The sequence below is a fragment of the Superficieibacter sp. 1612_C1 genome (genome assembly GCF_015234305.1).
In the GTDB taxonomy this organism is placed as follows: Bacteria; Pseudomonadota; Gammaproteobacteria; order Enterobacterales; family Enterobacteriaceae; genus Superficieibacter.
The window spans coordinates 57,547-286,905 of sequence record NZ_JADGMI010000003.1 but is presented as its reverse complement, the minus strand read 5'-3'; the positions used below and the strand labels follow the sequence as shown (position 1 = coordinate 286,905).

General features: G+C 53.5%; 223 protein-coding genes, 1 tRNA gene, 1 other RNA gene, 8 pseudogenes and 1 riboswitch (2 of these 234 cut by a window edge). Of the genes and pseudogenes, 112 read left to right on the top strand and 121 right to left on the bottom strand.

Annotated elements, in window-relative coordinates; translation table 11 throughout:
- Positions 1-726, bottom strand: partial view of a tagatose bisphosphate family class II aldolase gene (locus INT84_RS12505; protein ID WP_194207055.1) — the 5' portion only. It extends 129 nt beyond the left edge of the window; only the first 726 of its 855 coding nucleotides appear in the window; its start codon is at positions 724-726; its stop codon lies off the left edge, out of view.
- Between the two features lie 390 nt (positions 727-1,116).
- Between INT84_RS12505 and INT84_RS12500 the strand changes: the two genes are divergently transcribed.
- Both INT84_RS12500 and INT84_RS12495 read left to right on the top strand, forming a co-directional pair.
- Positions 1,117-1,692 (top strand): DUF4142 domain-containing protein, encoded by a 576-nt coding sequence (locus INT84_RS12500; protein WP_194207054.1) that lies wholly within the window; start codon positions 1,117-1,119, stop codon positions 1,690-1,692.
- Positions 1,693-1,963: 271 nt separating this feature from the next.
- A complete protein-coding gene (locus tag INT84_RS12495; RefSeq protein ID WP_194207053.1) occupies positions 1,964-2,299 on the top strand; it encodes a hypothetical protein in 336 nt (111 codons plus the stop codon).
- On the opposite strand, the gene INT84_RS12490 is transcribed toward INT84_RS12495, so the two are convergent.
- Positions 2,265-2,759 (bottom strand): tetratricopeptide repeat protein, encoded by a 495-nt coding sequence (locus tag INT84_RS12490; RefSeq protein WP_194207052.1) that lies wholly within the window; start codon positions 2,757-2,759, stop codon positions 2,265-2,267. The genes INT84_RS12495 and INT84_RS12490 overlap by 35 nt on opposite strands.
- A 246-nt stretch (positions 2,760-3,005) precedes the next feature.
- On the opposite strand from INT84_RS12490, the gene INT84_RS12485 reads away from it, so the two are divergent.
- The gene (locus INT84_RS12485; RefSeq protein WP_194207051.1) at positions 3,006-3,353 is read left to right on the top strand and encodes a DUF6404 family protein; all 348 of its coding nucleotides are present in this window, start codon (positions 3,006-3,008) and stop codon (positions 3,351-3,353) included.
- A 1,098-nt stretch (positions 3,354-4,451) separates the two neighbouring features.
- Positions 4,452-5,432, top strand: a complete 981-nt coding sequence (locus INT84_RS12480; protein ID WP_194207050.1) for a hypothetical protein — start codon at positions 4,452-4,454, stop codon at positions 5,430-5,432.
- A gap of 268 nt (positions 5,433-5,700) precedes the next feature.
- Here INT84_RS12480 and INT84_RS12475 read toward each other — a convergent pair.
- Positions 5,701-6,402, bottom strand: a pseudogene (locus INT84_RS12475) (LysR substrate-binding domain-containing protein); the annotation flags it as partial.
- Between INT84_RS12475 and INT84_RS24210 the strand changes: the two are divergent.
- The 4 genes and pseudogenes from INT84_RS24210 to INT84_RS12460 all read left to right on the top strand — a co-directional run.
- Positions 6,399-6,725: pseudogene (locus tag INT84_RS24210) on the top strand (MBL fold metallo-hydrolase); the annotation flags it as partial. The pseudogenes INT84_RS12475 and INT84_RS24210 overlap by 4 nt on opposite strands.
- Before the next feature lie 232 nt (positions 6,726-6,957).
- Positions 6,958-8,766, top strand: a complete 1,809-nt coding sequence (locus INT84_RS12470; RefSeq protein WP_194207049.1) for a toxin-antitoxin system YwqK family antitoxin — start codon at positions 6,958-6,960, stop codon at positions 8,764-8,766.
- A 28-nt stretch (positions 8,767-8,794) separates the two neighbouring features.
- On the top strand, positions 8,795-9,280 hold the full coding sequence (locus INT84_RS12465) for a DMT family transporter (protein WP_194207048.1): 486 nt from the start codon (positions 8,795-8,797) through the stop codon (positions 9,278-9,280).
- Between the two features lie 215 nt (positions 9,281-9,495).
- On the top strand, positions 9,496-10,404 hold the full coding sequence (locus INT84_RS12460) for an NAD(P)/FAD-dependent oxidoreductase (RefSeq protein WP_194207047.1): 909 nt from the start codon (positions 9,496-9,498) through the stop codon (positions 10,402-10,404).
- 157 nt (positions 10,405-10,561) lie between these two features.
- On the opposite strand, the gene INT84_RS12455 is transcribed toward INT84_RS12460, so the two are convergent.
- Entirely contained in the window at positions 10,562-11,110 is a 549-nt protein-coding gene (locus tag INT84_RS12455; RefSeq protein ID WP_194207046.1) for a winged helix DNA-binding protein, read from the bottom strand.
- A gap of 265 nt (positions 11,111-11,375) precedes the next feature.
- Between INT84_RS12455 and INT84_RS12450 the strand changes: the two genes are divergently transcribed.
- Genes INT84_RS12450 through INT84_RS12440 form a run of 3 tightly spaced genes read left to right on the top strand, consistent with a single transcriptional unit; the run spans position 11,376 to position 14,108 of the window.
- Positions 11,376-12,098 (top strand): DUF969 domain-containing protein, encoded by a 723-nt coding sequence (locus tag INT84_RS12450; RefSeq protein WP_176919844.1) that lies wholly within the window; start codon positions 11,376-11,378, stop codon positions 12,096-12,098.
- Entirely contained in the window at positions 12,095-13,081 is a 987-nt protein-coding gene (locus INT84_RS12445; protein ID WP_176919845.1) for a DUF979 domain-containing protein, read from the top strand. Before INT84_RS12450 ends, INT84_RS12445 begins: the two co-directional genes overlap by 4 nt.
- Positions 13,082-13,112: 31 nt before the next feature.
- Entirely contained in the window at positions 13,113-14,108 is a 996-nt protein-coding gene (locus INT84_RS12440; RefSeq protein WP_194207045.1) for a DUF2891 domain-containing protein, read from the top strand.
- Positions 14,109-14,212: 104 nt separating this feature from the next.
- On the opposite strand, the gene INT84_RS12435 is transcribed toward INT84_RS12440, so the two are convergent.
- A complete protein-coding gene (locus INT84_RS12435; protein WP_194207044.1) occupies positions 14,213-14,860 on the bottom strand; it encodes a glutathione S-transferase N-terminal domain-containing protein in 648 nt (215 codons plus the stop codon).
- A gap of 320 nt (positions 14,861-15,180) precedes the next feature.
- On the opposite strand from INT84_RS12435, the gene INT84_RS12430 reads away from it, so the two are divergent.
- The 3 genes from INT84_RS12430 (at position 15,181) to INT84_RS12420 (ending at position 18,247) form a co-directional block, all read left to right on the top strand.
- A complete protein-coding gene (locus tag INT84_RS12430) occupies positions 15,181-16,158 on the top strand; it encodes a DUF1852 domain-containing protein (RefSeq protein WP_194207043.1) in 978 nt (325 codons plus the stop codon).
- Between the two features lie 27 nt (positions 16,159-16,185).
- Positions 16,186-17,217, top strand: a complete 1,032-nt coding sequence (locus tag INT84_RS12425) for a methionine synthase (RefSeq protein WP_194207042.1) — start codon at positions 16,186-16,188, stop codon at positions 17,215-17,217.
- Positions 17,218-17,317: 100 nt separating this feature from the next.
- On the top strand, positions 17,318-18,247 hold the full coding sequence (locus tag INT84_RS12420; RefSeq protein ID WP_194207292.1) for an alpha/beta hydrolase: 930 nt from the start codon (positions 17,318-17,320) through the stop codon (positions 18,245-18,247).
- 57 nt (positions 18,248-18,304) lie between these two features.
- Here the strand turns inward: INT84_RS12420 and INT84_RS12415 are convergent, their stop codons facing one another.
- A complete protein-coding gene (locus INT84_RS12415; protein ID WP_370529667.1) occupies positions 18,305-20,563 on the bottom strand; it encodes a TonB-dependent siderophore receptor in 2,259 nt (752 codons plus the stop codon).
- A gap of 423 nt (positions 20,564-20,986) precedes the next feature.
- Between INT84_RS12415 and INT84_RS12410 the strand changes: the two genes are divergently transcribed.
- Entirely contained in the window at positions 20,987-21,778 is a 792-nt protein-coding gene (locus INT84_RS12410; protein ID WP_194207041.1) for an MBL fold metallo-hydrolase, read from the top strand.
- Between the two features lie 63 nt (positions 21,779-21,841).
- Here INT84_RS12410 and INT84_RS12405 read toward each other — a convergent pair whose 3' ends face one another.
- From INT84_RS12405 to INT84_RS12395, 3 genes are all read right to left on the bottom strand, one after another.
- A complete protein-coding gene (locus INT84_RS12405) occupies positions 21,842-22,498 on the bottom strand; it encodes a TetR/AcrR family transcriptional regulator (RefSeq protein ID WP_194207040.1) in 657 nt (218 codons plus the stop codon).
- Between the two features lie 120 nt (positions 22,499-22,618).
- Positions 22,619-22,864: a YmjA family protein gene (locus INT84_RS12400; RefSeq protein WP_176919852.1), complete on the bottom strand. Its 246-nt coding sequence runs from the start codon at positions 22,862-22,864 to the stop codon at positions 22,619-22,621.
- 94 nt (positions 22,865-22,958) lie between these two features.
- Positions 22,959-23,243 carry a SelT/SelW/SelH family protein gene (locus tag INT84_RS12395; RefSeq protein WP_194207039.1) on the bottom strand — a complete coding sequence of 95 codons (285 nt, stop codon included), beginning with the start codon at positions 23,241-23,243 and terminating at the stop codon, positions 22,959-22,961.
- A 221-nt stretch (positions 23,244-23,464) separates the two neighbouring features.
- On the opposite strand from INT84_RS12395, the gene INT84_RS12390 reads away from it, so the two are divergent.
- The 5 genes from INT84_RS12390 to INT84_RS12370 all read left to right on the top strand — a co-directional run bounded on the left by INT84_RS12390 (position 23,465) and on the right by INT84_RS12370 (position 29,545).
- A complete protein-coding gene (locus INT84_RS12390) occupies positions 23,465-25,837 on the top strand; it encodes a TonB-dependent receptor domain-containing protein (RefSeq protein WP_194207038.1) in 2,373 nt (790 codons plus the stop codon).
- Between the two features lie 76 nt (positions 25,838-25,913).
- Entirely contained in the window at positions 25,914-26,963 is a 1,050-nt protein-coding gene (locus INT84_RS12385; RefSeq protein WP_194207037.1) for a hemin-degrading factor, read from the top strand.
- On the top strand, positions 26,960-27,778 hold the full coding sequence (locus tag INT84_RS12380; protein ID WP_194207036.1) for a hemin ABC transporter substrate-binding protein: 819 nt from the start codon (positions 26,960-26,962) through the stop codon (positions 27,776-27,778). Before INT84_RS12385 ends, INT84_RS12380 begins: the two co-directional genes overlap by 4 nt.
- A complete protein-coding gene (locus tag INT84_RS12375) occupies positions 27,778-28,773 on the top strand; it encodes an iron ABC transporter permease (protein WP_194207035.1) in 996 nt (331 codons plus the stop codon). The genes INT84_RS12380 and INT84_RS12375 overlap by 1 nt, the downstream gene beginning before the upstream one ends.
- The gene (locus tag INT84_RS12370; RefSeq protein ID WP_194207034.1) at positions 28,766-29,545 is read left to right on the top strand and encodes a heme ABC transporter ATP-binding protein; all 780 of its coding nucleotides are present in this window, start codon (positions 28,766-28,768) and stop codon (positions 29,543-29,545) included. The genes INT84_RS12375 and INT84_RS12370 overlap by 8 nt, the downstream gene beginning before the upstream one ends.
- Positions 29,546-29,653: 108 nt before the next feature.
- Here the strand turns inward: INT84_RS12370 and garD are convergent, their stop codons facing one another.
- The gene (gene garD, locus INT84_RS12365; RefSeq protein ID WP_194207033.1) at positions 29,654-31,225 is read right to left on the bottom strand and encodes a galactarate dehydratase; all 1,572 of its coding nucleotides are present in this window, start codon (positions 31,223-31,225) and stop codon (positions 29,654-29,656) included.
- A gap of 408 nt (positions 31,226-31,633) precedes the next feature.
- On the opposite strand from garD, the gene INT84_RS12360 reads away from it, so the two are divergent.
- The 12 genes from INT84_RS12360 (at position 31,634) to tdcG (ending at position 45,744) form a co-directional block, all read left to right on the top strand.
- Positions 31,634-32,965 (top strand): MFS transporter, encoded by a 1,332-nt coding sequence (locus INT84_RS12360; protein WP_194207032.1) that lies wholly within the window; start codon positions 31,634-31,636, stop codon positions 32,963-32,965.
- A 28-nt stretch (positions 32,966-32,993) separates the two neighbouring features.
- Positions 32,994-33,764, top strand: coding sequence for a 2-dehydro-3-deoxyglucarate aldolase (gene garL / locus INT84_RS12355; protein ID WP_103676624.1), 771 nt, complete (start codon positions 32,994-32,996; stop codon positions 33,762-33,764).
- A gap of 27 nt (positions 33,765-33,791) precedes the next feature.
- Positions 33,792-34,682 (top strand): 2-hydroxy-3-oxopropionate reductase, encoded by an 891-nt coding sequence (garR, locus tag INT84_RS12350; RefSeq protein ID WP_194207031.1) that lies wholly within the window; start codon positions 33,792-33,794, stop codon positions 34,680-34,682.
- A 104-nt stretch (positions 34,683-34,786) separates the two neighbouring features.
- Positions 34,787-35,932: a glycerate 2-kinase gene (gene garK / locus INT84_RS12345; protein WP_194207030.1), complete on the top strand. Its 1,146-nt coding sequence runs from the start codon at positions 34,787-34,789 to the stop codon at positions 35,930-35,932.
- Between the two features lie 32 nt (positions 35,933-35,964).
- Positions 35,965-36,342: RNase P RNA component class A (gene rnpB / locus INT84_RS12340), an RNA gene on the top strand.
- A gap of 617 nt (positions 36,343-36,959) precedes the next feature.
- Positions 36,960-37,895 (top strand): transcriptional regulator TdcA, encoded by a 936-nt coding sequence (tdcA, locus tag INT84_RS12335; protein WP_194207029.1) that lies wholly within the window; start codon positions 36,960-36,962, stop codon positions 37,893-37,895.
- Between the two features lie 96 nt (positions 37,896-37,991).
- Positions 37,992-38,981, top strand: coding sequence for a bifunctional threonine ammonia-lyase/L-serine ammonia-lyase TdcB (tdcB, locus tag INT84_RS12330; RefSeq protein WP_194207028.1), 990 nt, complete (start codon positions 37,992-37,994; stop codon positions 38,979-38,981).
- A 22-nt stretch (positions 38,982-39,003) separates the two neighbouring features.
- Positions 39,004-40,335, top strand: coding sequence for a threonine/serine transporter TdcC (tdcC, locus tag INT84_RS12325; protein WP_194207027.1), 1,332 nt, complete (start codon positions 39,004-39,006; stop codon positions 40,333-40,335).
- Between the two features lie 30 nt (positions 40,336-40,365).
- Positions 40,366-41,574, top strand: coding sequence for a propionate kinase (gene tdcD / locus INT84_RS12320; protein ID WP_194207026.1), 1,209 nt, complete (start codon positions 40,366-40,368; stop codon positions 41,572-41,574).
- 25 nt (positions 41,575-41,599) lie between these two features.
- Positions 41,600-43,894, top strand: a complete 2,295-nt coding sequence (gene pflB, locus INT84_RS12315) for a formate C-acetyltransferase (RefSeq protein WP_194207025.1) — start codon at positions 41,600-41,602, stop codon at positions 43,892-43,894.
- Position 43,895: 1 nt separating this feature from the next.
- The gene (locus INT84_RS12310; RefSeq protein WP_194207024.1) at positions 43,896-44,291 is read left to right on the top strand and encodes an enamine/imine deaminase; all 396 of its coding nucleotides are present in this window, start codon (positions 43,896-43,898) and stop codon (positions 44,289-44,291) included.
- A gap of 88 nt (positions 44,292-44,379) precedes the next feature.
- Positions 44,380-45,744, top strand: coding sequence for an L-serine ammonia-lyase (tdcG, locus tag INT84_RS12305; protein WP_194207023.1), 1,365 nt, complete (start codon positions 44,380-44,382; stop codon positions 45,742-45,744).
- Positions 45,745-45,791: 47 nt separating this feature from the next.
- Here tdcG and INT84_RS12300 read toward each other — a convergent pair whose 3' ends face one another.
- Both INT84_RS12300 and INT84_RS12295 read right to left on the bottom strand, forming a co-directional pair.
- On the bottom strand, positions 45,792-45,989 hold the full coding sequence (locus tag INT84_RS12300) for a hypothetical protein (RefSeq protein WP_194207022.1): 198 nt from the start codon (positions 45,987-45,989) through the stop codon (positions 45,792-45,794).
- A 25-nt stretch (positions 45,990-46,014) separates the two neighbouring features.
- Positions 46,015-46,716: a pirin family protein gene (locus INT84_RS12295; RefSeq protein WP_194207021.1), complete on the bottom strand. Its 702-nt coding sequence runs from the start codon at positions 46,714-46,716 to the stop codon at positions 46,015-46,017.
- A 105-nt stretch (positions 46,717-46,821) separates the two neighbouring features.
- Here INT84_RS12295 and INT84_RS12290 point away from each other — a divergent pair, with 105 nt between their 5' ends.
- On the top strand, positions 46,822-47,718 hold the full coding sequence (locus INT84_RS12290; RefSeq protein ID WP_194207020.1) for a LysR family transcriptional regulator: 897 nt from the start codon (positions 46,822-46,824) through the stop codon (positions 47,716-47,718).
- Here INT84_RS12290 and INT84_RS12285 read toward each other — a convergent pair.
- The 4 genes from INT84_RS12285 to INT84_RS12270 all read right to left on the bottom strand — a co-directional run bounded on the left by INT84_RS12285 (position 47,715) and on the right by INT84_RS12270 (position 49,777).
- Positions 47,715-48,149: a DUF805 domain-containing protein gene (locus INT84_RS12285; protein WP_194207019.1), complete on the bottom strand. Its 435-nt coding sequence runs from the start codon at positions 48,147-48,149 to the stop codon at positions 47,715-47,717. The genes INT84_RS12290 and INT84_RS12285 overlap by 4 nt on opposite strands.
- Positions 48,150-48,185: 36 nt before the next feature.
- The gene (locus INT84_RS12280) at positions 48,186-48,545 is read right to left on the bottom strand and encodes a DUF805 domain-containing protein (RefSeq protein WP_194207018.1); all 360 of its coding nucleotides are present in this window, start codon (positions 48,543-48,545) and stop codon (positions 48,186-48,188) included.
- A gap of 388 nt (positions 48,546-48,933) precedes the next feature.
- The gene (locus tag INT84_RS12275; protein ID WP_194207017.1) at positions 48,934-49,305 is read right to left on the bottom strand and encodes a DUF805 domain-containing protein; all 372 of its coding nucleotides are present in this window, start codon (positions 49,303-49,305) and stop codon (positions 48,934-48,936) included.
- Between the two features lie 112 nt (positions 49,306-49,417).
- Entirely contained in the window at positions 49,418-49,777 is a 360-nt protein-coding gene (locus tag INT84_RS12270) for a DUF805 domain-containing protein (protein ID WP_194207016.1), read from the bottom strand.
- Positions 49,778-50,100: 323 nt separating this feature from the next.
- On the opposite strand from INT84_RS12270, the gene yiaK reads away from it, so the two are divergent.
- On the top strand, positions 50,101-51,117 hold the full coding sequence (yiaK, locus tag INT84_RS12265) for a 3-dehydro-L-gulonate 2-dehydrogenase (protein WP_194207015.1): 1,017 nt from the start codon (positions 50,101-50,103) through the stop codon (positions 51,115-51,117).
- Positions 51,118-51,160: 43 nt separating this feature from the next.
- Here yiaK and INT84_RS12260 read toward each other — a convergent pair whose 3' ends face one another.
- From INT84_RS12260 to INT84_RS12215, 10 genes are all read right to left on the bottom strand, one after another.
- Positions 51,161-52,147, bottom strand: coding sequence for a glutathione S-transferase family protein (locus INT84_RS12260; protein ID WP_176919882.1), 987 nt, complete (start codon positions 52,145-52,147; stop codon positions 51,161-51,163).
- 220 nt (positions 52,148-52,367) lie between these two features.
- Entirely contained in the window at positions 52,368-52,760 is a 393-nt protein-coding gene (locus INT84_RS12255; RefSeq protein ID WP_176919883.1) for a DoxX family protein, read from the bottom strand.
- 221 nt (positions 52,761-52,981) lie between these two features.
- A complete protein-coding gene (locus INT84_RS12250) occupies positions 52,982-53,278 on the bottom strand; it encodes a YqjK-like family protein (RefSeq protein WP_194207014.1) in 297 nt (98 codons plus the stop codon).
- Positions 53,275-53,673, bottom strand: a complete 399-nt coding sequence (locus INT84_RS12245) for a phage holin family protein (RefSeq protein ID WP_194207013.1) — start codon at positions 53,671-53,673, stop codon at positions 53,275-53,277. Before INT84_RS12245 ends, INT84_RS12250 begins: the two co-directional genes overlap by 4 nt.
- A 2-nt stretch (positions 53,674-53,675) precedes the next feature.
- Entirely contained in the window at positions 53,676-53,981 is a 306-nt protein-coding gene (locus tag INT84_RS12240; RefSeq protein WP_176919886.1) for a YqjD family protein, read from the bottom strand.
- Positions 53,982-54,021: 40 nt separating this feature from the next.
- Positions 54,022-54,390 (bottom strand): DUF1090 domain-containing protein, encoded by a 369-nt coding sequence (locus tag INT84_RS12235; protein ID WP_176919887.1) that lies wholly within the window; start codon positions 54,388-54,390, stop codon positions 54,022-54,024.
- A gap of 150 nt (positions 54,391-54,540) precedes the next feature.
- The gene (gene mzrA, locus INT84_RS12230; protein WP_176919888.1) at positions 54,541-54,924 is read right to left on the bottom strand and encodes an EnvZ/OmpR regulon moderator MzrA; all 384 of its coding nucleotides are present in this window, start codon (positions 54,922-54,924) and stop codon (positions 54,541-54,543) included.
- The gene (gene yqjA / locus INT84_RS12225; RefSeq protein WP_194207012.1) at positions 54,924-55,592 is read right to left on the bottom strand and encodes a DedA family general envelope maintenance protein YqjA; all 669 of its coding nucleotides are present in this window, start codon (positions 55,590-55,592) and stop codon (positions 54,924-54,926) included. Before yqjA ends, mzrA begins: the two co-directional genes overlap by 1 nt.
- A 335-nt stretch (positions 55,593-55,927) precedes the next feature.
- Complete coding sequence (gene exuR / locus INT84_RS12220; protein WP_176919890.1) at positions 55,928-56,704, bottom strand: transcriptional regulator ExuR; 777 nt, start codon at positions 56,702-56,704, stop codon at positions 55,928-55,930.
- Positions 56,705-56,967: 263 nt separating this feature from the next.
- A complete protein-coding gene (locus INT84_RS12215) occupies positions 56,968-58,269 on the bottom strand; it encodes an MFS transporter (RefSeq protein ID WP_194207011.1) in 1,302 nt (433 codons plus the stop codon).
- A gap of 474 nt (positions 58,270-58,743) precedes the next feature.
- On the opposite strand from INT84_RS12215, the gene uxaC reads away from it, so the two are divergent.
- From uxaC to INT84_RS12200, 3 genes are all read left to right on the top strand, one after another.
- Complete coding sequence (gene uxaC, locus INT84_RS12210; RefSeq protein WP_194207010.1) at positions 58,744-60,156, top strand: glucuronate isomerase; 1,413 nt, start codon at positions 58,744-58,746, stop codon at positions 60,154-60,156.
- A gap of 18 nt (positions 60,157-60,174) precedes the next feature.
- The gene (locus INT84_RS12205) at positions 60,175-61,662 is read left to right on the top strand and encodes a UxaA family hydrolase (RefSeq protein ID WP_194207009.1); all 1,488 of its coding nucleotides are present in this window, start codon (positions 60,175-60,177) and stop codon (positions 61,660-61,662) included.
- Between the two features lie 81 nt (positions 61,663-61,743).
- A complete protein-coding gene (locus INT84_RS12200) occupies positions 61,744-62,298 on the top strand; it encodes a YgjV family protein (protein WP_194207008.1) in 555 nt (184 codons plus the stop codon).
- Positions 62,299-62,314: 16 nt separating this feature from the next.
- On the opposite strand, the gene sstT is transcribed toward INT84_RS12200, so the two are convergent.
- The 5 genes from sstT to INT84_RS12175 form a co-directional block, all read right to left on the bottom strand.
- The gene (gene sstT, locus INT84_RS12195; RefSeq protein ID WP_194207007.1) at positions 62,315-63,559 is read right to left on the bottom strand and encodes a serine/threonine transporter SstT; all 1,245 of its coding nucleotides are present in this window, start codon (positions 63,557-63,559) and stop codon (positions 62,315-62,317) included.
- Positions 63,560-63,819: 260 nt separating this feature from the next.
- Positions 63,820-64,785, bottom strand: a complete 966-nt coding sequence (locus tag INT84_RS12190; RefSeq protein WP_194207006.1) for a TerC family protein — start codon at positions 64,783-64,785, stop codon at positions 63,820-63,822.
- Positions 64,786-65,212: 427 nt separating this feature from the next.
- Positions 65,213-66,211 carry a Gfo/Idh/MocA family protein gene (locus INT84_RS12185; protein WP_194207005.1) on the bottom strand — a complete coding sequence of 333 codons (999 nt, stop codon included), beginning with the start codon at positions 66,209-66,211 and terminating at the stop codon, positions 65,213-65,215.
- Positions 66,212-66,311: 100 nt separating this feature from the next.
- Positions 66,312-67,004 (bottom strand): vancomycin high temperature exclusion protein, encoded by a 693-nt coding sequence (locus INT84_RS12180; RefSeq protein WP_370529666.1) that lies wholly within the window; start codon positions 67,002-67,004, stop codon positions 66,312-66,314.
- 89 nt (positions 67,005-67,093) lie between these two features.
- Positions 67,094-67,585: a M48 family metallopeptidase gene (locus tag INT84_RS12175; protein WP_194207004.1), complete on the bottom strand. Its 492-nt coding sequence runs from the start codon at positions 67,583-67,585 to the stop codon at positions 67,094-67,096.
- A gap of 85 nt (positions 67,586-67,670) precedes the next feature.
- On the opposite strand from INT84_RS12175, the gene rlmG reads away from it, so the two are divergent.
- Entirely contained in the window at positions 67,671-68,807 is a 1,137-nt protein-coding gene (gene rlmG / locus INT84_RS12170; RefSeq protein ID WP_194207003.1) for a 23S rRNA (guanine(1835)-N(2))-methyltransferase RlmG, read from the top strand.
- Here rlmG and INT84_RS12165 read toward each other — a convergent pair.
- The 4 genes from INT84_RS12165 to INT84_RS12150 form a co-directional block, all read right to left on the bottom strand.
- Positions 68,804-70,822 carry an FAD-dependent oxidoreductase gene (locus INT84_RS12165; RefSeq protein WP_194207002.1) on the bottom strand — a complete coding sequence of 673 codons (2,019 nt, stop codon included), beginning with the start codon at positions 70,820-70,822 and terminating at the stop codon, positions 68,804-68,806. The genes rlmG and INT84_RS12165 overlap by 4 nt on opposite strands.
- A 300-nt stretch (positions 70,823-71,122) precedes the next feature.
- Positions 71,123-72,187: an ABC transporter ATP-binding protein gene (locus INT84_RS12160; protein WP_194207001.1), complete on the bottom strand. Its 1,065-nt coding sequence runs from the start codon at positions 72,185-72,187 to the stop codon at positions 71,123-71,125.
- 13 nt (positions 72,188-72,200) lie between these two features.
- Positions 72,201-73,574, bottom strand: a complete 1,374-nt coding sequence (locus tag INT84_RS12155) for a phosphomannomutase CpsG (RefSeq protein ID WP_194207000.1) — start codon at positions 73,572-73,574, stop codon at positions 72,201-72,203.
- Between the two features lie 27 nt (positions 73,575-73,601).
- On the bottom strand, positions 73,602-74,657 hold the full coding sequence (locus INT84_RS12150; RefSeq protein WP_194206999.1) for a LacI family DNA-binding transcriptional regulator: 1,056 nt from the start codon (positions 74,655-74,657) through the stop codon (positions 73,602-73,604).
- Between the two features lie 173 nt (positions 74,658-74,830).
- On the opposite strand from INT84_RS12150, the gene INT84_RS12145 reads away from it, so the two are divergent.
- The 6 genes from INT84_RS12145 to INT84_RS12120 are packed head-to-tail and all read left to right on the top strand — an operon-like array spanning position 74,831 to position 81,372.
- On the top strand, positions 74,831-76,120 hold the full coding sequence (locus INT84_RS12145; RefSeq protein ID WP_194206998.1) for an ABC transporter substrate-binding protein: 1,290 nt from the start codon (positions 74,831-74,833) through the stop codon (positions 76,118-76,120).
- Positions 76,121-76,129: 9 nt separating this feature from the next.
- Positions 76,130-76,996, top strand: coding sequence for a carbohydrate ABC transporter permease (locus INT84_RS12140; RefSeq protein WP_194206997.1), 867 nt, complete (start codon positions 76,130-76,132; stop codon positions 76,994-76,996).
- Positions 76,997-77,824, top strand: a complete 828-nt coding sequence (locus INT84_RS12135) for a carbohydrate ABC transporter permease (RefSeq protein ID WP_176919916.1) — start codon at positions 76,997-76,999, stop codon at positions 77,822-77,824.
- 10 nt (positions 77,825-77,834) lie between these two features.
- Complete coding sequence (locus INT84_RS12130) at positions 77,835-79,421, top strand: alpha-amylase family glycosyl hydrolase (RefSeq protein WP_194206996.1); 1,587 nt, start codon at positions 77,835-77,837, stop codon at positions 79,419-79,421.
- Positions 79,402-80,460 (top strand): glycoside hydrolase family 130 protein, encoded by a 1,059-nt coding sequence (locus INT84_RS12125; protein WP_194206995.1) that lies wholly within the window; start codon positions 79,402-79,404, stop codon positions 80,458-80,460. The genes INT84_RS12130 and INT84_RS12125 overlap by 20 nt, the downstream gene beginning before the upstream one ends.
- Positions 80,461-81,372, top strand: a complete 912-nt coding sequence (locus tag INT84_RS12120) for a DUF1861 family protein (RefSeq protein WP_194206994.1) — start codon at positions 80,461-80,463, stop codon at positions 81,370-81,372.
- A gap of 203 nt (positions 81,373-81,575) precedes the next feature.
- On the opposite strand, the gene ygjG is transcribed toward INT84_RS12120, so the two are convergent.
- A complete protein-coding gene (ygjG, locus tag INT84_RS12115; protein ID WP_194206993.1) occupies positions 81,576-82,967 on the bottom strand; it encodes a putrescine aminotransferase in 1,392 nt (463 codons plus the stop codon).
- A 419-nt stretch (positions 82,968-83,386) separates the two neighbouring features.
- Between ygjG and INT84_RS12110 the strand changes: the two genes are divergently transcribed.
- Positions 83,387-84,907 (top strand): PAS domain-containing methyl-accepting chemotaxis protein, encoded by a 1,521-nt coding sequence (locus INT84_RS12110; RefSeq protein ID WP_194206992.1) that lies wholly within the window; start codon positions 83,387-83,389, stop codon positions 84,905-84,907.
- Here INT84_RS12110 and INT84_RS12105 read toward each other — a convergent pair.
- Positions 84,904-85,425: a PadR family transcriptional regulator gene (locus INT84_RS12105; RefSeq protein ID WP_194206991.1), complete on the bottom strand. Its 522-nt coding sequence runs from the start codon at positions 85,423-85,425 to the stop codon at positions 84,904-84,906. The two genes, INT84_RS12110 and INT84_RS12105, sit on opposite strands and share 4 nt — an antisense overlap.
- 216 nt (positions 85,426-85,641) lie before the next feature.
- On the opposite strand from INT84_RS12105, the gene INT84_RS12100 reads away from it, so the two are divergent.
- A complete protein-coding gene (locus INT84_RS12100) occupies positions 85,642-86,415 on the top strand; it encodes a siderophore-interacting protein (RefSeq protein ID WP_194206990.1) in 774 nt (257 codons plus the stop codon).
- Positions 86,416-86,448: 33 nt separating this feature from the next.
- Here the strand turns inward: INT84_RS12100 and INT84_RS12095 are convergent, their stop codons facing one another.
- From INT84_RS12095 to INT84_RS12055, 9 genes are all read right to left on the bottom strand, one after another.
- The gene (locus INT84_RS12095; protein WP_194206989.1) at positions 86,449-87,204 is read right to left on the bottom strand and encodes an IclR family transcriptional regulator; all 756 of its coding nucleotides are present in this window, start codon (positions 87,202-87,204) and stop codon (positions 86,449-86,451) included.
- Positions 87,205-87,345: 141 nt separating this feature from the next.
- Positions 87,346-88,368, bottom strand: a complete 1,023-nt coding sequence (locus tag INT84_RS12090) for a HoxN/HupN/NixA family nickel/cobalt transporter (RefSeq protein ID WP_370529675.1) — start codon at positions 88,366-88,368, stop codon at positions 87,346-87,348.
- Entirely contained in the window at positions 88,365-89,024 is a 660-nt protein-coding gene (larB, locus tag INT84_RS12085; protein ID WP_194206987.1) for a nickel pincer cofactor biosynthesis protein LarB, read from the bottom strand. Before larB ends, INT84_RS12090 begins: the two co-directional genes overlap by 4 nt.
- Complete coding sequence (locus tag INT84_RS12080) at positions 89,021-89,857, bottom strand: adenine nucleotide alpha hydrolase (protein WP_194206986.1); 837 nt, start codon at positions 89,855-89,857, stop codon at positions 89,021-89,023. The genes larB and INT84_RS12080 overlap by 4 nt, the downstream gene beginning before the upstream one ends.
- Before the next feature lie 9 nt (positions 89,858-89,866).
- Positions 89,867-91,129 (bottom strand): LarC family nickel insertion protein, encoded by a 1,263-nt coding sequence (locus tag INT84_RS12075; RefSeq protein ID WP_194206985.1) that lies wholly within the window; start codon positions 91,127-91,129, stop codon positions 89,867-89,869.
- Between the two features lie 21 nt (positions 91,130-91,150).
- Positions 91,151-92,443 carry an MFS transporter gene (locus INT84_RS12070; protein WP_194206984.1) on the bottom strand — a complete coding sequence of 431 codons (1,293 nt, stop codon included), beginning with the start codon at positions 92,441-92,443 and terminating at the stop codon, positions 91,151-91,153.
- 51 nt (positions 92,444-92,494) lie between these two features.
- A complete protein-coding gene (locus INT84_RS12065) occupies positions 92,495-93,811 on the bottom strand; it encodes a lactate racemase domain-containing protein (protein ID WP_194206983.1) in 1,317 nt (438 codons plus the stop codon).
- 173 nt (positions 93,812-93,984) lie between these two features.
- Positions 93,985-95,505: a UxaA family hydrolase gene (locus INT84_RS12060; RefSeq protein ID WP_194206982.1), complete on the bottom strand. Its 1,521-nt coding sequence runs from the start codon at positions 95,503-95,505 to the stop codon at positions 93,985-93,987.
- An 84-nt stretch (positions 95,506-95,589) separates the two neighbouring features.
- Complete coding sequence (locus INT84_RS12055; RefSeq protein ID WP_194206981.1) at positions 95,590-96,498, bottom strand: dihydrodipicolinate synthase family protein; 909 nt, start codon at positions 96,496-96,498, stop codon at positions 95,590-95,592.
- 342 nt (positions 96,499-96,840) lie between these two features.
- Between INT84_RS12055 and INT84_RS12050 the strand changes: the two genes are divergently transcribed.
- The gene (locus INT84_RS12050) at positions 96,841-97,941 is read left to right on the top strand and encodes a glycerol dehydrogenase (RefSeq protein ID WP_194206980.1); all 1,101 of its coding nucleotides are present in this window, start codon (positions 96,841-96,843) and stop codon (positions 97,939-97,941) included.
- A 225-nt stretch (positions 97,942-98,166) separates the two neighbouring features.
- Positions 98,167-99,477, top strand: coding sequence for a diguanylate cyclase (locus tag INT84_RS12045; protein ID WP_194206979.1), 1,311 nt, complete (start codon positions 98,167-98,169; stop codon positions 99,475-99,477).
- A 91-nt stretch (positions 99,478-99,568) separates the two neighbouring features.
- Here the strand turns inward: INT84_RS12045 and tnpA are convergent, their stop codons facing one another.
- The gene (gene tnpA / locus INT84_RS12040) at positions 99,569-99,976 is read right to left on the bottom strand and encodes an IS200/IS605 family transposase (protein WP_194206978.1); all 408 of its coding nucleotides are present in this window, start codon (positions 99,974-99,976) and stop codon (positions 99,569-99,571) included.
- A 75-nt stretch (positions 99,977-100,051) separates the two neighbouring features.
- Between tnpA and INT84_RS12035 the strand changes: the two genes are divergently transcribed.
- On the top strand, positions 100,052-101,212 hold the full coding sequence (locus tag INT84_RS12035; RefSeq protein WP_194206977.1) for an RNA-guided endonuclease TnpB family protein: 1,161 nt from the start codon (positions 100,052-100,054) through the stop codon (positions 101,210-101,212).
- A gap of 36 nt (positions 101,213-101,248) precedes the next feature.
- Here the strand turns inward: INT84_RS12035 and INT84_RS12030 are convergent, their stop codons facing one another.
- On the bottom strand, positions 101,249-101,458 hold the full coding sequence (locus INT84_RS12030) for a 4-oxalocrotonate tautomerase family protein (protein ID WP_194206976.1): 210 nt from the start codon (positions 101,456-101,458) through the stop codon (positions 101,249-101,251).
- Positions 101,459-101,477: 19 nt separating this feature from the next.
- Positions 101,478-102,212 carry an SDR family oxidoreductase gene (locus INT84_RS12025; RefSeq protein ID WP_194206975.1) on the bottom strand — a complete coding sequence of 245 codons (735 nt, stop codon included), beginning with the start codon at positions 102,210-102,212 and terminating at the stop codon, positions 101,478-101,480.
- Positions 102,213-102,342: 130 nt separating this feature from the next.
- Here INT84_RS12025 and INT84_RS12020 point away from each other — a divergent pair, with 130 nt between their 5' ends.
- On the top strand, positions 102,343-103,233 hold the full coding sequence (locus INT84_RS12020; RefSeq protein ID WP_194206974.1) for a LysR family transcriptional regulator: 891 nt from the start codon (positions 102,343-102,345) through the stop codon (positions 103,231-103,233).
- A 6-nt stretch (positions 103,234-103,239) separates the two neighbouring features.
- On the opposite strand, the gene INT84_RS12015 is transcribed toward INT84_RS12020, so the two are convergent.
- The 3 genes from INT84_RS12015 to INT84_RS12005 form a co-directional block, all read right to left on the bottom strand.
- Positions 103,240-103,683: a GFA family protein gene (locus tag INT84_RS12015; protein WP_194206973.1), complete on the bottom strand. Its 444-nt coding sequence runs from the start codon at positions 103,681-103,683 to the stop codon at positions 103,240-103,242.
- A 211-nt stretch (positions 103,684-103,894) separates the two neighbouring features.
- The gene (locus tag INT84_RS12010) at positions 103,895-106,363 is read right to left on the bottom strand and encodes a membrane-bound PQQ-dependent dehydrogenase, glucose/quinate/shikimate family (protein ID WP_228066205.1); all 2,469 of its coding nucleotides are present in this window, start codon (positions 106,361-106,363) and stop codon (positions 103,895-103,897) included.
- A gap of 219 nt (positions 106,364-106,582) precedes the next feature.
- Entirely contained in the window at positions 106,583-107,326 is a 744-nt protein-coding gene (locus INT84_RS12005; RefSeq protein ID WP_194206972.1) for a sulfite exporter TauE/SafE family protein, read from the bottom strand.
- A gap of 114 nt (positions 107,327-107,440) precedes the next feature.
- Here INT84_RS12005 and INT84_RS12000 point away from each other — a divergent pair, with 114 nt between their 5' ends.
- Positions 107,441-108,325: a LysR family transcriptional regulator gene (locus INT84_RS12000; RefSeq protein WP_194206971.1), complete on the top strand. Its 885-nt coding sequence runs from the start codon at positions 107,441-107,443 to the stop codon at positions 108,323-108,325.
- A gap of 30 nt (positions 108,326-108,355) precedes the next feature.
- On the opposite strand, the gene INT84_RS11995 is transcribed toward INT84_RS12000, so the two are convergent.
- Complete coding sequence (locus INT84_RS11995) at positions 108,356-109,192, bottom strand: oxidoreductase (RefSeq protein WP_194206970.1); 837 nt, start codon at positions 109,190-109,192, stop codon at positions 108,356-108,358.
- A 183-nt stretch (positions 109,193-109,375) separates the two neighbouring features.
- Here INT84_RS11995 and INT84_RS11990 point away from each other — a divergent pair, with 183 nt between their 5' ends.
- Together INT84_RS11990 and INT84_RS11985 are read left to right on the top strand one after the other, a co-directional pair.
- Complete coding sequence (locus INT84_RS11990; RefSeq protein ID WP_228066203.1) at positions 109,376-110,266, top strand: AraC family transcriptional regulator; 891 nt, start codon at positions 109,376-109,378, stop codon at positions 110,264-110,266.
- A 129-nt stretch (positions 110,267-110,395) separates the two neighbouring features.
- Positions 110,396-110,797, top strand: a complete 402-nt coding sequence (locus INT84_RS11985) for a RidA family protein (protein WP_194206969.1) — start codon at positions 110,396-110,398, stop codon at positions 110,795-110,797.
- On the opposite strand, the gene INT84_RS11980 is transcribed toward INT84_RS11985, so the two are convergent.
- Positions 110,769-111,698: a LysR family transcriptional regulator gene (locus INT84_RS11980; RefSeq protein WP_228066199.1), complete on the bottom strand. Its 930-nt coding sequence runs from the start codon at positions 111,696-111,698 to the stop codon at positions 110,769-110,771. The two genes, INT84_RS11985 and INT84_RS11980, sit on opposite strands and share 29 nt — an antisense overlap.
- A gap of 92 nt (positions 111,699-111,790) precedes the next feature.
- On the opposite strand from INT84_RS11980, the gene INT84_RS11975 reads away from it, so the two are divergent.
- The gene (locus INT84_RS11975) at positions 111,791-112,624 is read left to right on the top strand and encodes an SDR family oxidoreductase (protein WP_194206968.1); all 834 of its coding nucleotides are present in this window, start codon (positions 111,791-111,793) and stop codon (positions 112,622-112,624) included.
- Positions 112,625-112,629: 5 nt separating this feature from the next.
- Here the strand turns inward: INT84_RS11975 and INT84_RS11970 are convergent, their stop codons facing one another.
- From INT84_RS11970 to INT84_RS11955, 4 genes are read right to left on the bottom strand one after another with little or no spacing between them, the layout of a single operon-like run.
- On the bottom strand, positions 112,630-112,953 hold the full coding sequence (locus tag INT84_RS11970) for a helix-turn-helix domain-containing protein (RefSeq protein ID WP_176919940.1): 324 nt from the start codon (positions 112,951-112,953) through the stop codon (positions 112,630-112,632).
- A 51-nt stretch (positions 112,954-113,004) separates the two neighbouring features.
- The gene (locus tag INT84_RS11965; protein ID WP_194206967.1) at positions 113,005-113,460 is read right to left on the bottom strand and encodes a PTS sugar transporter subunit IIA; all 456 of its coding nucleotides are present in this window, start codon (positions 113,458-113,460) and stop codon (positions 113,005-113,007) included.
- Positions 113,460-114,824: a PTS galactitol transporter subunit IIC gene (locus INT84_RS11960; protein WP_194206966.1), complete on the bottom strand. Its 1,365-nt coding sequence runs from the start codon at positions 114,822-114,824 to the stop codon at positions 113,460-113,462. Before INT84_RS11960 ends, INT84_RS11965 begins: the two co-directional genes overlap by 1 nt.
- A 3-nt stretch (positions 114,825-114,827) precedes the next feature.
- Positions 114,828-115,109, bottom strand: a complete 282-nt coding sequence (locus INT84_RS11955; RefSeq protein WP_176919943.1) for a PTS sugar transporter subunit IIB — start codon at positions 115,107-115,109, stop codon at positions 114,828-114,830.
- Positions 115,110-115,460: 351 nt separating this feature from the next.
- Between INT84_RS11955 and INT84_RS11950 the strand changes: the two genes are divergently transcribed.
- Together INT84_RS11950 and INT84_RS11945 are read left to right on the top strand one after the other, a co-directional pair.
- Positions 115,461-116,327, top strand: coding sequence for an SDR family oxidoreductase (locus INT84_RS11950; protein ID WP_194206965.1), 867 nt, complete (start codon positions 115,461-115,463; stop codon positions 116,325-116,327).
- 137 nt (positions 116,328-116,464) lie between these two features.
- On the top strand, positions 116,465-117,070 hold the full coding sequence (locus INT84_RS11945; RefSeq protein WP_194206964.1) for a methylthioribulose 1-phosphate dehydratase: 606 nt from the start codon (positions 116,465-116,467) through the stop codon (positions 117,068-117,070).
- 39 nt (positions 117,071-117,109) lie between these two features.
- On the opposite strand, the gene INT84_RS11940 is transcribed toward INT84_RS11945, so the two are convergent.
- On the bottom strand, positions 117,110-117,652 hold the full coding sequence (locus INT84_RS11940) for an acireductone dioxygenase (RefSeq protein WP_194206963.1): 543 nt from the start codon (positions 117,650-117,652) through the stop codon (positions 117,110-117,112).
- The gene (mtnC, locus tag INT84_RS11935; protein ID WP_194206962.1) at positions 117,649-118,338 is read right to left on the bottom strand and encodes an acireductone synthase; all 690 of its coding nucleotides are present in this window, start codon (positions 118,336-118,338) and stop codon (positions 117,649-117,651) included. The genes INT84_RS11940 and mtnC overlap by 4 nt, the downstream gene beginning before the upstream one ends.
- A gap of 382 nt (positions 118,339-118,720) precedes the next feature.
- On the opposite strand from mtnC, the gene INT84_RS11930 reads away from it, so the two are divergent.
- Positions 118,721-119,086 carry a hypothetical protein gene (locus tag INT84_RS11930; protein WP_370529665.1) on the top strand — a complete coding sequence of 122 codons (366 nt, stop codon included), beginning with the start codon at positions 118,721-118,723 and terminating at the stop codon, positions 119,084-119,086.
- Between the two features lie 130 nt (positions 119,087-119,216).
- Here the strand turns inward: INT84_RS11930 and INT84_RS11925 are convergent, their stop codons facing one another.
- Entirely contained in the window at positions 119,217-119,720 is a 504-nt protein-coding gene (locus INT84_RS11925; RefSeq protein ID WP_194206960.1) for a YbjP/YqhG family protein, read from the bottom strand.
- 45 nt (positions 119,721-119,765) lie between these two features.
- Here INT84_RS11925 and INT84_RS11920 point away from each other — a divergent pair, with 45 nt between their 5' ends.
- Positions 119,766-119,906: a hypothetical protein gene (locus INT84_RS11920; protein ID WP_194206959.1), complete on the top strand. Its 141-nt coding sequence runs from the start codon at positions 119,766-119,768 to the stop codon at positions 119,904-119,906.
- A gap of 180 nt (positions 119,907-120,086) precedes the next feature.
- Here INT84_RS11920 and INT84_RS11915 read toward each other — a convergent pair whose 3' ends face one another.
- Genes INT84_RS11915 through INT84_RS11905 form a run of 3 tightly spaced genes read right to left on the bottom strand, consistent with a single transcriptional unit; the run spans position 120,087 to position 120,914 of the window.
- Positions 120,087-120,398 (bottom strand): BrnA antitoxin family protein, encoded by a 312-nt coding sequence (locus INT84_RS11915; protein WP_194206958.1) that lies wholly within the window; start codon positions 120,396-120,398, stop codon positions 120,087-120,089.
- Positions 120,385-120,669, bottom strand: coding sequence for a BrnT family toxin (locus tag INT84_RS11910; RefSeq protein WP_194206957.1), 285 nt, complete (start codon positions 120,667-120,669; stop codon positions 120,385-120,387). Before INT84_RS11910 ends, INT84_RS11915 begins: the two co-directional genes overlap by 14 nt.
- A gap of 59 nt (positions 120,670-120,728) precedes the next feature.
- A complete protein-coding gene (locus tag INT84_RS11905; protein WP_194206956.1) occupies positions 120,729-120,914 on the bottom strand; it encodes a YlcI/YnfO family protein in 186 nt (61 codons plus the stop codon).
- Between the two features lie 189 nt (positions 120,915-121,103).
- Here INT84_RS11905 and INT84_RS11900 point away from each other — a divergent pair, with 189 nt between their 5' ends.
- The 3 genes from INT84_RS11900 to INT84_RS11890 are packed head-to-tail and all read left to right on the top strand — an operon-like array spanning position 121,104 to position 122,075.
- A complete protein-coding gene (locus INT84_RS11900; protein ID WP_194206955.1) occupies positions 121,104-121,310 on the top strand; it encodes a host cell division inhibitor Icd-like protein in 207 nt (68 codons plus the stop codon).
- A complete protein-coding gene (locus tag INT84_RS11895) occupies positions 121,303-121,719 on the top strand; it encodes a hypothetical protein (protein WP_194206954.1) in 417 nt (138 codons plus the stop codon). Before INT84_RS11900 ends, INT84_RS11895 begins: the two co-directional genes overlap by 8 nt.
- Entirely contained in the window at positions 121,716-122,075 is a 360-nt protein-coding gene (locus INT84_RS11890) for a hypothetical protein (protein WP_194206953.1), read from the top strand. The genes INT84_RS11895 and INT84_RS11890 overlap by 4 nt, the downstream gene beginning before the upstream one ends.
- Positions 122,076-122,292: 217 nt before the next feature.
- On the opposite strand, the gene INT84_RS11885 is transcribed toward INT84_RS11890, so the two are convergent.
- On the bottom strand, positions 122,293-122,622 hold the full coding sequence (locus INT84_RS11885) for a DUF6388 family protein (protein ID WP_194206952.1): 330 nt from the start codon (positions 122,620-122,622) through the stop codon (positions 122,293-122,295).
- Between the two features lie 406 nt (positions 122,623-123,028).
- Here INT84_RS11885 and INT84_RS11880 point away from each other — a divergent pair, with 406 nt between their 5' ends.
- The 3 genes from INT84_RS11880 (at position 123,029) to INT84_RS11870 (ending at position 125,457) form a co-directional block, all read left to right on the top strand.
- Positions 123,029-124,459, top strand: coding sequence for an integrase family protein (locus INT84_RS11880; protein ID WP_194206951.1), 1,431 nt, complete (start codon positions 123,029-123,031; stop codon positions 124,457-124,459).
- Positions 124,443-125,105, top strand: coding sequence for a hypothetical protein (locus tag INT84_RS24205; protein WP_228066195.1), 663 nt, complete (start codon positions 124,443-124,445; stop codon positions 125,103-125,105). Before INT84_RS11880 ends, INT84_RS24205 begins: the two co-directional genes overlap by 17 nt.
- A 142-nt stretch (positions 125,106-125,247) precedes the next feature.
- A complete protein-coding gene (locus INT84_RS11870) occupies positions 125,248-125,457 on the top strand; it encodes a helix-turn-helix domain-containing protein (RefSeq protein WP_194206950.1) in 210 nt (69 codons plus the stop codon).
- A gap of 476 nt (positions 125,458-125,933) precedes the next feature.
- Here INT84_RS11870 and INT84_RS11865 read toward each other — a convergent pair whose 3' ends face one another.
- Positions 125,934-126,119 (bottom strand): YlcI/YnfO family protein, encoded by a 186-nt coding sequence (locus INT84_RS11865; protein WP_194206949.1) that lies wholly within the window; start codon positions 126,117-126,119, stop codon positions 125,934-125,936.
- Here INT84_RS11865 and INT84_RS24430 point away from each other — a divergent pair.
- The 9 genes from INT84_RS24430 (at position 126,046) to INT84_RS11820 (ending at position 132,481) form a co-directional block, all read left to right on the top strand.
- Positions 126,046-126,501 carry a host cell division inhibitor Icd-like protein gene (locus tag INT84_RS24430; RefSeq protein ID WP_370529664.1) on the top strand — a complete coding sequence of 152 codons (456 nt, stop codon included), beginning with the start codon at positions 126,046-126,048 and terminating at the stop codon, positions 126,499-126,501. The two genes, INT84_RS11865 and INT84_RS24430, sit on opposite strands and share 74 nt — an antisense overlap.
- Entirely contained in the window at positions 126,494-126,802 is a 309-nt protein-coding gene (locus INT84_RS11855) for a hypothetical protein (protein WP_194206947.1), read from the top strand. The genes INT84_RS24430 and INT84_RS11855 overlap by 8 nt, the downstream gene beginning before the upstream one ends.
- A complete protein-coding gene (locus tag INT84_RS11850) occupies positions 126,799-127,167 on the top strand; it encodes a hypothetical protein (RefSeq protein ID WP_194206946.1) in 369 nt (122 codons plus the stop codon). Before INT84_RS11855 ends, INT84_RS11850 begins: the two co-directional genes overlap by 4 nt.
- Positions 127,164-128,534 carry a helicase RepA family protein gene (locus tag INT84_RS11845; protein WP_194206945.1) on the top strand — a complete coding sequence of 457 codons (1,371 nt, stop codon included), beginning with the start codon at positions 127,164-127,166 and terminating at the stop codon, positions 128,532-128,534. Before INT84_RS11850 ends, INT84_RS11845 begins: the two co-directional genes overlap by 4 nt.
- Before the next feature lie 72 nt (positions 128,535-128,606).
- Positions 128,607-129,725 carry a hypothetical protein gene (locus INT84_RS11840; protein WP_194206944.1) on the top strand — a complete coding sequence of 373 codons (1,119 nt, stop codon included), beginning with the start codon at positions 128,607-128,609 and terminating at the stop codon, positions 129,723-129,725.
- Between the two features lie 244 nt (positions 129,726-129,969).
- Positions 129,970-131,010, top strand: a complete 1,041-nt coding sequence (locus INT84_RS11835) for a major capsid protein (RefSeq protein WP_194206943.1) — start codon at positions 129,970-129,972, stop codon at positions 131,008-131,010.
- Positions 131,011-131,020: 10 nt separating this feature from the next.
- Complete coding sequence (locus INT84_RS11830; protein ID WP_194206942.1) at positions 131,021-131,362, top strand: head decoration protein; 342 nt, start codon at positions 131,021-131,023, stop codon at positions 131,360-131,362.
- 10 nt (positions 131,363-131,372) lie between these two features.
- A complete protein-coding gene (locus tag INT84_RS11825; protein ID WP_194207285.1) occupies positions 131,373-131,756 on the top strand; it encodes an AlpA family transcriptional regulator in 384 nt (127 codons plus the stop codon).
- A 221-nt stretch (positions 131,757-131,977) separates the two neighbouring features.
- Positions 131,978-132,481, top strand: a complete 504-nt coding sequence (locus tag INT84_RS11820) for a terminase small subunit (RefSeq protein ID WP_194206941.1) — start codon at positions 131,978-131,980, stop codon at positions 132,479-132,481.
- 464 nt (positions 132,482-132,945) lie between these two features.
- On the opposite strand, the gene INT84_RS11815 is transcribed toward INT84_RS11820, so the two are convergent.
- The 3 genes from INT84_RS11815 to INT84_RS11805 all read right to left on the bottom strand — a co-directional run bounded on the left by INT84_RS11815 (position 132,946) and on the right by INT84_RS11805 (position 134,207).
- Positions 132,946-133,722 (bottom strand): hypothetical protein, encoded by a 777-nt coding sequence (locus INT84_RS11815; RefSeq protein ID WP_194206940.1) that lies wholly within the window; start codon positions 133,720-133,722, stop codon positions 132,946-132,948.
- 72 nt (positions 133,723-133,794) lie between these two features.
- Positions 133,795-133,941, bottom strand: coding sequence for a hypothetical protein (locus INT84_RS11810; protein WP_194206939.1), 147 nt, complete (start codon positions 133,939-133,941; stop codon positions 133,795-133,797).
- Positions 133,942-134,131: 190 nt separating this feature from the next.
- Positions 134,132-134,207: transfer RNA gene (locus INT84_RS11805), tRNA-Ile, on the bottom strand.
- Positions 134,208-134,332: 125 nt separating this feature from the next.
- Between INT84_RS11805 and mug the strand changes: the two genes are divergently transcribed.
- On the top strand, positions 134,333-134,839 hold the full coding sequence (mug, locus tag INT84_RS11800) for a G/U mismatch-specific DNA glycosylase (protein WP_194206938.1): 507 nt from the start codon (positions 134,333-134,335) through the stop codon (positions 134,837-134,839).
- A gap of 49 nt (positions 134,840-134,888) precedes the next feature.
- Here the strand turns inward: mug and INT84_RS11795 are convergent, their stop codons facing one another.
- From INT84_RS11795 to rpsU, 4 genes are all read right to left on the bottom strand, one after another.
- The gene (locus INT84_RS11795) at positions 134,889-135,452 is read right to left on the bottom strand and encodes an NADAR family protein (RefSeq protein WP_194206937.1); all 564 of its coding nucleotides are present in this window, start codon (positions 135,450-135,452) and stop codon (positions 134,889-134,891) included.
- Positions 135,453-135,512: 60 nt separating this feature from the next.
- A complete protein-coding gene (gene rpoD, locus INT84_RS11790) occupies positions 135,513-137,354 on the bottom strand; it encodes an RNA polymerase sigma factor RpoD (RefSeq protein WP_194206936.1) in 1,842 nt (613 codons plus the stop codon).
- 208 nt (positions 137,355-137,562) lie between these two features.
- Positions 137,563-139,308, bottom strand: coding sequence for a DNA primase (gene dnaG, locus INT84_RS11785; RefSeq protein WP_194206935.1), 1,746 nt, complete (start codon positions 139,306-139,308; stop codon positions 137,563-137,565).
- Positions 139,309-139,425: 117 nt separating this feature from the next.
- A complete protein-coding gene (gene rpsU, locus INT84_RS11780) occupies positions 139,426-139,641 on the bottom strand; it encodes a 30S ribosomal protein S21 (protein ID WP_001144069.1) in 216 nt (71 codons plus the stop codon).
- A 236-nt stretch (positions 139,642-139,877) separates the two neighbouring features.
- Here rpsU and tsaD point away from each other — a divergent pair, with 236 nt between their 5' ends.
- Entirely contained in the window at positions 139,878-140,891 is a 1,014-nt protein-coding gene (gene tsaD, locus INT84_RS11775) for a tRNA (adenosine(37)-N6)-threonylcarbamoyltransferase complex transferase subunit TsaD (RefSeq protein ID WP_194206934.1), read from the top strand.
- A gap of 131 nt (positions 140,892-141,022) precedes the next feature.
- On the opposite strand, the gene ureG is transcribed toward tsaD, so the two are convergent.
- The 9 genes from ureG to plsY form a co-directional block, all read right to left on the bottom strand.
- Positions 141,023-141,640, bottom strand: a complete 618-nt coding sequence (ureG, locus tag INT84_RS11770; protein ID WP_194206933.1) for an urease accessory protein UreG — start codon at positions 141,638-141,640, stop codon at positions 141,023-141,025.
- 9 nt (positions 141,641-141,649) lie between these two features.
- Positions 141,650-142,324 (bottom strand): urease accessory protein UreF, encoded by a 675-nt coding sequence (locus INT84_RS11765; protein WP_194206932.1) that lies wholly within the window; start codon positions 142,322-142,324, stop codon positions 141,650-141,652.
- On the bottom strand, positions 142,325-142,777 hold the full coding sequence (ureE, locus tag INT84_RS11760; RefSeq protein WP_194206931.1) for an urease accessory protein UreE: 453 nt from the start codon (positions 142,775-142,777) through the stop codon (positions 142,325-142,327).
- 9 nt (positions 142,778-142,786) lie between these two features.
- On the bottom strand, positions 142,787-144,490 hold the full coding sequence (ureC, locus tag INT84_RS11755; protein ID WP_194206930.1) for an urease subunit alpha: 1,704 nt from the start codon (positions 144,488-144,490) through the stop codon (positions 142,787-142,789).
- Positions 144,483-144,803: an urease subunit beta gene (locus INT84_RS11750; RefSeq protein WP_194206929.1), complete on the bottom strand. Its 321-nt coding sequence runs from the start codon at positions 144,801-144,803 to the stop codon at positions 144,483-144,485. Before INT84_RS11750 ends, ureC begins: the two co-directional genes overlap by 8 nt.
- Before the next feature lie 9 nt (positions 144,804-144,812).
- Positions 144,813-145,115, bottom strand: coding sequence for an urease subunit gamma (locus INT84_RS11745; RefSeq protein ID WP_194206928.1), 303 nt, complete (start codon positions 145,113-145,115; stop codon positions 144,813-144,815).
- Between the two features lie 9 nt (positions 145,116-145,124).
- Positions 145,125-145,952 (bottom strand): urease accessory protein UreD, encoded by an 828-nt coding sequence (locus INT84_RS11740; RefSeq protein WP_194206927.1) that lies wholly within the window; start codon positions 145,950-145,952, stop codon positions 145,125-145,127.
- Positions 145,953-146,206: 254 nt separating this feature from the next.
- Positions 146,207-147,673 (bottom strand): MFS transporter, encoded by a 1,467-nt coding sequence (locus tag INT84_RS11735; RefSeq protein ID WP_194206926.1) that lies wholly within the window; start codon positions 147,671-147,673, stop codon positions 146,207-146,209.
- Between the two features lie 238 nt (positions 147,674-147,911).
- Positions 147,912-148,550, bottom strand: a complete 639-nt coding sequence (plsY, locus tag INT84_RS11730; protein ID WP_194206925.1) for a glycerol-3-phosphate 1-O-acyltransferase PlsY — start codon at positions 148,548-148,550, stop codon at positions 147,912-147,914.
- Positions 148,551-148,657: 107 nt separating this feature from the next.
- On the opposite strand from plsY, the gene folB reads away from it, so the two are divergent.
- Complete coding sequence (folB, locus tag INT84_RS11725; RefSeq protein WP_194206924.1) at positions 148,658-149,026, top strand: bifunctional dihydroneopterin aldolase/7,8-dihydroneopterin epimerase; 369 nt, start codon at positions 148,658-148,660, stop codon at positions 149,024-149,026.
- A gap of 90 nt (positions 149,027-149,116) precedes the next feature.
- Positions 149,117-149,938, top strand: coding sequence for an undecaprenyl-diphosphate phosphatase (gene bacA / locus INT84_RS11720; RefSeq protein ID WP_194206923.1), 822 nt, complete (start codon positions 149,117-149,119; stop codon positions 149,936-149,938).
- A gap of 10 nt (positions 149,939-149,948) precedes the next feature.
- On the opposite strand, the gene INT84_RS11715 is transcribed toward bacA, so the two are convergent.
- Positions 149,949-151,190 (bottom strand): multifunctional CCA addition/repair protein, encoded by a 1,242-nt coding sequence (locus INT84_RS11715; RefSeq protein ID WP_194206922.1) that lies wholly within the window; start codon positions 151,188-151,190, stop codon positions 149,949-149,951.
- Between the two features lie 68 nt (positions 151,191-151,258).
- A complete protein-coding gene (locus tag INT84_RS11710) occupies positions 151,259-151,879 on the bottom strand; it encodes a TIGR04211 family SH3 domain-containing protein (RefSeq protein WP_176918596.1) in 621 nt (206 codons plus the stop codon).
- Positions 151,880-152,108: 229 nt separating this feature from the next.
- Here INT84_RS11710 and INT84_RS11705 point away from each other — a divergent pair, with 229 nt between their 5' ends.
- From INT84_RS11705 to glgS, 4 genes are all read left to right on the top strand, one after another.
- Positions 152,109-153,410, top strand: a complete 1,302-nt coding sequence (locus tag INT84_RS11705) for an inorganic triphosphatase (RefSeq protein WP_194206921.1) — start codon at positions 152,109-152,111, stop codon at positions 153,408-153,410.
- 21 nt (positions 153,411-153,431) lie between these two features.
- Positions 153,432-156,290: a bifunctional [glutamate--ammonia ligase]-adenylyl-L-tyrosine phosphorylase/[glutamate--ammonia-ligase] adenylyltransferase gene (glnE, locus tag INT84_RS11700; RefSeq protein WP_194206920.1), complete on the top strand. Its 2,859-nt coding sequence runs from the start codon at positions 153,432-153,434 to the stop codon at positions 156,288-156,290.
- Positions 156,291-156,342: 52 nt separating this feature from the next.
- The gene (gene hldE / locus INT84_RS11695) at positions 156,343-157,776 is read left to right on the top strand and encodes a bifunctional D-glycero-beta-D-manno-heptose-7-phosphate kinase/D-glycero-beta-D-manno-heptose 1-phosphate adenylyltransferase HldE (RefSeq protein ID WP_194206919.1); all 1,434 of its coding nucleotides are present in this window, start codon (positions 156,343-156,345) and stop codon (positions 157,774-157,776) included.
- 208 nt (positions 157,777-157,984) lie between these two features.
- Positions 157,985-158,167, top strand: a complete 183-nt coding sequence (gene glgS, locus INT84_RS11690; protein ID WP_176918600.1) for a cell surface composition regulator GlgS — start codon at positions 157,985-157,987, stop codon at positions 158,165-158,167.
- Between the two features lie 39 nt (positions 158,168-158,206).
- Here glgS and ubiK read toward each other — a convergent pair whose 3' ends face one another.
- Positions 158,207-158,509: a ubiquinone biosynthesis accessory factor UbiK gene (ubiK, locus tag INT84_RS11685; protein WP_194206918.1), complete on the bottom strand. Its 303-nt coding sequence runs from the start codon at positions 158,507-158,509 to the stop codon at positions 158,207-158,209.
- Positions 158,510-158,626: 117 nt separating this feature from the next.
- Positions 158,627-158,775, top strand: a riboswitch (FMN riboswitch).
- Between the two features lie 92 nt (positions 158,776-158,867).
- On the opposite strand from ubiK, the gene ribB reads away from it, so the two are divergent.
- Complete coding sequence (gene ribB / locus INT84_RS11680) at positions 158,868-159,521, top strand: 3,4-dihydroxy-2-butanone-4-phosphate synthase (protein ID WP_194206917.1); 654 nt, start codon at positions 158,868-158,870, stop codon at positions 159,519-159,521.
- Positions 159,522-159,647: 126 nt separating this feature from the next.
- On the opposite strand, the gene zupT is transcribed toward ribB, so the two are convergent.
- A complete protein-coding gene (gene zupT / locus INT84_RS11675; RefSeq protein ID WP_194206916.1) occupies positions 159,648-160,421 on the bottom strand; it encodes a zinc transporter ZupT in 774 nt (257 codons plus the stop codon).
- A gap of 195 nt (positions 160,422-160,616) precedes the next feature.
- On the opposite strand from zupT, the gene ygiD reads away from it, so the two are divergent.
- Positions 160,617-161,408: a 4,5-DOPA dioxygenase extradiol gene (ygiD, locus tag INT84_RS11670; RefSeq protein ID WP_194206915.1), complete on the top strand. Its 792-nt coding sequence runs from the start codon at positions 160,617-160,619 to the stop codon at positions 161,406-161,408.
- A 424-nt stretch (positions 161,409-161,832) separates the two neighbouring features.
- On the opposite strand, the gene INT84_RS11665 is transcribed toward ygiD, so the two are convergent.
- The 3 genes from INT84_RS11665 to tolC form a co-directional block, all read right to left on the bottom strand.
- Positions 161,833-162,993 carry a glutathionylspermidine synthase family protein gene (locus INT84_RS11665; RefSeq protein WP_194206914.1) on the bottom strand — a complete coding sequence of 387 codons (1,161 nt, stop codon included), beginning with the start codon at positions 162,991-162,993 and terminating at the stop codon, positions 161,833-161,835.
- Positions 162,994-162,998: 5 nt separating this feature from the next.
- Positions 162,999-163,670: a DUF1190 family protein gene (locus tag INT84_RS11660; protein ID WP_194206913.1), complete on the bottom strand. Its 672-nt coding sequence runs from the start codon at positions 163,668-163,670 to the stop codon at positions 162,999-163,001.
- Between the two features lie 140 nt (positions 163,671-163,810).
- The gene (gene tolC, locus INT84_RS11655; RefSeq protein WP_370529663.1) at positions 163,811-165,253 is read right to left on the bottom strand and encodes an outer membrane channel protein TolC; all 1,443 of its coding nucleotides are present in this window, start codon (positions 165,251-165,253) and stop codon (positions 163,811-163,813) included.
- Between the two features lie 201 nt (positions 165,254-165,454).
- Here tolC and nudF point away from each other — a divergent pair, with 201 nt between their 5' ends.
- Genes nudF through parE form a run of 5 tightly spaced genes read left to right on the top strand, consistent with a single transcriptional unit; the run spans position 165,455 to position 169,853 of the window.
- Entirely contained in the window at positions 165,455-166,087 is a 633-nt protein-coding gene (gene nudF / locus INT84_RS11650) for an ADP-ribose diphosphatase (RefSeq protein ID WP_194206911.1), read from the top strand.
- A complete protein-coding gene (locus INT84_RS11645; protein WP_176918438.1) occupies positions 166,084-166,506 on the top strand; it encodes a DUF1249 family protein in 423 nt (140 codons plus the stop codon). Before nudF ends, INT84_RS11645 begins: the two co-directional genes overlap by 4 nt.
- A 24-nt stretch (positions 166,507-166,530) precedes the next feature.
- Complete coding sequence (cpdA, locus tag INT84_RS11640; RefSeq protein ID WP_176918439.1) at positions 166,531-167,358, top strand: 3',5'-cyclic-AMP phosphodiesterase; 828 nt, start codon at positions 166,531-166,533, stop codon at positions 167,356-167,358.
- Positions 167,358-167,933, top strand: coding sequence for an esterase YqiA (gene yqiA / locus INT84_RS11635; RefSeq protein ID WP_176918440.1), 576 nt, complete (start codon positions 167,358-167,360; stop codon positions 167,931-167,933). Before cpdA ends, yqiA begins: the two co-directional genes overlap by 1 nt.
- 27 nt (positions 167,934-167,960) lie before the next feature.
- On the top strand, positions 167,961-169,853 hold the full coding sequence (gene parE / locus INT84_RS11630; RefSeq protein WP_194206910.1) for a DNA topoisomerase IV subunit B: 1,893 nt from the start codon (positions 167,961-167,963) through the stop codon (positions 169,851-169,853).
- 743 nt (positions 169,854-170,596) lie between these two features.
- On the opposite strand, the pseudogene tatB reads toward parE, so the two are convergent.
- From tatB to INT84_RS11555, 15 genes and pseudogenes are all read right to left on the bottom strand, one after another.
- A pseudogene (tatB, locus tag INT84_RS11625) lies at positions 170,597-170,878 on the bottom strand (Sec-independent protein translocase protein TatB); the annotation flags it as partial.
- Positions 170,879-170,880: 2 nt separating this feature from the next.
- Entirely contained in the window at positions 170,881-171,099 is a 219-nt protein-coding gene (gene tatA, locus INT84_RS11620) for a twin-arginine translocase TatA/TatE family subunit (RefSeq protein ID WP_194206908.1), read from the bottom strand.
- Positions 171,100-171,159: 60 nt separating this feature from the next.
- Positions 171,160-171,408: a hydrogenase maturation factor HybG gene (hybG, locus tag INT84_RS11615; protein ID WP_194206907.1), complete on the bottom strand. Its 249-nt coding sequence runs from the start codon at positions 171,406-171,408 to the stop codon at positions 171,160-171,162.
- Positions 171,409-171,410: 2 nt separating this feature from the next.
- Entirely contained in the window at positions 171,411-171,902 is a 492-nt protein-coding gene (hybE, locus tag INT84_RS11610; RefSeq protein ID WP_194206906.1) for a hydrogenase-2 assembly chaperone, read from the bottom strand.
- Complete coding sequence (locus tag INT84_RS11605; protein ID WP_194206905.1) at positions 171,899-172,387, bottom strand: HyaD/HybD family hydrogenase maturation endopeptidase; 489 nt, start codon at positions 172,385-172,387, stop codon at positions 171,899-171,901. Before INT84_RS11605 ends, hybE begins: the two co-directional genes overlap by 4 nt.
- A complete protein-coding gene (gene hybC, locus INT84_RS11600) occupies positions 172,387-174,087 on the bottom strand; it encodes a hydrogenase 2 large subunit (RefSeq protein WP_194206904.1) in 1,701 nt (566 codons plus the stop codon). The genes INT84_RS11605 and hybC overlap by 1 nt, the downstream gene beginning before the upstream one ends.
- The gene (gene hybB / locus INT84_RS11595) at positions 174,084-175,253 is read right to left on the bottom strand and encodes a Ni/Fe-hydrogenase cytochrome b subunit (RefSeq protein ID WP_194206903.1); all 1,170 of its coding nucleotides are present in this window, start codon (positions 175,251-175,253) and stop codon (positions 174,084-174,086) included. Before hybB ends, hybC begins: the two co-directional genes overlap by 4 nt.
- Positions 175,246-176,256: a hydrogenase 2 operon protein HybA gene (hybA, locus tag INT84_RS11590; protein ID WP_194206902.1), complete on the bottom strand. Its 1,011-nt coding sequence runs from the start codon at positions 176,254-176,256 to the stop codon at positions 175,246-175,248. Before hybA ends, hybB begins: the two co-directional genes overlap by 8 nt.
- Positions 176,253-177,383, bottom strand: coding sequence for a hydrogenase 2 small subunit (gene hybO / locus INT84_RS11585; RefSeq protein ID WP_194206901.1), 1,131 nt, complete (start codon positions 177,381-177,383; stop codon positions 176,253-176,255). The genes hybA and hybO overlap by 4 nt, the downstream gene beginning before the upstream one ends.
- Positions 177,384-177,461: 78 nt before the next feature.
- Entirely contained in the window at positions 177,462-177,803 is a 342-nt protein-coding gene (gene hypA / locus INT84_RS11580) for a hydrogenase maturation nickel metallochaperone HypA (RefSeq protein ID WP_194206900.1), read from the bottom strand.
- Between the two features lie 81 nt (positions 177,804-177,884).
- Positions 177,885-178,652: a DmsC/YnfH family molybdoenzyme membrane anchor subunit gene (locus tag INT84_RS11575; protein ID WP_194206899.1), complete on the bottom strand. Its 768-nt coding sequence runs from the start codon at positions 178,650-178,652 to the stop codon at positions 177,885-177,887.
- The gene (locus INT84_RS11570; protein ID WP_194206898.1) at positions 178,652-179,209 is read right to left on the bottom strand and encodes a 4Fe-4S dicluster domain-containing protein; all 558 of its coding nucleotides are present in this window, start codon (positions 179,207-179,209) and stop codon (positions 178,652-178,654) included. Before INT84_RS11570 ends, INT84_RS11575 begins: the two co-directional genes overlap by 1 nt.
- Positions 179,206-181,488, bottom strand: coding sequence for a molybdopterin-dependent oxidoreductase (locus tag INT84_RS11565; RefSeq protein WP_194206897.1), 2,283 nt, complete (start codon positions 181,486-181,488; stop codon positions 179,206-179,208). Before INT84_RS11565 ends, INT84_RS11570 begins: the two co-directional genes overlap by 4 nt.
- Complete coding sequence (locus tag INT84_RS11560; RefSeq protein WP_194206896.1) at positions 181,485-182,078, bottom strand: molecular chaperone; 594 nt, start codon at positions 182,076-182,078, stop codon at positions 181,485-181,487. The genes INT84_RS11565 and INT84_RS11560 overlap by 4 nt, the downstream gene beginning before the upstream one ends.
- Positions 182,079-182,286: 208 nt before the next feature.
- Positions 182,287-183,135: an AraC family transcriptional regulator gene (locus tag INT84_RS11555; RefSeq protein WP_194206895.1), complete on the bottom strand. Its 849-nt coding sequence runs from the start codon at positions 183,133-183,135 to the stop codon at positions 182,287-182,289.
- A 163-nt stretch (positions 183,136-183,298) separates the two neighbouring features.
- Here INT84_RS11555 and INT84_RS11550 point away from each other — a divergent pair, with 163 nt between their 5' ends.
- The 3 genes from INT84_RS11550 (at position 183,299) to INT84_RS11540 (ending at position 187,817) form a co-directional block, all read left to right on the top strand.
- A complete protein-coding gene (locus INT84_RS11550; RefSeq protein WP_194206894.1) occupies positions 183,299-185,125 on the top strand; it encodes a DUF2264 domain-containing protein in 1,827 nt (608 codons plus the stop codon).
- A gap of 227 nt (positions 185,126-185,352) precedes the next feature.
- Positions 185,353-186,615, top strand: coding sequence for an oligosaccharide MFS transporter (locus INT84_RS11545; protein WP_194206893.1), 1,263 nt, complete (start codon positions 185,353-185,355; stop codon positions 186,613-186,615).
- 11 nt (positions 186,616-186,626) lie between these two features.
- Complete coding sequence (locus INT84_RS11540; RefSeq protein WP_194206892.1) at positions 186,627-187,817, top strand: glycoside hydrolase family 88 protein; 1,191 nt, start codon at positions 186,627-186,629, stop codon at positions 187,815-187,817.
- A 153-nt stretch (positions 187,818-187,970) separates the two neighbouring features.
- On the opposite strand, the gene INT84_RS11535 is transcribed toward INT84_RS11540, so the two are convergent.
- The 4 genes from INT84_RS11535 to qseB all read right to left on the bottom strand — a co-directional run bounded on the left by INT84_RS11535 (position 187,971) and on the right by qseB (position 191,015).
- Positions 187,971-188,285, bottom strand: a complete 315-nt coding sequence (locus INT84_RS11535) for a putative quinol monooxygenase (protein ID WP_176918446.1) — start codon at positions 188,283-188,285, stop codon at positions 187,971-187,973.
- Between the two features lie 36 nt (positions 188,286-188,321).
- Positions 188,322-188,903: an NAD(P)H-dependent oxidoreductase gene (locus tag INT84_RS11530; protein WP_194206891.1), complete on the bottom strand. Its 582-nt coding sequence runs from the start codon at positions 188,901-188,903 to the stop codon at positions 188,322-188,324.
- Positions 188,904-189,009: 106 nt separating this feature from the next.
- On the bottom strand, positions 189,010-190,359 hold the full coding sequence (qseC, locus tag INT84_RS11525) for a quorum sensing histidine kinase QseC (RefSeq protein WP_194206890.1): 1,350 nt from the start codon (positions 190,357-190,359) through the stop codon (positions 189,010-189,012).
- Positions 190,356-191,015 (bottom strand): quorum sensing response regulator transcription factor QseB, encoded by a 660-nt coding sequence (gene qseB / locus INT84_RS11520; RefSeq protein ID WP_194206889.1) that lies wholly within the window; start codon positions 191,013-191,015, stop codon positions 190,356-190,358. The genes qseC and qseB overlap by 4 nt, the downstream gene beginning before the upstream one ends.
- A gap of 143 nt (positions 191,016-191,158) precedes the next feature.
- On the opposite strand from qseB, the gene INT84_RS11515 reads away from it, so the two are divergent.
- The 5 genes and pseudogenes from INT84_RS11515 to INT84_RS11495 all read left to right on the top strand — a co-directional run.
- Positions 191,159-191,557, top strand: coding sequence for a YgiW/YdeI family stress tolerance OB fold protein (locus INT84_RS11515; protein WP_194206888.1), 399 nt, complete (start codon positions 191,159-191,161; stop codon positions 191,555-191,557).
- A 118-nt stretch (positions 191,558-191,675) separates the two neighbouring features.
- The gene (gene parC, locus INT84_RS11510) at positions 191,676-193,934 is read left to right on the top strand and encodes a DNA topoisomerase IV subunit A (RefSeq protein ID WP_194206887.1); all 2,259 of its coding nucleotides are present in this window, start codon (positions 191,676-191,678) and stop codon (positions 193,932-193,934) included.
- A 176-nt stretch (positions 193,935-194,110) separates the two neighbouring features.
- Positions 194,111-194,848: a 1-acylglycerol-3-phosphate O-acyltransferase gene (plsC, locus tag INT84_RS11505; RefSeq protein ID WP_194206886.1), complete on the top strand. Its 738-nt coding sequence runs from the start codon at positions 194,111-194,113 to the stop codon at positions 194,846-194,848.
- Positions 194,849-194,908: 60 nt separating this feature from the next.
- Complete coding sequence (gene ftsP / locus INT84_RS11500; RefSeq protein ID WP_194206885.1) at positions 194,909-196,321, top strand: cell division protein FtsP; 1,413 nt, start codon at positions 194,909-194,911, stop codon at positions 196,319-196,321.
- 139 nt (positions 196,322-196,460) lie between these two features.
- Positions 196,461-197,636, top strand: a pseudogene (locus tag INT84_RS11495) (YgiQ family radical SAM protein); the annotation flags it as partial.
- A 135-nt stretch (positions 197,637-197,771) separates the two neighbouring features.
- Here INT84_RS11495 and INT84_RS11490 read toward each other — a convergent pair.
- The gene (locus INT84_RS11490) at positions 197,772-198,431 is read right to left on the bottom strand and encodes a hypothetical protein (protein WP_223861955.1); all 660 of its coding nucleotides are present in this window, start codon (positions 198,429-198,431) and stop codon (positions 197,772-197,774) included.
- A 589-nt stretch (positions 198,432-199,020) separates the two neighbouring features.
- Between INT84_RS11490 and INT84_RS11485 the strand changes: the two genes are divergently transcribed.
- The 5 genes and pseudogenes from INT84_RS11485 to INT84_RS11465 all read left to right on the top strand — a co-directional run.
- On the top strand, positions 199,021-200,268 hold the full coding sequence (locus INT84_RS11485) for a site-specific integrase (protein ID WP_007897923.1): 1,248 nt from the start codon (positions 199,021-199,023) through the stop codon (positions 200,266-200,268).
- Positions 200,255-202,021 (top strand): hypothetical protein, encoded by a 1,767-nt coding sequence (locus tag INT84_RS11480; RefSeq protein WP_007897920.1) that lies wholly within the window; start codon positions 200,255-200,257, stop codon positions 202,019-202,021. Before INT84_RS11485 ends, INT84_RS11480 begins: the two co-directional genes overlap by 14 nt.
- Positions 202,009-204,126, top strand: a complete 2,118-nt coding sequence (locus INT84_RS11475) for a hypothetical protein (protein WP_017384059.1) — start codon at positions 202,009-202,011, stop codon at positions 204,124-204,126. The genes INT84_RS11480 and INT84_RS11475 overlap by 13 nt, the downstream gene beginning before the upstream one ends.
- Positions 204,127-204,129: 3 nt before the next feature.
- A complete protein-coding gene (locus INT84_RS11470; protein WP_017384060.1) occupies positions 204,130-204,558 on the top strand; it encodes a hypothetical protein in 429 nt (142 codons plus the stop codon).
- 90 nt (positions 204,559-204,648) lie between these two features.
- A pseudogene (locus INT84_RS11465) lies at positions 204,649-205,337 on the top strand (IS3 family transposase); the annotation flags it as partial.
- A gap of 546 nt (positions 205,338-205,883) precedes the next feature.
- Here the strand turns inward: INT84_RS11465 and INT84_RS11460 are convergent.
- Entirely contained in the window at positions 205,884-206,192 is a 309-nt protein-coding gene (locus INT84_RS11460) for a helix-turn-helix transcriptional regulator (protein WP_032415288.1), read from the bottom strand.
- Between the two features lie 95 nt (positions 206,193-206,287).
- On the bottom strand, positions 206,288-207,412 hold the full coding sequence (locus tag INT84_RS11455; RefSeq protein ID WP_023279877.1) for an alkene reductase: 1,125 nt from the start codon (positions 207,410-207,412) through the stop codon (positions 206,288-206,290).
- Positions 207,413-207,672: 260 nt separating this feature from the next.
- On the opposite strand from INT84_RS11455, the gene INT84_RS11450 reads away from it, so the two are divergent.
- The 5 genes from INT84_RS11450 to INT84_RS11430 all read left to right on the top strand — a co-directional run bounded on the left by INT84_RS11450 (position 207,673) and on the right by INT84_RS11430 (position 212,387).
- The gene (locus INT84_RS11450) at positions 207,673-208,605 is read left to right on the top strand and encodes a LysR family transcriptional regulator (protein ID WP_158287950.1); all 933 of its coding nucleotides are present in this window, start codon (positions 207,673-207,675) and stop codon (positions 208,603-208,605) included.
- An 82-nt stretch (positions 208,606-208,687) separates the two neighbouring features.
- On the top strand, positions 208,688-209,563 hold the full coding sequence (locus INT84_RS11445; RefSeq protein WP_017384065.1) for an MBL fold metallo-hydrolase: 876 nt from the start codon (positions 208,688-208,690) through the stop codon (positions 209,561-209,563).
- Between the two features lie 106 nt (positions 209,564-209,669).
- Positions 209,670-210,521, top strand: coding sequence for a DMT family transporter (locus INT84_RS11440; protein WP_023279882.1), 852 nt, complete (start codon positions 209,670-209,672; stop codon positions 210,519-210,521).
- 75 nt (positions 210,522-210,596) lie between these two features.
- Positions 210,597-211,433 (top strand): helix-turn-helix transcriptional regulator, encoded by an 837-nt coding sequence (locus tag INT84_RS11435; RefSeq protein ID WP_023279881.1) that lies wholly within the window; start codon positions 210,597-210,599, stop codon positions 211,431-211,433.
- Between the two features lie 294 nt (positions 211,434-211,727).
- The gene (locus INT84_RS11430; protein WP_007897903.1) at positions 211,728-212,387 is read left to right on the top strand and encodes an SDR family oxidoreductase; all 660 of its coding nucleotides are present in this window, start codon (positions 211,728-211,730) and stop codon (positions 212,385-212,387) included.
- 41 nt (positions 212,388-212,428) lie between these two features.
- On the opposite strand, the pseudogene INT84_RS11425 reads toward INT84_RS11430, so the two are convergent.
- A pseudogene (locus INT84_RS11425) lies at positions 212,429-213,025 on the bottom strand (LysR substrate-binding domain-containing protein); the annotation flags it as partial.
- 447 nt (positions 213,026-213,472) lie between these two features.
- Positions 213,473-213,799: a four-helix bundle copper-binding protein gene (locus INT84_RS11420; RefSeq protein WP_022649401.1), complete on the bottom strand. Its 327-nt coding sequence runs from the start codon at positions 213,797-213,799 to the stop codon at positions 213,473-213,475.
- Positions 213,800-214,230: 431 nt separating this feature from the next.
- On the opposite strand from INT84_RS11420, the gene INT84_RS11415 reads away from it, so the two are divergent.
- Positions 214,231-215,364, top strand: a complete 1,134-nt coding sequence (locus tag INT84_RS11415) for a glutathione-independent formaldehyde dehydrogenase (protein WP_022651297.1) — start codon at positions 214,231-214,233, stop codon at positions 215,362-215,364.
- A 569-nt stretch (positions 215,365-215,933) separates the two neighbouring features.
- Positions 215,934-216,233: pseudogene (locus INT84_RS11410) on the top strand (transposase); the annotation flags it as partial.
- Positions 216,234-216,304: 71 nt separating this feature from the next.
- Here INT84_RS11410 and INT84_RS11405 read toward each other — a convergent pair.
- On the bottom strand, positions 216,305-218,956 hold the full coding sequence (locus INT84_RS11405; RefSeq protein WP_012561117.1) for an excinuclease ABC subunit UvrA: 2,652 nt from the start codon (positions 218,954-218,956) through the stop codon (positions 216,305-216,307).
- A 616-nt stretch (positions 218,957-219,572) separates the two neighbouring features.
- On the opposite strand from INT84_RS11405, the pseudogene INT84_RS11400 reads away from it, so the two are divergent.
- A pseudogene (locus tag INT84_RS11400) lies at positions 219,573-220,706 on the top strand (IS3 family transposase).
- Positions 220,707-220,905: 199 nt separating this feature from the next.
- On the opposite strand, the gene fghA reads toward INT84_RS11400, so the two are convergent.
- From fghA to INT84_RS11375, 5 genes are all read right to left on the bottom strand, one after another.
- Positions 220,906-221,742, bottom strand: coding sequence for an S-formylglutathione hydrolase (gene fghA, locus INT84_RS11395; RefSeq protein WP_012561110.1), 837 nt, complete (start codon positions 221,740-221,742; stop codon positions 220,906-220,908).
- 64 nt (positions 221,743-221,806) lie between these two features.
- Complete coding sequence (locus tag INT84_RS11390) at positions 221,807-222,205, bottom strand: VOC family protein (RefSeq protein WP_012561111.1); 399 nt, start codon at positions 222,203-222,205, stop codon at positions 221,807-221,809.
- 43 nt (positions 222,206-222,248) lie between these two features.
- Positions 222,249-223,358, bottom strand: coding sequence for an S-(hydroxymethyl)glutathione dehydrogenase (frmA, locus tag INT84_RS11385; protein WP_017384070.1), 1,110 nt, complete (start codon positions 223,356-223,358; stop codon positions 222,249-222,251).
- Between the two features lie 34 nt (positions 223,359-223,392).
- Positions 223,393-223,668, bottom strand: coding sequence for a formaldehyde-responsive transcriptional repressor FrmR (gene frmR / locus INT84_RS11380; protein ID WP_017384071.1), 276 nt, complete (start codon positions 223,666-223,668; stop codon positions 223,393-223,395).
- Positions 223,669-223,781: 113 nt separating this feature from the next.
- A protein-coding gene (locus INT84_RS11375) for an IS1 family transposase (RefSeq protein WP_223195083.1) occupies positions 223,782-224,479 on the bottom strand; the annotation gives its coding sequence in 2 pieces (ribosomal slippage) (positions 223,782-224,230 and positions 224,230-224,479; 699 coding nt in all).
- A 400-nt stretch (positions 224,480-224,879) separates the two neighbouring features.
- Between INT84_RS11375 and INT84_RS11370 the strand changes: the two genes are divergently transcribed.
- Positions 224,880-225,863 (top strand): MDR family oxidoreductase, encoded by a 984-nt coding sequence (locus INT84_RS11370; RefSeq protein WP_023280857.1) that lies wholly within the window; start codon positions 224,880-224,882, stop codon positions 225,861-225,863.
- A 62-nt stretch (positions 225,864-225,925) separates the two neighbouring features.
- Here INT84_RS11370 and INT84_RS11365 read toward each other — a convergent pair whose 3' ends face one another.
- Together INT84_RS11365 and INT84_RS11360 are read right to left on the bottom strand one after the other, a co-directional pair.
- Complete coding sequence (locus tag INT84_RS11365; protein ID WP_023280966.1) at positions 225,926-226,582, bottom strand: TetR/AcrR family transcriptional regulator; 657 nt, start codon at positions 226,580-226,582, stop codon at positions 225,926-225,928.
- A 423-nt stretch (positions 226,583-227,005) separates the two neighbouring features.
- Positions 227,006-227,302: a helix-turn-helix transcriptional regulator gene (locus INT84_RS11360; RefSeq protein ID WP_017384073.1), complete on the bottom strand. Its 297-nt coding sequence runs from the start codon at positions 227,300-227,302 to the stop codon at positions 227,006-227,008.
- An 858-nt stretch (positions 227,303-228,160) separates the two neighbouring features.
- Between INT84_RS11360 and INT84_RS11355 the strand changes: the two genes are divergently transcribed.
- Positions 228,161-228,649, top strand: coding sequence for a P-loop NTPase fold protein (locus INT84_RS11355; protein WP_023280967.1), 489 nt, complete (start codon positions 228,161-228,163; stop codon positions 228,647-228,649).
- Between the two features lie 44 nt (positions 228,650-228,693).
- A protein-coding gene (locus INT84_RS11350) for an IS3 family transposase (RefSeq protein ID WP_087855188.1) occupies positions 228,694-229,359 on the top strand; the annotation gives its coding sequence in 2 pieces (ribosomal slippage) (positions 228,694-228,952 and positions 228,952-229,359; 1,152 coding nt in all) (it continues 485 nt past the right edge of the window).

The window sequence follows — 229,359 nt, the reverse complement described above, 5'->3', positions numbered from 1 at the left end:
CGCGTCTGAAAAAGCGATTTTGAGTTCAGTGGCGACGTTCACTTTGCAGACGCCGCGGGAGATGGCCTGGCGAATATCATGAGTGGGAAGCCCGGACGCACCATGCAGCACCAGCGGCACCTCAACGATGCTGCGGATTTCCGTTAGCCGTTCGAAGTCGAGTTTCGGTTCTGCGGTGTACAGGCCGTGAGCGGTGCCAATCGCGACCGCCAGTGAATCAATACCGGTCCTTTCGACAAACTCGCGCGCCTGCTGCGGGTTGGTGTAAAGCGCATCCTTACCCTCCACCACCAGATCGTCTTCCTGCCCGCCCAGACGGCCCAGCTCGGCTTCTACGCTGACGTCATAGCGGTGGCAGTAATCCACGACGCTTTTCACCAGCGCCACGTTCTCTTCGAACGGCAGATGGGAACCATCAATCATTACTGAACGCACGCCAGCGAGAACCTTCGTTTCGATATCCGTCGTTTTTTCGTGATGATCCAGATGGATCGCCAGCGGCTGATTGAACTGGCTGGCTAACGCACCCGCGATAGCCACAATATTTCGGCTTCCCGCGTAGCTGAATGTGCCGGGCGTACCCGCGACAATCAGCGGCGAGCGCAGCTCAGCAGCGGTTTCCACCACCACCTGCAACGTTTCAAGATTGTGGATATTGAATGCGGGCACCGCATAGCCTTCGCGCTGTGCTTTTTGCAGCATTGCTTTGGTTGATATGACGTACATCCTGCCTCCGAAACCTTTCGTTTGTTTTCTTCGAAAGAAAATATAGGGTTTTGGAGATCGTTTTTGTGACGAATGTCTAATAAAGAAAATTATCGAAAGTAAAAGTAAGTGTTCGAAGGGTTAGCGGGGGGGTGATACTTGTTACGCCGTTCACAGGAGCAGTTGCACGCGTTCGTGAGCGGAGTGCCTACAGTCCGATCTCCACCCTGGACGCTGCGCTGTGCAATTTCTGCTTGTTTACTTCCGTCATTTCCTGCCGTCCTCCGTTGAGGACATAACGTAAACTGCCGTCTAAAACCGTTGTTCCACTATACTGACCATTGCAGCTGTCATTTTCATACGAAGCTGCGCGCAGTTAATTACCCTACCCATGACCATCAGGAGAACAAAATGCAGAAGAGTAAAACCCTGAAAGCGCTGCTAGCCGTATCAGCAGTAGCCGCTATGTTCAGCACTGTTGGCGTGCAAGCCCAGACGCCGACGAGCGCCGCGCAGAATAGCACCGCAGGTCAGACCGCATCCAGCGCCAGGTTAAGCTCCGGCGACGAAAAAGCGTTGAAGGACATGGCGCAGGCCAATATCAATGAAATCGCCGCCGCTAAGATCGCGCTGAACAAGGCCCAAAACAGCGACGTTAAAGCGTTCGCTCAGCAGATGGTCGACGACCACGGCGATGCCCTGACCAAAGTACAGACGGTCGCCCAGCAAAAGGGCGTGGCACTGCCGACTGAGCCGGATGCAAAGCACAAGGCCATGGCCGCCGAACTGGAAGAGCAGAGCGGCGACGCATTTGACAAGATGTATATGGAAAACGCCGGCACCAGGGACCACAAGATGGTGCTATCGACACTGCAAAGTGACTCCAGCAAGATCAAGGATCCGGATGTGAAGGCCCTGGCCGACGCACACACGCCGGTCGTTGAGAAGCATCTGAAGGCTGCCGAGCAGATGTCATCAGGTAAGTAAACCGGTTGTTCGGTAGGCCCATGCTCCTGTGACCTGGACTATCCTGGTTCAACGTGTTGAAGGGTGTGGGACGTCCTGTACTGTAAATGTGCCGATCGAGGCTCGCCCATTTGCAGTCGCAGGCTGACACTCGTTCTACGCGTTGACGACTGGAATTGACCCGAAGCAGCCATTCGCCAGGCTGCATGGTGCAAATATCGCGAGGGACCGCTTTTGGCTCGAAGCGGACTTTGGTATGGTTACCCTTCCGTAACCAGAAAAGGAATAGCGAATGATTGTACGCACATGGCATGGCTGCGTTCCACTGAAGCATGCTGAGGGTTTTGCGAAACATCTTGAAAAAACGGGCATGGAGCATTCAAAAAATGTGCAGGGAAACAAGGGCGCATTTGTGCGCAGAGAAACTCAGGGAAACTGGGAACATTTTTTCCTCGCCACGTACTGGCAGGACCTGGAAGCAGTTAAGTTATTCGCAGGTGAAAACTATCATGTGGCTGTAACCTACCCGGATGACGAGTTGTTTGAGTTGCTTTCAGATCCATATGTTTTTCAGCACAAGGTCGACACCGTTTCTACACCAGGTCTGGCTCCGGATATTCAGCATTAACATATTCTAATAGAGTTTTAAAATAGGGGCGAACTGCCTCTATAGATGGGCTCTCGAGTATAAGTACAAACAGGAGCTTAATTGCATCATCCTTTCTGCCAAGAGAGGACAAGCATAAAGCATAGAAAGGAATTACTTCTAATGCCTCAGGATATTTCCTATATAACTGACTAAAAATGTTTTCTGCTTTCTGTAAATCACCAAGACATCTATAAGTACAGGCCAAACCAAAAGTAGCGTCAAAGTTTTGATTATCAGAAAGTTTTTCGTTCAAAGACAAAGTGTAATAGTTAAGCGCATCCTTCTCCATTCCCTGATTGTCATATGACCAGGCTATATTCAGATAAATCGATCCTTTATCTTCAAATGAATCAACTAGCGAGAATAAAAGATTTCTGCTTTCTTCAAATTTCCCCTGTTTCCTCAATTCAATTGCATGGTTTACCAAATCAGAATTCATGATTATCTCCATAAATGTTCACTACAAGTAAACTACGCTAAAAAATCATGTTTGCAACGCGCACTTCTGGCATGAAGCGGCCAGTTCCGAGGAATATGATGTCTGCTTTGAGCGAGTAGCGGACTTAAGCGGTCTCTTTTGAGTTATGATACCAAGTGAAGTCTGCACGATTCAGTTCAGATGTGAATGCAAGCAATCATAACAGAGGTCCCACAAACAGACTAAGTGTCATGCAGGGAGAAAAAGATGAGTTTTGAGCGAAAAAAGAAACGTGCATTTGCCATTATGGAAAGTAAAAACATGTGGCGCAGCAACTATGCTCCTCCTCTGTTGCGTGCATTATGGAAGTTAGGACTAAAAATCCCGCCATTACCTTTCGCTTCATTCTGGCAAGTAACGTTTATGATGGGATTCGGATTTGGTCTTGTATGGGGACTCGTTATGTGGTTTTTCATATGGCAAGGTATGGGCGTTCAACCTTCCTGGGTGATATTCAGAAGTCTCTCCGGTGGGATTCTGTTTGGCGTAATGATGGCAGCGTTTCACTGGTGGCGTAAAAAGGCCAATAATCTGCCTGACTGGAAAAACCTCTAAATGACTTACAAGCGACTCAGCATCGCTTAAAATCCGCTTCTGGCACAGAGCAGACATGCGTACATTGCACGGTCTGCTTTGAGCGAAAAGGAGGCAGTTATAATCACTTTCAGTTTTTGTGGAGCATGAATTAACGTTTACTGTATCTCCCCGCAGAAATTGGCAGACAAAATCCATGATTCTTAATAGCTGAAAGGATAAAGTATCGGGTAAAGGAGAAATCAATGTCGCATTCGTCATCAAGAAGACGAGTTTTGGATACAGCAAGGCCTTTGGCGCACAGAGCTTCTCACGCGCGAAGTTGTGCTAACCATGTGGCGAACAGGTTAGGAATCACCCGCAAAGAGCTTTTGACAAACATAGAGAAAAATTCCGGCTCAAGTTTGGTGTCACCGCTAACTGAAGAAGAACTGATGAAAGCATTTCGTTATATGGAAAACCTTTAGTTTTAAGGCCGCCTGAGCGAAAAGCGGAAGTTCGTTATTGCTTGCGCATTAGTCGACGCATATTGAACATCAGAGAGAAGATCACAGTTTTATATTTTACTGGATGGAAGTATTTTCCCCTGCCCGAGCGAATACCAGCAGATCACTACCTTGCGTGGGATAAGCAGTATCTCCGCCCCTTGATCACGCAGCGGCTGGCTTTGGAGTCAACCAGCAGGCAAGCTAGCGGTGCAACAGTTTTGTGATGATTCTGCATGGGGAAGAGCGGATTAGCCCGTGGAAATTGCGTCCCTGAATGTTCTTTCGTATGTCTCCGGTCAGGTCTGGTGCTACCGACATAGCGTAATTCTGTTGCCATTAACTCTGGCGTGCGGGTAAATCTAAGGCTCACTATAAAACCCGCCATCTTGAATGGTAACGGATTTTTAAAGTTCAAAATCCCTTTAGTAAAAAATCATCTACTATCCTTAGTACGTGGAATAAATTTCCATTGTGATATTTAGTTTTTAATTTTTTAAGCTTTACCGCTTTCCTTTTTATAAATGGCATCATCCGGCTCCTGAAGGGCCTTAGTGTTGAAGGTGATTATGTTTCCTGTTTCTTCAGTCAGTTCCTGGTTCCGAACGCAAAGTTTAATCAAAGGACAACAGCTATGACTCATATCCACGAGCACGCCACAATGAATAACACGTACCCCGATACTCGTCTGCCCCTGCCCGCCACAAGCAGCAGCGCTGTATCATGGGGTGCCATCTTTGCCGGCGCGGCAGCAGCGGCATCCCTCTCTTTAATTTTGCTTATGCTGGGTGCCGGTTTAGGTCTTACGTCCGTTTCGCCATGGGAAAGTCGCGGGCTTGACGCAGGTACGGTGGGTATCGCTGCCATAGCCTGGTTGACGTTTACTCAAATTGTTGCGTCGGGTATGGGAGGCTATTTATCCGGACGACTGCGCACGAAATGGGTCGATACACAGCGCGACGAAGTTTACTTCCGCGATACCGCGCACGGTTTTTTGACCTGGGCTGTGGCGGCGCTGATATCTGCTGCGCTGTTAACGAGCACGGTGGGTTCCATCGTTGGAGGGAGCGCTAAAATCGCGGGTACCGTTGCCGGGGGGGCAGCGGCGACCACGGCGGCTGGTGCAGCGAGTATGGCGAACGGGTCGTCTGGAGCACAAGGTTCGTCGATGGACTATTTTGTTAATTCGATGTTCAGGGCGAACAATCCTGCCACACCTGCAAACAACGCTGCCGATCCCGCGTCGCCCACTGCTCCTGCAACGCCTTCTGCATCTCAGCAACCCGTTTCTCCTGCACAGTTAAGCGAAGTGACCGGTATATTTGTTAACAGCATTACCACCGGCGCTTTACCCCAGGAAGATCGTCAGTATGTCGCTCAGCTGATTGCTCAAAATACGGGTATCAGTCAGCAAGAGGCTGAACAGCGGGTACAGAGCACCTATGACAAAGCCCAGGCTAAATTAAAAGAAACGAAGGAGAAAGCGCAGCAAGCTGCCGATACCGCACGCAAAGCCACGAGCTATTTAATGCTCTGGACATTCATTTCTCTACTGGCAGGTGCCTTCGTAGCCAGCCTGTGTGCGACCTTCGGTGGCCGTCAACGTGATTTATAATCTTTAATTATGCGAGAGGTTTAAAATGCGCTCATTATTACTATTCTTTTTAGGTGTACCTATTCCAATCATTATCCTGATTGCACTGTTTTTCCATTAATGCCTGTGTAACAACATGGCATTTTAACCAGTCATATCAGGATAGTTGCAAGCAAAACATAAATGCCCGAAAGGGCATTTATGTTTTTCCTCTGGCACGAAGCGGCCAGGTCCAAGGAACATGACGTCTGCTAAGAGCCAGGAGCGGGCGTAACGTCATACTTCGGCATTAAGAAGATCTTGCCAGCGTATTCATTTCAGCAAGCAACCAGCGTTCAAAATTCTCTGGCGCCACTTCGTTTATTCCAGTTTCCGTCGGTTTTACTAAACAGAATTTTTTGCTCAGGCTTTCTGATGCTGGCCAGGGCGAAACAAGCATGCCGCGACTCAATTCATTCTCGATATACATATGCGGTACCAGTGCCACGCCTTGTCCCGCCATTACGGCAGCTATTGCCATTTCATGAAGATCGTAGCGAACACCCTGACCCGGATTATCGAGGGTTATCCCACTTTCCCGGGCATAGTGATGCCATGCATCTGGATTCTGTCGACGGTGAATTCGCGGAAGTTCGTTTAACTGTTCATTGACGTCATTATTTGTTAACAGTGCAGGATGGCACACGGGCATCAGATTTTCCTGAAACAGAAATTGCATACGCATGCCTGCCCAGGCGGAATGTTCAAAATGAATCACAGCGTCAAAGCCACTTCCGGGCAAAATGAAAGGATCGGTTCTGGCAGCAATATTTAACATTATGTCAGGGTACAAAGATTTAAAGCCGTTCAGGCGGGGAATAAGCCATCGGCTGGAAAACGTCGGCAGGACGGCAATATCCAGACTCTTACTGCCTTCAGGCATTCCCATTATGTACTGAGTATCCCTTTCGAGCCGATCGAGGGTTTCACGAACGTGATGTGCATAGCGTGCGCTTTTTTAACGGGGACAAAATAGCAGATGGCATTCTCCCGGTATGGTTACCGGGACATACGGGGTTTCGCATTGATTCGGATAATCAATGCTTATTAATATGGGGGGACATTGTCCATTACCCTCATATTCAGTCAGCACAACCGGCTGTTTCCATTTTGTTTGACAACGCTCCCGCTCTGGCCCAAGAAACACGAAAGAAAATTCTGGAAAAAGCGGTCCGGGAAAAACTGCTAATCGCAGGCATGCACTTAGGCCAGGCCGGGTTTGCAAACGTTCTCAGTGCTGGTAGTGGATACCGAATTTCATACTCTGATAAATGAACAGGTATCCGTGGCTGGCTCGTTATTGATTAACACATTTCAACGTTATCATGGTCCGCTTCTGGCACAGGGAGACCCACATTCTCCAGACACTCCCGAATTCTAAAAAAATCAAAGCCGTCAATGAAAATTCAGGTAGTTGTCCGATCCTGAATCTAACGGTGATAATACAAAAAATGCAATAAAGTTTGACATCCGCTTCAGGTGTTAAATATGAATTTCAGGAGCAGGAATGAAACGAGCGATATATTTACTGTCTGTCATTACTCTGGCGCATTCAGCCTGGGCTGAAACGCGCAATGTAACCAGTGAATGGCAACTTGCTAAAGAAGGGCAGAAGACTGCCTGGCTACTCGACTGGCCAGCAAAACCCGGAGATAAATTCACACTGCGCTACCCTGATGGTAAGCCCTATCTTCAGGCCACCTTACAAGATAATAACCATGAAGATTTGCTCGCAAGCGAAAATATGACTGGAAAATACCGCTTCTATTATCCTGATGGGAAAATAAAGAAAGAGGGCGTGTGGGATAAAGAGGGAACCCCTGTTGGTTTAGAAACGACCTATAATGAGAATGGCTCTCCCAAAGAAGTAAAACGATATCTCGACGGCGGATGGTCCATCAATGAGCGAACGTATTATGATAACGGTCAGCTTAGTTATGAGGGCCTTAATTATGACGGTGAGAAATATAAAGAATCGAAGTATTACTATGCTGATGGCAAGCTTAAACAAAAAAATTACACGAAAACCGTAAAGAACATCGAAAAAGAAATAGACGATTACTTCGATGAGAATGGGAAGTTAATAAAACGTATTGAAAAATATGGCAAGGATCCCTTGATAACGATCACCCGTGGCGCAGATGGAAAAATTGTAGAACGAAAAACCCTGATGACTGGCGTGGCCCGTAGCAAAACTGAAACTTTTAACAGTGATGGGCAACTGACTGATTTAGTACAATATATTGCCAATGGCCGCTTACAGAGAGATGGGGAGCAAATCAGTAGCCATGAGGGACAAACTACCTTTTCTACCTATAAAAATGGGGTAAAAGAAGGGGAAGAAAAAACGGTAAAAGATGGCAAGGTCGTTCGTTACTCTCAATTTAAGGCGGGTAAGGAAACGGGAGACAGTTTCGCACTTGACGACGTTGCGAATGTTATTTTTTTCGAGAAGCACGCTTCGGACAAGCAAAAAACCGCTAGTTATAGCGTAGGGCTTGATTACATTACGTATAATGACAAGGGAATGCCGCACGTTAAGATCCCCTTTAATATCGATTCACGGGTTCTGCCGAAACCTGGTAACGTGTGGGAATATAGCTCAGATGGCAAACACAGCAGCGCACTGAAATTAATTACATCGGATGATAAGACGGCAACCTGGCGGACAGACCACGGTGAAATAAAAGAAAATCTCGATAGCTACACCTGGATCATGCCGAATCAGCCACAGCAGGATCGACAAATTCTCTCATTTCCGTTGACGCCGGGTAAGGAGTGGAAGAATAGCTACCAGACCCGGGTAACCGTGCCGTGGGATAAGGGGCAGGAGTGGGGATATAGCTATAAAGCGACGTCTTTATCAAAAATTGCAGGCATTGAGAAAATCACGGTTGCAGGCGGGACCTTTGATACGCTGCTGATTACCCGTACTATCCACTGGACTAAATCCAGTCCACATCATACTGGCACGCTGGCGTCGGAAATGACCTGTGATACAAAAGCGTGTGAGGTCTCGGGCTATACCGTTGAGACGATATGGTATGCGCCTGAAATTGGTCGTGCGGTGATGAAAGCTGTTGAAATTAGCGGCTCGCCTCAGGTGCTTATGAACAATGCAAGCAGCATGCTGAAAAGCGGTAACGTGCTCATTTCTGAACTGACCTCGTTTGGTCCCGCGTCAGTTAAAGATAAGCCAGCCCCAGAAATCCACTATGCGCATCAGGTTTCAGGGAATGCATTCAGCCAGGGGTTCCCGCTGATGCAGAATAACACCTGGGAGTTCTTAATGATCCATAGTCCGATGATTGAATAGGCTGAGATGCTGCTTTCCGGGACGGCTGATGGCAGGGGTTATTGTTAAATATGTATCTTCTGAAATGGATATTTTGTCATTAGTCTTCTGGCGTAATATGTTCAGCTTTATATTCGTCGTGTTGGTAGGTTTTTTCTCGGGTCAGTTCAGTTTGAAATCTGAAAGAAAAAGTTTGCATGCGCTGAGAGCACTTTTTACATTCTTTGCACTCCTGACCTACTTCTATGCTGTAAAAAATACCGAGCTGAGCACAGCAGTGTTGCTTCAGCGGATATCGCCTGTATTTGTTCCCATTATTGCATTTCTGGTCCTCAGGAGATTGTCAGATCGCTATGTTTGGACAGGCACCATGATTGGTGTTCTTGGCGTAGCGTTTACGAGCGGCGTGGGTACCCATAATCTCAATAAGGGTGATCTGTCAGGCATCATTTCGGGAATAATGGGCGGCGCTGCAACGATAACTATCTGGCTTATGTCAGATACAGAATCGCCATCTGTAGGGGTTGCGGTTTAATCTCATTCGTAATATCGTAAGTTACATGAAAGGCATCACTCCGACCGTGTTGTATTGTCTGTTGCTCCTGTAAACCTGTGGCTTCAGGTCGCGGTGACGATTTGTAACAGGTGCCGCAGCCGATTACCTGCTCTGAAGAGGCTGAAAATGCTTGCTGGCCTGCTTCTGGCGCATCTCCCGGATCACGTAAAACAGCGCATTTACGGAGGTTAAGAATGAAATATGATGTAATTATTATTGGCGGCAGCTACGCCGGCATGGCGGCTGCGCTTCAACTGGTGCGCGCCCGACGTCAGGTCCTTATCATTGATGCCGGGGAGCGACGGAACCGGTTTGCCAGCCACTCGCACGGCTTCATCGGGCAGGATGGCGTTGACCCGTCGGTGATTTTTGAAAATGCACGTGCACAAATCATGCGTTATCCCACTTTACGCTGGCAGCAGGGACGCGCAGAAAAGGTAACGGGTGAAAAAGAGTCGTTTCAGGTACAGACGCTGACAGGGGAAAGCTTTGCATCCCGTCGTGTACTGTTTGCTACCGGGGTGAAAGATCGCCTTCCTGAGATTGATGGCTTACCGCAGCGCTGGGGGCAATATGTATTTCACTGCCCTTACTGTCATGGTTACGAACTCAATCAGGGACACATCGCGGTTATTGCCGCGGGCGATATGGCTGCGCATCAGGCGCAGATGGTGGCGGAATGGGGGAGTGTGACGCTGTTCACCAACGATGCTGTTGAGCTGAGTGCAGAAGTCCATGCGGATTTACATCAGCGTGGCATCGCTGTTGAAGCCACGCGGATTGCGCGTCTGGTCAATGATGCTGATATTGAGCTTGTTGACGGCCGCCTGTTACGCTTTGCCGGAATCTTCACCGCTCCCCGGAATCAGCCAGCCACGAGCATTGCACAAACATTGGGCTGTGAACTGGAAGAGACCCCGTTTGGTACGCAGATCCGCAGTGATGCCACGAAGGAGACCTCCGTCCCCGGTGCGTTTGCCTGCGGCGACGTGGCACGCGTGCCGCATTCGGTTTCGCTGGCAGTTGGCGACGGTGCATGGGCAGGCGCAGCCGTGCACCGGTCACTGATATTTGATCTCCCGACGCAAATCGAGCCGGCATGATTATCACCCGCCAGCGTTGAGCCGATTACAGACCTTTCCCGAAAGGCGGCTATTTTACTCCACCAGTCGTCATCATAAACTGCGTAAGCCTGGCAGATTAACCTCACCCTGACATGGCCGGACTACTTACCGGCCGCAGGGGCTGTCTCACGGGAGGCTATAACGAGGCTGCGGCACGTGCGGCCGTTTCATAGATTGACGAGATGCTGCGCAGCAATTGCGCGGTATCGCCGATCGAAGGGCCGGAAATGCCGCTTTCCATCTGGATGGCAATCAGGCAGGCTTCACGCACTTCCCGGTATCTCATACACAGCGCCTTTCCCTCTTCGCTGGTCGAGTAATAGAGCTCTTTTCCTACTTTCTCACTGATGACATAACCTGCTTTCGCCAGCTTTTTCAGCGCATAGTTGACGACATGGGTATCCTCGACATTCAGTACGAAACAGATATCTGCCAGCTTCTTCTTGCGATTACGGTGGTTCACGTGATGGAGAAGAGAAACGTCAAATGCTCCCATATCTGACTCGCCCGCAGCGGTCATGCAGCGCACCATCCATTTGTTGAACGCATTACTGGTCATGATCAGCGCGTACTCCAGTTCCGATAATTCCGCGCAACGTTCGGAAACCAGGTGGCGTGAGGAAACGATACGGCTGTCGCTCATGTCTTCGCTATTGCCTGATGTAGAAACACTTTTTGAGGTCATAACTGTCCTTATCCTCCTGGAATCATCTGCATTAAAAATAACTATTAATCGGCAAAATAAACACATTTTATTTATAAATTATTTACATATCTTAGTCATTACGATATAGCTTTTAACGCAAGCTGTTGTTGGTGCGGCGTTCACGCCGCCTTGCACAAAGACATCACTTCGTTTGTCGCCATGTGCCAGTCTTCGCCCTCCGGTGCGGAGCAGGAGAAAAATCGCCTACAGCGTGCAACGTTCATTTCAGACAGGGTAAATATCTATGGACAGTTCTACGCTATTGCCGCTTATCGGGATACCGGTTGTGGTTATTGGTTTTGCACTGCGCTTCAATCCGCTGCTGGTAGTCGTTGTCGCCGGGCTTGCCACAGGGTTGTTAGTTGGCATGGATTTGGGAATGCTGCTTGAGACCTTTGGTGAAAAGTTCGTCAATAGTCGTTCGCTGGCAACGTTCATTTTGATTCTTCCGGTGATTGGGCTGCTGGAGTATTACGGGCTGAAAGAGCGTGCCCAGGCCTGGATCGCGAAAATCGCCAGCGCGACGTCGGCACGTATTTTGATGCTCTACTTTGTTGCGCGTGAAGGAACCGCAGCGCTGGGATTGATGTCGCTTGGCGGGCACGCGCAAACAGTGCGTCCGCTGCTGGCACCAATGGCGGAAGGTGCGGCATTAAATGAATACGGTGAACTGCCGCAGCACATCCGCGACAAGATCAAAGCCCACGCCGCCGCGTGCGACAATATTGCCGTGTTCTTCGGCGAAGATATCTTTATTGCATTCGGCGCGGTGCTGTTGATTGATGCCTTCCTGAAAGAAAATGGTATTCAGGGCATTGAGCCGCTGCATATCGGCCTGTGGGCTATCCCCACCGCAATTTCAGCTTTGATCATTCATATGACGCGCCTGATGCGCCTTGATGCCAGTATTCGTCGTGACGTCATGGCATGGCGATCCGAGCAGAGCACGCAGGAGGCCACTAAATGAGTACGCTGATTTCCATTAACCGTGTTTACTACCTGATTGGCTTTGTTGTCATGCTGCTGGTGATCATGACGTTGCGCGATCGCGGCAATCCAAAGAGATTCACTACGGCGTTATTCTGGTTTTTGTTCGGTGGCATTTTTCTGTTTGGTGACCTGATGGTTCAGGAGCTGGGCAAGTCGCTGGCCTACCGGATTATTGGCGGTGCCGTTATCGCCATTGCGTTACTGGCAGGCTTTGGGCTGGTCGGGAAAGGGCATTACAAAATGTCGACCGAACCAGAGCGCGTGGCGTCATCAAATCGCCTGAAAAACTGGCTCTTTTTACCCGCACTGATGATACCGGTGGTGACAGTACTGGGGACATTGTTTTTGAACGGTGTCTCGATCGGCGGCGTTTTCTTACTCGACCAAAAACAGCTAACGCTGGCGTCCCTGTGTGTAGCCTGTGTAGCCGCCATTCTGACGGGATGGTGGCTGACGGGCGGCACGCCACTGCATGCCATCCGTCAGTCTCGTCGATTAGTGGATACGATTGGCTGGGCCGTGATCCTCCCGCAAATGCTTGCCATGCTTGGTGGGGTGTTTGTGGTGGCGAATACGGGCGACTCGGTGCAAAAGGTCGTGAGCCTGTTTGTGAATCCAGATAGCCGCTTTATGCTGGTGGTGATTTACTGCATCGGCATGGCACTTTTCACCATGATTATGGGTAACGCCTTTGCCGCTTTCCCGGTGTTAAGTGCCGGTATCGCGCTGCCGTTTTTGGTTAATTATCATCACGGCGATCCGGCTCCGTTGCTGGCGATAGGAATGTACGCGGGTTACTGTGGCACATTGATGACCCCAATGGCGGCGAATTTTAATATTGTTCCCGCGGCATTGCTTGAACTGAAAGATAAATATCAGGTCATTAAGATCCAGATCCCTACCGCGCTGACGCTGCTGGTAGTCAATGTGTTTTTAATGTATTTCCTCGTGTTTCGCTAAGCGAGGCGCGGTAATGTTCTGAGGAGTGGTTATGCAATTAACACAACATCAGGCTGACGCCTTTGCCCGGATGCCTTTAGCCTATTTGCGTCAGGAATACCCGAATCACATTATGCATTTGCTAAATGATGATAGCGATGTGCTGCCGCCTCGTGAGCTGCATCCTGTTTTCTATGGCTGTTTCGACTGGCATTCGGCGGTGCACGGCTACTGGCTGCTGCTGCGCTGTCTGCGACTCTATCCGGCGCTATCGTGCCGGGAAGAGATCATTGCGCTGTTTGAAGAACATATTACTGAACAGAAAGTGGCGCAGGAGCTGGCCTATTTTACCGCGCCGTTCCGTGCTTCATTTGAGCGCCCTTATGGCTATGGCTGGTTGCTGGCGCTGTCGCAGGAGTTGCAGCAATCCTCTTTGCCGCAGGCAAAAGCGTGGCATCAGAATCTGGAACCGTTAACCCAGGATATTCGAGCCAGGCTTATTGATTATCTCAGTAAGCTTACGTACCCGATCCGCGTTGGCACGCATTACAACACGGCATTTGCACTGGCGCTGGGCCTTGATTATTCCCGCGCCCTAAACGATGAGGCGCTGGAGAACGCTATTATTGATGCGGCAAACCGCTTCTATGCCGCCGATACGCATTATCCGGCGCATTATGAGCCGGGCGGTGATGAATACATTTCGGGCGCATTAACGGAAGCGCTGTTGATGAGCAAAGTGGCAAAAAATTTCCCGCAATGGTTCGACTCCTTCCTGCCGGATATTGCCTCAGTTGATGCCCTGATGAACCCTGCGCAGGTGAGTGACAGAACCGATCCTAAAATCGCGCATCTTGATGGCCTGAATCTTAGCCGCGCCTGGAGTATGAAGCACATTGCGAAAGCGCTGCCTGAGAGTCATGTTGCGCAAAAGGCGCTGAATGACGCTGTCTCACGTCATCTGTTGGCGAGTCTGGAACATGTGGTGGGTAGCCACTATAGCGGCGGTCACTGGCTGGCCAGCTTCGCGCTCCTGGCTCTGGAATAAAGTCAGTCGTGAGCGCAGACGGAATATGGCTACAGGCAGATACCGTCTCGCGCTCCGGATCCCGCCCCAGTTTCCGCTTGTTTACCGTCCTGATGGCACGGTATTCATATTTGATGCAGGTCAGACGTCGGCCAGTGGTTGCGTATGACCTGGCTTACGCAGGGATGACGTTCTGTTTCACTTAACGAAGCAGTAAACGCTGCTCTGGATCTGCTCAGATGATCGCGCGTTTTCCCCCAGCGGGTCACAACACAGGCCAGCATCTCAAGACCCCCGGGCGCTTGCGGAGACCATGCCGGTGTCGTCAGGAAGATATCGCTAAACGCATCCCACTGCTGATGTAGCCTGCGGGTGGCACCTTCCACCAACTGATTATATTGTTCTTCCGTACCTGAGAGCAGCCATCGTTCCGGATAATCAATAATCCCCACCGATGCATAACAATTAGTACCTATATAGATCAGTCCCCGCATTTGTTGTGCGCGTATAGAGGGCACCGTCGATAAAATGCCAGAATCACGATATTCCAGTCCGAGGAAGATCATGATGGCAGCGCTCTCAGTCAGCACTGAACCATCGGGAAGAACCAGCGTGGGAATTTGCATTAAAGGATTGAGCTGACGTAATGCGTTGCGATTCGCGTCTTTCTCCCACGAGCTTGCTTTAACTAAGCGATACTCTGCTCCGCACTGTATCAGCGCCATCTCTATTGCCGCCGAACCAGAACGTTCTGTCCCGTAAAGCGTATACATAGCCTTCTCCGCTCACCGATCGTATCTGTAAGCATAGTTCTCATCGGCGGATATCGTCGGTTGGCCTTTCTGTCAGCCCCGTTCATGTGATCTTCCAGAGGCCTGGTATAAATCGTGTGTAACGGGCCTGTGCCAGCACACTGGCTCGATCATGAATATGACTCATGTTGTAATGAAATTTAGTCGCTTTCGCTCGACCTGTGGCTCTGGCATAAAATAAGAGTATTAACTTATTAGTAACATGAAGACTGAAAAAACAATCCTCGTAGAGTAAGAAGCAACGTCGGTTTTCATGTCAGAATTCAGGGTGCGCCATAACGATGAGCAAAGATTTTACATTTACTATCAAGAGCAGTCTTTTCGATGAAAATTATAACCCTTCAGAAAATACGCGTATTACAACCAACTTCGCGAATTTAGCCAGAGGGAAAGATCGTCAGCAGAATTTGCGCAACACTCTGGTGATGATTGACAATCGCTTCAATGCATTAGCGCATTGGGATAACCCCAAAAGCGACCGTTATTCGGTCGAGCTTGAAATCATTTCCGTTGAGATGAATTTTGTAGAGAGTGATGAAAGCTTCCCTGCCATTGAAATATTGAAAACCACTATCGTTGATAAACTAACGAACGAACGTATTCAAGGCATTGCAGGCAACAACTTTTCATCGTATGTGCGGGATTATGACTTTAGCGTAGTCTTATTAGAACACAATAAGAATCGAGCGGGATTTAGCACGCCAGATAACTTTGGCGATCTGCATGGAAATATATTTAAGTCTTTCGTTAACTCAACAGAGTACAAAGAGAAATTTAAAAAATCACCTGTGATATGTTTAAGCGTTTCCAGTAAAGACATTTATCATCGGACCGGGAATACTCACCCGGTACTCGGTATTGAATACCAGCCAGATAACTCTTCGCTAACTGAAGCGTATTTCAGCAAAATGGGATTGCAGGTTCGCTATTTCATGCCTGAACATAGCGTTGCACCGTTGGCATTCTATTTCTCTGGTGATTTACTCAGGGATTACACCGATCTGGAGCTTATTAGCACCATCAGTACGATGGAGACGTTCCAGAAAATTTATCGACCTGAAATTTACAATGCTAACTCTGCGGCGGGGCAATACTATCAACCGGACCTGAATAATCAGGATCACTCATTAACAAAAATTGTTTATGACCGGGAAGAGCGCAGCCAGTTAGCGGTTGAGCAGGGGAAATTTACGGAAGAGCACTTTATCAAACGTTACAAGCATATTCTTGAGCAGTGGTCTGCTAACGACACGCTTTGATTTACCGAAAACGAAAGGTCATCTGTTATGAAAAAATTACTACCCACGTCGACTGCTGGCAGCTTACCCAAACCTTCCTGGCTGGCGCAACCTGAGACACTCTGGTCCCCCTGGAAGTTACAGAATGGAGAGTTGTTAGAAGGAAAACAGGATGCTCTGCGTCTGGCCCTCGACGATCAACTGCGGGCGGGTATTGATATTGTCAGCGATGGCGAGCAAACGCGTCAGCACTTTGTCACCACGTTTATCGAGCATCTCAGCGGCGTTGATTTTGAAAAACGCGAGGTCGTTAAAATCCGCAATCGCTATGATGCAAGTGTACCGACCGTTGTGGGTGCGGTGGAGCGCCAGGAGCCTGTTTTTGTTGAGGATGCCAGGTTCTTACGTCAGCTAACCACGCAGCCTATTAAATGGGCCTTGCCAGGGCCGATGACGATGATCGACACGCTGTATGATGCGCATTATAAAAGCCGCGAAAAATTAGCCTGGGAATTCGCGAAAATTCTCAATCAGGAAGCCAGAGAATTAGAAGCGGCTGGCGTTGATATTATCCAGTTTGATGAGCCTGCCTTTAACGTCTTCTTTGATGAAGTTAATGAGTGGGGGATTGCGGCTTTAGAAAAAGCGGTTGAAGGTCTTAAATGTGAGACCGCTGTCCATATCTGTTATGGCTATGGCATTAAAGCCAACACCGACTGGAAAAAGACGCTGGGGTCCGAGTGGCGACAATATGAGGAAGCGTTTCCTAAACTGCAAACCTCTACTATCGATATCATCTCCCTGGAATGCCATAACTCGCATGTGCCAATGGATCTGCTTGAACTGATTCGCGGTAAAAAAGTCATGGTGGGAGCCATTGATGTGGCAACCAATGCCATAGAAACGCCAGAGGAAGTCGCCGATACGTTACGCAAAGCGCTTCAGTTTGTGGATGCCGATAAACTTTACCCGGCGACTAACTGCGGTATGGCTCCGTTATCTCGTCGGGTCGCTAATGGCAAACTGAATGCCTTAAGCGCAGGGGCGGACATTATTCGCAGAGAGCTTTTGGGTAAATAACGCTGCCAGATAGTTTACTTGATCTATCGGCTATTTCAGGTGATTCTGGATAACCCACTGAAAAATAAAAGTTTCACCTGTTAAAAAGGAAGGCAAATTGATATATAGCCGCAAGTGTCAAAACGGTAACCTGCGCAGGGTGCTGTTTTCGGCGTTCTCTTGCATCGTTCTTCTGTACGGCGCGAAAGGGTATGCTAAACCAGATATGAAGCCTCTGGGGCCGAATATCGCCGATCGGGGTTCGGCGTTTTATCATTTCAGGGTTGAACAATTCGATTCCGCCGACGGAAAAAGACATTACAGGGTCTGGACCGCTATCCCGAATAAAAAACCAGCGGCATCAGGCTATCCGGTTCTTTATATGCTGGATGGTAATGCGGTGATGGGACGCCTGTCGGAAACGCTGCTTAAGCAACTGGCGGAAAAAACGCCTCCTGTCATCATCGCGATTGGCTACCAGACCAACTTGCCCTTTGATTCAAACAGCAGAGCCTGGGATTATACGCCTGCGCGAGAAGTGAAAAACGGCCGCAACCGTCGTGAGATGGGGGGAAGCAACGACTTCCGTCAGTTGCTGGAGCAGCATATTGCGCCGAAAGTCGAGCAGGGGATTAACATTAATCCTGACCAGCGTGGCCTGTGGGGGCATTCTTACGGCGGCTTATTCGTTCTCGACTCATGGCTGTCCTCATCGTTCTTCACGACCTACTACAGCGCCAGCCCGTCGCTGGGACAAGGTTATCTCGCCTTGTTAAACCGGTTAACGTCAGTGGATAAAACGCATTATTGCCATAAGCATCTGTTTTTCATGGAAGGTGCCGCGTCTCCAGGGAAAAATGTACAGACTCAGGCTCCTGACATCCTCCCTCGCATCCACGACATCGTTTCCAGCCTCCAGCGTGACGGGATCCCGGCGGACTACTGGGATTATCCTGGTTTGACGCATGGACCGATGTTTGACGCCTCTTTTAAGAGCGCGTTACTGGATATGAGAACCGGGAAGGTGGGCGGCTCCGCATCCTGTGATTAATCCATCTGGTATCAAAGGAGGCGGCGTGAAGGGGAAGCCCCTGCGCCGCCTTAATCATCAGAAGTGGAGACCTAACTGCATATAGTAAGTGCGCCCCGGCTCGTTGTAAGTATTCGCTCCGGCCCCCCACAGATAAGCGCCTGTTGTTGCATTACCGGTACTTTGGGCATTGCCTTCACGGAAATGACGCTTATCGAACAGGTTGTCGATTCCCGCCGTAACATCCATATATTTCGTTACCGCCCAGGTAGCGCTTGCCCCTACCAGCGCATACGGCGATACCTGGCGGGTTTCGCTGCCGGACGTGCGAACGCCCTGATAATTATATTTTTTCGGCTTCTGTCGTCCATACCATGTCAGTGTTCCCTGAACCGACAATTCATTGCTTGCCTGCCAGTTTAGCGTTGAGTTGATCGTATATTGAGGAATGACCGACAGGTAATCATTGTTCCTTTTATTTTTGTTCTCAATGATATACGTGAAGTTGTTATTCATCTTCAGCGTATCAGTAATCGGGAAGTTGAACGTGCCTTCCAGCCCCTGCACGACAGCATTGGGCACATTTTCCCATTTAAAAATATTTGCCGAGCCGTTGTTATATTCCGGCGTATACCCTGCTTCAATTTTGTCATGGTAGTCATTGCGGTACCAGGTCAGTCCGGCCTGCACGTCATCGTGATTATATTCAATGCCGATTTCTTTATTGACGCTGGTTTCTGCTTTCAGATCGCTATTACCCTGTAAATAGCAGGCACCGCCGCCGTAGCAACCCTGACCTTTACTGAATAACAGGTAGTTAGGGTTGGTCTGGTAGAGGTTCGGGGCTTTCCACGCGCGGGCGATACCCAGTTTCAGCGTGAAGTCACTGTTCAACTCCTGAGACAGGTTCAGTGACGGACTCCAGTTACTGCCGCTCACATCCTGGTGATTAAAACGGATCGCAGGCGTCAGACGGGTGCTGTCCGTTAATTCAATATTATTTTCCGCAAAAATGCCGTAAATATCCGCTGAGCTGTATTGGCTTCGCCCGGTATCATCAATTCCATCAACCGAGCCTCCTCCGCTGGTGGATTCAGTATTGGAGGCCGGATCTTTCATTGCCTGATGGTTATATTCCCCGCCAAACGTCAGGGTCTGGTTAACCCACAGGTCAACCGGAATATTAATTTCCGAGTGCAGGTTGGTGTCGTACAGCGAAATGGTGGAGAACCCTTCATTTGTAGGGCTAAAAATTCCTGCTATCCCGCCAGAGAGACCTTCGTTAAGGCGAGAGTTTCGTGTTTTTTCAAACTGAATATAGTTATTGGTGGTGACGCCGCTGTCCCATGCGCCGGTATATTTCAGATTGAGCGTCTGGCGATAAAGCACATTGGTTTCTTTACCATAATATTTTTTCACCAGCGCATTACTGTTGGTATTTTGCGTATCGCCAGCATACAGGTTTCCCTGACGGCTGTAGCCTGCACCCAGTTCCAGCGCCTGCATCGGCATAAATTCCCAGCGCAGAGCTGAATTAATGTCTTTATTAATAAAGCCCTCACGGCCCGAAGGATAAGTCCCCGCATAGGTGCCAATACGCGGTGTGGTATGGCTTTCGTTGATATCCTGAGCATCTGCCTGCGTTTTATTCCAGTTACCGTAGAGACGCAGGGTCAAATTATCAGCCAGCGCACCGCTTAAACTGCCGTTGTAGCGTTTGGTGCTGCCTTCGGATTTATGCTGGGGAACGTTGTAATAGGTGTTGAGGTTGCCGTGCCACTCATCCGTCGCAGGTTTGGTAATAATATTGACGACACCACCCATAGCGCCGCTACCGTACATGGCCGCCGCTGGCCCGCGAATGACCTCGATGCGGTCAATCATTTCCGGCGGAACCCAGTTGGTGTCACCACGTGTATCTCGTTCATCGCTCCAGCCATAGCGCACCGAGTTTCGACTGGATACAGGCATACCATCGACCAGGATCAAGGTGTTCTCCGGACCCATACCACGGATATCAATCTGGCGATTATTACCGCGCTGGCCGCTATTGGAGTTCCCGGTGAGATTCACACCCGGCATGGTGCGGATAATCTCAGAAACATCGCGCTGAACTGGATTTTTTTTGATAGCTTCGCTGTCAATGATCGAGACGCCAGGTGCCTGTAACGTCTGCTCTTTGGCCGTTACTACCATTGTTTCACTACTGTTTTCTTCCTGCACGTTGGTCGCCAGTTTTTCACTCTGTTGATCCGCGTGCGTTTGTACTGTTTCCTGATTTACCGTCGTATCTGCGTCGTTAGCATTTGCCAACGGTACGACAAGATTACCTGCCATCACGGTACCCAGAAGCGATAATCGATATGCATTTTTTATCATCATAGTAACCACTTACCCTTTAAAATTTGCGCAAAATAATTTATTGGGAATGGTTTTCATTTGCAATTAAATAATGATTATCATTATCATATTTGGTAGTTGCGGTTATCGTTATCCCTGTTTTTGAGACCTGGAATTCTCTGCGCTTGTTGTCCTCTCCGCGGCGGTCAGGGAGGAAATAAGGGGTCTTCAGGATCAACTCACGTGTTTATGGTCTATGATTCGGTAACGATAAACCAATAAGGATATTCGCGGTCCTGTTTACGGGGAGCAAGGCGTTTTGACGGAGCCGATCTGCATCCACCTGCCTTATTCGTCTGAGGAATGCGCTGGCTCAGCACAATCTTTGAAACGCACTACCGTACCAGAGAGAGCAAGTGAATGATTACGCTATGTAAAGCCTGTGGCACCTCTTTTGAGACCACCGATTCCTCTCCAGCACAGTGCAAAATTTGTGAGGATGAGCGTCAGTTTGTGCCGGTGACAGGACAGGCATGGATCGCTTTAGACCGTTTAATCGCTTCCCATTTAAATAAATGGCAACAGCATGAGCCTTATCTCCTTAGCCTCAAAACCGTGCCGAATTTTGCGATTAATCAGCGCGCTTTTATTTTGAGAACCCCGGAGGGCAATATTCTCTGGGACTGTATTGCTAATCTCGACGATGCCACGAAAACGTTGATCGCTGCGCTCGGAGGGCTTAAGGCTATTGCTATCTCCCATCCGCATTACTACACCACCATGCAGGATTGGGCCGCCGAATTTGATGCGCCGATTTACCTTCATGCCAGCGATAGCGAGTGGATCATGCGCGACAGCCCCTGGATCACGCTCTGGGAAGGCGACACCCTGACGCTGGCGACGGATGTCAGGATCATACGCCTCGGCGGGCACTTTCCCGGCGGCAGCGTGCTTCACTGGGCGCAGGACGGCGGGATGCTGCTGGCAGGCGATATCCTTCAGGTCACTCCCGGCGCGGATGCCGTCTCCTTCATGTGGAGCTACCCCAATATGCTGCCGCTGCCAGCCGCAACCATTGAGGATATTATGCGCCGCCTGAGCGCCGTAAGGTTTTCAAAACTCTACGGCGCGTTTGAAGGGCAGAATATAACGGAAAATGCGGATGACATTGTGCGTCGGTCAGGTGAAAAGTATATTGCCTGTCTTGGTTAATTAATGGTTGTCGGGATATGCTGAGAAAAATAGCCACCGAAATATAGCGCGGCAGGGCGTTTTCTACCGATCCGTGGCGACGGATAATTCAATCTCCACGCCCTTCAACGACATCAAATACGACTGGCACATCTGGATCAGTTGCCTTTGCAGTATAGCCACGGTGGCCTCAGGTAGGTTCATTTCAAACGTATTGCGCACGGCCCCAAAAATCACGGTGATCAGTATCAGACTCACGCTTTCGATATTCACCAGATTCATGTCTGATGCGCTTCGCAGCATCGCGGATACGGCGACATTGACGCGGCGTCGAAAGGCATCCACTAATGGGCCGTTATCCAGTTCGGCAATAGAAAGATATAACGCCCGCGTAACTTCAGGTCGTTCCGTTTTCGCTCGCCAGTAGGTTTCAATCAGCCCTTCCACCATCGGTGATACGGGCAAGCCGTAGAAGGTCAGGCAAGCCGCCTCGACTTTTTCGGCAAGGGCTTCCAGATATCGCTCATTGAGTACGTATAGCAGCGATTCCTTATGCGGAAAGTACTGATACATCGTGCCCACCGAGACGCCAGCCCGTTCTGCCACGCGCGTCGTGGTCAGGCGTTGCGGCCCCTCAGTCACCAAAAGCTGAATCGCCGCCTCGAAAATCGCCTCCAGCGTTGCCGTTGCCCGCGCCTGACGCGGCCTTTTCCGGGGGATGAGTGAACGTGGTTTAGCCATATCAGAATGCGAATCCTCAAGCTGAATAATCCTTCATACAGTAAAAGCGTTCGCGTAACAGAAGAAATTAAATTTATGGCTAAGCAACGTATTCATCATGAACGAATGCACACCCGCGAATTACTCATTACCCCATTGATTGAGGAACGTGGCTATCTCGTCAATACGTTGCTCGTTAATACCGGCTTCGCTGGCCATCTCTCTCTGCGCTTCTTCACTGATCTCCTCGTTATTCATTAAGCGGGTGATCAGCAGTTGAAAATAGTGTGCCAGGGGATCGCGTTCAGCGTCTTTCACTGGCTCTGCGCATTCCGTTGCGTACTCATCGGCGATGTCATAATACTTCAGTGGGATTTCGTTGTTCATACAGGGTCTCCGGGGTGTAGGCTGACATCGATAATACCATTCTTATCAAGTTGCTGGCATACCTTAACCACGGGGGTTAACGTTGCCGATACGCTTAGCCGTCTTTCTTCTCCACATGTCCCAGCGCTTTTTCCGGAAAACAATAGTCCCGCACCCGGCGTTTTAACTCTGCCGCATCGGGAAAGCCGCCGTCCTGCTTGCGATCCCAGATAACGTGACCATCAACATCAATAACAAAAATCCCGCCGGTGCCGGGGATCAGGCGCACAGAATCGAGATCGGTACTAAACGTTTGCAGCAGCTCCTGGGCCATCCAGGTGGCGCGTAGCATCCAGTTGCACTGGGAACAGTACTGCAATGTGACGGCGTTTTTGCTCATTTTTTCTCTCGTCTCATCAGGAGGGCATAGCACACAATTTACGATTAATGGGTTACAAATGTGAAGACTTTGTGAAGTTGTTGCAAATGATAATACTTATCATTAGTATTCGTTTCATAATTTATAACAGTACGCGATCTTTTTGGTTAGTGCCTTTTCAATCAACCAGTGGAAGTGAAATGTGAGCCTCATACTAATAAAATTAAGGTTTACAAGACATTATGCATACATCGCACATTTCTCCTCAACGTTTCAGGAAGAGCGTTCTGGTGACGTCATTACTCACAGCACTGTATCAGACTGCGGCTTTCGCGGCTGATACCGGGACTTCAACGACTACCGCAAAAAATGCCGCACAGGATACGGCTGACGAGATGATCGTCACCGCGCCAGCGCCGGACCTGAAAGCGGGGAGTACGCATTCCGTCAGCGCCCAGGACCTGCAAAACAAAGGCGCAAAAGACTTTGGTTCCATTATGCGTTATGAACCGTTAATCAGCGCGACCGGGGCCAGCGGTGGTTCCGGCAACGGCAAAAGCGGTTTTGACCGTGGCGGTTATACCGGCTACAACATCCGTGGGCTGGAAAGCAACCGGGTTGGGATTGATGTCGATGGTATACCGCAGCCGGATGCGACCGGGCGCAGCTATGTCAGTCGCGCAGGGCTGAATACGTTTGGCATTGGCCGCGACTACATCGATCCGTATATGTACGGTACTATCAATATTGAGTCCGGCGCGACCTCTACCGAACAGGCCAACACGTCTATCGGCGGTAATGTCTCTTTCCGCCCGAAATCCGCTGACGATTATCTGCATCCGGGAAAAAACACCGCGTTCGGCTACCAGAGTGATTACGACTCTGCCGATCGCAGCTGGCATAATGGCGTGACCGGTGCGGCGGGGGATGAAACCCTGCGCGGTATATTTGTCTACAGCCGCCGTGACGGTCAGCAAACCCGCAACAACAGCGACACCGTTGATGCGTACCCGGCTAACTGGCACTCCGATGCGATGATGGCCTCCGGTATCTGGCAGCCGAACGACGAACACAAACTGACCGGTACGCTGGATTACTATCACAAAACCAACCATACCCATTACGACTCATGGAACAGCAGCGGCAGCCAGATCCTTGGCGATGCCCAACAGACCAGCCAGACCCGTCGCTGGGGCGTCAGCCTGAAAGATGACTGGACGCCAGTGAATGACTGGCTGGACAGCATGTCGACCAAAGTCTACTACCAGCACACTGAAGCGCATGACCGCACTTACATGCCGGACAGCATTACCACGGCCATGCAGACGGTCTATTCAGACTATGACACCGATACCTGGGGTATTCAGAATGCGCTGGCGAAAACGCTGGGCCGCCACGATCTGAGCGCCGGATTTAACGCCAGTACCACAGAAACGAAGCGTCCGTTCAGACAGTCGCCAGCGCCAACGGCCTACAGCGAAATTATGCAGCCGGAAGCGGACAGCAAAAGCTATACCCTCGGTGCCTTCGTGCAGGATCAGATTAATTTTGATGCCAATGGTCATCATTTTGCCATTATTCCTGGCGCGCGCGTGATCCACCAGTCAATGAAGCCGGACAATCTCTCCAGCCTGACGACCAACAGCAGCGTCCTGGATGAGTCTGAAGTGTCGACGTTATACGGCAAAAATACCGATACCCAGCTGCTACCGTCACTGACCTTCCAGTACGACATCACCCCACGCCTGATGACGTACCTGCAATACAAACGCGGGGCGCAGTTCCCCAATGCCAGCCAGCTGTACGGCTCCTGGAACCTTGGCTCCAGCTACGCGGGCAGACAGCAATATGCGCTGATCGGTAACACCGATCTGAAAACCGAAACCAGCGATAACGTTGAGTGGGGCATGAAAGGGGAGGTGACCGACGGCATCACCCTGCGCACCGCGCTGTTCTATAACACCTATAAAAACTTTATCGCCTATACCCGTTATTCGCGCGCCGGGAATCCGGACCGGTTCACCAACGTTCCGTCTAACATCTACACCACCTATCAGGCGGAAAACAGGGATAAAGCCTTTATCTACGGCGGTGAAATCAGCGCGAAATTTAACTTCGGCACCTGGTTCGAAGAGGTGAATGGCCTGAGCGCGACGCTCGCCTATGGTTATACCGAAGGAAAATCAAAATCCAGTTATATGGGGGATAAATACATTGATCTCGACAGCGTTGCGCCGATGAAAGCGATCGCTGGCGTCGCGTGGGACGATCCGGCGAAACGTTATGGTACGGCGTTGACTGCGACCTTCGTGAAAGGCAAACGCGCCACCGCGACCAGTCGCGAGTCCTACACCAATACCGGTTCGACGATCGCCGACTCCACTAATGAGTACATGCGGGTGCCGGGCTATGGTCTGCTGGACTGGACGGCGTACTGGCAGGTGGCGAAGAACGTCAGACTCAACGGCGGCGTCTATAACATTACCGACCGTAAATACTGGGATTACCTGAGCAGCCGTACCATTGAGGAGTCCACCCGTCAGGATGCGTATGACAAGGCGCTGGCGGTGATGCCGGGTCGTACCTGGCAGTTGGGCGTTAACGTAGATTTCTGATTAAGGCGTCATCCTTAATCCTTACTCCCCCGGTATCGCTGCCGGGGGTTTTTAACCTTATCAGGAAGCGAACACTATGCCTGTTTCATCAAAAGATGTATCCGCCATCTGGCAGCAATATCAGACCATTAAAGCGCAGGAGCCTGCAAAATACGCCCGCGATATCGCGACTGAGATGACCATCAGCGAAGCGGAATTAACCCACGCCCGCGTGGGGCACGATGCCTTGCGTTTGACGGGTGAGATGCGCGAGATCCTCGCGGCGCTGGAGCTGGTGGGAGACACAAAATGCATCTGTCGTAACGAGTACGCCGTCCATGAACACACCGGCAGTTTTACCAATCAGCATATCGGTGAACGCGCCGGAATAGTACTGAATCCACGTGCGCTCGACTTACGTCTGTTTATCAGTCAGTGGGCCAGCGCCTTCAGCCTGCGCGAGCAGAGCCCGCGCGGCGAGCGTCAGAGCATTCAGTTCTTCGACCACCAGGGCGACGCGGTACTGAAAGTCTACGTCACGGCGCAGACCGATCTGGCGGCGTGGAATGAAGTCGTCGCACGTTTCACCGCGCCAGACGATCTGCCACTGGTTATCACCGCCGTGGCCGAACCGCATGCGCAAAGCGCCGACGGCGCGGCGCTGGATCGGGAGTGGCGGGCGATGACCGATGTGCATCAGTTCTTTGGTCTGCTGAAAAAACACAATCTCTCGCGCCAGCAGGCTTTTCGCCTGGCAGGCGACGATCTTGCCTGCCAGGTGAGCAATGACGCGCTGCCGCGCCTGCTGGATACGGTCTTGCAGCAGGGCAACGAAATTATGATTTTTGTCGGAAATCGCGGCTGCGTGCAGATCTTCAGCGGCGCGCTGGAAAAACTGACGCCGATGAAAGGCTGGATCAACATTTTCAATGAAAACTTCACTCTGCACCTGCGCGAGGCGGGAATTGCGGAAAGCTGGGTAACGCGCAAACCGACCGCCGACGGCCATGTCACCAGTCTTGAACTGTTCGCCGCGGATGGCACGCAAATCGCCCAGATTTACGGTCAGCGCAGCGAAGGCCAGCCGGAACAAACCCAGTGGCGAGCGCAGATCGATGCGTTGAGCAATGAAGGGAAAGCCGCATGAAAAAGATACTGATGCTGCTGGCGGCGATCCCGCTGGTGGCGAGCGCCGCTGCGCAGAACGTGGTGACGCTGGGCGGCGATATTACCGAAATTGTTTACGGGCTGGGCGCGCAGTCGCAGCTTGTCGGGCGCGACACCACCAGCACCTGGCCTGCTGAGGTGAATAACGTGCCGGATGTTGGCTATGTCCGGCAGCTCAATACGGAAGGCATCCTGTCGCTGCGCCCGGATATCGTACTGGCAAGCAATCAGGCGCAGCCGTCATCGGTATTACAAAAAGTAGAGGAGAACCACGTCAGGGTGGTGAGCGTCCCCGGCGGTTATTCGCTGGCGGCGATCGATAAGAAAGTCGCCGTTATCGCCGATGCGCTCGGCAAAAATGCTGAAGGCGAGCAGCTACGGCAAAAACTGAAGATGCAAATCGCCGCGCTGCCGACATCGCCAGTCAATAAGCGGGTCCTGTTTCTGTTGAGCCACGGCGGGATGGGAACGATGGTTGCCGGACAGGAGACCGCCGCCGACGGCGCGATCCGCGCAGCCGGGTTACAGAATGCCATGCAGGGCTTTGCGCACTATCGCGGTCTTTCGCAGGAGGGCGTCATCGCCAGCCAGCCGGACCTGATCGTGATCTCTGCCGACGGGGTCAAAAGCATGGGTGGGGAAGAGAATCTGTGGAAATTGCCAGGACTGGCGCAAACCCCTGCCGGGCGCAATAAGCAGGTGATGATTATCGATGATATGGCCCTGCTCGGCTTTGGCGTGCGTACGCCGCAGGCGCTGCTCGATCTGCGTCAAAAAGCGGAGCAACTGCCCTGATGAACCGCGCCGTGGTGTGCTCACTGTGGGGAATGCTGTTATTGCTGGTCGGTCTGACGCTGGTGGCGACCACCCAGGGGGCGATGGCGCTGCCATTAAAGAGCCTGTGGCATCCCGGCGATGACGCGCTGCGCCAGATCTGGTTGACCATTCGTCTGCCGCGCGTGCTGCTGGCGCTGGTGGTCGGCGCGGCGCTGGCGCTCTCCGGCTGCGTGATGCAGGGGCTATTTCGCAACCCGCTGGCCGATCCGGGACTGCTGGGGATCAGCAGCGGCAGCGCGCTGGCGGTGGCCTGCTGGCTGGTATTACCTTTGCCGGTTCCCGCGCTGGTGGCGCTCTATGCACCGATGCTGGCGGCGTTTATCGGCAGCCTGGCAGTGATGGTGGTGATCTTCCTGCTCAGCAGGGCCCGCGATAATTCGCTGTCGCGCCTGCTGCTGGTGGGGATTGCCATTAACGCGCTGTGCGGCGCTGCCGTTGGACTGCTGTCATGGCTAAGCAACGACGCCCAGCTTCGCCAGCTCTCGCAGTGGGGAATGGGCAGCCTCGGTCAGGCGCAGTGGTCCACGCTGCTGGTAGCGACCACGCTTATTTTACCGGCGGCGGTGGCGGTGTGGTGGGTTGCCCGCCAGCTTAACCTGCTGCAACTGGGCGACGAAGAGGCGCATTACCTCGGCGTCAATGTTCCGCAACTGCAACGGGTGATGCTGCTTTGCAGTGCCTTACTGGTGGCGGCAGCGGTGGCGATTAGCGGGATTATCGGCTTTATTGGTCTGGTGGTGCCGCACCTGATGCGTATGTGGCTGGGGGCCGATCACCGCGCGCTGGTGCCGGGATCGCTGCTGGCGGGGGCCATACTGCTGCTGATTGCCGATACCGCGGCCCGCACCGTTGTCGTTCCAGCGGAGATGCCGGTGGGACTGATTACCAGCCTGCTCGGTGCGCCCTGGTTTCTGTGGTTGATCTTCCGCCAAAGGAGAACGGAACATGGATAACACCTTAGTCGCCGCCCATTTACGTCTGCAACGCGGGCAGCGATGGCTGATCGATGATGTCTCGTTAATGCTTGCCAGCGGTGAACTGGTCGCGCTGATTGGCCCCAATGGCGCGGGGAAATCAACGCTGTTGCGTCTGCTGACCGGGTATTTGCCCGCGGAGCAGGGGGAGTGCTGGCTGGCGGGGCGCTCGCTGAAACAGTGGCCCGCCCGCGCGCTCTCCCGTCGCCGTGCGGTGATGTTGCAGCAGACGCAGCTGCGTTTTGACTGGCCGGTGGAGGCTATCGTCGCTATGGGACGTGCGCCCTGGGGAACGCGGCATGAAGCGGAGATTGTCCGCGAGGTCATGGCGTTGACCGGCTGTGACGATCTGGCGGGTCGCAACTATGCCACCCTCTCCGGCGGCGAGCAGCAGCGGGTCCAGCTGGCACGGAGCCTGGCGCAGCTGTGGAACGACGGCGCGCCCGAGGGCTGGCTGTTTCTTGACGAACCCACCTCGGCGCTGGATCTCTACCATCAACAGCAGCTATTACGTTTACTGAAAAAACTCACCGCCAGCGGCAACCTGCACGTCTGTATCGTATTACACGATCTTAATCTGGCGGCGCTATGGGCCGACCGCGTGCTGCTGTTAAATAAGGGAAAACTGGTCGCGCAGGGGACGCCGCAACAGGTGATTGATACCGATGTCATTGCACAATGGTACGGGGCAGAGGTGCGGGTGCATTCGCATCCCGGCAGTGACAGGCCGCATGTTTTTCTGTGTTCGTAAAGGGCAGTGTGCCGTGGGCACAGACAAAAGGCTCCCTAAAGAGCCTTTGTTTTTTAATCCGCTTCATCTTCGGCCATTAACCCCGGCGGGGTTAATGCACTTTCTACATCACGTCACCGGAGCCGGGTTAAACACCGCCAGCTGGTTATGTAAGCCCCACTGATCCGAGAAGGTTTTTTTCCGGCCGCTGGCCACGTCCAGAATAAAGTGGAACAGCTTCCAGCCCACATCCTCAATCGTCTCTTCGCCGGTGGCGATGGTGCCCGCGTTGATGTCCATCAGGTCATACCAACGGTTTGCCAGTTCGGTGCGGGTCGCCATTTTGATTACCGGTACCGCCACCAGTCCATAAGGTGTACCGCGACCGGTGGTGAAGACCTGTACGGTGATCCCGGAGGCGACCTGCTGAGTACCGCAGACAAAATCGCTGGCGGGGGTTGCCGCGTAAATCAGGCCGCGTTTTGTCGGGCGCTGGCCGGGCGACAGCACTTCGGAAATCGCGCTTTTACCAGACTTGGCAATTGAGCCGAGGGCTTTTTCCACCACGTTGGCCAGACCGCCTTTTTTGTTCCCCGGAGAGGGGTTGGCGCTGCGGTCGGTTTTACCCATATCGAGATAATTATCGTACCAGGCCATCTCTTCCAGCAGACGTTTGCCCACTTCTTCATTGATGGCGCGTGGCGTTAGCAGGTGGATCGCATCGCGGACTTCGGTGACTTCAGAGAACATCACCGTTCCGCCACAGCGGATCAGCAGGTCGGAAGCATAGCCTACCGCCGGGTTCGCGGTGACGCCGGAGAAGGCATCGCTGCCGCCGCACTGCATACCAACCACCAGTTCAGACGCCGGGCAGGTCTCGCGCTGGCGCTGGTTCAGTTTTTGCAGATGACGCTCGGCGACAAGCAGAATATCATCAACCATTGATTTAAAGCCGACGTGATGCTCATCCTGCAAACGGACAATACTGGCATCATCCACCGGAATGGCTTTGACATCTTCCGTTCCCTGTAACAGACGCTCCGGCTGGAGTTTTTCACAGCCGAGGCCGACCACCATCACTTCACCACCAAAGTTCGGGTTCAGGGCAATATTGTGGATCGTGCGAATCGGGATAATCGCCGCTGGCGCGTTGATCGCCACGCCGCAGCCGTAAAGGTGGTTAAGGCCAACCACGCCATCCACGTTCGGGTATTTCGGCAGCAGGTCGCGCTCAATGAGTTTTACGACATAATCCACCACGCCCGCCACACAGTGAACGCTGGTGGTAATGCCGAGCAGGTTTTTGGTGCCGACGCTGCCGTCCGCATTACGGTAGCCTTCAAAGGTATACCCTTCCAGCGGCGGAAGCGGTTCAGGTACTTTGGTTGCCAGCGGCAGCGTGTTCAGCGGCGGCGCTTTCGGCAGCTCGACAGTGGATTCATCAATCCAGCTTCCTTTCGCCACGTCGCGCACCGCATAGCCGATGACTTCTCCATAGCGAATGATTTCGCCGTGGACGGGAATATCGACCAGCGCTACTTTATGGCCCTGTGGAATATGTTCAATAAGTTCCAGCCCATTGGGGAAGCGCGTGCCCGCTTTCAAACCGTTATCATTGACAATAATCGCCACGTTATCGGTGTCGTGCACTTTAATATAGAACGCCGAAGGCGACTGCTGTCTAATTTCGATGTCGGCCATTGTCCAGTATTCTCCAGCAAATGTAGATAATAAAAAACGGTAAACTGAGCGTTTTAGAAAAAGGATAAAAGATAAAACCTCAATATTATGAGATTAAGAATGCACTGACTTTGAAATTAAGAATGTGATCCAGATCACTCATTATCGCGATGGGGCGTGGCGCAAGGCGGGCAATGATTAAATCTGTGCATTAGCGCCCAGGAGTATGTGCATATGCCATAAACATTTGGCTTATCATATCGATTAATTGGTCAAAGACACAATGTGTAATATGAGCTGCCTGATTATACTAATTGCCAATTACATTGTGTCTGATCTGTTTATTGAGATGCCTGCATCAATAAATAATCAGTTATCTCACCTGATAAAAATAAATAAACAGGTGACTCCGTGCCCGAGGATAAATTAATGTCGCTGGATACTACTATTACCGCTAAAAGAGGTATACCCACCCGCTATATAATACTGCTAATTATCTTTATTGTGACAGCAGTTAACTATGCGGACCGTGCAACGCTGTCGATTGCCGGGACCGAGGTCGCGAAAGAGTTACATCTTAGCGCTATCTCGATGGGCTACATCTTCTCCGCATTTGGCTGGGCTTACCTGCTGATGCAAATCCCCGGTGGCTGGCTGCTGGACAAATTCGGTTCGAAGAAAGTCTACACCTATAGCCTGTTCTTCTGGTCACTGTTTACCTTCCTGCAAGGCTTTGTGGATATCTTCCCGCTGGCCTGGGCTGGAATGTCCATGTTTGTCATGCGCTTTATGCTGGGCTTCTCCGAAGCGCCGTCCTTCCCGGCTAACGCTCGTATTGTGGCCGCCTGGTTCCCGACCAAAGAGCGCGGTACCGCGTCGGCGCTGTTTAACGCTGCACAGTACTTCTCTCTGGCGATTTTCTCGCCGCTGCTTGGCTGGCTGGTCTTCGCGTGGGGCTGGGAACATGTCTTTACCGTGATGGGCGTGATTGGCTTTGTGCTGACCGGGGTGTGGGCGAAGTTCATTCATAACCCGACTGACCATCCGCGTATGTCTGCGCAGGAACTGGATTACATTACGAAAGGCGGCGCGGTGGTTGATATGGACCACAAAAAGCCTGGCGTAACCAACTCCGGTCCGAAACTGCACTACATCAAACAGCTACTGACCAACCGGATGATGCTGGGCGTATTTTTTGGCCAGTACTTCATTAACACGATCACCTGGTTCTTCCTCACCTGGTTCCCGATTTACCTGGTGCAGGACAAAGGCATGTCGATTCTGAAAGTGGGCCTGGTGGCGTCTATTCCGGCGCTGTGCGGCTTCGCCGGTGGCGTATTGGGCGGCGTCTTCTCTGACCACCTGATCAAACGCGGCGCAACCATTACCCTGGCGCGTAAATTACCGATTGTGCTGGGAATGCTGCTGGCATCAACGATTATTCTCTGCAATTACACCAATAATACCACCCTGGTGGTGGCTCTGATGGCGCTGGCCTTCTTTGGTAAAGGCTTTGGTGCGCTGGGATGGCCGGTTATCTCCGATACCGCGCCGAAAGAAATTGTTGGCCTGTGTGGTGGCGTGTTTAACGTGTTTGGTAACGTTGCGTCGATTGCCACCCCGCTGGTCATTGGTTATCTGGTGAGTGAACTGCACTCATTCAACGCTGCCCTGATATTTGTCGGCTGTTCAGCACTGATGGCGATGATTTGCTACCTGTTCATTGTTGGCGATATCAAGCGTATGGAACTCCAGAAATAATTCACGGTTAAGTTACAAGGTATAAGCGATGAATAACGATATTTTCCCGAACAAATTCAAAGCTGCGCTGGCTGCGCAGCAGGTTCAGATTGGCTGCTGGTCCGCGCTGGCAAGCCCTATCAGCACCGAGGTGCTGGGCCTGGCAGGGTTTGACTGGCTGGTTCTGGATGGCGAACATGCGCCAAACGATATCTCTACCTTCATTCCGCAACTGATGGCGCTGAAGGGCAGCACCAGCGCTCCGGTGGTCCGTGTTCCGACGAACGAGCCGGTGATCATCAAGCGTCTTCTGGATATCGGGTTTTATAACTTCCTGATCCCGTTTGTAGAGTCGCAGGAAGAAGCGGCGCTGGCGGTAGCCTCCACCCGTTATCCGCCGGAAGGTATCCGCGGTGTCTCCGTGTCTCATCGCGCCAACATGTTTGGTACCGTGCCGGATTACTTCGCGCAGTCCAATAAGAACATCACCATCATTGTGCAGATTGAAAGCCAGCAGGGCGTGGACAACGTTGACGCCATCGCGGCGACCGACGGCGTGGACGGCATCTTTGTCGGACCGAGCGATTTAGCCGCTGCGCTGGGCCACCTTGGCAACGCGTCTCACCCTGACGTTCAGCAGTGCATTAAGCAGATTTTCGCCAGCGCGAAAGCTCACGGCAAACCGTGCGGCATCCTGGCACCGGTTGATGCCGATGCGCGTCGTTACCTGGAAATGGGGGCCACCTTTGTTGCCGTCGGCAGCGATTTGGGCGTGTTCCGTGGCGCGACGCAGAAACTCGCCGATTCCTTTAAGAAATAACCACCACCGAAAGAAGAGAGAGCAATTATGACCATTAAAGTAGGTTTCATTGGCCTGGGCATCATGGGCAAACCAATGAGCAAAAACCTCATTAAAGCCGGTTACTCGCTGGTGGTTTCTGACCGTAATCCTGAAGCCGTCGCTGAACTGGTGGCTGCAGGCGCAGAAACCGCTACCACGGCTAAAGCCATTGCCGAGCAGTGCGACGTGATCATTACCATGCTGCCGAACTCCCCGCACGTCAAAGACGTGGCGCTGGGCGAAGGCGGCATCATTGAAGGCGCGAAAGCCGGCACTGTGCTGATCGATATGAGCTCTATCGCGCCGCTGGCGAGCCGTGAAATCAGCGACGCGCTGAAGGCGAAAGGCGTGGATATGCTGGATGCGCCGGTCAGCGGCGGCGAACCGAAAGCCATCGACGGCACCCTGTCGGTGATGGTTGGCGGCGATAAAGCGATTTTCGATAAATACTACGACCTGATGAAAGCGATGGCCGGATCGGTGGTTCACACTGGCGACATTGGCGCAGGTAACGTGACCAAACTGGCAAACCAGGTGATCGTGGCGCTGAATATTGCCGCCATGTCCGAAGCGCTTACCCTGGCGACCAAAGCGGGCGTTAACCCGGATCTGGTATATCAGGCGATTCGCGGCGGTCTGGCGGGCAGCACCGTGCTGGATGCGAAAGCGCCGATGGTGATGGATCGTAACTTCAAACCGGGTTTCCGTATTGATCTGCACATCAAAGATCTGGCTAACGCGCTGGATACCTCTCACGGCGTGGGCGCACAGCTGCCGCTGACTGCCGCTGTCATGGAAATGATGCAGGCGCTGCGTGCCGACGGTCACGGTAACGACGACCATAGTGCCATCGCGTGCTACTACGAAAAACTGGCGAAAGTCGAAGTCTCTCGCTAACAACGTACTGCCCGGCGGCGCTTGCTGCCGGGCCGACAGAATGCGCCTTTGTGGGCCGGAAAGATCAATACCCTCCGGCGTTGCGTGGTAACAGGCTACTCACTATGAAAATCGTAATCGCCCCAGACTCTTATAAAGAAAGCCTTTCTGCCAGCGAGGTAGCTCAGGCGATAGAAAAAGGATTTCGGGAAATCTTTCCTGATGCGCAATATGTCTCTGTTCCGGTCGCTGATGGAGGGGAAGGGACGGTTGAAGCGATGATCGCCGCAACGCAGGGCACAGAATATACCGCTCAGGTTACCGGACCGTTAGGCGAGTCCGTTGACGCCTGCTGGGGGATCTCCGGCGACGGTAAGACCGCGTTTATTGAAATGGCGGCCGCCAGCGGACTGGCGCTGGTTCCTCCTTCGCAGCGCAATCCGTTGGTGACGACCTCCCGCGGCACCGGCGAGCTGATTTTGCAGGCGCTGGAGCACGGCGCGAGAAATATTATTATCGGCATTGGCGGCAGCGCTACCAACGACGGCGGCGCGGGCATGGTGCAGGCGCTGGGAGCAAAACTTTGCGATGCTAACGGCACGGATATCGGCAACGGCGGCGGTAGTCTGATCGGTCTTAATTCCATTGATATTACGCAACTGGACCCTCGCCTGCGCGAGTGTACGATCCGTGTGGCCTGCGACGTGACCAATCCGCTGACGGGCGAAAAAGGCGCGTCAAGGGTATTTGGGCCACAAAAAGGGGCGACCGAAGAGTTGATCGTCGAGCTGGATCGCAACCTCGACCATTACGCGGACGTGATCAAAAAATCCCTGCGCATCGACGTTAAACAGGTCCCCGGCGCAGGCGCAGCGGGCGGCATGGGCGCGGCGCTGATGGCCTTTCTCGGCGCAGAGCTGCGTAGCGGGATTGAGATCGTCACTCAGGCGCTTAATCTCGAAGAACACATTCACGACTGTACGTGGGTGGTGACAGGCGAGGGGCGGATCGACAGCCAAAGCATTAACGGTAAAGTGCCGGTCGGCGTGGCGCAGGTCGCTAAAAAATACCATAAGCCGGTGATTGGCATTGCCGGTAGCCTGACCAAAGATGTCGGTATCGTACATCAGTATGGCATTGACGCTGTCTTCAGCGTGCTGACCAGCATCAGTACGCTGGAAGACGCATTCAGGGGGGCGTTTGATAATATTTATCGCGCTTCCCGCAACATTGCCGCGACGCTTCAGGTGGGAATGTTGACCGAAAGGTGACAGCAGAGTGGAAACCCTCTATACTGCGCGCCGAAGCTGACCAGACAGTCGCCGCTTCGTCGTCGTCCTCCTTCGGGGGAGACGGGCGGAGGGGAGGAAAGTCCGGGCTCCATAGGGCAGGGTGCCAGGTAACGCCTGGGGGGGAAACCCACGACCAGTGCAACAGAGAGCAAACCGCCGATGGCCCACGCAAGTGGGATCAGGTAAGGGTGAAAGGGTGCGGTAAGAGCGCACCGCGCGGCTGGTAACAGTTCGCGGCACGGTAAACTCCACCCGGAGCAAGGCCAAATAGGGGTTCACAAGGTACGGCCCGTACTGAACCCGGGTAGGCTGCTTGAGCCAGTGAGCGATTGCTGGCCTAGATGAATGACTGTCCACGACAGAACCCGGCTTATCGGTCAGCTTCAACCATTCAGTAAAACGCCCGCAAGAGAGATCTTGCGGGCGTTTTGCTTTTTGCTGGCGGGCGCTTCGCTTGCACAGGCCTACGGAGCGTGAACAACGTGTTGCCAGCGATGATTTGTAGGCTGGGTAAGGCGAAGCCGCCACCCGGCAAGAAGGGTAAGCGCTATCCATGATGTAAATAAAATGTTTAATTTTAATTAAATAAGATGATAATTATTATTACTGAAGTGAATAATCCAGCGCCTAAAAATGTGATCTATTACAGTTTTATCATCGAATAACCGAATTTAATTAATATTTTTGATTATTTAAATTTTATTTTATATGCGTCTGTGAAAAACGCGATTAATTGGTTGAAATATAATCCGCTCGCCTCATTTATTTGTACTCTACCATAAATTAGTTATCGCCATAAAATATTTTCATCTTAGCTTTTTTTATTGATAAAAATCAGATAAAAGTAAGATTTTATTTAGATAACCGTTTGATTATTAAGTGGTTTAAAATTAAATAACACATTAGAAATAGTAATCCAATACTATTTTGTGAGTAACAGCACATACCGCCATCGCCATAATTACGTAAACTTAGCCGCAAGATGTAACGAGATGAGTTAAGCATTATGGAAAACTTTACCTTACCGAAAACACAACACCTCGTCGTATTTCAGGAGGTTATTCGCAGCGGCTCAATTGGTTCGGCGGCGAAACAGTTAGGATTAACTCAACCGGCGGTCAGTAAAATTATTAGCGAAATAGAAACCTACTTTGGCATCGAATTAATCGTACGTAAAAACACCGGCGTGACGTTAACCAGCGCCGGACAGGTGGTGCTGAACTACTCGGAATCCATCACCAGGGAAATGAAAAACATGGTCAGCGAGATGAACAGCATGAGCAGTAGCGGCGTGGCCGATGTCTCGTTTGGCTTCCCGTCGCTGATTGGCTTTACCATCATGTCCAGCATGATCCAGACATTCCAGCAGACGTTCCCTAAAGCGCAGGTCTGCATGTACGAAGCGCAGCTCTCCTCATTTCTGCCAGCGCTGCGTGACGGGCGGCTGGATTTTGCTATCGGCACGTTGAGCGATGAAATGAAACTTCATGACCTGCACGTAGAGCCGCTGTTCGAATCAGAGTTCCGGCTGGTGGCCAGCACATCACGAACGTGCACCGGCCCCACCACGCTGGGGTCATTGAAAAACGAACGCTGGATCTTGCCGCATACCGATATGGGATATTACAGCGAACTTCTCACCACCTTACAAAATAACGGCATTGATAACGAAAACATCATTAAAACCGATTCTGTCGTTACCATTTATAATCTTGTACTGAATGCAGGTTTCCTGACCGTCATCCCCTGCGATATGATTGCCCCCTTCGGTTCAAACCAATTTATTACACTCACTATTGAAGACATTCTTCCTGTGGCGCGTTATGCGGCGGTGTGGTCGAAAAACTATAGATTAAAAAAATCGGCCTCTTTCCTCGTTGAGTTAGCGAAAGAACACTCCTCTTTTAATTATTCCCGACGACGACAACCGGATGCATTATAAAACCAATCGTCTTTAATTTAACGCATTACTGAATTTTAGATCTGACTCATCAGATCGACGGCTACCTTATACCTGAATTTATCTCAAGAGGTTATTATGCACATTACCTACGAACTCCCTGTCTCTATTGAAGACGTTCTTGAAGCGAAAAAAAGACTGGCCGGCAAAATTTATAAAACGGGAATGCCGCGCTCTAACTATTTTAGTGAGCGTTGCAAGGGTGAGATCTTTTTAAAATTTGAGAACATGCAGCGTACTGGCTCATTTAAAATTCGCGGCGCGTTTAACAAACTCAGCTCGTTAAGTGATGCGGAACGGCGTAAAGGCGTTGTGGCCTGCTCGGCGGGTAACCATGCCCAGGGCGTGTCGCTCTCCTGCGCAATGCTTGGCATTGACGGCAAAGTGGTAATGCCGAAAGGCGCGCCGAAATCGAAAGTTGCCGCCACCTGCGACTACTCGGCTGAAGTCGTTCTGCACGGCGATAACTTCAACGATACCATTGCTAAAGTCAGCGAAATTGTTGAACTGGAAGGGCGGATCTTTATTCCACCGTATGACGATCCCAAAGTCATTGCCGGGCAGGGTACGATTGGTCTGGAAATTATGGAAGATCTGTATGACGTCGATAATGTTATTGTGCCGATTGGCGGCGGCGGACTCATCGCCGGTATTGCCATTGCGATAAAGTCAATTAACCCGACAATTAAAATTATTGGCGTGCAGTCTGAAAACGTTCATGGTATGGCCGCTTCTTATTATGCCGGAGAAATAACTACCCACCGTACCAGCGGCACCCTTGCCGACGGTTGCGATGTTTCCCGCCCCGGCGCTATTACTTATGAAATCGTTCGTGAGCTGGTCGATGAAATTGTATTGGTTAGCGAAGATGAAATTCGCAATAGCATGGTGGCCTTAATTCAACGTAATAAAGTGATCACCGAAGGTGCAGGTGCTCTGGCCTGTGCCGCATTATTGAGTGGCAAACTTGACAGTTATATTCAGAACAGAAAAACGGTCAGTATTATTTCTGGCGGCAATATCGATCTGTCACGCGTTTCGCAAATTACCGGCTTAGCTGATGCTTAATTACTTTTGCTGAGGATATAACATGAGTACTTCTGATAGTCTCGTTACTGGTCAGACAACACCCTCGTCATGGCGTAAATCTGACACCACCTGGACCCTCGGATTATTCGGCACCGCTATCGGTGCCGGGGTTCTCTTCTTCCCGATTCGCGCAGGCTACGGCGGTTTGATCCCGATCCTGTTAATGCTGGTGCTGGCGTACCCTATCGCCTTCTTCTGTCACCGTGCGTTAGCCCGGCTTTGTCTGTCCGGCAGTAATCCGTCAGGTAACATTACCGAGACGGTGGAGGAGCACTTCGGTAAAACCGGCGGCGTGGTCATTACCTTCCTCTATTTCTTCGCCATCTGTCCGCTGCTGTGGATCTACGGCGTGACGATTACCAACACCTTTATGACCTTCTGGGAAAACCAGCTGCAAATGATGCCGTTAAACCGTGGCGTCGTCGCACTGTTGCTGCTCCTGCTGATGGCGTTCGTGATTTACTTCGGTAAGGATCTGATGGTCAAGGTCATGAGCTTCCTGGTCTTCCCGTTCATCGCCAGCCTGGTGCTGATTTCACTGTCGCTGATCCCCTACTGGAACTCAGCGGTGGTCGATCAGGTTAACCTCAGCGACATTTCGCTTGTCGGACACGATGGCATTCTGGTCACCGTATGGCTGGGGATCTCTATCATGGTCTTCTCTTTTAACTTCTCGCCGATTGTCTCGTCGTTCGTGGTGTCAAAACGTGAAGAGTACGAACAGGAATTCGGCAGAGACTTTACCGAGCGCAAATGTTCCAGAATCATCTCCCGCGCCAGTATGCTGATGGTTGCCGTGGTAATGTTCTTCGCCTTTAGCTGCCTGTTTACCCTCTCGCCGCAAAACATGGCTGAAGCCAAAGCGCAGAATATTCCGGTGCTCTCTTATCTGGCGAACCACTTCGCTTCGCTTTCCGGTACTAAATCAACGTTTGCCACCGTGCTGGAGTATGGCGCGTCGATCATTGCCCTGGTCGCGATTTTCAAATCCTTCTTTGGCCACTATCTCGGCACCCTGGAAGGCTTAAACGGTTTGATCCTGAAGTTTGGTTATAAAGGGGATAAAACCAAAGTCTCCACCGGCAAGCTCAACCTGATTAGCATGGTCTTCATCATGGGTTCCACCTGGGTGGTGGCCTACGCGAACCCGAACATTCTCGACCTGATTGAAGCGATGGGCGCGCCGATTATTGCCTCCTTGCTCTGCCTGCTGCCGATGTACGCGATTCGTAAAGCGCCGTCGCTGACAAAATACCGTGGCAAGCTGGATAATATTTTCGTTACCGCGATTGGCCTGCTGACCATTCTGAATATTGTTTATAAACTTTTTTAATCCGCATATTCAGGATTAACGGAGTCTGAAATGAATGAATTTCCAGTTGTACTGGTGATCAATTGTGGATCATCATCGGTTAAGTTTTCGGTTCTTGACGCAGCAACCTGTGACGTATTATTAGCAGGGATTGCCGATGGCGTTAATTCCGAACAGGCTTTTTTATCGGTTAATGGCGGTGAGCCAAAAAAACTTGCGCATTACTCTTATGAAGGAGCCTTAAAAGCCATTTCCAGTGAACTGGAAACGCGTAATTTAATCTCCAGCGTGGCCTTAATTGGCCACCGGGTAGCCCATGGCGGCGATGTATTTAAACGCTCGGTGATCATTACCGACGCGGTGATTGAACAAATTCGCCAGGTTTCCTCTCTGGCCCCGCTACATAATTACGCCAATCTGAGCGGAATGGCGTCAGCGCGGGCGCTGTTTCCCGGCATCCCGCAGGTAGCGGTGTTTGATACCAGCTTTCATCAGACGCTGCCGCCCGAAGCATATCTCTACGGCCTGCCGTGGAAGTATTACGAAGAGCTGGGCGTGCGTCGCTACGGTTTTCACGGTACCTCACATCGGTACGTCTCTCAGCAGGCACACGCGTTGCTGGATCTTAGCCCGCACAACTCTGGGTTAGTGATTGCTCACTTAGGTAATGGAGCCTCTGTCTGCGCGGTGCGTAACGGACAAAGTGCCGACACCTCAATGGGGATGACGCCGCTGGAAGGGTTGATGATGGGCACCCGCTGCGGCGACGTCGATTTCGGTGCAATGGTGTGGATTGCCGGGCAAACCGGTCAAACCCTCAGCGACCTGGAACGGGTGGTAAACAGTGAATCCGGCCTGTTGGGGGTTTCCGGCATCTCCTCTGATTTACGGGTGCTGGAAAACGCCTGGCATGAAGGAAATACGCGAGCGCAACTGGCGATTAAAACCTTTGTCCACCGTGTTGCCCGGCATATTGCCGGACACGCGGCGGCGCTTCATCGCCTGGACGGTATTATTTTTACCGGCGGTATTGGGGAAAACTCATCGCTTATTCGTCGGCTGGTCATTGAGCATCTGGGCGTATTTAACATTGAGTTAGATCAGGTTAAAAATAATCTGCCTAACGCCTCCGGCGAACGAATTATTTCGCTGAAAGACTCATGCGTTCGCTGCGCCGTTATTCCGACCAATGAAGAGAAAATGATTGCCCTGGACGCGCTAAGCTTAGCGGAAATTAATGCCGCTGTGGAATATGCCTGATTTATTTGTAGAGAGAGTAGTATTCATGAAGGTAAATATCGATATTAACGATATGCATTTTGCCGATGCATGGCGAGGTTTTCACGGTGCTGAATGGAAAAGTGAAATTAACGTTCGCGATTTTATTCAGCAAAACTATACGCCTTATGAGGGTGATGAGTCATTTCTCGCGGAGGCCACACCGGCCACGGCGGCACTGTGGGAAAAGGTGATGGCGGGTATTCGCATTGAGAACGCCACCCATGCGCCCGTCGATTTTGATACCAACGTGGCGACGACCATCACCGCCCATGACGCGGGTTATATTGACCAGACGCTGGAAAAGATTGTCGGCCTGCAAACGGACAAGCCGCTGAAGCGCGCGCTGCATCCTTTTGGCGGCATCAACATGATCAAAAGTTCGTTTGAGGCCTACGGGCGGGAAATGGACGCTGATTTTGAGTACCAGTACACCGCGCTGCGCAAAACCCACAACCAGGGCGTGTTTGATGTTTATTCGCCAGATATGCTGCGCTGCCGTAAATCGGGCGTGCTTACCGGTCTGCCGGACGGCTACGGGCGCGGGCGTATTATCGGTGACTACCGCCGCGTGGCGCTGTACGGCATCCGCTATCTGGTGCGCGAGCGCGAGCAGCAATTCGCTGATTTACAGTCAAAGCTGGAGTGGGGAGACGATCTCGAAGCGACTCTGCGCCAGCGCGAAGAGCTGGCGGAGCATCGCCGCGCGCTGCTGCAAATTCAGGAGATGGCCGCGAAGTACGGCTGCGATATTTCCCGCCCGGCCTGTAATGCGCAGGAAGCGGTACAGTGGCTCTATTTTGCCTATCTGGCGGCGGTAAAATCCCAGAACGGCGGCGCAATGTCGCTGGGGCGTACCGCGACGTTCCTGGATATCTATATTGAACGCGATCTGCGTGCCGGTAAGCTGACGGAGCAACAGGCGCAGGAGCTGATCGACCACTTTATTATGAAGATCCGCATGGTGCGTTTTCTGCGTACGCCGGAATTTGACTCGCTGTTTTCCGGCGATCCGATTTGGGCCACGGAAGTGATTGGCGGGATGGGGCTGGATGGCCGCACGCTGGTGACCAAAAACGCTTTCCGCTATCTGCATACCCTGCACACCATGGGACCTGCGCCGGAACCCAATCTGACGATCCTGTGGTCAGAAGCGTTACCGATTGCCTTTAAGAAATACGCGGCGCAGGTATCGATTGTCACCTCATCGCTGCAATATGAAAACGACGACCTGATGCGCACGGATTTCGCCAGCGATGACTACGCCATCGCCTGCTGCGTCAGCCCGATGGTGATCGGCAAGCAGATGCAGTTCTTCGGCGCGCGCGCCAACCTTGCCAAAACGCTGCTGTACGCGATCAACGGCGGCGTCGATGAGAAACTGAAAATCCAGGTCGGGCCGAAAACCGCGCCGCTGCTGGATGAGGTGCTGGATTACGACACGGTGATGCAGAGCCTGGATCATTTCATGGACTGGCTGGCGGTGCAGTACATCAGCGCGCTGAACATCATCCACTTTATGCACGATAAATACAGCTATGAAGCCTCGCTGATGGCGCTGCACGATCGCGATGTCTACCGCACGATGGCCTGCGGTATTGCCGGGCTGTCGGTGGCGGCGGATTCTCTGTCGGCCATCAAATACGCCACGGTAAAACCGGTGCGCGACCATACCGGTCTGGCGGTGGATTTTGTGATTGAAGGCGAGTACCCGCAGTACGGCAATAACGATGAACGCGTGGACAGCATTGCCTGCGATCTGGTCGAGCGCTTTATGAAGAAAATTAAAGTGTTGCCTACATATCGTAATGCGGTCCCTACGCAGTCAATCCTGACCATCACCTCTAACGTGGTTTACGGGCAAAAAACCGGTAACACGCCGGATGGACGTCGCGCTGGCACGCCATTTGCGCCGGGCGCGAATCCGATGCACGGTCGCGACCGGAAAGGGGCTGTCGCCTCGCTGACCTCGGTCGCTAAGCTGCCGTTCACCTACGCCAAAGACGGCATCTCCTACACCTTCTCCATTGTTCCGGCGGCGCTGGGCAAAGATGACGTGGTGCGCAAAACCAACCTGGTGGGACTGCTCGACGGTTACTTCCATCACGAGGCAAATGTGGAAGGCGGGCAGCATCTCAACGTTAACGTGATGAACCGCGATATGCTGCTGGCGGCGATTGAACATCCGGAAGCCTATCCCAACCTGACCATCCGCGTGTCCGGTTATGCGGTGCGGTTTAACGCTCTGACCCGCGAACAGCAGCAGGATGTGATCTCTCGTACTTTTACTCAGGCGATTTAAGATGAAAAAGAGCATTACAACAAAACGTGCACCCGGCGCGATCGGCCCCTACGTACAAGGGATCGACCTGGGCAAGCTGGTGATCACCTCGGGGCAGATCCCGGTTGATCCTGAGAGTGGGGCGATCCCGGAAGCGGTGGCCGATCAGGCGCGTCTGAGCCTGGAAAATGTGAAGGCGATTATCACCGCCGCCGGGTTAACGGTGGGAGATATTATTAAAACCACCTTTTTTATCAGCGATATGAACGACTTCGCCGCTATCAATCAGGTGTACCAGCAGTTTTTTGATGAGCATCAGGCGACCTATCCGACGCGCAGTTGCGTGGAGGTGGCCCGCTTGCCGAAAGACGTGAAGCTGGAAATTGAAGCTTTCGCCCTGCGCGGTGACACGCTGTAACACGACGCCAGCCGTGGGCTGCGCGTTCCGCCAGCCCACGCTTTAACAACGCTCCTGTTTTCCCGGTTATATCTTTGAGGTGCTAAACATGATTAGCGTGTTCGATATTTTTAAACCTGGTATTGGGCCTTCCAGTTCCCATACGGTCGGCCCGATGAATGCCGGCAAATGTTTTATCGAAGCGCTGGAAGCGCTCGGGCTGGCCACGCAAACGACGCGGCTGGTGGTCGATCTCTATGGCTCTCTTTCTCTGACCGGAAAAGGCCATGCCACGGACACGGCGGTGATTATGGGGCTGGCGGGTAATCGTCCGCAGAGCGTCAATATCGACGCCATCCCCGGTTTTATTCAGCAGGTGATGCAGAGCGGCGTTTTGCCGATTGCAGATGGCGCTACGTGCGTTGCATTTTCCCCTGCCGACGACGTCATTTTTCATTCGGAAACCTTGCCCCGCCATGAAAATGGGATGCGTATCAGCGCGTGGCGCGGTGAAGAACGCTTGTTGAGTAAGACGTATTACTCCATCGGCGGCGGTTTTATTATCGAAGAGGTGGACTTCGGTCAGGATCGTCAGGTTGACGTGCCGGTGCCCTTCGCTTTTCGTTCCGCCAGCGAATTACTGGCGCTGTGCGAAACGCACGGCCTGTCTATCTCTGGCCTGATGCTGCAAAACGAATTAGCCCTGCGCAGCAAAGACGAGATTGACGCGCAGTGTGTCAGCCTGTGGGAGATTATGTCTGCCGGTATTCAGCGTGGGATGAATACGGAAGGCGTGCTTCCCGGCCCGCTAAAAGTGCCGCGTCGCGCGGTCGCATTGCGGCGGATGCTGGTCTCCTCCGACAGCCTGTCCAGCGATCCGATGAACGTGATCGACTGGATCAATATGTTTGCCCTCGCCGTCAGCGAAGAGAATGCGGCAGGTGGGCGCGTCGTGACCGCGCCGACCAACGGGGCCTGCGGGATCATCCCGGCGGTGCTGGCCTACTATGACAAGTTCAGACGTCCGGTCAACACCGGTTCGATTTCCCGCTACCTGCTTGCCGCCGGAGCGGTAGGGGCGCTGTATAAAATGAACGCGTCTATTTCAGGAGCGGAAGTGGGTTGTCAGGGGGAAATCGGCGTAGCGTGCTCAATGGCGGCGGCGGGGCTAGCGGAGCTTCTCGGCGGTAGCCCGGCACAGGTCTGCGTCGCGGCGGAAATCGCCATGGAGCATAACCTCGGGCTGACCTGCGATCCGGTGGCGGGGCAGGTGCAGATCCCCTGTATCGAACGTAACGCGATCAATGCGGTAAAAGCCGTGAACGCGGCGCGCATGGCGCTGAGACGCACCAGTGAACCGCGCGTCTCACTCGATAAGGTGATCGAGACGATGTACGAAACCGGTAAAGATATGAACGCCAAATACCGGGAAACGTCGCGCGGCGGGCTGGCGATCAAAGTGGTGTGTGCGTAATGCGTTGCGGCTGCACCCTCGCAGGATGGCGCAACCCGGACGGGTGATTATACCGTTCGGCTTAGCGCCGCGCCGTCCGGGATAACGTCTTCTTCCGCCAGCCTGCCTTCGGCGTCCACGACGATCGCCTCCAGTTCGCTCAGCATCTCTTCATAGCCAAAGGCCGGAGGCACGGCAACCATCGCCGGTTGCGTGACGGGAACAGGGTTAATCGCAGGACGTTTTTTAGTTGTTTTTTTGCTCATGGGTTTACTCACTTGCTTAGTGGAACTACACCGGTAAATCTATCAGTAAAGCGCGCAGTGGCGTATCGGCAACCAGCGTTATGTTAGCCTCATCACGAATAAAAGCGCCATCGCCGCAGGTCAGCGTCTGGTTTTCCTGCTGCTGGGTCTGCGCATGGAACGTACCATGAATGGATTGCAGATAGGCGCGCGGTCCGTGGATCTGAAAACTGAGCTGTTCGCCTTTCTCCAGTTCAATATGATGTACCCACACCTGCTGGCGCAGTTGCAGACTCTCACTGCTCCCTTCCGGAGAAGCCAGCAGTTGTTGTGCGGTATCGGTAAGGGCAATTTTTTGCAGCGGCGGGTTCTCCCGCTCCGGACAGGCATCCAGCCAGAGCTGCATACGCGTCAGCGACTTATCCTTACTCAGGTTATGCTCGCTGTAACTGACGCCGGGCTGAGTGGCGATCAGCAGCGCTTCACCGGCTGTTGCCTGAATATGGCTGCCTTCGCTGTCGCGGTATTCCGCCGTGCCTTCCAGGATAAGGTTAAGGATATCCACTTTTGGGTAGGTGCGCGGCTGGAAAGATGCGCCGGGGGCCAGCACTTCCTGGTTTAGTACGCGCAGGGAAGCGTAACCCAGCAGTTTCGGGTCGAAGTAGTGTCCAAAGGAAAAGGTGTAGCGGGCCTGTAGCCATCCGAAATCTGCCTGCCCACATTGTTTAGCGGTTCGGGTAGTAATCATAATTCTTGACCTCTTTTTACACTAAACTCATGTTAAAGCGATGGACGCTTCAATGTAAGCCAGATATTCTGCCCGGTATGTTCAAATTTCCTGAACGAGAGCGAAATGGCTAAAGATAGAGCACTCACGCTGGAAGCCTTGCGCGTTATGGATGCCATCGACCGACGCGGCAGCTTCGCCGCCGCCGCCGATGAGCTGGGACGCGTGCCTTCTGCCCTGAGCTACACCATGCAAAAGCTAGAAGAAGAACTGGATGTGATCCTGTTCGACCGTTCCGGCCACCGTACCAAATTTACCAACGTCGGGCGAATGCTCCTTGAACGTGGCCGCGTTCTGCTGGAAGCCGCTGACAAGCTGACGACCGATGCCGAAGCGCTGGCCCGCGGCTGGGAGACGCATCTGACGCTGGTCACTGAAGCCCTGGTGCCCACTCAGGACATTTTCCCGCTGGTGGAGAAGCTGGCGACAAAATCTAATACCCAACTCTCGATTATTACCGAGGTGCTGGCCGGAGCGTGGGAACGCCTTGAGCAGGGGCGGGCGGATATTGTTATCGCGCCAGATATGCATTTCCGCTCCTCGTCTGAAATTAACTCCCGCAAGCTGTATAAAGTGCTGAACGTGTACGTTGCCGCGCCGGATCATCCTATCCACCGCGAACCCGAGCCGCTCTCTGAAGTCACCCGCGTGAAGTATCGTGGCGTTGCCGTTGCCGATACCGCCCGCGAGCGTCCGGTCCTGACCGTTCAGCTTCTCGATAAGCAGCCACGTCTGACGGTCAGCTCGATTGAAGATAAACGCCAGGCGTTATTGGCCGGGCTGGGCGTCGCCACCATGCCGTATTCGCTGGTGGAGCAGGATATTGCAGAAGGACGTTTGCGCGTGGTCAGCCCGGAATATACCAGCGAGATTGATATTATTATGGCCTGGCGGCGCGACAGCATGGGCGAGGCTAAAGCGTGGTGCCTGCGTGAAATTCCTAAATTATTTATGGGACGCTAATGAGAATATGGCGTTTTCTGCCAGGGATAAATGACCGGGGTACCCCACTGGTTAGCTTCTGTTTTAGCCTTTTGTGAACACAGAACTATCAGGACTAACCAGCCTCCTGGAACCAGCATCAGCAATGCAAGAATACCACTAAAATTTGCATCATGCAGACGGCGAACCGTCACGGAAATCAAAGGCAATATTCCAACCATAAAATGCGCGCTCATGGGGATAGCAAAAAGTCTGCAAATATTATTTATTAGCGGACTATCTTCCGCAAACATAATTCCCCATGCAGCTATAGCTATAAAAATCAAGAATATTAAAAAATATATAATATTAAAAACCCAGTACTCAGCGATGCTTGCACGCCCGGAAAAGGTTGAGCAATGGTTCCAGGAGTGTTTATACAGTTTATACCAGTTGTGCATTTTTTCACTCATAAAAAAGGCACCTGTTAAAAGGTGCCGCTTAGAATATTATTTGCTTATACTGTATTTCGGATCGTTACCGAAGCGGTTAGTACCGGAGGTGCCTTCTTTGCAATAAAAGACGATTAGCACAATCGCCCCTATAAGAGGAATAAGGCTGATAAACAACCAGAAGCCAGAGCGATCGGTATCATGCAGGCGGCGTACGCTGACGGCCAGTGCCGGCAGTAAGGTAGCTAACACATAAATGATTGTGAGCCACGGAATCTCCATACCCAATATCATTTGAACAACATTGAGTACAGCGCTAATAATGGCGTTGATTAAGGCGAACATCCAAAATTCCTGGCGGCGTGCGCGACCGAAAAAACCAACGTAATTCTTTAAAACTCCAATATACCAATTCATATTAAACTACCTTGTACAATGAAAGATTGTGCGAAGTCTATTTGATTTTGACGTCGTTCACATCTTTAGTGTCCATTTTTAGGATAATATAAAGGGTTGATAGATATAATGAATTTTAGTGGTTCAATGAATTTGCCTTTTATATGAGTATGCAGATAAAACAGCCGGCCCGGAGATAAAAAACGTTTCTAACAGGAGGAGCCGGGGCTAATGGCAAACCGGGTGGCAATGGTTCGTACCGTTTTGCCGGGTGGCGGCTTCGCCTTACCCGGCCTACAAAAATTAATAATATTAATTTGTTATGCGCAATTCTCAGGACAGTGCAAGCGACGCGCCGTCAGGCACCATTCCACGCGATAACGTTTGTCAGTCCTCTGAGCGAGCCAGATCATCCCCACGAATGGAGCTTAGGAGCAGGACCGAAACGGTTATTGCCTGGCGTACCGTTCTGGCAGTTAAACACCAGGATCACCAGCCAGCCGACGACCGGGATAAGCAGTAACAACAGCCACCAGGCCGAACGGTCGGTGTCATGCAGGCGACGAAACTGTAATGCCCACCAGGGTAAAAATATCAGCACGCCGTAAATGGTCGTCAGGATGCCTTCACCACCGGCACGCTGCCAGCCGAGCAGCTTATCCAGTACGCCGAGCACAAAGGTCAGAATGATATTGACCAGCACGAACATCCAGTACTCTTTACGTCGCGCCCGGCCGCCAAAACCAATGTAGTTCTTCAGAGCTTTAAGATACCAATCCATTTCAACCTCAATCAGCTATCAATCATTTGTTTTATAAGCATTAATATAATATTAATCGCTTTTATGGAAATGGTGAAATTATTTAGCTGAGTGATGTATTGAGGCAGAGGCACTAATATGGCAGCCGCCCGAAGTGGTTTTCCCCTTTACTACCGGGAAGCAGCGACAGCGTGAGCGTGAACAGAATGCTGCCGAGAGGAAGCTGACCCAGCAATAAAATCAGAATAACCCACCATCCGGACCAGTTGAGATCGTGCAGTCGGCGAATATGTGAACAGACAACGGGAATAAGAAGCAGGAGGCCCAGAATGATCCATATCGGCAAAAATTTGAACAATAGATGAAGAGGCAGAAACCATTCTATAAGGGCCGGGATAGCGATCAACGTGACATTAAAACAGGCGTACTCCCGGCGATGTCCCCGGCAATCCCACGTGCAGTAGTTTTTCAGGCAATACCAGAACCATTTCATGATGACATCCTTTTCGCAAACTGTCAGGCAGAGTAACTTGATGAGCCTGAATAATAAAGGGATTCGCATTGCGGTGATAGCGTTTCTGTCAGCGATCTCCAGGTGTTTTTATTGCGCCCATCTCAACCCGGATGGATAAAATTCCCGCGAGATGCTGCTTTCTTCAGCACTAATTTTGTGAAGCCGGGCGTATTTCTGTTTACACATACTTGTATGGTACGTCATCCGGCGGTAGCCTCATCTCATCAAGCAGAACCTGTTGTCGTAATGAAACGCCTTGCGTCGACATGGCGATAAATCCCCTTGTAATAAAAGGATCCCTCATGCCATTAGTTCCCTTCGATGAAATGAAACAGACCGTTAAGCAGGCTTTCCTGAACGCTGGTCTCGATGAAGCGCAGGCCGATATCTGTGCGCAGGTTCATACTGAAACCAGCTGCGACGGGATTTTCTCGCACGGACTAAATCGGGTCGCCCGATTTGTTGATTATGTGCAAAAAGGCTGGATTGATATCAATGCCGAGCCAGCGCTGGTGAAGTCGTTGGGGAGCTTTGAAATTTATGACGGCCAGCGCGGGCCTGGCATTACTAACGCCTTGTTCGCCGTTGATCGGGCAATGGCGCTGGCGACCGAACATGGTATGGGCCTGGTCGGCTTGCGTAACACAACCCACTGGATGCGCGGCGGCACCTACGGCTGGCGGGCGGCGAATAAGGGATTTGCCGCCTTATGCTGGACCAATACCGAATCCTGTATGCCTGCCTGGGGAGCGAAAAACACCCGTCTGGGAAATAACCCTTATGTCATGGCCGTGCCGATGAAAGAGGGGGCGCTCATCCTGGATATGGCGATGTCGCAATACGCCTACGGTAAGTTGCAGGTCACACGTCTGAAAGGCGAAAAATTGCCGTTCCCGGGAGGCTTCGATAAAGAGGGCAATCTGACCGATGAGCCAGGCCCGATTGAAGAGTCAATGCGTATCCTGCCGACCGGCTACTGGAAAGGCTCCGGCATGGCGATCGTACTTGATGCGATGGCGGCCTTCCTGACGGCGGGCGCACCCACCAATGAGATTGATAAAATTCAGCAGGGAAGCTGCACCGGGGCCAGTCAGGTCTTTATGGTGTTTAATCCCGAACACTTCGGTGGCAAAGAATTCAGCGAGAACATGGCCGCCAGCATCGCGGAATACGTTAAATCCTCAGAGCCTGCGGAAGGCAACGACGAGGTTTTCTATCCGGGAGAAAGGGAAGTGAGCCGTCGTACCCGCCATCGTGCAGAAGGCATTCCGGCAGATGACAGCGTATGGGCGGAAGTGCAGGCGCTGGCGCAACGCTGAGTGGCACGCGCGGCGAGGGTCATTCGCCGCGCGGCTGGACGGGTTAAGCAAATCGACTATCGCGGCCGTGCGGTTCATCCAGATCCTGCCATGGCCCGATGGAGATAATTCCCGTCGGGTTGACCGTTTTATGGCTGCGATAATAGTGGTTACGAATGTGGGCAAAGTTGACGGTTTCCGCAATGCCCGGCGTCTGGTACAGATCGCGCAGAAAGCCATGAAGATTGAGGAAATCGCTAATCCGGTGCTTATCGCATTTAAAATGGGTGGCGTAGACGGGATCAAAGCGGATCAGCGTGGTCCACAAACGAATATCGGCTTCGGTTAACCGATCCCCGGTCAGATAACGATGTTGCCCCAGGATCTGTTCCAGACGGGCCAGTGCCGCAAAGACCTTTTCCACCGCCTCGTCATAAGCCTGCTGGCTGGTGGCAAAACCTGCTTTATACACTCCGTTATTCAGATCGTCGTAGATCCAGCCGTTCAGTTCGTCGATTTTCTCGCGTAGCGCGGCAGGATAGTAATCGCCTGCTTTGGCCCCCAGCGCGTCAAACGCCGTATTGAACATACGGATAATTTCTGACGATTCATTGCTGACGATGGTCTGATTTTTTTTATCCCACAGGATCGGGATAGTAACGCGGCCGGTGTAGTGTGGATCGGCGTGCAGATAAAGCTGGTAGAGAAAATCATGGTGATAGAGCTGGTCGCCGGTGGCATCCGGAAAATCATCGCCAAAGGTCCAGCCATTCTCCAGCATCAGCGGATGCACCACGGACACCGGGAGGAAGGGTTCCAGCCCTTTTAGTTTGCGCACGATCAGCGTGCGATGCGCCCACGGGCAGGCGAGGGAAACATACAGGTGGTAACGATCTTTTTCTGCCGCGAAACCCCCCTCTCCGGAAGGACCCGGCGCACCGTCAGCGGTCAGCCAGTTGCGGTAAGCGGACGCGGAACGTTTAAATTTACCGCCTGTGGATTTGGTATCGTACCAGGTATCCTGCCAGACACCGTCTACAAGTTGTCCCATCTTCTCCTCCGTTATAAAGCCGGTTTGCGCAGGCTTGCCATCAATCTGGCGTTGGGTGCGTAATAATGCCCGGCGGCGTTGGCCTACGATCTGGCATCAACCTAACGTTCAGCGCGTGAAAAACGTAGGCCGGGTAAGCGAAGCGCCACCCGGCATTATTACGCTACGGACCTTAACGTTATTCCCCAGCCCTTGCGGTATTCATTTCAGTATAGAGCGCTTACCACTTTTTATTCAGCAGGCGGTCGATACTAAACGCGCCCGGACCGGTGATCGCCAGCAGCAGGAAGCCGCCTGCGATGGTCAGGTTCTTCATAAACATCAGTGAGTTCACGCCTTCCGCAAAGTTACTGTGGAAAATAAACGCCGTCAGCAGCGTAAAGCCTGCGGTAAACAGTGCCGTGGTGCGGGTCAGGAAACCGAACAGGATAGCCAGACCGCCGCCAAACTCCAGCAGGATGGTCAGCGGCAGCAGGAACCCTGGTACGCCCATCGCTTCCATATATTGCTGAGTCCCGGCATAGCCCGTAATTTTGCCCCATCCTGCGGTGATAAACAGAATTGGCATCAGAATTCTTGCTACCAGCACGCCAACATCTTCTAATTTTTTCATTTTTCTCTCCCGAAAGCCTTATTTTCTCAATAGTGTTATTAGCCAGCAATAGAGGCGTTTGCCGCAGGTTTGCTGTCGATGAGGAGAATCATAAGCGGGAGTGATAACGATTGTTAGCAAGGAAAACTGTCAATCTTCTTCAAAAAATATGAGTAATAGCATCTTAATAAAAAAGCCCGCGTGCGTTGCCGCAGGCGAGCTTGATATGCAAGAGTAATGGACTAACGCAGGCGCTGATTACGGATCGTCGTTTGTACGAGACGCCATGCGCTCCAGATACCGAAGCCACGTTTTCCCCAGCGCACTAAGAAACTGGGGTTACGCACGCTCCAGATGGCCATCACGCTACTGCCTACCAGCGCCCAGGCGCGGAGGTTAAGCAGCGTATTCCAGCCACGGTCGTAGCCTCCGGTCACTTCCAGCCAGTCGCGGCGGCTGGACGATAAATCCAGCCGCTGCTGTTGGATCTGACTGAGCAGCCAGGCTTTACGCTGTTGGCGTTCCTGCTTGCTACTCAAGACTTATCCTCCTCCAGCAAGGAACGGTCGTTAGCCAGTTCCTGACGGGTGTGGCGTAAGAATGTGGTGCGACGCGCCTTAACCAGCGTCCATATTCCTCCGCCTATAGCCAGCAGGAGCAGAACGGCGGTGGTACCTATCATCACATTCAACCGATATTGCGGATCGACAGCCCAGATGATCAGGACCATCAGACTCATCAGGCCAAAGGCGGCGAAAAGCATTGTCAGTCCCAGCATCAGCAGCAACTGGAAGATATTCGCTTTCTCTTCTTCCAGCTCTACCACTACCAGCCTCAGCCGCGTTTCCACCATCTCGATAATGATTGAGACGATCCGCTGCCCGATTCCCAGCACGCTTTTTCCGGGCCCCTGTGCTTGACGATAATCAGCCATAATTATCGACGCGCCAGTAGAACACCCAGCACTACCCCAATGGCAGCACCGATGCCTACACTCGCCCACGGATTTTCACGCACGTACTCATCGGTACGCTCGGCCGCAACGCGGGTCTGTTTTGCCAGCGCGTCGCCGGTTTCGCCCAGGCTCTTACGGCTGTCTTTCAGCGCGCGTTCTGCTTTGCTGCGCAGCTTGCTCATTTCTTCTTTGGATTTATCGCCTGAAGAGCTCAGCACTTCTTCCAGCGTATCCGTAAGGGATTTCAACTCGGCGCGCAGATGATCGGTATTGTTGTCTTTAGACATAAATGTTCTCTCCAGGTGAGTAAGTTAAATTTCCGTAAACTCAATAATCCCGCGATTCCAGCGCTTTCAGGTCTTTCTGCGCTTCCTTGAGTTTATTTTCGCGTTTCGTTACTTTTTCCGCATCGCCTTTCTGTCTGGCCTCCTTCAGATCCTCTTGTCGTTCAGCCACTTCTTCTTTCTGATCGGCAATTTTCTTCTGATGGTCGGCGCGTAACTGACTGTCGCTACAGTTCGCTTTAACTTCGCTCAGGGCTTTCTTCAGGCCAGTGATACGACTCTGATTGTTATGCTTTTGAGCGTAGCTAATTTCACGCTGTATATCCTGTTCCTTTTCCTGACAGGGGGTCTGAGCCCAGGCACCTGCACTGATGGATAAAAGAGCAAAAGCGGTAACGATGCGGTATTTCATAAATGAAAGCTTCCATAATGTTGCGGCGCATTGGGACTGTGCCTGCGCGTCCAGGCCAAAAATGATGTGATTGCCTTGCGCATACTTAAGAATAGTAAGTAAACGAGAAATCACCAAAATAAGTTAAAAGATTCAGAAAGGTGGAAGAAATTAGCCGAATCGACGTGAGGTATCCCGCAAACGGGTAAGCCACATTGTCGCCTGATCGTCTTCGTCCTGCTGGGCGATGATGTACCCGTGGGGCAGCGAGCGGTCGAGCACTTCTTTCGCTGCGGCGCTCTGGGCACTGGAGTCAAATTTGATAAGCAGGGTATCTGCATGCGGGGTAATACTTTTGAAACGAATGCCGTTGGCATCGAGTTGATGCCAGACGGAGAAGCCGTCAGGGACGCTAACGCCCTGACTTGACGGTCGAATAGCCAGCGTTGATTCGTGGCGCTGAAGCGTAACGCCTGCATAAAACAAGCAGGTAAACAGGGTCAGCGCGCCAAGACTCCAGGTGATTCGACGCAGTAGCGTATGTTTAATTGCCATCACTTGTCCTCAATCTCCCGGTGTTTCTTCTTCCAGAGAACCACCAGCGAGCCGATCAAGCCAAATACCAGCAGCACTACCGGCAGCAGCATCAGGCAGGACATGAGCTTATCTTCGTACTTGAGAAAGACCGGAGTCTTACCCAGCAGATAGCCCAGCGTTGTCAAAATAAGTACCCATAGCAGGCCGCTAATCCAGTTAAAAAACTGGAAGCGGGCGCTGCTCAGGCCGGAAATCCCGGCGATCGTTGGCAGCAGCGTGCGGACAAACGCGATAAAGCGGCCCATCAGCAGCGCGGAAAGCCCGTGCTTATGAAAAAGATGGTGCGCCCGCTGATGATAGTGCGCAGGCAGGTGCGACAACCATTTTTGCACCAGCCGGGTATTACCCAGCCAGCGCCCCTGAATGTAGCTGAGCCAGCAACCGAGGCTTGCCGCCATGGTTAACAAAATAATGGTTTGCGGATAGCCCATTGCCCCTTTGGCTATCAGGACGCCGACCAGCACCAGTAAGCTATCGCCTGGCAGAAAAGCCGCAGGCAGTAATCCATTCTCAAGAAACAGGATCACAAACAAAACAAAATACAGCATGCCAATCATGGATGGATTCGCCAGCGTTTCATAATCCTGGCTCCAGAGGGCATGCATCAACTGAGTAAAAAGTTCCATTCAATATTCCTGGTACATCGGTTAACGTCGCGACGGAACGCGGTTTAACTACAGGGCGACCTTTTATTTATCGTAAGCGTGGCCGCAACAAACCCGTTCAGACAATTCCTTGTCATCGAGCGAGGTGAGCAATAACTCACTCACTAAAGTGCAAAATGCATCTAATTGTAACAAAGGTGCGGAAATTCGTCACAGTAATTGCAGCGTATTGAGGTTTGATTTTGCTTGCTGGAACCGATTCAGGCGAGGAGTTTTACACTCTCTGACACAATAAGTGCTTTGCTTACCAGAAAGCGGCGCGGCAGGCCATGAATGACCTGCCGGGAGCGGGGGACTTATTTTGCGCTGGCGAGCGCGGTATCGAGATGAACTACCGGATTTTCGGCGAAAAGATAACGGTCAGCGTTAAATTCAAAGTCGTCGCTGGTTTCGTTAAACAGCATCTGCTTGGTGTTTTCAAGATGCTGCCACATCGCCAGTTTTGCCGCATGCGGATCTTTGCGGATCAGCGCTTTGAGGATCTGATCGTGATCGTCACACCAGTTATCGACGGTGCGCAGATCGATATGGTCGTGCAGCTTTTTCCAGTACGGGTTATGCACGCGCTGGGTCCACATTTTTTCGACGATGGCGGCCAGCGCCGAGTTCTGCGTGGCGAGCGCCACCTGAACGTGGAACTGGAGATCCCATTCGGAGTCGCGGAAGCATTTCTCTTTACGCGCCATCTCCTGAATTTCCATCAGCTTCATGATGTCCTGCTTCGTCACCTGGGTGGCGGCGAATTCGGCAATGTTACTTTCAATCAGCTGACGCGCCTGTAACAGTTCAAAAGGACCGTAGTTGGCAAATTCCTGAGTTTCGTCGGGGATGTGGTAGTGCTTTGCCTGATTAGAGATGACATGGATACCGGAGCCTTTGCGGACCTCAACGTAGCCTTCTACCTCCAGCATAATGATGGCTTCACGCACCACCGTGCGGCTGACATTTTTTTCATCGGCAATGAAACGCTCAGCGGGCAGTTTATCGCCCACTAAATAGACACCCTGCTCAATGCGCTGCTTAAGGTCGGCGGCAAGCTGTTGGTATAGACGACGTGTTTCGGTAATTTCCATTTGTGCTCCGGACGGAATAAGGCACCTTTATTTGTTATACCACTTTTACGCTTCGGGCACCACTGCACGACGAAAAAGCCGCCCTTTACAGGCGGCTTCTGCGGTTGATGACAAACCGTCTGTAGAACACGGGGCGACCACCGGGTTGGGCCTCCCTCTGGGAACCCAATCCCGGTGTTTCCCCTGACAACTTCCTTTGCCAGCAATCGAAAAAGCCGCCCTTTACAGGCGGCTTCTGTGGTTTACATCAGGAGCGAAAATAATCAGTTCTGGGTCGCCGGATCGTTCCTCGGCGGTGACTGAACAATCTCTGCGGCCGGTTTATTTTTCAGTACCGTCCAGATAACCAGCGCACCGAGAAGGTCGAACACCGCCAGCACCGCGAACAGCGGGCTGAAGCCGATAGTATCCGCCAGCGCACCGACCACCAGCGCAAACATGGTACTTGCCATCCATGCTGCCATCCCGGTCAGACCGTTTGCCGTCGCCACTTCGTTACGACCGAAGACATCCGAAGACAGGGTAATCAGCGCGCCGGACAGAGACTGGTGCGCAAAACCACCTATACACAGCAGGCCAATCGCCACATACGGGCTGGTGAACAGACCAATCATGCCTGGGCCGATCATCAGCAGTGCACCCATGGTGACGACCATTTTACGCGACACAATCAGGTTCACCCCAAACCAGCGCTGGAACAGCGGCGGCAGGTAGCCACCAACGATACAGCCAAGGTCAGCAAACAGCATTGGCATCCAGGCAAACATAGCAATCTCTTTCAGGTTAAAGCCGTAGACTTTAAACATGAACAGCGGGATCCATGCGTTAAACGTTCCCCATGCTGGTTCCGCCAGGAAACGCGGCAGGGCGATACCCCAGAACTGACGGGTGCCGAGGATCTGCCAGACGGACATTTTTTTGCCGTTATTGGTCTGATGCTGAGCTTCCTGACCGCCAATGATGTATTCGCGTTCTTCTTCAGTTAATTTTTTCTGGTCGCGCGGATGTTTGTAGAAAATCAGCCACGCCATTGCCCAGATAAAGCTCAGTACGCCAGAAATAATGAACGCCATCTGCCAGCTATGCATCACGATAGCCCAGACCACCAGCGGCGGAGCAATCATCGCACCGATGGAAGAGCCGACGTTAAAGTAGCCTACGGCAATGGAACGCTCCTTCGCCGGGAACCATTCGGAGCTGGCTTTCAGACCGGCGGGGATCATTGCCGCTTCTGCCGCACCGACCGCGCCACGCGCCAGTGCCAGACCGCCCCAGCTGCCTGCCAGCGCGGTTGCGCCACAGAAAACTGCCCAGGCAATAGCAAAGAAAGCGTAGCCAATTTTAGTGCCCAGAATATCCAGCACATAACCTGCTACCGGCTGCATCACGGTATACGCTGCTGAATAGGCCGCGATAATGTAAGAGTATTGCTGCGTGGAAATATGCAGCTCTTCCATTAATGTCGGTGCGGCAGCCGCCACGGTATTACGTGTCAGGTAGCCCAGAACGGTACCCATAGTCACCAGGGCGATCATATACCAACGTAAACCTTTAATTTTACGCATTTAAAACCTCTTCGTTATGGTATGTCCGCATTTGACGCGGTCACATCTCAGTCGTTGTCATGGGATGTGCTAGTAATGGAGAGCCGTAGCGGAGTCATACACCGGCACGATCTGCTCCTTGCTATGTAAAGACTTCATAAGTCATCGGCGTCCATACCGGTAAATCTGATGAACATGTCATCAAGAATGCATTCATTGACGCTATGTGTTGCGACGGCAGAAAGATAACTTGTCATACAACTTTAAAAGGTGAGTGCCGTCACAAATGTGTGAATCTTTGTAAGGATATTGTTTTCCTCAATAAAAGCCTTCAAAAGCAACGGTTTGACATTGGTTTACTCCCCAGGGAGTAGTTTTTTTATCCTTTTTTATTGATCTAACTCACGAAAATATGCTCGGACTGTAGAAATTGGTGTGATAACTTTGTCAGCATTGAACATATGCATCAGACGCACTCTCTGAGAGGAAGATGAAATGACCCCGTTTATGACCGAAGATTTCCTGCTGGATACCGAATTTGCCCGCCGTCTCTATCACGACTACGCGAAAGACCAGCCGATTTTTGACTTTCACTGCCACCTGCCGCCGCAGCAGATTGCGGAGAACTACCGTTTTAAAAACCTGTATGATATCTGGCTGAAAGGTGACCACTACAAATGGCGCGCGATGCGTACTAATGGCGTGGCCGAACGCCTGTGTACCGGCGATGCCAGCGACCGCGAGAAGTTTGACGCCTGGGCTGCTACGGTGCCGCACACTATCGGCAACCCGTTATACCACTGGACGCATCTGGAGCTTCGCCGCCCGTTTGGTATTACAGGTAAGCTGCTTTCGCCGTCTACTGCGGATGAAATCTGGGAACGTGGTAATGAACTGCTGGCGCAGGACAAATTCTCTGCCCGTGGGATCATGCAGCAGATGAATGTGAAGATGGTTGGCACCACCGACGATCCGATCGATTCTCTGGAGCACCATGCCAGCGTTGCCAAAGACACCAGCTTCACGGTTAAAGTGCTGCCGAGCTGGCGTCCTGACAAAGCGTTCAATATCGAACAGGCGACGTTCAATGATTACATGGCGAAGCTGGGCGAAGTCTCCGACACCGACATCCGTCGCTTCAGCGATCTGCAAACCGCGCTGACCAAACGTCTGGACCACTTTGCCGCGCACGGCTGTAAAGTCTCCGATCATGCGCTGGACGTGGTGCTGTTTGCGGAAGCGAGCGATGCCGAGCTGGACAGCATTCTGGCGCGTCGTCTCTCCGGCGAAAGCCTGAGCGAGAAAGAGATCGCACAATTCAAAACCGCCGTGCTGGTGTTTCTTGGCGCTGAATATGCGCGTCGCGGCTGGGTGCAGCAGTACCATATCGGTGCGCTGCGCAATAACAACCAGCGCCAGTTCAAACTGCTGGGGCCGGATGTTGGCTTTGACTCCATCAACGACCGTCCGCTGGCGGAAGAGTTGTCCAGACTGCTGAGCAAACAGAACGAGCAAAACCTGCTGCCGAAAACCATTCTGTACTGCCTGAACCCGCGCGATAACGAAGTGCTGGGCACCATGATCGGCAACTTCCAGGGCGAAGGGATGCCGGGCAAAATGCAGTTCGGCTCCGGCTGGTGGTTTAACGACCAGAAAGACGGCATGGAACGTCAGATGACGCAACTGGCGCAGCTTGGTCTGTTAAGCCGTTTCGTGGGCATGCTGACCGACAGCCGTAGCTTCCTCTCCTACACCCGCCATGAATATTTCCGTCGCATCCTGTGCCAGATGATTGGTCGTTGGGTAGAGGCAGGCGAAGCCCCGGCAGATATTCAGCTGCTGGGCGAGATGGTGAAAAATATCTGCTTTAACAATGCGCGTGACTACTTCGCCATTGAACTGAACTAAGCCTTGAGGTTGGTTGATATGCAATACATTAAGATCCATTCGCAGGACAACGTCGCCGTCGCGCTGGCTGACCTGGAAAACGGTACCGAAGTGTCCGTTGACGGTCAAACCGTCACGCTGCGTCAGGACGTGGTGCGCGGGCACAAATTTGCCCTTAGCGCCATTGCGAAAGGGGAAAACGTCACAAAATATGGTCTGCCTATTGGTCATGCGCTGACGGATATTGCGCCCGGGGAACATATCCACGCCCATAACACGCGCACTAACCTCAGCGATCTGGACGAGTATAGCTATCAACCTGATTTTCAGGCTGAAGAAGTACAGCCTGCGGATCGTGAAGTTCAGATCTACCGTCGCGCCAACGGTGACGTTGGCGTGCGTAATGAACTGTGGATCCTGCCGACCGTTGGTTGCGTCAATGGCATTGCCCGGCAGATCCAGAACCGTTTTCTGAAAGAGACCAACGATGCGGAAGGCACCGACGGCGTTTTCCTCTTCAGCCATACCTACGGCTGTTCGCAGCTGGGCGATGACCACATCAACACCCGCACCATGCTGCAAAACATGGTGCGTCACCCGAATGCGGGCGCGGTGCTGGTAATCGGTCTCGGCTGTGAGAACAACCAGGTCGATGCGTTCCGCGAAACGCTGGGTGATTTCGACCCCGAGCGCGTGCACTTTATGGTCCTGCAACATCAGGACGACGAAGTGGAAGCGGGTCTCGAGCATCTGCGTGAGCTTTATGAAGTGATGCGCCACGACAAGCGCGAGCCGGGCCGGCTGGGCGAGCTGAAATTTGGTCTGGAGTGCGGCGGCTCTGACGGGCTTTCCGGGATCACTGCCAACCCGATGCTGGGGCGCTTCTCTGATTATGTGATTGCCAACGGCGGGACGACCGTGCTGACCGAAGTACCGGAGATGTTTGGCGCTGAGCAACTATTGATGAGCCACTGTCGCGACGAAGAGACGTTTGAAAAGCTGGTGACGATGGTCAACGATTTCAAACAGTATTTCATCGCCCACAACCAGCCGATTTATGAAAACCCATCGCCGGGCAACAAAGCGGGCGGTATCACGACGCTTGAGGATAAATCACTGGGCTGCACGCAGAAAGCCGGCTCCAGCCAGGTGGTTGACGTACTGCGCTACGGTGAACGTCTGAAAACCCACGGCCTTAATCTGCTGAGTGCGCCAGGCAACGATGCCGTAGCTACCAGCGCGCTGGCCGGGGCAGGGTGCCACATGGTGCTGTTCAGTACCGGTCGCGGCACGCCTTACGGCGGATTTGTCCCAACGGTAAAAATCGCCACCAACAGCGAACTGGCAGCGAAGAAAAAACACTGGATTGATTTCGACGCCGGTCAGCTTATTCATGGTAAAGCCATGCCGCAGTTGCTGAGCGAATTCGTCGATACCATCGTCGACATCGCCAGCGGCAAAAAAGCCTGTAACGAGCGCAACGACTTCCGCGAACTGGCGATATTCAAAAGTGGCGTAACGCTGTAATTATTTGCAGTTAGCATTTTAAAACGGCGTTTCATATAATGAAGCGCCGTTTTCTTTTATCTATCCGCTAAGGATGTTGTCATGACCGCGTATTGGCTGGCCCAGGGCGCCGGCGTCATCGCCTTTCTGATTGGTATCACCACCTTTATCAACCGTGACGAGCGGCGTTTCAAACTTCAGCTCGCCGTCTACAGTTCGGTGATCGGGCTGCACTTTTTCCTGATGGGAGCTTACCCGGCGGGCATGAGCGCAGAACTGAACGCCATCCGCACCGTTATCTCCCTGCGCACCCGCAGACTCTGGGTAATGAGCGTGTTTATTGCCCTGACCCTGATCCTCGGCTTCAGCAAACTGCATCATGCGATGGAACTTCTGCCGATTATCGGCACCACTGTCAGTACCTGGGCGCTGTTCCGCTGCAAAGGGCTGACCACCCGCTGCGTGATGTGGTGCTCAACCGCCTGCTGGGTAGCGCATAACTTCTGGCTGGGCTCGATTGGCGGCACGCTGATTGAGGGCAGTTTTTTGATTATGAATGGGCTGAATATTATTCGCTTCTGGCGGATGCAGAAACGCGGTATCGATCCGTTTAAGATTGAAAAACGCGTCCAGCAAGAGAGCCCCTCCGCCCGGTGACGGAGAGGCTATATCATTAACTGCGCAGGGCGTTGTTCGCCAGACGTTCGTCTTCCGCCTGACAAGCTGCCGCGGTGAACAGCACATCGGTAGAGGAGTTCAGCGCTGTTTCACAGGAATCCTGCAATACCCCGATGATGAAACCGACGGCCACCACCTGCATGGCGATGTCGTTAGGAATGCCGAACATATTGCACGCCAGCGGAATAAGCAGCAGGGAGCCGCCCGCCACGCCGGACGCTCCGCAGGCGCACAGGGAGGCCACCACGCTCAGCAACAGCGCTGTCGGCAGATCTACCGGAATACCCAGCGTTTTGACCGCTGCCAGGGTTAATACCGTGATGGTGATGGCCGCGCCTGCCATGTTAATGGTTGCGCCCAGCGGAATAGAGACGGAATAGGTATCGCGGTCCAGATTCAGCTTCTCGCACAGCGCCATATTGACCGGAATATTGGCGGCGGAACTGCGGGTAAAGAAGGCGTAAACGCCGCTTTCACGCAGGCAGGCAAACACCAGCGGGTACGGGTTACGACGAATTTTCCAGAACACCAGCAGCGGGTTAATCACCAGCGCGACCAGCAGCATGCAGCTAATCAGCACTACCAGCAGGTGCGCATAGCCCCACAGTGTTGCAAAGCCGGTGGTAGCCAGGGTTGATGAGACCAGACCAAAAATCCCAATCGGCGCGAAACGAATGACCAGTCGCACCATAAAGGTGACGGCGCTGGACATATCGTTGACCAGATTTTTGGTGGTCTCGTTACCGTGACGCAGGGCAAAACCCAGGCCAACGGCCCAGACAAGAATGCCGATATAGTTCGCGTTAAGCAGGGCATCGATCGGATTCGCGACCATGTTCAGCAACAAGCCGCGCAGTACTTCAACGATACCAGACGGCGGCACAATATCATTGGCGCTGCTGGTCAGGTGCAACGTTGATGGGAAAGCGAAACTGAATACCACGGCGGCCAGCGCGGCGGAGAAGGTTCCCAGCAGGTAGAGGAACAAAATCGGGCGAATAGAGGTTTTTTGCCCGTGCTGATGATTGGCGATTGATGCCATGACCAGCATTAATACCAGCACTGGCGCGACGGCTTTAAGCGCGCCGACGAACAGCGTGCCCAGTAAACCGACGGCAATCGCCGCTGGCGTTGAAATCCACGCCAGTAAAATACCCAGCACAAGACCTACTAAAATTTGCTTAACCAGGCTCCCTTGAGCTAAACGCTGGAATAGCCCCGGAGTACGTTGCGTCGTCATTTCTTGATCCTTTCATTATGTTGATGCTCATCCTTTGTGCGCTCTGATGGCGCATCTTTCAGGATGTAACAAAGTGTTTGCCTGGTCGAGTATAAGGAAAGATCAAACTTCGGGAAGCGAAATATGCTGGGTTTTATGCGGGGATCATGTTTTATAACTTTTATTTAACAATAATGTGACATATTGAACAAAAAGCCCGTACAGCGTCTGCTGACGGGCTTTTGCGTTCGTCCTGAAAGGGCATCTCCCGTCTAAAATGATTACCCCAACTGTTGCTTATCGCGCTGATGGTTCACCCACAGGTTAATCAGCAACGTGAGTACCAGAATACCAAACACAACGCCCAGCGAGACCGCAATCGGGATATGGTAGAAGTCGACAATGAGCATCTTAATGCCGATAAATACCAGAATGATCGACAGCCCGTATTTCAGCATTGAGAAGCGCTCTGCCACGCCCGCCAGCAGGAAGTACATGGCGCGCAGGCCGAGGATCGCGAACAGGTTGGAGGTCAGTACAATAAAGGGATCGGTGGTGACCGCGAAGATCGCCGGGATGCTATCCACCGCGAAGATCACGTCGCTGAGTTCGACCAGAATCAGCACCAGCAGCAGCGGCGTGGCAAACAGCAGACCGTTTTTACGCACGAAGAAATGCTCGTTCTCGATTTTATCCGTCATGCGTAAATGGTTGCGTAACCAGCGCACCACCGGTTTTTCGCCGATCCCGCTTTCATCTTCTTTTGCCAGCGCCATTTTGATGCCGGTAAACAGCAGAAAGGCACCGAAGACGTACAGCAGCCAGTCAAACTGGGTAATCAACCAGCTACCAGCGAAGATCATGATGGTACGCAGGACAATCGCCCCGAGAACGCCGTAGATCAGCACGCGACGCTGAAGCGCGGCGGGCACGGCAAAATAGCTGAACAGCATCAGCCAGACGAAGACGTTGTCCACCGCCAGCGCTTTTTCGATCAGGTACCCGGTAAGGAATGCCAGCGCCTGCGGATCGGCAACGGCCCGCCCTTGCGTGGTGGCGAGATACCACCAGAACGCGGCGTTAAACAGCAGGGAGAGTGAGACCCAGACCAGAGACCAGATCGCGGCCTGTTTCATTGACATGGTGTGTGCGCCACGACGCCCCTGTAGCAGGAGATCAATAGCCAGCATAATCACCACAACCACCGCGAATCCGCCCCACAACAACGGTGTGCCGACAGTATTCATAGAGCAACTCCTTTACGCATAAAAACAAAAACGGCTGAGGTCAGAAGACGTCAGCCGCTGCGCGTTTATGCATAGACCTCGCCTTCCGGCAAGGTCTCACTTACAACTCCAGCCTGCGCTGTTTGCCTGCCCGATGGCGCTCTGCTTATCGGGCCTACATGGTAGAGACCGGCTGGCGCTCTGCTTATCGGGCCTACACGGTGGAGACCGGATGGCGCTATGCCTGGCAGATCTGCTTTTTGTAGGCCGGATAAGCGAAGCGCCATCCGGCAGACGTCAGCGTGACTTAAGTTGCCCGGTAACCGGATACGGATTTCCGCATCGTAATGACGATCCACCGGCAATGAAGTTACTCCCCTTTGCAGGTAACAAATTATGACAGGGCATTCATCTGGTCAATGCCCCGCAACCTGCCTTTTACACAGTTTTACGCGGTCGCCTGTACATTGACGTCATCCGCCGGGAAGACAACGCCGGTCTGGCGGCGGATTTCCGTCTGCAACTTCGACGTGGTTCGACTGACCGCCAGTCCCGGATGATTAACCTCACCGGTCTCCACCAGGCGTGCAAAAACCTCAGCCTCGTACAGCATGGTATTGATGTGCTGGGGTTGAGTCAGATCCTGCGCTTTGCCACCGCGCGGTACAAAGGCCACGTTCTGACACTCGGAGAGTTTTTCGATCACCAGCGATCCATTTTCGCCCTGAATTTCGCTCGCCAGTACGGAGTCGCTCACCTTTGAATGATGCAGCGTGACGTCAAAATCACCGTAGTTCAGTACCACCGTACCGTGCGCATCCACGCCGCTTTCCAGCAGACTGGCGGACGCCTGAACGCTGTGTGGCTCGCCCCACAGCGCGACCGCTGACGCCAGACAGTAAAAGCCAATATCCATAATCGAGCCGTTAGAAAAGGCCGGATTAAAGGTATTCGGGTTTTCGCCGTCCAGATAGCGCTGGTAGCGTGAAGAGTACTGGCAGTAGTTAATAAACGCCTTGCGGATTTTGCCCAGTTTCGGCAGCGACTGTTGCAGCAGCAGAAAGTTAGGCAGGCTGGCGGTTTTGAAGGCTTCAAACAGCACCACCTGATTTTCGCGTGCCACGGCGATAGCCTCCTCCACTTCACGCAGATTTGATGCCAGCGGCTTTTCACAAATCACATGCTTCTTATGGCTGAGGAACAATCGCGTTTGCGGGAAGTGCAGGGCGTTGGGGCTGGCGATATACACAGCGTCAAAAGCGTCGCTGTTAGCCATTTCTTCCAGCGAGGTAAACAGGTGCTCCACCGGGTAATCACTGGCGAAATGCTGCGCCTGCTCAAGGCTGCGCGAGTAAACCGCGGTTAACGTGTATTTACCGGTTTCATGGGCGGCATCGACAAACTGACGGGTGATCCAGTTTGTGCCAATGACTGCGAAACGTATCATAAACGAATATGTACTCCATTGTGAGATCCTGCCGCCAATGTAGCATGACGACATGACAAAACGAGTGCTCCATAGCGCATAACGTTATATCCATCCCGATTTACTGGACGGGACAGCCGCTTTTAGCGTTGGAACCAATCGTTACGGTTGGGCCAAGATATTTTGGCTGGCGGTGCAATATTTTGGCATCCAGTACCGCGCTGACTCGCGCCAGTTTCTCCCGCATTTGGGTATATCTGCCGTGCCTGTCGGTTAAATCCTTCGCGTTAAAGCCAATGGCATCAATACCATACTGCTGCGCCAGCCAAATCGCCCGCTGGTTATGAAACTGCTGAGAGACAATGATAAAACGATTTTCACCAAAAACTTTTTGCGTGCGGACAACGGAGTCGAGTGTAGAGAAACCAGCGTAATCGCAGTAGATCGCTTCTGAAGGAACGCCTTTCGCGAGCAGTGCCTTACGCATCGCAGAAGGTTCGTCATAATGTACTTTGCCGTTATCGCCGCTTACCAGCAGCCATTTGACCTTACCTGCTTTATATAGCTCGGCAGCGGCGTCAATACGTCGGGTAAAGTAGCGGTTGCCGGGCTTTGCGCCGAGCACCAGCCCCAGTTTGCGGGCAGGGAGGTTGTCAGTCCGGTCGTAAAGCCGCCCCTGCGTGGAGGCGATCATCGTGTGACTGGCGTAAAGAGTCAGCCCTGCCGCCGCGATGATCGCCAGCAGCAGTAGAATAAAAAAATAGCGGTTAAAAATAAAATGAGAGAGTGCTGTAGCTATCCGTCTTGCGTTCATTGTTCATTCCTTATCATTCCCTGTGACAGAGAATAAACTGGAATGCGCAAAACACACGCAGAAGATTAAAATCAATTCTGTTTTCGGACTCATGGCTGCGCCAGATGCGTCAGCCACAGGCGGGTATCAAACTCCAGCTGGTGATACTGCGGTTCCATATGACAACAGAGCTGATAAAACGCTTTGTTATGTTCTTTCTCTTTCAGATGCGCCAGCTCGTGTACCACGATCATTCGCAAGAATGGTTCCGGTGCGTTGCGAAACACGGTGGCGACGCGAATTTCGGCTTTTGCTTTTAGCTTGCCACCCTGCACGCGAGAGATAGCCGTATGCAGACCGAGGGCGTTTTTCAACACGTGGATCTTATTGTCATACATCACTTTATTGATCGGTGGGGCGCTACGCAGATACTGACTTTTCAGATCCTGAGTATATTGCCAGAGCGCTTTGTCGGTGGTGATCTCGTGGGTGTCGGGATAGCGCTTTTGTAGCACCTCGCCGAGCCGCTGTTCAGCAATAAGCGTGCGGACCTGGGAAAGCAGGTTTTCCGGATAGCCCTGTAGATAGTTAAGATTGCTCATCAATGCCCCACGCCGATAGTAAAAAAGAGTATACTCACGCACCCTTTTAGGGATAACACCGAAATTTTACCATTCTGGAGGGCCGATGAGCCACATAGACAACGGTTTCCGTTCACTGGATCTTAAACGCTTCCCCGAAACGGATGACGTCAACCCGCTACAGGCGTGGGAAGCGGCGGATGAATATCTGCTGCAACAGTTGGACGATACCGTCATCAGCGGCCCGGTCCTGATCTTTAACGATACCTTCGGCGCACTGAGCTGCGCGCTGGCGGAACATAAGCCGTTCAGCATCGGTGATTCGTATTTAAGCGAACTCGGTACGCGGGAAAACTTACGCCACAATGAAATCGAAGAAGGCAACGTTACCTTCCTCGACAGCACCGCGCCGTACCCGCAGGCACCGGGTATCGTACTGATTAAGATCCCGAAAACGCTGGCCTTACTGGAGCAACAGCTTCGCGCCCTGCGTCTGGTCGCCACCGCTGAAACGCGCATTATTGCCGGGGCCAAAGCGCGGGATATTCATAACTCCACGCTGGCGCTGTTTGAAAAAATTCTTGGCCCAACGACAACCACGCTGGCGTGGAAAAAAGCGCGCCTGATCAACTGTACCTTTACTGCGCCAACGCTGGCTGACGCGCCGCAAACCCTGAGCTGGACGCTGGAAGGCACGCCGTGGACCATCCACAACCACGCTAACGTCTTCTCCCGTACCGGTCTGGATATCGGCGCGCGTTTCTTTATGCAACATCTGCCGGATAACCTGGAAGGCGAAATCGTCGATCTGGGCTGCGGCAATGGCGTGATTGGCCTGACGCTGCTCGATAAAAATCCGGAAGCGAAGGTCGTGTTTGTCGATGAGTCGCCGATGGCGGTGGCGTCAAGCCATCTGAATGTGGAAACCAATATGCCGGATGCGCTGGATCGCTGTGAGTTTATGATCAATAACGCGCTCTCCGGCGTCGAGCCGTTCCGCTTTAATGCGGTACTGTGCAACCCGCCGTTCCACCAGCAGCACGCGCTGACGGATAACATCGCGTGGGAGATGTTCCACCACGCGCGCCGCTGCCTGAAGGTCAACGGCGAGTTGTATATTGTGGCCAACCGTCACCTCGACTACTTCCACAAGATGAAGAAGATTTTCGGCAACTGCGAAACTATCGCCACCAACAGCAAGTTTGTGGTACTGAAATCGGTGAAGCTGGGTCGCCGCCGCTAAATCTCCAGCGCCAGTCGGGTGCCCTGCGCAATCGCGCGCCGGGCATCCAGTTCCAGCGCCACATCGCAGCCGCCGATAAGGTGTACCGTCTTACCCATCGCCCGTAGCGGCTCTGCCAGATCGCGGCGCGGCTCCTGACCGGCGCAGATCACGACATTATCAACTTTCAGCACCTGCGCTTCACCGCCGATCAGGACGTGTAATCCCTCATCGTCGATCTTCTGATAGCTGACGGACGGGATCATCTTCACGCCGCGTGCCAGCAGCGTGGCGCGGTGGATCCAGCCGGTTGTTTTCCCCAGACCCTCACCCGGCTTGCTGGTTTTACGCTGGAGCATCACAATCTGCCGCGGACTTTTCGGCAACTGTGGACCCTCCGGGCGCAGACCGCCGATCTGATGCAGGCTGGTGTCGATCCCCCATTCTACGCAGAACTCAGCAATGTTCTGGCTGGTGGGATCGCCGGGCTGGCTCAGGTACATCGCGGTATCAAACCCGATCCCGCCGCAGCCAATAATCGCCACCCGCTCGCCGACCGGGACTTTGTCACGCAGTACGTCGAGATAAGTGAGAACCTTCGGGTGATCGATGCCGTCGATTGGCGGGATCCGCGGTTCAATGCCGCTGGCGAGGATCACATCATCGAAGAGATGCAGATGATCCGCCGTGGCGATATGGTTGAGCTGAAGCGCCACGCCGGTAACGTCGATCATCCGCCGGTAATAGCGCAGCGTTTCATAGAACTCTTCTTTGCCGGGGATCTGTTTGGCAACGTTAAACTGACCGCCGATCTCGGCCTGCGCATCAAAGAGCGTCACGCTGTGGCCCCTTGCAGCAGCGTTGACGGCAAAGGCCAGTCCCGCCGGACCCGCGCCGATCACCGCCAGGTTTTTCTTTATGGCGGCGGGGACGATCGGCATCAACGTCTCATGGCAGGCACGAGGATTGACCAGACAGGAGGTGACTTCGCCCGCGAAGATCTGATCCAGACAGGCCTGATTGCAGCCGATGCAGGTGTTGATCTCATTCGCCCGACCGGCCTGGGCTTTGGAGAGGATCGCCGCATCGGCGAGAAACGGGCGCGCCATGGAGACCATATCGGCGTCGCCGCGCGCGAGGATCTCCTCCGCCACCTGCGGATCGTTAATGCGGTTGGTGGTAATCAGCGGGATCGTGACGTTGCCTTTCAGTTTGCGCGTCACCCAGCTAAATGCGCCGCGCGGAACCGGCGTGGCGATGGTTGGTATACGCGCTTCGTGCCAGCCAATACCGGTGTTAATGAGCGTCGCGCCCGCCGCCTCAATCGCCTGCGCTAACTGGATAGTTTCTGCCAGCGTGCCGCCGTTTTCCACCAGATCGAGCATCGACAGGCGATAGATAATAATAAATTCCTCGCCGACGCGGGCGCGAACGGCACGCACCACTTCGGTGGCAAAACGCATCCGACGGGGGTAATCGCCTCCCCACTCATCATCACGCTGGTTGGTGCGTGCCGCGAGGAATTCGTTAATCAGATAGCCTTCGGAGCCCATCACCTCCACACCATCGTATCCGGCTTCGCGCGCCAGAGCGGCGCAGCGGGCAAAGTCGTCAATCAGTGCCAGGATCTCGCCGTGGGTGAGTTCGCGCGGCGTAAAGCGGTTAATCGGTGCCTGAAGAGGAGAGGGGGCGACAAGGTGTGGCTGGTAGCTGTAGCGCCCTGTATGCAGGATTTGCAGGGCGATTTTGCCGCCTTCCTGATGGACTGCATCGGTGATCAGGCGATGGTGCGGAAGCTGGCTGGCATCGGTTAATACCGCGCCGCCCTGCATCGTCACACCGGAAAGCGCCGGAGCGACGCCGCCGGTGACAATTAGCGCTACTCCGTGCCGGGCGCGTTCCGCATAGAATGCCGCCAGCCTCTCCGCGCCGTCGGGACGCTCTTCCAGACCGGTATGCATGGAGCCCATTAATACCCGATTTTTCAGGGTGGTAAAGCCCAAATCGAGCGGAGCGAACAGCGACGGATAGCTCATAATTGCTTCCAGTATGTAAAATTATTGTTATGTGGTCGGATGAGTTACTAATTTAGCGGGCGCAGCGAAAAAGGGAAAAGATCTGTGTAGTGATTGTGATGGGAATCAAAGATCGCGAATTGCGGGTGGCCCCGGCATTGCAATGCCGGGCGGCGGCTTCGCCTTGCCCGGCCTACAAATGGGTGAACATTTGGGCAATGGTTAGATAATCATCGACCCCGTAGGCCCGGTAAGCTTGCGCCACCGGGCAGAACGGGTACGGTGCCAGACACAGACAGGCAACCTGCCGATGCCAGCGTCTCAGGGCAGCCGTTTCCCCAAACTATCAAACAGGTGCAGATGCTGCTCAGCAATCGACAAATTCAGCACCGTTCCCTGCGGAAAACTCAGCTGGCGGAAGGATTTCAGGCAGACTGAATGACCGTCAAGATCCAGCCACACCAGCGTGGAATCCCCCTGTAGCTCGCACAGGCGGGTACGCGCCGTCAGCGTAAACTCCCCGTCGCCCTCATACTGCAAATGTTCCGGACGCAGGGCGACAAACAGTTTATCGCCTTCCCGCACACCCTGCGGCGCGTGGCTTAACGCCAGCGCCAGATCGTCGGTGATTCTCAACACGCCTTCCTGCCATACCGCTGGCAGCACGTTGATTTTCGGCGTGCCGATAAACTCCGCCACGAACAGGTTGGCGGGCGTGTTATACAGCTCCAGCGGCGTGCCGACCTGCTCAATTTTGCCTTTGTAGAGCACCACGATGCGGTCCGCGAGGGTCATCGCTTCCACCTGATCGTGCGTCACGTAAACCATAGTGTTGTGCAACGTATTGTGCAGTTGCTGGATCTCCTGACGCATCTCCACGCGCAGCGCGGCGTCAAGGTTCGACAGCGGTTCGTCGAATAAAAACAGCTCCGGCTGCTGGACGATAGAGCGGCCAATCGCCACGCGCTGACGCTGCCCGCCGGAGAGGTTTTGCGGCAGGCGATCCAGCATCTCTTCCAGCTTCAGCATCCGCGAGGCATGCTGGATGCGTTTATCAATTTCTTCCGCAGGCGTTTTGATGTTCTTTAATCCAAACGCCAGGTTTTCCCGTACCGTCATATGCGGATAGAGCGCGTAGGACTGAAAGACCATAGAGAGATTCCGCTTGCCTGCCGCCAGCCGGGTGACATCGTTTTCACCCATCATGAGCGTCCCACCGTCCGGCAGCTCCAGCCCGGCGATGATGCGCAGCAGGGTCGATTTACCGCAGCCGGAAGGGCCAACGAGAACAATAAATTCACCGGAGGCGATCTCCAGCGACAGGTTTTCAATAATGGTCGATTTATCGTATTTCTTATGAATATTGCGTAGGGTTAAGGCCGTCATCGTGCATCCTTTCTTATGCCTGGCATTGAGAAATAAGCTGTTGCAGCTGCTGGGTTTTTTGTTCGAGCAACGCCGCGTCGCCACGTGTTTCCACGTTCAGTCTCAGCAGCGGTTCGGTATTGGAGGCGCGCAGATTAAAGCGCCAGTCGGTGAAATCAAGGCTTAATCCGTCAATATCGCTGCGTGTGCCCCCCTGCGACGCATAATACGCGGCGATGTTTTCCAGTACCGCGTCGGGTGAGGCAACGGTCAGATTGATCTCGCCGGAAACCGGGTAGCGCTGCTGCGCCGCCTGAACGTAGTGGGAAAGTGGACAGTCGCGCTGGCCGAGAATAGTGAGCATCAGCATCAGCGGGATCATGCCGCTGTCGCAGTAGCCGAAATCGCGGAAATAGTGGTGGCCACTCATCTCGCCGCCGTAAATCGCGTTTTCTTCCCGCATCCGCGCTTTAATAAAGGCGTGGCCGGTTTTGCCGATCACCGCCCGACCGCCGTGCTGTGCAATGGTATCCAGCGTATTCCAGGTGAGACGCGGATCGAGAAGGATGGCGCTGCCGGGAGTCTGCTGTAAAAAGCTGCTCGCAAACAGGCCGACCAGATAGTAGCTTTCGATAAACTCGCCGCGTTCATCAAAGAAAAAACAGCGGTCGAAATCCCCATCCCACGCCACGCCAAAATCGGCCTGATGCGCCAGTACCGCGTCGCGGGTGGCGCTGCGGTTCTCCGCCAGCATTGGGTTAGGTACGCCCGCCGGAAAGTGGCCGTCAGGACGATGGTGAACACGAATAAAGTCGATCTCAATCCCCCTGGCGCGCAGCGCGGTATCAATGGCGTCCAGCGCCGGACCAGCGGTGCCGTGTCCGGCGTTTACAACAACCCGCAAAGGGCGCTGGGGTTTATGCGGAAGATAATGCAGCAGATGAGCGACCCAGGCCGGGCGGTTATCAACGGTGTGCAGGCTGCCCCGGCGTTCGCTGTGCTGCCACTGATTGCGTTCGGCGAGCCGTTTAATCTCCAGCAGGCCGTTGTCGTTACTGATGGGGCGGGCATCCTCGCGCACCAGCTTCATGCCGTTATACTGCGCGGGATTGTGGCTGGCAGTGACCTGAATCCCACCATCCGCTTTCAGCTCGCGGGTGGCAAAGTATATTTCCTCTGTCCCGGTTTGCCCGAGGTCAATCACGTCAGCGCCGCTAAGGCTCAACCCTTCCGCCAGCGAGGCTTTAAGTTCATCGGAGCTAAGACGAACATCGGCACCAATCACTACCCGGCGAGGCTGGAGCCAGTTCGCGTAAGCGCGTCCGATACGAAAAGCGATCTCCGGCGTCAGCGTCACGCCGATTTCACCGCGAATGTCATAGGCTTTGAAACAGTTCAGTTCATCCATAATCTGCTCTTTAGTGGTGGGAGTAACTCAGGCCGACTCCCGAATAATGAGCTGATGCTCCAGCTCGTAATGGGTAATCGGCCCGTTTTGTAACAGAAGCTCAACCGCAACCTCGCCCTTTTTCGCCGCGTCCTGAGCGATGGTCGTCAGCGTCGGGCCGTCGGTATCAAGGGTTAAGTTATCGAACCCGGTAATCGCCACCTGTTGCGGAACGGCAATACCGTGCTGCTGACAGTGGTGGATCGCGCCCAGCGCAAAGCGGTCAGAGAGGCAAATCAACGCGGTAATGTCAGGATGCGCCGCGAGTAGCGCCTCTGCGGCCTGCGCACCGTGCGCTTCATCGTGACGGGTTTCGCACAGCCAGCAGGCGGCAGGGGCAATATCATGTGCAAGAAAGGTTTCCCGGCAGGCATTGACGCGGGTGACCATGACCAGGTTGTCGCCCGTGACCGGCTGGCTTAAGTCACGCATTCCCCGCGAGTTTTTACTGGCGGAGAAGGAGATAATGCCAAAATTGCGGTGCCCTTTGTCGATCAAATAACGGGTGATTTCCGCCATCGCCCCGGCGTTATCAATCGACACGCTGCTGTACTGCGGCAGGCGAAAATCCAGCGTCACCACGGGAAGCTGACGCGCCAGCGTCTGCTGAATGACGGCTTCATTATTGTGGGTGGCATTGAGAATATAGCCGTCCACGAGCGTCGTAATCGGCGCGATTTCCGCCTGCTGACGCTTGCGTAGCGGGATCAGCACCAGGTTCTTATCCAGCTTCTCGCACTGGGTGGCAATCCCCCGCATCAGACTGATATCGTGCGGATCAATAAACACATAACTCATCGAATCATTGAAAATGACGCCAATGGTGTCCGACTTACCGGTGCGCAGCGCCCGGGCCAGTTTATCCGGGCCTTTGAAGCCGACGTCTTCGGCGTAACTAAGAATTCGGTTGCGTAGCTCAGTCGAAAGCTTCTCCGGGTTATTCCAGGCATTCGAGACGGTGGTATGGGAAATGCCCAGCGCCTTTGCCAGTGATTTTGTCGTAATTTTATCTTTATTTTTCATTTTGTTAACGTTATAGGCCAATAATTGTTATCAACTGCTTGTCTTAAATCACGGTTGCTAAGTTTAACGTTAAACAAAAAGCAAAATGTGACCTGTTTAACGTTAAACATAAAAAACTGGTGCTAGTTTACGCAACGTTCTAACGAGCAGGAAGAATCAGGAACACCTCTTACTTAGAGCCAGGGAGATTAATTGTGAAAGTTGCAACAGTAGCTAAATGGACGGCTTCGGCACTTCTCAGTCTTTGTATCGCAGGTTGCGGACCGGATGAAAAACCCACTGCCAGCGAGGGTGCGAAAACCCCGATCAAAATGTGGGTTGCCCCGAATGAAAATGAAGAGGCCTTCTGGAACACGATGGTGAAGGAGTGGAACCAGGACCCGTCTCATACCCCCGTTGAATTTACCGCCATCCCGGCAGCAAGCAGTTCTGAAGAAGCGATTATGAACGCGCTGGCTTCCGGAACTGAGCCAGACCTTTCCAGCAATATCTTTATCGGCTTCGCCAGTCAACTGGTGGAAGTGGGCCAACTGGAAGATTTATCCAAAATGCCGGGCTATGACGAACTGGTAAAGAATCGTCATATGGAAGCCCTTCTGCCAGCGTGGAAACTGAATGGGCAACAAAACGTTTTACCGCTTTATGTGAATCCTATTGTCTGGTGGTGGCGTGGCGATCTGCTGCAACAGTACGGCACGGATCATGTTCCGACCACCTATGACGAGCTGTATTCGCTGGCAGAAAAACGCACGGCGGACAACAAAGGCTATGTGATCCAGATGACCGCCGGAAAAAACTGGTGGGAACGCTGGTTTGATCTGATCCCGCTGTACTACGCGCAAAGCGGCGGCAAAAGCTATGTCGCCGACAACAAGGCACAGTTTAACGATGATGCTGGCGTTGCCGTCCTGAATTTTATGGGCAAAGTCTTTGCTAACAACTGGAGCAGCTATGACTTTACCGCCGCCGACGATCCGCTGGCGACCGGTCAGGTGCTGGCCTCTGCGCGCGGCCCGTGGGATATCGCTCGCTATCGTAAGCAATATCCTGAGATCCTCAAGAGCATTAAAATCGGTCCAATGTTGACGCAGCAGGGCACCGCGCATCCGCATACCTTTGGCGACAGTAAGGGGCTGGTCATTTTCAGCACCAGTAAACATAAAACTGACGCCTGGGCCTTTATCCAATGGGTTTACAGCAAGGCGGAGCACGATCTGACCTGGCTTGAAACCACAGGTATGCCGCCCGCACGCTCCGACCTGATGACTAACCCCATTTTTGTCGATTACTTTGCTAAAAATCCGCTGGAAAAAGAGATCGCCTCTTACGTTGATGTCGCGCTGCCGCCGGTTGCCACCACGCAGACCACGGAAATCCAGCGCAGTATGACGCAAATGCTTGAGCAGGTGATCTTTAAGCATACGGACTCTACGCAAGCGCTCAATCAGTCTGCCACGGAAATCGACGGACTGCTGAAAAAATAAGAGGGATCTATGGCAGGATATGATTCACGTACCGGGGGCCTTCTGGCCTCCTCATGGATAGGGTACTCGCTGCTATTCTGGTTCTACCCGCTGGCCTGGCTGGTGGTATTGAGCGTCACGCAGTGGCAGTTTATTGGTACGCCGAAATTTACCGGGTTACAAAATATTATCGGCGTGATGCACGATAAGCTGTTCTGGAAATCGATGCTCAACGTGGGTCGTTTCCTGCTGTACTACTTGCCGATCGTTTTTGTCGCCTCGCTGCTTTTTGCCGCGGGCCTGAAACGTATTAAATACGGCAAAGGTTTTATCGCCCTCAGTTTTTTGCTGGCGAATATCTCCTCCGGCGTGGCGTACTCTATCGTCTTCTCGAAATTATTCAGCGAATTCGGGCCGGTAAACCATTTCTTGCAGCAGTGGTTTGGCGTCTCGGTCCCGTGGTTTACCAACCCGGATTGCGCCATGTTATCTATCGCCCTGATCGTCACCTGGAAATTCGTCGGCTATTACGGGCTGATCCTCTATTCCGGGATGCAGGCAATTCCGGGCGATATCTACAGCGCGGCGCTGCTCGATAAAACCGGACGCTTTAAACAGGGTTGGGCGATTACTCTGCCGATGATGAACGCGCAAATAGTGATGGTCATGGTGCTGGCGATTACCGTCGCCTTCAGCATTTTCACCGAGCCGTATCTCATCACCGGCGGCGGTCCGCTGGACAGCACTACCAGCCCGATGGTGGTGATGTACGAAATGGCCTTCCAGAAAATGAAGCCCACCTGGGCGGCGGCGATGTCGATTATTGTGGCGGCGTGCAGCTTCCTCATTATCTGGCTGTTCAGAAAACTGTTTGAAAAAAATATAGAGATCGTGTGAATGAAAAAACTCACGCCACTAAGTTTGATAATCCACGTCGCCATGTTGTTACTGGCGTTGACCTGGCTTTATCCGTTTATCTGGATGGTCATTGCCTCGTTAAAACCGACGGCGGAGATCTATACGACGTCGCTCTTTTCCGGGCATCTGTCGTTCGACAATTACACCTTCCTGTTTGATAACAGCAACCGGGCGGATAAACCCTTTTTACGCACCCTGTTTAACTCGTTATTTGTATCGCTGACCATTACCGCCTGCGTGACCGTCACGTCAATGCTGGTGGGCTACGCGGTGGCAAAAACGGAATTTCGCGGCAGGAACGCCTTTAAAAACCTGTTGATCGTGCAGATGGTTTTCCCGGCCTTTATGTTCATTATTCCGCAGTTCGTCCTGATGCGGGAGTTAGGGTTAATCAACAGCTACAGCGCGATGATCCTGCCCTATGCGATGAGCGCGTGGGGGATCTTTATGGTCTCGCAGAGCTTTAAGGGCACGCCAAATGATTATCTCTATGCTGCCCGCCTCGATCACGCCAGCCTGTGGGGCATCCTGCGCCACGTCATGATGCCGCTGAATAAGGCCATTCTGGCGATTGTCGCGCTGTTCACCTTCTCAAGCTCATGGGATAACTTCCTCTGGCCGCTGATCGTGATGCGCGAGGCGGACAAAATGCCGTTCTCCGTGCTGCTGGCGACGTTTAGCAAATCCTACGGCATCTATCTGGGGCCGGTGCTGGCAGGCGCGGTGGTGCAAATGCTGCCGATCATTATTCTGTTTATTCTGTTCCGGAAATATTTCCTACAGGGTATGTCGCTGTCACTGAAATAAGGAGGTTGACGTGAACACTACTCCCTGGTGGCAGGAGTGCGTCTGCTATCAAATTTATCTGCCGTCCTTTTGCGACGGCAACCACGACGGCCTCGGCGATTTTCCGGGGCTGCTGACCCGGCTGGATTATCTGGCGGAACTGGGCGTGGGGGCCATCTGGATCACGCCGTTCTACCCGTCGCCGCTAGTGGATAACGGCTACGACATTAGTGATTACTGCGCGGTAGATCCGCGCTTTGGCGACATGGGCGCTTTCCGCCGCGTGGTGGCGGGCTGCCACGCGCGCGGCATTCGGGTGATTATCGATCTGGTGGTCAACCATGTCTCGTCTGAGCATCCGTGGTTTAAAGACGCGTGGAATAACCCCGCCAGCCGCTATCGCGACTACTTTATTTTTACCGACCAGCCGAATAACTGGCAGTCGTTTTTTTCCGGCAGCGCCTGGACGGCAGAACCGGATACCGGGCAGTATTATTATCATAAATTCGCGCCGCAGCAGGTGGATCTCAACTGGGCGAACCCGCAGGTCGAGCAGGAAATTCGTCACGTTGTGGATTTCTGGATCGCGCAGGGGGTGGATGGCTTCCGCTTTGACGTTATCAACTTTCTGACCACCGACGGCATTCTGGCGGATAACCCTGAAGAGAACGGCGAGCAGCGCCACGATCATGACATCAACCAGCCGGGGATTATCGACGCGTTGGAGCGGCTGTGTCGCTACGTGCGTCAGCGCGGCGATTTTTTCCTGATTGGCGAGATTGGCAGCGAGGATCTTAACGTGCTGCGGCGCTATCAAAGCCCGCAACTGATGGATGTGGTGTTTAACTTTAATCTCGGTAGCCAGAAAACGTTTGACGCCGCGCGCCTGTTTAGCGAACTGGAGGCGATGCGCCAGCAGCAGTCCGGCCTGCCGACGCTGTTTTTCTCCAGCCATGACATGTCGAGAATGATCAGCCGCTTTGGCGAAAACGACCGGGATGTTGCCCGCGCCCGCGCGGTACTCGCCCTTCAGCTTACCGCCAGCGGCGTGCCCTTTATTTTTCAGGGGGAAGAGCTGGGGTTGACTGATTATCGTGCGCAGTCTGTGGATTGCATTTTTGATATTCAGGGCCGCACCCATTATCAGACCGCAATCGACGCCGGCATGTCGGCGGACGAGGCGCTGGCCGTCGCCCTTGAACACTCGCGCGACGGTTCGCGCGCGCCGCTGCCGTGGGGGGAAGGGACTTACGCCGGGTTCTCAGACGTTGCGCCGTGGATGCCCATCGATGCCCGCACGCAGGCGCTGAACGCGGCGGCGCAGCAGCAGGATGCCGGCTCGCTCTGGCATGAGTACCGTCAGCTTATTGCCCTGCGTAACGCCACCGATGCGCTGCGTCAGGGTCGCTATAGCACGCTTGAATTGACCCACTCCTGCATCTGGTTCTCCCGCGAGACGGCGGAAGAACAGGTGTGGGTGGCGATCAATTTCGGTGAACCCGTTCTTAATCCCTGGCGCGATATTGCCGCTGACATCCTGAGCGGCGACGATGCGACGTGGATAGCAAAAAACCAGTTTTTAATCAAAAGGAGTCGTCATGGAAAGGCACAGTCATAATCCTCTAATCGTTCCGGCGGATGTTGTTCCTTCACAGCCCTATCTGAAAGTCGAATGCGCCTTTAATACCGGCGTGACGGAGTACAACGGTGAAATTATTCTGCTACTGCGCGTAGCGGAGAGCGTGGTGAACGACGATCCGCAGCAGATCGTGGTGCCGCTGCTGGAGAAAGGTGCGCAGGGATGGACGGTGACGACGCGGGCCTTTGACCGCCGTGACGATCGCTATGACTTTAGCGATCCGCGCGTCATCGTGCTGAAAAGTGACCCGGCGCAGGTCTGGCTGACCTCCATGTCGCACCTGCGCCTGGCACGCAGCACTGACGGCGTTAACTTCCGTATCGACACCCAGCCGTTTATCACCGCAGATACGCAGTACGAAGAGTTCGGCTGCGAAGATGCGCGCATTACCCACATCGACGATCTGTGGTACATCAACTACTCGGCGGTCTCTTCGCTGGGCATCTCCACCGCGCTGGCGGTGACGAAAGACTTCGTCACGGTGGAGAAAAAAGGGCTGATCCTCTGTCCTGATAACCGCGATGTCTGCTTCTTCCCGGAGAAAGTCGGCGGCAAATATCAGGCCCTGACGCGCCCGGCACCGTGCCATTTTGGGCATCCGGAAATCTGGATTTGTGAGTCGCCGGATATGCTGCACTGGGGTAATCATCGCCATCTGCTCGGGCGCTCCGGTGACGCGTGGGACTGCCGTAAATCCGGCGGCGGCGCGCCGGTGATCAAAACCGATCGCGGCTGGCTGGAGATTTATCACGGGGTAGATGCCGATCAGCGCTACTGCCTGGGCGCACTGCTGATGGATCTCAACGATCCGACAGTTATTCTCGCGAAATCGCCAGTGCCGCTGCTGGAGCCGACCGCGCCGTATGAGCGTGAAGGCTTCTTTGGCAACGTGGTATTTACCTGCGGCGCGCTGGTGCGTAATGATGTCCTGCACGTCTGGTACGGTGCGGCGGATGAGAAAGTGGCGCTGGCAACAATGCCGCTTGATGCGCTGTGGAAACATCTGGGACTGGCATAAATGCGCGCGCCGGTTGACGCGTTGTTTCGCGACTATCTGGCGTGCCGACAGCCTTCGGCGCGGGGAAAAATACGCTTTCATGGCGTAAATGGATTTGACGTTTATAATCCGACCGCGCCGTTTTATGACGGTGAACGCTGGCTCATTGCCGCGCGGGTAGAGAAGCGCGACAGTGAGCGTTCAGAGGTGCGCTTTTTTCACTGGCAGGGCGGGGATGAGGCGTGGTTGTTGCCAGATGCCCCGATATTTCCGCTTCAGGACCCGTTTGTCTGCCGGATAGATGGCCTGCTGGTGCTGGGCGGCGTCGAGGTGGAATTTGCTGCCGATGGTAGTGTGTCGCGCTGGCGTACCCAGTTCTGGCGCGGCCCGTCGCCCGACCAGCTACGGTTGTTCAGCTATGGTCCGTGGGGAATGAAAGATATTCGCCTGGTACAACTGGCAGATGCCCGTATTCTGGTATTTACCCGTCCGCAGGGGCAGGCTGGCGGGCGCGGAACGATTGGCTGGATAATTATCGACAGCCTGAGCGAGTTAACGGCGCAGACGATTTCCCGCGCAACGCTGCTGGAGCATGTTGACGAAAACGACTGGTGCGGAGCCAATGAAGCGCATCTGCTGGCGGACGGGCGCGTCGGTGTGCTGGCCCACGTGGCCCGGTTTGACGCGCAACAGCAGCGGCACTATTACGCGGCGTCGTTTATTTTTGATCCTGAGTCCGGCGTAAGCTCACCGATAAAAGTCATCGCCTGTCGGGATGATTTCCTGCCAGGTGACAGCAAGCGCGACGATTTACGCGATGTGGTGTTTTCCGGCGGGCTGTATGGCTTGCCGGGAAAAGAGGTACGGTTGTTTTGCGGCACCAGCGATTGCGAGGTGCAGTGGCGGAGCGTGGCGGCTCCTTTTCAGGTTTGAACGTTGAGCGATGGCCTGCCGGGTGGCGGCTTCGCCTTACCCAGCCTACAAAAACAGCATCGCAACAGTGTAGCCCCGGTAAGCGCAGCGCCACCGGGGAATATCACCGCACCGTAGGCCCGGTAAGGCGCAGCCGCCACCGGGCATGACCACGCCATACCGACGTAAATTATCCCCCCGGTGAAACCGCCGGAGGGATAAACTTACTGCTCCGCTTCCGGCTCCTGCTGCGTGGTCTGGAGGGCGGCCAGCGCATTACCTGCCGCCTTCAACACCACCTCACACTGCTCAACGGTCAACGTCAGCGGCGGTTCAATGCGAATGGTCTTCGAGTTGTTCAGCGTGCCGGCCACCAGAATATGCTGGCGGAACATCTGGCTGGCAAACTGATACCCCGTATCGCCATCGACAAACTCAAGCGCCATCAACATTCCTTTCCCGCGCGCATCCTGAATCAACCCCGGATACTGGCGGGCGAGAAGCTTGAAGCCGTCCAGCAGCATATCGCCTTTCTGCTCGGCCTGCGCGGGCAGGTTCTCCTCCAGCAGAACGTTAATGGTTGCCAGCGCCGCCGCGCAGGCCAGCGGATTGCCGCCAAAGGTGGTGGTGTGCAGGAACGGATTATCAAACAGCACCGAAAACACTTCTTCAGTGGCAATAGTCGCACCAATCGGCATCACGCCGCCGCCGAGCGCTTTTGCCAGACATAAAATATCCGGCTGGACGTTCTCATGCTCACAGGCGAACATCTTTCCGGTACGGCCCATGCCGGTCTGCACTTCATCCAGAATCAGCAGCGCGCCAAACTCATCGCACAGCTTACGCACGGCAGGCAAATAGCCCGGCGGCGGCAGGATCACCCCGCCTTCACCCTGAATGGGTTCCAGGATCACCGCCGCCACGTCGTCGCCGGTTTTCTGGCATTCGCTCAGCATCAGGCGCATAGCGTCAATATCCCCAAAGGGAACGTGACGGAAACCCGGCAGCAACGGCATAAAGGGTTTGCGGAAGGTGGATTTTGCCGTGGCCGACAGTGCGCCCAGCGATTTACCGTGGAACGCGCCGCTGGCGGCGATAAAGGTGAATTTGCCGCGCGGTGACTGGTACGCTTTGGCGAGTTTCAGCGCCGCCTCGATAGATTCGGTGCCGCTATTGCTGAAGAAGCTGTATTTCAGTTTGCCGGGCGCGAGGGCCGCCAGCGTTTTTGCCAGCATTGCCCGTAAGGGGTCGAGCAGTTCCTGGCTATGAAGAGGTTGTTTAGCGAGCTGATTCTGTACGGCGGAAACCACAACAGGATTACGGTGCCCCACGTTAAAAATGCCAAAACCACCGAGGCAATCGACAAACTCCTGCCCCTGGGTGTCGACAAGCGTATTCAGACTTCCCGCTTGCCACTCTACGGCTCCGTAATCCCCGCCAGCGGTAACAGATTTTCGGTACTCTAAAAAACCTGGATTTACATGCTCTTTGAAGTAGTCAATCACCTCTCGGTTAAGTGCTTTCATCTCCTCATGATCAAGCGTGCGCTTTTCAATGAGATTCAGTGCGTGCGCGGTGCAGGCTAACGCCGATGCGCTGGAAGGTAGTCTGTTCAAAATAAGCTCCGGGGGCGCGCGTATCACATGATACTGATTTAAGTATTGCAGGGATTGCGCCATTTCGGCGGGCTTAGCAGAAATCAGGATAAACACCAGGCAAAAGCAGAATAGTACGATATTTAATCGTACCGCTTATCTTCAGGCAAAGGTTCCGTCTGAAAGTAAAAAGGAAGAGGGTAAGGGAATCAGGCGGTTGCGCCAGAATGAGGCGCAGGCTGCACCAGCAATGAGCATAGACTTGAACTATTTCAATATGAAAATATTAAAAATCAATGAATTAAATAATCCTGCAAATAATGAGGTTTAATCGCAAATTGCGATCTAAATCAAATTTAACAACTAAAGATAAAAAAATTATCGCCGAAATAACATTACACCAAAAAATTAACATCCAATTACATGCAAAGGATGCAGCTATGTCTACCTCTTCTGTTGTTACCCAACGTGAGCATCTTCTGGACGACAACACGACATTAATGTCCACCACCGATCTGCGCAGTATTATCACTCACGCCAATGATACTTTTGTTCAGGTCAGTGGGTTTTCACTTCAGGAACTGACGGGGCAACCGCATAATCTGGTGCGTCACCCGGATATGCCCAAAGCGGCATTTGCTGATATGTGGTACACGCTACAGCAGGGCGAGCCGTGGACCGGCATCGTCAAAAACCGCTGCAAAAATGGCGACCACTATTGGGTGCGGGCTAACGTGGCACCGATGGTGCGCGACGGTAAAATTACCGGTTACATGTCGATTCGTACAAAAGCTCAGGCGGATGAGGTGGCTGCCGTAACGCCGCTGTATCAGGCGCTGAAAAGCGGACGATGCAATAAGCGGATCTATAAGGGAAGGGTTATCAATAAAGGCATCACCGGGCGGCTGAATGCCCTGCCGCTGCGCTGGCGTGCGCGTAGCGTGATGACGGTCCTTTTTCTGGCGCTCGCGGGCGCGTTGATTGCCAGCGGTGCGCCACCGTGGTCAGTTTTCTACAGTGCTTTGCTGGTCATACTGGGCTGCGCCTGCTTTGAATGGCAGATTATCCGGCCAGTGGAAAAGGTTGCACGCGAGGCGCTGAGCGTGGCAACCGGTGAAAAAAGCAGCGTTGAGCCGTTTCATCGCAGCGATGAGTTAGGATTGACCCTGCGTGCCGTCGGACAGCTGGGACTGATGAGCCGCTGGCTGATGAACGATGTCGCCAGCCAGGTGGCCAGCGTGCGCAATGACAGCGTCATAATGGCAAAAGGTAATGATGAACTGAACGAGCGCACCCGGCAAACGGTGGTGAACGTCCAGCAGACGGCGGCGACCATGAGCCAGATGGCCGCGTCAGTGCAACAGAACTCCGCGACAGCCGCTGCCGCTGATAAACTCTCCAGTGCTGCCAGCAGTGCCGCGACCGACGGCGGTAAGGCGATGGAAACGGTGGTGAAAACCATGGATGAGATCGCCAGTAGCACTCAGCGCATTGGTTCCATCACCACTCTGATTAACGACATTGCCTTTCAGACCAATATTCTGGCGTTGAATGCCGCCGTCGAAGCGGCGCGCGCAGGCGAACAGGGCAAAGGTTTCGCGGTGGTGGCGGGCGAAGTGCGCCATCTGGCAAGCCGGAGTGCCAACGCCGCCAACGATATCCGCAAGCTGATTGATGCCAGCGCCAGCAAAGTGCAATCCGGTTCCGATCAGGTCCATGCCGCCGGACAGACTATGGAAGACATTGTGTCACAGGTGCAAAACGTTACCCGACTGCTCGGCGAAATCAGCAGTTCGACCGCCGAACAGGCAACGGGGCTGGCCGATCTTACCCGCGCCGTGGCGGAGCTGGACGCTATTACCCAGAAAAACGCCGGGCTGGTCGAAGAAAATGCCGCCGTTTCGGCAATGGTAAGGCATCGCGCCAGCCGTCTGGAAGATGCGGTCACCGTCCTGCATTAATCCAGCTGGGAGATCTCCAGCGCCGCGCGGTCAATAATGCCGATGATGTGCTTAAGCTGCGCGGCGTTGAGCTCTCCCTGATTCACTTTTAAGTCCAGCACGGCCTTAAAGTTATCTATCGCACGTTTCATCTGCGGATTTTTGCGCAACTCATAGCCGACGCAGCGCGCTTTGATCCGCTCATGGATCTGAGCCAGCTGCTCGCGATTCCTCTCCAGCCACTGCTGGCCCATCATGGTAATAGCGATTTTTTTACGTCCGCCGTCTTCGTCGGTGATGGTAATCAACTGCTGATCCTGTAACAGGTCGAGCGTCGGGTAAATCACTCCCGGACTTGGGACATAATTACCCAGCGTCAGATTTTCAATCTCTTTGATGATCTCATAACCGTGGCTGGCGTTACGCCGCAGCCTGTCGAGGATCACCAGCCGTAGTTCACCGTGACCAAAGAAGCGCTGGCGGCGTCCGCCGCCGCGCGCGTGAGGATGCTGTTCGCCATCCTGAGCAACGTGTCGCATAAAAACTCCTTACGTATTTTGATATATCTAATTTATATCTAATATGGGTTTCAATGCAAGACTAAAATAACCCATCGTAATAATTTTAATGGCTTTTTAAAAGGATCAGAAACGCTGCCTTTGTATATCAAAAAACGCTTGATTTTTTGCTAACTAACAATCATTATCATTTAAAAATAAGATTAGATATATCGGAAATTCACAAAGGGTTAAATTATGAGCGAAAAATCTCCTTATCCCCGACGCGTGCGCAATGAACTGCGTTTTCGCGAACTTGACGTGCTGCGCGTCGAACGCATCAGCACAGGCTTTCAGCGCATCGTGCTGGGCGGCGAAGCGCTGGACGGTTTCTCTTCACAAGGGTTTGATGACCACACTAAAATTTTCTTCCCGGCGGAGGGGACGCGTCTGCTCCCTCCCACAGTAACGGATGAAGGCATTATCTGGGCCGATGGCGTGCGTCCTGCCGCGCGTGATTACACGCCGCTCTACGATGCTGAGCGTCATGAGCTGGCGCTGGATTTCTTCATCCACGCGGGCGGCGTGGCGAGCAGCTGGGCGGCTAATGCCCGCGTCGGAGATACGCTAACGATTGGCGGGCCGCGCGGATCGCTGGTTGTGCCGGAGGATTATGCCTGGCAGCTCTACGTCTGCGATGAGTCCGGTATGCCAGCCCTGCGTCGTCGGCTGGAGGGGTTACAGCGTCTGACCCGGCGTCCGCACGTTGAAGCGATCGTCAGCGTGAACGATGCGGCGCTGAAAGAGTATCTGGCGCATCTCGCCGATTTCAACATCGAGTGGATTATCGGTCACGATGAGCAAGCCCTTGCGGCGCGTCTGGCGCAGTTCACGGTTCCGCGTGACGATTACTTTATCTGGCTGACCGGCGAAGGCGAGACGGTGAAAAAGCTGTCGACGGTATTTGATGCTCAGGATCCTGACCCGCAACGGATACGCAGCGTAGCCTACTGGCATAAAAAAGGGGAATAGCGTGTCAGCCCCGCAGGGCTGACCACGGCAGGATCACAGCATTTTGGCGGAGAGATCGCGGCAGGCGTTCATAATCAACCGGGAGATTTCAGCGATCTTCTCTTCGGGAAGCTGAAGCTGCACGCCGCACGCGCTGATCGCCGCAATAACATTATGTTTGTGATCGAACACCGGCGCGGCGATGCAGAACACCCCAGGACAATCTTCTTCGTTATCATAAGCCCAGCCCCGGTTTCTGATGCTGGCAAACTCCGCCATCAAATCACTTTTTTTGGTGATGGTGGTGTCGGTGTAGCGGGGCAGGTTTTCATCCGGCAGCAGCACATCAATTTTCTCTTCCGGTAACCACGCACACAATGCTTTACCGACGCCAGAGCTGTGAAGCGGTAATTTTTTCCCTTCCCAGGTGCGAATACCAATCGGATGGTTACTTTCCAGTTTCAGAATATAGATGGGAGAGAGATCGTCCAGCACGCCTAAATGGCAGGTGAGGTCGGTTTGATTACGCACTCTTTCCAGAACCGGCAGCGCAATATTACGAATATCGAACTGCTCAAGCGACTTATTACCCCACTCATACAGTTTAAGACCCAGATAAAAACGGCCTTTTTCCTGACGCAAAATGTGATGAACGGTGAGGGCGTTAAGCAGAGAAGAGGTGCTGCTTTTAGGTAAGGAGAGGTCCTGCTGGATCTGGCTGAAGGTCGCACCCGGCGAAGCAAAAAGATAGTTGCAGATCCTGATGGTCTTATCGAGTGCGGGAACAGAGGTGGTTGAATTTGATAGCATAATTAAGTTCAATAGCCAGCCAGAAGAATACGCAATATTATACTCCAATTGATGAGCATAGTTATACTGGCTTTAAACTCCTTTGCAATACGATTGATGGCCGACTGCGGACATTTTCCCGCAGTCGGTTAAAGCAGATAGTCAGTTTACCGGCAGGGCGTCGTAGTTTTTCCAGCGGTAGTTGAGGACGGAGACAATCCAGCAAACGATAAATATGCCAATGACCCAGAAACCCGCGTCACCTAAACTATCATTCATTGTATTAATCCATTCCCAGAATTTACCCTGCAAATTGAATTTATCAACCACTAAGCCTAATGCCTCCAGTCCGCCAATAAAGAGCGCAATAATGACCGATGTCCCGGTAATCGTCATATTATAGTAGAGCTTTCTTTGCGGCTTATTAAAGGCCCAGCCGTAGGCGTGGATCATCAGTAAATTATCAACGGTATCAATTAATGCCATGCCGCTGGTAAATAGCGCCGGGAAGACAAGAATCGCCCATATTGACATGCCGGTTGATGCGCCAGTGGCGGAAATTGCCAGCAGGCCCACTTCCGTGGCGGTATCAAACCCGAGGCCAAATAAAAAGCCAACGAAATACATATGCCAGCTTTTATTGACCAGCCTGAAGCTTCCGGCCATGATCCGGCTCATCAGGCCACCGGAGGCGAGGTTCAGCTCCGTTGAGGCCAGCGTTTGCCCCTGTTTCACCTTCTTGAAGCACTGCCAGACGCTGCGCAGGATCATCAGGTTAACCAGCGCCAGGACGATCAGGAAGGTAGCGGAAACCAGCGTACCGATAATGCCGCCATAATCATGCAGCCAGCCCATCTGCCGTTGAAAGGCGGTGGCAGTGACGGCAATCGCCACGGTGGCGAGAACCACGATGCTGGAATGCCCGAGCGAGAACCATGCGCCGACGCCCGGCGTATATTTTTTCTGCTGGAGCATCTTACGCGTTACGTTATCAATAGCCGCGATATGATCGGCATCCACCGCATGACGCAGGCCGTAGCTCCACGCCAGCAACGCGGATGCCATTAACGTGGTGTTATCGTGGAACAGATAAAAGGCCCAGATCCAGGAAAACAGGTTAGCCAGGACCAGCACGGCGATGAGCATAATAGCCCGAGGATGAAGTTTCATGGGATTGCTCCTCAGGTCGTCGCAAACTGGTGATAAATACGGATGGCTGCCGTGGCGGCACCGTAGCCGTTATCAATGTTCATGGTCATCACCCCACCCGCGCAGCTTGCCAGACAGGCGTTCAGCGCCACCTGTCCGCCAGCGGAAATACCGTAGCCCACGGAGGTGGGAACGGCGATCACCGGGGCGCGAACCAGCCCGGCCACCACGGTCGGCAGCGCAGCTTCCATCCCCGCCACGGCGATAATAATGTTGTACCGCTGCAACTGCGCCAGATGTTGCTGTAAACGCCATAATCCGGCAACGCCCAGATCCTGATGTAGCTGGCAGGCGATGCCATGGAAATTCAGCGTGAGCTGGATCTCTTCACAGACCCGGCGATCGGATGCGCCGCCGGAGATCACGCCGATGACGGCCTCAGCGGTGAGCGGCGGATTTTCACCGAGAATGGCGCACTGCGCCGTGGGAAACCAGTGCAACTGGTATTGATCCTGCTCATCGAGTTGCTGATACTTTTCAGGCGACAGGCGGGTCAACAGTAGTCGCTGCTGCCGCTGGCGGGCCATCGCCAGAATAGTGGCGATTTGATCGCTGTCTTTATATTCGCACAGCACCGCTTCGCTGATGCCGCAGCGCGCCGTGCGCTGGAAATCCATAATAATGTCTGTCATTGCCCCGCCCGCACACTCTTATCCCCGATAAACGCGCTGCCCTGCGTATAGGGGGCAAAACGCACCGGCGCATCAATGCCGCTTTCGCGCGCCATCGATTCGACGCAGGTAATATGGTCCGCTTTATTTTTCGCATCCAGCCCGTCGAGCGTCGGTCCAGCGAGTTCGACCACCAGCCCGTCTTTACGAATACGCAGGCGGACGGTTTGCTCAGGAAAATGCTGGCGCAGGTAGCTTTCCGCGCGGTCAATCAGAGAGAGCTGAGCGGTGTTGATGCGGATCCCGGTTTCAATCCGGCTCGACAGGCAGGGAGACGCCGGGAGATCCTGGAGATCGACAAGCCGAAAATGGGCGGCAATTTGACGGATCGTGGCTTTATCTATCTGGCATTCAACGTAAGGGTGGCGCACGCCCTGCTCCTGAGCGGCAATCAGCCCCGGACGGAAATCACCGAGATCGTTCATGTTGGTGCCGGTCATGACGTGGCCGTGGTTGAATTTTCCCAACTGGCAGTAAAGGCCGCTTTTGCAGTAATAGCAGCGGTTTAACGGGTTACTTTGATACATTTCCTGGTGGATTTGATCGGAGACGATCTCCTGATAATTCCATTGCCAGCGCGCGGCATAATCGCGGACCCGGCTACCGTCTTTTTGCGATACGGCGGGTGACGTAGCGTGAACAATCAGCGCGTTATCGCCCAGGCAGCGACTGGCTATCCATGACAGCAGCATACTGTCGATACCGCCGCTGACGGCTATCGTACAGCGTTCGGTTGCGCGCAGACACGCTTCTAATAGCGAAATTTTATGGAGAATTTCCCGATCTGTATTCACGTTATGACCTTATTTGCTGACGAGATGATTTTCTATTGTGGCTTTAATGCCCTGGCGCTGATGATGGCTCTGCGAAGAGAGGCACAGGCTGTCAGCCTCGACTTTACAGCTCTCTTCGCCATTAGGACGACGTGCGTATTTCACCGGCCATTCTTGCTGTTCGTGGGTAATCACGTCATGACGACGCGGCAGGGTGTAGCGGGTAACGGGATGAAAACGCACGCCCAGCGTCGAGGTCTGGTTAAAAATGGCCTGGCACACGTCATCCAGCTGCGGTGCCCGGCAGAGGATCTCCAGATGAGTGACCCAGCGCTGTTTTTTGCCTTGCCCGGCGTAGGTGGTCAGGTCGATAACCGCCTCATGTTGACGTAACTGATCGATGGCGATAGCCAGTAGTTCCGGCGTCATATCGTCAATGTCGCACTGCACTGCGATAATGCTCTCCTGTTGCAGGGTAGCGTCGCACTGGGTAAACGCGCAGACGCGCAGGACGTTGGCACACTGGGCAAACTGGCGGTTGCCGAAGCCATAGCCGGTAGCGCTACTGCTGCCGTGAACTGGCGCGAAACGCGGCTTAAGCCACGCGAGGATGGCGGCACCGGTAGGCGTGATCCGCTCGCCGGGCTGGCCGTCGTCAAACCATGAAAAGCCGTCGAGCAGGTTAAGCGTGGCTGGCGCAGGGACAGGAATTTTGCCGTGCGCGCAGCGGGTCATTCCGCCGCCCCACGGCAGGGAAGAGACAGACCAGCTAGTGGCCTGACTGTGATGAATAAGAAAAGCGGCGCTGACGATGTCAATTAACGCATCGGCTGCGCCCACTTCATGCAGATGTAATTGCTCAAGGCTGGTGTTGTGAACGGCACACTCGGCCTGAGCCAGCAGGGTATAAATCTCCCTGGCACAGCGGGCGATATCGTCCGGCAGTGCAGCCCTGTCGAGGCGCTGCATCACATCCTGCCAGCGATAGTGGTGATGATCGTGAGCAGCAGGAGCCAGCACACCCGATGGCCGTCTGGCGGGGGTAAAGACCAGATGCGTTTTATCGCTCACCACGCTATTACCCATAACGACCTGAAAACGCTTGCCGGTTAACCCTTTGTCCATCGCGTCTTCCAGTAGGAAGCTCGCGTTAAGCGCAAGCGTTAAGCCGGACAGCATCTCCTCAAGCGGTAAGCGGAGGTCGGGGAACGCATCCAGCATTGCGGCGGCAAACATATCGCCGGCAATCCCGCCAATAACATCAAGGTGAATATGCATCCTGGTGCTGCTCACGAATTAATACTCCTGAAAATCTTATTTATTTGTCTGCGTGCTCAATTGAGCGGAACCCTGTTTACCCAGCGCAATAATTGCCAGCGCGCCCAGCACGACAATAGAGCCGATAGAGACTAAACCTGCCGCCGGAGAAGCAAAGATCGTTTCAGCGTGTACGCGAATAAGCGGTGCGGCAAAGCTGAAAAATGCGCCAAACATATTAATAAAACCGATACTTACTGCCAGTGCACTACCGGAAAGCAGGCTGGTCGGGATCGCCCAGAATACCGGCTGGCAGGCGAAGAACGCCGTTGCTGCCAGGCACAGCGCAATAATAGCGGCGTAAGGGCTTACAAAAGCAGAAGCCATTAATGCCAGACCACCGATGCAGAAGGTAATTGCTGCGATTTTACGACGTTCCTGAATTTTGTCTGAATAGCGCGGAATAAAGAACGTGCCGAATAATGCACACAGCCAGGGAACCGCGGTAATGACGGATGTCATGAAATTCACCGAGCTGCCCATAATTGACGCAACCTGGGTTGGCAGGAAGAAAATCAGGCCATATACGCCGCACTGGATGGTGCCGTAAATCACGGCCAGGTGCCAGACGCGCGGGTTTTTCAGTGCCTCACCAATGGTGGCGCTGGATTTGCTGCTTTCCTCTTTTGCCAGCTGCTGTTGCAACGTTTCGCGCTCTTTAGCATCCAGGAAGCGGGCATGGGCCGGGGTATCGTCCAGATAGGAGAACGTCCACGCGCCTGCGGCTACCGCCAGGATACCTTCAATAACGAACATCCAGAACCAGCCCGGATGGCCCAGCCAGCCGTGAAGCTCCAGCAGCGCGCCGGAAAGCGGAGAGCCAAAGGCCATTGCCAGCGGAGCACCCATATAAAACAGGCCCATCACGCTCGCACGGTTCGCCTGTGGGAACCACTGGGAGGTGAGGTAGATCATGCCCGGGAAGAAGCCCGCTTCGGCAATCCCTAACAGAACGCGTACCGTCAGGAACTTCGCCTCGCTATCGGCGAAACCCATCGCCACGGACAATGCGCCCCAGACCAGGGTGGTCATGCCGATCCAGCGGCGGGCACCAAACTTACGTAAGCAGAGGTTAGCGGGTGCACCGAGGAAGGCGTAGACCACAAAGAAAAGCCCTGCACCCAGCGCATAGGCTTCATTACTCAGGCCGATATCAACCTGATAGGTTTCTTTCGCAAAACCGATATTGGAACGATCTAAAAATGCCAGAATATACAGCATCAGCATAAAAGGAATAAGCCGCCACTTCGTTTTACTGACAATAGCAGGTAGAGCTGTGGATATTGACATAATGACTCCTGTCGTATAAATAATTTCCCGTCAAAAGGGGTTTTTTAATAATTAATGATGCTTATCTTTTCCTGAAATATTTCCCAGATCGACGAGGTTGTCCTGTTCATCAAACTGGAACTGCGCCGGGCCAGAAATAATTTCTATATTTTCATTTTTCATGGCGTCGTCGAGCATGTTGGCCGAAATATACATATCGTCGATATGTAACGTATTGGCGATACGGACCATGCGGATTTCAGTACGGCCATCCAGAATAATGCAGGTTTTCAGCGCGGCCTGAATCGCTTCTTTATCGGAAGAGAGGATCACGGGCACAAAGCCGTCACGGGCTAAACGTGAGGTAATAACGTTCGGATAGGTTTCCTGCAAATCGACTTTATCAAACAGACGCTGGGTACAATAATCGGCCCAACCCATGCCGGTGGCATTGCCGCCACTCTGCTCATGCAGGTCAAGGACCGCAATACGATCCGGACGGATGGAGGCGATTGGCTCCACGTAAGGTGTCGGTGCGCGCCCCATGACGTGACCGTCCATGCCGCCGCCGGAGTAGATTTTGCCCATCAGGTCGATAATTACCACGTCCACATTTTCGAACATAATGCGTGGGAAGTAGCTTTTGGATTCGGCCAGCAGCGCTTTTTCACGCTCTTCCAGGCGGTCTGCCGGAATAGCTTCGATTTTAACCACTTTGTCGTAGGCGTTTTCAATGGTGCCCACGCCAAATAAAAAGGGCGTATTGGCAATTTTAACGCGCGCCATATCAAGGATATTTTTCGCCATATTGCCGAAACCATACGTATGGCAGGCGTCCGCCCCTTCCTGCTTACCAAAGCCGATGGTGATCATTTTCAGAATGCCGCTTTCCATTGGCGCAGTGAAAGCGTTATGCGCTTTGATACGGTTGATGGCGATAATACCGTCGGCCTGCATGGCATTTTTATCCATCAGGACGTCCAGTCCATTTTCTATCTCGCCAACTTTCACCGTTTCCATGGAGGAGCGAATTTCACAGCCCAGCGTGGCTTCCGTAATGCCGAGATTTTCCAGTACGTGCAGCTGACCCGCCGCGGTAGCGCCGCCGTGACTGCCCATCGCCGGAACCGCAAAAGGATGCGCGCCTAATGCTTTCAGTTCTGCAACGACCGCCCGGGCAATTTCAGCGATTTTATCCACGCCGCGACTTCCCACGCCCACGGCGATGGTCATACCGGGTTTAATGGTTTTACGAATATCCGGATGGCTAAACTGCTGGTGAATCGTCAGCGGAATATCCGTTATTTCTTCCGGGGAGGGAAAATGCTGTTTTATTTTCACCATATCCGGTAATGGCACATCCTGTAATAATTTTTTGACGAATGACATAGTCGTAGTCCTTGTAAACTGGAAATGTATAAAATGAACGCTGATCGGCATTCACTCGATCTGATCACAGTGAACGTCAATAAAATATGCAGCTTATTCTTAGGGTAAAATGAGGCGGCCATACAAAAGACCTCCTCATTGTATTTATACGTTACCGATTAATTCCGGTAATATTACATAATGGCGTTCATGGTCCACGGCACAAATTCCAGGCCGCCGTAGCCAAATTTTTCGCTTTTTGTTTTCTGCCCGGACGCCATTGCCAGCACCAGTGCGTATAAACGCTCGCCCGCCTGAGCAATGGTTTCTGTACCTTCGGCCACGTCGCCACAGTTGTGGTCCATATCTTCCTGCTGACGCTGCCAGAGCGCATTGTTGGTGGCGATTTTCAGGGTCGGCGTAGGCTTGCTGCCAAAGGCCGATCCGCGACCGGTGGTGAAGCACAGGAGGTTTGCGCCACCGGCGATTTGGCCGGTTACTGCCATCGGGTCATACCCTGGGGTGTCCATAAAGACCAGGCCTTTCGCCGTCACCGGTTCAGCATACTCGTACACTTCGACGAGGTTTGACGTGCCGCCTTTCGCGATGCCGCCCAGTGATTTTTCCAGCACCGTCGTCAGCCCGCCCTCTTTGTTACCGGCAGAGGGGTTATTGTTCATCTCGCTTTTGGTTCTGGTGCAGTAATCTTGCCACCACGCAATACGGTCAACTAATTTCTGGCCCACTTCTGGCGTCACTGCCCGGCGGGTTAACAGGTGTTCCGCACCGAAAATTTCTGAGGTTTCGGAAAGGATTGCGGTGCCGCCCTGCTGGACGATTTTATCCGCAACGTAGCCGAGTACCGGGTTGCCGGAGATCCCTGAGTAGCTGTCTGAACCGCCGCACTCCAGCGCGAGGATAATTTCGCTGACCGGCACTGGTTCACGCGTCACGCTATTGGCTTGCGGCAGCATGGCATTAATGATTTCAATGCCTTTATCGATGGTTTTCTGGGTGCCGCCGGTTTGCTGGATGGTCATGCTGTGCAGCAGTTTGCCTTCTTCAAGGCCCTCCGTGCGGATCAGATCTTTAATTTGGTTGGATTCGCAGCCCAGGCCGATGATCACCACCCCGGCGAAATTAACGTGCCGTGCGTAGCCGCTTAGCGTCCGGCGCATAACGGTCATGGTTTCGCTGTCAAAACCATATGCGCAGCCAAAGCTCTGGGGCAGGGCGACGACGCCATCGACATTCGGGAAATCATCCAGGCCCACTTTTTTGTAGTGATCTTCAATGGCGCGGGCAACGGTGGCGCTACAGTTAACGGAGGTCAGAATACCGATGAAATTGCGAGTCGCCACGCGGCCATCAGCGCGGCGGATGCCCATAAAGGTGTCAACATGATCCGCTTTGGGTAATTCAACGGTATCCACACCAAACGCATAATCGCGGGAAAAATCACCCATGCTTAAATTATGGGTATGGATATGGTCGCCTTCTTTAATGTCTCTTGACGCAAAACCAATGATTTGACCGTAACGTTTTACCGCATCGCCAGCGGCAATATCGTGGAGGGCGATTTTGTGTCCTGCCGGAATATCCTTATTCACGGTAAGATTTTCATGCGGCAGGAAGGTCTCTTTCGCTACCGGAAAGCGTGCAACGACAACATCATCATTGTCGTTAATTTTAATGACTGGATAAGGTGTGTTCATCGTCATGGGTCCCTTAGTTTCCTGTTTTTTCAGGCTACAGGCGATGCTGTAGCCTGAAAGACGCAGAGCATATCGTCCGATGGCTTACTTAATGATGCCTGCTGAGCGCAGGATTGATTTTGCCTGCTCTGTTTTTTCTGCCGACAGTTTTTGCGTTGGCGCGATGACCTCCGTTGAAATATCGGTGCCTGCCGCTTTGATACACTCTTTAATGACGCCAAAAAACGGCGACTCTATAGCGTAAAGCGAAGACAATTTCGCCAGCGTGCGCTGCTTTTCAAACGCCTCTGCGTAATTTTTTTCGACAAACGCTTTATAAATACCGCCGGTAATATGCGGGGCAATGTTAAAGGTGGCCGGAATACCGCCGTGACCGCCAAGGATCAGCGTATCGAGCATATATTCGTCATAGCCGGAGAAAATAATAAAATCACGGCGGAAAGCATGAACGCGATTGATAATTTCACGGGTATGGCTGATGTTATCAATGGTATCTTTGATGCCCACGATATTAGGCACATCGCGCGCCAGGCGTTCGATAACCTCGAGGCCGATATCCTGACCGGTCAAGGCGGGGAAGTTATACAGTAAAACCGGCGTCTTCAGGCTTTCTGCAACCTTGCGATAGTGATGGTAAATAAAATCAGCATTTAAGACGGCATAATAAGGATTGACCACCAGAACGGCGGCGGCACCGTGTTCCTGCGCGTGCAAACCGTATTCAATCGTTTCATCGGTTCCCGGCGCGGCAATGCCAATCATCACCGGGACGCGGCCCGCGACGTGTTTCAGCGCAAACTCAGCCACGTCGAGACGCAGCTGATGGGTCATGTGGCAAAACTCACCGCCGCTACCGAGGATTAGCATGCCGTTAGCACCATCGTTGATGACTTTATCAAGCATGCGTGCCATGCCTTCACGGTCAAGCTGGCCGTCGCGGTTTACGATGGTGGGAACGGGCGGGAATATCCCTTTAAATTGATCAAGATTCATTTTTTAAACTGCCATCCTTGTTGTTCTGCATGGAGAACCGTTGTTCAGTGTCAGGAATTATTTACCTATTCAGAAATCGGTGCAATAGATATTTTGAACCGGGATGTAACGGAGGGTATTTATGTGATCTGCTCCACTTTATATAGTAGATGTTAATATTTTACGAATAATTAACTTTGATAATTCACGCAAATGAATTGGCGTGTCTCATATATTTAATGAATGATGCGGTTAGGAATTTTTTATTCTGCGGTTGACGGGGTTAAAATATAGAGTAAATATAAAAGTCATTAAGAACTCTGGTTCCCTGTGTGGAACTGTAATTATTTATAAGGAGATTTTATGATTACTACCGCTATTTTCCCAGGACGCTATGTACAAGGTGCTGGCGCGATTGAACACTCTCTTGCTGATGAAATTCTGCGCCTCGGTAAAAAAGCACTGGTATTGCAGGATCCGGTTGTTCATCAAAAGTTAGGCGACAAAATTGATGGCGCACTGAAAGGTAAGCTGGATTATCAGGTTGAAATCTTCAACAGCGAGTGCTCTGACGAAGAGATCGAGCGTATCTGCGGCCTGGCGAAAGCCTGCGGCGCAGAAGTTATCGTCGGCATTGGCGGCGGTAAAACGCTGGATACCTCTAAAGCCACTGGCGCGACCTTAAAACGTCCGATTGTGATTGTTCCTACCCTGGCATCAACCGATGCGCCGTGCAGCTCTCTGGTGGTGATTTATACCCAGGAAGGGCAGTTTAAACGCTATCTGATGATCCCGCGTAACCCGGACGTGGTGCTGGTTGACTCCGGCGTTATTGCCCAGGCTCCGGTACGTTTCCTGCTGTCGGGGATTGGCGATGCGCTGGCCACCTGGTTCGAAGCAGAAGATTGTCGCGTTAAACTTGCCGGTAACATGACCGGTCGCCCTGGCCCGATGTCAGCATACGGCCTGGCACGCATGTGCTTTGACACGCTGCTGAAATATGGCGTACAGGCAAAAAATGCCTGCGAACAGCAGAAGGTCACGCCTGCGCTTGAGCACGTTATCGAAGCCAACACGCTGCTTTCCGGCCTTGGCTTTGAAAGCGGTGGTCTGGCGGCGGCGCATGCCATTCACAACGGTCTGACCGTGCTGCCCGAGACCCACCGTTACTGGCACGGTGAAAAAGTGGCATTCGGCACCCTGGCAATGCTGATGCTGACCGATCGCGATCCAGAACTGATTGATACCGTTTATCGTTTCTGCCTGGAGCTGGGTCTGCCGACCACGCTTGCGGATATCGGCCTGGAAAATGTCAGTGATGAAGATCTGATGAAAGCGGCCGAGGCAGCCTGCCAGCCTGGCGAAACCATGCATAACGAGCCTTACGACGTTACGCCGGTCAATGTGCTGGCGGCAATGCGCGCAGCCGATGCTGAAGGCCGTCGCCTGAAAGCCGCTCGCTAAGGCGCACTCTGGCCCGGCCGGTTTATGCCGCCGGGCTTATTCATTCTCACGCTGACCTTCCTTAACGCCTTCTTCCTCACGTACAGAATGCAAAAGCAGCGAATCAATAAAGAATATTTATATTCACCATGTCAATGATTGCTATTCTCGCCTTGCGCTTCCCTGTATCTTTATAGCGTCTGTTGTCACGATCCGATTTCCATTTAACGCACGTTGAGCATGCTCATGACGAATGAAAAAACACGTCCTTATTTTCATGAGGTGGATGAGAAGCATCTGTTCGATCTTCTCAATCATAATTCTGACTGGCTATGGGAAGTGGATGCCGAAGGTCGCTATACCTGGGTTTCCGGCGTAGTGACCGAACTGCTGGGCTACCCGCCGGAAGAGGTTCTCGGTCGGACGCCATTTGATTTTATGCCGCCCGAAGAAGCCGAACGGGTGGGGCTGGCGTTTATGGATATCGTGACGGCAAAAAGAGCCTTTTCCGGTCTGGTGAATCGCAACCGACGGGCAGACGGGACCATTGTGGTGCTGGAGACCAGCGGGATACCGTTATTTGACGAGCAGGGAAATCTCAGCGGCTATCGCGGCATTGACCGTAATATTTCTACGCTCGGCGAGCGCGTACTTCAGCTGGAAACCATTTACGACACCACGCCCGTTGCGCTGTGCATGATCGATTTACATGGGCGCATCGTGATGTCGAATAAAGCGATGACCCGCCTGCTCGCCAGTGCACCCTCTAACGCGGTAACCGACTATTTCCCCGACGTTATGCCTGAATGCTGGCAGCAGTTTTTACAGGATTTCAGCGGCGCGAGACATGGTGCGGACATTCCGAGCAGGGAAGTGATGTTTGCCGAGCGCTATTATTACACCCAGCCGGTGCCGGTCTATGACGCGATGGATAATGTGGTCGGCCTGTCGGTGACCTGGGTGGACATCACCGCCCGCCGCCTGGCGGAGCAGAAGCTGGCGAATGCCAACCTGGTATTAAAGCAGTTCGCCCAGTTGGATCATCTCACCGGACTGTTTAATCGCCGCCATATGGATGAGTTTTTGATCCAGCAAATTGCTCATGCGCTTGAGCAAGGCTTGCCGCTCTCGATCTGCCTGGTGGATATCGATTTTTTCAAAAATTTCAACGACAGTCAGGGACACCAGTCCGGCGATGATTGCCTGCGGGCCGTCACCAAAGCGCTGGCATCGGCCAGCCTGCGTCCGGAAGACAATATCAGCCGCTACGGGGGCGAAGAGTTTCTGGTGATCCTGCCGCGTACCGACATCCACGGGGCGCTGATCGTCGCGGAACGACTGCGCACAAGCGTAACGGCGCTGAATATTCCGCATGCTTCCAGCCCGACCGGATTTTTGACCATCAGTATTGGCGTGGCAACGCTGTACGATGCAAAGGCAATTTTTGGCGAGCAGCCGCTACACAGCATTGCCAGCGAGCTGATTTATCAGGCGGATACAGCGCTCTATAAAGCAAAAAAACAGGGGCGCAACCGGGTAGTTAGCGGCGCAGAGTAACGAGAAATGCCCCGGCTAACCCGCCGCCGGGGAGGTGATTTAGCAAATGCCCCGTAAACTCTCGCCCAATCGGACGGGGATACAAGGGGAGCTAATCAGGGGTTTTCTGCGATGCTACATAAGCCTTTAAGGTTTCGATTGTTGCACCGCCAGCACTACAGGCGAAATAGGAGCGTGACCAGAGTACCCCGCTATTACTCGCCTTACGTAAATTTGTATTCAGGATGCGCACTCGGCGGCTACTGATCGACTTCAGGTTATTGACCAGCACACTGATAGCCAACTTTGGCGGGTACGCTATCAATACGTGAACGTGATCTGCTTCCCCGTTCATTTCTAAAATCTCAATTTCCAGCTTTTCCGCAGCGCTTTGAAACGCTTCCCGTATCTGCTGGATCATCACGCCATCAAAAATCTTACGGCGGTACTTCGTCGTAAAAATCAGGTGAACAACCAGTTTACTGACGCTATGGCGGCGTGAGAGATAACCTTCAAACATCTTATCGTGTACACTCACTTGTAGAATCTCATTTTTGTCTTTACAGTATGCGTACTGTATATGTGAGCACTGAAAATGAAAAGAGCGACCAGAGTACGCATTTACCCAACCGACGAGCAGGCTGCATTCCTGAATGCGCAGTTCGGCGCGGTGCGCTTTGCGTATAATAAAGCCCTGCATATCAGCCGCCACATGTACCTGCGCCACGGCGTTTCCCTCAGGCCAGCGCGCGATATAAAGCCATTTCTGGCAGTGGCAAAAAAGTCACGCCGCTATAGCTGGCTCAAAGAATATGACTCGCTGGCGCTACAGCAGGCGGTGATCAACCTGGATAAGGCATTTGCTAACTTCTTCCAGAAGCGGGCTAAATTCCCTGTTTTCAAAAGCAAACATGGCAGGCAATCCAGCTACCATCCCAACGGCAGGGTATTAACTGACGCTATCCAGTTGCCAAAACTGAAGCCTGTCCGGGCGAACATCCACCGGGAGATCGTCGGCAGGGTTTCCAGCATAACAATCACCCGCAGCGCGACGGGCAAATATTATGCCTCAATACTTGCAGACGACGGGCAGGAAGCGGCAGCAAAGCCGGCATACATAACCGCAGTAATGGGCTATGATTTGGGGTTGTCGCACTATCTGATCGGCAATGACGGCAGCAAGGTGGCGAATCCTCACCATCTGGTTAATGCTTATCGCCGCCTGCGCCGTGACAGCAAGGCGCTGTCCCGTAAGAAACTGGGGAGCGCAAACCGCCGTAAGGCGCGCTTACGCCTTGCTGCGCAGCATGAGCGGGTAGCCAATGCCCGCGCTGACTTCCAGCACAAACTTTCCAGACGAATTATCGACGAAAACCAAGCGGTGATCGTGGAAACACTGAAATCAGCAAACATGATGAAAAACCGTCGCCTTGCCCGTCATATCGGGGATGCGGCATGGTCTGGATTTGTGGCTAAACTCGCCTACAAAGCAGAATCTGCCGGGGTCCACCTGGTCAGACTGGATCAGTGGTTTGCCAGCTCGAAAACGTGCCATTGTTGCGGTCACAGGATGCCGGAAATGCCGCTAAAGGTGCGCGAATGGACCTGCCCCGGCTGTAATGCCGCTCATGACCGCGATATAAACGCGGCGGTCAACATACAGCACAAGGGCATAACAGAATTAATGGCGGCAGGACTTGTCGTCAAAGCCCACCGAGGCTTGCGTAAGTCTGGCGCTATGCCAGTTGCAGCCTGAGAAGTGGGAAGCCTCGCCGCTTGCGGCGGGGAGCAGTCACCTGGCCCTGTATTCTTGTGGAATGCTGAAAGGCTCATCAGCACGGTAATAACCGCCGTCTTTCACCTCCTCAATCAGTACCATAGTGTGCGCCCTGGCATGTTCAGAGAAGTATTCGACCAGCAGGTCGGTGATCCGATGGCTAATCTCCGCTTTTTGTTCCGCGCTCAGCGCGGCTTCCGGGGTTTTGATATTGACGAAAGGCATAATATTCTCCTGAAATAAATCAGATCACGCCACCATTGACGCGAATAACCTGACCGTTGATCCAGCCGCTTTCCTGACTGACCAGAAAACGCACTACCTGCATGATGTCCTGCGGTTCGCCAAGGCGGCCCAGCGGGTTCATATTTTTGATACGTTCAACCAGCTCGTCGCTTTTACCATTAAGAAAAAGATCCGTTGCCACCGGGCCGGGCGCAATCGCGTTAACCGTGATGGCACGCGATCCCAGCTCTTTGGGCAGAATATGGGTCAGGGCTTCGACGGCGGCTTTGGTCGCGGCATAAACACCGTACTGCGGCTGATAAAGCCCCACCACGCTGGAGGAAAAGTTGATAATCCGGCCACCCTCGGTAAGGCGTTTTGTGGCTTCCCGCATCAGGCGAAACGGTGCGGTCAGGTTGATAGCAATCTGGCGCTCAAAGCTGTCATCGTCCGTAGCGGAAATCGCTGAGAGTTCCATGATGCCCGCGTTGTTGACCAGAATATCAACCTTGCCGAAGGCGTCTTCTGCGGCAGTGAACAGGGTTTGCGCCGCGTCAGCGTCTGCAATGTTGGCCTGCACGGCACGTGCCTTGCCGCCTGCGGCACTAATCGCGGCCACAACGGCATCAGCCTGTTCGCTGCTGCGCGAATAGTTAACGATGACCGCGATCCCATCAGCCGCAAGGCCGCGAGCAATTTCAGCGCCAATCCCGCGAGACGCGCCCGTCACAATGGCGACTTTTGTATTCTGCATACCTGTGCTCCCGTTGATGAATAATCGTCAGAAACACTATAGCTGTCGGATTATTAAAAATAATCGTCTGTAAATTGACATGATAATTCATCTGCCACTAATAATTAGGGATTAACGAGAGGGAGCCCATTTGGACAAAATTCAGCAATTACAGCTTTTCGTGCGCATCGTGGAAGGGGGCAGCTTTTTGCAGGCGGCGCAGGAGCTGGGGATTGCCCGCTCCACTGCCACCAACGCTATCAAGCAACTGGAGCAGGAAACGGGCGCACAATTACTGGCGCGTACCACGCGTGCGGTAAAACCGACGCCGGAGGGCGAGGAGTTTCACCGCCGCGCCAGGGCCGTGCTGGGAGATATTGAAGATACCTGGACTGCGTTTCGCAACGCGACACCGGGCGGCCACCTGCGCATCAACGCCTCCGGCCTGCTGACGCGCACGTTTCTGGTGCCGAGGCTGCCTGATTTTCTCCGCCAGTATCCGGATATCATCATTACCTTTGGGCAAACGGATCGTCTGGTTAACCTGGTGCGCGAAGGGATCGACTGCGTGATCCGGGTCGGCGTGCCGGAAGACAGCAGTCTGCGGCTGCGTCGGCTGGGCCATCTCCCGGAAATGACCTGCGCCAGCCCAACCTATCTCGCCGCCCACGGTACACCGCGCAGCCTGGACGATCTGGCGGGGCATAACATGATCGGCTTTGTGTCATCGCAGACCGGAGAAGTGATGCCGCTGAATTTTATCCGCGATGGCCGCACGGAGTCCCGGCGTCTGCCAGCCCGGGTGATGACTGATAATTCCGATACCGCCGCCGCGCTGGCAGCGCAGGGGCTGGGGCTGATTCAGGCTCCGCGTTATCGCTTCGAAGAGCAGCTACGGCGCGGCGAACTAGTGGAAGTGCTCGCCGCGTATCCGCCGGGTTCCTTACAGGTCAACGCCATCTATGCCGGAGAACGGCGGGCTTCGCGGCGTCTGGACGTGTTCCTGAACTGGGTCAGCGATATCTTTGCCGGAGCGTTATGAAGTTAATCAGGTTTCGGGCTGTTCTTTTTCCGCTGGCTGGAAAATCAGGGTGCCCGCCAGCAGGGAAACGCCGTTGTTGTCGTTAGGATGATTTACGCCGTCATAAACGGGAACGGCAGGGAAGTCGAACGGGCTAACGCCCTCAAGACAGGCGACATTGATGCCGAACTGGTTCGGATTGGAGCGCCGCTGGTGATGGGTATAGATGCCGCAGCGTGAACAGAAGAAGTGCTGTGCGGCCCCGGTGTTAAAGCGGTAGCGGGTGAGCAGCTCTTCGCCGCGAAGAAAGGTGATGCCACCCGCTTCGGCGGAGACCACCACTGCGCCGCGCATCCGGCAATAGGAGCAGGTACAGCGGCGAACGGTGTTTAAGCCATCGCTCAGTTTAACCTCAAACTGCACCGCGCCGCAGTGGCACTGGCCGTGATGAGACGGGGTTGATGTCGTCATATGCTTTCTCCTGCGTGGATTAGTGAGGATGCTTTCGCATGGCCCCGGTGGATGATGTGCCTGGCGGCGCTGCGCTTGCACAGGCCTACGTGCTCCAGCGTAATCCATTGATATATTGTGGTTTTGTAGGCCGGGTAAGGCGAAGCCGCCACCCGGCATCTTTCCACGGTGTAAAATCTAAGCGCGCCATCCCGGCGCGCTTTTTAATCAACTACTTTTTCTCCGGTAATGCCCATGCGAGAACATAATCTCCGGCTGGCGTCTCCATAAAATGATGTCCCCCCGCCGCAATGACCACATACTCACGTCCATTCTGCGTATATATCATTGGGTTCGCCTGGCCGCCGGCAGGCAGCGGGGCGCTCCATACGGTTTCACCGGTATTGATATCAATCGCCCGGATCAAATCATCCGTGGCGGCAGCAATGAAGATCAGGCCGCTGGAGGTCACCACCGAACCGCCGTTATTCGGCGTACCAATATTGATCGGCAAACCAGTCGGCAGGCCGAATGGACCATTGCGACGCGCGGTGCCAAGCGGACGATCCCACACGGTACGGCCATCGCGCATATCAATGGCGCGAATGCCACCGTAAGGTGGTTCCTTACACAGCATCCCGGTCACCGGCAAGCGCCAGCCCGCGTTGACATTCACCGCATAAGGCACGCCGATTTGCGGATCGCCTGCGCCTTCGGCATGGCCTTCATCGTGCGGATTATGGGTAATTTCATCGCGCGGTTTCCAGCCCAGCTTGTCGGCTTTGGCGCGCGGCACAAGGATATTGTAGTTCGGCATATCATTGTAATTGGCAATGATTAACCCGCGCTGAGGATCCACCGCCACGCTGCCCCAGTCCGAACCGCCGTTATAGCCCGGATACTCAATCGTATGACGATCGGATTCCGGCGGCGTGTACTGACCTTTATAGCCCGCTTTCTGGAACTGAATACGGCACACCAGCTGATCGAGAGGCGTTAACCCCCACATATCCTGCGGCGTCAGATCGGGCTTGCTCAAATGATGGAACAGCGAGTAGGGCTGCGTAGGCGAGCGCGCTTCCGGCTCGACGCCGCCGCCGGGGACCGCTCGTTCTTCAACACCAAACAGCGATTTCCCGGTACGACGGTCGAGAACATAAATCTCGCCCTGCTTGGTCGGCACGATAATCGCCGGAACGGTGCCGTCTTTGCCGGGGTAGTCCACGAGCGTCGGTTGTGAACCCTGGTCGTAATCCCAGACGTCTTTATGCGCCGTCTGGAACGACCAGACCGGCAGTCCCGTCTCAACATTAATCGCCGTCAGCGACACCGCGTATTTGTCTTCGGCCGCGGTGCGAGAACTGCTCCAGTAGTCGCCCGATGCATTCGCCACCGGCAGGTAGATAAGCCCCAGCTTGTCATCGCCGGTAAACGACGTCCAGACATCCGGCGAACCGCGTTTATAAGCGTCAGGCCCGGTTTTAGGCGTACTGTCGTCAGGGTTCGCCGGATCCCACGCCCATTTTAGTTTCCCGCTGCGCACATCGTAGGCTTTAATCACGCCCGGAGGACCGAACGCGCGCTGGCCGTCGATGGTCTGGTGACCGACTACCAGCGTATCGCGGATCACCACTGGCGCGGAGTTGATGGCCACATAGCCATCGTAAATTTCGCCCATATCCTCGGCGAGATTCACCGTACCCTGATTGCCGAAATCACGGCACACTTCGCCGGTTTTAGCATCCAGTTCAATGATACGCGCATCCAGAGTGCCTAAAATAATCCGCTGTTCGCACATCGCACCGGTAGTCGCTACGGCAGGTGTGGCGGCAGAAGCATTCTCCCCGGTTGAAATATGGCTGTTGGTTTGTGCATCAAACCAGGTCAGTCCACGGCAGGCCGCGGTATAAGGGATTGATTTGTCGCTGACTTTCGGGTCGAACTGCCATTTCTTTTTACCGGTCGCGGCATCGAGGGCGAAAACCTGGTTATGCGGCGTACAGGTATACAGCGTATCGCCTATCTTAATCGGCGTATTTTCGCCGCCCCAGCGCGCTTTAGGTAAATCGCCGGTGCGGAACTGCCAGGCGAGTTTCAAATCCTTCACGTTATCGGGGGTGATCTGCGAGGCGCTGACGAAACGCTGGGAAGCCAGTGAGCCGCCGTAGGTATACCAGTCGCCCGCATCAGGCTGCGAGGCTTTACCGGTTCCCGTGTCAGCCGCGTAAGAGTGCGCCCCTGCCGCCGGAACGTTAGTTGCAGGCGTGGTATTCAGGGCGGTAAACGGAAGCACTGCCGCAACAATAAACGCCAGAATAAAGATGCCCGCCAGCGAGCGGGATAGCGCACGGCTGATGCCGGGTTTCAGGCGCGGAAGCTGGAAAGCAAACACAATCCCGAGCAGCAGCATAATGTCGAAGCGCGGAACCCAGCGCCAGTAATCAAGTCCGGACTCCTGAATGGTCCAGATTAGCGTGCCAATAAATACCAGCGCAAACCAGTACACGGCGCTGGTTCTTCTGGCAAAAATCAGCGCGCCAACGATGATGCAGCCGATGCCTGCCAAAAGGTAATACCAGTTTCCACCTAACACCACTAACCAGCCGCCGCCAATCAGCATGGCCGCGCCGAATAATATCAGTACGGTGGCAAACAGGATATTCCAGACAGAAAGTCTGGGTATTCTATTTGAAGTCTCCAAAGTCTTTTCCTTATGCCATATTAAAAGTACGTAAATTTACAAATTATAATGTCTGCATTTGTAAAGTTAGTTTGTCTGACTTATAAATCAATACGCTTAAGGGAATACGTCACTTTTTGTTCAGGAATACTTTGCTAATTGCAGCTAAAACAACGTGCTACACTTAATAAATAATATTATTTCTACAGGTAACTATTCAGGTACGGTTACGCTTAGTTTTTAAAACAGCAAGGATCTCAGGGTTAATTCCACTCCCAGTAATATTAAAAAGAGTAAAAAACATTTTCTGAATGTTTTGGCGCTGATTTTCGATCTTATCTTTTGTCCCAGCCACATTCCGATTAATGCGGGGAAGACGGAAAATAACGACAGCGATAATTGGTTAAGGTGATACGCATCCTGCGCATAAAGTCCGGCGGCAAGCGCAAGCGTAGACACGGTGAAAGAAAGCCCCAGTGCCTGTACCAGTTCATCTTTACTGAAATTGAGCGTCTGAAGATAAGGCACCGCTGGCATCACAAATACCCCGGTCGCGCCGGTGATGATACCGGTACTTGCGCCAATTACCGGTGACAGCCAGCGTTCCTGCTTTTTCGGCACGGTAAAAACGGGTGTATACAGCGCGTAAGCCGCGTAAACGATCAGCGCCGCGCCAAGGAGAAAGCCGGACACACCAGCGTCGATACTGATTAAAAACGTCGAGCCTGCAAGCGTTCCGGCCACGATACATAACATCATCAGCCACAGCCTTGACCACAGAGCCGTCAACGCCGGACCAGAGAAAAGTTGCCAGACGTTAGTCACCAGAGAAGGAATTATCAGCAGCGCCGCCGCAACGGGCAGTGGCATAAAGGTGCCCAGCAATCCCATCGCCACCGTGGGCAATCCCATTCCCGTCACGCCTTTTACCAGGCCCGCAGCGATAAAGATGATGATCACATTGAGATAGTGTATTTCGCTCATCCGATTATCTTTTCAAAGTAAAAGAGCTGTCATTGAAGCAGCCTCACCGGTGGGGCACAATGTGGATTATTCCCCGCAGGCTACGGCAAAACCGAAGGCAAAAGGACGAATGCAATGAGACTGGATATGGCTGATTTACAGTTGTTTATTTGTATCGTCGATGCGGGCAGTATTACCCGGGGGGCGGTAAAAGCGCACCTGGCGCTGGCCTCCGCCAGCGAGAGGCTGCGGCTGATGGAAGAGGATGCCGGCGTGCCGCTGCTGGTGCGTCATCCGAGAGGCGTGACGTTAACCGACGCGGGGGAAACGCTGGCGAAGCATGCCCGTCCGCTTCTGGAGCTGCACCAGCAGCTCAGGCGGGAATTAAAAACGTTCGCGTCAGGCGCACGCGGCACGCTAAAGCTGTATGCCAACACCTCGGCGTTAACCAACTTTCTCCCGGCGCGGCTTGCGCCGTGGCTGGCGTCACATCCTGAACTGCATATCGAATTAGAAGAACGCACCAGCGCCGATATTATCTCCCTTCTTTCAACCGGCTCTGGTGAGGCGGGAATTGTGTCTGATGCGGTGGACGGCAATGGTTTAATTGCAGAGCCTGTCGCCGACGATCGTCTGGTGCTTATTATTCCCGCCGACCATAAACTCCATGAAAAACAGGCGGTCTCCTTTGCTGATATTATTGCTGAACCTTTTGTCGGGCTTTATTCGGGGAGCGCGCTTCAGGATCATCTTCACTTTCATGCCAGCGCGCTGGGAGGCGAGCTCAATATCAGGATCAGAATGAGTACCTTCGAAGGTCTGAGTGAAATGGTGGAGAAGGGCATTGGGGTGGGGATCGTGCCTGCGGTTATTGCCGCTAATTATCAATCACGTTTTCACTATCATCAGCTTGCGCTGACCGATAGCTGGGCCAGGCGCAAGCTGTGTTTTTGCTACCGCTCGTGGGAAGCGCTCAGCCCGGCAATGAAGCAATTAATCAACCATCTTAAAAAAGCCTGAACGTGCGCCGCCGTGGGCGGCGCAGGAAGGTTAATCCTGATGATCGGTTGAGGCCGACAGGTGTTGCCAGCGCTCAATCTCCGCCTGGCGCAGGGCCAGATCGTCACGCGCCATTTTCAGCGCATCCGAGCCGAGCAGCAGGTGCAGCGGCGGTTCTGCGGCATTCGCCAGCTCGACAATCGCCGCGCCGAACTTCACCGGATCGCCGAGCTGCTTGTGGTTAAAGTTCTTATACAGGGTTTCTGCCTCCTCACGGGCCTGCGCATAATCCTCAATCGGACTGCCGGAAAAACGCACCGAACGGTCATCGAGGAAATCGGTGCGAAACATCCCCGGCTCCACGACGGTAACATGGATGCCGAAGGGAGCCAGATCGCGGGCGAGATTGATGCTGAACCCCTCGACTGCGAACTTCGAAGTCCCGTAAAGGGTACAAAAATCAAAACTGACCAGCCCGCCAATCGAACTGATGTTGATGATATGCCCGGACCGCTGGCGGCGCAGTACCGGCAGTACGGCGCGGGTCATACGCATCAGACCATTGACGTTGGTTTCCAGCTGACGCTGGATATCCTCTTCCGGCGTCTCCTCGAAAAGGCCCAGTTGACCGTAGCCCGCATTGTTGACCAGTACATCAATCGCGCCAAAACGCGCCAAAGCGGCCTTCACCACCGCGTCGGGTGCCGCAGGATCGGTGACGTCCAGCGGCGTTAGCAGCAGACGGTCGGTGTACCGGGTAAACGCGCTGCTGGCGCTGCCGACGTCGCGGGCCGTCGCGACCACATTATCGCCTGCCGCCAGCGCCGCGCGCGCCATCTCCAGCCCGAGTCCGCGTGATGCGCCGGTAATCAGCCATGTTTTGCTCATAATGACTCCTGATATTTTGTGGATGTACGGATGATGTTGCAGGCTCAATGCTAGTGGGATGCAGGCGAGCAAAACAGGCGCATTCCTCTCTGATGATTGCCTGATTGTATTTATGGCGTTCACTTTGTAGTGAATAAACGGCAGTATAATTGCTCAATCATTACTTACGGCGGAGACAGGGCGATGGATGAGATGGTGTCGTTACTTAACAGGCTGGCACCGCACGAGGGATATACCTGCTCGCTACTGGATAACGTGCGCTTTATGCGATCCAACCGCTCGCTGGCGCGCACGCTGGTGGTCTATGAGCCGTGTATCGTGATTGTCTGTCAGGGGCATAAACGGGGCTATCTGGCGAACCGGGTCTACCATTACGATCCGCAGCATTATCTGGTCCTGTCGGTGCCGCTGCCGTTCGCAACCGAAACCGAGGCCAGCGCAGACGAACCTCTGCTCGCCGTGGCGATAACGCTGGATCTGCGCGTGTTGTCAGAACTGGCGCTGGCGCTGGAAAGCCCGGCGACGTCAGTGGATGCCGCCCCGGAAGGGATTATCTCCACGCCGCTGAATGGGCAACTGGCGGATACCGCGCTGCGCCTGCTGCGCGCGCTGGCCTGCCCGGAGGAAGCCAGCATTCTGGGGCCGCAGATCGTGCGTGAGCTGTATTACCGGGTGCTGATTGGCGATCGCGGAAACGCCATTCGCGCCGCGCTGGCCCATTACGGCCAGTTTGCCAGCATCGCCCGATCGCTACAGCGTATTCACGGCGACTGCGCGCAGCCCCTGCCGGTTACTACGCTGGCGGGCGACGCCGGATTGAGCATCCCTGCTTTCCATAAGCATTTTAAGCAGGTCACGGGCACTTCGCCGCTGCAATACATCAAGTCGATACGGCTTAATCAGGCGCGGTTACTGATGATCCGCGATAACCTGACCGCCGCTGCCGCCGCGTTTCGGGTAGGCTATGAAAGCCCGTCACAATTTAACCGTGAGTTTCGCCGCCAGTTTGGCCGTAGTCCGGGGGAGGAAGCCAGAGAGATGAAAGCGGCGTTCGCGCTGTTTCCCCCGGTGTAAACGCCTTCGCTATATAAACCGATCGGTGAATTATCTTCACCAGGCCATCCCATTTTGCAGGCATAGGGGCGGCACGCGCTGGCATTTATTATCCCCTTAACACGGTTTTGTGTTGCAAAAGGGGGCCCCATGAAAAAGCCAGAAGATATCGTCTTTCCTGCCGGACGGCAGGTGCTGTATGAGCAGAATCGTTATTCGCCTGCGGTGAAATCCGGCGGTTTTTTATTTGTCTCCGGCCAAGTGGGCAGCCGGGAAGACGGTTCGCCCGCGCCACAACTGGAGCAGGAGATCCGGCTGGCGTTCGAGAATTTGTCTGAGGTGCTGGCGGCGGCAGGGTGTACTTTCGCGGATGTGGTGGATGTGACCGTCTACCTGGTCGATCCGGATACCACGCTTGATACGGTGTGGAAAGTGCTGCCGGACTACTGGGGCGACGCTCCCTGGCCGACGCTGACGGGCGTGGGGGTCACCTGGCTGTATGGTTTCCGTTTCGAAATCAAGGTTATTGCCCGGTTGCCGGAGGGCGGCTGACGCGCGTCTCTTTAATTAAATCGATTAATGCCCGCAGGCTGGCGGGCATATGGCGATTAGCGGGAAACCACAGGCACAGGCCAGGGATCGGCGGGCACCACGGTTCGAGCACCGTCACCAGTCTGCCGTCATCCAGCGCCGCTCTGGCGTGCATCTCCGGAACGTACGCGATGCCCAGGCCGTTGAGCGCTGCGTCCACCATCAGCGGCGAACTGTTCAGCGTCAGCGAGCCGGGAACGTCCAGCGCAATACTCTGCCCGTGGCGGGCGAATTCCCAGCGATAGCGCCTGCCGCTGGGTAATCGCTGGCGGATACAGCGATGATGCGCCAGCTCGTCCGGGGTCATGGGGGCAGGATGCCGGGCCAGATAGCCCGGCGATGCCACCGCCAGAAAACGCACGTCTTCGCCAAAACGCACCGCCACCATATCCGCGGGCACGTCTTCTGCCAGACGAATACCCGCATCAAAGCCCTCTGCAACGATATCCACCAGCCTGCCATCGACCACCAGATCCAGCTCCACGCCGGGATAGCGCGCCTGATACGCTGGCACCACCGTATGCAGTAATAAGTAAATCGCCTCTTCGCCGCCGTTAATACGCAGCGTACCCAGCAGGCTGCCCTGTGCATCCGCTGCCTCTTCCAGCGCCTGCTCCAGCCCGCTCAGGTGGGGGGCGATACGTCGCAATAGCTGCTCCCCGGCGTTGGTCAGCGAGACGCTGCGGGTCGTCCGGTGCAGCAGGCGAACGCCGAGTCGCGCCTCCAGAGCGCGAATGGCGTGACTCAGGGTCGAGCGGGTGACGCCGGATAGATCCGCCGCACGGCGGAAACTGCGCTGTTCCGCTACCGCCATAAAGGCTTTCAGATCGGAGAGCGTTGGGGTCTTCACTGGTGATTTCATTTCACCTCTCCATGCTATTTGGTGTGTCTTATCATGCCAGTGATAGTGCCATAACCTGTTCCTGTGAGTTAACGCCTTTTACGGAGCACAGCATGAACATGAAAACCTGGTTTATTACCGGCACCTCCAGCGGACTGGGACGATTAATGACGGAGCGCCTGCTGGCGCGTGGCGATAGCGTTATTGCCACCCTGCGCAAATCCGGCGCGCTGGATGAACTCCAGACAAAATATGGCGAACGGCTGCGCGTTGTGCTGCTGGACGTCACGGATAGCGCCGCAATACGCCATGTAGTGACGCGAGCATTCGAAGAGGCCGGACGCATTGACGTGCTGGTGAGCAATGCGGGATACGGCCTGTTCGGTGCGGCGGAAGAGGTCAGCGAAGCACAGATTGCGCGGCAAATTGCCACCAACCTCACCGGTTCAATACAGCTGATTCGCGCGGCGCTGCCGTATCTGCGCCAGCAAAAGGGTGGGCGTATTGTGCAGATCTCGTCAGAGGGCGGGCAAATGGCCTGGCCCAACTTCAGCCTCTATCACGCGACCAAATGGGGAATCGAGGGCTTTATTGAAGCCGTGGCGCAGGAAGTGGCCCCGTTCGGGATTGACTTTATGCTGGCGGAACCGGGACCCACGGAGACCAACTTCGCTGCGGGCGTCGATATCGCCGAGCCGCTGGCCTGCTATGACGACACGCCAGCCGGTGACGTGCGGCGGGGGCTGGCGGCCGGGACGATTGCCATTAACGGCGATGCGGCGAAAACCGTGGACGCCATCATTGCTGCCGCCGATGCAGAGCGCCCGCCTTTCCGTCTGGCGCTGGGCAGCAAGGCATATCACTCCATTCGGGAAGCGTTAAACGGACGGTTGCAGGTGCTGGAGGACAGTAAAGCGGTCGCGCTGAGCGTGGATAAGGATGCGTGAACGGCTCAAGGCCCTTTTTTCGTCGGGCCTTTCACCGCTTTCATCTCGTATTCGCTCTCCGGGTCCATCGCGTTGACGGCTTTTTGCAGTTCCGTCAGGGCAAATTTGAGGGAAGCAACCTCTTCCCTCAATGCCTGGATCTCCTGCTCCTGGGTCAGCGAGCGGCTGTTTTTCGGGAACGCATGCAGCACATCTTCTTCATGAAACATCCGGACCTGGCGATTATCGACGGTAACCAGCTGATACTTCAGCCGTCCGCTGTTGATGGCGTTATAGATGGTCTTACGGCTGACCATCGTTAGCTCAATGACATCGCTGATTCGAAGCATCTTTTTCCCTTGCGTTCCCGGCGTCAACACAGTAAACCCGACAGCGTCAGTTTACCGTGTGATGACGGCGTTGGTGAACTCTTTTGCGATGTCCTCCGGGGCGAGTTCACACAAATAATCCACCTGTGCTTTATCGGCTAACAGGGCAAACAGCGACTGAATGATCGCGACCTTTTCGCAAGTGGGATCGATCGCCATCATGACAATAATCTCCGGTTTGACGATCTCGTCAGGTTCATCTGTCCGCTGAAATTCAATGCCGCTGCGGTTGATGCCGATAGCAAAGCCAGTCTGGTTCACATGCTCAAATTCGGTATGCGGAATGGCGATGCTATGGGTTTCCATAAAGATCCCGGTGGGGTAAATCTCTTCTCTGGCTAACACGCCATCGGCAAACGAGGCTTTCACCAGCCCCTGCGTCTCCAGCGTGGCCGCCAGCTGCCGCAGGGCATCGGTCTGGCTAATGGGATCGTTGAAAATCAGGACGCGTTCGGGGCTAAATAACATTATACCTCCTCCTTCTGCGCCGCTTCCGCCATCAGGATATTTTCCTGTTGCAGCTTGCGCCGGTTCCACAGCACCAGGCCAAGGGTACACAGGCTGAGCACCGCGACGCCCGCCACTTTAAAGTAGAAGCTCTGGATAATGACCCACGGCAGCATCGCGCCAGCGTAGTCCACGCTGCTGATGCTGGTGGTGCCCTGCGGCAGAGAGAATCCGGTACTGACGGCGGTACTGGTAACGATCGGTGCCAGATTCGTACCAATCAGCAGCGCCAGACTCAGGGTCAGCAAGCCGGTAAGCAGGGTACGGAACATGTCCCCCCGGCAGACGGCGGTCACCAGCACAAAGGCGAAAGGCAGCCCGGTCAGGGACGCGAAGGGCAGGAACTGATTGCCCGGCACGATGGCCGCCAGCACCAGCATCACCGGGATCATGAGCATGGAAACGGAGAGGGTAACCGGATGGCCAACGCTCACCGCCGAGTCCAGGCCAATGGCGATTTTGCCAAACGATCCGGCACGCGCCTGGGCAATTTCCTGAATACGTTCGCTGATCGGATAAACCCCTTCCATCAGCATTTTCGCCATTCGCGGAATAATGGTCATCACCGCCGCCATGGTAATCGCGGTCTGTAAAATCGCTTTGACCTCAATACCGGCAATAATCCCCAGCAGCGCACCGATAATGGCACCGAGCGAAGCCGGATCGCCTAAAATAGACAGCCGTTTTTGAATGGATTCGGTATCAATCTTAATATCCCGGACCACCGGAATACGGTCGACAATCGCATTGACCAGCCATGCCGCAGGCACAAATGACGCTGAGAAACCGTGGGGCACCGAAATAGAGGGCAGATTCAGATACTTTTCCACATCGTTACTGGTCCGGTCCGCAATCACCATCGTAATAACACAGTTTATTCCGGCAGCAAAAACGCCAAGCCACAGACTGCCGGTAATAACCGTGACCAGAGATCCGGTAAAGGCGTGGTGCCAGAGATTCCAGACGTCAACGTTTAATACCCGGGTCGTGCGGGTATAGAGCATCAGCATATTAATCGCCACGCACACAGGGATCACCAGCGCCCCGACGCGCGTACCCATCGCCACGGCCGCGGCGGCGGGCCAGCCGACATCCAGCACCGAGAAGTTCAGGCCAAAACGCTCGACAATGGCGTGGCTGACCGGCGTCAGCGAATCAATCATCAGGTTGACGGTAATACTTAAACCAATAAACCCGATGCCCACCATTAAACCGGCTTTAATCGCCCTGGACACGGGAATACGTAGCAGCAGCCCGAGGATCATAAAGATAAGCGGCATCATCACCGATGCCCCTAAATTAACAATATAGTCGACGATAAACATATATTATTCCTCGGCGAGAATATGTTCTTTCACGCTGCTGAAGACCTTATCCACGCCCATACCGGTTAACAGCGGCAGTGCATTAATCACCGGAACAGAAAGCGAAACGGGGGAAGTAGAAACAATAAAATCCAGATCGTCTCGTGTTTTCGCTTCCGCTACTGTGCCCTGAGAGATTCTGACTTTATCGAGCAAATTTTCTTTCTTCAGGAAATCCTGCAATTTATTTAAGGCAATGGTACTGGTGGCCACGCCCGCGCCGCAACAGATCATCATATGTTTCATCGGTAATCCCTCGTGTGTTTGTTAAGAGAGATTAAAGCATGTGATGAAAACCAGATGTGTGATCAGTGTGTAATTTTACACACTAAGTACACAAAAGTGCATGCGCTGTGATTTTACTCAGCCAGGCAGTCCCGGATCCGAAGTAATAAAACCTGAGTAGCAGCCTGCAAAATCACGGCAATCAGCCTGACGGAACCTCCCTGCTTTGGCTACCTGCCCCAGGAAATAAGCGGGGTCTGGCATGATATCCGCAGCAGATAAACGCTGCACAGGAATGCGAATAGCGAAGGTGAATAATTCATCGCATTATAGCTATACGATCTATCCATCCGGATTAACGGGAGAAACACGATGCACGTATTTGTCACCGGGGCTGGCGGTTGGCTGGGCTCCATGATTGTTGAAGATCTGCTGAACAACGGGCATCAGGTATCCGGTCTGGTTCGGGCAGATGAGCAGGCAGCCCGATTAACGGCGGCTGGTGCGCAGGCGGTTAAAGGCTCGCTTGATGACGTTGAGGTACTGAAACAGGCGGCGGCGAACGCTGATGCGGTGATCCACACGGCGTTCAACCACGACTTTTCGCGCTTTATGGAAAACTGTGAACAGGACAGGCGAACCATTGAACTGCTGGGCGATGCGCTGGCCGGGTCCGATCGTCCGCTGCTGGTGACCTCCGGTCTTGCTGGTCTGGCGAAAGGCGCGACGGAGCAGGATCTCCCTAATCCGGCATCGCCGCGCAAATCGGAAGCGGCAGCCAGAGCACTTCACGCGCGAGGCATTCATGCTGCCGCTGTGCGTCTGCCGCCGTCGGTACACGGTATCGGCGATCACGGTTTTCTGCCGATCCTGATCCGTCTGGCGCGGGAGAAAGGGATATCGGCCTGGCCGGGTAATGTCGATAACTGCTGGTCCGGCGTGCACCGCCGCGACGCGGCACGGGTCTATCGCCTGGCGCTGGAGCAGGGCGTGACGGAGCGGATTTACCACGCGGTCGCCGAGGAATCGATCCCCCTGCGGACCATTGCTGAGACCATTGGCCGCAACCTCGGATTGCCTTCCGACGAACGGGAGCCAGAACACTTTGGCTGGTTTGCCATGATGGCAACGGCGGATATGACTGTCAGCAGCGAATACACCCGGCGTTTGCTGAACTGGCAGCCGCAGGAAGCGGATTTGCTGACCGATCTGAACCATCCCGCTTACTATTCTCTCTGATAGTCTTCAGGGTGCCGCCCGCGCGTGGCTCCCTGTAACCGTTGTATAACAAATATTGTCCCGCCGGGGCTGGAATGTTACTATCGGGAAAATAGCCGTTTAGACGGCTAAAAACCGTTATGCATTGAGGAACCGCTATGTGGCAAGAGAGACTCGCGCACCTGGTTACTGCCTGTCACTGGATTGGGGCGAAAGGCTGGGCACCGGCAACTGGCGGTAATATGTCGGTACGCCAGGATGCAACCTGGTGCTGGCTCAGCGAGTCGGGACGCGACAAAGGCAGCCTGACCAGTGACGACTTTTTACAGGTCTCCATTGCCGACAATACCGCGCCCTCGGGGCGTAAACCCTCCGCCGAGACCGGCCTGCATACTTTGATCTACCGTCTGTTTCCGGAAGCCAACGTGGTTCTGCATGTGCATACCGTCAACGCCACCGTGCTGTCGCGGCTTGAAACGAGCCAGACGCTGACGCTTCAGGGTTACGAGATGCAGAAAACCCTTACCGGTCAGCACACTCATCTGGACGCCGTGCCCATCGCGATTTTCGATAACGATCAGGATATTGACGCGCTGGCCGCCCGTATTGAGGACCATGCGCAGACCCATCCGCTGCGCTACGGCTTCCTGCTACGCGGCCACGGCCTGACCTGCTGGGGGAAAGATATCGCTGAAGCGCGCCGCCAGCTGGAGGGGCTGGAGTTCTTGTTTGAATGCGAGCTTTTGCGCCGCCGTTATGCATGAATACAGCGCCCGACCGCGTGTCGGGCGAGCGCTGTAACATCAGGGCAGGCGAGGGTAAGCATCAGCGATCGCGTCGCCGGTAAAATTCGCGACCCAACCTTCCGGATTATCGAAAATGCGGATAGCGGTAAAATTCGGTTCAGATCCCATGTCGAACCAGTGCGGCGTCCCGGCTGGCACCGAGATCAAATCGTTTTTTTCACACAGTACCTGATAGATCTCATCGCCGATATGCAGGCAGAACAGCCCTGCGCCTTCGACGAAGAATCGGACTTCATCTTCCCCGTGGGTATGCTCGTTGAGGAACTTCGCCCGCATTGCTTCTTTCTGCGGGTTATCAGCACGCAGGCTGATCACGTCCCAGCTCTGATAGCCCTTCTCGGCAACCAGTTTATCAATGGCGTGCTGGTAAGCATTGATAACCGTCTCCGGCGTCGGGGACTCTCCCAACTGCCGGTCGGCCTGCCAGCGCTCAAAACGCACGCCTTTGGCATTAAGCTGCTGCTGGATCTCACCGGCGTCGGTGCTGTGCCAGACCGGCTGGCGGGCGTCCTTATCTGAGAAAATGGTTAATGCGCTCATGAAGGGAGTTGCTCCGGGTAAATGTCGTCAAAACGCTGAACCTGCGGATGATGGCTGGCCGGATCGCGATCCTCGCGCACCAGTTGCAGCGTGCGCAATCCTGCCTCTTCCGCCGCGTCGAGCTCCTGGTGAATATCGGACAGAAACAAAATCGACGCCGGGGGATGCCCCAGTTGTTCAGCAATGTTGCGGTAAGACTGCGCTTCACGCTTCGCACCGATCCGCGTATCAAAATAGCCGCTGAATAAATGAGTAATATCACCTTCATCGCTGTAGCCAAATAACAATTTCTGCGCCGCAACGGAGCCTGAGGAATAAACATATAAATCAACAGACTGTGACTTCCATTTCTCCAGCGCGGGCAATACGTCCGGGTAGAGATGGCCGGTAAAATCGCCGTTAACGTAACCCTCCTGCCAGATGATCCCCTGTAACGCCTTCAGCGCCGTCGACTTACGATCTTCATCCATAAAGGCAAACAGGGTTTCTGTCAGCTCCTGCGCCGTCGCCGCTGGCTGGTGGATTTCCTCGCGCAGGTTATCGAGGATCGTTTTTACCGGTTCGGCGTACTGCTGCGCGTGCACAAACGCCGCCAGCCGCTCGCGGGCGTAGGGGAACAGCACGTCATGCACAAAGCGAATGTCGCTGGTGGTGCCTTCAATGTCGGTCACAATAGCGCGGATCATGGTCTCTCCAGAGTGGACGTTGCGCCAGGCGCAATCAGGGTATTGTTATAGTCGTCTGGACGTCTATGCGTCTTTAATAGCAGAGGTTAACATTGTGTTATGGGAGGTTCAATAAGGGGATGAGCGGGGGAAGCACCTGTAAAAAACGAAGCCCGGCAGTGTGGGGACACTAACCGGGCGTCTGACCACAACATTATACGAGGTAATGCTATGGCTTCCGCTAATAGTACCATATCCGCTCGCCCTGAAAATCGTGTGTTTACCTTTGTGACGGTATCTTTTTGCGATGAACTTCCTGTTGTTGGCAGCTTGTCAGTCCCGGAGGCACATCATACATAATCTGATAACCACTCCGATCCCGACATCCGCAGATTTATTCCAGGTGGCTGACCTGTGTACCGCTTTTGCAACTGAGCTGGTGGAAAGCAAGGATGTTACTCAGCGTCTGGCGCTATCGGGACGTTTGTCTTACGCGCTGACTGCCTTACGTCTGCTATGTGATGCCGATTTGCCGGCGCACCTGAAAGAACAACTGACGGTAGATGAGTTGCCTGCGCCATGCGTTCCGGATTGTTGGATAGATTCCTGGCTGCTGGTGGAATACGCGCAGAGCTTAACCCCGGCGCTATTAAGCTGTGCCCTGCCTTATACTGTGACGGTGCATTTAACCGGGTTGCTGCACGACTTGGTTATTCTGATGGCTGACTATCTGAAGCAGCCCTACCTGGAACGAGAGACTGCTGATTAAAGACGGCCTATAGTCATTGTATTTTTTTGTTGCCTGCGATGAATTCGCCACAGTACAAAAAAAAGCGTAATGATAATGAAGGGGGCCGCGTGATGTATTCGGGTTGCACGGCCGCCCAAAACCTCCAGGGTTATTTTATATCTGCTGCATGTTGCTTTGCTTTCTCAATAGCGTGTGCATCAAATATATAATGCTCATAACCATCGGTTATATTCTTAATTCTGTATATTTTCCACTTTCCGTCTTCTTTCCTCATATAGACACCTATTTTATACGTCTGATTGTTTTCGCAACCCAGCCAGACATCAACGTATTTCCCCCCCAAATAATCCTTAGCCTTACCCACTCTCAGCAAAGGGATCCAGTCGGCGGAATAGTCCTGCGCATACGTGTAGTAATCCGTATCGATGATTTCCTGCTCATAAATATGAGAAATAATATCAATCCGGGTTAGTGTGTCGTGCGAAATATAATCACTCATTATTTCACGGGCAGGCTTTATTTTCCCAGGACTGTTAGCAAAAACATCTAGATAGTATGTATAGAAATCCGATACACGCTTTTCTGCGTTATCTCGCCCCGAACTACAGGCGGTAACGGCAAGCATCATGAGAACAACGTAAAGGACTCTCATTAATCTTTCCTGTGCATTTGATATGCCGGTCTTGATGAGCTGTTCATGACATTCACGCCACCCGCCTGGATCGTCCGCCGTACCCAGGTAGCGCAGTTATTAGTCGGCCCCGGTTCGGCGTGGCTTTTTGCCCAGTTACCGGCGGTCCTTTTGTCCCATCCCATCATTATTATCCATTCCAACTAAAGGAGTGGCTAATAGACACCCAATTAATCACAGGTGTTAATCATTTTGTGCCGCAGAAAGCGCAACGCGAGGAGGCTACCTGGCATCCGTTCGCCAGTCTGCGTGAGGTAGGATCATACAGGCACAAAAAAGCCGGGTGACCCCGGCTAATATTCATTTTGCAAACTGCTGCGCTGGCAGTCAGATTTTGACATCGGCAGGATTGTGTTTTTTTAACCAGTCTTTAAGCGCTGCATCCATCCGTGTCTGCCAACCTGCGCCAGTGGACTTAAACGCATCCACGACGTCTGGTGAGCAGCGAATTGTTATCCGTGTTTTCGTGGTTTCTGCTGTAGGCCGTCCACGACGTGCTTTTATCACCTTTCTGAGTGGAACCAGTTTGATATCTGGATTTTCAAGCAGCATAGCATCTGGATCGGAAGCCACGGCTTCACGAGTTTTTGCGTCCTCTTCATCCGTGGGGAAGAGGGTTCCGGGCTTAAGTTTCGGCATATCGTCTCATCTCCTGTCTGGTTGCGAGGCGCAGGCTGATAATTCTACAGACTGCAAAATCATTGGATTCCGTGAAGCAAACCGAAAACATTCTGTTTCCGAGGTATGCAATTCCGTAGGTAAGCCCCACGAAACGAATTTCTCCGTAATCAAAACGGTCATCCTCAAAGATAACCATGTTTTCCCAGTCAAGCCGCTCCGCATCTGCGAGAGAGTATCCATGCTTGTTCTGGTTAATCCTATCCTTGCCTGGATCGAATGTAATTTTCATATGATTATTGTATGTACAATAAATGGAAAAGCAACAGGAAAATGCCTGTTGGCATCTGCTCAGCTATCTGGTGTTTCTGACTTTTTGCGTCGCTGTCGGCGCTTTATTTCACCCCGCAATGCAGTAACGATGTATTGTGCGGCTGTTTCACCTTCGTCCATTGTTTCCTCAACGTCTTTAACCACGTCATGCGGAACACGCGCCTGCATTTTTTGTGATTTTGCATTAACGTTAGGTGTTGGCATTACTGAATCCTCTCTTTTACGGTGGGTGACAGTATACCGTAAAAAAAATCAAATCAAAGCGTTGACGTGGAGCACACTTAATAACTATAGTGGAGCACACCTTGATTTTGTCGAGGTGAAAAAAACGAAGCCCGCAGGTGCTACCAACACCAACGGGCCTCTAACCAACACGTTATGGAGACTAACGCTATGGCTTCCGCTAATAGTACCACATCCGCACGCCCTGAAAACCGCGTGTTTATCTTCCTTGCCCTGTCCCGCGCTGACCTGCACGCCAGACCGCACCGGGAGCAAATCATCGCCACCAGTGAACGCGAAGCGCGTCTTAAGCTGGTGGGCCGCTACGTGCTTTCTTTCGCTGGCCGTCTGCCAGTACCGGAGGCATATCATGGATAATTTGATCACGACTCCGATCCCGGCATCGGCTGATTTGTTCCAGGTCGCTGATATGTGCGCCACCTTTGCCATTGAATTGCTGGAAAGCGCGGATGCTACCAAAAGTCTGGCGCTGCAAGGGCGCTTATCCTGTGCTCTGACCGCCCTGCGCGTGCTGTGTGACGCTGATTTGCCTCCGCACCTGATAGAACAACTGACGGCAGATAAACTGCCTGAGCCATGCGTCCCGGATTGCTGGTTTGATTCTTATGCCCTGGTGGAATATACGCAGGCATTAACGCAGGCGCTTTTAAGCTGCACTCTGCCTTGCGCTGTAACCGAACAAATTACCGGGCTATTGCACGATCTGATTATCCTGATGGTTGAGCACCTGAAACAGCCATATTTAGAGCGGGAGGTGGCAGAATGAATGCCTGTAAGCAACTTTCAAAAGTAGTTTTACCTCACGTCCGCCGCTATACAGAAGAGGAGTTATCCCGCCTCGATTTTTTTTGCAGATGCTACATCATGAACGCCGGGAACTGCTCTGCCGCTTTAGACAGACACTGGATGCCGCTGGCGTTGAATATGTGGAGGCAGATCATGCATAAATTCACCTGGCTGTTTCTTGCTACCAGCACAAATCCAAACGCGTTGTCTGCCGAGCTGTCAGGCGTCAGCGCAGTGAGTCTCTTTCAGGCGAGGGCGCTGGCGTATCGCGCCAAAACGTTTTGTGACTGGATGCCGGTTGCCGGCGCTAAACCTGTAACAGTGTTACAGGCGTAAGAATAACTTGATAGCGGCTAATCCCTCCGCGAAAAGGGCCACCTGCCAGCCAGGGGCGGTAATGCCTGGTTAATTTGCAATATCCATTTCCTGACCTTGCCGGAAAGGTCGTTAAACACCGGCATACTATCCTTCGGCGCGTTGTTTCCTGCTGACTTAGACAATATCCACCATGCAGATCCAGCCTTGAGCATCTTGCATAGCTGTTTGTAGCCAATTACAAAGTGATGTGATTTTCTTTGAGATAGGTTTCAAATGGTATGCCAAGTACACTCGAAATCTCCTGATAATATTCCAGTAGTAGGGTCTTTTTTGTTGCTTCGTCTGGGGCCATCATTTCAATAATTCGAACTGTAGAATTACCTGGGAGGGTATCAAGGTGTTTCATGAATGCTTTGTTCACCTCTTCGTTGATAAAGTCATCTTCAGTAATTCCAAGAATGCTGGCGATACTTTTGGCATCGCTCTGAATGCTTTCAATAAACACCTGATTTGAGCTTATGAATAACTGACGTGCATCTTCAAAGCATTGTTTACGGGTTTTCATTTTTCACCTTCAATGTGGCTTTTCAGTTTTACTCATTTTTGCACATGGATGGGGGTTTTAGCTGAACATTTATGGTTTTTCGTTATCCATGATGCTCTGTAATGACCGCTGTGAAATATCCTATAAATATCCTGGAGAAAAACAAAAGGGCCGGAGATTTCTCTCCAGCCCTTGCTGTATCTGGTGGCCCCTGCTGGACTTGAACCAGCGACCAAGCGATTATGAGTTAGACTGCAAGATTCTACCTAATTATACTTAATATTAATTTTCAATGTCTTATGCACATTCAAACCGCTGTATAAATAACCAGAAATACTCTAAAATACTCCTTTGCGGTATCCTATAGGTATCCTAGAGGCAAACAAGCGATTCACAGGATACCTTGATCGCTTGGTATGGGGTGTTTGTGGAAACATTCAAATTCACTAAAGTTAAGCTGGAAAACCTTCCGTGTGCTGAACAAGGTCAGGTTGAGTACGGCGACACCGTTGTCAATGGTTTGCGCGTCCGGGTAGGCCGTAGCGGCATTAAAAGTTTTTGTATCTCCAGAAAGCGCAACGGTAAATTTATCCGGGCTACGCTGGGCCGCTTCCCTGACCTGACGATCGACAATGCCAGGGCAAAGGCGCTTGAGCTACTAGGGGATGTTGCCACAACCGGACAAAACCCTAATGTAGTAAAGCGTCTTAACGAGAAAGCCTTAGTGACTCTCGCTGTGGCGCTGGAAACCTATATCACCAGTCGTGATCACCGGCTGAGCGCTGACACCGCTAAACAATATCGCTCTATCCTTCAAAACTTTTCAGGTGACTGGATGAGTCAACCTATTGCCTCAATTAGTCGTGAGCGCGTGGAAACACGGCATAAAGCCATTACTGATGGAACTATATGGTTTGGGGCAGACAAAACTACTCTGCGCGCCGGGGTAGGTTCGGGCAGCAAGGCCCAGGCTGATCTATGGGCGCGGGTGCTGCGTGCTATCTATCGCTTTGCTCACGATCATTATCGGGACGGTGAGGGTAAAACTCTCTTACCTGATCCGCCGACCCTGGTGCTGAGCACAAAAAGGAAGTGGCATGGTACTGTCAGGAAGACGGAACGCATCCGCACGAATGAGCTTTCCCGATGGTTCTCTGCTCTGGCTTCAGTGCGCAGTACAGCAGAGCAGGCTCGAGACGACATAGCCGCTGCGGTGTGTGACGCAGTAGAGATGGCCATTTTCACCGGCTTGCGTAAATCCGAGATACTCGGGCTGTCGTGGGATCGGGTAAATCTGGGAGCCCGCTATTTCTGGATAGATACTACCAAGAACGGTGACCCGCTTGAGTTGCCAATTACAGATACACTGCTTCAGCTTTTCCGCCGGCGCTTGAAAATAACGGCAGGCGAGCACGGTTTGGTTTTCCCGGGTGGTAAGGGAGAAATTAAAGAGTACAGGCATATTATTGCTCGCATCAGCGCCGCCACCGTTCCTGAGCATAACACTGATATGGTTCAGCCTATCCTATTCAAGTGGCATGACGGCCGCCGGACGTTTGGCACTGTCGCCGAGCTGGTGGGTGTCGGTAATTATATCCTCAAGCGGCTGCTTAACCACCGAACTATGAGAAGCGCCGATGTAACCCAGGGCTATCTCCATTTCAGCGCGGATGAACTGATGGATCCCGCCTCTCGCATCGAGCGCTCCATGCTTGAGCACGCCGGAATTATCGAAAGCAAAGCATCTTTGGAAGCGAAGCTCTTGCTCGCTCTTGGAGAGCTTAGTGATGCTGAAAAAAGAAAAATACTTTTTAATCTGACCAATACGCAGAGTAAAGATTATGGAAATAACAATTAGTTTTGCGCCATATTATATTTTCGCTGGAGATATAAATGATACTTTCGTGTATTTTCGTTCTGTATGTGAAAAGCTTAGTCAAGTATCAATATGCGAATCAATGGGAATAGATGTTCAAAGTATCTCGCCATCAGATAAGGAAGAGTTGATTAATTATATTTCCTCTCAAGAATACACCCTATGGCTTAACTTTATTCCTGATGAACCGCCACCAGCACTAGCTTTCAGAATTAATGCTAAGTCAGGAACGGAGGGGGATTATTTCTTTCGGTCCGCCGTAATATTTGAGCTTATGGGGATGACAGACCTTTGCTATGCCATGAGGATGGAGTTTTATGGCCTGGTTGCAAATGATATGTTCAAAGATATCCTAGGACAAGAGGTTGAAAAAGACGTTATTTCCCATGTTAATAAAGCTAAAGCGTCTAAACCAAGGCATGTTCACTATGAGGAAGTTATTTCTGTAATAAAAGCTACTTGGGAAAAATATCCAAATGCTAGCCAGACGGGTATACATGAGGCGCTGTGTTCACATTATTATGGAAAAGTCAGCCGTAATGCTCTTGCCAAATGGATCTCTAAGTCTGGATTACGTCCCCCAAAACCAGAAAAGTATTCATCATTTGAGCTTGTGCTACCCCATTAGCATGCTAGTGGGGTGCAATAGCATGCTACACACCCTATCTACCATGCAGATGTACTCATATAGCCGGGTAAGTGGCTAAAATTTAATTACTCCATCATAGATATTCATCACCGATGTTAACTAACAATACACGGTGATAAATATGCGTCTAACCACTTCCTCGATATCCCTTGAACGGCTTACCCGCGCAGAAGCTGCTGCCTATCTTGGAGTCAATGCTCAAACCCTAGCTAACTGGGCCCATACCGGAAAGGTCGAAATTCCACACCACAAAGTAGGGCGCAAGGTCATTTACATGAAAGCTGATCTTGATGGCTATCTGGCATCTACACGTCGTACGCAGACAGCTTAAGGGGCAGGTATGGCGCATAAAACAAAGGCGGCCCCACATGGCCGCCAGTGCTCTATAACGAAACAAATTCAGCATACCAGGACTTGCGCTGGTGGTCAAAACCTAAGCAGAGGACAAAATTGTCCTTTCTGTACGCTTGGAACTGCGGCATTGGCACAGTTAGGGTGTACTGCATTACAGCATACTACGCAGAAATCACGTAGTTGCGAGCATTACCCAGTTTCAAGAAACCAACCCTATATGATTGGGGTGGTTTTGCTTGGCTCATCTGGAGTTGCAAAAATGCAACTCGGTCAACTGCCGTATAACTTCCGCCATTGGTGTGGGTATGCGGCAGTGCCGTACACCCTAAAAGAGATCTCCCCAAATTTGGGGAGATTAGTTTTTATCACATCGCTGAAGCAGCGGGGGTATGCTGCATTGCAGTACACCCCGAACAAATCCCCTAGTTTCGACCATTACCCAGATATTGGGTGTCACTCCTTGTCGGCTTCTTTGGTCTTCTTACGCTGGCGGCGTTTGATCTCGCCCTGCATTGCAGTGTTAATAAACTGCCCTGTGCTCTCGCCGGGATCCTTTACTGACTCCATGCCCTCAATGATTTCGTGTGCGATTCGAGCCGTCACGGATTGTGATTTTGCATTCTTTGAACCGGTTGCCATGTCTACATTCTCCAAAATTGAGTGTAAGACACTATACACGAAAAATTATTACTTGGAAGCATTGACGTGTAAGACACTTGCGGGCTATTGTGTGTCTTACACCTTGTTTGAGTTAAGGTGCGTAAATAGCGAAGCCCGGCAGTGCGCCAACACTAACCGGGCCTCTGACCACAATGTTATCGGAGCTAACAATATGGCTGAATTACAGCATACCCAAACTCGCCCCAAATATCAGTATCGTTTTCTGGCACTGAGTGCCATCGGTTGCAACGTCATACACATCATCGCCACTACTGAACGAGAAGCCCGTAAGCAATCCCCCGCTGGCTGCGTAATGGTATTCGCTGGCCGTCTGCCAGTTCGAGAGGTGACTCATGGCTGATATGCATAAATTTCAGTTACTCATTAACTGCTATCACGAAATTTCCCCTGATGAAGCTCAGGAAGTTTTAAAGATTGCCAGCGAAGCCGGGGATACTCTCGCACTTGGCGTGGCTGCTGTTGGTGAACTCATGTTCCACGCGTCAGACAGTGAAGGGTACGATCTGCAATCCATACGCTCCAGTATGTTTAATATCGGATTACTGATGCGCTGCCTGGGCAACTTTCAAATGGCGATCCGTACAGCTGAAGAAAACGCTGAATATGCGCTACAGCAAGCGGACAAAGGAGGTGCTCAGTGATCAGCAATGTAAAATTTAACGAGCTGGAAAAGCGTGTGGATCTGCTGGTGGAAAAGGTCATAAACCTTGAAGCGCAAGTCCATGCACTCACTGACAGCCAGGGCGGAGAAATTCCGCCTGGAATGACTCCGGTCGCAACGCTGGCGGCGGAGTTCGGCATCTCGACAAAAAAAGCCGAAGAGCTGGCAAAAAATACGGGTGTCATGCTGGTGAAAATGAAAGCCGGCGGCTTTATTGCTCCTGATGAGAAATTCAGGGAGGCGGCCCGGTTGGTGTTACGTAGTGCGAAGCGTAAATACGGATCCGCCTACTGGTTTCATCCGCTTTTAGGCAAGTTCCAAATGAGTGGGGGACTGCCAAAATGACAGAGCAGATTACAGCAGTAGAAGTTGTTTCAGATGCGCTCTTCGCGTGCTCTTACTTATGGGCGCATGGCCGCCCTTATAGCCGCAGCGATCTGGAAAAAGCCCTCCACCAGCATAAAGATACTTCCACCCGGTACGGTAAGCTGGTGGCGCGTCTCAGGACTCTTTACGCAATGCCCTATGAGGATATGTGTACCGCAGGCTTTTTGAATACGGATAAAGACAAGGCGATCAAGTCGCGTCGGGCAGTTCTTATGGAGGAAATCGGGGAAGAAGAGCTTTATGAATGGCTGAGAGACTTAGAGCGTGTGCGGCGGGTTTTTCCTGAGTCGGCCCCCCAGCAGCAACGCACGAAATTACCGCTCTCCCGTGGCTCTGAGGGATTCAATGCGCGACAGGACTATGTGGTTAAGCACTTTCTCCCGGCACAGTCGCTATGCAGTATCTACGGCCCCAGCGGATCGTATAAGAGCTTCTTGGCGGTTTCATGGGCCTGCCATATCGCCGCCGGGCGTAGATGGGCCGATAAAAAAGTGACGCCGGGAGCGGTGCTCTATGTGGTGGGCGAGGGTGGCGTGGGCGTACCCCGGCGTATTAAGGCATGGGAGCAGGTCCATAAACAACAGGTTGATAATCTCTGGCTGGTTAACCGTCCCGTTTTCCCGGTGCGGGAAAAGGAAGTGAATGAAGTGCTGCTGGCGGCCCGGCAGATTGAAGAAGAAACTGGCGCTCCTGTACGTCTCGTTGTGATCGATACGCTGGCCCGTTGCTTTGGAGGCAATGACGAAAATGATGCCCGCGACATGGGCGCATTTATCGAGGGCTGCGATGTGATAAAGCAGAAGACAGGCGCTACCGTGCTGGTTGTTCACCACTCCGGTAAGGATGAAGCGAAAGGGGCGCGTGGCTCCAGTTCTTTCCGGGCTGCTCTTGATGCTGAGTTCAATGTGAAACGGGAAGGGGAAGGTAAAGCACTGATCCTTTCATGTACCAAAATGAAGGATGCGGAGGAACCCGAGCGCCACGCCTATGACCTCCGGATGGTAGAGCTTTACGCAGACGAAGACGGAGAGATGATCTGTTCGCTGGTGGTACGTGATGTACCACGTGAAGCAAAAGAAATCGATCCGGATCTGGCTGGTGTATCGAAACTCAGCGGTAACCACATGGCGCTCTGGCAGGCAATCAGAAGCCGGACGGCAAAGGGGGAACCATGCACCCTGGCAGTGATCCGTGATGACCTTAAAGCCACGGGGATTGATACCAAACACTTTGCCCGCTGGGTCAAAAAGCTGACAGATAATGGACTCATTATTCAGAGCGGAGAAGTGCTGAAAGTTCAGTCATTGCGGGAAGTGGGTCAATAAGTGGGGAGCGTGTGGGGATGGCGGGGAATGGAGCCTATGATTCCCCACATTGCCCCTGTATACAGGGAGTAAGTGGGTAATTTGGCTGAACCCCGCATGATTACTGGCTTTGAGGAGTTTTTTAATAAATGCTGGTGGGTAGCATATGGGGAAAGGTGTAAAGTGGGGAAGTGGTGGGTAAAACTCGGAGGGGATATGGCTGGTAAAAGAAAATATGTATCAGAGTTTTCAGTTGGCATAACATCTGAAGGGTGGTTAATGATTACCCCTGACCAACTCCATGCAGATGGGAAAATGAGAGAGGAACATCAGATAATATCTGATAGCTGTCATATTTATATGATTTGCAAAAGGCCAAAGGCTACATGCTCTCCCGGAACTCCAACCCTCGAAGACGGTTATTTATCTGGAAGTATAATCAGCCGTGTGAGTGGTGAGGAAGTTTTGTCAGAATATTGTTTTCCATTTGAGTTTGAAGAAGAAGAATGTGAAATTAAAGTAGCTCCCTATCCGCACAGGAAAATTTATACAATTAACTCTGATGGAGAAGAAGTAAGATTCTGGCCAAGTGATATAATAGCATTGCACACAGGGAGTAAAATATATTTTGAGTTAGAGGTGCTTTATGTCGGGCAAGCGTATGCGGAAGGCAAAAGAACAGCTATTGATAGGCTAAAAAGTCACTCAACACTTCAAAAAATTTTAGCTGAAACTATGTATGACTATCCAGATGACCAAGTTTTTATTGTGATGGTGCAATACGATAATTATTTTTTAACATCCAGTTTTAGTGGGAGAGATAAAGAAGCTATTGCAGGAGAAGAAGATAATCTACGTTTGAAAAGCATCATTTCAAACCCATTGTCGTTGAAGGAAATAATATGTCTTTCAGAGGCGGCGTTAATTAGATATTTTCAACCAAAATATAATGAAATTTATAAAAATAATTTCCCGTCGCTGAATCAAAAAGTTCTTTCAGTATGTTTTGGTTTGGATTTCTCTGGTTTGTCTGTAGAAATAGAACTATGTGATTCTCCATTTGAACTATATTCAGATGGAATAAAGGCTCGCCATCATCATACGGCTGCCTTCAATCTTGTTGATGAATCAGAAAGGCTGGGTTTTTTTACATTTAGTAATGGTGTTGATATCCCGAAGACGATGGATGGTACGATATCAATGAAAAAATAACGGCTTACAATTAGAAGGCGGGCCTTTTGACCCGCCTTACCTACTAACATCGTAATAACACCGGAGGTCTGTCGCCGGAGGAAGCGACAGATTAAGCATAGCAAAGAGTTAATCAATTCAAATATTCATATTCATATTTTATACATCATTGCATCCATTTGCACACGGTTGCACGTCACTAATGATTTTGATGTGGTGTTAACATTATCTATGTAATTAAAACGTAATTTATCAGAGGTTATTTATGCCAGATATATATGCACCTACACAGCTTGTGCGGGTTGTGAATGCTGAGGACATCCAGAAACAGCTAAAAACTCTGTTCACTGATTTATTCTTCACGCGTTCTGTCACGTTTGAAACCCGCGATATCATCCTCGACACAATCGACGATCCAAACATCCCGATCGCAGCGTTTTGCTCGCCAATGGTGGGGAGTAAAGTAGCTCGGGATGAAGGATATGAGTCAAAATCCATTCGTCCGGGTTACATGAAGCCGAAAAGCAGCATCGATCCTAATAAGCTGGCTGTCCGGCCCGCTGGCGTTTCTCCTGAGCAATATAGCACGCTCGACACCCGCAATATCAAGATTAAGCAGGCACTGCTAAAGCAGTCGCTGGCTATCCGTGCACGTATTGAATGGCTGGCGGTGCAGGCTGTCACCACCGGCAAGAATGTTATTGAGGGCGAAGGCATAGAGCGCTACGAGCTGGACTGGAATATTAAATCACAGAACATCGTCACCCAGGCGGGGGCCGCCGCGTGGTCAGGTAAAGACAAAGCGGCGTTTGATCCTAATGATGACATTGAAACCTATGCAGAGCTTAGCGAAGGGGTGACGAACATCATCGTCATGGGTGGCAACGTCTGGAAGAAATACCGCTCCTTTAAGTCGGTAAAAGATATGCTGGATACTCGCCGTGGCTCCAATTCACAGCTCGAGACAGCGCTTAAAGACCTGGGTGACTCCGTGAGTTTTAAGGGTTACATGGGAGATGTGGCTATCGTGGTCTATAGCGGCCGCTATAACGACGAGGATGGGCAGGAGCAGCACTTTCTTGATCCGGATCTGATGGTGCTGGGAAATACAGCCCTACAGGGTATCGTCGCCTATGGCGGTATTCAGGACCCTGAACTTATCCGTCTGAACATCACCAAAGCAGAAATGGCCCCCAAGAACTATATCGTTCCGGGTGATCCGGCGATTGAGTATGTTCAGACCCACTCCGCACCGCAGCCGATCCCGGCACGTATCAACCGTTTTGTCACTGTTCGCGTGGCATAAGGATCCATTAATGACGACACATTACACAGAGCTTGTAGCCGGCACTGAGGCGCTGGTAACCACGCTGGGGATTTTCGCTGGTGGTAAAGGGGTAATCCCTGCGCTTACTCCTCTCATGCAGGATGAAGCCAGCGGTGAACTGGTGGCATGGGATGGGAAGCTAACAAGCCGGGCTGTCTATGCGTCCGCCATTCAGATCGACACGGACAGGCAGACGAAAGCACAGGTATATAAAACGGGTGTGCTGAATGTTGATGCGTTGAACTGGCCCGAGTCTGTGGAAACCCTGAGCGCAAAAGTCGCCGCGTTTGTCGGTTCTGGTATTTCTGTTCAGCCACTGGCTAATGTCTGAGGAATAAATGATGAAGCATAACGATAACGATCTGATGGCAACCGCAAATACTCTCTGGCCTGACAGCGATGTGAAAGGCCTGTTGGATCTGGCAGACAGAATGAATATCAGTGAGCGCCTGGTTGATATGAATCAGGTGATGGAGATAACCACTCTGAGCCGCCGCACATTGCTGAACCTTGAAGCCCGGAGGGAATTCCCCGAGCGCGTGCAGGTCACCTCAGGGCGTAAGGCATGGTATCTGAGCGAAGTTGTGGAGTGGATCAATAACATCCCACACAGCCATGGTGAGTGTCAGGTACCTGTACCAAAAAAGCCTGATGCCGCGCTGTGCCTGAAGGCCGAGCGCGTGCGCCGTCAGGCGCGGCAAGGGAAGCACAAGAACCTTGGGTGATAGAGGTCAGGGCCGCAAATGATAGCCAATCTCATATTTGCGGGTCCTTTCCGGCATCCCGGGCGCTTACGGGGCGTCGACCTCGCAGATTCGCGCTATTTATGAGATGTTCTGAATTGCTGGTGGTGGTGTTGTTGTTTGTAATATCTAAATGAATTTATTTGTTTTATTTAATGCAATACACCCACCTGAACATTCAAAAAAACAATACAGAGGTAAAAATGACCCAGCATCTGCTGAATAAGAAGAACATGGCGAAAAGCTGTAAGGTCGGTGTGACTGCTTTCGATAAATGGGGAATCGAACCTGTTCAGCGTGCCGGGCGGGAGGCGCTCTATGATGTCGCCAGTGTCCTGCGTAACCGGCTGGATAATGAATTAGGCAAACTGATTTCGCAGGGCGATGATGTTGATGATGCCGAACTGCTCAGGGCAAGAATACGTCTCACAAATGCCCAGGCTGATGCACAGGAACTGAAGAACGCCCGGGAATCCGGCGAGGTAATCGACACCGCTTTTTGTACGTTTGTGTTATCCCGGATTGCCGGTGAAATAGCGTCAATTATGGACAGCATTCCTCTTTCGGTCAGCCGCCGTTTTCCTGAGATGGAGAACCGGCACATCGATTTTATCCGGCAGAATGTCATCAAGGCCATGAACAAAGCCGCGGGACTGGATGAAATTATTCCGGATTTACTGACAGAATATAATGAGCGCAACTCATGAAGCATGAAACTATCGAGGCGGTACTTACAGAAATGGCCCGTTTGCAAGGGCAAGAACTAAACGGCCATGACAAGTTGAAGATCCGTACTAACATAGCGGCAGCTCTGACAGCCCAGAAACGGCGTAGTCAGCGTAGAGCTTCTGCACCGTTTCATTGGAAGAAACCAGAACAACCCCGCCGTTAATTCGGAAGCATAACGTAACAGCACGTTAAATATTCACGTGAATATTTAACTTATCCGCCATTAATTGCCGTATTGCTAGATATTGTTAGTTTTATAGTTATTCTCTATTTGTATTTATCGAAATAATCTTATTGCAAGGACTAAAGGGGAAGGGAGGTTGCTCTTTGTAATTTAAAATAAGAGTCGGCCTTGGTAGGGATGGCATCACTTGAAAGTGAATGCCAGCCTAGCAATAAATATATTTTTTATCCTGTTAACAAATGGCGAAAAATTATGAAGTCAGTTTACAGTTTTAGTGACTTTCATTATTCCAATAATATATTCATCAACTTCATCTTTTTTAGGCTCTCTATCTTTGTGGTGATCGCATAAATTTCTTATATCACCTAAGTGTTGTATAAATCGCCATGTAGCGGTGTCAGTTATATCGCTATCTTTAAGTAATTGATTATATTCCGAAATTGAAGGGTTTGCTTTTTTTATTTTTATTTGATGGGTTGAGCATACGTGAGCTAAATGCTTTTCAAGTACTACACCGGCAACTGCACCCGCAGCACGCGTGAAACCTTTTTTGTTCAGTTCTTTAGCTGTATCAAGCTCGGAATCATAAAAATCTGCTTGAACAATTTCTTTTATATCAAATAATACACTCTTGAATCTTTCTCGGGCAGAACTTAATATTTTTGACTGTATTTGCATCTTTGGTATAGCATCTTTTGGTCCCCGGGTTCTGGTGCCGTTAACAATGTTAATCATGTAGTCTGAAATCGTGTAGTTAGCGTAAGTTAATTCTTTTCTTTTCGGATCTGCTTTATACAACATTTCAAATTCAACCTTTCTTTCAGGGATGATTTGAGAGATTACTCTATATGCTTTTGTATACCAGTTTTGATATTGTTGGTGGACATTAACAAACTTCCATCCACTATCAGTAATATTTTTTATTGTTTCTTCATCAAGCTGATCTTGTTCTTTATACATAGAGTAAAGTAACTGAGTGCCCATTTTATCCAAATCGGCCAATTCTTTTTTCAACTGTTCGAACTTAGTAGTCATTGTTGTACTCGATAAGTTGCTTGAAAGGGATAAAGGTGGCCTAACTTGCGTTAGGCCGGGCTTGTTACGCCATCATCTACGTAGCATATACACCAGAACGATGCTTGCTGGGATAACAAGTAACGGGGGAAGCCCGATATTTGCCAGAGCCACAACGAGACCACTCAAGGCGAAGATACGTTTTGACAGCAGGTCTGAGCCCTTTTCGAAAGTATTCATTGAAAACTCCTGAAGGTTGCCTGATTGGGGCACTCAAACCCGTAGCACTTTCTTTTTTTTGCAGTTGAATGGCTGCTACGACCCAACTGTAGAACACTGAGGAATACTCGGTTATACCTACTTGAGGTATCCTATGGGTATCCTAGAAAAGCAAGAGGACTTAAAGTTAAAGCTAAGTCCTTGAAAAAATTGGTGGCCCCTGCTGGACTTGAACCAGCGACCAAGCGATTATGAGTCGCCTGCTCTAACCACTGAGCTAAGGGGCCGTGGCGGGGAATTATAAAGTAACTCGGCAAGGCAATCCAGCCATAAAAACCCGCTTGCTGTTTTTATAAACAATGGCTTTTCAATCCCTTATACTTTCACTTCGATCTATTCATCCGGAGTAAGCATGATCAACGATATTCTGGCACCCGGGCTGCGGGTGGTGTTCTGCGGCATCAATCCGGGGAAGTCCTCGGCGCATACGGGTTTTCATTTTGCCCATCCCGGCAACCGTTTCTGGAAAGTGATTCACCAGGCGGGGTTTACGGAACGCCAGCTTAAGCCGGAAGAGGAGCAACATCTGCTGGATACGCGCTGCGGTATTACCATGCTGGTGGAGCGGCCCACCGTTCAGGCGAGCGAGGTGAATCTGCACGAACTGCGCACGGGCGGCCGTGAGCTGGTGAAAAAGATCGAAGATTATCAGCCTCACGCGCTGGCGATCCTCGGCAAGCAGGCATTCGAGCAGGCGTTCAGCCAACGCGGGGTCGCGTGGGGGAAACAGCAGATCACCATCGGGGCGACGCAGGTCTGGGTGCTGCCCAATCCCAGCGGGCTGAACCGTGCGACGCTTGATAAGCTGGTGGAGGCGTACCGGGAACTCGATGAGGCGTTAATCGCGCGGGGAATGTAAGAAAGCGGTTGCCTGCCTCACAACGAAATGAAGCAGGAAACCAGCGCGATTACTCAGACGTCAGACGATCCCGCACGGCCATCAGGGCGAATCCCAGCAGGTTCTGGCCTTTCCAGCGGGAAGGCGTCCCGGCGTCAGGATGATCCTTCGCCAGCCCAATACCCCAGATTTTATCTACCGGGCTGGCTTCAACCAGCACGCGGGAGCGGGTATTGAGCAAAAAGGTTTTTAGCGCCGGATGCTGAGCAAACTTATGATAATTGCCTTCGCAGACCAGATCGAAACAGGCTGACTGCCAGAGAGCCTCGTCGAAGCCTGTCACCTGGCGGCCCAGCTTTTTGGCCTCGCCGGGCGTGGCGGCGTGCAGAATTTTACCGAGCGTCGCTTCATCACCAAACAGCCGCGCTTTCCCGGCCATCATCCAGTGTTCAGCCGTCGCGTAGACGACACCGTCGCAGGTAAAAGGCGAACCCTGCCACCACTGGCTGAAACAGGAGGCGGTGATTTCTCCGCTGGCGGAAGGCTGATGGCCCCAGAACCAGAGGTATTTAACCTGCTCGCCTTTATCCAGCGCGCAGAGCAGGGCGGAGAGGGAATAACATCCTTGCGGCATACAGAACTCCAGTTAAAAAAAAGCCCTCGCGAGGAGGGCTTTGTTGAAGGACGGAAGTGATTAATCGTCGAGGAAGCTACGCAGAACTTCAGAACGGCTCGGGTGGCGCAGTTTGCGCAGCGCCTTCGCTTCGATCTGACGGATACGTTCGCGGGTGACGTCGAACTGTTTACCCACTTCTTCCAGCGTGTGATCGGTGTTCATATCGATACCGAAACGCATACGCAGGACTTTCGCTTCACGGGCGGTCAGGCCAGCCAGCACGTCGTGCGTTGCGGCACGCAGGCTCTCGGTAGTTGCAGAATCCAGCGGCAGCTCGAGGGTGGTATCCTCGATGAAATCACCCAGATGCGAATCTTCATCGTCGCCGATCGGCGTTTCCATGGAGATAGGCTCTTTGGCAATTTTCAGCACTTTGCGGATCTTATCTTCCGGCATCAGCATGCGTTCGGCCAGCTCTTCCGGCGTCGGCTCGCGGCCCATCTCTTGCAGCATCTGGCGGGAGATACGGTTGAGCTTGTTGATGGTCTCAATCATATGCACCGGAATACGGATGGTGCGCGCCTGGTCTGCGATAGAGCGGGTGATCGCCTGACGGATCCACCATGTTGCGTAGGTGGAGAACTTGTAACCACGACGGTATTCAAACTTATCGACCGCTTTCATCAGACCGATGTTGCCTTCCTGGATCAGGTCGAGGAATTGCAGGCCACGGTTGGTGTATTTTTTAGCGATAGAAATAACCAGACGTAAGTTCGCTTCAACCATCTCTTTCTTCGCACGGCGGGCTTTCGCTTCACCGATGGACATGCGACGGTTGATGTCTTTCACCTGCTCAATGGTCAGGCCGGTCTCTTCTTCAATCAGATGCAGTTTTTGCAGGCTACGATGCACTTCATCGGAGACATCGTGCAGCTTCTCAGACCACGGCTTGTTCATCGCGATAGCGGCGTTGAACCAGGTTTCGCTGGTTTCGTTGCCGGTGAACAGCGTGATGAAGTTTTTCTTCGGCATTTTGCACTGTTCGACGCACATCTTCATGATGAGGCGTTCCTGGGTACGCACGCGATCCATCATGACGCGCATGCTATTAACCAGGTAATCGAACTGTTTTGGCACCAGGCGGAACTGTTTGAAAACTTCAGACAGTTTCAGGATCTCTTCCTGTGACGCGGCGTTGCTGCGGCCTTTTGCCTTAATGGTGTCGCGGGTGACGATGTACTGCGTGCGCAGTTCACCGAATTTCTCGCGCGCCAGCTCAGGATCGATGCTGTTGTCGTCGTCGCTGCTGTCGTCGTCTTCTTCCTCGTCTTCGTCTTCGTCATCCATTTCTTCGCTGGAAAGTTCAGAACCGACGTGCGTTGCCGTCGGGGCCAGGTCTTCCTCAGCGTTCGGATCGACAAAACCGGTAATCAGATCGGAAAGGCGAGCCTCTTCCGCTTCAACGCGATCGTACTGCTCCAGCAGATAGGTGATCGCTTCCGGATATTCAGCAACGGAGCACTGAACCTGGTTGATACCGTCTTCAATACGCTTGGCGATGTCAATTTCGCCTTCACGGGTCAGAAGTTCAACGGTACCCATTTCACGCATATACATGCGGACCGGGTCAGTGGTGCGCCCGATTTCGGATTCAACGCTGGAAAGTACCTGCGCAGCCGCTTCTTCCGCATCTTCGTCAGTATTGTTTGAGTTTTCAGCAAGTAACAGATCGTCGGCATCCGGTGCTTCTTCCATCACCTGGATGCCCATATCGTTAATCATCTGGATGATGTCTTCGATCTGATCTGAGTCGACGATATCTTCCGGCAGATGGTCGTTGACCTCGGCATAGGTCAGATAGCCTTGCTCCTTACCACGTTGGACAAGAAGCTTCAGCTGTGACTGCGGGTTTTGCTCCATAAGACGGTATCCACACTTAATTCATGAGGTTGGTGTCGGTCGGCGAAACGAACCGCCAACATAATACATTTCATCTTTCACGTTGCGCTGAGGCAGGCGAAACGACGGCCTGTATGACTAATGAGGGCTTGCTTATATTTTTGCCGCTGCCCTTCAGTGCGGCTGTCGGGATCTACCCGAACGATATTCGGCACTTAAGCCGTTAAATTCATTTTTTTTCCAGGGCCTGTCTGATTTCCCAGAACTCCCGGCGTTCTTCGCTGTTCAAACCATGTGTCCGATCACGAGCAATTAACTCTTCCTGACGTAGCTTGAGCAACGAATCAAACATATGGTTAAGCGAGTCGGTGAACGTTTTTTCTGCAATCTCTTTATCTGCTATATCGTCCCACATCGACAGTTTTTCAAGGGTCGCCGCTTCATTCGTGCCACGATAATGTTCTAAAAGTTGCCCGGTGGTCAGGCCAGGCTGTGACAAACAAGTGTTGACCAATTCGGCAAATAAGCCAAGTCCGGGCAGCTTACTTTGGTCCAGATCTGCCAGCGGTGGCACCAGCGGTGCGAGATCCGGGTTTTGCAACAGCAGTCCTATCAGTATACGCATGGTCGTGCGTTTTAGCTGAGGCGGCGGGCGTACCGCGCCACTTTCTGCCTGTTTTGGCATTAAACGATCAAGCTGACTGTCGTCGAAAATACCTAACTTCAGCCCCAGCGTCTGACGTAGCTGAATGCGATGAGCGTCGCCCGGCACCTGGTTAATCAGCGGTAGCGCGAGTGCTGCAAGCTGCGTACTGCCATCCGGGGTGCTTAAATCGACCTGCGGCAGCAGGCTATTAAACAAAAACACCGACAGCGGCTGAGCGTGTTCCATCCGCGCTTCAAACGCGTCTTTGCCTTCTTTACGTACCAGCGTATCCGGATCTTCACCGTCGGGCAGAAACATGAAGCGCAGCTGCCGACCGTCAGTCATATACGGCATCGCGGTTTCCAGCGCACGCCAGGCGGCATCGCGTCCGGCCCGGTCGCCGTCATAACAGCAAATTACGTTCTGCGTCGAACGGAACAGCAGCTGAATATGATCGGCGGTGGTTGAAGTGCCCAGCGACGCAACGGCATAATTAATGCCATACTGCGCTAGTGCGACGACATCCATATAGCCTTCGACCACCAGCAGACGCTGCGGTTCCGCCGCGTTCTGTAACGCCTCATAAAGGCCATATAACTGGCGGCCCTTATGGAAAATATCGGTTTCCGGCGAGTTCAGGTATTTCGGCGTATCATTACCCAGGACGCGCCCACCAAACCCGATCACCCGGCCACGCTTGTCGCGGATGGGGAACATCACCCGGTCGCGGAAGCGGTCGTAACTGCGTCCCTGATCGTTAGTGACCAGCATCCCCGCGTCGATTAACGACTGACGGTTTTCGCTGTTGCCACCAAAACGCTTTAACGCGTTATCCCAGCCCGGAGGTGCATAGCCGACGGCAAATCGAGCAATGACGTCACTGCTTAAACCACGTTTTTCCAGATACTGACGCGCGGGGTCTGCGGCGGGATGCGTAAGAGATTGCTGATAAAACGCATTCAGGCCATCCATCAACTGATAAAGGGTCTGCCGTTGATGACGCTCAATCTGCGTTGGCCCGCTGCCTGCTTCATACGGAATTTCCAGGTTGTGCATGGCGGCCAGTTCTTCAACGGTTTCGACGAACTCGAGCTTGTCGTAGTTCATCAAAAAGTCGATGGCATTGCCGTGCGCACCACAGCCGAAGCAGTGGTAAAACTGCTTATCACCGTTAACGGTGAAAGAGGGGGTCTTTTCGTTATGGAACGGACAGCACGCATGAAAATTCTTGCCCTGCTTCTTGAGCTTCACCCGCGCGTCGATAAGATCGACGATGTCGGTGCGCGCCAGCAGGTCATTGATAAATACGCGTGGGATTCGTCCAGCCATAAGCCCCGTACAATTTTTACCAACTCGTAAACGAAAATAAGCCGCGCATTCCTTCCGGAAGCACGGCCTTACAACTACAACTCGGTCTGTTAGATGAGAGCGTTGGCTCTCAAATCATTAGTACAGACGAGTACGGCGTGCGTTTTCGCGAGCCAGTTTCTTCGCGTGACGTTTCACAGCAGAAGCTTTAGCGCGTTTACGTTCGGTAGTCGGTTTTTCATAGAACTCACGACGACGAACTTCCGCCAGAACACCTGCTTTTTCGCATGAACGCTTGAAGCGACGCAGTGCTACGTCGAACGGCTCGTTTTCACGTACTTTAATTACCGGCATGTAACTCTCACCTTTAATAAATTCGGTTTGCCGCTGGCATCAACGCCAGCTTATTTCAAAATGGTGCGGAATTTTACTGCAAATGCTGCTGCTTTGTAAAGCACCGAAGCGATTTTGAAAGGGACTTTTATAAGGGAGAGGAGTATACACGAGGCTAACTGCTGCGGCGAACAAAGTTTTACATCACCCCGCGTTGGCCCTACACTGCGCGGTAGTGAAAAGAGGTAAAACAAGCCATGCGTGTACTGGGTATCGAAACATCCTGCGATGAGACCGGCATCGCCATTTACGACGACGAAAAAGGTCTGTTAGCCAACCAATTGTATAGTCAGGTGAAATTACACGCTGACTACGGCGGCGTGGTGCCGGAGCTGGCCTCCCGCGATCATGTGCGTAAAACCGTGCCGCTGATTCAGGCGGCGCTGAAAGAGGCCGGGCTTACGGCGAAAGAGATTGATGCGGTGGCATACACGGCGGGTCCGGGTCTGGTTGGCGCGCTGCTGGTCGGCGCTACCGTAGGACGTTCGCTGGCCTTTGCCTGGAACGTGCCTGCGATTGCGGTACACCATATGGAAGGCCATCTGCTGGCCCCGATGCTGGAAGAGAATCCGCCGGAGTATCCTTTTGTTGCGCTGCTGGTTTCCGGCGGGCATACCCAGCTTATCAGCGTGACCGGCATCGGCCAGTATACGCTGCTGGGCGAGTCAATTGACGACGCCGCCGGTGAAGCCTTCGACAAAACCGCCAAACTGCTGGGGCTGGATTATCCCGGTGGCCCGATGCTGTCGAAAATGGCCGCGCAGGGAACGGAAGGGCGCTTTGTGTTCCCGCGTCCGATGACCGACCGGCCGGGGCTGGATTTCAGTTTCTCCGGCCTGAAAACCTTTGCTGCGAATACCATTCGTAATAACGACGCGGACGATCAAACCCGCGCCGATATCGCCCGCGCGTTTGAAGATGCGGTGGTTGATACCTTAATGATTAAGTGCAAACGCGCGCTGGATCAGACCGGGTTTAAACGTCTGGTGATGGCGGGCGGCGTCAGCGCCAACCGCACCCTGCGGGCGAAGCTGGCAGAGATGATGCAAAAACGCCGCGGCGAGGTGTTTTATGCGCGGCCGGAATTTTGTACCGATAACGGCGCGATGATCGCCTATGCAGGAATGGTGCGTTTTAAAGCCGGAGCGACGGCGGATCTCGGCGTGACCGTGCGCCCGCGCTGGCCGCTGGCGGAGCTGCCTGCGGCGTAAGCTGGCGTAATGCCGGGTGGCGGCTTCGCCTTACCCGGCCTACAAAGTGCGCAATATCAATCAGTTGCACGCAACCCGTAGGCCCGGTAAGCGCAGCGCCTCCGGGCAGGTCGATCTGCGGAGCCAGCGCCTTACCCCTTCAGCATCCCTTTATCTTCCAGAAACGTAATAATCTTCCCCAGACCATCGCCGCTTTTCAGGTTGGTGAACGTCCACGGTCGCTCGCCACGCATTCTTAACGTATCGCGCTCCATCACTTCCAGCGATGCGCCGACATACGGGGCAAGATCGGTTTTGTTGATCACCAGAAAATCGGACTTCGTGATCCCCGGTCCGCCTTTACGCGGGATCTTTTCGCCTTCCGCCACATCGATCACGTAAATCGTCAGATCCGCCAGCTCCGGGCTGAACGTCGCGCTCAGGTTGTCGCCGCCGCTCTCGACGAAAATCAGATCCAGATTGCCAAACTTTTCACTTAACGCCTCCACCGCTGCCAGGTTCATGGAGGCATCTTCGCGAATCGCCGTGTGCGGACAGCCGCCGGTTTCCACGCCGACAATCCGTTCCGGCTCCAGTGCGCCCGCCTCGGTCAGGATGCGCTGGTCCTCTTTGGTATAAATATCGTTAGTGACGACAGCCAGTTGATAGGTATTACGCATCGCCTTGCATAAGGCTTCCAGCAGTGCGGTTTTACCGGACCCGACCGGGCCGCCGACGCCGACGCGCAACGGATGTTTAGTGTGTGACATGTTCTCTCCTCAGGAACGGAACAACCGCGAATATTGAGTTTCATGGCGTGCAGAAGCGATGGCGGTCAGCGGTGTGGCCGATCCAATATCAGCCTCCTCACGCAATAGCGCTTCTTCCATGCCTGCCGCATAGCGCTCAGACAGAGAGAGGATCAGCTGCTGCGCCGCCTGCTGGCCGAACGGCACCAGTTTGACCCCCGCCATCACCGCGCTTTCGATCCAGCTATAGCCGAGACTGAGCGCCAGCGCGTTCAGATCGATCCGCCAGCGCACGCCGAGCCAGGCCATGCCGCACAGCTGGCTTTGCGCGAACAGCGCGCGCCATGCCGGGACACAGTCAGGCTCCCAGTCGCTCACCAGACGAGTAAAGGCCGCGCCGCGATTGCGCTCCTCTTCCCGCAGTTCGCGCGTCTCGCGGCAGGCCAGCAGATACGCCGTCCAGCGTCGGGCCTGGTCGATATCCTCTTTGGCACAGGCGTGGTACAGCCGGGCGAAAATGGGCAGATCCACGCAAAAGAAGCTGTGCTCCATCTGCTGTATCTGCCAGCGCTTAAAAGCCTCGCTATCGGCGACCCAGCCCGCTTCTGTCGCCCATTCCAGCCCCTGCGACCAGGTAAAGGAGCCGACCGGAAGGCTGCTGCTGGCAAGCTGCATCAGGCGCAGAAGCTGAACAGAGTCCGTCATTTAGTGCGCGTGCGAATGTGCGTGGGCTTCGCCGGAATACGCCCCGGCCTCCGGCTCAAACGGTACCTGAGCGAATGTCACCTCCAGCGCGAACTGACGCAGCATATCGTCCAGCACGTGATCGTGGTGGTAGCGCAGTTCGCCCGGCAGGATCTGTAGCGGAACGTGGCGGTTGCCGAGGTGATAACAGGCTCTGGCGAGCAGGAAAGGATCGTCGCAGCGCACGATGGAGACCGGTTCATCGGCGGCGATCACCTCAACCCTCTCCAGCCCGTCGTCGCTGCTGAGCACATCGCCGCCGCGCAGCATCAAGCCGCGCGGCAATATCAGCCCGGCTTCGCGCCCGTCGCTGAGCGTCACTTTGGCCCGGCTTTTCACCCGCACGTCGATGGGGAGCGTTACCGTCGCCGTAATCCGGGCGGGGGCGTCAATCCGCGTGGTTAAATAGAGCATAGCGACTCCTTAAAACAGAAAATAGCGTTGCGCCATCGGCAGCACGTCCGCCGGCTCGCTGGTGATGAGTTCCCCGTCAATGCGCACCTCGTAGGTCTGGGCATCAACGGTAATGTCGGGTTGCAGATTGTTGTGGATCATGTCGCGCTTTTTCACCGTCCGGCAGCCTTTCACCACGCCGATGCTGCTCTGTAAATTCAGCTGCTGCGGGATATTGGCGGCCTGCGCCGCCTGCGAAATAAACGTCATCCGGCAGGCGTGACGGGCGGCACCCAGCGCGCCAAACATTGGCCGATAGTGCACCGGCTGCGGCGTGGGGATCGAGGCGTTGATATCGCCCATCGGCGCGGCGGCGATCATCCCGCCTTTCACAATCGTCGCCGGTTTAACGCCAAAAAAGGCAGGCGACCAGACCACCAGATCCGCCAGTTTCCCCGCTTCGACAGAACCAACTTCATGGGCGATACCGTGGGTCAGCGCCGGGTTAATGGTGTATTTAGCGATATAGCGCTTCACGCGGAAATTATCGTTATCGCCCGTCTCCCCGGGCAGCGCGCCGCGTTGAACCTTCATTCGATGCGCTACCTGCCAGGTACGCAGGATCACTTCACCGACGCGCCCCATGGCCTGCGAATCCGACGAGGTTAGCGAGAACGCGCCGATATCGTGCAGCACATCCTCAGCGGCGATGGTCTCCCGGCGGATGCGCGACTCGGCAAACGCCACGTCCTCGGCGATATCCGGGTCAAGATGATGGCAGACCATCAGCATATCGAGATGTTCATCAATGGTGTTGACGGTATACGGCAACGTCGGGTTGGTGGAAGAGGGCAGAATATTAGGGTGTGCGCAGGCGGTGATAATATCCGGCGCGTGGCCACCGCCCGCGCCTTCGGTATGAAAGGTATGGATGGTGCGATCGCCTATCGCCGCCAGCGTATCTTCGACGAAGCCAGACTCGTTCAGCGTATCGCTGTGCAGCGCCACCTGAATATCCATCTCGTCGGCGACGGTCAGCGAGCAATTAATCGCGGCGGGCGTCGCGCCCCAGTCTTCATGAATTTTCAGGCCGATAGCCCCGGCCGCAACCTGTTCGCGCAGGGTTTCCGGGTTTGAGCCGTTGCCTTTGCCGAGCAGGCCGATATTCACCGGAAGCGTATCTGCCGCCTGGAGCATACGGGCGATGTACCACGGACCGGGAGTACAGGTCGTCGCATTGGTGCCTGCCGCCGGACCGGTGCCACCGCCGATCATGGTGGTGACGCCGGAGATCAGCGCTTCCTCGGCCTGCTGCGGGCAGATCCAGTGAATATGCGTATCCACGCCGCCCGCGGTAACGATCTTCCCTTCAGCGGCGATCACCTCCGTCGCTACCCCAATCGGGATCGTCACATCAGGCTGAATATCCGGATTACCGGCTTTGCCGATCGCAAAGATCCGACCGTCTTTAACACCAATATCCGCTTTGACGATCCCCCAGTGATCGATAATCAATGCGTTGGTCAGCACCAGATCCACGCACTCGCTGGCGGGCATTTGTCCCTGACCCATGCCGTCGCGGATCACCTTGCCGCCGCCGAATTTCACCTCTTCGCCAGGGGTGGTAAAGTCTTTTTCCACCTCGATCCACAGCTCAGTATCCGCCAGCCGCACTTTGTCACCGGTAGTGGGACCGAACATATCGGCCCAGGCCTGATGAGAAATTTTAGTCATGGTCTGCCTCCAGGCGGTCCATTACCTCACCGCGAAAACCAAAGATGCGCCGCGCGCCCGCCACCGCCACCAGCGTCACCTCGCGCTTTTGTCCTGGCTCAAAACGCACTGCCGTGCCGGCGGCGATATTCAGCCGGTAGCCTTTGCAGCGTTCGCGATCGAATTTCAGCGCCGGGTTGACCTCGTAGAAGTGATAGTGCGATCCAACCTGAACGGGACGATCGCCGTGGTTTTCAACCACCACGATCAGGGTCGGACGGCCTGCGTTGATTTCGATCTCGCCGCGCTGGATCTTATATTCGCCTGGGATCATGCTTCCCCCTCAACTAATCGGATGATGAACGGTGACCAGCTTCGATCCGTCCGGGAACGTAGCCTCGACCTGAATGTCGGGGATCATTTCCGGGATGCCTTCCATCACCTGATCGCGGGTTAAGACATGGCGACCGTCTTCCATCAGCGCCGCCACGCTTTTGCCGTCGCGCGCGCCTTCCATAATGAACGCGCTGATCAGCGCCACGGCTTCCGGATAGTTAAGCCTCAGGCCGCGGGCGAGGCGTCTTTCCGCCACAAGCGCGGCAGTGAATAACAGCAGCTTATCTTTTTCTCTCGGCGTCAGTTCCATAGGAGTCTCTTATGTCTGCCAGATACGGGGGAGTACGGGCGGTTTTTGCAGCAGGTGAGGACGCATAAAACGCCAGATGTCGCGCATCGCCCGCTGGCAAATTAAATTGTCATCGCTGAGAAACCGCACGGTCAGAAGGCCGTCGACGAGGGTCGCGCCAGCAAACGCGCCCAGCGGAGCGAGCCTTTCACGCACGGCGTCCAGTAGCATTTCAGTGGCCGGGTAAAACAGCAGCGTGCCGACCCACGGTTGGTTCGCCACGGGCGACAGATCGCCGTCCGCCAGGTGCAGACGTTCAATCAGCAGCGGCACGCCGTCTTTCCAGACTTCCAGTCGGTTGTCCAGTTGCCCACGGCTAAAAGACTCGCCGATGACCGGGCGGCCAAGGCACAGCAGATCCCACGCCAGCAGCCGCGAACCCTCGCTGAGATGAAAAACGGTTTGCACGCGGGCCTGCGCGCCGGGGAAGAAAATCGCATCCTGCGGCAGCCATTCCAGTGTGGCATCAGGGGCGAGATCGAAGCGCTGATTCAGCCGGGCCGTAGCACCGCCGCTGCGATAAAATTTGCTCGCGCCCGGCATCGTCAGTAGCGCATGGCTTGCGGGATCGAGGCTGACGGTAATCGTCAACTCGTCACCGCCGACAATTCCGCCGGGAGGGTGCAGCAGATAGAGATGGCAGGTATCGCCTTCAGGATAAAAAGGCCGCTGTACGGTGAGCGGACCGCTGTGGCGGGCGGAGCGCAGAAGGGTTTTTTCCGCGGTATGACAAAACTGCAATGCAAGCGATGCCTGCCAGCCTTTATACGTTTTATCAGTGACCTGGGTAACAACCATGCTCCATCCGTCCGCTCGCGATATACTGTTTTAGTATGCCCTGGCGGAAATCAACGCGGTCATACAAGTCGCTTATGGATGGATGACAAAACGGCGCATTTCTGCGCCGTTTGAGGTTGATGACAAACCGTCCGTGGAACACGGGGCGACCACCGGGTTGGGCCTCCCTCCGGGAACCCAATCCCGGTGTTTCCCCTGACAACCCACTTTGTCAGCGTTCTGAAACGGCGCATTTCTGCGCCGTTTGAGGAGGATTACCGATAATCTTCGGCGTCAATATCGTAGCCTGACGGCTCCCAGCGGATCGCCAGAAGTGATACCAGACCAATCAACGGGGCGAGGGCGATGATCCAGAACACGGCGGTATCCAGCGAGGCCACCAGCAGCGGGAACAGGAACAGCGACAACGTGGAGCTGCTGCGCATCAGCGTCTGGTTAAGACCCACGCCAACGCCGCGCAGCGAAGTCGGATAGCTGAGAGAGGCGAACGCCATGGTATGCGCGCCCGGTCCAAACCCCTGACCGAATAAAAACAGCGCCAGCATCGCGACTGAGGCCACACCTTCCGCCGCGCCTTCTGGTCGGCCAATCAGCGCCAGCACCAGCAGCGCAATGAGTTGACAGGCATAGCCGCCGAGCGACATCCGCCATGCGCCGAAGCGCGGCACCAGACGCACGGCCAGCAAGCCGCCCACGAAGGCAAACAGCAGGTTCAGCGCCAGCGAAATCAGAATGGTGGTGAGCATCGACTGCACGAAGAAGCTGGAGATGATCACCGGCAGACCAAACGCCACGGCGTTATAGGCAAACGACGAGACGACCGACAGCAGCGTCGCCAGCGTGGTGCGGCGTAAATACACGCCGCGAAACAGATCCAGATAGTTTTGCCATTTGGCCTTGTTAACCACCGGCGCAGGCCGATCCAGCGCATCCTGCGGAACGTGAGCGTTAATGTTGTAGGCCTTGCGCAATATTGATGCAGCTTCTTTCAGGTTGCCCTGATTTGCCGCCCACACCGGAGATTCGCTCATATAGCGGCTACGAATGGCGATAATCACCAGCGCGGGAATGGCCCCAAAGCCGAGGATGATCCGCCACAGCCAGTCGCTGTGGCTTTCCGGCAGAACGGCATAGAAGAAGAGTACCAGCAGGTAGGAAATGCTGATGGCGGCGTACCACGTTGGGCACCACATGGCGACGCTGGCGGCTTTGTTGCCGGGGCCTTTCAGCCTGGCGAATTCGCTCAGGAAAGCCATGGCTACGGGCAGGTCTATCCCCACGCCTAATCCCATCACAAAGCGCGCGCCAGCGAGCGCGTATTCGTTCGGCGCAAAGGCGCAGGCGATAGCGGCGACCACAAAGAAGATCATGTCGGCCATAAACACCCGGTAGCGGCCGATTTTATCGGTCAGATAGCCACCAATTAACGCGCCGACAATCGCGCCGAAGGTGATGGCCGACGCCACCATTCCGGTGCCAGCGGGCGTCAGGTTAAACTCGCGGGTAATATCTTTAATGCCAAACGCCAGCGCGCCGAGATCGTAAGCGTCGAGGAAAATGCCGCCCAGCGCGATGCCAATGACGATCCGGGCGTTAGCGCGTCCCTGCGATCCGGCGTTCACCAGTTGCGTGACGTCAGAGGCGTTCCGCACCCATTTAATGTCGCCGTCGGGGGCGTTGCCCGCCGTTGCAACGGCAGCAGATTCAGTGATTTCAGTCATTTTTTGTCGAGTTATGTTGTCGATGTGTTTCGAAAGAGTACCCATCGTCAGAAAGTGAGCTAAATCACATTTGGTTATAAGTCATAACGGGAGTGCAACAAAGAGGGAGAGAACGCAAGGGGCCGAGGCTGGGTAATGCCGGATGGCGGCTGCGCCTTATCCGGCCTACGAAAGGATGGTCATTTCTTATTGCGGCATGATGTCGGGACATTTTGTAGGCCTGATAAGCGAAGCGCCATCAGGCATTACGCCCGCTATCCCCATTCGCGTCTTTTTGCTTTCTCTTCTTCAGCCGGGTCCAGATTTTGGTCTCCTGACGACGCCAGAGCCGCTGGATGTTGTCGTGGTGACGTAGCAGGATCAGGCACGACAGCATCGACACCGGAAAGGTGAATTCCGGTCTGAACCACCAGACGTAGAAGGGCGCGATCAATGCGCTAACGATAGCACCCAGCGAGGAGTAGCCGCTCAGCAAAATCGTCAGCAGCCAGGTTCCGGCCATTACGCCGGTCAGATCCCAGCCGATAGGCGCAATGGCACCGAAGGCCGTCGCGACACCTTTGCCACCGCGAAAATGGAAGAAGACCGGCCAGATGTGCCCGAGGCAGGCGGCGATGGCAATTAGCCCCAGCCAGAACGGCGCAAGGCCCAGAGCATACGCGCCCCAGACCGGCAGCATGCCTTTTAAGACATCAAAAATCAGTACGGTTACGGCTGCTCCCTTGCCGCCAATTCGTAAAACATTGGTCGCCCCTGGATTACCGGAGCCGCTGTCGCGCGGATCGGGTAAACCTGCAATGCGGCAGACCAGAATGGCGCTGGAAATTGAGCCGCAAAGGTAGGCAAAGAAGATCATTCCAGGCGCGATTGCACTCATAACGCTGTTCCGTTTAGAAAAAATCGGTTTATTCTCTGCATCTGTGGATAATACGCATAATTCGCCGGAAGTGGTATCCGGTTTAGCCAAAAAGCAGGCAGGTCACGATGGATATTGTATTTATAGAGCAACTTTCGGTAATCACCACTATTGGTGTTTATGACTGGGAGCAAACTATCGAACAAAAGCTCATGTTCGATATCGAAATGGCGTGGGATAACCGCAAGGCGGCGGCCAGCGACGACGTTGCGGATTGTCTGAGCTACGCCGATGTCAGCGAGCTGGTGGTCAGCCATGTGGAAGGTGGGCGCTTTGCGCTGGTCGAGCGCGTCGCAGAAGAAGTTGCGACTCTGCTACTGGAACGTTTTCCGTCACCGTGGGTGCGCATCAAAGTCAGTAAGCCAGGGGCGGTGGCGCGCGCGGCAAGTGTTGGCGTAATCATTGAGCGTGGCAATATTCCTAAAGAAAACATTTAAATAAAGTATTATTAAACGCAGCGCGATAATGCTGGTCATAATGCAGGATTATTTTAGACTTCATTCATTTATCTTTTAGGGGTTTACTTGATGAGCGATATGCATTCGCTGCTGATTGCGGCGATATTGGGCGTGGTCGAAGGATTGACAGAGTTCCTGCCTGTTTCCAGTACCGGTCACATGATTATCGTCGGCCACCTGCTGGGCTTTGAAGGCGAAACGGCGAAAACCTTTGAAGTGGTCATCCAGTTAGGTTCGATTCTGGCAGTGGTGGTGATGTTCTGGCGTCGTCTGTTTGGCCTGATTGGTATCCATTTTGGCCGCAAGCCGCAGCATGAAGGGACCGGAAAAGGTCGCCTGTCGCTTATTCACATTCTCCTTGGGATGATCCCGGCGGTGGTGCTGGGTCTGGTATTCCATGACACGATTAAATCGTTGTTTAACCCGATTAACGTGATGTATGCGCTGGTTGTCGGTGGCCTGTTACTGATTGCTGCCGAATGCCTGAAGCCGAAAGAGCCGCGTGCGGTGGGCGTCGACGATATGACGTATCGTCAGGCGTTTATGATCGGCTGTTTTCAGTGTCTGGCGCTGTGGCCGGGGTTCTCCCGCTCCGGGGCGACCATTTCCGGCGGGATGCTGATGGGCGTCAGCCGCTACGCGGCGTCTGAATTCTCGTTCCTGCTGGCGGTGCCGATGATGATGGGGGCTACCGCGCTGGACCTCTATAAGAGCATTGGTTTTCTGTCGGTTGCGGATATCCCGATGTTTGCCGTGGGCTTCATCACCGCCTTCGTAGTGGCGCTGATCGCCATCAAAACCTTCCTGCACATCATCAAACGGATTTCGTTTATTCCGTTCGCCATCTACCGCTTTATCGTGGCGGCAGCGGTTTACGCGGTCTTTATGTAAGATCCGGCCCTCAGCCTTCCGGTTGAGGGCAGTTTTTATCTTTCCACTGGGCCACGGCCCGGATACGGCGTCGGGTTAACTCTTCCCTGATCTCCGGCCCCTGAAATCCTGCTTTCACCACCTCGCTTACCGGTACTGCACGGGCAACCTCCCAGGCGGCGCGCAGCTGGCGTCCTTGCGGATACGCATTGCTTTCAAAACCGGTGCGACCCCGCACATCGGCTTCGCTGGTCAGCGCGATCTGCTCCACGCGCTGCGGCTTGCGCCAGGCGTCGATGGAATCAAACAGTTTAACAATGGTTTTCGGCTGTAGCAGCGGGAAGGTATGGATGAGATCGTGATACTCCGCCACCAGCTTTGCCAGATCGCGAATGTCGTTCGGCACCCGCAGACGCGCGCAGATCGCGTTGACCAGACGGACGCCCGCCGGACCGTGACCATGATGCCGCGGCCACAGTTCTTTGGGCGTCAGACCCTTGCCGAGATCGTGGCACAGGGTAGCGAAGCGCACATCAATCTCCGGACTGAGCATCGCCGCCATAGAAAGCGTCATCAGGGTATGGATGCCGGTATCGATTTCCGGATGCCATTTTGCCGGGGCGGGAATGCCGAATAACACATCCAGTTCAGGAAACAGCACTTTCAGTGCGCCGCAGTCGCGCAGGACCTGAAAATAGACCTGTGGATTATGCGTGCCGAGGGCACCTTCCGTCTCTTTCCACACCCGCTCGGGCGTCAGATGTTCCAGTTCGCCCGCGGCGGTCATCTCACGCATCAGCGCCATCGTTTCATCGGCGATGCGAAAACTCAGGTGCGCATAGCGAGCGGCGAAGCGCGCCACGCGCAGCACGCGCAGTGGATCTTCACTGAAGGCGGGGGAGACGTGGCGCAGGAGGCGGTTTTGCAGGTCCGCCTGCCCGTGATACGGATCGATAAGTTTACCGTCGGTATCCTGGGCGAGCGCGTTGACCGTCAGGTCGCGGCGCTGTAAATCGTCTTCGAGGGTAACGTCCGGGGCAGCGTAGCAGGTAAACCCCGTATAGCCGGAGCCGGATTTGCGCTCGGTGCGCGCCAGCGCATACTCCTCGCGGCTTTCAGGATGGAGAAACACGGGGAAATCGCGGCCTACCTGAAGGTAGCCCGCGTCGAGCATTTGCTGCGGTGTAGCGCCAACCACGACCCAATCCCGGTCTTTAATCGGTAGCCCTAATAACCCGTCCCTGACTGCGCCACCGACCAGATAACTCTTCACTACACCTCTCCTCACGCGTTGTCTGTTCCCGAATCATACGTAAGTGTAGAGGAGAAGGCGAATTTGGCTTAATTCATCCAGCGGTCTTTGCGCTTGCGGCTTGGGATCATATGCGGCAGCACCAGCCCCAGAATCAGCCCGATACCCAGCACGCCGCCACCGTACATAAACCACTGCATAATGATGGTGCGCTGCTTGTCATCAAGCTGCAAATTAGCGGCGCTAACCTTTTTCTGCGCCACAATAAGCTCATTCTTAAGCTTCTGGTTTTCGTCTTTCAGGCCGTTAATGACGCTATCACTCTGCGCCACTTTTTGCTGCATTTCAGCGGTACGCTGATTCCAGGTGGTGTCGATGCCGTTCAGCTTATCGGTCAGGGTCTTCACCTGATTTTCCAGGTCCGGCACGCGCGAGCGCAGGCTCGGCTCGGCATTCAGCTCTTTCAGCGGGATCCACGCGGTACGGCCGCTGCTGTCGCGCACCTGACCATAATTGGTGCCTGCATCCGTCTGGAGCAGGGCGACTTCTTCGCCGGCATTTACTGTGCCAACGAGACGATAATTATCGCCCGGGCCGCTACGTACCCAGGTGTTCAGTTCATCCGAAACGTAACGCTTTTCTTCACCATGAGAGACGGTGGAAACGCTGAGCGTCAATAAAGTTAAGGCAATAAGGCGTAATTTAGGCATTAGATCATCGTTATTGTCATGGAAGTGGAACGAATGTCGTGGCAACAGTCTGACGACGTAATGGCGTAAGCAGCAATCGGAATCATCCGGGTCGGGAAGTCAAACTTTTCTGCCTTCAACACGCACAGTTCATGGTATTTTGCCGCAAAATACTATCTACTGACAAAAAAGATGCGCGTAAGTTCGTGCTAATTGTCTTTCGTATCAACGTAATCATAAGAATTCAGCTATGGCTCAAGAAATCGAATTGAAGTTTATCGTTAACCATGACGGCGTTGAGACGCTGCGCAACCACCTGAATACGCTGTCGGCAGAGCACGTTCCTGCCAGTCCGCTGCTCAATATCTACTACGAGACGCCGGATAACTGGCTGCGCCAGCATGATATGGGGCTGCGCATTCGCGGCAATAATGGTCGCTATGAAATGACCATTAAAATTGCTGGACGCGTGGTAGGTGGCCTGCATCAGCGTCCGGAATACAATATCGAACTGAGCCAGCCGGAGCTGGATCTGTCGCTTTTCCCGGCTGAAGTCTGGCCGCAGGGCGAACTGCCTGCGCATCTGGCGGAGCAGGTGCAGCCGCTGTTCAGTACTGATTTCCAGCGCGAAAAGTGGCTGGTGGAGGTAGGTGCGAGCCGGATTGAAATCGCGCTGGATCGCGGTGAAGTTAAAGCTGGTGACGTGCAGGAGCCGATTGGTGAACTTGAGCTGGAATTACTGTCCGGCGAAACGCAGGATCTTTTGAAGCTGGCGCGCCAACTGGTGAATCTGGAGGTGCTGCGCCAGGGAAGCCTGAGCAAAGCGGCGCGTGGTTATCACCTGGCGCAGGGCAACCCGGAGCGTCCGCTCAGGCCGCTGACGATTTTAAGCGTGCCGCGCAAAGCCAGCGTTGAGCAGGCGTTCGAGGCGGCGCTCGAAAAAGCGCTCTCCCAGTGGCAGTATCACGAAGAACTGTGGGTGCGCGGCAATGCGGCGGCGAAAGCGGGCGTGCAGGCGGCTATTAGCCTGATCCGCCATACGCTGACCCTGTTTGGCGGTATCGTGCCGCGTAAAGCGAGCGCTCGCTTACGTGACCTGCTTACGCTCTCGGAGGCGACGCTGGCGTCAGATGTGTCGGCGGAAACCGCTGCCAGCAGCGCCAACATCGCGCTGGCAAAGCTCAATCTGACCGAGTGGCTGATTACCCGCGGCTGGCAGGCATTCCTCGATGCCAAAGCGCAAACGAAATTTGCTGATTCCTTCAAACGCTATGCGGATATTGCGCTCTCCCGCCATGCGGCGGAACTGCGTAAAACCTTCGCGTATCCGCTGGGTGACAGCTATGGCGATCAAATCCCCCGTCTGAGTCGCGATATCGACAGCATCACGCTGCTGGCGGGAAATTACGATCCCGTTGTGGCACAGGCCTGGCTGGAGAACTGGCAGGGTTTGCTGCACGCCATCAAAAAACGCCAGCACATTGAAATCGAACACTTCCGCAATGAAGCGATGGCGATGGAGCCGTTCTGGTTACACAGCGGTAAACGTTAATTCAGGCAAAGGACAGACTCCATGATGCCGCTTTCTTCAGCGTTACAGCAGCACTGGCACACGGTGCTTGAGCGCCTGCCGGACGATTTTCCGGTTCAGGCACCCGGTGAACAGGCGCAGTTAGTGCTTACTTTCAGTGATTTTGTTCAGCAAAGCGTAGTGGCGCATCCGGAATGGCTGACCGCGCTGGAAAGTCATCCGCCGCAGGCGGATGAGTGGCGGCATTATGCGCAGTGGTTACAGGACGCGCTGGCATCAGTGAACGATGAAGCGGCATTGATGCACGCGCTGCGCCTGTTCCGTCGCCGTATTATGGTGCGCATTGCGTGGGCGCAGGCGCTGATGCTGATGAGCGAGGAGGAGACCCTCCAGCAGCTCAGCGCGCTGGCGGAAACGCTGATTGTCGCCGCCCGCGACTGGCTGTATACGGCCTGCTGCCGGGAGTGGGGAACGCCATGCAACGCCCGTGGTGAGGCGCAGCCGCTGCTTATTCTCGGCATGGGCAAACTGGGCGGCGGTGAGCTGAACTTCTCTTCAGACATCGATCTGATTTTTGCCTGGCCGGAGAAGGGGACGACCCAGGGTGGGCGTCGTGAGCTGGATAACGCGCAGTTTTTCACCCGCCTCGGACAGCGGCTGATTAAAGCGCTGGATCAGCCCACCCAGGACGGCTTTGTTTATCGCGTGGACATGCGTCTGCGGCCCTTTGGCGACAGCGGCCCGCTGGTGCTGAGTTTTGCGGCGCTGGAAGATTATTATCAGGAGCAGGGCCGCGACTGGGAGCGCTATGCGATGGTCAAGGCCCGCATTATGGGCGACAACGACGGCGTTTACGCCAGCGAACTGCGCGCCATGCTGAGGCCGTTTGTCTTCCGTCGCTATATTGACTTCAGCGTGATTCAGTCTTTGCGCAATATGAAGGGCATGATTGCCCGTGAAGTCAGACGGCGCGGCCTGAAAGACAACATCAAACTCGGCGCGGGCGGCATTCGTGAAATTGAGTTTATCGTTCAGGTTTTCCAGTTAATTCGCGGCGGACGCGAGCCGTCATTGCAGCTGCGTTCGTTATTGCCGACGCTGTCGGCAATTGCGGCATTGCATTTGCTGCCGGAAGAGGATGCCACGGCGCTACGCGAGGCGTACCTGTTTTTACGTCGGCTGGAAAACCTGCTGCAAAGTATTAACGATGAACAGACCCAGACCCTGCCGGGAGACGATCTCAACCGCGCGCGGCTGGCGTGGGGCATGCGCCTCGCCGACTGGTCAACGCTGGAAGCGACGCTGACACAGCATATGCACCGCGTACGCCAGGTCTTCAACGAGCTAATCGGCGATGATGATACCGACACTCAGGAAGAACAGCTTTCGGAAAACTGGCGCGAACTGTGGCAGGATGCGTTGCAGGAAGAGGATGTTACGCCAGTGCTGGCGCACCTCAGCGACGCTGACCGTCAGCGGGTGGTGGCGCTGATTGCCGATTTTCGCAAGGAGCTGGATAAACGTACCATTGGCCCACGCGGTCGGCAGGTGCTGGATCACCTGATGCCGCATCTGCTGGCCGATGTCTGCTCCCGCGACGACGCACCGATCCCACTGTCACGGTTAATGCCGCTGCTCACCGGGATCGTCACCCGCACCACCTATCTCGAATTGCTGAGCGAGTTTCCCGGCGCGCTCAAACATCTGATTACGCTTTGCGCCGCCTCACCGATGGTGGCCAGCCAGCTGGCTCGTTATCCGCTCTTGCTGGATGAACTCCTCGATCCGAATACGCTTTATCAGCCTACCGCGACCGATGCCTATCGTGATGAACTGCGCCAGTACCTGTTGCGGGTGCCGGAAGAGGACGAAGAACAGCAGCTTGAAGCGCTGCGTCAGTTTAAACAGGCGCAGTTGCTGCGTATCGCGGCGGCGGACATCGCCGGTACGCTGCCAGTGATGAAAGTGAGCGATCACTTAACCTGGCTGGCGGAGGCAATGATTGACGCCGTGGTTCAGCAGGCGTGGACGCAAATGGTCGCCCGTTACGGGCAGCCCGCTCACCTTCGCGAGCGTGAAGGTCGTGGATTTGCCGTTATTGGCTATGGCAAGCTCGGCGGCTGGGAGCTGGGCTACAGTTCCGATCTCGACCTGGTCTTCCTGCATGATTGCCCGATTGACGTTATGACCGACGGTGAACGCGAGATCGACGGTCGTCAGTTCTATCTGCGGCTGGCCCAGCGCATTATGCATCTGTTCAGTACCCGTACCTCCTCCGGCATTCTGTATGAGGTGGATGCGCGTCTGCGGCCTTCCGGCGCGGCAGGTATGCTGGTGACTACCGCCGAAGCCTTTGCCGATTATCAGAAAAACGAGGCGTGGACGTGGGAGCATCAGGCGCTGGTCCGTGCTCGTGCGGTGTATGGCGATCCGCAGCTTAACCAACAGTTTGACGCCATCCGCCGCGAGATTTTGAGCGCGCCGCGCGAGGGCGAAAAGCTGCAAACCGACGTGCGCGAGATGCGCGAGAAAATGCGCGCCCATCTCGGCAATAAGCATCGCGACCGTTTTGACATCAAAACCGACGCGGGCGGCATCACCGATATTGAGTTCATCGCGCAGTACCTGGTGCTGCACTATGCGCATCAAAAACCGAAGCTGACCCGCTGGTCAGATAATGTGCGCATCCTGGAGTTGCTGGCGCAAAACGACATTATGGATGAACAGGAAGCGCAGGCGCTGACCCAGGCCTACACCACCTTGCGCGATGAGCTGCACCACCTCGCGCTTCAGGAGCAGGCGGGGCATTTGCCGCCGGAGGCCTTTATGGCAGAACGTGCTCAGGTCAACGCCAGCTGGCAGAAGTGGCTGGTGGAGCCGTGCACATCAGAACAGGTGTGATATTATCGCGCGCAACAAAACGTATGACTGATGAATCTCTCAGGAGACAGGAATGAAAGTAACGCTGCCAGAATTTACTCGCGCAGATGTCATGGTGGTCGGTGACGTGATGCTGGATCGCTACTGGTACGGGCCAACCAGCCGTATTTCACCGGAAGCCCCGGTACCGGTCGTGAAAGTGGATACCATTGAGGAGCGTCCTGGCGGCGCGGCAAACGTGGCGATGAACATTGCCTCGCTGGGTGCAGCGTCACGGCTGGTCGGACTGACCGGGATCGACGACGCCGCGCGTGCGCTGAGTAAATCACTGGCTGACGTTAACGTGAAGTGCGATTTCGTTTCTGTCCCGACGCATCCGACCATCACCAAACTGCGCGTGCTGTCACGCAATCAGCAGCTGATCCGCCTCGATTTTGAAGAAGGCTTCGCCGGAGTCGATCCGCAGCCAATGCACGACCGCATCCAGCAGGCGCTGAAGCATGTGGGCGCGCTGGTGTTCTCTGATTATGCCAAGGGCGCGTTAGCGAGCGTCCAGCAAATGATCGCGCTGGCACGGCAGGCGAACGTTCCGGTGCTGATCGACCCGAAAGGCACTGAATTTGAGCGCTACCGTGGCGCGACGCTGCTGACGCCGAACCTTTCCGAGTTTGAAGCGGTGGCGGGAAAATGCCAGAGCGAAGAGGAACTGGTTGAACGCGGCATGAAGATTATTGCCGATTTCGACCTCAGCGCACTGCTGGTCACGCGCTCCGAACAGGGGATGACGCTGCTGCAACCGGGTAAAGCGCCGCTGCATATGCCGACCCAGGCGCAGGAAGTTTATGACGTCACCGGCGCAGGCGACACGGTGATCGGCGTGCTGGCGGCAACGCTGGCGGCGGGAAATTCGCTGGAAGAGGCCTGCTACTTCGCCAATGCGGCGGCTGGCGTGGTGGTCGGCAAGCTCGGCACCTCAACGGTTTCGCCTATTGAACTGGAAAACGCGGTGCGCGGTCGTTCGGAAACCGGCTTTGGCGTGATGGACGAAGCGGAGTTACAGGAAGCGGTCGCGGCGGCGCGCAAGCGCGGCGAGAAAGTGGTGATGACCAACGGCGTATTCGATATTCTTCACGCGGGTCACGTCTCCTACCTCGCCAACGCCCGCAAACTGGGCGACCGTCTGATTGTCGCGGTCAATAGCGACGCCTCTACTAAACGGCTGAAGGGCGACTCGCGCCCGGTCAACCCGCTGGAACAGCGGATGATCGTGCTGGGCGCGCTGGAAGCGGTGGACTGGGTGGTTTCTTTTGAAGAGGACACGCCGCAGCGTCTGATTGCCGGGATCCTGCCGGATCTGCTGGTGAAAGGCGGCGACTACAAGCCGGAAGATATCGCTGGCAGCAAAGAGGTGTGGGCCAACGGCGGCGAGGTGCTGGTGCTTAACTTCGAAGACGGCTGCTCGACGACCAATATCATTCGCAAGATCCAGAAAGACAGCCACCAGTAGGCGTAATTCCCCGGTAGCGCTGCGCTTACCGGGGCTACAGATTGCATTAAACGTAAGCCGGATAAGCGCAGCGCCATCCGGCATCATTTTCTTCCCGCATAAACAATCGCGCACTTTTTACCCACTCAGATCAATTTTGTTTCACTCTCTCCTACGCCTTTCAAAATTTGACCTACGCTTAAAAAAAATCATGGGAGATGCGGGAAAGATGAACGAACAGGACTTGTACTCGGTACAGAACTTTGACTTTCTGGCGCGGAGTTTTGCCAGGATGCAAAGGGAAGGACGCCAGATTGATATCAGTAATGTCACCGGCAATATGGATGAAGAACAGCGTAGCTGGTTCTGCCAGCGCTACGAGTTTTATCAGCGCCAAACGGTATGCGAATAAACAGAATGGCCCGCTAAATGCGGGCCATTTTTTTGGCGGTTATTCCTGCGGATCGACCGGGGGAATCGCCGGAGCCGGTTTCACTTCCGTCGACACGTTCTGCGAACGGCTCTCCAGCTCACTCAGACGTTGCTCAAGCAGCGCCAGTTTCTCACGGGTACGCAGCAGTACCTGCGTCTGTACGTCAAACTCTTCACGACTGATCAAATCCAGACGGGTCAGCTGCGACTGAAGCACCTGACGGATTTTCTTCTCTACATCGTCCCCGAAGTCCCGGATCCCCTTCGGCATCGATTCGTGGACCTGGCGGGCGATTTGTTCAATTTTTTTCGGGTCAATCATTGTCGTTTCCTGATCTGATAGGCTCTGCAATTATTGTAGTTTGAGAAAGCCACTCTATAAACAATTGTTTGAAGTGAATGGATTGCCCAAAGTGGTTAACAGCGTTATAGTTGCCGTGCTTATTCTCAGGGCGGGGTGTAATTCCCCACCGGCGGTAAATCGACTCCTGTCGAAAGCCCGCGAGCGCTTCTGGCTTTGCCGGAAGGTCAGCAGATCCGGTGTAATTCCGGGGCCGACGGTTAAAGTCCGGATGGGAGAGAGTAACGATCCAACAGGCCCGGCCTGCGCACGTTATTTTTTTGACTCCTAAGACTGCCCTGATTCTGGTAACCATAATGTTAATGAGGTTTTTTTTACCATGAATCAGACTCTTTTTTCTTCCCTTGGTAATGCGTTTGAGCGTGTAGAACAGGCGGTTGCTGCGCTGCGCGAAGGCCGCGGTGTGATGGTGCTGGACGACGAAAGTCGTGAAAACGAAGGTGATATGATCTTCGCGGCAGAGACCATGACCACCGAACAGATGGCGCTGACTATTCGTCACGGTAGCGGCATTGTTTGCCTGTGCATTACCGAAGAGCGTCGTCAGCAGCTTGACCTGCCAATGATGGTCGAAAACAACACCAGCGCCTACGGCACCGGTTTCACCGTCACCATTGAAGCCGCTGAAGGCGTCACCACCGGCGTTTCTGCCGCTGACCGTGTAACCACCGTCCGTGCTGCGATTGCCGATAACGCAAAACCTTCCGACCTGAACCGTCCGGGCCATGTGTTCCCGCTGCGCGCGCAGCCGGGCGGTGTGCTGACCCGCGGTGGTCATACCGAAGCAACGATCGACCTGGTCACCCTGGCGGGCTTTAAGCCGACAGGCGTATTGTGCGAGTTAACCAATGATGATGGTTCAATGGCGCGCGCGCCGGAATGCATCAAATTTGCGCGCGAGCATAATATGGCGGTGGTCACCATTGAAGATTTGGTGGCGTATCGTCAGGAACACGAGCAAAAAGCCAGCTAAGATCGGCAATCCTGCCCGGTGGCGCTTCGCTTACCGGGCCTACGGTTAAAGCATGGCAGTTGTAGGCCGGGCAAACGCAGTGCCGCCCGGCATTACCAGGTACGACCTTCCCGGCGATAAAAATCCTCAGCCAAATCCAATAGTTTGCAGCAGCACCAGACTTAACCCCATCACTGACATCCCGCACAGCACGCCATAACTTGGATTATTATGCGGGTCGATTTCCTTCGCCAGCGGCATCAATTCGTCCACCGACAGCGCCACCATAATCCCCGCTACCGCAGCCATAATCGCCGCCATCACGATTGGCGACATCATACTGCCAAGGATCAGCCACGCCAGCACACCACCGAGAATTTCTGCGAGACCCGAAATGCCCGCCCAGAAAACGGCTTTCCCCCGCGAACCTGTCGCCGCGTACACCGGACCGGCAACCGCCAGACCTTCCGGAATATTATGCAGCGCGACGGCCAGCGCAATGCCAAAGCCCAGCTCCAGATTGTTGCTCGCCGTAACATAGGTGGCGATACCTTCCGGGAAGTTGTGCAGGCTAATGCCCAGCGTCAGTAAAATCGCCGTGCGGCGGATTTTACGCGTAGCGGGCAATACAGTCTCCTGCATCAAATCCTGTGGATGGGAGTGGGGAAGGAGGCGATCCAGCCCGTAGTAGCCCAGCAAACCGGCGATAAACATGCCGTAGCCCAGTACCGGCGGCATATTTTCAGTTGCCAGAGCCGCTGGCAGCATTTCCATCAGCGAAATAAGCAGCATGATCCCGGCGGCAAAGCCGAGCGAAAATGCCAGTAAGCGGTTGGAAGGCTTCTGGCCCAGTACGCCGAGGATAGCACCGATAAAGGTGGCTGCGCCGGCAAGCACGGTCAGAATTAAAGGTACTGACATTGGCTACTCCTTTTGATAATGATTCTCATTTATAATAGAGGCATCTTCCATAATGTTCGAGAGGGTATGCCCGGCCTTTAATAATCCTTACATTCAAAATTTCTGACGATCATCATCATGGTTATCTGAGTTCATCAGATGTAAAAGGAGCGTAGTGTAATGTTATCAAATTATGCTCTTTGTAAGGATATCATCATGTCCCGTTCCCGTATGCCAGCACTTTTTTTAGGTCATGGTAGCCCAATGAATGTGCTGGAAGATAATCGCTATACACGTACCTGGCAGCAACTGGGTGAAACCTTACCGCGTCCCAAAGCCATTGTCGTGATCTCCGCCCACTGGTTCACGCGCGGCACGGGCGTGACGGCGATGGAAACGCCGAAAACCATTCATGATTTCGGCGGGTTCCCGCAGGCGCTGTACGATACGCACTATCCGGCACCCGGCTCGCCAGCGCTGGCCGAGCGTCTGGTTGAGTTACTCTCGCCGGTGCCGGTTACGCTGGATCGAGAAGCGTGGGGTTTTGACCACGGCTCGTGGGGCGTGCTAATCAAGATGTATCCTGAGGCGGATATCCCGATGGTGCAGCTCAGCGTGGACAGTACCAAACCGGCCGCCTGGCATCTTGAGATTGGCCGTAAGCTGGCGGCGTTACGTGACGAAGGCATCATGTTAGTTGCCAGCGGTAACGTGGTGCACAACTTGCGTACCGTGCGCTGGCACGGTGACAACACCCCGTATCCGTGGGCGACATCCTTTAATGAATATGTGAAGGCGAATCTGACCTGGAAAGGCGCGGCGGACGATCACCCGCTGGTCAACTATCTGGATCACGAGGGCGGCACGTTATCGAACCCTACGGCGGACCACTTCCTGCCGCTGCTGTATATTCTGGGCGCATGGGATGGCGAGGAGCCGGTGACCATCCCGGTGGACGGGATTGAGATGGGCAGTTTGAGTATGTTGTCGGTGCTGGTGGGTGCTTAAGGCTGCCTGTGGCTGTCGCTTTGAAGTTAAAAGATGCGCTTCTACGCTGCCTTAAGGGAGTCCTGGTATCGTTAATAAAATGCCATCAGCGAGTAAAACAGCAGAATAAGTCTCAAGGCTTTCAGCGCGGGTTGTGTCCGGCTGTAAATCGCCGAGTCGTTTCCTGTAGGCCGGGGCGACGCGCATGGACGCGCGTCGAGGGCGTGTGCTTTACAGGATGTAAAGCTCGCGCCCGACCCGAAGCCGGAAGGAATAAGACGAGGGAACCGCGAAGCGGCGATTTACGGGCCGGGAGCCCGGGTCGCCAGGGCGGCGGCGATTGAGCCGCCCTGGCGCGTTCACCGACGCGGTAATTCAGTTGATCCCGGGAAATTGAGGTGAACGGAAGGACCACCTTTGTCACATGTATCTCCCACCACCGGACTCACTCCACAAAAATATGCGGATAGAACCGTGACAGATCCTGCGTAATCAGTGCGCGATCCTCGCGAATCCCAATCCCCGCAGGCTGGTCGTTAATCAGCCAGCTGCCGATCAGCACATAACTGTCACCAAATTTTGGCAGCGGACAGAACTGCTGGACGATCATCCCTTCTTCGCCATACGGTCCTTCAACCTCTTCAATGGTCTTACCGTTTTCCACAATCGAAACGTTAGCCCCTTCACGTGAAAAAATCGGCTTAATAACGAATTTGTCCATCGGCGGATGATCGTCTTCCGCAAAGTAGGCAGGCAGCAGGTTCGGGTGATCGGGGAACATCTCCCACAGCATCGGCAGCAGCGCTTTGTTGGAGATAATGCTTTTCCACGCGGGTTCCAGCCAGCGCACGCCGGCATCTTCCAGCTTGGTGGAGAAGACCTCGCGCAGCATATATTCCCACGGGTAAAGCTTGAACAAATTCGCAATGACCTGATCCTGCAAATCGCTAAACTGGCCTTTTTCGCCAAGGCCAATATCTTCGATATAGAGGAATTCTGTGGCGACGCCCGCTTCGGCGGCGCAATCCTGGAGATACTGCACCGTGCCGCGATCTTCAACCGTATCGCGACAGCAGGTCAGATGCAGAAGCTGGAAGCCATGCTGCTCGCGCAGTTCGCCAAAACGTTCAATCACTTTCTCCTGGAGACTGTTGAATTGATCGCTTCCGGCAGGCAATTGACCCGCCTTAAGCTGGTCCTCCAGCCACAGCCACTGGAAAAACGCCGCTTCATATAACGAGGTGGGCGTATCGGCGTTGTTCTCCAGCAGTTTGGGTTCGCCAGTGCCGTCCCACGCCAGATCGAGGCGTGAGTAAAGCGACGGCTGATGCGTTTGCCACGACTGGCGGACAAAGCTCCAGGTATGCTTTGGAATGCGGAATTTGGTCATCAGCGCATCGCTGGCGATGACCTTATCGACCACTTTCAGGCACAGCTGATGCAGTTCTGCCGTAACCTCTTCCAGTTTTTCGACCTGTGCCAGGGTGAGTTTGTAGTATGCATCTTCACACCAGTACGGTTCGCCGTACATAGTGTGAAAATTAAACCCATATTCGGTGGCTTTTTCTCGCCAGTCCGGGCGTTCGGTGATGCTGATCCTTTCCATGGCGATCAGCCGCCCATCGAGCGGGAAGAACTGCCCGACGCGCTACTACGCTGCATCGCGGACTGCTTCGCTACTGACTCACCAAAGCCGCCGCGAGTAATCGTTGAGGTAGTGGCCGGTTTCGGAGCCATCGCGGTTTTCGGCACGTTCATCGTGCGACCCGGCTGGGCTGCACCGTAATTTTTACCGCTGGCATCGGTGTATTGACCGTAGGCCGGGCTGGCCGGGTTACGTGAGCTAAACAGCGGCTGCTGGGCAAAACCGGCACCGCCGCCCATCAGGCGACCCATCATATAACCCGCCATCAGCGGCATCCAGAAACCGCCGCTGGACTGCGTCTGCGCCTGGTTTTCGGGTGCCATACCCGCCTGCGCCGGAGCCTGCTGGCACTGGCCTTCACCGAATTCAGCAATGCAGTCTTCCCGCGTAGCGTATTTCGGTGCGGTACGTTCGGCTTCTTTCAGCGCGTTATTATAGGCGGTGGTACATTCCGCGCTCTTGCCCGGGTTCGCCGAAGAACAGTCGTCGGCGTTGAGATAGGTCGATACCGTTTCGTCACTTTTCTCGCAGCCCGCCAGCATAAATACGGCGCTTACGGCAAAGGCGACAGGGGTAAGATGGCGCGCGCTCCAGCTTTTGCGGAACGTGGCGTGATTAATTGTTTTTGTCCGTTTCATAGTTGTCTTCCAGACCCAGAGGTAGTGCGTGATGAATACTGCTCAGGATAGAGGATGGGTGGTTGAAAATGAAGCGAGAAGGGGATCTTTACGTTGCCTTACGTTCAGGCGGGGACTGGCATCCCCGCCTGTGAGTTTACTTAACGGCGAGCGGAAGCGGGCTGCACTGCCGTACCGGAATAGCCGTCCGCGCTGGCGGCCTGCGAGGCATCTTCCGGTGCCACGCTTTCCGGCGTGGTCGGCACGGTTTTACCCAGTGCGCTGTTCAGCGAGACCAGATCCTGTTCATTCAGCGTGCCGAGGGCATTCTTCACATTGAGCAGATTGATCAGGTAGTTATAACGCGCGCTGGAGAGCTGCTGCTTGGCGTTATACAGCGTGGTGGTCGCGTCCAGCACATCGACGATGGTACGCGTACCAACGGAGTAACCGGCTTCTGACGCATCCAGAGAGCTTTGCGCAGAGACAACCGCCTGCTTATATGCATTAATACTACTGATGGACGCATTAATGTTGTTATAAGAGGAACGCACGTTCTGCACCACGCTACGGTGCGCACTTTCCAGCTGTTCGCTGGAACCGACGAAGTTATACTGCGCCTGTTTCACCTGAGAGTTGACCATCCCGCCCTGATAGAGCGGCAGCGAGAAGTTCAGGCCCACCTGGTTCTGACCTGCATTGTTATCATCGTACTGAGAGCTGGTCGCGCCACGGGTTTTGGAACCGCTATACGAGGTATCGGAAACACCCGTTGAGGCGGTTAAATCCAGCGTCGGCAGATGGCCGTCCTGCGCCTGGCGAATCTGCTCGCGAGCCAGATCCTGATTCAGACGTGCCTGTAACAGGGTCAGGTTGCGTTTTTCTGCTTCTTTCAGCAGATTATTGACCGCTTCAGGCCGGGTGGTTTTGAAGTTATCCACGTTCAGAGAGGCCAGCTCAGGGTAGTAATTACCGGTCACCTGACGCAGAGACTCAACGGCGTTATCAAGATTGTTACGGGCAGTCACTTCATCCGCCAGCACGGTATCGTACTGTGAACGGGCGTTCTGCACGTCGGTAATCGCCACCAGCCCGACGTTAAAACGCTGGGTGGTCTGGTCTAACTGACGATAGATAGCCTGTTTCTGCGCTTCGGTATAGGAAAGCGCATCAATGGCGCTTAATACGTTAAAATAGGCAGTGGCGGTGTTCAGGATCAGCGTTTGCTGGTCGGCCTGCCAGGTCACATCCTGAATACCGGCTGATTTTTCTTGCAGCGTCAGGGCGCGCCATTTCGACATATCAAAAATGGTCTGCGTTAATTGCAGAGAGGCGCTTTTTGAGGTGGTGTCCAGACCGTTACTATCGCGAAAACCATTGCTGTAGTTATAATCAGCACCCAGACCAAGCTGAGGCAGCAAAGGGCTACGCGCTTCGTTGATTTTTTCGAATGCCGCATCGCGATCGGCTGCTGACTTACGCAGGTCCGGGTTGCTTAAACGCGCCTGCTGATAAACCTGCAACAGGTTCTCTGCCTGGCTCACTGCGCTGAAGCCGGTCAGGCTCAGACCGATAAGGATGGGGAGCAATTTCTTCATTTGCATTCCTTGTTGAGAAGCATTTTTAGCGCTAAACAAATTCAAAAAATAATCGCCGATTGTAGCAGAATCTGCCAGTCTCAAAGGTTGGCGTTATGTGCCATCCGACATTAATGGGCACCAATCTACCATAGAGTTTGTGAAACCGTAGTTAAACTGGCGAGAAATCCATAATTTCATCACTATTATTGTCACCCGGAGATAATCATGACCAGACAAAATGGACTGGCGGTAACTTACACAAAAAATGATATAGAAATTATTGCACGCGAAACACTGTATAGCGGTTTTTTTTCGCTCGATTTATACCGCTTTCGCCATCGTCTGTTTAACGGGGAAATGAGCGGTGAAGTGCGGCGTGAAATTTTTGAACGCGGCCATGCTGCCGTCTTGCTACCCTTTGACCCGGTGCGCGACGAAGTGGTATTGGTGGAGCAGATCCGTATCGCGGCCTACGATTCCAGCGAAAGCCCGTGGCTGCTGGAACTGGTCGCCGGAATGATTGAAGAAGGCGAGAGCGTCGAGCAGGTCGCCCGTCGCGAAGCGGAAGAAGAAGCAGGACTTAACGTCGGCCGGGTGAAAAAATTTATGAGCTATCTGGCAAGTCCGGGTGGCACCAGTGAACGCCTCTCCTTAATGGTGGGGGAAGTGGACGCCACGACTGCGGAAGGAATTCACGGTCTGGCTGATGAAAACGAAGATATTCGGGTTCATGTGGTAAGTCGGGAGCAGGCTTATCAATGGGTTGAAGAGGGGAAAATCGACAACGCAGCGTCAGTCATCGCCCTGCAATGGCTACAGCTGCACTATCAAGAGTTAATGAATGAGTGGAAAAAATGAAGCGTTATACACCTGATTTCCCCGAAATGATGCGTCTGTGCGAAACCAATTTCGCCCAGCTCCGCCGCCTGTTGCCGCGTAATGATGCGCCGGGCGAAACCGCAAGTTATCAGGTGGCCAACGCGCAGTACCGGTTAACGATACAGGAATCTACCCGCTACACTACGCTGGTAGAAATTGAACAAACCGCACCCGCTGTCAGTTACTGGAGCCTGCCATCCATGTCGGTTCGACTGTATCATGACGCTATGGTCGCGGAAGTGTGTTCAACTCAGCAGATCTTTCGCTTCAAAGCGCGGTATGATTATCCGAATAAAAAGTTGCATCAACGCGACGAAAAGCATCAAATTAATCAGTTTTTAGCCGACTGGCTACGATATTGTTTAGCACATGGAGCGATGGCGATTCCGGTTTTATAGCGTCGTTAAACCTAAGGACACCATTTGGAAAGCCTGTTAACGCTTCCTTTGGCTGGTGGGGCCAAAGTGAAGATACTGCAAATCACTGATACTCACCTGTTTGCCCAAAAACACGAGACGCTGCTGGGTGTGAATACCTGGGAAAGCTATCAGGCGGTACTGGCCGCCATTCATGCTGAACAGCGTGAATGCGATCTTATTGTGGCGACAGGGGATTTAGCTCAGGATCAGTCTGCTGCGGCCTATCAGCATTTTGCTGAGGGTATCGCAGGCTTTGCTGCACCCTGCGTCTGGCTGCCGGGAAATCATGACTTTCAGCCCGCCATGTACAGCGCGCTTCAGGACGCGGGGATCTCCCCGGCAAAGCGGGTATGGGTGGGCGACCACTGGCAAATCCTGCTACTCGATAGCCAGGTGTTCGGCGTGCCGCACGGCGAGCTCAGCGAATTCCAGCTTGAGTGGCTGGAGCGCAAACTGGCGGAATCCACCGATCGGCATACGCTTTTGCTGCTCCATCATCATCCGCTCCCGGCGGGATGTGGCTGGCTCGATCAGCACAGTCTGCGCAACGCGCAGGAGCTGGATAATGTGCTGGCGCGCTTTCCCCGCGTGAAGCATATGCTGTGCGGGCACATTCATCAGGAACTGGATCTCGACTGGAACGGCCGCCGCATGATGGCCACGCCGTCTACCTGCGTTCAGTTTAAGCCGCACTGCGCCAGTTTTACCCTGGACACCATTGCGCCCGGCTGGCGCTGGCTGGAGTTACATGACGATGGCACTCTGGTAACGGAAGTCTGCCGTTTACAGAGCACGCAATTTAGCCCGGATACCGGTTCAGAAGGATATTGATGTCTACGCTTCTTTATCTGCACGGCTTTAACAGCTCGCCGCGTTCGGCAAAGGCCACCGCGTTGCGGGAGTGGCTGACGGTACACTATCCTGAGATCCGGATGGTGACGCCGCAGTTGCCCGTTTTCCCGGCGCAGGCCGCAGAACTGCTGGAGTCGCTGGTGCTGGAGCTGGGGGGACAACCGCTGGGTATTGTCGGCTCGTCACTCGGGGGATATTACGCCACCTGGCTATCGCAGTGCTTTATGTTACCGGCTGTGGTGGTGAACCCGGCGGTTCGTCCTTTTGAACTGCTGGCGGATTACCTGGGGCATAACGAGAATCCCTACACAGGCCAGCAATATGTGCTAGAGTCTCGCCATATTTACGATCTCAAAGTGATGCAAATCGACCCGCTGGAAGCGCCGGATCTTATCTGGTTATTACAGCAGACCGGGGACGAGGTGCTTGATTACCGTCAGGCGGTGGACTATTTTGACGCCTGCCGCCAGACCGTCGAAGAGGGCGGCAATCACGCATTTGTTGGCTTTGACGATCATTTCTCACAGATTATCGATTTTCTGGGCCTGCGCTAAGCAGCCAGAACGACCTACGAAAACACCATGACGCAATCATATAACGCTGATGCCATTGAGGTACTCACCGGGCTTGAGCCGGTTCGCCGCCGTCCGGGAATGTATACCGACACCACTCGCCCTAACCACATGGGCCAGGAAGTCATTGATAACAGTGTCGATGAAGCACTGGCGGGCCACGCGAAGCGCGTGGATGTCATTCTGCACGCCGATCAGTCGCTGGAGGTCATTGATGATGGCCGCGGTATGCCGGTGGATATTCACCCGGAAGAGGGCGTGCCGGCGGTTGAACTGATCCTCTGTCGTCTGCATGCGGGCGGCAAGTTCTCCAATAAAAACTACCAGTTCTCTGGTGGTCTTCACGGGGTGGGGATTTCCGTTGTGAACGCCCTGTCGAAGCGCGTGGAAGTCACGGTTCGCCGCGACGGTCAGGTTTACCGTATCGCGTTTGAGAACGGCGACAAGGTCGAAGACTTAAAGGTGGTTGGCACCTGCGGAAAACGTAATACCGGCACCAGCGTCCACTTCTGGCCGGATGAAAGCTTTTTCGACAGCCCGCGTTTTTCCGTGTCCCGCATGAGTCACCTGCTGAAAGCCAAAGCGGTACTTTGTCCGGGCGTGGAAATTACCTTCAAAGATAACGTCAACAACACCGAACAGCGCTGGTGCTATGAGGATGGTCTCAACGACTATCTCAGCGAGGCGGTAAACGGTCTGCCGGTGCTGCCGGAAAAACCGTTTGTCGGCAATCTGGCGGGCGACACCGAAGCCGTTGAATGGGCGCTGCTGTGGCTGCCGGAAGGCGGCGAATTGCTAACCGAAAGCTACGTTAACCTGATCCCGACCATGCAGGGCGGCACCCACGTCAACGGTCTGCGTCAGGGGCTACTAGATGCGATGCGCGAATTCTGCGAATACCGCAATATTCTGCCGCGCGGTGTGAAGCTTTCCGCAGAAGACATCTGGGACCGTTGCGCCTACGTGCTGTCGGTCAAAATGCAGGACCCGCAGTTTGCCGGGCAGACAAAAGAACGACTTTCTTCGCGTCAGTGCGCGGCGTTTGTTTCCGGCGTGGTGAAAGACGCCTTCAGCCTGTGGCTGAACCAGAACGTACAGGCCGCAGAGATGCTGGCGGAAATGGCGATTTCCAGCGCTCAGCGTCGCCTGCGCGCGGCGAAAAAAGTGGTGCGTAAGAAACTGACCAGCGGTCCGGCGCTGCCAGGTAAACTGGCGGACTGTACCGCGCAGGATCTCAACCGCACCGAGCTGTTCCTGGTGGAAGGGGATTCCGCAGGCGGCTCCGCCAAGCAGGCGCGTGACCGGGAGTATCAGGCGATCATGCCGCTGAAAGGCAAGATCCTTAACACCTGGGAAGTGTCTTCCGACGAAGTGCTGGCCTCGCAGGAGGTTCACGATATTTCGGTGGCGATTGGCATCGATCCGGACAGTGAAGATCTGAGTCAGCTACGCTACGGCAAGATCTGCATCCTCGCGGATGCCGACTCCGACGGCCTGCACATCGCCACGCTGCTGTGTGCGCTGTTTGTGAAGCACTTCCGCACCCTGGTGAAACACGGTCACGTCCACGTTGCGCTGCCGCCGCTGTACCGTATCGATCTCGGTAAAGAGGTGTACTACGCGCTGACGGAAGAGGAAAAAACCGGTGTGCTGGAGCAGCTTAAACGCAAGAAAGGCAAACCTAACGTTCAGCGCTTTAAAGGGCTGGGCGAAATGAACCCGATGCAGCTGCGCGAAACCACGCTCGATCCCAATACCCGCCGTCTGGTGCAGCTGACCATTAGCGACGAAGACGACCAGCGTACTAACGCGATGATGGATATGCTGCTTGCCAAAAAACGCTCTGAAGACCGCCGTAACTGGTTGCAGGAGAAAGGCGACCTGGCGGAGATCGACGGCTAACCGCCGCGTTTTTGAGGATGGAAGATACGCAGGCCAAAACCTGCGTTGGGCTGATAACAGACCTGTTTTCTATGCTGTACGTCTGAATGCCGGGTGGCGGCTTCGCCTTACCCGGCCTACGCGGTACCACAATATCAACGTGTATCCGCATTTCGTAGGCCTGTGCAAGCGAAGCGCCGCCAGGCATCATTGGCACCGCGTAATGCCGGGTGGCGGCTTCGCCTTACCCGGCCTACGCGGTGCCACAATATCAACGTGTTATCCGCATTCCGTAGGCCTGTGCAAGCGAAGCGCCGCCAGGCATCATTGGCACCGCTTAATGCCGGGTGGCGGCTTCGCCTTACCCGGCCTACGCGGTGCCACAATATCAACGTGTTATCCGCATTCCGTAGGCCTGCGCAAGCGAAGCGCCGCCAGGCATCATTGGCACCGCGTAATGCCGGGTGGCGGCTTCGCCTTACCCGGCCTACAAAATACATCAATATCAATGGGTTATTCGCATTCCGTAGGCCTGCGCAAGCGAAGCGCCGCCAGGCATCATTGGCACCGCGTAATGCCGGGTGGCGGCTTCGCCTTACCCGGCCTACAAAATACATCAATATCAACGTGTTATCCGCATTCCGTAGGCCTGCGCAAGCAAAGCGCCGCCAGGCATCCTTGCCAAAGGATAAAGAGGATCACTCCTCTGACACCGGCTGCACTTTGCCGATTGTGGGTGCCGGAATGATATCCAGCTCAACAGGCCGTCGCAGCGCGTCCGTTGCCTGACGCAGCGCGTCCAGCGACGTTTTTAACTCTGGTGTCAGGTTTTCCGCGCTCAGGGATTCCAGGTGTTTCAGCTTATCCTGTAATTCCATCACTTTTAGCTCCTGAGTCAGTTCATTCTGTAACGACTGACCCAGCGAGCGGAGGGTCGAGATCCACGATATCACCGTTTTAACGACCACCGGCAGACGTGTCGGGCCTAAGACGATCAGCCCGATGACAAACACCAGCAGCAGTTCCCCAAAGCCGAAGCCAAACATGGTTATGCCTGTTCCGATTTGCTGGCGGTTTCTTTGCCGACTTTTTGTTCATTGAGAAAGTCGGCATCCTGAGATGCGCTATCGTTGTCGCCCATCGCTTTCTTAAACCCTTTCAGCGCCGACCCGAGATCGGACCCCAGGGAGCTGAGTTTTTTGGTGCCGAAAACCAGTACCATCAGCACCACAATCACTAATAATTTGGTAACGCTAATTTCGCCCATGATGAAACCTTATAGTCAGTAAAATATGCCGCGTATCGGGCGGCAGCGTTGTGTCGACATTCAGGGAATAATCGCTTCCCCGGTGATTTTTTTCAGCATTTCCATAATATTGTCGGCCTCTTGCTCATCAATAATGCTCATCGCAAAACCGACGTGAACCAGAACCCAACAGCCCAGCAGTTCCTGCGGCGAATTTTCGCAAATCAGGGCAAGATTGACTTGTCTCCTGATGGCGTTAATTTCCACCCACGCCGGTTCGTGAATCGAATCGCCCACCGCAACAATTTTTCCTGGTACGCCAATGCACATTGTTAATCCTTATTGCCAGAAAGCGTGCCGCGCAGCAGCGCCCGGCGTCCGGCGTTAATCCCGGACGCATTGCGTACCGGCAAGGAGAGCGCCAGCCTGACGCTGTTTTGCGCCAGCGTCAGCGCCTGTTCCGCGCTCAGTGCCGGATCGATGGGCGACATTAGTGAACACGACAGGTAATAGAGATCTGGCGCGATCTCACCGGGACGAAACGCCATATCGCCCTGCGGAAAGGTGAGCGCCAGACGTTCGTCAGTGCGTCGGCAGGCCCAGCGCTGCCCCGGCCCCGGCAGCAGCATGAGCTGTAGCATCCACGGCGTCAGCAGCGCGCCAAACCACTGGCCCTCAAATAGCTGAAAGGCGCAGGCTTTGACCGGCAGTTGCGGACGGTAAAAGGGCAGGCCGACCATACTGCTTTCCGCCACCTGCTGAAAAACCTGTTCAAGCAGGGCCGACGGATCGGTGGCATAGCCTTCACTGTATTTATCAGTCATGAATTGCCCTCACGCGGACTAACGGTGATACCGTGGTTATTCAGAATGCGGATAACCTGAGCGATGGCGGCTTCCATTGCCAGGACCACCACCGGGCTGAGTACCATGCCCGGCGCAAGCGACGCAGGCTCAATGCCCAGCAGAACCAGCTTGCGCGGGAACTCGTCGGTCATTTGCAGCGCCATCAGCACGTCTGCCAGCCCGAGCTGGTGCGGCGAAAGCCGTTGGGTGAAGTACGCGGGAACGTCGTTATCCTCAAGAATAAACAGGCTCCCGGCCTCACTGTCACTTTGAACCGCATCGACCACCACGATCAGATCGCGGCTGGCCATCACCTCCAGCAGTTCCATACCCGAAGTGCCGCCATCCTGAAGCACCACGCCGTCGGGAAAGAGGAAGCGCTGCTCCAGCGCTTCAAGAGTCCGCACGCCGACACCTTCGTCGCTGAGCAGAAGGTTACCGACGCCAAGCAGCAGGGTATTCATTACAGAATTTTCACCTTACTTAACGTCTTGCCGCGTAAATCCACCATGTGGACCGCGCAGGACATGCACGGATCGAACGAGTGAACGGTGCGCACCACTTCCAGTGGTTTTTGCGCATCAACGACTGGCGTGCCGATCAGCGCGCGCTCATACGGCCCCGGTTCATCATTGAAATTGCGCGGCCCGGCGTTCCAGGTTGACGGCACCACCGCCTGATAGTTGGCAATTTTGCCGTCCTTGATGACGATCCAGTGCGACAGCATGCCGCGAGAGGCTTCTTCAAAACCGACGCCGCGAAGCTCGCCTTCCGGGAACACCGGCTTGATAAAGGTTTCGCAATCGCCTTTGGCGATGTTGTCCACCAGCAGTTGATACTGCGCCTGAAGTTCGTCACACAGCACGGAAGTCCGCACCGCGCGGCCGAGAATACGGCCCCAGGTCGATTGCAGCGCATCATGGGTGAGCGCGGTGCCGGTCAGCGCCTGGTACTGCGCGGCAATACTGTCATAATGCGTCACGGTGCCCGTGTGTTTCGACGCCAGACCGCACAGCAGCCACGCCAGCGGCCCCACTTCCACGGTTTTGCCGTAGAAGGTCGGCGCTTTCACCCAGGAGTATTTACCGTCTTCCTGCCAGTCGGTGAAGTCCGGGATGGTGGTGCCCTGCCACGGTTTTTGCGGATCGTTATCTTTGTACCAGGCGTGCTTGCCACTCTCCTCAATACCGTTAATCAGGAACGGATCGGTATGAGAGGCGATGGGCTGGAAGGTGGAAAAATCCGTGCCTTTCATATAGCCGCCGGGAATGCGGAAAACGTCGCCTCTACGGCTGACCGGCATGTCCGGCACCGCCAGGTAGTAATCCGCCGCTTTGCCCAGTTTCATCCAGTCCGGGTAGCTGGCGGCAAAAATCGCCGCGTCGACTTTATAAACCTGCTCAATAAAATCGCTCAGCTTGTCGATAAACGATTTCACGTACATCAGGCGTTCCAGATTGAGAACGCCAGGGGAATCGGTATTGATTGGGTTCGCCACGCCGCCGACGGCGAGGTTCTGGATATGCGGCGTTTTGCCGCCGAGGATCGCCACGATGCGGTTGGCGTCGCGCTGACACTCCAGCGCCTGCAAGTAGTGCGCGACCGCAATCAGGTTCACTTCCGGCGACAGTTTCATTTCCGGGTGGCCCTGATAACCGTTAGCGAAGATCCCCAGTTGCCCGCTGTCCACCAGCGCCTGAATTTTGTGCTGCACGCGGGTGAATTCGGCGGCGCTGTTCAGCGGCCAGCTTGAAACGTTTTTCAGCATCGCTTCCGCTTTGGCCGGATCGGCCTTCAGGGCGGCGGTAATATCCACCCAGTCGAGCGCGGAGAGCTGGTAAAAATGCACGATATGATCGTGGATCTGGTGCGCGGCGAGGATCAGGTTGCGAATATACTGCGCGTTCAGAGGGATCTCCATTTGCAGCGCATTCTCCACCGCGCGCACCGAGGCGATGGCGTGGATTGTGGTGCACACGCCGCAAATACGCTGGACGATAATCCACGCGTCGCGCGGGTCCTGCCCCTTGACGATCTCTTCCATCCCGCGCCACATGGTGCCGGACGACCAGGCTTTCACCACTTTGCCATCTTCAATTTCACAGTCGATCCGCAGATGACCTTCAATACGCGTTACAGGATCAATGGTGATACGTTGACTCATGGTTTTACCTCAACAGTGGCTGCTTTGGCCGGTAAAATCGGCAGCAGACGAATAATCAGGATGTAAGCAACAACTTCAATCGCCACAAAGCCGATGGAAATCAATAGTTCGCTGGCGGTCGGAAAATAGTGATAGCCATTGCCCGGATCAAAGGCGACAAGGGAATAATCAATGCGCCACATCGCCGCGCCGAGCAGCACGGAGAGCGCACACAGAAACAGCGCACGCGGACTGCGGCGAAGTTTGCCGGAATGCAAAATCAGCAGCGGAAGGATGAACAGCGCCAGCTCAATGATAAACAGCCAGGCATAGCCGTTACCCATTAGCACCAGTCCGAGCTTGCCGCGCCAGATAATCTCGCCGACGCGCAGTACGACGAAGATCCACAGCAGCGCCTTAATGACCTGGCTAAGTTTGCTGAACAACGGCGTTTCGTCGGTGGTAAAGGTGGCGCTGGCTCTCAGTAGCGATCCTTCAAAAATCACGATTGAGAAGCCCATCAGAAAGGCGGTCAGCAGAGAAAACAGCGGCAGAAACTCGTAGCTTTGCCACAGCGGATACACCTTATACCCGGCAATCATCATTAGTGAGCCCATTGACGACTGGTGCATACAGGGCAGCAGCGCGCCGATGCTGATGAAAATAAACATCGCGCGGTTCAGCTTACGCAAAGGAACGTGCCAGCCCAGACGCTCAAGCAGCGCGGGCAGCAGCTCCAGCGACATAATGCCGATGTACACCGTCATACAGGCGGCGGTTTCAAACAGCACCGAGTTGGTATTGAAATAGCCGGGCATTAAGAAGTGCGGCACATTCCAGTAACGTCCCAGATCGATGGTGATCGACAATCCGCCAAGGCCGTAGCCGAACAGACTGGCGAGCAGCGCCGGGCGGACCAGATCGTGATAATCGCCGCGGTTAAACACATACACCGCCCACGCCATCGCCCAGCCGCCGCAGGCGAAGCCGGTGCCGACCAGTAAATCGAAGGATATCCACACCCCCCACGGATAGCCACCGTTCAGCGCCGTGACATCGCCCATTCCCATTACCAGACGTTTGACGATCAGCAGACCGCAGATCGCCGCAAACGGCGCGAACAGATAAATGGCGCGGGTAAACAGCTTTCCGCCCAGCGGACGGAGCGCATGAGTATGATCACTCATGGGAGTTCTCCTCTTCAGACGGCGCGGCGTCGTGATGCTTGTTGTTGCGGTGGACCAGCCAGGTGATGCCCGCCAGCGCTGCGGCTGGCAGCATCATGCCTTTGTACAACGTATGCTGGACGTGCTCGGCGCGGGAGCCGGTAGATTGTGGTCCCAGCGCGGGCAGGCCGAACTTCTGAAAAGGAATGGCGGAGAGCACCAGCACCTGCGTACCGCCGCCTTCGATTTCGCCATACACCGACGATTGATACTGCGCAACGGTCTGCGAATACGTGTCCTTGCTGCCGACCTGCTGGCGCGGATAGTCGTAACGTGAACCGGGTTTAAGTGCCAGACGGGCTTTTGCCTCTTTCAGCAGCGCGTCGCGGGTGCCGAAGATCACCGCCCCGGTGGGGCAGACTTCGGTGCAGCCGGGCAACTGGCCTTTGTCCAGCCGTTCCACGCCTTTCTGGTTGCACAGTTCGCATTTATGGATCGCGCCGAAGGGATCGCTGTAATCATATTTCGGCACGTTATACGGGCAGGCGACCATGCAGTAGCGGCAGCCGGTACAGGCGTCGGGATTGTATTCAACGATGCCGGTAGCGGCGTTTTTTTGCAGCGCCGAGACCGGGCAGGCGGAGACACAGTTCGGATCAACGCAGTGCATACACTGCTTTTTGATAAACGCGTACCCGTCCTGAAGCTGGTTTTTATGCTCGCCGTTACCGCTGCGCCAGATCTGGATGATGTTATTGGTCCGGGCGCTGAGCTTATCGTTAACCGATGAGGTGGTGTTGTTAGCACTGTTGTCGTCGGGACGGTAATCCGCAGCGCCCGGATTATTGATCTGCTGACATTTGGTCACGCAGGACTGACATCCCACGCACAGCGTGGAGTCGAACAGCATTCCGACCGCACCAGGGGCCGCCTGACGCGGCTGTTCTGCGGCACGAAGGCCCGGCGCGACCCCGGCCAGCAGCAGCCCGCCGGAGGCAACTTTGAAAAAGTGACGTCTGTTCAAGACCGCTCCTCCGTCTCTGCGTCTTTTTCAGCCGTCGTCCGCGGTTGTCCCAGTTGCTTCACCGCCATGACGCTGACGCCGCCTACAGCACCAATGACTGCGCCCAGCAGCCCGGTAGCGCTGAGGGAAACCGCGCCGCCTTCCGTGCGCTTCACGTCCGGTACTTCCGCACGCGGCGTCGGCTGGCTGACATTGGCTAACTGGGCAATGCCTTTGGTGAAGCCGATATTTTTTTCGTTACAGCCGTAGCATGGATGCCCGATACCCACCGGCCAGATACCGCCGCCGACGTCGCAGAACTCCAGCGTGGAACAGTTGCCGTAGGTCTCCGGGCCTTTACAGCCGAGATGGTAGAGGCACCAGCCCTGACGGTGGCCTTCGTCACCAAACGCTTTGGCAAAGCGCCCGGCGTCAAAGTGTGGGCGGCGCTCGCAGTTTTCGTGGATCAGGCGACCATAGGCAAAGGTGGGACGACGTTTATCGTCCAGCTTCGGCGCGCGGTTAAAGGTGATGAGATGCGCCACGGTGGCGAGAAAGTTATGCGGATTCGGCGGGCAGCCCGGAATGTTGATCACCGGAATATCCGGGATGACCTCCTGAAGCGACACCGCGCCGGTCGGGTTACAGCCGGAAGCGGGTACGCCGCCCCACGCCGCGCAGGAGCCAATCGCAATCACGTGGCTGGCGTTGGCAGCCACCTCGCGGATATGTTCAGCGATCGGCTTCCCGGCGACCATGCAGTAAATGCCGCCGTCTTTCAGCGGGATCGAGCCGTCAACGACCAGAACGTACTGGCCCTTGTAGCGTTCAATGGCGTTGTGCTTATTCTCTTCCGCCTGCTGCCCGAAGGCGGCGGAGAGCACTTCGTGATACTCCAGCGAGATAACGTCGAGGACCAGGTTCTCAACGGTGGGATGCGTCGCCCGCAGCAGCGATTCGGTGCAGCCGGTACACTCCTGCGCGCCAATCCAGATAACCGGCGGACGGGAAGGAGAGGTCAGCGCCCCGGCAATCTGCGCGGAGGCTTTTCCGCTTAGCCCCAACGAGGCTGCCAGCGCGGTACAGAGCGTGATAAAACTACGACGGCTGACGCCCTCGCTCAAGAACGTATTCTCTCGTTCACTCATGGTTTATTTTCCAGGATATTATTAATGAGCTGAATATGACGCTGATTAATAAGACGATAATTTCAAAAGGGGTTTACGTTACTCAACTTCCAGCTCGCGGATGCGTAGCGCGTCCGACGGTTCGTGCTGGATTTGCACGGAATGACATCGCGGGCAGTGCGTTACGGGTTGACGGGTTTCAAATACCTGACAGCAGTGGTGACACCAGCCACGACCCGGCGTATGGGCAATATGGAATTGCGCGCCGTCTGCCAGCGTGTTGCGGGTAGCGGACGCGAGGCCAAAGCGTAGCGAGGTTTCCTCAACGCAGCTCATCGCGCCCATCTCCAGCCAGACCTGCTTAACCCGGTTAAAATTCCGGCTTAGCGCCTGTTCTTCGAGTATCTGAACAATATTGAGCGCCAGCGTCAGTTCATGCATTTGCCGTATTTCGCAGAAATTGAGTAAAAAAAGCCTGCTCCCCAGCCGCAGCGGGGAGCGAGGTTTACTGCCATCGTTTGATTAATACAGATGACCAATGTTGACGATGGAACTCACCGTGTCGCCAAAGAAGGTCAACCGGCTGAGGAGTACTGCCACCAGCACCAGCAGCAACGTACTTTTTGGCATCACCGCATTTTTGCGCGTCAGGATAAACGCGACGATAAAGCACACCAGGCTTGCCAGATACAGCGGCGAGGTCAGCCAGGTACTGGCGGTCATTTTCATGATGGTGCCGCCGCTGGTCCAGACCAGCGGGGCGGCGATCATCGCCACAATGAACATCAGAATGCCCTGACGCAGCGCCGGAACCGGTGCATTCATCTTCAGCAGCGGAATGGCGGCGCAGCCCACCACCCAGACGGTGAGAAAGAAGAACAGCATCGTCATGCCGTTGGCGATAGCCATCATGGCGGGAGCGGCATAGGTCATTCCCTGCACCGCCACCAGCGCGATGCCCAGCAGCGAAGCGAGCAGAGCGGGAATTTTATGTCCCTTCGCCAGGAAGGTAATGCCGATAGCCGCGCCGTACAGGGTTGCGCCGAGGATTTCCCGGCTCAGCCACGCGTGTGGCAGGCCGCGCAGGGCGTTATAGGCATACATCGGATGCGCCAGATGCAGCACCGCAGCCACGGACGCCGCACCCAGCACCAGACCGGTAATCAGCCAGTGAATACGGCTACCTTCGATTTCACCCTTAAAGGTCCGCCAGGTCAGTACCAGCGCCATGCCGACGGAGGTCTGGCTTAAGACGGTAAAGATGACCAGCGGTAATTCGTACTTTTCCATTATTTATCTCCCGGCTGTTTTGGCTCGTGCGCCAGAATAAAGCGCGTTCCTGGGTTCAGCTTCGGCATCTGCGGATATCCCGGCGGGTACTGCACCGCGTTGGTCGGCAGATCGTTACTTTCCAGATCGATAATGGTCAGCGCACCAACCGGGCAGGCATCGACGCAGGCCGGGTTCATGCCGATATCCTGGCGCTCATAGCACATGCTGCATTTTTCACTCTTCTTCAATTCTTCGTTGAAACGCGGCGCGCCATAAGGACAGCTACGAATGCAGTTTTTACAGCCGATGCAGAGTTCCTGCTCATGGACCACGATGCCATCTTCGCGGCGATGATAGGCCCCGACCGGGCAGGCTTCGACGCAGGCCGGATTTTCGCAGTGGTTACAGGCGAGCGAATAAAATGCACGTTCTTCGTGGGGGAAAATGGCTTTGTCCAGCGGGTAGACATAGCGCCAGAAATTGTCCGGCTCCAGATGGTTAAAGCTCTTACATGCCATCGCACAGCCGCGACAGCCAATACATTTGTCACTGTTAACTAAAAATGCGCGTCTCATGCGGCAGACTCTCCCTTACGGATCAATACGATGTCAGCAAACTGGCTATGGATAGCGGCTCCCGGCGCGCCGGTCTTCATCAGGCCCATATCGGCCGGGGTGTCAGCCACCACGTTCTGCACGTTGTATTTGCGTTTCGGGAACCAGGATTCGTACATCACGAGGAAATCTTCCGGCACGTTGGTGGTCACTTTCACGCGCAGTTCGACGTCGCCGGTGTCGTTAAAGACTTTGACCAGATCGCCCTCGGCAATCGATTTTTTCTTCGCCGACGCCGGGTGCATATAGACAAACGGTTCCGGATAGAACACCTGCATCCAGTCGAGGTTAATGAACTGCGAGTGCAGTCCGAACTGGACGTGCGGCGTAAACAGGTGGAACGGCAGGGTTCTTTGCGCTTCCGGTTTGTACTCCGGCAGGGCGGTGTGACCGTTTTTCTCGCACAGCTCGGATTTAAATTCGTATTTGCCTGACGGGGTTTTGAACTTGCGGTCATACCAGGCCGCCGTGCTGGGCATGATGGCTTTTTTCGGCCCGTCCAGCAGGTCATCCCAGGAGGAAATGCCGAACATTTTCGCCATCCCGTCGTTAAACTCCTGATCCAGCCAGCGCTTGTGGTCGAACTCCTGCGGGAAGGTGCAGGAACCCGGCTCCAGCTTATTGATGGTACGCGACAGCAGTACCGCGATCTCCAGATCGCATTTTGCTTCGTACATCGGCTTAATGGCGGGTTGGTTAATCGACAGCCAGTAGTGCCAGTAAGAGGCATCAACGTTCCACTCTTCAAAGGCGGTCGTTACCGGCAATACAATATCGGCATGCTGGACGGTTTCGTTGAAGAACTGCTCGGCGCAGACCACCATCTCCAGTTTGGCGAACGCCTCTTCCATCTTGCTGCGGTCGAAATCCTGGGAGAAGGGGTTTTTACAGGCTACCCACAGCATGCGGATCGGCGGCTCACTGGCGTCCAGAATACTTTGCGCGGTCTGGTTAATGTTCAGCGAACGGTCGGAATACTGCGCCTCCGCGCCGCCTTCAGCGCCGCCGCCAAATTCGCTGGTCGCGCCTGTCGCGCCGACAAACCCTACCGAACCTGCCGGTGGCTTCTGCATCATGGCATTGTAATTAAAGCCCCAGGTATGCAGATGGCCGTAGCGGGCACCGCCGCCTTCCACGCCGATATTGCCGGTCATGGCGACAAAGGCGTCAATGGCGCGAACGTTAGCGCCGCCGTTGACGTGGCGCTGCATGCCGTAGCCAATCCAGACGGTCGCCGGGCTTACCGCGGTAAACTCTTCCGCCAGGTTACGGATCACGTCGGCGGAGAGGCCGCAAATACCCGCGGCCCATTCGACGGTGATGTTATTGCGCAGGTAGGCTTCGAATTCTGGATAGCCGTGGGCGTAGTTGGTAACGAAATCCTGATCGACCAGGCCCTTATCGACCAGATGCCGCGCCATGCCCAGCGCCAGCGCGCCGTCAGAGCCAGGACGCACGCGCAGGTAAAGATCGGCTTTCGCCGCGGTTTGCGACAGCAGCGGATCGATAACCACGATCTTCGCGCCTTTCTCGCGTGCCTGATAGATGTACTTCATGGAGTGCATGGAGCACCATGCCGGGTTTCCGCCCCAGATGATGATGTACTTTGCCTTCACCATATCTTCCGGGTCGTTACACCACATATCGCCCATATCGTAGTTCTGCGCGTCGATACCGGCAGGCCAGCACGGCGTACCGGCAAAGCGGGTGGTGTAACCGAGAGAGGACATCATCCCTTCCACGGCATAGTTCAGCACGCCAAATTTGCCGGAATATTTGGTCATTGCCAGACCGAGCAGCGAACCGTCTTTCTTTTTAATTTCAAGGATCTTACGCGCGATGCGATCCATCGCTTCTTCCCACGAAATACGCCGCCAGTTGCCGCTGCCGCGCACGTCCTGGATCATCGGGTATTTGATACGGTCCGGGCTGTAAACGCGGCGGGGGTAGGTCAGCCCTTTTACGCACGGCATCCCGTGGGTATAGGTCGACTCTTTCGCGCCTTCCACATAGGTAATGACGCCATCTTTCACCCAGGTTTTCAGGCTACAGGTGTCGTAACAGTTACGCGGGCAGGCGTTGCGGAAGATTTTATAAGTATCAGGATTAAACGGGATGGGCGGTTGCGCTAAGGCACAACGAGACGTTAATAATCCGCCGGGCAGGGCGGAAGCCGCTCCCAGGGTGGCGAGTCCTTTTAAAAAGGAGCGTCGGTTTAGACGTCCGGAATCATTGCTCATAATAATACTCTCGATTTTAATTCACCAAACCAATTGGTGAGCAAGGTTGCGACGGCATTAATTGCGGGTGTTGAGGCATGGCTTGCTATTTTCTCTACAAACTGAGGGAGCCATAAATCCAGATGCTCAGTAACAAACCATTGCAGGGCGTTATAAGCAGCATCGGTGGATTTATTTTTCACCAGCAGCAGGCAGGTTTCTATTTCGTAGGAAATATGGTCTTCGGGTATTTGATTCTCATTTGCAATACTCAGGCCGAGCGCCTGATAAAGTTCTTTTACCTGCTGAGTACTTTTCCCCATTAACAGCGTTTCGCTATCCAGATATACGGAGGAGTACGGTGCTGCCAGTAATGCACGTGGGCCAACAAACAGGCGGTTAAAGTCATATTCAACCTCCCGCCAGTCTGGCTGAGAAGGCATAAGGCGCTGTTCCTGCGGAAAAAGTGCGCTCAGTGCGGTGAGGCTCTGACGTAGCGTCGCCGCGTCTGCCGCATGGAAAAAATCGCGCAATAATAGGCCAGTCAGTTCCCATGGGGACGAAATTGGCGTGCCATGATAAAACAGCGTGTCAGGAGATACCGCATTCATATTTTATTACAGGTCTTAAGTCATGCCAGTGAGGGAGGGTGATAATACACAATGTGGCACTCCCTTTTTTTGACCAAAGTAAATAACTCTCCGGTATAAGGGCTTCATTTGTATAAAAATATGTCGCAATGGATATATGCATCCATATGGTGAATGTATATATCAATATATATTCACATTATTTATTATTTTGCCAGCGACGTGCCGGTCAGCGGTGATTTTTGCGGTACTGGAGCGGCGTCTCGCCAATTCCCTTTTTAAAGGAGGTAATAAACCAGGTCACATCAGAAAATCCGACCTGACAGGCGATGTCGCCGATACTTAACGTGCTGTGTAGCAGCAGTTCGCAGGCCTTGCGCAGGCGAATAGTGTTGAGATAGTCATGAATATTCTCCCCCGTTTCCAGATGAAAGCGGCGGGAGACGTAGCTGCGTGACTTTTGCAGATCCTGCGCCAGCCTCTCCAGACTAAACTTATGCCGATAATTCTCTTCCAGCCAGAACATCACCTCGCTGGCGATCCCCCGATGGCTCTCCGGCATTTTCTCCCGATCCTGCGGCAGCATACTGAATAACATAATCAGCAGACAGGCGACATTTTCCGTATTCAAACCGGTCTCCGCCGCCCTCTGCGCGTAGCGGCTAAACAGGGCATCAAGATGCGAATGTATTTCGCTGAGATCGGCAACAAACGCCTGGCCGCCGCGCGCGGAGAGCGCCAGCAGCCAGCTCTGGTTTTGTGGAAAATCGCGCAGCGTTTTGGCGATAACATGCTGATCGACGTGAATGATGGTCCGGCGATAGCTCTCCTGCGCCTTTTCGTCCACCATCACTTTATGAATGGTAAACGGTGGAAAGAAAAACATTCGCCCCGGCCGCATGGTGTACTGGCGGTTATTGACCATTACCACGCCGAAACCCTCCTCCACATACAGCACTTCCAGACACTGATGCCAGTGATGGTAGCGAACGGTATTCGCAAAAAGGCGGCTAAACGACACGACGGTATCGTTCAGCGCAATCAGCTCCAGACGTTCAGCATTCCAGTTCTCACCCATGTGCAACCAAATTAAATTTTTACGACCTGTAATTAATAAATAAACCACTATTTTAAATTTTCTCAATAGGTGGTTCAGTTAAATAATCCAGTTGTGACGTGGGTAACATTTCTGAGAGGTCGCGATTCTCTATGCTTTAGCCACTTTCGTAGAGGACAAACCAATGACTACGGCGACAAAAGAAAAATCAATATCGTTGTCTTCGCGCGACGACGTTATCGCGGCGCTGGTCTCAATGCTTGGCGCGCTGGATAAGCAATTTCCTGCCGACAGCGCACAGTTTCCGCTGGGCAATACCTGCGCGCATTATGACGTAGGGATCGCCAATATGGAGGGGCTGTCACGCGCGTTGTGGGGGCTTTTCCCACTGCTGGCAGGCGGCGTCGAAACGACGTTGAGCAAGAAATATATCGACGCCATCCGGCTGGGTACCGACCCGGAAAATGCAGGCTACTGGGGCGAAACCGGGCCTTACGATCAGCGGCTGGTAGAGATGGCGGCCTACGGTCTGGGGCTTGCCCTGTTACAGGATAAGCTCACCGACGTCTTTAGCGAGCGCGAGCTGCGCAATTTACACCGCTGGCTGGATCAAATCACCGATGCTGAAATGCCGGACAGTAACTGGAACTATTTCGCCATCATTGTGCAACTGGGCTTTAAGCGTGCCGGGCTGCCGTGGGATCAACAGGCGGTTGAGCGCCGCTTTAACCAGATGGAAGCCTACTATCTTGGCGACGGCTGGTACTCAGACGGTCCCGGCAGACCGAAAGATTATTACATCTCAATGGCGTTTCATTTCTACGGCCTGATTTACGCCACCCTGAATGCGGAAGACGATCCCGAACGCGCCGCCGTGCTGCGCGAGCGTTCATGTCGGTTTGCCGAAGATTTTATCTATATGTCGGCGGCAGATGGTGCGTCTGTGCCCTTTGGCCGCAGCCTGACCTACCGCTTTGCGATGGTCGCTTTCTGGAGCGCGGTGGCGTTTGCCGGGCTGGATGTGCTCACGCCGGGCGAAATTAAAGGCGTGATCCTGCGCCATCTGCGCTGGTGGCTGGATAAACCGATTTTTGATCGCGACGGCATTCTGACGCTGGGGTTCGCTTATCCCAACCTGACGATGTGCGAAGACTACAACTCGCCCGGCTCGCCGTACTGGGCGCTGAAGGTTTTCCTTATTCTTGCGTTGCCTGCGGAGCATCCATTCTGGCAGGCGGAAGAGAAAGCGCTACCGGAGCTGGCTGAGACCCGCGCTATTGCTCATGCCCAGCAGATCCTGATGCATAGTGAGGCATCGCAGCATGTGGTCATGCTGACTTCCGGACAGCTGGAGCTGAACAACTACGTCAATACCGAGGCGAAATACACCAAATTCGCTTACTCCAGCCGCTTCGGTTTTACCATCGAGCGCGGACGCTACGGGATTAAACACGCGGCCTGCGACAATATGCTGCTGCTCAGCGAGAACGACGATTACTTCCGCGGCCGCCGCGGCTGTGAGGCGGTACAGGTGCATGAGGACTTTATCTTCTCGCGCTGGTCTGCGTGGAACGATGTTCATATCGACAGCTGGCTTATCCCCTGCGGCGAGTGGCACCTGCGCGTGCATCGTATCGACAGTGCCCGTCGGTTAACCAGCGTGGAAGGGGGCTTTGCGGTAATGAAAGCGGCACACCAGCTCACGGATGACGGCTGTTTGATTCAGGCGGCGAACGGTGCCAGCACCATCCGCTGTCTTGCGGCGCAAGGAAAACGTCAGGCAGATTGCATTATTACTCCCCCGAACAGCAGCGTGATGTTCGCCGAATGCGCTGCCATTCCTGTGTTGCGCGGCGAGGTTCCGGTGGGCGTGAGCTGGCTCTATGGTGCGGTGGCGGCCAGCGGCGACAGCCGTAAAACCTTTGCGCAGGTGCCGGACCTGGCGATTGATAACCAGCAGATGATCGTAACCGATCCCGCGAGCGGGAAGCGGGTCGTCATTCCGCTGTGAGGCCGGCGATGTCCTGCCCGGTGGCGCTGCGCTTACCGGGCCTACGCTGGAGAATGGCCTGAACGTTTTTGTAGGTCGGATAAGGCGAAGCCGCCATCCGACAAGAATACGACGCTGTGGTCAATGATGAGTTACGCGCCCCCACACCCTCGCGGTGAGGGTGGTCTGACCCGGCAAAAAACCAACACATTGACTTTACTATCTACTCTATTTTCGTCGAGGAAAGTATGGAAAATACGCCAACGAAAAACAGAGCTGAATATTACAAAATCAGCTCTTTTATCTTTCTCTACTTTTTTACCTGGTCTGCGAGCATCGGTCTGCTGGCAATCTGGCTAGGGCAAAAAGCGAATTTAAGCGGCACTGAAATCGGCACCGTCTTCGCGGTTAACGGTATCTTCTCGGTGATCCTGAAGCCCATCTACGGCTATATTCTCGATAAAATTGGCATGAGTAAATATCTGCTCTATTTTGTCGTTATTATATCGGCACTAATGGCTCCGTTCTTTATTTATGTTTACCAGCCGCTATTAATCTCGAATACGCTGGCGGGCATTATCGTCGGGGCGATTTACCTGAGCTTCGCCTGGTATGCTGGCGTTGCCGCCTGCGAATCCTACTCCGACCGCTTTAGCCGCCTGAACGGCATGGAATTCGGTCAAATTCGTATGTGGGGATCGCTCGGCTGGGCGGTGGCATCCTCGTTCTCCGGACTGCTGTTTAACCTCTCTCCGGCGTATAACTTTATCCTCGGCAGCGTGGCGTCGATCGTTATGCTGATCGTCTTAATCAGCCTGAAGGTCAACGTGAATTCGGCACAGGCGGGCGAGGTACTGGCGAAACAAAAAATTGTGCCGGCTGACGTCTGGCAACTGCTGAAAAGCCGCAAATTCTGGGCCTTTTGCCTGTATGTCGCAGGCGTCGCGTGGATGATGTTTATTGCCGAGCAACAGTTCTCGCGCTATTTCGTCACCTTCTTTGATGACATTCATCAGGGCAACGCTATCTTCGGCTACCTCGGTACGGTGCAGTCCGGCATGGAATTCATCATGTATATGGTGGTTCCGTTCTTCGTCAACGCTATCGGCGCGAAGCGCGGTCTGCTGCTGGTGGGTGCGCTGGTCGGCGCGCGTCTGATTATTTCCGGACTGTGTGATTCTCACCTGCTGATTTCTATCCTCAAACCGCTTTACGGTCTGGAGATTTGTCTGTTGCTGGTCTCGGTATTTAAATATATCGCGGAGCATTTCGATAAGCGCGTTAACGCCACCATGTATTTACTCGGCTATCAGGCAATGCTGTATGTCGGTAATGTCGTGGTCTCTTCTCCGGCTGGCATATTGTATGACCGCATTGGCTTCGAGCACACCTATATCATTATGGGAGCTACGGCGCTGTTCTTTACGTTTATTTCTGCTTTCACGCTTTCCGCCTGTCAGGCGCGGGGGCGAGCAAAATATGATGTCGCTGAAAATAGCACTGTTAAATAAGGAACCGAAATATGTTAAATCACATCGCCGAGGAAAGATTACGTGAATGTCCGGATGCGCCATTAGATCCGCAGGCGCTGAAAGATCAATTAAACTCAGCACGTCATCACACCCTTGAACTGATTCGCCGTCATTTAACGGAGTTCGGTGAAAAATTCCCGGCGGAAGCCTGCGTTAATGGACAATATCCGCTAACGGATAATGTGGAGTGGACCACGAGCTTCTGGACCGGACAGCTCTGGCTGGCGTGGGAAATGAGCGGCGACGAGGCCTTCCGCCAGCTGGCGGAAAAGCACGTGCGCTCTTTTGGCGTGCGCATTGCCAGTCGTCACGATACCAATACTCATGACCTGGGCTTTTTATACACGCTCTCCTGTATGGCGGCCTGGCGGCTGACCGGCAACCGGGAGGCGCGCGGCTTTGCGTTACAGGCGGCGGAGGCGTTGCTGGAACGCTTTCATGCAAAGGCGCATATCATTCAGGCGTGGGGCGATCTTAAGGATCCTGAGCAGGCGGGACGGATGATTATCGACTGCAATATGAACCTGCCGCTGCTGTACTGGGCGACTGAGCAGACCGGCGATCCGCGCTATGCCGAAGCGGCGAAAGCACACGTCATGCAGGCGGCCAAATATCTGATCCGCCCGGATGCTTCTACTTTTCACACCTACTATATGGACGTTGTTACCGGCGAAGCGCGCTATGGCAATACGCAGCAGGGGTATGCGGACGACTCCTGCTGGTCGCGCGGCCAGGCGTGGGGAATTTACGGCTTCCTGCTGAGCTATCTCTATACCGGCGATAAAACCATGGTGGCGCTGTCGAAGCGGCTGGCGAACTATTTCCTCAACCGCCTGCCGGAAGACGGCGTGTGTCACTGGGATCTGGCGCTGGTCGGCACCGATGCGCTGCGCGACTCCTCCTCGGCGGCGATTGCGGTGTGCGGACTGCTGGAGCTGGTGAAACAGTTGCCGGTAACCGATCCGGATCGCGAAACGTATCAACAGTGGGCGCTGAAAATCTTCTCTTCGCTGACGGAAAACTACCTCACCGGGCTGAACGAGCCGGGGAACGGCCTGCTGAAGCATTCGGTTTATCATCTTGCCAGTGATAAAGGCGTGGATGAGTGCTGTAGCTGGGGGGATTATTTTTACGTGGAGGCGCTGGTCAGGATCACGCAAAGCTGGAAGTTGTACTGGTGAGGTCATGCCCGGTGGCGCTGCGCTTACCGGGCCTACGGTAAGCTGGTGAGGTCAGGCCCGGTGACTGGTTACCGGGCCTACGGTATAGAGCATGGTAGTGATCGTAGGCCGGGCAAACGCAGGGCCGCCCGGCAAACGAGGCAGAGCGCCGGATTAAACCCCTTGCTCCAGAATACGAATATGGGTCTCCAGAACGCTGCCTTTCACCGCCTCGCCGTGCGCTTTCATGTGCGGCGTTTGCAGGTGTGCTTCAAGGTGCGCCACGCTTTCCCACTGCTCCAGCATGATGATGGAATCCGGGGCCGTGGTCTGGAAACTAACGCCTGCCGCATGATCCACCAGCGGCGTATAGCCGTGACAACCCTCTTCCTGAAGAACGAGAGGAATAGTTTTTGCAAACTGGTCCAGCACTGCCTGACGATGATGCTGGCCTGGACGGGTACGAATTTCAGCAATGACTGTCAACATGATTTACTCAACTCCTTGTGCAATTAATCCCCACATTTAACCAAAAATCGCCGCCAGATGCTTGCGATATTCTGCGATATCGCGCGGAACATCGGGAAGTTTGATCACGTCGTTGGCAATAAAGGTTGGCAGGGGTTCGAGGGCCAGGAACTGATTGGCTTTATGGAACGGCAGGTACACGCCGTCCACGCCGACGCCATGGAAAAACTGCTCTTTATCGGTAAAGGCGTCCATCGGCGCGTTCCAGGTCAGGGAAAGCATATATTTTTTACCGTGCAGCAGGCCGCCGGAGCCATATTTTTTACTGGCATCGGAGCGGGTGCGTCCATCGCTGGCGTACAGCGAGCCGTGACCTTCGGTAAACACGTCATCGATGTACTTTTTCACGGTCCACGGCGCGCCCATCCACCAGCCCGGCATTTGCCAGATAATCGTGTCGGCCCACAGGAAGTTCTGCACTTCCTCTTTCACGTCGTAGTCGCTCTCTGCACGCACAACGCGGACCTGATGACCGGCATCGCGCAGGTAGCTTTGCGCGACATCCGTCATCGTATCGTTAAGCTGGCCGTTGGAGTGAGCGAACTTTTTCGCACCGTTAATAATCAGAATGTTGCTCATTATGTGTTCCTGATGAATTGCATTTGCCCGCTATAGTACGTCAGCGCGCAAAACGGTGAAATTAGCAAAATGTGCAAAGACTTTTGCTTATAGCGCAATAATAAGGTCACCAGCGTACCTGCACCTCAAACCCGCCGCCGGGCGCGTGGTCGAAAGAGACCGACATCTGATGCAGCGCCGCGATGCGCTGAACAATCGACAGCCCCAGCCCGCTCCCCGGCTCATCCTGACCAGGCGGACGGTAAAAACGCTCGCCAAGGCGCGCAAGCGTGTGGTTATCAACGCCGGGGCCGTTATCCCGCACCATAAAGCACTGGCTATCCAGGGTAATGGTGACCCGGCTACCCGGCGGACTATAGCGCACGGCGTTATCAAGCAGGTTGCGGACCAGCAGGCTCAACAGCAGCGGCTGCCCGGTATGCGTGACGTTTTCTGCGTTACGTTGCAGACCGACTTCTACGCCCGCCTGATGCGCGCAATGATAAATATCCATCACCGCCGATTGCAGCAGATCCGCCAGCGCAATCGGCTGCACGTCGTCAAGATTGTCCAGCGAATCCAGCCTTGAGAGGGTAAGTAGCTGATCGACCAGTCGGGTGGCGCGGTCGATCCCCGCATGCAACTGCGCCAGCGCTTTTTCCCGCGCCTGCGGATCGTCCATCGAAAGCTGGGCCACCTCGGTCTGCACCTTCAGTGCGGTCAGCGGACTGCGCAGTTCGTGTGCCGCATCCGAAGTGAACTGACGCTCGCGGGTCATCATCTCGTGCGTGCGATAAAACAGATGATTCAGCGCATCCACCAGCGGGCGAACTTCGCTGGGAACGCCTTTGGTGCTCAGGGTATCCGCCGTTTCCGGCGCGCGACGGCGCAGGGTATGGGTTAATTTCCTCAGCGGGGCCAGTTCGCGGTTCAGGAGCACGATTAACAGCAATAACATCAGCGGCAGGGCGATCAGCCACGGGGTAAGCTGCGAGGTAATAATCTTCAGCGCCATCTCCTCGCGATATTCCCACTCCTGGCCCACCACGATGCGATAGCGGTTATCCGGCGTCGTCAGCCACAGAAAGCGCCATTTGTCATCGTCGGTATTAAGGTAGCCATCCTCAAAGCCATCCTGATGATAATTAAACGGAATATCGCGGCCGTTTTCGCCATCATGCAGCACCATCACGCCGTCAGGCGTATAGATAGTGAAGGCCATCACGTCATCATCATAATGACCGTTTTTAACCCTTCTCGAGGGGATCAGCGGCGGTTGCGGCGAGCGGATCTCGTTAAAATCCATCGCGCTGATGCGCCGGGCAAACTGTAACTGCTGGGTATCAAACAGGGTATTAAGCTGCTTAGTGGTTTGATGCCAGGCGACCAGACTGGCACAAAACCAGGCGGTTAGCGCCAGCAGTAAAAAAAGCAGGGTTAGCCTGAGGCCCAGGCTCAGGCGTCGGGTAAAGATCATGCGTCACCTAGCGTATAGCCAATGCCGTGAACAGTACGGATAAACTCGCTGCCGATCTTACGCCGCAGGTGATGGACATGCACCTCAACGGCATTGCTCGACACTTCGTCATCCCAGGAATATAGCTTCTCCTCAATCAGCTTACGCGGCAGCACGCGTCCGACATTGCGCATCAACAGTTCAAGCAGCGCAAACTCTTTGGGCTTCAGGGACAAAGGCTCCCCGGCCAGCGTTGCCATCAAACTGCCGGGATCGAGCGTCACCTGACCGTGGCTCAGCTCGCTGCGTGATTTGCCGTGAGCGCGGCGGATCAGCGCTTCCAGGCGGGCGGCAACCTCAATTAAGGCGAAGGGTTTACACAGATAATCATCCGCGCCAAGCCGCAGCCCCTCGACGCGCTGCGTCAGGGCATCGCGCGCGGTGAGGATGAGTACCGGTTCGTCATGCAGCTTCTCGCGCCACTCGCGCAGAATATCCAGCCCGTCCATACCGGGCAGGGTGAGATCGAGGATCACCGCATCGTAAGGTGCGCTGTACAGTGCCGCTCGCCCCTCTTCGCCCCGGGTAAACCAGTCGAGGCTAAATCCCATTTTCGCCAGCCCGGCTTTTAAGCCATCGCCGATCAGCTTGTCATCTTCTATCAGCAAAATACGCATCAGACTCTCCGTGTTAATCCATCCACCCGCTTTGACCTTCTCACACTGAACGTGTTGCGGAGAATTATATTTCGTCTGCTTAAGAAGTTGTTAAGCATTACACTGTTTAATGAAGATGAAATAAACTGAAGGGAGAGGATCACATGAAAAAATTTGCCGCAATGGCTGCTGTCCTGGCGCTCTGTACTGCTCCGGCGTTTGCTGCCGATCAGGGCGGGTTTAACGGGCCAAATGCGACGCAGAACGCCGCGCAAAATGACGGATTCAAAGGCCCGAACAGTAGCGCGATTACCGTCGAAAACGCGAAAAAGCTCAATGACGATGCGCCGGTCACCCTGCGCGGTACGCTGGTTGAGCGCGTGGGTGACGAACTCTATCTGTTTAAAGATGCTTCCGGAACGATTAACGTCGATATCGATGACAAGCGCTGGAACGGCGTCACCATTACCCCGCAGGATACCGTTGAAATTCAGGGGGAAGTGGACAAAGGTCGTAACTCCATTGAGATTGACGTGAAACACATTAACAAAGTCGCTAAATAATTCCCCTTCGGGCCGGTTCTCCGGCCCTTTTCTTTGTGACTCAACGCGGCAGATAGGGTAGTATCTGCGGCAATATTGCCCCATAAATAGCCGGGTGTAAGTTGAGGAATCACAATCAATGAGCGATATGGCAGAGCGCCTTGCGCTGCATGAATTCACAGAAAACGCCTACCTGAACTACTCCATGTACGTCATCATGGACCGGGCATTGCCGTTTATTGGCGATGGCTTAAAGCCGGTGCAGCGCCGCATCGTTTACGCGATGTCGGAACTGGGGCTGAATGCCAGCGCGAAATTTAAAAAATCCGCCCGTACCGTCGGCGACGTTCTCGGTAAGTACCATCCGCACGGCGACAGCGCCTGCTACGAAGCGATGGTGCTGATGGCGCAGCCGTTCTCTTACCGCTATCCGCTAGTCGATGGCCAGGGGAACTGGGGTGCGCCGGACGATCCGAAATCTTTTGCGGCGATGCGTTATACCGAATCGCGCCTGTCCAAATACGCCGAGCTGCTGCTAAGCGAGCTGGGGCAGGGCACCGCCGACTGGGTGCCGAACTTCGACGGCACGATGCAGGAGCCGAAAATGCTGCCTGCGCGTCTGCCGAATATTCTGCTTAACGGCACCACCGGCATTGCGGTGGGGATGGCGACGGATATTCCACCGCACAACCTGCGTGAAGTGGCGAATGCGGCGATCAAATTAATTGAGCAGCCGAAAACCACACTGAACGACCTGCTGGATATCGTCCAGGGGCCGGACTACCCGACCGAAGCGGAAATCATCACCTCGCGCGCGGAAATTCGTAAAATTTACGAGAACGGGCGCGGTTCCGTGCGCATGCGCGCGGTATGGAAAAAAGAAGATGGCGCGGTGGTGATCACCGCACTGCCGCATCAGACCTCCGGCGCGCGCGTGCTGGAGCAGATCGCCGCCCAGATGCGCAACAAAAAGCTGCCGATGGTCGATGACCTGCGCGACGAATCGGATCACGAAAACCCGACGCGTCTGGTGATCGTGCCGCGCTCCAACCGGGTGGATATGGATCAGGTGATGAATCACCTGTTCGCCACGACCGATCTGGAAAAAAGCTACCGCATTAACCTGAACATGATCGGCCTCGACGGTCGCCCGGCGGTGAAAAACCTGCTGGAGATCTTAAGCGAATGGCTGGTGTTCCGCCGCGATACCGTGCGCCGCCGCCTCAATCACCGTCTGGAGAAAGTACTTAAGCGCCTGCATATCCTCGAAGGTTTGCTGGTCGCGTTTCTCAACATTGACGAAGTGATTGAAATCATCCGCACGGAAGATGAGCCGAAACCCGCGCTGATGTCGCGTTTTGGTATCAGCGAAACCCAGGCCGAAGCGATCCTCGAACTGAAACTGCGCCATCTCGCCAAACTGGAAGAGGTGAAAATTCGCGGCGAGCAGAGCGAGCTGGAAAAAGAGCGCGATCAGTTGCAGGGCATTCTGGCGTCCGAGCGTAAGATGAACACCCTGCTGAAGAAAGAACTTCAGGCTGATGCCGACGCGTTCGGCGATGACCGTCGTTCACCGTTGCAGGAGCGTGAAGAAGCGAAAGCGATGAGCGAGCACGATATGCTGCCGTCCGAACCGGTAACTATCGTCCTGTCGCAGATGGGCTGGGTGCGTAGCGCCAAGGGCCACGATATCGACGCGCAGGGGTTGAACTACAAAGCAGGCGATAGCTGGAAAGCCTCGGTAAAAGGTAAGAGCAATCAGCCGGTGGTGTTTATCGATACCACGGGTCGCAGTTACGCTATCGATCCTATCACGTTGCCGTCGGCGCGCGGGCAGGGCGAGCCGTTAACCGGCAAACTGACGCTGCCGCCGGGAGCGACGGTTGAGCATATGCTGATGACCGGCGACGAGCAGAAACTGCTGATGGCGTCGGACGCGGGCTATGGCTTTGTCTGCACCTTCAACGATCTGGTCTCGCGCAACCGCGCGGGTAAGACGCTGATTACGCTGCCGGAGAACGCGCACGTTCTGCCGCCGCTGGTGATCGAAGATGAATCCGATATGCTGCTGGCGATCACTCACGCCGGACGGATGCTAATGTTCCCGGTCAGCGACCTGCCGCAGCTGTCGAAAGGCAAGGGCAACAAGATCATCAGCATTCCTGGTGCTGAAGCGGCTGCCGGTACAGACGGCCTGGCGCATCTCTTCATCTTACCGCCGCAGAGCACGCTGACCATCCACGTCGGCAAGCGCAAGATCAAGCTGCGTCCGGAAGAGTTGCAGAAAGTGGTCGGCGAGCGTGGACGTCGCGGTTCGCTGATGCGCGGCCTGCAAAAAATCGACCGCGTGGATATCGACTCTCCGCGCCGGGCGAGCGCAGGCGATAGCGAAGAGTAAATCCTGATATCCCCTTCCGGCAGCGGAAGGGGATGCGGTTAAAAATTGCCGCAAAACCGTTGTTAATTCACCCGTTGCGATTAACAATACCCATTTTGGGAACCTGCAATTCACCACATACTGTTTCGCATAACGGTAACGTATAATTCTAAGCGAAACGGGTGTCAGAGGTAGCTATGCTTTCAATTTTGCGTTTAATTGTTGTGGTCATCTACAGCATCCTGGTATGCGTATTCGGCTGTATTTACTGTCTGTTTAGTCCGCGTAACCCAAAACACGTTGCCACCTTCGGCCATATGTTTGGTCGCCTCGCGCCGGTATTTGGCCTGAAAGTGGAGCGCCGACTTCCGCCCGATGCCGCAAACTTTGGCAACGCTATCTATATTGCTAACCACCAGAACAACTACGACATGGTCACGGCATCCAGCATCGTGCAGCCGCCAACCGTCACCGTCGGCAAAAAAAGCCTCGTCTGGATCCCGTTCTTCGGCCTGCTGTACTGGCTGACCGGCAACCTGCTGATTGACCGTAATAACCGTTCCCGGGCGCACAGCACCATCGCCGCCGTGGTCGATCAGTTCAAAAAGCGCCGTATTTCCATCTGGATGTTCCCGGAAGGAACGCGCAGCCGGGGGCGTGGCCTGTTACCGTTCAAGACCGGTGCCTTTCATGCGGCGATTGCGGCAGGCGTGCCGGTTATTCCGGTTTGCGTGTCGAACACCTCGAATAAAATCAAGCTTAACCGGCTGAATAACGGCCTGGTGATTGTTGAAATGCTGCCGCCGATTGATACCAGTGCGTGGGGCAAAGATCAGGTTCGCGATCTCGCCGCGCACTGCCGTGAAATCATGGCCGCTAAAATTGCAGAGCTTGATCAGGAAGTCGCCGAGCGGGAAGCGGCAGAGAAGCGTTAATCCGGTTTTGTCCGGCGGGAAATGGATCCCTTTTACCTATTTTTTCTCTATGGAGCACATATGTCACTCAGTCGGCGTCAGTTTGTTCAGGCATCAGGGTTGGCGCTTTGCGCTGGTGCGGTGCCGCTGAGGGCAAACGCTGCCGGACAGCAGCAGGCGTTGCCGGTTCCTCCGTTGCTGGAGTCCCGTCGCGGACAGCCGATCTTTCTGACGCTACAGCGTTCGCACTGGTCGTTTACGCCGGGCACGCGGGCGTCTGTCTGGGGCATTAACGGACGCTATCTGGGGCCGACCGTTCGCGTCTGGCGCGGTGATGACGTTAAGCTCATCTACAGCAACCGGATGACTGAGAACGTCGCCATGACCGTTAGCGGTTTGCAGGTCCCTGGGCCGCTGATCGGCGGCGCGGCACGGATGATGTCACCCAACGCGGACTGGGCACCGGTATTGCCCATTCGCCAGAGCGCTGCGACGCTGTGGTATCACGCCAACACCCCGAACCGCATGGCCGAGCAGGTCTATCAGGGCCTGGCCGGAATGTGGCTGGTGGAGGATGAAATCAGTAAGTCGTTGCCGATCCCGAGCCACTATGGCGTGGATGATTTCCCGATCATTCTTCAGGATAAACGGCTGGATAACTTCGGCACGCCGGAGTACAGCGAGCCGGGCAGCGGCGGATTTGTGGGCGATACGCTGCTGGTAAACGGCGCGCAGAGTCCTTACGTCGAAGTCTCTCGCGGCTGGGTACGCCTGCGCCTGCTGAATGCGTCTAACGCTCGTCGCTATCAACTGCAAATGAGTGACGGTCGCGCCATCCACGTGATCTCCGGCGATCAGGGCTTTCTGCCTGCGCCGGTATCGCTCAAACAGCTTTCGCTGGCACCGGGCGAACGGCGTGAGATCCTCGTGGATATGACCAACGGCGATGAAGTCTCCATCACCTGTGGCGAAGCGGCGGGCATTATGGACCGTATTCGCGGCTTCTTTGAACCGTCGAGCATCCTGATTTCGACCCTGGTGCTGACGTTACGTCCGACGGGCCTGCTGCCGCTGGTCACTGACAGCCTGCCGCAGCGCCTGCTGCCAGCGGAGTTGATCAGCGGCGCACCGGTGCGCAGTCGTGATATCAGCCTCGGCGACGATCCGGGCATCAATGGTCAGCTCTGGGATCCACAGCGGATCGATATTACTGCCCAGCAGGGAACCTGGGAGCGCTGGACGGTGCGTGCCGACGAGCCGCAATCTTTTCACATTGAAGGCGTGATGTTCCAGATCCGCAATGTGAACGGCGCAATGCCGTTCCCGGAAGACCGGGGCTGGAAAGATACCGTCTGGATCGACGGTCAGGTGGAACTGCTGGTCTATTTCGGTCAGCCATCATGGGCGCATTTCCCGTTCCAGTTTGCCAGTCAGACACTGGAAATGGCGGACCGGGGATCGATAGGACAGCTGTTGGTGAACCCGGCACCGTAACGTTTTTTTAGAGCCTGCCAGTGGCAGGCTCTGATTCAACAGACTAACCATGACCCACTACAGCAAAATCTCCCTTCATTTATCGATGATATTCGGCTTATAATCCACGCCCTTTGATTATTTTTTCCCCGGAAGCATTATGAGCGCAATATCCCTGATCCAGCCGGATCGTGACCTTTTCTCCTGGCCGCAGTACTGGGCGGCCTGCTTTGGCCCTGCGCCATTTTTGCCGATGTCGCGCGAAGAGATGGATCAACTTGGCTGGGATAGCTGCGACATTATTCTCGTCACCGGCGATGCGTATGTCGATCACCCGAGCTTCGGTATGGCGATTTGTGGGCGAATGCTGGAGGCGCAGGGCTTCCGGGTGGGGATCATCGCCCAGCCGGACTGGAACAGCAAAGATGACTTTATGCGCCTCGGCAAGCCGAATATTTTCTTCGGCGTGACGGCGGGCAATATGGACTCGATGATCAACCGCTATACCGCGGATCGCAAGCTGCGCCACGACGATGCCTATACACCGGATAACGTGGCGGGCAAGCGTCCGGATCGCGCAACGCTCGCCTATACCCAGCGCTGTAAAGAGGCGTGGAAAGACGTGCCGGTGATCCTCGGTGGTATTGAGGCCAGCCTGCGGCGCACCGCGCATTATGACTACTGGTCTGATACCGTGCGCCGCTCGGTGTTGGTGGATGCCAAAGCCGACATGCTGATCTTCGGCAACGGCGAGCGTCCGCTGGTGGAAGTGGCGCATCGTCTGGCGATGGGCGAGCCGATTAGCCAGATCCGCGATGTACGCAATACCGCGATTATCGTTAAAGAAGCGCTGCCGGGCTGGAGCGGGGTGGATTCCACGCGCCTCGATATGCCGGGGAAGATTGACCCGATCCCGCATCCTTACGGTGACGATCTGCCGTGCGCGGATAACAAACCGGTCGCGCCGAAAAAGCAGGAAGCGAAAACCGTCACCGTGCAGCCGCCGCGCCCGAAGCCGTGGGAGAAAACCTACGTCCTGCTGCCGTCCTTCGAGAAAGTGAAGGGCGACAAAGTGCTGTACGCCCACGCCTCGCGCATTCTTCACCATGAGACCAATCCAGGCTGTGCGCGGGCGCTGATGCAGAAGCACGGCGATCGCTACATCTGGATCAACCCGCCCGCCATTCCGCTCTCGACCGAAGAGATGGACAGCGTGTTTGCTCTGCCGTACCAGCGCGTGCCGCATCCGGCGTATGGCACCAGCCGTATTCCGGCGTATGAGATGATCCGCTTCTCCATCAACATTATGCGCGGCTGCTTCGGCGGCTGCTCGTTTACTCTTGTTTTTATGTATTTAGAGTTAAACTCTACTTTTCTATTTTTAGAATTCAAGCTATTCATCGTAATTGAGAGATATCCTTTTAATGTTCAGCAAGCCTGTTAAAAGCACTTTATCTGAACCGCGTTTTGCCTAAATCCTGCTCAATATATACTCTCCCTGAGTTCTGAAATCCTCAAATTCCCCAATCTTAAAGCATTGATACATAGATGATGTCAGATAATGCGCAATCATCTCACCGCCAATATGGATCCGTTCCGGGTGTGAGTATGTCGCCTGTATAGCCCTTTGTTCATTCATCATTACAGGAATTGTCTGCAACAAATCCCCATCCAGGATTTGGCACTCAGGTTTTACTCCTGTTCCGTATTGTAATTGCTCTGATTCGAAATCATGGACTGAGCGATAGGCGAACGAAACGATATTTCCTGTTTCCTCGCAAATTGCGAACTGATAAACACTGGTTGTCACCGTTGAAGAAGAGGGAATTGCATGGTCATGCTTGTATTGTTTCCACAGCCTCCTTAGACAGGCCGATGTATGATAATTGAGATTTTGTATACCTGATACGACCATTCTGGTTGATGCTTCAAGCAACCAGGTGTTAGAAAATCCACCTGCCCCCGTACCTGCTATGATGGTTCTTAGCTGGGGGATGTAACCTGCTTTGGAAACAAAAGATAACGGCTCCCCATTATCGGTGACGGCAAGGGTATCTGTTACAATCAGTGCTTGTGCTTCGTCTGTATAAAATATCAGTGATGACATATTTTCCTCATCCAGAAAAGACATTACATGAATCACAGAACAGGTCACTACAACCACGTGAAAGGGAGTCAGACCATTTTCCAGAGGTAAATATATTCTTGTGTTTGGACGCGTTGCGGTTCTCTGTAAAAAATATATAGCACAAACAAAAGTCCCCGCAGGGATAAATATAGTTATATGCGCTTTTTCTGCTGGCTTTTACAATTGAAAGTGACAGGTAAACGAAATGTGTTACAGGTTTCTTTTGCTTTTCGTTGGGTTCTGTATATGCGAATTTACCCTGTGTGTTATTTTTGCAATGGACTCAGGCTGTATTCAATCAATTAAGGTTTACTTCTGGCATTAAGATGTATCCGTTGCCTGTTTTTTAAGGGCACGGTTTGTGCCGGGAAATGAAAATCACATCTTAAGTTCTTCACTCAAAGGATTTGTGATGTTTATCACGTATGGTCCGGGTAACGTGTTGAGGTCAATGTATTGCATCGTGATGGTGTCGTTACATCTTTTACTTTCCTCCTGATTTGCATATTCACTCCCGGCAACCTGGTTGTTTGTTTTTTCTTCTTCCGGATTTATAGTGTAGGCATGAGGTGGCGTTTCAGGGCGACAGACTGTGAGGATAATCACTAACATTCATGCGCGTTATGGGCGTGTCAGCAAACTGGATGCAACAGAGCCGAAACTGAAATTTGAACCCGGATTTCTGTATGCTGAAATACCTTATATTAGCGGCATCCAGAATCGAAAACTGAGCCGATATGTACACTTTTATCTTATGGATAAAGCTATCCTGCAGGCCAGGGATTTAAAGCCTTTAGCCCGGGCATTTTTACGCTGGATAAGGTGGCTGGAGGATAACGGACTTGACCCTTTCACCCCGGGAACGTTGAAATACCAAAGCCCTACATATGGCTTCAGGGAGTATCTTCTGGGGGCCGTAAGGCAGGGGCGCATCGCCTCATCCACCGCGGCGGTGTACATCAGCGTTATCCGACGGTTTTACGTATTTCTGGGCAAGTGTGGTGAGCTGGCTGCCAGCTCATTTTTTACGTTGGTCGAAAAAGTCGTTGACGGGCGACGCAAGGTGATAAGTTCGGATCTTGCCATCAGGATAACCAGCACAACAAAAAGGACAATCAACCCACTGAATGATGCAGAGGTTCATATCCTGGATGAGGCACTGAAATCTGAGTCCGGGTTGTTCAGTTTAATGATTGTGCTGATGAAAAATTGTGGGTTACGGCTGGATGAAATGCTGACCCTGCCGTCGTCACTCTTTACTGAAGAGTACCTTGCCAGTGTCCCTGTATCTGAGTTGACCATCAGGGGGCTTCATATTGGTCCGAGATGCGGAGTTCATACGAAGTTTGGGATGACGCGAGAACTCTTCATCACCAGACGATTGTACGAGCAGGTTCTGGATTATCTGGCGGATGAGGAGTATGAAAAGAAGATCCAAAAATGGCGTGCACGACAGGGTGGGGAAGGGCGGCACGAGCCTTTATTTTTAATGGCAAACGGGAAACGGATGTCTGAAAAAGCCTTTTACTCCCGCTGGTACAGTTTTCGCCATCGCCTGGCCCGGTCTGCTCCGGGAAATGTGTTCAGACATAAACCCCATGATTTGCGGGCAACGTTTGCGACCCATTTTTTACGCTCGGCACTGAGTTGCTATCCCGATCAGGCCGCAAATGCGCTGGGTACAGTAAAATACTGGATGGGCCATAAAAGCGAAAATACGACGATGAAATACATCGTCTTTCTTCAGCAAAACCAGATTTCTGATGCAGTCGCCGGGGTCATGGACGCATTGATTGACGGTGCTGCAGGTCGCGATGGAGCCATATATGAGCCGGAGTGAAACGCAGATAACGTGGATGGCCGAAAATGTGCTGTCATGGGAGACGGTCAGCGGACACATCACTCAGCGGGATCTGAACCGATATTATTTACTTGACGTTTATCTTCAGGCTCATTTTTCAGATTATGTGTTGCTCCCCGGATGGTTTAGTGAACATTCGCATCTTGCCCGCCCTGAAAAACGCGATTTTATTGCCTCTCTGAAACGATTTCTTCTGTCTTACCGTCCCGCCGGAAGGTTAACCATTTTCCGTTATCTCAATATGTTTTTTATATGGCAGTCAGTCAATCAGTATGACTATGGCACGGCTGAAGGCGTTGAAATGTATATTAAACATCTCATGAACGATATTCGTCGGCGAAAAATTTCAGTCAGGATGGCAAGACACTACTTGTCCGTGGTCAACCGGTTTTTGCTTACGGGCGGGCAGATTCAGAGGCGGTATGAATATGAATTCTTACCGAAAGGAACGTATCAGCAGCAGGGAAGGGATAGCTATACCAGGAATGAACTTTCCGAGATCCTGAGGCAGTTGTCATCCATGAATGAGTTCCTTGCGGGATGTATCCGGGAGCATATCGCTAAATCGGAAAAAGGGGTGCGGCATTTCTCACCGTCTTTGCTGGCACCTGTTTATGAAGCGTATTTCCGGTATCCGGGAGAGAACGGGGTCAGCAGGGCAGAGATCATCATCAGGGACGTTCTGGAAAATTACTTTCTTACTTCTTTTTTTCTGTTCTGTTACCACACATGGGGAAACACCTCTCAGGTTCTGGGTCTGACGCGGGATGATATACATCTGGATGAAAAGGGTATCAGCACTGATTATGTTTATAAGGGGAGAGCGAATAAGTATATACGTCTGACGATAGGTAAATCGGAGTATGTGACCAAACGTGCGGGCTATTACTGGTTTCTGTCTTTTATCAGGCTCAGGGACGACATCGTTAACTATCTGGTTTCCGCAGATAACTTCCCTCCGGTACAGGCGCTGTTTCTGAGTGAGCCGCAGGTGAAATTCCGTAAGCTTTATTCTCTTAATCCCAGTCATCTGACTAAATTTTCTAACTCTGAGGGGGCGTGGGCCACGATGCGGCAGCTTAATCCCTCGCTTCCATCAATTACCGTTTCTGGCTTGCGCAAAACGTCTGAGCAGTATACGGACAGAACATTAAAGAATGGTCTGATTACGGCGGAAAAAGCACAGCATAACTGGGGCACTTACAGGCGGAATTATGCTGCAGGTAACCCACAGGGGGCGAAGGAAAACTTCAGTGCTGCACTTGATACGCTTATGAATCAGGGGATTGCGACACGTGCGTTATCCGAGCGGGTAAAAGTTGCTGATGAGCTGGGGATCGATCTGCGTGGAAGCGATGAGGGTGTGGATCTTTTATTGAATGGCCTGGGATGTCGATCGCAGGAGCCGCCTACAGATATTGAATTGCGCTTTATAAAAAAGCAAAAACGATTTGGCCGGACACCAAAGGCTTGTGCGGATTTTTCTCATTGTGTCGAATGTTCAAAAAGTTGCGTTGTGGAAACGCTGGAGTCTGTATGGCTCCTGCTGTCATTCAGGCATGCTATCGAGTATGGAAAACCGTTGTACATCGGTTCGGTCAATGCTGTGGAGCGTTATGAAACGTTACTCCTGAAGATTGATTTACGGCTTGGGCTGGTAGATGAGGCGACCCTGAAAAAAGCGCGCGTTAAACTTCAGCGAGAAGGTGTGGCTCCGGTATGGCAGATTTGAAGAAAAAAGAGGTAAGCCGTAGTCGAATGGCGGAGTTTCCTGCCGGAACGCCGCTTCGTTCAGGGGATGAGTTTCCGACTGAGGATATCATCTGTGAGGCACTAGAAAACAAAAGCTTTGAACGTCTGAATAACTGCCTGGTTATCGCCAGCTCAGATGAACATGATATGCGTTTTATCAATGAGGAGACGCTGAATATTTATTTCAGGGATGATGTCTGGACCAATCGCTATGTCAGAACCCATATTGGTGAAACGTTAAGAACCGTTAATTTTTCAGGCATACGGGATCCTGAACTGCGTCTTGAAGCCAAAATCATCTCAGCCAGCCTGCTCTGGATTGTCGGCAGGACCGCGAAGACGCAGTCCCTGATCCGGAAATGTGCAAACATTGTGGCGGGAGCCCGTATTATTGAGTCTATGGGGTATCGCAGTCTGTTTCAGCTTCGTTTTCCGCTTGTCCGGAATGCTTTCATTGTAAAGATGAAGGAGGAGGATGAGCACGGCAGGAAGCGTTCTGAAAGAACATTACGTAATTACTTTATGGACCTGGCGGATATCTCGCTGACAGGTCATACCCGTCTTCGAAAATACGGTTACTTTCCTGATATTAGCTTCGACAGTTACAACAGTGTGGATGATTCAAACCAGACATATTGTATGCCTTTCAGTCTTATGATGTCTGTCTGGGAAGGGCTGATTACTGAACTGGATGCTGAAATCAGTGATTTCGATTTTGACGGGTTTTCCCGGCTGTGCGCTATCATAAACGGTTTTTATGATTCGCCTTACTATACGTCGATGCTGGAAGCCCGTAAAAGAGGGACAGCAAAAAGCATACCGGATTACCGGGCCGCGTATTACTACAATATTGTTGCCGGGGAAATTCGGGCGCTTTTCGCGACACTTGGCCCCGGGATGCAGGGCTGGTTCTCGGTACATAAAAATAAGCGCTGGAGATCTGATTTTATTGGCGTTGATCACATAAAGCTGAACACCTGGCATTTTGAGCTGACGTTAAAAGTCATGAATGTGATACAGGCCATGTCGGGGATGAGACACAGCGAAGTGCTTGGCGTGATGCACGGTTCACTGATTTATGATGGTGATATCCTGGGACTTCGTTCGGTGTTGCATAAGTTCGCCCCGGAAGGTGGAAGTCACGAAGACTGGGTTGTTTGTCGCTATGTGGAAAAGCCTTTTCAGCATTTACGCAGAATTAATCAAATCATGACAGGCCTGGACGGGAAGACGCTGGACAATGTTCCATTGTCTTTAAATATCAGGTCGTGGTTCTCGGAGCAAAAACTCTCTTTTATGGGGACGCAGCGCCAGACTGAGTGGGCAAAGAAATTTGTGAAAAGACACCATCTGTTCATCCGACGTGACCATATTGATGAGTTCAGGCTTTTAAATCCAAACATACGTGATGATGAACGCGTTGCGATGGAGATTCGGGAGGGGGCTTTCTGGCCATTGCGAACCCATCAGTTTCGCCGTTCACTTGCTGTACACCTCAGGCGTCTTGATCTGATTTCTACTAATGATCTTATCCGGCAGTTTAAGCACTTAATCAGAGGCATGACGGAGTGGTATATGTCCGGTGCACTCAACGCTTCGCATTTTAGCCGGGCGATCCCTCAGGCATTCGCTGCCGAGATTGAGAGGGTTGATACCGAACTCTCAGCTTCCAGGGCTGTTTCTTATCAGCATGAAGGCCTGCTTTATGGCGAAGGCGGGAAGTTACTGATGTCCCAGAGAGGTGGGCACTTACATCAGATGACGTTTCCTACACTGAAAAAAGCGATGAGCATGGCTAAACGAGGCGGGCAAAAACTGGTATCTCTTGGAAACGGTTTTTATTGCATGAATGGCCATGACTGCGAGTTTAAGGCGGTTGTTCAGTCAGCGTCCTGCAATCCGGGATGTGAGAACATGCTGGCCGGAGCTGATTCTGTTCCCGTGTGGAAACGCAGGATGGCTCATTATGACAACCTTCTGGAGATTGCCGTGCGAAATAATGCTCCTCAGGCTGACAGGGATTTTCTGATGCTTGAGAGAGATTTTTATGCAGATGCTGTCCGTTTTTTTGAAAAGGATGAATAGAGCATGACGAACGAACAGTCGGGGGTTAAAAAAACACAGGCAAGAGCAGAGCAGGCCCTGAGGGAACTGATGTTATCAGGGGAGCGTATCAGCCAGTATGCTGTGGAAAAACGAGCGGGGCTGGCAAACGGCACCCTGAATTATAACTGTCCTGAGTACAGGCAGGTCAGGGAGGCTATCCGCAGTCTGAAAAAAACGTGCCAGGGCACCGCGCCGGTTGATGAGCAGGGCATTGAGCAGCAGATCAAGCTGAAAGAAAAGTATCGCCGTCAGAGAAATGAGCTGAGGGAAGAAATCAAAAAGATGATGGCTGAAAATGTAGAGCTGTTACATAACCTTATACTTTTACAGCAGTATGTCAGGGAGCTTGAACGCAACACCGGGAGGGAGAAAGGGGACGTCATTCCGTTCTCGGGTGGTGTCAGGGACTGAGGCTATACTGAACGGAAGGACGCGAGGTGAATCGCCACAGGTTTAACAGACACCTCAGAGTCATTTAAGATGACTTAAAGAGAGGTGCCCATGAGCGGTAAGCGTTATCCTGAAGAGTTTAAAATTGAAGCAGTCAAACAGGTTGTTGATCGCGGTTATTCTGTTGCCAGCGTTGCAACGCGTCTCGATATCACCACCCACAGCCTTTACGCCTGGATAAAGAACTACGGTCCGGATTCTTCCACTAATAAAGAACAGTCAGATGCTCAGGCCGAGATCCGCCGTCTTCAGAAAGAGCTGAAGCGGGTTACCGACGAACGGGACATATTAAAAAAAGCCGCGGCGTACTTCGCAAAGCTGTCCGACTGAGGTACGCCTTTATTCGTGACAACACCTATTGCTGGCCTGTTCGCCTGCTCTGTCGGGTGCTGGATGAACATCCCAGTGGTTTTTACGCCTGGCTTCAGCAGCCGCATTCACAACGCCATCAGGCAGACCTGAGACTGACAGGACAGATTAAACAGTTCTGGCTGGAATCGGGATGCGTCTATGGTTATCGCAAAATCCATCTGGATCTGCGGGACAGCGGGCAACAGTGCGGAGTGAACAGAGTCTGGCGACTGATGAAACGTGTCGGGATAAAGGCTCAGGTCGGATACCGGAGCCCGAGGGCATGTAAAGGCGAGGCCAGTATCGTGTCGCCCAACAAGCTCCAGCGACAGTTCAATCCGGATGCTCCGGATGAGCGTTGGGTAATCACAGCGTGGTTTCCTCAAACCCTCGCTGTGAATTAACTGAAATACTTCATTGAAGCTGTAACCAAACAGTTAACTGAAAGAATGAGCCCGCAGAGCATTGCACAGCGATGACACCATTTGTTGAGCTTCACCGTTTTCGCATACAACCGTCCGGAATTTGGAAAAGCACTGTCTTTTTGTACTGACCGATCATGATTAAGTGACACCTCTTCGAAAAAGAGAGCGCGATGAGCGATTAATATATGGCTCGAAAGACAATTATGTTGGGCTTTTATGACCGCTGTCAGAGGTATTATCTTACCCGGACGGCAACAGGGTCGGAATGTCATCAGCGGCACTGTAACAAGCTATCCGCCATCTTAAATATCTGCAGGTCCTTGCACCGAGTATGCACACCAACCGACAGAGTGATTTGACCCAAACTGGTGGATATTTTGCAAAACTATTAGCCTCTTATGACCGGTCTGCAGCCTGATATTGAGGAATTAGTGCGCTTTCATGGAATGCCTGCCGGGATCGCAAGTACGAACCCCCGGTACTGTTACACTGAATGTGCTCAGTCCTGTATCAGATTGTATTTTTCAGCAACTCAAGAACAACCCTTATTTTATCATTGTCACGTTTGTAGTACGTCCAGGGACCGATGCGCTGAGAAGTAACAAGTTGTGCCCGTTGAAGAGCTGAGAGGTAAAGAGAAACGGTAGACTGTGAGAGCCCGACCTTTTCCTGAATGATACTGACACACACACCGAACTCGTCCGCATCAGCATAAGGCTGATGGAAGTGTATTTTCGGTTCCTTGAGCATATGCAGAATTTTTCTTCTAACAGGGTTTCCCAGCGCCTTAATCACGTCATTCAAATCAATATCAGGCATAAACTCTGTCACTTGTCGCATTGAGGAATTGCAATGTTACGATACTTCTCTACGTTAAGCATCAGCTTTTGAAAAGCTGATGCTCATAAGAATGGTTAGCCAAAGGCGGGATAATCTGTGTAGCCTTTTGCCGTTCCACCATACATGGTTGTTGGATCGACCGGATTCAGTGGCCATTCATGATAAAGGCGCTGCGGTAAATCCGGATTAGCTATGAACGGGCGGCCAAATCCGATAATGTCTCCCCAGCCAGCACCGATAATCCGTTCGGCTTTTTCTTGCGTATATCGCCCGGCATACATAATTACACCGCTGAATAACTTACGGACTTCAGCTCTGAATGCTTCAGGCAATTCGGGAGCATCATCCCAGTCGGCTTCAGCAAGAGAAATATAGGCTATTCCGATTTCTTCAAGAATTTTAACGGCTTCGGTATAGGTTTCATGGGGATCATCTTCCACCAGGCCAAGATAGACCCTTACTTCATCCGTGGTCTGAAAGAGCGGAGCAAAACGGACTCCCACACGGTCTTTACCGACCACATCAGCGACAGCCTGCGTCACTTCGCGCAGAAACCGCAGCCGGTTATGTAATGAGCCACCATATTCATCCTCTCTTTTGTTGCTATGGGATGACATGAACTGGTTAACCAGGTATCCATTTGCACAGTGAATTTCCACACCGTCAAAACCGGCATCAAGGGCGTTCTGAGCTGCCCCGGCGTACATCCTGACAATCTCACTAATTTCCTCTTTTTCCAGTGCGCGGGGGCAGGAAGCGGTAGCCAGCGCACCCTCTCCCGGCCCGGTTTCGATGAATACCTTAACGTTTTCCCCTGCCGGTATCGCCGACGGAGCGACAGGCGAGGCGTTACATGGCTGCAGGGAGTTATGGGATACTCTTCCGACATGCCAGAGCTGGGCAAAAATGATGCCTTCTTTTTCATGCACTGCCCGCGTCACTTTCTTCCAGCCTTCCACTTGCCGTGAGCTGTAGATCCCCGGGGTCCACGCATAACCCTGCCCACGAGGTTCGATTTGTGTTCCTTCGGTCACCATAAACCCGGCACTGCTGCGCTGTGCGTAATATTCAGCCATCAGTTCGTTCGGAATATCACCCGGTTGTGAGCTCCGTGAGCGGGTTAAAGGCGGAAGTACAACACGATTCTTCAGGGTGTAGGGACCTAGTCTGGTGGGAGAGAACAGGTTTTTCGTCTTCATTACATATCCTGATATAGCGAATTTTCAATATCACTGAAACGCCATGTCTCAGCATTTACGACCTGGCATGTCGTCGTTCGGCCGATGTAGCCGCAGAACCACGACACTTTATTCCACATATTGAGATTTACCAATATCTAGATTTATAAAAATTATGATCGGATGAGCGGAACGGGGGGGTTGCCTGATGGCTCACAGAATCGGCATCATGAACCTAAATGGTTCTGATAATGTTATCGGAGATCCTGAACGGGAACGGTATGCGTCACGATTTTAATGACTATGTTGCATTCATGGCAGTAGCACAGGAGTGCAGTTTTTCACGGGCTGCTGTCCGCCTCGGGATCTCGGCATCCACGCTTTCACACACGATACGTCGTCTCGAGGAGCGCGTTGGCATGCCGTTACTTATGCGTACAACCAGGCGGGTGGCTGTCACCGAAGCCGGTAAACAATTATTACTGACGCTTGAACCCGGTCTTGCGCGCATTGAAGCGGGCGTGACAGCTCTTCAGAGACTGCGCCATACACCGGCTGGGCTGGTCAGACTTACGGTATCAGATCACATGATTCATGAATGTCTCTGGCCACGATTGTCACCGTTACTAAAAAAATATTCGGATATCAAGGTGGAAATGTCGCAGCAGAACGGTTTTGTCGACATTGTTGAGGGCAATTTTGATGCCGGAGTCCGAATTGGTGATGACATATTAAAGGATATGGTGGCCGTCCGAATCGCACCGGACATACGGTTTGTCGTCATTGGATCGTCCACCTATCTTGCAGAAAGAGGTCTGCCGCTACATCCCTCTCAGCTGGAAAAACATGACTGCATCAATATACGTCTGTCACCCACAGGCCCGCTGTATGGCTGGGAATTTGTCAGGCAGGGGGATATTGTGAAAAAAGTGGACGGGCAGCTTACTTTTTCAAGCATTTATCCAATGCTTCAGGCAGTAAAAGATGGCTACGGCCTGGCCTACCTGCCGGAGTCTTCTGCCCTGGCGGGGATTGAGGCGGGACACTATTGTCGGGTGCTTGAGGACTGGTCAGAGGCTTTTCCCGCCGACATGATAATTCCAATAATGTCCATTACAGGCTCCGGTAAAGATAATACCGACACCTTACATGAGAAAGGCAAAAGCAATATAACCTGCTGTGCTCCGGATTTTAAGAATGAGCGGTTTACGTAGCAGGATGAGCAGTTCGAACCAGAAATTTCGTTACTATTGCTAAAGTAAAACCTGATGACCTCTAATCGTAACGGAGACCAATATGACTTCACAACTGAACTGGCAGGCCCCGGCTATCAATCGCAAAAAAGTAGGTGACATGACTGTGACCATGCTGAGTGATGGCTATCTGGACGTATCTTTTGAGCTGCTGTCTGGTATTGACGGCTCACGTGCCGAGGATTTACTGCAGAAGCGCGGTGTGCCAGCAGTACCCCGTATTAATATCAACGTCTACGTTATCCAGACGCCTGAGCGAACCATCCTGATTGACAGTGGTGCCGGAGGTATCAATGGCTGGGGCGGTCGGCTTCAGGTAGCCCTGGCCGCGGCAGGCATTGACCCGCTTCAGATTGATACCCTTCTCCTGACTCACGCGCATCCTGACCATATCGGCGGGCTTGCAGGCCCCCTGCAGACTCCCGTTTTCCGCAATGTTCAGCAGTTGTTTGTGCATGAGAAAGAACTCGCTTTCTGGCGTGATGAAACCATTTCCGCTGGCGCGCCTGACGCATTCAAGCCGTTCTTTGAAGTAGCAAGGAACGCCTTCAGCGCTTATGACGACAAACTGGTGCCATTCCGCGAGGAAGCGATTTTACCAGGTATTCAGACTGTACCGCTGTTCGGCCATACACCAGGACATACCGGTTATCTGCTGGGTGATGAAAAAGAGTCGCTGCTCATCTGGGGTGATATTGTTCACTTCCCGCACATTCAGGTTGCTCAGCCTGACGTTACTATCGCGTTCGACAGCGATCCTGCGGCGGCGGCGGCCATCCGTAGCAAAGTGCTTGACCGCGCAGCGAGCGATAACCTGGCTGTCAGTGGTATGCACTTCAACCTGCCTACTACCGGTAAGGTTATCCGTGAAGGTAACAGCTTCGCACTGAATTACGACCTGTGGTCACCCGCAGTCTGATCACCTTCCTTCCCGGTGCACACAATAGTGACCGGGAAGATCCCCTTTCATATCGCCCGACAAGAACCCACCTGCAATACTATGAATATCACTGCCTCACAAAAAAATGGCTCATTACTCTTGCGCCCTGGCTTTTTGTATTCCTCTGGAGTCAGGGTTTGTCGCAGCCAAATTTACCGTGCAGTACAGCGCGCCGTTTCATCTTTTATTCCTGCGTGGCGCATTTTCCTGTCTGGTCCTTCTGCTGCTTACACTGGGGTTCAGGGCCCGTTTTCCGTCCGGCAGAGGAATGGTTCGCAACCTGATTGTCGGACTTTTCCTGCAGAGCTTCTTTCTGGGCGGATGCTTTTATGCCATCCATCGTGGCATGCCGTCAGGCATTGTGGCGCTCATCACCGGCCTGCAGCCGGTACTGACTGCAATACTGGTTTCACTCATGCACCGTCAGTCCCTGCATCCCCGGAAATGGCTGGGTATTGCGATTGGCTTTGCGGGCGTTTTCCTGGTGCTCTCGCCAGGCCAGCATAGTTTTGCACTGGATCCTGTGGCTTTTGGGTCGGTCATGCTGGGGTTATTTGGCGTAACGATCGGAGCGCTTTATCAGCGCCGTGCTCAGGGAGATGGACATATCTTTGCGAACACGTTTTTACAGTACGTCACTTTGACAATATCGATGGGTGCAATTAGCCTGATGTTCGAATCTGCTCCGACGCAGTGGAGCTTATCATTTGCGCTGGGTCTGGGCTGGCTGGTTATTGGCGTATCGGTTCTGGCGATTATGTTGCTGATTTTTATGATACGAAGCGGTGAAGCAACCAAAGTCGCTACTTACTTTTACCTGGTTCCCATTCTCACGGCAGCTGAAGCGTGGTTGCTGTTTGGAGAGGCCATTACATTGCCCATGCTTGTGGGTATGGCAATAACTATAATCGGCCTGATTTTTGTCATCCGGGAATAGACAACCGCACGCGTCGCTGTATGCTTTTGTATATGGCGACGTATAATAGCGGTCAAAGTCAAATTCCGGATGAATATGCAAACAGTCAGCTTTTCCGATTCTCCCGTTGATGATCTCCTCGCTGAGCTTCTTACCCTGGCACGCTCCCGTTTTCCACTTCCCTGCGATTGCCTTCGCGCAGAACAGACGCATCAGGTAAAGAAGTTCGAGGTGGAAGGTGCGACCCTTTCCTTCCCGCTGGAAGGAGAATTCCGGTATCGTGAAAATGAGAAATGGCACCGGGTGATCCCGGGCGAGATTATGGTCGTCCCGAATGCCCGTAGCATCGATATAGAATATGCCCCTTCAGAACAAAGTGGTGAGTTTGTTGCCCTGAGCGTGGTGCTCGCGGAGGAACAGCTTGAAGCAGCCAGGCTGTTACTTGCCGCACCACCACCACAGGACACCGGCAGCATCGCAGCCATTTCCGTATCAGCTCTTCTTTCACCCCTTAACCGCTGGACAGCCGCAATGCGGGAAGGGAAGCGTCCGCTTTCCCTGCACGCCATGGTTGAAGTGGTGCTCTGGCTTTATGGCATGGGATACCATGCTTTGCTGCGAGCCCGGCAGCCAAGTCTGGCCATGAAAATCCGTCAGATGGTAGCGGACAAACCGGCTCATCCCTGGAGTGCTGCTGAAATTGAAGATCTGACGGGACTCAGTGGCCCCACGCTTCGGCGCCACCTGGCCAGTGAGTCAACCAGCTTACGCTCAGTTATCGCCGATGCACGTATCGCGGAGGCTCTCCGCCTGCTGATGACATCGACGCTGCCGGTAAAAACGGTCGCGGGGCGGGTGGGTTACAATTCACTATCGAGCTTCAGCAAGCAGTTTTCTGAACGCTATGGAATCGAACCTTCAGGGTTCCGCTGACTTCAGTTCGTTCAAGGTACACATTGCGTCCCTCGCACTTCAGTAACTTGCGTGGATCTTTCGAATATAACGGAAGATATTGGCCGGCATTGCGTGTAACCGGTTCAGGAGTTCTCATCGTGACGGGAGAGCTAAATCGGTACGGCTGTTGTTCTCAGCTATAAGAACAACTGAGTATCTGACCAGCTGTCTGGTGCTGGCAGCAGCATGCAGTGCAATCGGTCAGGCTCAAAGGAACTGACCTGATGTCAGGTTATAATTTCGGACACATCATAACCCCAGAAGGAGACAACTGTGGTTCATGTTTTCATTATCGGTGGTGCAGGCAAAATCGGCCAGCGTCTGTGCAGGATCCTTTCAGGTAGGGGGCATGCTGTTCGTGCCCTCTACCGTAAGCCAGAGCAGCAGGCATTGCTAGGCGAGCTGGGTGCTGAGCCCGTCAGTGGGAGCCTGACAGAGCTGGATGCAGCTGCGCTGGCGATGCACTTTGCAGGTAGTGATACAGTGGTGTTTACTGCCGGTGCCGGCGGTAAGGGGGGACAGGAGATGACCAATGCGGTCGACGGCGAAGGGCTGAAAAAGTCGGTAGCTGCCGCCCTCAGTGCCGGTGTGTCTCGCTTTCTGCTCGTTTCTGCATTCCCGGAGTCCGCACGGGGAGAAACCACTTCTGAATCATTCGAAAATTATATGCGTGTTAAAAAAATGGCCGATGTGGAACTAGCACAAAGCGAGCTTGACTGGGTGATCCTGCGCCCCGGCGCGCTGCAGGATAAGACTGGTACGGGTTATGTACGTGCCGGCCTGGCCATCCCGTATGGTAACGTGCCCCGTGATGACGTGGCGGCTACGCTGGCTGAACTCATTGAGCAACCTGCCGTCAGCCGCGTCATCATTGAGCTGACGTCTGGCGATGCTCCTGTCCGTGAAGCCATACAGAAGCTGGCGGGCCGATAAAAGGCAGCGCACGTACCAGCAGGCTGCAGGCCCCCAGGCGTTTACAATAAACTTTCCAGCCAGTCGGTAAACGCCCGTACTTTTCGGGAGAGATGGCGGTGCGGATACAGAAGTTACAGTTTGCGATTCGGGGACGTATTATCTGGCAGAACCTCTACCAACAGCCCGCGATCGAGATAAGGCTGCAAAAAAATATTCATGCCCTGTAGTATTCCCAGCCCCGCCAGGCCTGCTGCAATGTAGGCTTCTGAGTTATCCACGACAAGCCTGCCTGGAAGTTCAATTTCGGTGGAGCCCTCTGACGTCCCGAATGTCCAGGGCATAACTTGTCTGTTGCTGCTGTTAATCCAGTTGACGGCCTGATGCTGCTGCAACTCGTCCATTGTTTCCGGGGTGCCGTGTTGATCAAGATACGCAGGACTGGCGCAGGTCGTCATTTTAACGGTTCCCACCTCCTTTGCGATATAGTCGCCATCGTCCAGCTCCCCCACCCTCAGTATGCAGTCCAGGCCATCATGCAGCATATTCCGTCGGCGGTCTGAGCTGCTCAGGATAATTTCAATTCCGGGATGCTGGCGATAAAAATCAGGCAGGTTGGGTATAACAAGTAAAGCCGCAAACGCGACAGGCATATCTATGAGCGAATAGCGGGCGTCAAAATGATAGCGACAGGAAAGTTCTGCCATATTAAACATAACAACCCTTGGGCGCACCGCCGCAGGCGCCCTCAGCACGTTTCTGCGGCCTCCCGCCTGTTTCCGGCACCTTTCAAACGCCCCTGATGATTTCTGCGCGTCTGCATGGCTATGCAGTGAGATCTGCTCTCCACCGATTAGTGCATGCAGATTTTGGAAACGTCCAATTCTGGCACGAAGCGGTCACCCCGGCGGGGTGCAGTCCGCTGTCAGCGAAAACGGACATTGAGCCAATCAAATAATCTGTGCCAGAATTTGTCATTGAGGCTAGTACTTTCGAGTAGATCTATTTCCCGCCCGTACTCTTAAACTCATCTATCTCATCCTTCTACGACTTATTACCGGGAATATAAAACCCCGCCGAAGCGGGTTTGGTAATTTGAGTTTTTCTCAGGCGGCCATCTTTCTGCATTGTTCGGCGCAGTGATGACAAGCGCTTGAGCAATCCTGACAATGGTCATGTTCATGCTTTCCACACTCGTCACCGCACTTCTGACAAACATCAGCGCAAAGACGGCAAAGATCCTGGGCAGACCCGCTATTTAGTGTCATGAATTGAGCTGCAAGACGGCAGATATTTGCACACTGCATATCCAGTTTTATGCACTCGCGCATCATCTCCAGATTCTCTTCGTCGAGACACGAAGCCGCACAGTTATCACATGCCGTTGCACATAGATAACAGGCTTCGATGCATTTTTTGTATTCGTCTAACATAATTTCTCCTTAGCTAAGGTTACGTATTAAGCATGGAAGAGATAACTGATTATTCAAATTTTGAATTAGTTAATTACCTTTTCAGCATTTCATATCATTGATTCAAAGTGCATCTCTAGGGTTACCTAATTCACCTATGTCTACTTCTGGCACAATGCAGAAATGAGATAGATTTACTTTATCCGCTTCTCGCTCAAAGCTGTCCGTAATCCCTTGCCTGCTTAAAAAAACCGGATTAACGTGTGATGTTTTTACGTTTTCCAGGCAGCCTTCATCGGTAAGTACCTGTCTTACAGACTTCAATGCACTTAGTTAAGAAACATCCTAATCGTCCTTTCGCCGATCGCGAGATCTGTTATGGCAGCTAAACTCGATTGATACCCCAATCCGCGGGGCAGCATTTCCTTTCCGCACGCAAGAAGGAGAAGATCATGAAAGCAGTAATTTACAACGGTCCTTATGATGTAAAAGTAAAAGACGTACCGGATGCGAAAATTGTCCGCCCCACGGATGTACTCGTCCGCATCACCACCACCAACATTTGTGGGTCGGACTTGCACATGTATGAGGGCCGGACCAGCTTTGAACAGGGACGGATTCTGGGTCACGAAAACCTGGGTGAAGTGGTCGAAATTGGCTCAGGCGTTGAACGTATTAAGGTGGGCGACTATGTTTGTCTGCCGTTTAACGTGGGATGTGGTTTTTGCGAAAACTGTGAAAAAGGTCTGACCGGCTTTTGTCTCACTACCAATCCGGGTACGGCAGGCGCAGCTTATGGTTTTGCTGAAATGGGTCCCTGGGAGGGAGGTCAGGCGGAACTTCTTCGGGTGCCATTTGCCGACTTTAACTGCCTTGTTCTTCCCCCTGATGCGGCAGAAAAAGAAGATGATTATGTGATGCTCTCTGACATTTTTCCTACCGGCTGGCATGCAACAGAACTTGCCGGATTGAAGCCTGGTGAAAGCGTGGCCATTTATGGCGCGGGGCCGGTCGGTTTGATGGCAGCTCATTCGGCGATCATTAAAGGTGCTTCACAGGTGTTTGTGGTTGATACGCACACAGACCGGTTGGCTCTGGCTGAAAAAATGGGGGCGACGGGCATCAATGCTACTGGCGATGAAGCTGTACAAAAAATTCTCGACCTGACGGATGGACGCGGTACGGATTGTGGCTGCGAATGTGTTGGCTATCAGTGCTGTAACAAACATGGCCATGAAGATAACTCTGTTACCATGAACAGTCTTGTTGCGTCGACGAAAGCAACCGGGGGAATTGGTGTGGTTGGCGTCTTTATTCCTCAGGATCCGGGGGCTGAATCGGAGCTTGCCAGAGAGGGTAAGATGCCATTTGATTTTGGGAGTTTCTGGTTTAAAGGACAGGCAATCCGTACCGGCCAGGCGAACGTTAAGGCCTATAACCGTCAGCTGTCTCGCCTCATCCATCACGATAAAGCCAGTCCGGGCAAAATAATTTCTCATCGTCTTTCGCTTGAAGAGGCTCCTGCCGGATATAAGCACTTCGATGAGCGGGATGAAGGATGGACGAAGGTTATCCTTAAGCCTTAAATAGAGTTATCCGGTATGAGAAAGCAAAAACCGGGAAAGAATGTATGACTTTTGACAGGGTGCAATAAAATATCCTGTCAGGGCGTTATTATTCATACTTTCAGCTGCCAGGCGCTTCCATATCCAGACTTGTTCCCTGATTTTGCCGACGAGATAGCAAAATTAATACATTCAGGAGGAGGCATCTGCGGTTGATCTGTTCCGTATTTATTAACGCCCTGTGCTGTAAGTATTGTCTGCCTCTACCACATAGCAGACATGTGCGCAGGAACGGTCCGCTATGAGCGAAAAGCGGACTTCCGGTCCTTGCGCAAACTCCCGTTCCGAGAAGTTGCAGTTCACAAATCACCTGTTAAAGAAGGTATGGTAGCCCACAGCATTAATTTTGCTTCCATCTTCAGTCAGACTGGCCGGTACCGGCTTCCGATAAGTTTCGTCGGCTGAGGCCCGCTAAAGTAGAGAGGTCAAAAAATAACCTTGACGTACAATAATTTTCGATATCCAAACTGACCCCTAATTAGGTGGACACCTGATGACTGACTTAAAATTTCTATCACGCCAGCGTTACACATCCGCAGTCGCATCTTGCGGGGTTCAGCGGGGTGTTGCAGGCGGACGTGCACGTGCGGACGCCCTCTGACACCACGACCGAAGCGCTGTGCCGTATCGGCGAGCTGTATGGCATCGAGGCGGGCATCCGGGGCAAAAGCGCGGCGGAACGGCTGGCCATTCGGCAGGAAAAAGCGGTACCGCTGCTGACCGCGCTGGAGGGCTGGCTGCGTGAAAAGCAGAAAACGCTGTCACGGCACTCGGAGCTGTCGAAGGCGTTCGCGTACGCGCTGAACCAGTGGGATGCGCTGAAATTATACCTGCGGGAGATTACTGATACAGAACACGCCGGGAATGTGCCGCCATTGACGCAATGACGACACAGCCCTTTTTAACCGTTCCGTGAGAGTTCCCTGGCAATATACTGTGCGGTACGGCTTTCTTTGACCTGCGATACCTGTTCGGGAGTTCCTGCGGCAACCAGGCGTCCTCCCTCATGTCCCGCTCCAGGACCGATGTCGATAACCTGGTCTGCCTGAGTAACCGCCCGCATATCGTGTTCAATCATTATCACCGTATTTTCTGCATCAACAAGCCGCTGCAGCTGCACAAGGAGGCGGTCGGCGTCTGAAGCATGCAGGCCGGTTGTCGGTTCATCTAGGATATACAACGTGTGGCCACGTTGGCTACGTTGTAGTTCGGTTGCCAGCTTGATCCTTTGCGCCTCCCCTCCGGATAACTCGGTTGCTGGTTGTCCCAGACGCAGGTAGCCCAGACCAATTTCACTCAGCAGACGGAGGGGACGAGCCACTGGTTCTTCAGTCGCAAAGAACTGACTGGCTTCATCCACCGTCATATGCAGGACCTCCGCGATATTTTTGTCCTGCCAGCAGATCCTGAGAGTATCCCGGTTATACCGCGCGCCATGGCAGGTCGGGCACGGTGCATACACGCTCGGCATAAACAACAGCTCCACGCTGACGAATCCTTCACCTTCACAGGTTGCACAGCGGCCTTTTGCCACATTGAAAGAGAATTGACCCGCATCGTAATGATGGAGTTTGGCGTCAGTCGTTCCGGCAAAGAGCTTACGAACAGGATCAAACAACCCGGTATATGTCGCCAGGTTTGAACGGGGGGTCCTGCCTATCGGTTTCTGGTCAACCTGAACCAGACGCTTTACCAGTCCGGTATCACCGGTCAGGGTACCGTACGTTTTCTCCGTTACGGATGGCCCCTCAGCGTCGCTGGCTTCGGAAAGCACGTCTTCTGGCTCACCGCCAAGTGAAGAAAGCACCAGTTCCGGTAAGGCCTGGGCAATCAGACTGGATTTACCGGAGCCAGAGACTCCCGTCACGGCTGTCAGCACACCCAGAGGAATATCAACATCGATCCACTTAAGATTGTGGCGATGGATCCCCTGCAGTTTCAGCCACCCGGATGGGATACGGGCAAAAGATTGTGGTGGCCGGACTTCATCAAATAAATAACGCGCGGTACGAGATTGGGTGACGGCTTTCAGATCTTCAGGAATACCACTGTAGAGAACATGTCCTCCCTGTTCACCAGCCGACGGTCCCACATCAACAAGCCATTGCGCCCGTCGCATCAGGTTAAGATCATGTTCAACGACAAACACCGAGTTGCCGGCATCACGAAGGTTCTCAAGCGCATCGTAAAGCGCTTTACTGTCTGAGGGGTGCAGACCCGCAGACGGTTCATCAAGAACATAGACCACACCAAACAGCATCGAACTGAGTTGCGTGGCAAGACGCAGTCGCTGAAGCTCTCCTGCAGATAGAGTTGGGGTTGCTCTGTCCAGCGTAAGATAACCCAGCCCCAGCTTCTGCAACTGATACAACCGGGCCATGACACCACCGGTCAGCCGTTGTGCCGCCAGTCGTTTCTCTTCCGATAACGCCGATGTCCGGCAGACATCGGCGTTATCGGAATGGACCGCTTTTCCGGATGCAGCACGCTCTGTCAGATCCCGACGGGTGATATCCCTGTCGGCATCTGCGCCGGCGTGGTGGGCACTGAAATCCCCCCGGGAGATTGGAAGGAGCAATTCCGCCAGCTGGTCTAAGGGCATCTGCATAAATTCACCAATGTCCACACCGGCAAAGGTGACGGACAATGATTCTGACTTCAGTCTTTTCCCGTGACAGACCGGACACAGCTTGCCTTCCATAAAACGGGAGACTCGTTTTCTCATCAACGCGCTTTGCGTGCTGGCGAAGGTATGTAGCACATAACGACGTGCCCCGGTGAAGGTCCCCATATAACCCGGCGTCATTTTTTTCCTGACGGCTTCGCGCGTATCTTCCGGACTCAGTCCCGGGAAAACCGGTACAGTGGGGGTGTCTTCGGTAAAAAGGATCCACTGACGGTCTTCCGCTGGCAGATTTTTCCAGGGAGTGTCGATGTCATACCCCAGCGTCACCAGAATATCCCGCAGATTCTGTCCGTGCCAGGCCGGGGGCCAGGAAGCAATAGCCTTTTCACGGATACTAAGTGAGGGATCGGGCACCATCAGTGTTTCAGTTACCTCATAGATATGGCCCAGACCATGGCAAGAAGGGCATGCCCCCTGCGGCGTGTTGGGAGAAAAATCCTCGGCATACAGCATCGGTTGTCCGGCAGGATAAGCGCCCGCCCGTGAGTACATCATTCGCACCAGACTGGATAAGGTGGTCACGCTGCCGACAGAGGAGCGCGCGTTACTGGCACCGCGTTGTTGCTGAAGCGCAACGGCTGGCGGCAGTCCGTCAATGGCATCCACATCCGGAACCCCGACCTGATCAATGAGGCGACGAGCGTAGGGGGCAACCGATTCAAAGTAGCGCCGTTGCGCCTCAGCATAAATGGTGCCAAAGGCCAGTGAAGACTTACCCGAGCCTGACACACCCGAAAAAACAACCAATGCGTTGCGCGGAATGGAAACATCCACCTCTTTAAGGTTGTTCTCGCGAGCACCGCGAATCACAACTGAATTGTTGTCGTCAGTCAGGATGGGATGATAACCGAAAAGTTTCTTTGCCATAGAATTTCCTGTGCTAGGTGTGTCCGCTCTTAATAAGGCCACCTCTTGTGACGGTATCTGGTGTGCCGGACCGCTCGATCAGAAAGCCCGTCGAAAAAAGCGTTTGTGTGACTGGAAACAGATTGCTGAAGCTGGGCCCGGTGGTACCATGTGGGACACCGCTGAAGTTTCAGCGGTACCCTGCGGATCCGCCTTCTGTATGAGAACTGGCTGGCGGCGTACCCGGGACCGGAGATTTGGCTCCCGTGATAATGCGGGCTCCCCGGTACGCGACGCTGTGGTTCCAGACCCAGCTGATGGCGACACTCAGGCGGTTTCGGGTACCAATTAAAAAATACAGATGAATAATGCACGTGATTTCATATGTCATTTCCTTTCATTACAGTTTTAGACCCCATCAGACATCTGCCTGGCAGAGTTAACGGAGATAGGAGCGGACTATCGAAATGGTGTCGTCGATTGACCTCTTCTGCGACTCATTTCGTTTGCCCGTATCGGGGAATTCCTCCCGAAGATAGCTTTCCAGAACAACCGCCATCAGGTCGTTAACGGCTCCCTGGACTGACCCCGCCCCGGTAGACGATCCTGCCCTATAGTTTGAGTATAGGAGGAGCGTATGGGCACACCACGATTTACACCTGAATTTAAGGAAGAAGCCGTCCGTCAGATAACGGAACGCGGTTATTCCGTCGCCTAAGTATCTGAGCGTCTGGGCGTCTCTGCACACCGCCTCTACAAGTGGCTACGGGCTATCAAACCTGATAACAGCGAGCAGCATGCCCGGGATTTACTGGAAGCTAAAAGCGAGATCCTGAAACTCCGGGCGCAGCTAAAACGCACCGAAGAAGAACGGGATATCCTGAAAAAGGCCGCGCGGTACTTTGCAAAGGAGCCCGACTGAAGTACCGCTTTATCAATGAGCACCGAACTGTATGGGGTGTGATGACGATGTGTCGGGTACTGAATGTCGCCCGGGCCGGGTTCTATGCGTGGCTGCATAACCCTGTCTCGGCGCGTGATAAAGATAACCAGCGCCTGCTGATGCTTATCCGCGACTCATATTCCCTGAGCGGAGGCGTATACGGTTACCGGCGGGTTCATGGCGATCTGAACGAAATCGGGGAAACCTGTGGTAGAAACCGGGTGGGTCGGATCATGCAACTGGACCGGATTAAAGCTGTGCGCGGCTATAAAGCGCCACGTCGTATCGCTGGCAGGCCTTCAGTCGTTGCTCCTAATCTCGTGCAGCGGCAGTTCACCGTTGTCCGGGCCACCCAGGTCTGGGTCACCGATATTACTTATATCCGCACCTGGCAGGGCTGGCTGTATCTGGCGGTGGTTATCGATCTCTTCGCCCGTAATGTGGTCGGCTGGTCGATGAAACCCACTCTCTCACGCGAACTGGCGCTCGACGCGCTGATGATGGCGGTCTGGCGCCGAAAACCAGACAGCGAGGTTATCGTACATAGCGATCAGGGCAGCCAGTACGGCAGTGACGACTGGCAGCGCTTCTACCGGGCCAATAACCTGGCGCCGAGCATGAGCCGGCGTGGCAACTGCTGGGATAATGCGGTGGCCGAATCGTTCTTCAGTTCGCTGAAAAAAGAACGGATCAGAAAACGCATATATAAAACCAGGGATCTGGCCCGGGCGGATCTTCGATTACATTGAAGTCTTCTATAACCGGTCCCGGCGCCACAGCCACCTCGGCGACGTCAGTCCGGAGGCCTTCGAACAGGCCTCGTCGTGAGGACAGGATTTGTCTACAGGCGTGGGGTCAGTCCAAACTATAGGGCAGGATCGTCTACCGGGGCGGGGTCAGTCCATCAACGGCTCGGAAGTGTCTAGATTATCCGTGGCGATTCAGTTACAGTACATCTCAGGTCTGCAGGGTTCAGGCCCTGTTCAGGCCTGAAAATTAAGCACATTTTCTGAGGCTGGAAATCAACTCATGCTGACAGCCTGAGCCTGTTGGCATGGTAAGCAATGTGCTCACCAATAAAGCTGGAAATGAAATAATAGCTGTGGTCGTATCCAGTATGATATCGGAACGACGCATTGAGGTTCATCTCATTGCATACTCTCTCAAGGATTTTGGTGCGCAGTTGCTCTTCATAAAAGGCGTCACTCAGCCCCTGATCAATGAAGATTTCTGGTAATTTTTCACCCTGTAAAATGAGGCTGACTGGATCGTAGGCTTCCCACGTTTTTCTGTTTTCACCCAGGTAAGCGCTAAATGCCTGTTGCCCCCATGGCACCTGAGAAGGCGATACTATCGGGGAAAATGCTGATACGCTCACATATTCACCAGGATTTCGCAGAGCCAGCACCAGAGCACCCAGCCCTCCCATAGAATGACCGGATATAGATTTTCTTGCCGTTGCAGGAAAATGATTCATGACGACATCCGGAAGCTCTCTGAGAATATAGTCATACATCCTGTAATGAACATTCCACGGCTGTTCCGTCGCGTTCAGATAAAAACCGGCCCCCTGGCCAAGATCGTAACTGTCGGCATCCGGGACATTATTACCCCGGGGACTGGTATCCGGGACAACAACGATGACGTTATGCCGGGCTGCATAATGCTGCATACCTGATTTGGTGATGAAATTCTGCTCAGTACAGGTCAGGCCCGACAACCAGTATAGTACCGGCAGTTTTTCTGTTACTGCTTTGGGAGGAAGATACACACCGAAATTCATTTCACAATTAAGGGATTGTGAATAATGCCGGTACACGTTTTGCCAGCCGCCAGAGCTGGCATGCTGCTCAATGAGTTCCATCAGCCGTTATCTCATGGTTATTTCCCCTGACCGAAGCCAGGGGAAGTATCTTTAAATCCGGACGTCAGATAAACGTATACGCCGTGATTTTGTTACCCGCCGGATCCCGCAGGTAGGCAGCATAGGCCCCGGGAAGGTGACCACGCGGGCCAGGTTGACCTTCATCAGCTCCACCGGCGGCAAGGCCGGCAGCATGGAAAGCATCAACCTCTTCCGGGGTGGCAGCAGCGAAGCCGACAGTCACCCCGTTAGCGGAAGGTGCTTCACCGTTGCCCGGACGGGCAATGATAAATGCCGGCTTTTCGCGGCCATAGAGTACCCAGCCGTTGCCAAACGGGCCGAGGTTATTGATACCAAGCGTGCCCAGGACGACATCGTAAAATGCGGAGGATTTCTCGACATCGGCTGCGCCAATGAACACATGAGAAAAGATGCCGTCACCAGAAATTACCGGAGTTGTCATTTTCCACTTCCTTCAGTTTGAGTTGATTAAAATTCTGATGGGATCAGTAATGAATCACTGTCCGGATAGATTTGCCTTCATGCATAAGCTCGAAGGCGTCATTGATTTCATCCAGTGTCATCGTATGGGTTACAAATGGCTCAAGGTCAATATCCCCCTTCATGGCATCCTCGACCATACCGGGGAGCTGAGTGCGGCCTTTTACTCCGCCAAACGCGGAACCTTTCCATACGCGCCCGGTGACCAGCTGGAAAGGACGGGTGGAAATCTCCTGTCCGGCCCCTGCGACACCAATGACAACGGACTGCCCCCACCCACGGTGAGCACTTTCCAGCGCTGCACGCATGACGTTAACGTTACCGATACATTCAAAGGTATGGTCAATACCCCACTTGTTGATATCCAGCAGAACATCTTTAATCGGTTTGTCATAATCATTCGGGTTAATGCAGTCAGTGGCCCCGAACTGACGGGCCAGGTCAAATTTTGTCGGATTAGTATCGATAGCGATAATACGTCCCGCTTTTGCCTGACGGGCCCCCTGTACCGCAGCCAGACCAATTGCCCCCAGACCAAAAATGGCAACTGAATCGCCCGGCTGCACTTTAGCCGTGTTATGGACGGCGCCAATACCGGTAGTCACGCCACAACCCAACAGGCAGACGTGTTCATGGTTCGCCTCCGGGTTAATTTTTGCCAGAGAAACCTCGGCCACAACGGTGTATTCACTGAATGTGGAACATCCCATGTAGTGGTAAAGAGGCTGACCGTTGTATGAAAAGCGAGTGGTCCCGTCAGGCATCAGTCCTTTGCCCTGAGTCTCGCGAACCGATACACAGAGGTTCGTTTTACCGGACTGGCAGAATTCACACTCCCCGCATTCAGCGGTGTAGAGCGGAATAACATGGTCACCCGGCTTCACACTGGTGACGCCTTCACCAACTTCAACGACGATACCGGCTCCCTCGTGGCCGAGAACCACCGGGAAAACGCCCTCAGGGTCATTCCCTGAGAGGGTAAAGGCATCGGTATGGCAGACACCTGTGTGGGTGTTTTTAATCAGCACCTCGCCTTTTTTAGGCGGAGCAACATCAATTTCAACAATCTCCAGGGGCTTCCCTGGTGCAAATGCAACAGCGGCACGTGATTTCATACGTAATATATCCTCAATGTAATAATGGCCTCACCTATTTAAGATAGGCACGAACCAGCTCAATCGTATCGTCAACTGATTTACTGACTTCATGACTGTAGCTGTCATTCTGGTCAAAGGTTTCCCGTATGTGGCTCTCCAGCACCTCTGCCATCAGTCCGTTAGCGGCGCCCCGGACGGCGGCGATTTGCTGGAGAACGGAACGGCATTCAGCGCCACTTTCAAGTGCTCTTTCCAGAGCATCAATCTGACCCCGGATACGGCGAACCCGGGTTAGGACCTTTTTTTTCTCTTCAGGAGTACTGGGCATTGCTTACCTCACTGCTCTGTATTTCTTATACTATAGGGGAGTATTACATTAAGATCAACACATACCCCACTATAGTATAATAAATATATCAGAGCACCGGTAATGACTCCAACTTACTGATAGTGTTTTATGTTCAGATAATGCCCGATGACTTTGTCATGCAGCTCCACCGATTTTGAGAACGACAGTGACTTCCTGCCCAGCCTTGCCAGATGCTGCCTCAGATTCAGGTTATGCCGCTCAATGCGCTGCGTATATCGCTTGCTGATAACGTGCAGTTCTCCCTTCAGGCGTGATTCATAAAGCGGCCAGCCATCCGTCATCCATACCACGACCTCAAAGGCCGACAGCAGGCCCAGAAGACGCTCCAGCGTGACCAACGTGCGTTCACCGAATACGTGCGCCACAACCGTCCTCCGTATCCTGTCATACGCGTAAAACAACCAGCGCTGGCGTGATTTAGCGCCGACGTAACCCCACTGTTCGTCCATTTCCGCGCAAACAATGACGTCACTGCCCGGTTGTATGCGTGAGTTTACCGACTGCGGCCTGAGTTTTTTAAGTGTCGTAAAATCGTGTTGAGGCCAACGCCCATAATGCGTGCACTGGCGCGACATCCGACGCCATTCATGGCCATATCAATAATTTTCTGGTGTGTACCGGGCTGAGAGACGGTGTAAGTGAACTGTAGCTGCCATGTTTTACGGCAGTGAGAGCAGAGATAGCGCTGATGTCCGGCAGTACTTTTACCGTTACGCACCACGCCTTCAGTAGCTGAACAGGAGGGACAGCTGATAGAAACAGAAGCCACTGGAGCACCTCAAAAACACCATCATACACTAAATCAGTAAGTTGGCACCATTACCCGAATTACCAGCGTCTGCTCTTGGCACGGAGCGGACCTATTTACTGAGCCGAAGGTCCGCTCAGACTAACTCATTAAAGCCTGGTTGTTTTATCGCATCATCAGCCGTGTTCTGAAGCATTAGCTATGTATCTTCAGGGATGCTGATTTTCCCTCTGCACCAGATAAACCAGAATACAGTTTGATGTCGGTCAAAAAAGACAGCTTTAAGTGCATGAAATGAATAATGTTTCTTGAATGCTGGCAAAGCACTGGGATAGTAGTGTTGATTATTAGACGATCGGTCAATATTATTTATTGACGACTTAATGACTGAACGGTAAACGCCCGGACAAACGAGGTGAACGTGTTTAAATCTTTATTAATCAACAAAACAGATGGACGCTATAGTGCGCAACTTGCTGAAATCGCTGAAAGTGAACTACCGCAGGGGGATGTGGAGGTCAATGTTGACTATTCATCCATCAACTACAAAGACGCACTGGCCATTACGGGCCGGGGCCCAATCGTCCGACGCTTTCCCATGGTGCCCGGCATTGATTTTACCGGTACAGTGTCCGCCAGTTCACATCCCGAATATCAGGCCGGAGATAAGGTTCTCCTGACCGGCTGGGGTGTTGGGGAAAAACACTGGGGCGGACTATCCGAAAAAGCACGGGTAAATGGAGACTGGCTGACGCCGCTCCCGGCTGGCGCTAACGGCAAACACGTAATGGCAATCGGAACAGCTGGGTTTACCGCGATGCTGTGCGTAGACGCACTTCTGAATCATGGTATTAAGCCTGAAGATGGTCCGGTACTTGTTACCGGTGCCAGCGGCGGCGTCGGGAGCATTGCGGCCATGATCCTTGCATCAATGGGGTACCGCGTTACGGCGTCTACTGGACGCCCGGAAGAGGCTGCCTGGCTCTATAAAACGGTCGGTGTGGACGAGATTATTAACCGTTCCGAGCTCTCCTGTCCCGGAAAACCGTTACAGAAAGAACGCTGGGCTGCCGCCATTGATACAGTCGGTAGCCATACGCTCTGCAATGTATGCGCCGGGGTGCGTTATGGCAGTATTGTTGCAGCCTGCGGCATGGCACAGGGGATGGAACTAATGGGGAATGTGGCTCCGTTTATCCTGCGTGGCGTCACGCTGAAAGGGATTGACAGTGTCATGTTCGCGAAGGAAAAAAGAGCGGCGATCTGGCAGCAGGCGGTACAGTATTTACCGGAGTCCAGACTGGATAGCCTGACCACCGTTTATCCGCTGAGTGATGCCATCAATGTGGCCGAAAAACTTCTGAGTGGCGGAATTCGTGGCCGGGCAGTAATTCAGTGTAGCTAATGAAGTGGAAGCCAGGCTCAGCCTGGGTTTGATAATTATTATCAGGGGCTGCGGCCCCTTTTTTACTTTTCAACAGCCGTGTCCTTAGAGGGCTGATAGCGTACTGACTTTTTGAAATAGCTCCAGAAGTCGTACACAGGCTGGGTTGAGCAATAAAGTTTGGCACGCATTACGGCACCCTCCCAACTGCTCCAGAAAATGGCCGCCAGTTGCGTATTATTCATATCGGAACGGATTTCGCCCGAAGATAACGCGTCGGACAGACAGCACGCCACAAGCGCCTGCCAGCGCTCAAGTATTTCGTGGAGCTGTTTGATAAAGGACAGTGGAAGACCCGGACTCTCCTGCATCATATTGCCAACCAGACAGCCCCGGGTGAAATTGTACTTTTTAATGCCGTCGCAGGCATCGTCGATGAAATTTTCCAGACGCATCATTGGTGTGAAGGATGATTCATACAGATGTTTTTGGAGTTTATGCACAAAGAAACTGTCATAGGCGCTCAGAACAGTCTGGGCATACTCTTCTTTGCTCTTGAAATAGTAATAAAATGAGCCTTTAGGAACACTGGCATTTTTGACAATGGCATCGACTCCCGTTGAAAGAAAACCATTCTGCGTGAGCAGTTCAAGCCCGCTTCGGATCAGGTCATTACGGGTATCTGTATAGGTACTCTCTGTTTTTCGTGGCCTGCCTCGCCCACGAATTTCGCCAGTCATGACTTTGCTCCTGCATTTTATTAACGGAAAAGAATAAGTGATTTTGCGCGGAGGCTTCAATCAGTTTATCCCCGGCGGTGACGAGGTGGCCACCTATGCCGACTGGACAGGGGACTGACTATTGCCATAACGCCATCGCAGGTTGCTTCAGTAAACCTGCTAATCCCGTACAATGGCGAATTCGCTATATCCGCTTCTCGCACTTAGCTGCCATAAATCGGCCAGGCAATCACAGGTCATTTCTGTCTCGCAAAGAAGGTGCCGTTTCTGCTTTGCGTTGACACCCCTAAATATTAGAATTAAAAGGAGAGAGTTACTGGAAAAAGGCAGCGGAGGCAGTGACAATCGTGGCTTGAAGCCACTACTCGATGGATGCGGACATGTAGTTGGCGTCATTCGACAAAACTAGCAAACTTCTAATAGTCACCATTTCTCCCGTCTGGCGGGAGTGCTGTCAAATGCCCCCCTCATCTCTGTGTGGGAAATGAAGGGTGAAGGGGAAATAGATGACAGCGTTATTTCTACGCCCAGAATACTGAATACCTTGTACAGACGATCAATACTGGCGCTAGCAGGGTTTGCTTCCAGGCGGGCATAGGTTTGCTGCGTTACGCCAAGCCTCTCAGACACATCTTTTTGCGTGAAGCCCTTGATTTTGCGAAACCCGATTAGCACAGGTCTGAGCTGGTTCAGCGTTTTTATCGGGAACTGATTATTCATAAGTGACCTGCCTCGCAGACTGAGTAGGGAGTACCGCCCTGTAATACAGCAGGTAAGGTGTATTTTGTGTTATACAGACTATAGGCTGTAAAACCTTTATTGAAAAGATGCTGATGTTCCAGGGGCATGCCGAGCATGGACGATTTTCTGCGGGGCGGTATTTCGCTACGGGGGAGATTGCGTTCGGGCAATGTACCGGTGTAAAAAACGTCAATTTTTCAAAACCGCTGTTATCGGGATAAGCTGAAAACTCCGAAGGCAGACACAGCCACGAATAATGTCAGACTTAAACTCTGTAGCTGTCTTCTTTTGCCTGTAAATAACGTCTAGTTTGACTCTGATGAAGGCTGTACCAGGCAGAGAACATGTCACTCTCGGGGCCGGATGATAAAATGTGTTCAACTGGCTGGGCAGGGTAATAGCGAAGAACGTTCTCTGAAATTCGATTCAGCTCAGCGTAACGTGCGCTGTAGGTATGTATAATCCATTGCATCAATTTTGCATCCGTATTATTCGCAGATTACACACAAGAAGCTTAACAATGGCTGAAAGAGTGAGCAGGGATATGTAACAAAAACAAGGGCTTCAAGATGAACTGGATAAAACCGGAGCAGAGCAAGCCCTGTTCCGGTTTGTCAGGCTTTGGAATTTCTTCCAGGCCCCTGCAGCTAGTCACAACAAACACATTAATGTTTTCATTGCTTCAATTCAATATTATTGTGTGAAAGGGATTCCATCGAAATCGGCTTATGCATGCTTAAAACTAAACTGCCCCGGCTGCAGTCATTTGGTTGCTGTGGGCTCTGTACTGTGTCTAATAGTGAAAGAATCTTACGTTATAACGAAGGAAATTGCTGAATGACTCTACGATTGCAGACGGAATCACCCGCTGACCAGGATATGTTTAGAGGCAGCAGTCATGAAAAAGTTGCAGAGAATGTGGCTCAGATCATCAGGACACCTGATGTCAATATTATTGGTCTGGAAGGTGAGCTGGGTTCAGGTAAGTCAACAATATTGAAGTTCCTGCAGAAAAAGCTTAAAGATGATTTTACGTTCATTAACTTTGATGCAGAACGTTACCATCATGGCTCAACTAAAAAAGCGCTTATCGATGTCATCCACCACGGGGTCAGCCTACAATGTCCGGGCTCCCGGGATGTGTTGGATAAGTATAAAAATCTGGCTCTGGGTAACATCGTTGAATACGACAAGAGGGTCAGCAGCAGGCTAAGCTGGTTGACCGTCGTTTTTATTTTACTGTCATTGCTTTCCGTGCAGATGCTTCGTTATGTGCTAACAGACCTTAATCAATATTTTACTAACAATGATCTTACCCACGAATAGTGGACACACGACTAAGTGAGTAAACTCTTAACCAGAGGTGACTCATGACAAAACCAGCATCAACCAGTAAGAAGCCCCGCAAACAGTACACGCCTGAATTCCGCAACGAAGCCCTGAAGCTTGCGGAACGTATCGGTGTTGCTGCCGCTGCCCGGGAACTCAGCCTGTACGAATCCCAGCTCTACGCATGGCGCAGTAAGATTAACAATGCCCGCAGCTCTTCCGAACGTGAGCAGGAAATGTCCGTTGAAATTGCCCGTCTTAAGCGCCAACTGGCGGAACAGGCAGAGGAGCTGGCCATTCTCCAAAAGGCCGCGACATACTTCGCGAAGCGCCTGAAATGAAGTATGTCTTTATTGAAAAACATCGGGCTGAGTTCAGCGTCAAAGCCATATGCCGGGTACTGCGGGTCGCCCGTAGCGGCTGGTATGCGTGGCGTCTGCGTCGTCAGCAGATAACACCACGTCAGCAGTTCCGGCTCGTCTGTGATACTGCTGTCCGTCAGGCATTCACTGAGGCAAAACAGCGTTATGGTGCGCCTCGTCTCGCTGACGAACTGCCTGAGTACAACGTCAAAACCATTGCCGCCAGCCTGCGGCGTCAGGGGCTTCGCGCAAAAGCGGCCCGGAAGTTCAGCCCGGTCCGATACCGCGAACATGGCCTGCCGGTGTCTGAAAATCTGCTGAAACAGGATTTTTACGCGAGTGGCC

Excerpts from the sequence above, each read along its gene's own strand:
- INT84_RS12245 (WP_194207013.1), bottom strand. The coding sequence starts at position 53,673 with ATGGCTGATTATCGTCAAGCACAGGGGCCCGGAAAAAGCGTGCTGGGA.
- plsC (WP_194206886.1), top strand. The coding sequence starts at position 194,111 with ATGCTTTCAATTTTGCGTTTAATTGTTGTGGTCATCTACAGCATCCTG.
- INT84_RS12100 (WP_194206990.1), top strand. The coding sequence starts at position 85,642 with ATGAGCGAAAAATCTCCTTATCCCCGACGCGTGCGCAATGAACTGCGT.
- INT84_RS12105 (WP_194206991.1), bottom strand. The coding sequence starts at position 85,425 with ATGCGACACGTTGCTCAGGATGGCGAACAGCATCCTCACGCGCGCGGC.
- INT84_RS12215 (WP_194207011.1), bottom strand. The coding sequence starts at position 58,269 with ATGCGTAAAATTAAAGGTTTACGTTGGTATATGATCGCCCTGGTGACT.
- INT84_RS12410 (WP_194207041.1), top strand. The coding sequence starts at position 20,987 with ATGATTACGCTATGTAAAGCCTGTGGCACCTCTTTTGAGACCACCGAT.
- INT84_RS11440 (WP_023279882.1), top strand. The coding sequence starts at position 209,670 with ATGGCTCATTACTCTTGCGCCCTGGCTTTTTGTATTCCTCTGGAGTCA.
- INT84_RS24430 (WP_370529664.1), top strand. The coding sequence starts at position 126,046 with ATGCCCTCAATGATTTCGTGTGCGATTCGAGCCGTCACGGATTGTGAT.
- INT84_RS12425 (WP_194207042.1), top strand. The coding sequence starts at position 16,186 with ATGAAAAAATTACTACCCACGTCGACTGCTGGCAGCTTACCCAAACCT.
- INT84_RS11885 (WP_194206952.1), bottom strand. The coding sequence starts at position 122,622 with ATGAAAACCCGTAAACAATGCTTTGAAGATGCACGTCAGTTATTCATA.
- INT84_RS12030 (WP_194206976.1), bottom strand. The coding sequence starts at position 101,458 with ATGCCTTTCGTCAATATCAAAACCCCGGAAGCCGCGCTGAGCGCGGAA.
- hybG (WP_194206907.1), bottom strand. The coding sequence starts at position 171,408 with ATGTGCATTGGCGTACCAGGAAAAATTGTTGCGGTGGGCGATTCGATT.
- INT84_RS11900 (WP_194206955.1), top strand. The coding sequence starts at position 121,104 with ATGGCTTCCGCTAATAGTACCACATCCGCACGCCCTGAAAACCGCGTG.
- uxaC (WP_194207010.1), top strand. The coding sequence starts at position 58,744 with ATGACCCCGTTTATGACCGAAGATTTCCTGCTGGATACCGAATTTGCC.
- INT84_RS12185 (WP_194207005.1), bottom strand. The coding sequence starts at position 66,211 with ATGATACGTTTCGCAGTCATTGGCACAAACTGGATCACCCGTCAGTTT.
- INT84_RS12415 (WP_370529667.1), bottom strand. The coding sequence starts at position 20,563 with ATGGCAGGTAATCTTGTCGTACCGTTGGCAAATGCTAACGACGCAGAT.
- hybE (WP_194206906.1), bottom strand. The coding sequence starts at position 171,902 with ATGACTGATAAATACAGTGAAGGCTATGCCACCGATCCGTCGGCCCTG.
- parC (WP_194206887.1), top strand. The coding sequence starts at position 191,676 with ATGAGCGATATGGCAGAGCGCCTTGCGCTGCATGAATTCACAGAAAAC.
- rlmG (WP_194207003.1), top strand. The coding sequence starts at position 67,671 with ATGAGCCACATAGACAACGGTTTCCGTTCACTGGATCTTAAACGCTTC.
- hybB (WP_194206903.1), bottom strand. The coding sequence starts at position 175,253 with ATGAGTGATCATACTCATGCGCTCCGTCCGCTGGGCGGAAAGCTGTTT.
- INT84_RS11390 (WP_012561111.1), bottom strand. The coding sequence starts at position 222,205 with ATGACAACTCCGGTAATTTCTGGTGACGGCATCTTTTCTCATGTGTTC.
- INT84_RS12070 (WP_194206984.1), bottom strand. The coding sequence starts at position 92,443 with ATGTCAATATCCACAGCTCTACCTGCTATTGTCAGTAAAACGAAGTGG.
- INT84_RS12310 (WP_194207024.1), top strand. The coding sequence starts at position 43,896 with ATGAAAAAGAGCATTACAACAAAACGTGCACCCGGCGCGATCGGCCCC.
- INT84_RS12015 (WP_194206973.1), bottom strand. The coding sequence starts at position 103,683 with ATGACGACATCAACCCCGTCTCATCACGGCCAGTGCCACTGCGGCGCG.
- INT84_RS11660 (WP_194206913.1), bottom strand. The coding sequence starts at position 163,670 with ATGAAACGGACAAAAACAATTAATCACGCCACGTTCCGCAAAAGCTGG.
- INT84_RS11435 (WP_023279881.1), top strand. The coding sequence starts at position 210,597 with ATGCAAACAGTCAGCTTTTCCGATTCTCCCGTTGATGATCTCCTCGCT.
- dnaG (WP_194206935.1), bottom strand. The coding sequence starts at position 139,308 with ATGGCTGGACGAATCCCACGCGTATTTATCAATGACCTGCTGGCGCGC.
- INT84_RS12270 (WP_194207016.1), bottom strand. The coding sequence starts at position 49,777 with ATGAAATGGTTCTGGTATTGCCTGAAAAACTACTGCACGTGGGATTGC.
- glgS (WP_176918600.1), top strand. The coding sequence starts at position 157,985 with ATGAACGAACAGGACTTGTACTCGGTACAGAACTTTGACTTTCTGGCG.
- INT84_RS12370 (WP_194207034.1), top strand. The coding sequence starts at position 28,766 with ATGGATAACACCTTAGTCGCCGCCCATTTACGTCTGCAACGCGGGCAG.
- qseB (WP_194206889.1), bottom strand. The coding sequence starts at position 191,015 with ATGCGTATTTTGCTGATAGAAGATGACAAGCTGATCGGCGATGGCTTA.
- INT84_RS12470 (WP_194207049.1), top strand. The coding sequence starts at position 6,958 with ATGAAACGAGCGATATATTTACTGTCTGTCATTACTCTGGCGCATTCA.
- ribB (WP_194206917.1), top strand. The coding sequence starts at position 158,868 with ATGAATCAGACTCTTTTTTCTTCCCTTGGTAATGCGTTTGAGCGTGTA.
- hybC (WP_194206904.1), bottom strand. The coding sequence starts at position 174,087 with ATGAGTCAACGTATCACCATTGATCCTGTAACGCGTATTGAAGGTCAT.
- tatA (WP_194206908.1), bottom strand. The coding sequence starts at position 171,099 with ATGGGCGAAATTAGCGTTACCAAATTATTAGTGATTGTGGTGCTGATG.
- INT84_RS11980 (WP_228066199.1), bottom strand. The coding sequence starts at position 111,698 with ATGAAATCACCAGTGAAGACCCCAACGCTCTCCGATCTGAAAGCCTTT.
- hldE (WP_194206919.1), top strand. The coding sequence starts at position 156,343 with ATGAAAGTAACGCTGCCAGAATTTACTCGCGCAGATGTCATGGTGGTC.
- INT84_RS12395 (WP_194207039.1), bottom strand. The coding sequence starts at position 23,243 with ATGAGCAAAAACGCCGTCACATTGCAGTACTGTTCCCAGTGCAACTGG.
- INT84_RS12000 (WP_194206971.1), top strand. The coding sequence starts at position 107,441 with ATGAGACTGGATATGGCTGATTTACAGTTGTTTATTTGTATCGTCGAT.
- frmA (WP_017384070.1), bottom strand. The coding sequence starts at position 223,358 with ATGAAATCACGTGCCGCTGTTGCATTTGCACCAGGGAAGCCCCTGGAG.
- mzrA (WP_176919888.1), bottom strand. The coding sequence starts at position 54,924 with ATGGCAATTAAACATACGCTACTGCGTCGAATCACCTGGAGTCTTGGC.
- INT84_RS11985 (WP_194206969.1), top strand. The coding sequence starts at position 110,396 with ATGAAAAAGCCAGAAGATATCGTCTTTCCTGCCGGACGGCAGGTGCTG.
- INT84_RS12055 (WP_194206981.1), bottom strand. The coding sequence starts at position 96,498 with ATGAATCTTGATCAATTTAAAGGGATATTCCCGCCCGTTCCCACCATC.
- INT84_RS11460 (WP_032415288.1), bottom strand. The coding sequence starts at position 206,192 with ATGCCTGATATTGATTTGAATGACGTGATTAAGGCGCTGGGAAACCCT.
- INT84_RS12495 (WP_194207053.1), top strand. The coding sequence starts at position 1,964 with ATGATTGTACGCACATGGCATGGCTGCGTTCCACTGAAGCATGCTGAG.
- rpoD (WP_194206936.1), bottom strand. The coding sequence starts at position 137,354 with ATGGAGCAAAACCCGCAGTCACAGCTGAAGCTTCTTGTCCAACGTGGT.
- INT84_RS11535 (WP_176918446.1), bottom strand. The coding sequence starts at position 188,285 with ATGTTGACAGTCATTGCTGAAATTCGTACCCGTCCAGGCCAGCATCAT.
- INT84_RS12255 (WP_176919883.1), bottom strand. The coding sequence starts at position 52,760 with ATGAAAAAATTAGAAGATGTTGGCGTGCTGGTAGCAAGAATTCTGATG.
- INT84_RS11810 (WP_194206939.1), bottom strand. The coding sequence starts at position 133,941 with ATGAATACTTTCGAAAAGGGCTCAGACCTGCTGTCAAAACGTATCTTC.
- INT84_RS11470 (WP_017384060.1), top strand. The coding sequence starts at position 204,130 with ATGACGAACGAACAGTCGGGGGTTAAAAAAACACAGGCAAGAGCAGAG.
- INT84_RS11415 (WP_022651297.1), top strand. The coding sequence starts at position 214,231 with ATGAAAGCAGTAATTTACAACGGTCCTTATGATGTAAAAGTAAAAGAC.
- INT84_RS11910 (WP_194206957.1), bottom strand. The coding sequence starts at position 120,669 with ATGAAAATTACATTCGATCCAGGCAAGGATAGGATTAACCAGAACAAG.
- mtnC (WP_194206962.1), bottom strand. The coding sequence starts at position 118,338 with ATGATCCGCGCTATTGTGACCGACATTGAAGGCACCACCAGCGACATT.
- INT84_RS11515 (WP_194206888.1), top strand. The coding sequence starts at position 191,159 with ATGAAAAAATTTGCCGCAATGGCTGCTGTCCTGGCGCTCTGTACTGCT.
- INT84_RS12380 (WP_194207036.1), top strand. The coding sequence starts at position 26,960 with ATGAAAAAGATACTGATGCTGCTGGCGGCGATCCCGCTGGTGGCGAGC.
- hypA (WP_194206900.1), bottom strand. The coding sequence starts at position 177,803 with ATGCATGAACTGACGCTGGCGCTCAATATTGTTCAGATACTCGAAGAA.
- INT84_RS12120 (WP_194206994.1), top strand. The coding sequence starts at position 80,461 with ATGCGCGCGCCGGTTGACGCGTTGTTTCGCGACTATCTGGCGTGCCGA.
- garD (WP_194207033.1), bottom strand. The coding sequence starts at position 31,225 with ATGGCCGACATCGAAATTAGACAGCAGTCGCCTTCGGCGTTCTATATT.
- INT84_RS12385 (WP_194207037.1), top strand. The coding sequence starts at position 25,914 with ATGCCTGTTTCATCAAAAGATGTATCCGCCATCTGGCAGCAATATCAG.
- INT84_RS12405 (WP_194207040.1), bottom strand. The coding sequence starts at position 22,498 with ATGGCTAAACCACGTTCACTCATCCCCCGGAAAAGGCCGCGTCAGGCG.
- INT84_RS12290 (WP_194207020.1), top strand. The coding sequence starts at position 46,822 with ATGGCTAAAGATAGAGCACTCACGCTGGAAGCCTTGCGCGTTATGGAT.
- exuR (WP_176919890.1), bottom strand. The coding sequence starts at position 56,704 with ATGGAAATTACCGAAACACGTCGTCTATACCAACAGCTTGCCGCCGAC.
- INT84_RS12375 (WP_194207035.1), top strand. The coding sequence starts at position 27,778 with ATGAACCGCGCCGTGGTGTGCTCACTGTGGGGAATGCTGTTATTGCTG.
- INT84_RS11455 (WP_023279877.1), bottom strand. The coding sequence starts at position 207,412 with ATGAAGACGAAAAACCTGTTCTCTCCCACCAGACTAGGTCCCTACACC.
- INT84_RS12285 (WP_194207019.1), bottom strand. The coding sequence starts at position 48,149 with ATGAGTGAAAAAATGCACAACTGGTATAAACTGTATAAACACTCCTGG.
- INT84_RS11355 (WP_023280967.1), top strand. The coding sequence starts at position 228,161 with ATGACTCTACGATTGCAGACGGAATCACCCGCTGACCAGGATATGTTT.
- INT84_RS12390 (WP_194207038.1), top strand. The coding sequence starts at position 23,465 with ATGCATACATCGCACATTTCTCCTCAACGTTTCAGGAAGAGCGTTCTG.
- frmR (WP_017384071.1), bottom strand. The coding sequence starts at position 223,668 with ATGCCCAGTACTCCTGAAGAGAAAAAAAAGGTCCTAACCCGGGTTCGC.
- ureE (WP_194206931.1), bottom strand. The coding sequence starts at position 142,777 with ATGCTCTATTTAACCACGCGGATTGACGCCCCCGCCCGGATTACGGCG.
- INT84_RS24205 (WP_228066195.1), top strand. The coding sequence starts at position 124,443 with ATGGAAATAACAATTAGTTTTGCGCCATATTATATTTTCGCTGGAGAT.
- INT84_RS12260 (WP_176919882.1), bottom strand. The coding sequence starts at position 52,147 with ATGGGACAACTTGTAGACGGTGTCTGGCAGGATACCTGGTACGATACC.
- INT84_RS11545 (WP_194206893.1), top strand. The coding sequence starts at position 185,353 with ATGGAAAATACGCCAACGAAAAACAGAGCTGAATATTACAAAATCAGC.
- INT84_RS12435 (WP_194207044.1), bottom strand. The coding sequence starts at position 14,860 with ATGTATACGCTTTACGGGACAGAACGTTCTGGTTCGGCGGCAATAGAG.
- INT84_RS11645 (WP_176918438.1), top strand. The coding sequence starts at position 166,084 with ATGAAGCGTTATACACCTGATTTCCCCGAAATGATGCGTCTGTGCGAA.
- INT84_RS11960 (WP_194206966.1), bottom strand. The coding sequence starts at position 114,824 with ATGTTTATCGTCGACTATATTGTTAATTTAGGGGCATCGGTGATGATG.
- INT84_RS11950 (WP_194206965.1), top strand. The coding sequence starts at position 115,461 with ATGCACGTATTTGTCACCGGGGCTGGCGGTTGGCTGGGCTCCATGATT.
- larB (WP_194206987.1), bottom strand. The coding sequence starts at position 89,024 with ATGACAGACATTATTATGGATTTCCAGCGCACGGCGCGCTGCGGCATC.
- INT84_RS11555 (WP_194206895.1), bottom strand. The coding sequence starts at position 183,135 with ATGGGTGAGAACTGGAATGCTGAACGTCTGGAGCTGATTGCGCTGAAC.
- qseC (WP_194206890.1), bottom strand. The coding sequence starts at position 190,359 with ATGATCTTTACCCGACGCCTGAGCCTGGGCCTCAGGCTAACCCTGCTT.
- INT84_RS12205 (WP_194207009.1), top strand. The coding sequence starts at position 60,175 with ATGCAATACATTAAGATCCATTCGCAGGACAACGTCGCCGTCGCGCTG.
- INT84_RS11845 (WP_194206945.1), top strand. The coding sequence starts at position 127,164 with ATGACAGAGCAGATTACAGCAGTAGAAGTTGTTTCAGATGCGCTCTTC.
- tnpA (WP_194206978.1), bottom strand. The coding sequence starts at position 99,976 with ATGTTTGAAGGTTATCTCTCACGCCGCCATAGCGTCAGTAAACTGGTT.
- INT84_RS11740 (WP_194206927.1), bottom strand. The coding sequence starts at position 145,952 with ATGGTTGTTACCCAGGTCACTGATAAAACGTATAAAGGCTGGCAGGCA.
- INT84_RS11550 (WP_194206894.1), top strand. The coding sequence starts at position 183,299 with ATGACTACGGCGACAAAAGAAAAATCAATATCGTTGTCTTCGCGCGAC.
- INT84_RS11915 (WP_194206958.1), bottom strand. The coding sequence starts at position 120,398 with ATGCCGAAACTTAAGCCCGGAACCCTCTTCCCCACGGATGAAGAGGAC.
- INT84_RS12175 (WP_194207004.1), bottom strand. The coding sequence starts at position 67,585 with ATGAGCAATCTTAACTATCTACAGGGCTATCCGGAAAACCTGCTTTCC.
- INT84_RS12045 (WP_194206979.1), top strand. The coding sequence starts at position 98,167 with ATGACGAATGAAAAAACACGTCCTTATTTTCATGAGGTGGATGAGAAG.
- INT84_RS11990 (WP_228066203.1), top strand. The coding sequence starts at position 109,376 with ATGGATGAGATGGTGTCGTTACTTAACAGGCTGGCACCGCACGAGGGA.
- INT84_RS12465 (WP_194207048.1), top strand. The coding sequence starts at position 8,795 with ATGGCAGGGGTTATTGTTAAATATGTATCTTCTGAAATGGATATTTTG.
- INT84_RS12490 (WP_194207052.1), bottom strand. The coding sequence starts at position 2,759 with ATGAATTCTGATTTGGTAAACCATGCAATTGAATTGAGGAAACAGGGG.
- ubiK (WP_194206918.1), bottom strand. The coding sequence starts at position 158,509 with ATGATTGACCCGAAAAAAATTGAACAAATCGCCCGCCAGGTCCACGAA.
- INT84_RS11855 (WP_194206947.1), top strand. The coding sequence starts at position 126,494 with ATGGCTGATATGCATAAATTTCAGTTACTCATTAACTGCTATCACGAA.
- INT84_RS11560 (WP_194206896.1), bottom strand. The coding sequence starts at position 182,078 with ATGAATGCGGTATCTCCTGACACGCTGTTTTATCATGGCACGCCAATT.
- yiaK (WP_194207015.1), top strand. The coding sequence starts at position 50,101 with ATGCCATTAGTTCCCTTCGATGAAATGAAACAGACCGTTAAGCAGGCT.
- INT84_RS12455 (WP_194207046.1), bottom strand. The coding sequence starts at position 11,110 with ATGACCTCAAAAAGTGTTTCTACATCAGGCAATAGCGAAGACATGAGC.
- INT84_RS11570 (WP_194206898.1), bottom strand. The coding sequence starts at position 179,209 with ATGAGACGCGCATTTTTAGTTAACAGTGACAAATGTATTGGCTGTCGC.
- INT84_RS11490 (WP_223861955.1), bottom strand. The coding sequence starts at position 198,431 with ATGTCTTTTCTGGATGAGGAAAATATGTCATCACTGATATTTTATACA.
- INT84_RS12430 (WP_194207043.1), top strand. The coding sequence starts at position 15,181 with ATGAGCAAAGATTTTACATTTACTATCAAGAGCAGTCTTTTCGATGAA.
- INT84_RS11895 (WP_194206954.1), top strand. The coding sequence starts at position 121,303 with ATGGATAATTTGATCACGACTCCGATCCCGGCATCGGCTGATTTGTTC.
- INT84_RS11480 (WP_007897920.1), top strand. The coding sequence starts at position 200,255 with ATGAGCCGGAGTGAAACGCAGATAACGTGGATGGCCGAAAATGTGCTG.
- INT84_RS12300 (WP_194207022.1), bottom strand. The coding sequence starts at position 45,989 with ATGAGCAAAAAAACAACTAAAAAACGTCCTGCGATTAACCCTGTTCCC.
- INT84_RS11815 (WP_194206940.1), bottom strand. The coding sequence starts at position 133,722 with ATGACTACTAAGTTCGAACAGTTGAAAAAAGAATTGGCCGATTTGGAT.
- INT84_RS11955 (WP_176919943.1), bottom strand. The coding sequence starts at position 115,109 with ATGAAACATATGATGATCTGTTGCGGCGCGGGCGTGGCCACCAGTACC.
- INT84_RS11575 (WP_194206899.1), bottom strand. The coding sequence starts at position 178,652 with ATGGAAAAGTACGAATTACCGCTGGTCATCTTTACCGTCTTAAGCCAG.
- INT84_RS11745 (WP_194206928.1), bottom strand. The coding sequence starts at position 145,115 with ATGGAACTGACGCCGAGAGAAAAAGATAAGCTGCTGTTATTCACTGCC.
- INT84_RS12480 (WP_194207050.1), top strand. The coding sequence starts at position 4,452 with ATGACTCATATCCACGAGCACGCCACAATGAATAACACGTACCCCGAT.
- INT84_RS12060 (WP_194206982.1), bottom strand. The coding sequence starts at position 95,505 with ATGAACACACCTTATCCAGTCATTAAAATTAACGACAATGATGATGTT.
- INT84_RS12445 (WP_176919845.1), top strand. The coding sequence starts at position 12,095 with ATGAGTACGCTGATTTCCATTAACCGTGTTTACTACCTGATTGGCTTT.
- INT84_RS12125 (WP_194206995.1), top strand. The coding sequence starts at position 79,402 with ATGGAAAGGCACAGTCATAATCCTCTAATCGTTCCGGCGGATGTTGTT.
- garR (WP_194207031.1), top strand. The coding sequence starts at position 33,792 with ATGACCATTAAAGTAGGTTTCATTGGCCTGGGCATCATGGGCAAACCA.
- INT84_RS11945 (WP_194206964.1), top strand. The coding sequence starts at position 116,465 with ATGTGGCAAGAGAGACTCGCGCACCTGGTTACTGCCTGTCACTGGATT.
- plsY (WP_194206925.1), bottom strand. The coding sequence starts at position 148,550 with ATGAGTGCAATCGCGCCTGGAATGATCTTCTTTGCCTACCTTTGCGGC.
- INT84_RS11975 (WP_194206968.1), top strand. The coding sequence starts at position 111,791 with ATGAACATGAAAACCTGGTTTATTACCGGCACCTCCAGCGGACTGGGA.
- nudF (WP_194206911.1), top strand. The coding sequence starts at position 165,455 with ATGACCAGACAAAATGGACTGGCGGTAACTTACACAAAAAATGATATA.
- INT84_RS12500 (WP_194207054.1), top strand. The coding sequence starts at position 1,117 with ATGCAGAAGAGTAAAACCCTGAAAGCGCTGCTAGCCGTATCAGCAGTA.
- INT84_RS12095 (WP_194206989.1), bottom strand. The coding sequence starts at position 87,204 with ATGCTATCAAATTCAACCACCTCTGTTCCCGCACTCGATAAGACCATC.
- rpsU (WP_001144069.1), bottom strand. The coding sequence starts at position 139,641 with ATGCCGGTAATTAAAGTACGTGAAAACGAGCCGTTCGACGTAGCACTG.
- glnE (WP_194206920.1), top strand. The coding sequence starts at position 153,432 with ATGATGCCGCTTTCTTCAGCGTTACAGCAGCACTGGCACACGGTGCTT.
- INT84_RS12360 (WP_194207032.1), top strand. The coding sequence starts at position 31,634 with ATGTCGCTGGATACTACTATTACCGCTAAAAGAGGTATACCCACCCGC.
- INT84_RS11735 (WP_194206926.1), bottom strand. The coding sequence starts at position 147,673 with ATGACTGAAATCACTGAATCTGCTGCCGTTGCAACGGCGGGCAACGCC.
- ftsP (WP_194206885.1), top strand. The coding sequence starts at position 194,909 with ATGTCACTCAGTCGGCGTCAGTTTGTTCAGGCATCAGGGTTGGCGCTT.
- INT84_RS11705 (WP_194206921.1), top strand. The coding sequence starts at position 152,109 with ATGGCTCAAGAAATCGAATTGAAGTTTATCGTTAACCATGACGGCGTT.
- INT84_RS11530 (WP_194206891.1), bottom strand. The coding sequence starts at position 188,903 with ATGAGCAACATTCTGATTATTAACGGTGCGAAAAAGTTCGCTCACTCC.
- INT84_RS12200 (WP_194207008.1), top strand. The coding sequence starts at position 61,744 with ATGACCGCGTATTGGCTGGCCCAGGGCGCCGGCGTCATCGCCTTTCTG.
- folB (WP_194206924.1), top strand. The coding sequence starts at position 148,658 with ATGGATATTGTATTTATAGAGCAACTTTCGGTAATCACCACTATTGGT.
- INT84_RS12275 (WP_194207017.1), bottom strand. The coding sequence starts at position 49,305 with ATGGATTGGTATCTTAAAGCTCTGAAGAACTACATTGGTTTTGGCGGC.
- INT84_RS11940 (WP_194206963.1), bottom strand. The coding sequence starts at position 117,652 with ATGAGCGCATTAACCATTTTCTCAGATAAGGACGCCCGCCAGCCGGTC.
- INT84_RS12140 (WP_194206997.1), top strand. The coding sequence starts at position 76,130 with ATGGCAGGATATGATTCACGTACCGGGGGCCTTCTGGCCTCCTCATGG.
- sstT (WP_194207007.1), bottom strand. The coding sequence starts at position 63,559 with ATGACGACGCAACGTACTCCGGGGCTATTCCAGCGTTTAGCTCAAGGG.
- INT84_RS12155 (WP_194207000.1), bottom strand. The coding sequence starts at position 73,574 with ATGGATGAACTGAACTGTTTCAAAGCCTATGACATTCGCGGTGAAATC.
- INT84_RS11830 (WP_194206942.1), top strand. The coding sequence starts at position 131,021 with ATGACGACACATTACACAGAGCTTGTAGCCGGCACTGAGGCGCTGGTA.
- garK (WP_194207030.1), top strand. The coding sequence starts at position 34,787 with ATGAAAATCGTAATCGCCCCAGACTCTTATAAAGAAAGCCTTTCTGCC.
- INT84_RS12180 (WP_370529666.1), bottom strand. The coding sequence starts at position 67,004 with ATGAACGCAAGACGGATAGCTACAGCACTCTCTCATTTTATTTTTAAC.
- INT84_RS12450 (WP_176919844.1), top strand. The coding sequence starts at position 11,376 with ATGGACAGTTCTACGCTATTGCCGCTTATCGGGATACCGGTTGTGGTT.
- INT84_RS11920 (WP_194206959.1), top strand. The coding sequence starts at position 119,766 with ATGACATTCACGCCACCCGCCTGGATCGTCCGCCGTACCCAGGTAGCG.
- INT84_RS11710 (WP_176918596.1), bottom strand. The coding sequence starts at position 151,879 with ATGCCTAAATTACGCCTTATTGCCTTAACTTTATTGACGCTCAGCGTT.
- INT84_RS11665 (WP_194206914.1), bottom strand. The coding sequence starts at position 162,993 with ATGGAAAGGATCAGCATCACCGAACGCCCGGACTGGCGAGAAAAAGCC.
- INT84_RS12295 (WP_194207021.1), bottom strand. The coding sequence starts at position 46,716 with ATGATTACTACCCGAACCGCTAAACAATGTGGGCAGGCAGATTTCGGA.
- INT84_RS11965 (WP_194206967.1), bottom strand. The coding sequence starts at position 113,460 with ATGTTATTTAGCCCCGAACGCGTCCTGATTTTCAACGATCCCATTAGC.
- tdcB (WP_194207028.1), top strand. The coding sequence starts at position 37,992 with ATGCACATTACCTACGAACTCCCTGTCTCTATTGAAGACGTTCTTGAA.
- INT84_RS11365 (WP_023280966.1), bottom strand. The coding sequence starts at position 226,582 with ATGACTGGCGAAATTCGTGGGCGAGGCAGGCCACGAAAAACAGAGAGT.
- hybO (WP_194206901.1), bottom strand. The coding sequence starts at position 177,383 with ATGAGTGAACGAGAGAATACGTTCTTGAGCGAGGGCGTCAGCCGTCGT.
- yqjA (WP_194207012.1), bottom strand. The coding sequence starts at position 55,592 with ATGGAACTTTTTACTCAGTTGATGCATGCCCTCTGGAGCCAGGATTAT.
- tolC (WP_370529663.1), bottom strand. The coding sequence starts at position 165,253 with ATGCAAATGAAGAAATTGCTCCCCATCCTTATCGGTCTGAGCCTGACC.
- INT84_RS11450 (WP_158287950.1), top strand. The coding sequence starts at position 207,673 with ATGCGTCACGATTTTAATGACTATGTTGCATTCATGGCAGTAGCACAG.
- INT84_RS12280 (WP_194207018.1), bottom strand. The coding sequence starts at position 48,545 with ATGAATTGGTATATTGGAGTTTTAAAGAATTACGTTGGTTTTTTCGGT.
- ygiD (WP_194206915.1), top strand. The coding sequence starts at position 160,617 with ATGTCCCGTTCCCGTATGCCAGCACTTTTTTTAGGTCATGGTAGCCCA.
- INT84_RS11835 (WP_194206943.1), top strand. The coding sequence starts at position 129,970 with ATGCCAGATATATATGCACCTACACAGCTTGTGCGGGTTGTGAATGCT.
- yqiA (WP_176918440.1), top strand. The coding sequence starts at position 167,358 with ATGTCTACGCTTCTTTATCTGCACGGCTTTAACAGCTCGCCGCGTTCG.
- ureC (WP_194206930.1), bottom strand. The coding sequence starts at position 144,490 with ATGACTAAAATTTCTCATCAGGCCTGGGCCGATATGTTCGGTCCCACT.
- INT84_RS11795 (WP_194206937.1), bottom strand. The coding sequence starts at position 135,452 with ATGCCGCAAGGATGTTATTCCCTCTCCGCCCTGCTCTGCGCGCTGGAT.
- INT84_RS12235 (WP_176919887.1), bottom strand. The coding sequence starts at position 54,390 with ATGAAATACCGCATCGTTACCGCTTTTGCTCTTTTATCCATCAGTGCA.
- pflB (WP_194207025.1), top strand. The coding sequence starts at position 41,600 with ATGAAGGTAAATATCGATATTAACGATATGCATTTTGCCGATGCATGG.
- INT84_RS11865 (WP_194206949.1), bottom strand. The coding sequence starts at position 126,119 with ATGGCAACCGGTTCAAAGAATGCAAAATCACAATCCGTGACGGCTCGA.
- INT84_RS11925 (WP_194206960.1), bottom strand. The coding sequence starts at position 119,720 with ATGAGAGTCCTTTACGTTGTTCTCATGATGCTTGCCGTTACCGCCTGT.
- tdcC (WP_194207027.1), top strand. The coding sequence starts at position 39,004 with ATGAGTACTTCTGATAGTCTCGTTACTGGTCAGACAACACCCTCGTCA.
- INT84_RS12025 (WP_194206975.1), bottom strand. The coding sequence starts at position 102,212 with ATGCAGAATACAAAAGTCGCCATTGTGACGGGCGCGTCTCGCGGGATT.
- INT84_RS11825 (WP_194207285.1), top strand. The coding sequence starts at position 131,373 with ATGAAGCATAACGATAACGATCTGATGGCAACCGCAAATACTCTCTGG.
- zupT (WP_194206916.1), bottom strand. The coding sequence starts at position 160,421 with ATGTCAGTACCTTTAATTCTGACCGTGCTTGCCGGCGCAGCCACCTTT.
- INT84_RS11445 (WP_017384065.1), top strand. The coding sequence starts at position 208,688 with ATGACTTCACAACTGAACTGGCAGGCCCCGGCTATCAATCGCAAAAAA.
- INT84_RS11420 (WP_022649401.1), bottom strand. The coding sequence starts at position 213,799 with ATGTTAGACGAATACAAAAAATGCATCGAAGCCTGTTATCTATGTGCA.
- ureG (WP_194206933.1), bottom strand. The coding sequence starts at position 141,640 with ATGTCACACACTAAACATCCGTTGCGCGTCGGCGTCGGCGGCCCGGTC.
- INT84_RS12005 (WP_194206972.1), bottom strand. The coding sequence starts at position 107,326 with ATGAGCGAAATACACTATCTCAATGTGATCATCATCTTTATCGCTGCG.
- INT84_RS11750 (WP_194206929.1), bottom strand. The coding sequence starts at position 144,803 with ATGATCCCAGGCGAATATAAGATCCAGCGCGGCGAGATCGAAATCAAC.
- INT84_RS11820 (WP_194206941.1), top strand. The coding sequence starts at position 131,978 with ATGACCCAGCATCTGCTGAATAAGAAGAACATGGCGAAAAGCTGTAAG.
- INT84_RS12190 (WP_194207006.1), bottom strand. The coding sequence starts at position 64,785 with ATGAATACTGTCGGCACACCGTTGTTGTGGGGCGGATTCGCGGTGGTT.
- INT84_RS11540 (WP_194206892.1), top strand. The coding sequence starts at position 186,627 with ATGTTAAATCACATCGCCGAGGAAAGATTACGTGAATGTCCGGATGCG.
- INT84_RS12240 (WP_176919886.1), bottom strand. The coding sequence starts at position 53,981 with ATGTCTAAAGACAACAATACCGATCATCTGCGCGCCGAGTTGAAATCC.
- INT84_RS11995 (WP_194206970.1), bottom strand. The coding sequence starts at position 109,192 with ATGAGCAAAACATGGCTGATTACCGGCGCATCACGCGGACTCGGGCTG.
- INT84_RS12050 (WP_194206980.1), top strand. The coding sequence starts at position 96,841 with ATGATTACTACCGCTATTTTCCCAGGACGCTATGTACAAGGTGCTGGC.
- INT84_RS12165 (WP_194207002.1), bottom strand. The coding sequence starts at position 70,822 with ATGAGCTATCCGTCGCTGTTCGCTCCGCTCGATTTGGGCTTTACCACC.
- INT84_RS11360 (WP_017384073.1), bottom strand. The coding sequence starts at position 227,302 with ATGAATAATCAGTTCCCGATAAAAACGCTGAACCAGCTCAGACCTGTG.
- INT84_RS12485 (WP_194207051.1), top strand. The coding sequence starts at position 3,006 with ATGAGTTTTGAGCGAAAAAAGAAACGTGCATTTGCCATTATGGAAAGT.
- INT84_RS11970 (WP_176919940.1), bottom strand. The coding sequence starts at position 112,953 with ATGCTTCGAATCAGCGATGTCATTGAGCTAACGATGGTCAGCCGTAAG.
- INT84_RS11765 (WP_194206932.1), bottom strand. The coding sequence starts at position 142,324 with ATGACGGACTCTGTTCAGCTTCTGCGCCTGATGCAGCTTGCCAGCAGC.
- INT84_RS11405 (WP_012561117.1), bottom strand. The coding sequence starts at position 218,956 with ATGGCAAAGAAACTTTTCGGTTATCATCCCATCCTGACTGACGACAAC.
- tdcG (WP_194207023.1), top strand. The coding sequence starts at position 44,380 with ATGATTAGCGTGTTCGATATTTTTAAACCTGGTATTGGGCCTTCCAGT.
- INT84_RS12110 (WP_194206992.1), top strand. The coding sequence starts at position 83,387 with ATGTCTACCTCTTCTGTTGTTACCCAACGTGAGCATCTTCTGGACGAC.
- INT84_RS12135 (WP_176919916.1), top strand. The coding sequence starts at position 76,997 with ATGAAAAAACTCACGCCACTAAGTTTGATAATCCACGTCGCCATGTTG.
- INT84_RS12440 (WP_194207045.1), top strand. The coding sequence starts at position 13,113 with ATGCAATTAACACAACATCAGGCTGACGCCTTTGCCCGGATGCCTTTA.
- INT84_RS11890 (WP_194206953.1), top strand. The coding sequence starts at position 121,716 with ATGAATGCCTGTAAGCAACTTTCAAAAGTAGTTTTACCTCACGTCCGC.
- tsaD (WP_194206934.1), top strand. The coding sequence starts at position 139,878 with ATGCGTGTACTGGGTATCGAAACATCCTGCGATGAGACCGGCATCGCC.
- mug (WP_194206938.1), top strand. The coding sequence starts at position 134,333 with ATGATCAACGATATTCTGGCACCCGGGCTGCGGGTGGTGTTCTGCGGC.
- INT84_RS12035 (WP_194206977.1), top strand. The coding sequence starts at position 100,052 with ATGAAAAGAGCGACCAGAGTACGCATTTACCCAACCGACGAGCAGGCT.
- INT84_RS11565 (WP_194206897.1), bottom strand. The coding sequence starts at position 181,488 with ATGAGCAATGATTCCGGACGTCTAAACCGACGCTCCTTTTTAAAAGGA.
- parE (WP_194206910.1), top strand. The coding sequence starts at position 167,961 with ATGACGCAATCATATAACGCTGATGCCATTGAGGTACTCACCGGGCTT.
- garL (WP_103676624.1), top strand. The coding sequence starts at position 32,994 with ATGAATAACGATATTTTCCCGAACAAATTCAAAGCTGCGCTGGCTGCG.
- INT84_RS11905 (WP_194206956.1), bottom strand. The coding sequence starts at position 120,914 with ATGCCAACACCTAACGTTAATGCAAAATCACAAAAAATGCAGGCGCGT.
- bacA (WP_194206923.1), top strand. The coding sequence starts at position 149,117 with ATGAGCGATATGCATTCGCTGCTGATTGCGGCGATATTGGGCGTGGTC.
- INT84_RS11870 (WP_194206950.1), top strand. The coding sequence starts at position 125,248 with ATGCGTCTAACCACTTCCTCGATATCCCTTGAACGGCTTACCCGCGCA.
- tdcD (WP_194207026.1), top strand. The coding sequence starts at position 40,366 with ATGAATGAATTTCCAGTTGTACTGGTGATCAATTGTGGATCATCATCG.
- INT84_RS12400 (WP_176919852.1), bottom strand. The coding sequence starts at position 22,864 with ATGAACAACGAAATCCCACTGAAGTATTATGACATCGCCGATGAGTAC.
- fghA (WP_012561110.1), bottom strand. The coding sequence starts at position 221,742 with ATGGAACTCATTGAGCAGCATGCCAGCTCTGGCGGCTGGCAAAACGTG.
- INT84_RS12160 (WP_194207001.1), bottom strand. The coding sequence starts at position 72,187 with ATGACGGCCTTAACCCTACGCAATATTCATAAGAAATACGATAAATCG.
- tdcA (WP_194207029.1), top strand. The coding sequence starts at position 36,960 with ATGGAAAACTTTACCTTACCGAAAACACAACACCTCGTCGTATTTCAG.
- INT84_RS11475 (WP_017384059.1), top strand. The coding sequence starts at position 202,009 with ATGGCAGATTTGAAGAAAAAAGAGGTAAGCCGTAGTCGAATGGCGGAG.
- INT84_RS12460 (WP_194207047.1), top strand. The coding sequence starts at position 9,496 with ATGAAATATGATGTAATTATTATTGGCGGCAGCTACGCCGGCATGGCG.
- INT84_RS12065 (WP_194206983.1), bottom strand. The coding sequence starts at position 93,811 with ATGTCATTCGTCAAAAAATTATTACAGGATGTGCCATTACCGGATATG.
- INT84_RS11605 (WP_194206905.1), bottom strand. The coding sequence starts at position 172,387 with ATGAATACCCTGCTGCTTGGCGTCGGTAACCTTCTGCTCAGCGACGAA.